Source organism: Duganella violaceipulchra (assembly GCF_019166075.1).
Lineage (GTDB): Bacteria > Pseudomonadota > Gammaproteobacteria > Burkholderiales > Burkholderiaceae_D > Rugamonas > Rugamonas violaceipulchra.
In genome coordinates this window covers 281,577-508,638 of record NZ_JAHTGR010000003.1, presented here as the reverse complement: position 1 = coordinate 508,638, position 227,062 = coordinate 281,577, and the positions used below count along the sequence as shown (strand labels likewise).

Annotated in this window: 206 protein-coding genes and 1 tRNA gene (2 of these 207 only partly in view); 95 read left to right on the top strand and 112 right to left on the bottom strand. The window is 63.8% G+C overall.

The annotated features are described in order from the left end of the window. Positions 1-1,142: the 3' portion of a sigma 54-interacting transcriptional regulator gene (locus tag KVP70_RS08260; RefSeq protein WP_217941641.1), read on the top strand. 445 nt of this gene lie to the left of the window's left edge; only the last 1,142 of its 1,587 coding nucleotides appear in the window; its start codon lies beyond the left edge, outside the window; its stop codon occupies positions 1,140-1,142. 13 nt (positions 1,143-1,155) lie between these two features. Here the strand turns inward: KVP70_RS08260 and KVP70_RS08255 are convergent, their stop codons facing one another. The 5 genes from KVP70_RS08255 to KVP70_RS08235 form a co-directional block, all read right to left on the bottom strand. Beyond that, entirely contained in the window at positions 1,156-1,731 is a 576-nt protein-coding gene (locus KVP70_RS08255) for a hypothetical protein (RefSeq protein ID WP_217941640.1), read from the bottom strand. Next, on the bottom strand, positions 1,728-3,920 hold the full coding sequence (locus KVP70_RS08250; RefSeq protein WP_217941639.1) for a serine/threonine-protein kinase: 2,193 nt from the start codon (positions 3,918-3,920) through the stop codon (positions 1,728-1,730). The genes KVP70_RS08255 and KVP70_RS08250 overlap by 4 nt, the downstream gene beginning before the upstream one ends. Before the next feature lie 146 nt (positions 3,921-4,066). Further along, positions 4,067-6,892 (bottom strand): EAL domain-containing protein, encoded by a 2,826-nt coding sequence (locus KVP70_RS08245; RefSeq protein ID WP_217941638.1) that lies wholly within the window; start codon positions 6,890-6,892, stop codon positions 4,067-4,069. Between the two features lie 145 nt (positions 6,893-7,037). Further along, complete coding sequence (locus KVP70_RS08240) at positions 7,038-8,471, bottom strand: RCC1 domain-containing protein (RefSeq protein ID WP_217941637.1); 1,434 nt, start codon at positions 8,469-8,471, stop codon at positions 7,038-7,040. A 237-nt stretch (positions 8,472-8,708) separates the two neighbouring features. Further along, positions 8,709-11,084 carry a YgiQ family radical SAM protein gene (locus KVP70_RS08235; RefSeq protein WP_501039836.1) on the bottom strand — a complete coding sequence of 792 codons (2,376 nt, stop codon included), beginning with the start codon at positions 11,082-11,084 and terminating at the stop codon, positions 8,709-8,711. Positions 11,085-11,243: 159 nt separating this feature from the next. Here KVP70_RS08235 and KVP70_RS08230 point away from each other — a divergent pair, with 159 nt between their 5' ends. Beyond that, positions 11,244-11,753 carry a DUF1269 domain-containing protein gene (locus tag KVP70_RS08230; protein ID WP_229224674.1) on the top strand — a complete coding sequence of 170 codons (510 nt, stop codon included), beginning with the start codon at positions 11,244-11,246 and terminating at the stop codon, positions 11,751-11,753. 46 nt (positions 11,754-11,799) lie between these two features. Here KVP70_RS08230 and KVP70_RS08225 read toward each other — a convergent pair whose 3' ends face one another. The 6 genes from KVP70_RS08225 to KVP70_RS08200 all read right to left on the bottom strand — a co-directional run bounded on the left by KVP70_RS08225 (position 11,800) and on the right by KVP70_RS08200 (position 18,322). After that, positions 11,800-12,084, bottom strand: a complete 285-nt coding sequence (locus KVP70_RS08225) for a DUF4404 family protein (RefSeq protein ID WP_020703778.1) — start codon at positions 12,082-12,084, stop codon at positions 11,800-11,802. Between the two features lie 9 nt (positions 12,085-12,093). Beyond that, positions 12,094-12,303 (bottom strand): VF530 family protein, encoded by a 210-nt coding sequence (locus KVP70_RS08220; RefSeq protein WP_217941635.1) that lies wholly within the window; start codon positions 12,301-12,303, stop codon positions 12,094-12,096. 142 nt (positions 12,304-12,445) lie between these two features. Continuing rightward, entirely contained in the window at positions 12,446-12,721 is a 276-nt protein-coding gene (locus tag KVP70_RS08215) for an immunity protein Tsi6 family protein (protein WP_217941634.1), read from the bottom strand. Positions 12,722-12,734: 13 nt separating this feature from the next. Continuing rightward, entirely contained in the window at positions 12,735-14,411 is a 1,677-nt protein-coding gene (locus KVP70_RS34845; RefSeq protein WP_217941633.1) for a polymorphic toxin type 46 domain-containing protein, read from the bottom strand. Then, positions 14,408-15,883, bottom strand: a complete 1,476-nt coding sequence (locus KVP70_RS08205; RefSeq protein WP_217941632.1) for a DUF2169 family type VI secretion system accessory protein — start codon at positions 15,881-15,883, stop codon at positions 14,408-14,410. Before KVP70_RS08205 ends, KVP70_RS34845 begins: the two co-directional genes overlap by 4 nt. Before the next feature lie 309 nt (positions 15,884-16,192). Continuing rightward, positions 16,193-18,322, bottom strand: coding sequence for a M3 family metallopeptidase (locus tag KVP70_RS08200; RefSeq protein ID WP_217941631.1), 2,130 nt, complete (start codon positions 18,320-18,322; stop codon positions 16,193-16,195). A 214-nt stretch (positions 18,323-18,536) separates the two neighbouring features. Here KVP70_RS08200 and KVP70_RS08195 point away from each other — a divergent pair, with 214 nt between their 5' ends. Further along, a complete protein-coding gene (locus KVP70_RS08195; protein WP_217941630.1) occupies positions 18,537-18,926 on the top strand; it encodes an MmcQ/YjbR family DNA-binding protein in 390 nt (129 codons plus the stop codon). Here the strand turns inward: KVP70_RS08195 and KVP70_RS08190 are convergent. From KVP70_RS08190 to KVP70_RS08160, 6 genes are all read right to left on the bottom strand, one after another. Then, positions 18,895-19,452 (bottom strand): TMEM175 family protein, encoded by a 558-nt coding sequence (locus KVP70_RS08190; RefSeq protein WP_217941629.1) that lies wholly within the window; start codon positions 19,450-19,452, stop codon positions 18,895-18,897. The two genes, KVP70_RS08195 and KVP70_RS08190, sit on opposite strands and share 32 nt — an antisense overlap. A gap of 151 nt (positions 19,453-19,603) precedes the next feature. Then, on the bottom strand, positions 19,604-20,455 hold the full coding sequence (locus KVP70_RS08185) for an HNH endonuclease family protein (protein ID WP_217941628.1): 852 nt from the start codon (positions 20,453-20,455) through the stop codon (positions 19,604-19,606). Between the two features lie 2 nt (positions 20,456-20,457). Then, positions 20,458-21,756 (bottom strand): AAA family ATPase, encoded by a 1,299-nt coding sequence (locus KVP70_RS08180; protein WP_217941627.1) that lies wholly within the window; start codon positions 21,754-21,756, stop codon positions 20,458-20,460. 703 nt (positions 21,757-22,459) lie between these two features. Beyond that, positions 22,460-22,885, bottom strand: coding sequence for a type II toxin-antitoxin system VapC family toxin (locus tag KVP70_RS08170; RefSeq protein WP_217941625.1), 426 nt, complete (start codon positions 22,883-22,885; stop codon positions 22,460-22,462). Beyond that, positions 22,885-23,121 carry a type II toxin-antitoxin system Phd/YefM family antitoxin gene (locus tag KVP70_RS08165; RefSeq protein WP_217941624.1) on the bottom strand — a complete coding sequence of 79 codons (237 nt, stop codon included), beginning with the start codon at positions 23,119-23,121 and terminating at the stop codon, positions 22,885-22,887. The genes KVP70_RS08170 and KVP70_RS08165 overlap by 1 nt, the downstream gene beginning before the upstream one ends. Before the next feature lie 79 nt (positions 23,122-23,200). Continuing rightward, a complete protein-coding gene (locus tag KVP70_RS08160) occupies positions 23,201-23,713 on the bottom strand; it encodes a hypothetical protein (RefSeq protein ID WP_217941623.1) in 513 nt (170 codons plus the stop codon). A gap of 141 nt (positions 23,714-23,854) precedes the next feature. Here KVP70_RS08160 and KVP70_RS08155 point away from each other — a divergent pair, with 141 nt between their 5' ends. Continuing rightward, positions 23,855-24,211 (top strand): hypothetical protein, encoded by a 357-nt coding sequence (locus KVP70_RS08155; RefSeq protein ID WP_217941622.1) that lies wholly within the window; start codon positions 23,855-23,857, stop codon positions 24,209-24,211. Positions 24,212-24,221: 10 nt separating this feature from the next. On the opposite strand, the gene KVP70_RS08150 is transcribed toward KVP70_RS08155, so the two are convergent. Further along, a complete protein-coding gene (locus KVP70_RS08150; RefSeq protein WP_217941621.1) occupies positions 24,222-24,668 on the bottom strand; it encodes an SRPBCC family protein in 447 nt (148 codons plus the stop codon). Positions 24,669-24,826: 158 nt separating this feature from the next. Here KVP70_RS08150 and KVP70_RS08145 point away from each other — a divergent pair, with 158 nt between their 5' ends. Further along, positions 24,827-26,461: a TonB family protein gene (locus tag KVP70_RS08145; RefSeq protein ID WP_217941620.1), complete on the top strand. Its 1,635-nt coding sequence runs from the start codon at positions 24,827-24,829 to the stop codon at positions 26,459-26,461. A 36-nt stretch (positions 26,462-26,497) separates the two neighbouring features. Next, positions 26,498-26,965: a heme-degrading domain-containing protein gene (locus tag KVP70_RS08140; RefSeq protein ID WP_217941619.1), complete on the top strand. Its 468-nt coding sequence runs from the start codon at positions 26,498-26,500 to the stop codon at positions 26,963-26,965. On the opposite strand, the gene KVP70_RS08135 is transcribed toward KVP70_RS08140, so the two are convergent. The 4 genes from KVP70_RS08135 to KVP70_RS08120 all read right to left on the bottom strand — a co-directional run bounded on the left by KVP70_RS08135 (position 26,966) and on the right by KVP70_RS08120 (position 30,851). Continuing rightward, entirely contained in the window at positions 26,966-27,181 is a 216-nt protein-coding gene (locus tag KVP70_RS08135) for a SlyX family protein (RefSeq protein WP_020703788.1), read from the bottom strand. A 45-nt stretch (positions 27,182-27,226) separates the two neighbouring features. Next, positions 27,227-27,682 (bottom strand): cache domain-containing protein, encoded by a 456-nt coding sequence (locus KVP70_RS08130; RefSeq protein ID WP_217941618.1) that lies wholly within the window; start codon positions 27,680-27,682, stop codon positions 27,227-27,229. Between the two features lie 64 nt (positions 27,683-27,746). Further along, positions 27,747-29,807 carry a UvrD-helicase domain-containing protein gene (locus KVP70_RS08125; protein WP_217941617.1) on the bottom strand — a complete coding sequence of 687 codons (2,061 nt, stop codon included), beginning with the start codon at positions 29,805-29,807 and terminating at the stop codon, positions 27,747-27,749. Positions 29,808-29,858: 51 nt separating this feature from the next. Continuing rightward, on the bottom strand, positions 29,859-30,851 hold the full coding sequence (locus KVP70_RS08120) for a zinc-binding alcohol dehydrogenase family protein (protein ID WP_217941616.1): 993 nt from the start codon (positions 30,849-30,851) through the stop codon (positions 29,859-29,861). Positions 30,852-30,952: 101 nt separating this feature from the next. Between KVP70_RS08120 and KVP70_RS08115 the strand changes: the two genes are divergently transcribed. Both KVP70_RS08115 and KVP70_RS08110 read left to right on the top strand, forming a co-directional pair. Beyond that, positions 30,953-31,861, top strand: coding sequence for a LysR family transcriptional regulator (locus KVP70_RS08115; protein ID WP_217941615.1), 909 nt, complete (start codon positions 30,953-30,955; stop codon positions 31,859-31,861). An 82-nt stretch (positions 31,862-31,943) separates the two neighbouring features. Continuing rightward, the gene (locus KVP70_RS08110; protein ID WP_217941614.1) at positions 31,944-32,426 is read left to right on the top strand and encodes an SRPBCC family protein; all 483 of its coding nucleotides are present in this window, start codon (positions 31,944-31,946) and stop codon (positions 32,424-32,426) included. A 1-nt stretch (position 32,427) separates the two neighbouring features. On the opposite strand, the gene KVP70_RS08105 is transcribed toward KVP70_RS08110, so the two are convergent. The 3 genes from KVP70_RS08105 to KVP70_RS08095 all read right to left on the bottom strand — a co-directional run bounded on the left by KVP70_RS08105 (position 32,428) and on the right by KVP70_RS08095 (position 35,618). Next, entirely contained in the window at positions 32,428-33,564 is a 1,137-nt protein-coding gene (locus KVP70_RS08105) for an HD-GYP domain-containing protein (RefSeq protein ID WP_229224673.1), read from the bottom strand. A 76-nt stretch (positions 33,565-33,640) separates the two neighbouring features. Then, positions 33,641-35,083, bottom strand: coding sequence for a dihydrolipoyl dehydrogenase (locus tag KVP70_RS08100; protein ID WP_217941613.1), 1,443 nt, complete (start codon positions 35,081-35,083; stop codon positions 33,641-33,643). Positions 35,084-35,147: 64 nt separating this feature from the next. After that, positions 35,148-35,618, bottom strand: coding sequence for an Lrp/AsnC family transcriptional regulator (locus KVP70_RS08095; RefSeq protein ID WP_217941612.1), 471 nt, complete (start codon positions 35,616-35,618; stop codon positions 35,148-35,150). Positions 35,619-35,934: 316 nt separating this feature from the next. Between KVP70_RS08095 and KVP70_RS08090 the strand changes: the two genes are divergently transcribed. The 3 genes from KVP70_RS08090 to KVP70_RS08080 all read left to right on the top strand — a co-directional run bounded on the left by KVP70_RS08090 (position 35,935) and on the right by KVP70_RS08080 (position 41,247). Then, on the top strand, positions 35,935-38,430 hold the full coding sequence (locus KVP70_RS08090) for a TonB-dependent receptor plug domain-containing protein (protein ID WP_217941611.1): 2,496 nt from the start codon (positions 35,935-35,937) through the stop codon (positions 38,428-38,430). 64 nt (positions 38,431-38,494) lie between these two features. After that, positions 38,495-40,264, top strand: a complete 1,770-nt coding sequence (gene ggt / locus KVP70_RS08085) for a gamma-glutamyltransferase (RefSeq protein ID WP_217941610.1) — start codon at positions 38,495-38,497, stop codon at positions 40,262-40,264. 92 nt (positions 40,265-40,356) lie between these two features. Continuing rightward, entirely contained in the window at positions 40,357-41,247 is an 891-nt protein-coding gene (locus KVP70_RS08080) for an ArgP/LysG family DNA-binding transcriptional regulator (protein WP_217941609.1), read from the top strand. Positions 41,248-41,340: 93 nt separating this feature from the next. Here KVP70_RS08080 and KVP70_RS08075 read toward each other — a convergent pair whose 3' ends face one another. Beyond that, the gene (locus KVP70_RS08075; protein WP_217941608.1) at positions 41,341-43,374 is read right to left on the bottom strand and encodes a primosomal protein N'; all 2,034 of its coding nucleotides are present in this window, start codon (positions 43,372-43,374) and stop codon (positions 41,341-41,343) included. Between the two features lie 784 nt (positions 43,375-44,158). Then, a complete protein-coding gene (hemE, locus tag KVP70_RS08070) occupies positions 44,159-45,241 on the bottom strand; it encodes a uroporphyrinogen decarboxylase (protein ID WP_217941607.1) in 1,083 nt (360 codons plus the stop codon). 113 nt (positions 45,242-45,354) lie between these two features. Here hemE and KVP70_RS08065 point away from each other — a divergent pair, with 113 nt between their 5' ends. From KVP70_RS08065 to KVP70_RS08050, 4 genes are all read left to right on the top strand, one after another. Continuing rightward, the gene (locus KVP70_RS08065; protein WP_217941606.1) at positions 45,355-47,316 is read left to right on the top strand and encodes a dipeptidyl-peptidase 5; all 1,962 of its coding nucleotides are present in this window, start codon (positions 45,355-45,357) and stop codon (positions 47,314-47,316) included. A 6-nt stretch (positions 47,317-47,322) separates the two neighbouring features. Beyond that, a complete protein-coding gene (locus tag KVP70_RS08060; RefSeq protein WP_217941605.1) occupies positions 47,323-51,486 on the top strand; it encodes a DEAD/DEAH box helicase in 4,164 nt (1,387 codons plus the stop codon). Positions 51,487-51,589: 103 nt separating this feature from the next. After that, complete coding sequence (locus KVP70_RS08055) at positions 51,590-53,548, top strand: DUF885 domain-containing protein (RefSeq protein ID WP_217941604.1); 1,959 nt, start codon at positions 51,590-51,592, stop codon at positions 53,546-53,548. Positions 53,549-53,667: 119 nt separating this feature from the next. Then, entirely contained in the window at positions 53,668-54,072 is a 405-nt protein-coding gene (locus KVP70_RS08050) for a coiled-coil domain-containing protein (protein WP_217941603.1), read from the top strand. A 9-nt stretch (positions 54,073-54,081) separates the two neighbouring features. Here the strand turns inward: KVP70_RS08050 and tatC are convergent, their stop codons facing one another. The 24 genes from tatC to KVP70_RS07930 form a co-directional block, all read right to left on the bottom strand. Then, the gene (gene tatC / locus KVP70_RS08045; protein ID WP_217941602.1) at positions 54,082-54,837 is read right to left on the bottom strand and encodes a twin-arginine translocase subunit TatC; all 756 of its coding nucleotides are present in this window, start codon (positions 54,835-54,837) and stop codon (positions 54,082-54,084) included. Next, a complete protein-coding gene (gene tatB / locus KVP70_RS08040; RefSeq protein ID WP_217941601.1) occupies positions 54,838-55,332 on the bottom strand; it encodes a Sec-independent protein translocase protein TatB in 495 nt (164 codons plus the stop codon). 39 nt (positions 55,333-55,371) lie between these two features. Then, positions 55,372-55,575, bottom strand: coding sequence for a Sec-independent protein translocase subunit TatA (tatA, locus tag KVP70_RS08035; protein WP_026334731.1), 204 nt, complete (start codon positions 55,573-55,575; stop codon positions 55,372-55,374). A gap of 125 nt (positions 55,576-55,700) precedes the next feature. Then, positions 55,701-56,072: a histidine triad nucleotide-binding protein gene (locus KVP70_RS08030; protein ID WP_217941600.1), complete on the bottom strand. Its 372-nt coding sequence runs from the start codon at positions 56,070-56,072 to the stop codon at positions 55,701-55,703. Between the two features lie 21 nt (positions 56,073-56,093). Further along, entirely contained in the window at positions 56,094-56,432 is a 339-nt protein-coding gene (locus KVP70_RS08025; RefSeq protein ID WP_217941599.1) for a phosphoribosyl-ATP diphosphatase, read from the bottom strand. Further along, positions 56,429-56,890 (bottom strand): phosphoribosyl-AMP cyclohydrolase, encoded by a 462-nt coding sequence (hisI, locus tag KVP70_RS08020; protein ID WP_217941598.1) that lies wholly within the window; start codon positions 56,888-56,890, stop codon positions 56,429-56,431. The genes KVP70_RS08025 and hisI overlap by 4 nt, the downstream gene beginning before the upstream one ends. 23 nt (positions 56,891-56,913) lie before the next feature. Next, positions 56,914-57,675, bottom strand: coding sequence for an imidazole glycerol phosphate synthase subunit HisF (gene hisF, locus KVP70_RS08015; protein ID WP_217941597.1), 762 nt, complete (start codon positions 57,673-57,675; stop codon positions 56,914-56,916). An 11-nt stretch (positions 57,676-57,686) separates the two neighbouring features. Beyond that, complete coding sequence (gene hisA / locus KVP70_RS08010; RefSeq protein WP_217941596.1) at positions 57,687-58,478, bottom strand: 1-(5-phosphoribosyl)-5-[(5-phosphoribosylamino)methylideneamino]imidazole-4-carboxamide isomerase; 792 nt, start codon at positions 58,476-58,478, stop codon at positions 57,687-57,689. A 33-nt stretch (positions 58,479-58,511) separates the two neighbouring features. Then, positions 58,512-59,150 carry an imidazole glycerol phosphate synthase subunit HisH gene (hisH, locus tag KVP70_RS08005; protein WP_217941595.1) on the bottom strand — a complete coding sequence of 213 codons (639 nt, stop codon included), beginning with the start codon at positions 59,148-59,150 and terminating at the stop codon, positions 58,512-58,514. 10 nt (positions 59,151-59,160) lie between these two features. Then, positions 59,161-59,751 carry an imidazoleglycerol-phosphate dehydratase HisB gene (gene hisB / locus KVP70_RS08000; RefSeq protein WP_008443061.1) on the bottom strand — a complete coding sequence of 197 codons (591 nt, stop codon included), beginning with the start codon at positions 59,749-59,751 and terminating at the stop codon, positions 59,161-59,163. Between the two features lie 19 nt (positions 59,752-59,770). Continuing rightward, the gene (hisC, locus tag KVP70_RS07995) at positions 59,771-60,865 is read right to left on the bottom strand and encodes a histidinol-phosphate transaminase (RefSeq protein WP_217941594.1); all 1,095 of its coding nucleotides are present in this window, start codon (positions 60,863-60,865) and stop codon (positions 59,771-59,773) included. A gap of 13 nt (positions 60,866-60,878) precedes the next feature. Continuing rightward, positions 60,879-61,697 carry a DNA-methyltransferase gene (locus tag KVP70_RS07990; protein WP_217941593.1) on the bottom strand — a complete coding sequence of 273 codons (819 nt, stop codon included), beginning with the start codon at positions 61,695-61,697 and terminating at the stop codon, positions 60,879-60,881. Further along, the gene (gene hisD, locus KVP70_RS07985; RefSeq protein ID WP_217941592.1) at positions 61,694-63,010 is read right to left on the bottom strand and encodes a histidinol dehydrogenase; all 1,317 of its coding nucleotides are present in this window, start codon (positions 63,008-63,010) and stop codon (positions 61,694-61,696) included. The genes KVP70_RS07990 and hisD overlap by 4 nt, the downstream gene beginning before the upstream one ends. A gap of 6 nt (positions 63,011-63,016) precedes the next feature. Then, positions 63,017-63,679 carry an ATP phosphoribosyltransferase gene (gene hisG / locus KVP70_RS07980; protein ID WP_217941591.1) on the bottom strand — a complete coding sequence of 221 codons (663 nt, stop codon included), beginning with the start codon at positions 63,677-63,679 and terminating at the stop codon, positions 63,017-63,019. Between the two features lie 2 nt (positions 63,680-63,681). Beyond that, positions 63,682-64,932, bottom strand: a complete 1,251-nt coding sequence (gene murA, locus KVP70_RS07975) for a UDP-N-acetylglucosamine 1-carboxyvinyltransferase (RefSeq protein WP_217941590.1) — start codon at positions 64,930-64,932, stop codon at positions 63,682-63,684. A 6-nt stretch (positions 64,933-64,938) separates the two neighbouring features. Next, positions 64,939-65,175, bottom strand: coding sequence for a BolA family protein (locus KVP70_RS07970; RefSeq protein ID WP_008443072.1), 237 nt, complete (start codon positions 65,173-65,175; stop codon positions 64,939-64,941). A gap of 16 nt (positions 65,176-65,191) precedes the next feature. Next, on the bottom strand, positions 65,192-65,959 hold the full coding sequence (locus KVP70_RS07965) for an ABC transporter permease (RefSeq protein ID WP_217941589.1): 768 nt from the start codon (positions 65,957-65,959) through the stop codon (positions 65,192-65,194). Beyond that, positions 65,956-66,870, bottom strand: coding sequence for an ABC transporter ATP-binding protein (locus KVP70_RS07960; RefSeq protein WP_217941588.1), 915 nt, complete (start codon positions 66,868-66,870; stop codon positions 65,956-65,958). Before KVP70_RS07960 ends, KVP70_RS07965 begins: the two co-directional genes overlap by 4 nt. Positions 66,871-67,056: 186 nt before the next feature. Beyond that, positions 67,057-67,482, bottom strand: a complete 426-nt coding sequence (locus KVP70_RS07955; protein ID WP_217941587.1) for an STAS domain-containing protein — start codon at positions 67,480-67,482, stop codon at positions 67,057-67,059. Positions 67,483-67,504: 22 nt separating this feature from the next. After that, complete coding sequence (locus KVP70_RS07950) at positions 67,505-68,149, bottom strand: MlaC/ttg2D family ABC transporter substrate-binding protein (RefSeq protein ID WP_217941586.1); 645 nt, start codon at positions 68,147-68,149, stop codon at positions 67,505-67,507. A 31-nt stretch (positions 68,150-68,180) separates the two neighbouring features. Continuing rightward, positions 68,181-69,023 (bottom strand): MlaA family lipoprotein, encoded by an 843-nt coding sequence (locus tag KVP70_RS07945; RefSeq protein WP_217941585.1) that lies wholly within the window; start codon positions 69,021-69,023, stop codon positions 68,181-68,183. Continuing rightward, positions 69,020-69,490, bottom strand: a complete 471-nt coding sequence (mlaD, locus tag KVP70_RS07940; RefSeq protein WP_217941584.1) for an outer membrane lipid asymmetry maintenance protein MlaD — start codon at positions 69,488-69,490, stop codon at positions 69,020-69,022. The genes KVP70_RS07945 and mlaD overlap by 4 nt, the downstream gene beginning before the upstream one ends. Before the next feature lie 47 nt (positions 69,491-69,537). Continuing rightward, positions 69,538-70,323, bottom strand: coding sequence for a lipid asymmetry maintenance ABC transporter permease subunit MlaE (gene mlaE, locus KVP70_RS07935; RefSeq protein ID WP_217941583.1), 786 nt, complete (start codon positions 70,321-70,323; stop codon positions 69,538-69,540). Next, positions 70,320-71,138, bottom strand: a complete 819-nt coding sequence (locus KVP70_RS07930; protein WP_217941582.1) for an ABC transporter ATP-binding protein — start codon at positions 71,136-71,138, stop codon at positions 70,320-70,322. Before KVP70_RS07930 ends, mlaE begins: the two co-directional genes overlap by 4 nt. Positions 71,139-71,399: 261 nt before the next feature. On the opposite strand from KVP70_RS07930, the gene KVP70_RS07925 reads away from it, so the two are divergent. From KVP70_RS07925 to KVP70_RS07915, 3 genes are read left to right on the top strand one after another with little or no spacing between them, the layout of a single operon-like run. Further along, on the top strand, positions 71,400-72,215 hold the full coding sequence (locus KVP70_RS07925; protein ID WP_217941581.1) for a PEP-CTERM sorting domain-containing protein: 816 nt from the start codon (positions 71,400-71,402) through the stop codon (positions 72,213-72,215). An 18-nt stretch (positions 72,216-72,233) separates the two neighbouring features. Next, positions 72,234-73,109, top strand: coding sequence for a GNAT family N-acetyltransferase (locus KVP70_RS07920; protein WP_217941580.1), 876 nt, complete (start codon positions 72,234-72,236; stop codon positions 73,107-73,109). Next, positions 73,093-74,940 carry an alkaline phosphatase family protein gene (locus KVP70_RS07915; protein ID WP_217941579.1) on the top strand — a complete coding sequence of 616 codons (1,848 nt, stop codon included), beginning with the start codon at positions 73,093-73,095 and terminating at the stop codon, positions 74,938-74,940. The genes KVP70_RS07920 and KVP70_RS07915 overlap by 17 nt, the downstream gene beginning before the upstream one ends. A 67-nt stretch (positions 74,941-75,007) precedes the next feature. Here KVP70_RS07915 and KVP70_RS07910 read toward each other — a convergent pair whose 3' ends face one another. The 7 genes from KVP70_RS07910 to KVP70_RS07880 all read right to left on the bottom strand — a co-directional run bounded on the left by KVP70_RS07910 (position 75,008) and on the right by KVP70_RS07880 (position 88,907). After that, positions 75,008-76,471 (bottom strand): glutamate synthase subunit beta, encoded by a 1,464-nt coding sequence (locus KVP70_RS07910; protein ID WP_217941578.1) that lies wholly within the window; start codon positions 76,469-76,471, stop codon positions 75,008-75,010. A 35-nt stretch (positions 76,472-76,506) separates the two neighbouring features. Continuing rightward, positions 76,507-81,234: a glutamate synthase-related protein gene (locus KVP70_RS07905; protein WP_217941577.1), complete on the bottom strand. Its 4,728-nt coding sequence runs from the start codon at positions 81,232-81,234 to the stop codon at positions 76,507-76,509. Between the two features lie 194 nt (positions 81,235-81,428). Beyond that, the gene (locus KVP70_RS07900) at positions 81,429-82,130 is read right to left on the bottom strand and encodes an REP-associated tyrosine transposase (RefSeq protein WP_217941576.1); all 702 of its coding nucleotides are present in this window, start codon (positions 82,128-82,130) and stop codon (positions 81,429-81,431) included. 57 nt (positions 82,131-82,187) lie between these two features. Next, positions 82,188-83,783, bottom strand: a complete 1,596-nt coding sequence (locus tag KVP70_RS07895; protein ID WP_217941575.1) for a methyl-accepting chemotaxis protein — start codon at positions 83,781-83,783, stop codon at positions 82,188-82,190. A 104-nt stretch (positions 83,784-83,887) separates the two neighbouring features. Continuing rightward, complete coding sequence (locus KVP70_RS07890) at positions 83,888-84,568, bottom strand: response regulator transcription factor (protein WP_020703829.1); 681 nt, start codon at positions 84,566-84,568, stop codon at positions 83,888-83,890. 55 nt (positions 84,569-84,623) lie between these two features. Further along, a complete protein-coding gene (locus KVP70_RS07885; RefSeq protein ID WP_217941574.1) occupies positions 84,624-85,757 on the bottom strand; it encodes a PAS domain-containing sensor histidine kinase in 1,134 nt (377 codons plus the stop codon). Next, the gene (locus KVP70_RS07880) at positions 85,758-88,907 is read right to left on the bottom strand and encodes a DEAD/DEAH box helicase (RefSeq protein ID WP_217941573.1); all 3,150 of its coding nucleotides are present in this window, start codon (positions 88,905-88,907) and stop codon (positions 85,758-85,760) included. Positions 88,908-89,144: 237 nt separating this feature from the next. Here KVP70_RS07880 and KVP70_RS07875 point away from each other — a divergent pair, with 237 nt between their 5' ends. Further along, entirely contained in the window at positions 89,145-91,493 is a 2,349-nt protein-coding gene (locus KVP70_RS07875; RefSeq protein ID WP_217941572.1) for a Tex family protein, read from the top strand. On the opposite strand, the gene KVP70_RS07870 is transcribed toward KVP70_RS07875, so the two are convergent. The 3 genes from KVP70_RS07870 to KVP70_RS07860 are packed head-to-tail and all read right to left on the bottom strand — an operon-like array spanning position 91,490 to position 92,898. After that, on the bottom strand, positions 91,490-92,041 hold the full coding sequence (locus KVP70_RS07870) for a DUF2812 domain-containing protein (RefSeq protein ID WP_217941571.1): 552 nt from the start codon (positions 92,039-92,041) through the stop codon (positions 91,490-91,492). The two genes, KVP70_RS07875 and KVP70_RS07870, sit on opposite strands and share 4 nt — an antisense overlap. Positions 92,042-92,049: 8 nt before the next feature. Then, positions 92,050-92,565, bottom strand: a complete 516-nt coding sequence (locus tag KVP70_RS07865; protein WP_217941570.1) for a DUF2812 domain-containing protein — start codon at positions 92,563-92,565, stop codon at positions 92,050-92,052. 9 nt (positions 92,566-92,574) lie between these two features. After that, positions 92,575-92,898: a PadR family transcriptional regulator gene (locus KVP70_RS07860; protein WP_217941569.1), complete on the bottom strand. Its 324-nt coding sequence runs from the start codon at positions 92,896-92,898 to the stop codon at positions 92,575-92,577. 149 nt (positions 92,899-93,047) lie between these two features. On the opposite strand from KVP70_RS07860, the gene grxD reads away from it, so the two are divergent. Together grxD and KVP70_RS07850 are read left to right on the top strand one after the other, a co-directional pair. Then, positions 93,048-93,359 (top strand): Grx4 family monothiol glutaredoxin, encoded by a 312-nt coding sequence (gene grxD, locus KVP70_RS07855; protein WP_020703833.1) that lies wholly within the window; start codon positions 93,048-93,050, stop codon positions 93,357-93,359. Continuing rightward, entirely contained in the window at positions 93,352-93,963 is a 612-nt protein-coding gene (locus KVP70_RS07850) for a UbiX family flavin prenyltransferase (RefSeq protein ID WP_217941568.1), read from the top strand. The genes grxD and KVP70_RS07850 overlap by 8 nt, the downstream gene beginning before the upstream one ends. Positions 93,964-93,993: 30 nt before the next feature. Here the strand turns inward: KVP70_RS07850 and KVP70_RS07845 are convergent, their stop codons facing one another. From KVP70_RS07845 to KVP70_RS07835, 3 genes are all read right to left on the bottom strand, one after another. After that, entirely contained in the window at positions 93,994-94,164 is a 171-nt protein-coding gene (locus tag KVP70_RS07845) for a hypothetical protein (RefSeq protein ID WP_020703835.1), read from the bottom strand. A gap of 248 nt (positions 94,165-94,412) precedes the next feature. Continuing rightward, a complete protein-coding gene (locus KVP70_RS07840; RefSeq protein WP_026334739.1) occupies positions 94,413-94,820 on the bottom strand; it encodes a hypothetical protein in 408 nt (135 codons plus the stop codon). A gap of 243 nt (positions 94,821-95,063) precedes the next feature. Then, the gene (locus KVP70_RS07835) at positions 95,064-96,104 is read right to left on the bottom strand and encodes an MBL fold metallo-hydrolase (RefSeq protein ID WP_217941567.1); all 1,041 of its coding nucleotides are present in this window, start codon (positions 96,102-96,104) and stop codon (positions 95,064-95,066) included. Between the two features lie 87 nt (positions 96,105-96,191). Here KVP70_RS07835 and KVP70_RS07830 point away from each other — a divergent pair, with 87 nt between their 5' ends. The 6 genes from KVP70_RS07830 (at position 96,192) to KVP70_RS07805 (ending at position 102,800) form a co-directional block, all read left to right on the top strand. Beyond that, positions 96,192-96,596 carry a MerR family transcriptional regulator gene (locus KVP70_RS07830; protein WP_117012222.1) on the top strand — a complete coding sequence of 135 codons (405 nt, stop codon included), beginning with the start codon at positions 96,192-96,194 and terminating at the stop codon, positions 96,594-96,596. A 112-nt stretch (positions 96,597-96,708) separates the two neighbouring features. After that, on the top strand, positions 96,709-97,893 hold the full coding sequence (locus KVP70_RS07825) for an isovaleryl-CoA dehydrogenase (RefSeq protein WP_116991384.1): 1,185 nt from the start codon (positions 96,709-96,711) through the stop codon (positions 97,891-97,893). Positions 97,894-97,959: 66 nt separating this feature from the next. Further along, positions 97,960-99,783, top strand: coding sequence for a bifunctional isocitrate dehydrogenase kinase/phosphatase (gene aceK / locus KVP70_RS07820; protein ID WP_217941566.1), 1,824 nt, complete (start codon positions 97,960-97,962; stop codon positions 99,781-99,783). Further along, a complete protein-coding gene (locus tag KVP70_RS07815; protein ID WP_217941565.1) occupies positions 99,776-100,975 on the top strand; it encodes an acetyl-CoA C-acyltransferase in 1,200 nt (399 codons plus the stop codon). The genes aceK and KVP70_RS07815 overlap by 8 nt, the downstream gene beginning before the upstream one ends. Before the next feature lie 4 nt (positions 100,976-100,979). Next, a complete protein-coding gene (locus tag KVP70_RS07810) occupies positions 100,980-101,648 on the top strand; it encodes an SDR family oxidoreductase (RefSeq protein ID WP_217941564.1) in 669 nt (222 codons plus the stop codon). A 24-nt stretch (positions 101,649-101,672) separates the two neighbouring features. After that, positions 101,673-102,800, top strand: coding sequence for an acyl-CoA dehydrogenase family protein (locus tag KVP70_RS07805; protein ID WP_217941563.1), 1,128 nt, complete (start codon positions 101,673-101,675; stop codon positions 102,798-102,800). A gap of 97 nt (positions 102,801-102,897) precedes the next feature. Here the strand turns inward: KVP70_RS07805 and arsH are convergent, their stop codons facing one another. From arsH to KVP70_RS07775, 6 genes are all read right to left on the bottom strand, one after another. Continuing rightward, entirely contained in the window at positions 102,898-103,602 is a 705-nt protein-coding gene (gene arsH / locus KVP70_RS07800) for an arsenical resistance protein ArsH (protein WP_217941562.1), read from the bottom strand. Between the two features lie 10 nt (positions 103,603-103,612). Continuing rightward, positions 103,613-104,893 carry an arsenic transporter gene (locus KVP70_RS07795; protein ID WP_217941561.1) on the bottom strand — a complete coding sequence of 427 codons (1,281 nt, stop codon included), beginning with the start codon at positions 104,891-104,893 and terminating at the stop codon, positions 103,613-103,615. Beyond that, the gene (locus KVP70_RS07790; protein WP_217941560.1) at positions 104,893-105,375 is read right to left on the bottom strand and encodes an arsenate reductase ArsC; all 483 of its coding nucleotides are present in this window, start codon (positions 105,373-105,375) and stop codon (positions 104,893-104,895) included. The genes KVP70_RS07795 and KVP70_RS07790 overlap by 1 nt, the downstream gene beginning before the upstream one ends. Next, positions 105,372-105,686: an ArsR/SmtB family transcription factor gene (locus tag KVP70_RS07785; protein WP_217941559.1), complete on the bottom strand. Its 315-nt coding sequence runs from the start codon at positions 105,684-105,686 to the stop codon at positions 105,372-105,374. The genes KVP70_RS07790 and KVP70_RS07785 overlap by 4 nt, the downstream gene beginning before the upstream one ends. 372 nt (positions 105,687-106,058) lie before the next feature. After that, positions 106,059-106,976: a YihY/virulence factor BrkB family protein gene (locus KVP70_RS07780; protein WP_217941558.1), complete on the bottom strand. Its 918-nt coding sequence runs from the start codon at positions 106,974-106,976 to the stop codon at positions 106,059-106,061. A 20-nt stretch (positions 106,977-106,996) separates the two neighbouring features. Continuing rightward, complete coding sequence (locus tag KVP70_RS07775; protein WP_229224672.1) at positions 106,997-108,721, bottom strand: ABC transporter substrate-binding protein; 1,725 nt, start codon at positions 108,719-108,721, stop codon at positions 106,997-106,999. Positions 108,722-108,829: 108 nt separating this feature from the next. Here KVP70_RS07775 and KVP70_RS07770 point away from each other — a divergent pair, with 108 nt between their 5' ends. The 4 genes from KVP70_RS07770 (at position 108,830) to KVP70_RS07755 (ending at position 113,309) form a co-directional block, all read left to right on the top strand. Further along, positions 108,830-110,068 carry a nucleoside recognition domain-containing protein gene (locus tag KVP70_RS07770; protein WP_217941556.1) on the top strand — a complete coding sequence of 413 codons (1,239 nt, stop codon included), beginning with the start codon at positions 108,830-108,832 and terminating at the stop codon, positions 110,066-110,068. An 11-nt stretch (positions 110,069-110,079) separates the two neighbouring features. Next, entirely contained in the window at positions 110,080-111,573 is a 1,494-nt protein-coding gene (dacB, locus tag KVP70_RS07765) for a D-alanyl-D-alanine carboxypeptidase/D-alanyl-D-alanine endopeptidase (RefSeq protein ID WP_217941555.1), read from the top strand. A gap of 123 nt (positions 111,574-111,696) precedes the next feature. Further along, complete coding sequence (locus KVP70_RS07760; RefSeq protein ID WP_217941554.1) at positions 111,697-111,960, top strand: XRE family transcriptional regulator; 264 nt, start codon at positions 111,697-111,699, stop codon at positions 111,958-111,960. A 2-nt stretch (positions 111,961-111,962) separates the two neighbouring features. Next, the gene (locus tag KVP70_RS07755; protein ID WP_217941553.1) at positions 111,963-113,309 is read left to right on the top strand and encodes a type II toxin-antitoxin system HipA family toxin; all 1,347 of its coding nucleotides are present in this window, start codon (positions 111,963-111,965) and stop codon (positions 113,307-113,309) included. A gap of 67 nt (positions 113,310-113,376) precedes the next feature. Here the strand turns inward: KVP70_RS07755 and KVP70_RS07750 are convergent, their stop codons facing one another. Further along, positions 113,377-114,303, bottom strand: a complete 927-nt coding sequence (locus KVP70_RS07750; RefSeq protein ID WP_229224671.1) for a LysR family transcriptional regulator — start codon at positions 114,301-114,303, stop codon at positions 113,377-113,379. Between the two features lie 84 nt (positions 114,304-114,387). On the opposite strand from KVP70_RS07750, the gene KVP70_RS07745 reads away from it, so the two are divergent. Together KVP70_RS07745 and KVP70_RS07740 are read left to right on the top strand one after the other, a co-directional pair. Further along, positions 114,388-115,365: an aldo/keto reductase gene (locus tag KVP70_RS07745; protein WP_217941552.1), complete on the top strand. Its 978-nt coding sequence runs from the start codon at positions 114,388-114,390 to the stop codon at positions 115,363-115,365. Between the two features lie 254 nt (positions 115,366-115,619). Beyond that, a complete protein-coding gene (locus KVP70_RS07740) occupies positions 115,620-117,131 on the top strand; it encodes an anti-phage dCTP deaminase (RefSeq protein ID WP_217941713.1) in 1,512 nt (503 codons plus the stop codon). 248 nt (positions 117,132-117,379) lie between these two features. Here KVP70_RS07740 and KVP70_RS07735 read toward each other — a convergent pair whose 3' ends face one another. The 7 genes from KVP70_RS07735 to KVP70_RS07705 form a co-directional block, all read right to left on the bottom strand. After that, the gene (locus KVP70_RS07735; protein ID WP_217941551.1) at positions 117,380-117,991 is read right to left on the bottom strand and encodes a M15 family metallopeptidase; all 612 of its coding nucleotides are present in this window, start codon (positions 117,989-117,991) and stop codon (positions 117,380-117,382) included. 17 nt (positions 117,992-118,008) lie between these two features. Next, entirely contained in the window at positions 118,009-118,884 is an 876-nt protein-coding gene (locus KVP70_RS07730; protein ID WP_217941712.1) for an N-acetylmuramoyl-L-alanine amidase, read from the bottom strand. A 22-nt stretch (positions 118,885-118,906) separates the two neighbouring features. After that, complete coding sequence (locus KVP70_RS07725) at positions 118,907-119,806, bottom strand: N-acetylglucosamine kinase (RefSeq protein ID WP_217941550.1); 900 nt, start codon at positions 119,804-119,806, stop codon at positions 118,907-118,909. 17 nt (positions 119,807-119,823) lie between these two features. After that, positions 119,824-121,476 (bottom strand): glycoside hydrolase family 10-like protein, encoded by a 1,653-nt coding sequence (locus tag KVP70_RS07720; RefSeq protein WP_217941549.1) that lies wholly within the window; start codon positions 121,474-121,476, stop codon positions 119,824-119,826. Between the two features lie 42 nt (positions 121,477-121,518). Continuing rightward, positions 121,519-122,781, bottom strand: a complete 1,263-nt coding sequence (locus KVP70_RS07715; protein WP_229224669.1) for an MFS transporter — start codon at positions 122,779-122,781, stop codon at positions 121,519-121,521. Positions 122,782-122,890: 109 nt separating this feature from the next. Continuing rightward, complete coding sequence (gene murQ / locus KVP70_RS07710) at positions 122,891-123,772, bottom strand: N-acetylmuramic acid 6-phosphate etherase (protein ID WP_217941548.1); 882 nt, start codon at positions 123,770-123,772, stop codon at positions 122,891-122,893. A 10-nt stretch (positions 123,773-123,782) separates the two neighbouring features. Beyond that, on the bottom strand, positions 123,783-124,523 hold the full coding sequence (locus KVP70_RS07705; RefSeq protein WP_008443158.1) for a GntR family transcriptional regulator: 741 nt from the start codon (positions 124,521-124,523) through the stop codon (positions 123,783-123,785). 166 nt (positions 124,524-124,689) lie between these two features. Between KVP70_RS07705 and KVP70_RS07700 the strand changes: the two genes are divergently transcribed. The 11 genes from KVP70_RS07700 to KVP70_RS07650 all read left to right on the top strand — a co-directional run bounded on the left by KVP70_RS07700 (position 124,690) and on the right by KVP70_RS07650 (position 136,880). Next, on the top strand, positions 124,690-125,124 hold the full coding sequence (locus KVP70_RS07700; protein ID WP_217941547.1) for a YchJ family protein: 435 nt from the start codon (positions 124,690-124,692) through the stop codon (positions 125,122-125,124). Positions 125,125-125,169: 45 nt separating this feature from the next. Beyond that, a complete protein-coding gene (locus KVP70_RS07695; RefSeq protein ID WP_020703867.1) occupies positions 125,170-126,792 on the top strand; it encodes a carboxyl transferase domain-containing protein in 1,623 nt (540 codons plus the stop codon). 13 nt (positions 126,793-126,805) lie between these two features. After that, positions 126,806-127,681: a dienelactone hydrolase family protein gene (locus tag KVP70_RS07690; RefSeq protein ID WP_229224668.1), complete on the top strand. Its 876-nt coding sequence runs from the start codon at positions 126,806-126,808 to the stop codon at positions 127,679-127,681. Continuing rightward, positions 127,678-128,463: an enoyl-CoA hydratase/isomerase family protein gene (locus KVP70_RS07685; RefSeq protein WP_217941545.1), complete on the top strand. Its 786-nt coding sequence runs from the start codon at positions 127,678-127,680 to the stop codon at positions 128,461-128,463. The genes KVP70_RS07690 and KVP70_RS07685 overlap by 4 nt, the downstream gene beginning before the upstream one ends. 13 nt (positions 128,464-128,476) lie before the next feature. Then, positions 128,477-129,805: an adenosylmethionine--8-amino-7-oxononanoate transaminase gene (gene bioA, locus KVP70_RS07680; protein ID WP_217941544.1), complete on the top strand. Its 1,329-nt coding sequence runs from the start codon at positions 128,477-128,479 to the stop codon at positions 129,803-129,805. A 2-nt stretch (positions 129,806-129,807) separates the two neighbouring features. Then, a complete protein-coding gene (bioF, locus tag KVP70_RS07675) occupies positions 129,808-130,992 on the top strand; it encodes an 8-amino-7-oxononanoate synthase (protein WP_217941543.1) in 1,185 nt (394 codons plus the stop codon). A 1-nt stretch (position 130,993) separates the two neighbouring features. Then, a complete protein-coding gene (gene bioD / locus KVP70_RS07670; RefSeq protein WP_217941542.1) occupies positions 130,994-131,776 on the top strand; it encodes a dethiobiotin synthase in 783 nt (260 codons plus the stop codon). A 17-nt stretch (positions 131,777-131,793) separates the two neighbouring features. Further along, complete coding sequence (bioB, locus tag KVP70_RS07665; RefSeq protein ID WP_217941541.1) at positions 131,794-132,843, top strand: biotin synthase BioB; 1,050 nt, start codon at positions 131,794-131,796, stop codon at positions 132,841-132,843. A gap of 144 nt (positions 132,844-132,987) precedes the next feature. Beyond that, the gene (locus tag KVP70_RS07660) at positions 132,988-135,024 is read left to right on the top strand and encodes an acetyl/propionyl/methylcrotonyl-CoA carboxylase subunit alpha (RefSeq protein WP_217941540.1); all 2,037 of its coding nucleotides are present in this window, start codon (positions 132,988-132,990) and stop codon (positions 135,022-135,024) included. An 11-nt stretch (positions 135,025-135,035) separates the two neighbouring features. Further along, positions 135,036-135,968, top strand: coding sequence for a 2-hydroxyacid dehydrogenase (locus KVP70_RS07655; RefSeq protein ID WP_217941539.1), 933 nt, complete (start codon positions 135,036-135,038; stop codon positions 135,966-135,968). After that, a complete protein-coding gene (locus KVP70_RS07650; RefSeq protein ID WP_217941538.1) occupies positions 135,969-136,880 on the top strand; it encodes a hydroxymethylglutaryl-CoA lyase in 912 nt (303 codons plus the stop codon). A 3-nt stretch (positions 136,881-136,883) separates the two neighbouring features. Here the strand turns inward: KVP70_RS07650 and KVP70_RS07645 are convergent, their stop codons facing one another. From KVP70_RS07645 to KVP70_RS07630, 4 genes are all read right to left on the bottom strand, one after another. Then, positions 136,884-139,238 carry a beta-galactosidase gene (locus tag KVP70_RS07645; RefSeq protein ID WP_217941537.1) on the bottom strand — a complete coding sequence of 785 codons (2,355 nt, stop codon included), beginning with the start codon at positions 139,236-139,238 and terminating at the stop codon, positions 136,884-136,886. Continuing rightward, on the bottom strand, positions 139,239-142,004 hold the full coding sequence (locus tag KVP70_RS07640; RefSeq protein WP_217941536.1) for a TonB-dependent receptor: 2,766 nt from the start codon (positions 142,002-142,004) through the stop codon (positions 139,239-139,241). It lies immediately after the preceding gene. Between the two features lie 305 nt (positions 142,005-142,309). Next, positions 142,310-143,038, bottom strand: a complete 729-nt coding sequence (locus tag KVP70_RS07635) for a hypothetical protein (protein ID WP_217941535.1) — start codon at positions 143,036-143,038, stop codon at positions 142,310-142,312. A 97-nt stretch (positions 143,039-143,135) separates the two neighbouring features. Continuing rightward, positions 143,136-143,212: transfer RNA gene (locus KVP70_RS07630), tRNA-Pro, on the bottom strand. A 123-nt stretch (positions 143,213-143,335) separates the two neighbouring features. On the opposite strand from KVP70_RS07630, the gene KVP70_RS07625 reads away from it, so the two are divergent. Continuing rightward, positions 143,336-143,965: a hypothetical protein gene (locus tag KVP70_RS07625; protein ID WP_217941534.1), complete on the top strand. Its 630-nt coding sequence runs from the start codon at positions 143,336-143,338 to the stop codon at positions 143,963-143,965. Here KVP70_RS07625 and rsmI read toward each other — a convergent pair whose 3' ends face one another. Next, positions 143,966-144,874: a 16S rRNA (cytidine(1402)-2'-O)-methyltransferase gene (gene rsmI / locus KVP70_RS07620; protein ID WP_217941533.1), complete on the bottom strand. Its 909-nt coding sequence runs from the start codon at positions 144,872-144,874 to the stop codon at positions 143,966-143,968. It abuts the gene before it with no gap. 9 nt (positions 144,875-144,883) lie between these two features. On the opposite strand from rsmI, the gene KVP70_RS07615 reads away from it, so the two are divergent. The 6 genes from KVP70_RS07615 to cynS all read left to right on the top strand — a co-directional run bounded on the left by KVP70_RS07615 (position 144,884) and on the right by cynS (position 149,153). Further along, positions 144,884-146,332 (top strand): penicillin-binding protein activator, encoded by a 1,449-nt coding sequence (locus KVP70_RS07615; RefSeq protein ID WP_229224667.1) that lies wholly within the window; start codon positions 144,884-144,886, stop codon positions 146,330-146,332. Between the two features lie 7 nt (positions 146,333-146,339). Further along, positions 146,340-146,690, top strand: a complete 351-nt coding sequence (locus KVP70_RS07610) for a YraN family protein (RefSeq protein WP_217941532.1) — start codon at positions 146,340-146,342, stop codon at positions 146,688-146,690. A gap of 57 nt (positions 146,691-146,747) precedes the next feature. After that, entirely contained in the window at positions 146,748-147,344 is a 597-nt protein-coding gene (locus tag KVP70_RS07605; protein ID WP_020703882.1) for a phosphoheptose isomerase, read from the top strand. After that, positions 147,337-147,987: a BON domain-containing protein gene (locus KVP70_RS07600; protein WP_217941531.1), complete on the top strand. Its 651-nt coding sequence runs from the start codon at positions 147,337-147,339 to the stop codon at positions 147,985-147,987. The genes KVP70_RS07605 and KVP70_RS07600 overlap by 8 nt, the downstream gene beginning before the upstream one ends. 50 nt (positions 147,988-148,037) lie before the next feature. Continuing rightward, the gene (locus tag KVP70_RS07595; RefSeq protein ID WP_217941530.1) at positions 148,038-148,553 is read left to right on the top strand and encodes a peroxiredoxin family protein; all 516 of its coding nucleotides are present in this window, start codon (positions 148,038-148,040) and stop codon (positions 148,551-148,553) included. Between the two features lie 156 nt (positions 148,554-148,709). Continuing rightward, positions 148,710-149,153, top strand: a complete 444-nt coding sequence (cynS, locus tag KVP70_RS07590; RefSeq protein ID WP_217941529.1) for a cyanase — start codon at positions 148,710-148,712, stop codon at positions 149,151-149,153. Between the two features lie 11 nt (positions 149,154-149,164). Here cynS and KVP70_RS07585 read toward each other — a convergent pair whose 3' ends face one another. The 5 genes from KVP70_RS07585 to KVP70_RS07565 are packed head-to-tail and all read right to left on the bottom strand — an operon-like array spanning position 149,165 to position 152,319. Next, positions 149,165-150,046, bottom strand: coding sequence for a DUF3034 family protein (locus KVP70_RS07585; RefSeq protein ID WP_217941528.1), 882 nt, complete (start codon positions 150,044-150,046; stop codon positions 149,165-149,167). A 19-nt stretch (positions 150,047-150,065) separates the two neighbouring features. Further along, on the bottom strand, positions 150,066-150,539 hold the full coding sequence (locus KVP70_RS07580) for a group I truncated hemoglobin (RefSeq protein ID WP_229224666.1): 474 nt from the start codon (positions 150,537-150,539) through the stop codon (positions 150,066-150,068). Positions 150,540-150,549: 10 nt separating this feature from the next. Then, a complete protein-coding gene (locus KVP70_RS07575) occupies positions 150,550-150,972 on the bottom strand; it encodes a PaaI family thioesterase (protein ID WP_217941527.1) in 423 nt (140 codons plus the stop codon). Positions 150,973-151,030: 58 nt separating this feature from the next. Beyond that, complete coding sequence (locus KVP70_RS07570; protein WP_217941526.1) at positions 151,031-151,735, bottom strand: anti-sigma factor; 705 nt, start codon at positions 151,733-151,735, stop codon at positions 151,031-151,033. Then, positions 151,732-152,319 (bottom strand): sigma-70 family RNA polymerase sigma factor, encoded by a 588-nt coding sequence (locus KVP70_RS07565; RefSeq protein ID WP_217941525.1) that lies wholly within the window; start codon positions 152,317-152,319, stop codon positions 151,732-151,734. Before KVP70_RS07565 ends, KVP70_RS07570 begins: the two co-directional genes overlap by 4 nt. A gap of 160 nt (positions 152,320-152,479) precedes the next feature. On the opposite strand from KVP70_RS07565, the gene KVP70_RS07560 reads away from it, so the two are divergent. The 4 genes from KVP70_RS07560 (at position 152,480) to KVP70_RS07545 (ending at position 156,603) form a co-directional block, all read left to right on the top strand. Continuing rightward, complete coding sequence (locus KVP70_RS07560; protein WP_217941524.1) at positions 152,480-154,006, top strand: DUF4331 domain-containing protein; 1,527 nt, start codon at positions 152,480-152,482, stop codon at positions 154,004-154,006. Continuing rightward, positions 154,003-154,248, top strand: a complete 246-nt coding sequence (locus tag KVP70_RS07555) for a hypothetical protein (RefSeq protein WP_217941523.1) — start codon at positions 154,003-154,005, stop codon at positions 154,246-154,248. Before KVP70_RS07560 ends, KVP70_RS07555 begins: the two co-directional genes overlap by 4 nt. Positions 154,249-154,309: 61 nt before the next feature. After that, positions 154,310-155,485, top strand: coding sequence for a tetratricopeptide repeat protein (locus KVP70_RS07550; RefSeq protein WP_217941522.1), 1,176 nt, complete (start codon positions 154,310-154,312; stop codon positions 155,483-155,485). Continuing rightward, positions 155,482-156,603: a HupE/UreJ family protein gene (locus KVP70_RS07545; RefSeq protein WP_217941521.1), complete on the top strand. Its 1,122-nt coding sequence runs from the start codon at positions 155,482-155,484 to the stop codon at positions 156,601-156,603. Before KVP70_RS07550 ends, KVP70_RS07545 begins: the two co-directional genes overlap by 4 nt. A gap of 60 nt (positions 156,604-156,663) precedes the next feature. Here the strand turns inward: KVP70_RS07545 and lipA are convergent, their stop codons facing one another. Genes lipA through yfcF form a run of 3 tightly spaced genes read right to left on the bottom strand, consistent with a single transcriptional unit; the run spans position 156,664 to position 159,012 of the window. Beyond that, complete coding sequence (lipA, locus tag KVP70_RS07540; RefSeq protein ID WP_217941520.1) at positions 156,664-157,650, bottom strand: lipoyl synthase; 987 nt, start codon at positions 157,648-157,650, stop codon at positions 156,664-156,666. Between the two features lie 31 nt (positions 157,651-157,681). Beyond that, positions 157,682-158,368: a lipoyl(octanoyl) transferase LipB gene (lipB, locus tag KVP70_RS07535; protein ID WP_217941519.1), complete on the bottom strand. Its 687-nt coding sequence runs from the start codon at positions 158,366-158,368 to the stop codon at positions 157,682-157,684. 14 nt (positions 158,369-158,382) lie between these two features. Then, positions 158,383-159,012 carry a glutathione transferase gene (gene yfcF / locus KVP70_RS07530; protein ID WP_217941518.1) on the bottom strand — a complete coding sequence of 210 codons (630 nt, stop codon included), beginning with the start codon at positions 159,010-159,012 and terminating at the stop codon, positions 158,383-158,385. A 122-nt stretch (positions 159,013-159,134) separates the two neighbouring features. On the opposite strand from yfcF, the gene gcvA reads away from it, so the two are divergent. After that, positions 159,135-160,034, top strand: coding sequence for a transcriptional regulator GcvA (gene gcvA / locus KVP70_RS07525; RefSeq protein WP_217941517.1), 900 nt, complete (start codon positions 159,135-159,137; stop codon positions 160,032-160,034). Position 160,035: 1 nt separating this feature from the next. Here gcvA and KVP70_RS07520 read toward each other — a convergent pair whose 3' ends face one another. From KVP70_RS07520 to KVP70_RS07505, 4 genes are all read right to left on the bottom strand, one after another. Then, positions 160,036-160,311 carry a DUF493 family protein gene (locus tag KVP70_RS07520; protein WP_217941516.1) on the bottom strand — a complete coding sequence of 92 codons (276 nt, stop codon included), beginning with the start codon at positions 160,309-160,311 and terminating at the stop codon, positions 160,036-160,038. 79 nt (positions 160,312-160,390) lie between these two features. Then, the gene (locus KVP70_RS07515; protein ID WP_217941515.1) at positions 160,391-161,203 is read right to left on the bottom strand and encodes a coiled-coil domain-containing protein; all 813 of its coding nucleotides are present in this window, start codon (positions 161,201-161,203) and stop codon (positions 160,391-160,393) included. A 26-nt stretch (positions 161,204-161,229) separates the two neighbouring features. Continuing rightward, positions 161,230-162,015: a DUF2491 family protein gene (locus tag KVP70_RS07510; protein WP_217941514.1), complete on the bottom strand. Its 786-nt coding sequence runs from the start codon at positions 162,013-162,015 to the stop codon at positions 161,230-161,232. 1 nt (position 162,016) lies between these two features. Next, the gene (locus KVP70_RS07505) at positions 162,017-162,802 is read right to left on the bottom strand and encodes a hypothetical protein (protein WP_217941513.1); all 786 of its coding nucleotides are present in this window, start codon (positions 162,800-162,802) and stop codon (positions 162,017-162,019) included. An 86-nt stretch (positions 162,803-162,888) separates the two neighbouring features. On the opposite strand from KVP70_RS07505, the gene KVP70_RS07500 reads away from it, so the two are divergent. Beyond that, the gene (locus KVP70_RS07500) at positions 162,889-163,374 is read left to right on the top strand and encodes a phage regulatory CII family protein (protein WP_217941512.1); all 486 of its coding nucleotides are present in this window, start codon (positions 162,889-162,891) and stop codon (positions 163,372-163,374) included. 262 nt (positions 163,375-163,636) lie between these two features. Here the strand turns inward: KVP70_RS07500 and KVP70_RS07495 are convergent, their stop codons facing one another. Together KVP70_RS07495 and KVP70_RS07490 are read right to left on the bottom strand one after the other, a co-directional pair. Beyond that, complete coding sequence (locus KVP70_RS07495) at positions 163,637-165,589, bottom strand: DUF6600 domain-containing protein (RefSeq protein WP_217941511.1); 1,953 nt, start codon at positions 165,587-165,589, stop codon at positions 163,637-163,639. A gap of 88 nt (positions 165,590-165,677) precedes the next feature. Beyond that, entirely contained in the window at positions 165,678-166,319 is a 642-nt protein-coding gene (locus KVP70_RS07490) for a LysE family transporter (RefSeq protein WP_217941510.1), read from the bottom strand. 149 nt (positions 166,320-166,468) lie between these two features. Here KVP70_RS07490 and KVP70_RS07485 point away from each other — a divergent pair, with 149 nt between their 5' ends. The 3 genes from KVP70_RS07485 (at position 166,469) to KVP70_RS07475 (ending at position 170,052) form a co-directional block, all read left to right on the top strand. Continuing rightward, entirely contained in the window at positions 166,469-167,401 is a 933-nt protein-coding gene (locus tag KVP70_RS07485; RefSeq protein ID WP_217941509.1) for a DUF808 domain-containing protein, read from the top strand. Positions 167,402-167,474: 73 nt separating this feature from the next. Further along, positions 167,475-167,900, top strand: a complete 426-nt coding sequence (yiaA, locus tag KVP70_RS07480) for an inner membrane protein YiaA (protein ID WP_217941508.1) — start codon at positions 167,475-167,477, stop codon at positions 167,898-167,900. 70 nt (positions 167,901-167,970) lie between these two features. Continuing rightward, a complete protein-coding gene (locus tag KVP70_RS07475) occupies positions 167,971-170,052 on the top strand; it encodes an EAL domain-containing protein (protein WP_217941507.1) in 2,082 nt (693 codons plus the stop codon). Here the strand turns inward: KVP70_RS07475 and KVP70_RS07470 are convergent. Then, positions 170,049-170,834: a glutamate racemase gene (locus KVP70_RS07470; RefSeq protein WP_217941506.1), complete on the bottom strand. Its 786-nt coding sequence runs from the start codon at positions 170,832-170,834 to the stop codon at positions 170,049-170,051. The two genes, KVP70_RS07475 and KVP70_RS07470, sit on opposite strands and share 4 nt — an antisense overlap. 119 nt (positions 170,835-170,953) lie before the next feature. On the opposite strand from KVP70_RS07470, the gene KVP70_RS07465 reads away from it, so the two are divergent. The 11 genes from KVP70_RS07465 (at position 170,954) to KVP70_RS07415 (ending at position 182,605) form a co-directional block, all read left to right on the top strand. Then, positions 170,954-172,585 carry a methyl-accepting chemotaxis protein gene (locus tag KVP70_RS07465; RefSeq protein WP_217941505.1) on the top strand — a complete coding sequence of 544 codons (1,632 nt, stop codon included), beginning with the start codon at positions 170,954-170,956 and terminating at the stop codon, positions 172,583-172,585. Between the two features lie 2 nt (positions 172,586-172,587). Further along, positions 172,588-174,021 carry an oxygen-independent coproporphyrinogen III oxidase gene (gene hemN / locus KVP70_RS07460; RefSeq protein ID WP_217941504.1) on the top strand — a complete coding sequence of 478 codons (1,434 nt, stop codon included), beginning with the start codon at positions 172,588-172,590 and terminating at the stop codon, positions 174,019-174,021. Between the two features lie 7 nt (positions 174,022-174,028). Then, complete coding sequence (locus KVP70_RS07455; protein ID WP_217941503.1) at positions 174,029-174,790, top strand: sulfite exporter TauE/SafE family protein; 762 nt, start codon at positions 174,029-174,031, stop codon at positions 174,788-174,790. Then, positions 174,769-177,258 (top strand): heavy metal translocating P-type ATPase, encoded by a 2,490-nt coding sequence (locus KVP70_RS07450; protein WP_217941502.1) that lies wholly within the window; start codon positions 174,769-174,771, stop codon positions 177,256-177,258. The genes KVP70_RS07455 and KVP70_RS07450 overlap by 22 nt, the downstream gene beginning before the upstream one ends. After that, positions 177,258-177,413 (top strand): cbb3-type cytochrome oxidase assembly protein CcoS, encoded by a 156-nt coding sequence (gene ccoS, locus KVP70_RS07445; protein WP_217941501.1) that lies wholly within the window; start codon positions 177,258-177,260, stop codon positions 177,411-177,413. Before KVP70_RS07450 ends, ccoS begins: the two co-directional genes overlap by 1 nt. A gap of 97 nt (positions 177,414-177,510) precedes the next feature. Next, positions 177,511-178,938, top strand: a complete 1,428-nt coding sequence (gene ccoN / locus KVP70_RS07440) for a cytochrome-c oxidase, cbb3-type subunit I (protein WP_217941500.1) — start codon at positions 177,511-177,513, stop codon at positions 178,936-178,938. 14 nt (positions 178,939-178,952) lie between these two features. Then, a complete protein-coding gene (ccoO, locus tag KVP70_RS07435; protein WP_217941499.1) occupies positions 178,953-179,567 on the top strand; it encodes a cytochrome-c oxidase, cbb3-type subunit II in 615 nt (204 codons plus the stop codon). A 1-nt stretch (position 179,568) separates the two neighbouring features. Further along, positions 179,569-179,733, top strand: coding sequence for a cbb3-type cytochrome oxidase subunit 3 (locus tag KVP70_RS07430; protein WP_217941498.1), 165 nt, complete (start codon positions 179,569-179,571; stop codon positions 179,731-179,733). Further along, positions 179,726-180,679 carry a cytochrome-c oxidase, cbb3-type subunit III gene (gene ccoP / locus KVP70_RS07425; RefSeq protein WP_217941497.1) on the top strand — a complete coding sequence of 318 codons (954 nt, stop codon included), beginning with the start codon at positions 179,726-179,728 and terminating at the stop codon, positions 180,677-180,679. The genes KVP70_RS07430 and ccoP overlap by 8 nt, the downstream gene beginning before the upstream one ends. Next, positions 180,676-182,061, top strand: a complete 1,386-nt coding sequence (ccoG, locus tag KVP70_RS07420; RefSeq protein ID WP_217941496.1) for a cytochrome c oxidase accessory protein CcoG — start codon at positions 180,676-180,678, stop codon at positions 182,059-182,061. Before ccoP ends, ccoG begins: the two co-directional genes overlap by 4 nt. Before the next feature lie 10 nt (positions 182,062-182,071). Beyond that, the gene (locus KVP70_RS07415) at positions 182,072-182,605 is read left to right on the top strand and encodes a FixH family protein (protein WP_217941495.1); all 534 of its coding nucleotides are present in this window, start codon (positions 182,072-182,074) and stop codon (positions 182,603-182,605) included. On the opposite strand, the gene fnr is transcribed toward KVP70_RS07415, so the two are convergent. The 3 genes from fnr to KVP70_RS07400 are packed head-to-tail and all read right to left on the bottom strand — an operon-like array spanning position 182,602 to position 184,146. Next, positions 182,602-183,360, bottom strand: coding sequence for a fumarate/nitrate reduction transcriptional regulator Fnr (gene fnr / locus KVP70_RS07410; protein ID WP_217941494.1), 759 nt, complete (start codon positions 183,358-183,360; stop codon positions 182,602-182,604). The genes KVP70_RS07415 and fnr overlap by 4 nt on opposite strands. 46 nt (positions 183,361-183,406) lie before the next feature. Then, positions 183,407-183,925, bottom strand: coding sequence for an RNA polymerase sigma factor (locus KVP70_RS07405; RefSeq protein ID WP_217941493.1), 519 nt, complete (start codon positions 183,923-183,925; stop codon positions 183,407-183,409). Beyond that, a complete protein-coding gene (locus tag KVP70_RS07400; RefSeq protein WP_217941492.1) occupies positions 183,922-184,146 on the bottom strand; it encodes a YgaP family membrane protein in 225 nt (74 codons plus the stop codon). The genes KVP70_RS07405 and KVP70_RS07400 overlap by 4 nt, the downstream gene beginning before the upstream one ends. A 189-nt stretch (positions 184,147-184,335) precedes the next feature. On the opposite strand from KVP70_RS07400, the gene KVP70_RS07395 reads away from it, so the two are divergent. The 4 genes from KVP70_RS07395 (at position 184,336) to KVP70_RS07380 (ending at position 192,071) form a co-directional block, all read left to right on the top strand. After that, entirely contained in the window at positions 184,336-185,082 is a 747-nt protein-coding gene (locus tag KVP70_RS07395) for an alpha/beta fold hydrolase (RefSeq protein WP_217941491.1), read from the top strand. Positions 185,083-185,116: 34 nt separating this feature from the next. Next, on the top strand, positions 185,117-188,728 hold the full coding sequence (locus KVP70_RS07390; RefSeq protein WP_416053850.1) for a response regulator: 3,612 nt from the start codon (positions 185,117-185,119) through the stop codon (positions 188,726-188,728). Between the two features lie 215 nt (positions 188,729-188,943). Continuing rightward, positions 188,944-191,319, top strand: a complete 2,376-nt coding sequence (locus KVP70_RS07385) for a catecholate siderophore receptor Fiu (protein WP_217941490.1) — start codon at positions 188,944-188,946, stop codon at positions 191,317-191,319. Between the two features lie 71 nt (positions 191,320-191,390). Next, complete coding sequence (locus KVP70_RS07380; protein WP_217941489.1) at positions 191,391-192,071, top strand: Fe2+-dependent dioxygenase; 681 nt, start codon at positions 191,391-191,393, stop codon at positions 192,069-192,071. A gap of 7 nt (positions 192,072-192,078) precedes the next feature. Here KVP70_RS07380 and KVP70_RS07375 read toward each other — a convergent pair whose 3' ends face one another. Both KVP70_RS07375 and KVP70_RS07370 read right to left on the bottom strand, forming a co-directional pair. Next, positions 192,079-192,726 (bottom strand): TMEM175 family protein, encoded by a 648-nt coding sequence (locus KVP70_RS07375; protein ID WP_217941488.1) that lies wholly within the window; start codon positions 192,724-192,726, stop codon positions 192,079-192,081. A 64-nt stretch (positions 192,727-192,790) separates the two neighbouring features. Further along, positions 192,791-193,180, bottom strand: a complete 390-nt coding sequence (locus KVP70_RS07370; protein WP_217941487.1) for a DUF4440 domain-containing protein — start codon at positions 193,178-193,180, stop codon at positions 192,791-192,793. A 116-nt stretch (positions 193,181-193,296) separates the two neighbouring features. Between KVP70_RS07370 and KVP70_RS07365 the strand changes: the two genes are divergently transcribed. After that, positions 193,297-193,803, top strand: coding sequence for a hypothetical protein (locus KVP70_RS07365; protein ID WP_217941486.1), 507 nt, complete (start codon positions 193,297-193,299; stop codon positions 193,801-193,803). A gap of 154 nt (positions 193,804-193,957) precedes the next feature. Then, positions 193,958-195,217, top strand: a complete 1,260-nt coding sequence (locus tag KVP70_RS07360; RefSeq protein WP_217941485.1) for a hypothetical protein — start codon at positions 193,958-193,960, stop codon at positions 195,215-195,217. 90 nt (positions 195,218-195,307) lie between these two features. Here KVP70_RS07360 and glmS read toward each other — a convergent pair whose 3' ends face one another. Then, positions 195,308-197,137 (bottom strand): glutamine--fructose-6-phosphate transaminase (isomerizing), encoded by a 1,830-nt coding sequence (glmS, locus tag KVP70_RS07355; protein ID WP_217941484.1) that lies wholly within the window; start codon positions 197,135-197,137, stop codon positions 195,308-195,310. 139 nt (positions 197,138-197,276) lie between these two features. On the opposite strand from glmS, the gene KVP70_RS07350 reads away from it, so the two are divergent. Next, complete coding sequence (locus KVP70_RS07350; RefSeq protein WP_217941483.1) at positions 197,277-197,729, top strand: Lrp/AsnC family transcriptional regulator; 453 nt, start codon at positions 197,277-197,279, stop codon at positions 197,727-197,729. 367 nt (positions 197,730-198,096) lie between these two features. Here the strand turns inward: KVP70_RS07350 and glmU are convergent, their stop codons facing one another. Then, positions 198,097-199,461: a bifunctional UDP-N-acetylglucosamine diphosphorylase/glucosamine-1-phosphate N-acetyltransferase GlmU gene (gene glmU, locus KVP70_RS07345; protein ID WP_217941482.1), complete on the bottom strand. Its 1,365-nt coding sequence runs from the start codon at positions 199,459-199,461 to the stop codon at positions 198,097-198,099. A gap of 40 nt (positions 199,462-199,501) precedes the next feature. On the opposite strand from glmU, the gene KVP70_RS07340 reads away from it, so the two are divergent. The 5 genes from KVP70_RS07340 to KVP70_RS07320 all read left to right on the top strand — a co-directional run bounded on the left by KVP70_RS07340 (position 199,502) and on the right by KVP70_RS07320 (position 202,695). Then, positions 199,502-200,383 carry a DUF6279 family lipoprotein gene (locus tag KVP70_RS07340; protein ID WP_217941481.1) on the top strand — a complete coding sequence of 294 codons (882 nt, stop codon included), beginning with the start codon at positions 199,502-199,504 and terminating at the stop codon, positions 200,381-200,383. A 53-nt stretch (positions 200,384-200,436) separates the two neighbouring features. Continuing rightward, a complete protein-coding gene (gene rsmD / locus KVP70_RS07335; protein ID WP_217941480.1) occupies positions 200,437-201,093 on the top strand; it encodes a 16S rRNA (guanine(966)-N(2))-methyltransferase RsmD in 657 nt (218 codons plus the stop codon). Between the two features lie 108 nt (positions 201,094-201,201). Beyond that, positions 201,202-201,699 (top strand): pantetheine-phosphate adenylyltransferase, encoded by a 498-nt coding sequence (coaD, locus tag KVP70_RS07330; protein WP_026334762.1) that lies wholly within the window; start codon positions 201,202-201,204, stop codon positions 201,697-201,699. 12 nt (positions 201,700-201,711) lie between these two features. Continuing rightward, entirely contained in the window at positions 201,712-201,969 is a 258-nt protein-coding gene (locus tag KVP70_RS07325) for a YfhL family 4Fe-4S dicluster ferredoxin (protein WP_116991290.1), read from the top strand. Positions 201,970-202,101: 132 nt separating this feature from the next. Next, positions 202,102-202,695 carry a chalcone isomerase family protein gene (locus KVP70_RS07320; RefSeq protein ID WP_217941479.1) on the top strand — a complete coding sequence of 198 codons (594 nt, stop codon included), beginning with the start codon at positions 202,102-202,104 and terminating at the stop codon, positions 202,693-202,695. Positions 202,696-202,738: 43 nt separating this feature from the next. Here KVP70_RS07320 and KVP70_RS07315 read toward each other — a convergent pair whose 3' ends face one another. Further along, positions 202,739-203,020: a hypothetical protein gene (locus tag KVP70_RS07315; RefSeq protein ID WP_229224665.1), complete on the bottom strand. Its 282-nt coding sequence runs from the start codon at positions 203,018-203,020 to the stop codon at positions 202,739-202,741. A gap of 170 nt (positions 203,021-203,190) precedes the next feature. Here KVP70_RS07315 and KVP70_RS07310 point away from each other — a divergent pair, with 170 nt between their 5' ends. Beyond that, positions 203,191-204,159 carry a LysR family transcriptional regulator gene (locus KVP70_RS07310; protein ID WP_217941477.1) on the top strand — a complete coding sequence of 323 codons (969 nt, stop codon included), beginning with the start codon at positions 203,191-203,193 and terminating at the stop codon, positions 204,157-204,159. Here KVP70_RS07310 and KVP70_RS07305 read toward each other — a convergent pair whose 3' ends face one another. After that, a complete protein-coding gene (locus KVP70_RS07305; protein ID WP_217941476.1) occupies positions 204,160-205,725 on the bottom strand; it encodes a methyl-accepting chemotaxis protein in 1,566 nt (521 codons plus the stop codon). It abuts the gene before it with no gap. Positions 205,726-205,781: 56 nt separating this feature from the next. Continuing rightward, on the bottom strand, positions 205,782-206,237 hold the full coding sequence (locus KVP70_RS07300) for an Lrp/AsnC ligand binding domain-containing protein (RefSeq protein ID WP_008443393.1): 456 nt from the start codon (positions 206,235-206,237) through the stop codon (positions 205,782-205,784). Positions 206,238-206,449: 212 nt separating this feature from the next. Between KVP70_RS07300 and putA the strand changes: the two genes are divergently transcribed. Beyond that, complete coding sequence (gene putA, locus KVP70_RS07295) at positions 206,450-210,103, top strand: trifunctional transcriptional regulator/proline dehydrogenase/L-glutamate gamma-semialdehyde dehydrogenase (protein ID WP_217941475.1); 3,654 nt, start codon at positions 206,450-206,452, stop codon at positions 210,101-210,103. Positions 210,104-210,157: 54 nt separating this feature from the next. Here the strand turns inward: putA and KVP70_RS07290 are convergent, their stop codons facing one another. From KVP70_RS07290 to KVP70_RS07280, 3 genes are all read right to left on the bottom strand, one after another. Next, the gene (locus tag KVP70_RS07290) at positions 210,158-210,508 is read right to left on the bottom strand and encodes a formylglycine-generating enzyme family protein (RefSeq protein ID WP_229224664.1); all 351 of its coding nucleotides are present in this window, start codon (positions 210,506-210,508) and stop codon (positions 210,158-210,160) included. 2 nt (positions 210,509-210,510) lie between these two features. Further along, on the bottom strand, positions 210,511-211,218 hold the full coding sequence (locus KVP70_RS07285) for a 5'-methylthioadenosine/adenosylhomocysteine nucleosidase (protein WP_217941474.1): 708 nt from the start codon (positions 211,216-211,218) through the stop codon (positions 210,511-210,513). 331 nt (positions 211,219-211,549) lie between these two features. After that, positions 211,550-214,342 carry a bifunctional diguanylate cyclase/phosphodiesterase gene (locus KVP70_RS07280; protein WP_229224663.1) on the bottom strand — a complete coding sequence of 931 codons (2,793 nt, stop codon included), beginning with the start codon at positions 214,340-214,342 and terminating at the stop codon, positions 211,550-211,552. Positions 214,343-214,731: 389 nt separating this feature from the next. On the opposite strand from KVP70_RS07280, the gene KVP70_RS07275 reads away from it, so the two are divergent. The 8 genes from KVP70_RS07275 (at position 214,732) to KVP70_RS07240 (ending at position 224,450) form a co-directional block, all read left to right on the top strand. Next, positions 214,732-215,769 carry an NAD(P)H-dependent flavin oxidoreductase gene (locus KVP70_RS07275; RefSeq protein WP_217941473.1) on the top strand — a complete coding sequence of 346 codons (1,038 nt, stop codon included), beginning with the start codon at positions 214,732-214,734 and terminating at the stop codon, positions 215,767-215,769. A 29-nt stretch (positions 215,770-215,798) separates the two neighbouring features. Next, positions 215,799-217,427, top strand: coding sequence for a GMC family oxidoreductase (locus tag KVP70_RS07270; protein ID WP_217941472.1), 1,629 nt, complete (start codon positions 215,799-215,801; stop codon positions 217,425-217,427). Between the two features lie 123 nt (positions 217,428-217,550). Then, entirely contained in the window at positions 217,551-218,321 is a 771-nt protein-coding gene (locus tag KVP70_RS07265) for an ABC transporter ATP-binding protein (RefSeq protein WP_217941471.1), read from the top strand. After that, positions 218,321-219,028, top strand: a complete 708-nt coding sequence (locus KVP70_RS07260; protein WP_217941470.1) for an ABC transporter ATP-binding protein — start codon at positions 218,321-218,323, stop codon at positions 219,026-219,028. The genes KVP70_RS07265 and KVP70_RS07260 overlap by 1 nt, the downstream gene beginning before the upstream one ends. Before the next feature lie 63 nt (positions 219,029-219,091). Continuing rightward, complete coding sequence (locus KVP70_RS07255) at positions 219,092-220,300, top strand: ABC transporter substrate-binding protein (RefSeq protein ID WP_217941469.1); 1,209 nt, start codon at positions 219,092-219,094, stop codon at positions 220,298-220,300. Positions 220,301-220,392: 92 nt separating this feature from the next. Next, entirely contained in the window at positions 220,393-221,277 is an 885-nt protein-coding gene (locus tag KVP70_RS07250) for a branched-chain amino acid ABC transporter permease (protein WP_217941468.1), read from the top strand. A gap of 10 nt (positions 221,278-221,287) precedes the next feature. Continuing rightward, the gene (locus tag KVP70_RS07245; protein WP_217941467.1) at positions 221,288-222,271 is read left to right on the top strand and encodes a branched-chain amino acid ABC transporter permease; all 984 of its coding nucleotides are present in this window, start codon (positions 221,288-221,290) and stop codon (positions 222,269-222,271) included. A gap of 121 nt (positions 222,272-222,392) precedes the next feature. Further along, positions 222,393-224,450 (top strand): 3-hydroxybutyrate oligomer hydrolase family protein, encoded by a 2,058-nt coding sequence (locus tag KVP70_RS07240; protein ID WP_217941466.1) that lies wholly within the window; start codon positions 222,393-222,395, stop codon positions 224,448-224,450. 66 nt (positions 224,451-224,516) lie between these two features. Here KVP70_RS07240 and KVP70_RS07235 read toward each other — a convergent pair whose 3' ends face one another. Next, a complete protein-coding gene (locus KVP70_RS07235) occupies positions 224,517-225,683 on the bottom strand; it encodes an iron-containing alcohol dehydrogenase (protein WP_217941465.1) in 1,167 nt (388 codons plus the stop codon). 145 nt (positions 225,684-225,828) lie between these two features. On the opposite strand from KVP70_RS07235, the gene KVP70_RS07230 reads away from it, so the two are divergent. Further along, a complete protein-coding gene (locus KVP70_RS07230; RefSeq protein WP_217941706.1) occupies positions 225,829-226,593 on the top strand; it encodes a sulfite exporter TauE/SafE family protein in 765 nt (254 codons plus the stop codon). A 166-nt stretch (positions 226,594-226,759) separates the two neighbouring features. After that, positions 226,760-227,062, top strand: the 5' end (the start) of a protein-coding gene (gene mnmG, locus KVP70_RS07225; RefSeq protein WP_217941464.1) for a tRNA uridine-5-carboxymethylaminomethyl(34) synthesis enzyme MnmG. 1,629 nt of this gene lie beyond the right edge of the window; the window shows 303 of its 1,932 coding nt (coding positions 1-303); it begins with the start codon at positions 226,760-226,762; its stop codon lies beyond the right edge, outside the window.

Sequence of the window (227,062 nt, the reverse complement as noted above, 5' to 3'; positions counted from 1 at the left end):
TGGACAGCCTGCCCAGGGCCAACAGCATTCCCACCCTGCTGGGCGTGAGCAGCGCCGCCATCAAGGTGCGCGAGCTGATACGCCAGGTCGCCGCCACCGACGTGCCGGTGCTGCTGCTGGGCGCGACCGGCAGCGGCAAGGAAGTGGTGGCGCGCGCCATCCACCACGCCAGCGCCCGCCGCGCCGCGCCGCTGGTCAGCGTGAACATGGCCACGCTGAGCGACACCCTGGCGGCGGCCGACCTGTTCGGCGCGGAAAAAGGGGCGTACACCGGCGCCCAGGCCAGCCGCCCCGGCTGGTTTGCCGAGGCCGGCGAGGGCACCCTGTTTTTGGATGAAATCGGCAACGCGCCGGCGGCGATCCAGCCGATGCTGTTGCGGGTGCTGGAGTGCGGCGCCTACCGCCCGCTGGGCGCGCGCAGCGACGCGCAGGCGCGCGCGCGCCTGATCGCCGCCACCGACCAGGACCTGGAATGGGGCGGCTTCAATCAACCCCTGCTGCGGCGGCTGGAAGGCTTTGTGATCCGCCTGCCGCCGCTGCGCGAGCGGCGCGCCGACATCGGCCTGCTGATCCTGCACTTCCTGCGCGACTGGGAGGCGCGCGCGGGCGGCCAGGCGCAGCTGCCGGCCGCCTTCGTCGGCGCCCTGTGCCGCTACGACTGGCCCGGCAACGTGCGCCAGCTGGCCAGCGCCGTGCAACGCACCCTGATCGCGCTGCAGGCCGGCGAAGCGCCCTCCTTCGAAGCCCTGCGGCTGCCGGCCGAAGGCAGCCGCGTGGCGCCGTCCGCCGGCGCGCCGACGGCCGCCATCGAGCCGACGGCGCCGGCGGCGCCCACGACCGTGCCGCCCGCCGGGCGCACCCGCCTGTCCGACCTGAGCGGGCAGGCGGTCATCGCGGCGATGGAACAGCATGGCTGGTGCATCCGCGCCGCCGCGCTGGCGCTGGGGGTGTCGCGGCCATCGATGTACAAGCTGATCGACGCCCATCCGGCCATCCGCAGCCTGGCCGCGATCCCGCCGCGGGAAATCGACGCGGCGCTGGACCAGCACGGTCCCGACCCGGTGCGCTGCGCCGCCGCGCTCAGGACGCCCAGCGAACCGCTGCGGCGCTATCTGCGCGAGCGCCGCGGCGCACCGGGCTGAGCGCCGCAGCGCGTCACACCACCTTGATGGTGGACGGGCCGCCCACTTCGCTCTCCGGATCGAAGGAGAACACCCGCAACTCGGGCAAGATGTCGTCGCCGCGCACGATCGCCACCGTCAGCACGAAGGACACTTCCCAGATGCCGGTGTCGACGATGTCGAGCGTGTCGTTCCAGCGCAAGACCGTCTTGCTCCGGTCAGTGCCATAGGGTTCGGTGGCGCCGCTGAAATCCAGCGCCAGCGGCTGGATGGCGCGTCCGGTGCCGAACATCGACGGCGGGGAAAAGCGCGTGCTGAATTGCGCCGACCGCACCATCACCTTGGGCTTGGTGACAAAGCAGGCGTCCGTCACGTCGACCCGCAGCACATTGTTATCGCCGTAGGCCACCAGTTCCAGGCTGAGCCGCTCGCCGGGATTGAAGTGCAGCGAGTCGGCATAGGCGCCGTCGCGCGGCTCGGGGTCGGGCTCGTCGCCGCGCCCGTGCGGCGGCCGCTCCCGCTCCAGCTTGTAGTGCAACAGGGAGCTGAGCTGGTTGACATCGAATCGGACGATCAGCTTGACGCGTGGCGCAGGGGATTGGGAGCTCATGGCGTGGTTTCCTTGGTCGAGGGTGGAACAGCGGTGGTGTGCGGGTCGCGCCGCAGCGCGACCAGATCGGGTTCCGTCTCGATCAGCCGAGCCGGATACCCCAATTCCCTGGCGCGCAGCAGGTGGCCGATGGCGGCGGCGCGCGCGCCGGCCAGTTCGCTGGCGACGGCGGCGCGAAAGCGCACATCCGGGCTGTCCGGCGCGGCCGCCACGGCCCGCGCGACCCAGTCCAGCGCCGCGCGCGGCGACTCCAGATGCGCGACATACAAGCCCATGCGCGAGAGGAAGGCGGCGTCGTCCTTCCTGCGCTCGAGCATGGGCGCGAGCAAGTCCACCGCGCGCCGGTAAGCCTGGCGCGACGCCTGCTGACGGCCCGGTATCCAGCGCAGCGCGTCGGCCAGATTGGCCCAGCGCAGAAAGTCATTGGGCCCGCCGCGCGCCGCCGACACCGCGCGCTGGTAGGCAGCGGCCGCGCCGACATAGTCGCCGCGGGCGAACAGGGTGGTGCCCAGGTTGCTGTACAAGATGCCGCTGGCGCGCACTTGCAAGCCCTGCTGCAGCACCTGCAGCGCCTCGTCGCTGCGGTCCTGGCGCAGCAGGGCCGCGCTCAGATTGGCGTAGGCGAACACGGCATCCGGTTCCTGCGCCAGGCTGCTGCGGAAGGCGCGCTCGGCCTCGGCGTACTGGCCGCGCTGGAACGCCTGGGTTCCCAGCAGATCGCTGAACAGGCGCTCGCGCGGATGGCGCGCCAGCGCCTCCGCGATGGTCTGCCCGGCCTCGTCGTAGCGCTGCAGGCGCTGCAGCACGCTGATCTTGATCTGCAGGGCGAACAGCTCGCCCGGGTCCAGCGCCAGCGCCCGTTGCGCCGCCGCCAGCGCGGCGCCGGTATCGCCGCGCAGCGCGGCGGCCCAGGCCCGCGCGGCGTGCGCCAGCGCCAGCTGCTCGTCCTCCTGCAGGGCCAGCTGGGCGCTGGCCTCGGCCTTGATGCGCCAGGCTTCGTCGCGGCCATCGCCGATGTAGCGCAGGCTGTGGGCGATCGAGGCGCCGGCCGCAGCACCGGCGTGGCGCGGCTGATGTTCCAGCACGCGCTCGAACTGGGCCAGCGCCGCCTCCAGCGCGCCGTCGCGGTCGGAACGGCGCAGACCGTCGAGCCCGGCCTGCATGGCGCGCGCCTCCGAATACGGCGCCCAGTCGCGCGTGCGCCAGTCCGCCGGCAGCCACAGCAGCACTGCGGCGGCGCACAGCAGCGCGCCAGCGGCCATCGCCAGCGGCAGGCGCGCGCGCCGCAGCCAGCCGCGCGGCGCCGCGCCGCGGCGCGCCGCCAGCAGCGGCGGCAACGGCGGGCCTGGCGGCGCGCCCGCCAGGCCGCCGATCGCGGCCTGCACCGCCCGCATGTCCGGCAGGCGCCGCGCCGGTTCGCGCGCCGTCATCGCCAGCACCAGCGCGCGCAGCGGCATCGGCATGGCGGCGGGAAACGGCCATTGTTCCGAACTGGAGTGCAGCTGCGCCAGCGCCAGCGCCTGCCCCCGCAGGCTGGCGAAGGGGCGCGCGCCGGTCAGCAATTCATACAGGATGATGCCCAGCGCATAGATGTCGCTGGCCTGGTCCGGCGCCGCCCCCTGCAGCCGCTCCGGCGCCATGTAGGCGATCGTGCCCTCCTGGTCGCCGGGCTGCAGCGACTGGGTGGCCAGCGGATCGATCTGGCGCGCCAGGCCGAAATCGAGGATGCGCACCTGGCCGCCGGGCTCGAGCATCAGGTTCGACGGTTTCAGGTCGCCATGCACCAGGCCGCTGGCATGGGCCTCGGCCATCGCCGCCGCCACCTGCCCGACGATGTCGAGCGCGCTGGCCGCCGCCAGCGGGCGCGCGTCGGCGCTGGCGCGCACGGTGTCGCCCTGCACCAGCTCCATGACGATGGACTGGACCGCATCCTGTTCTTCCAGCGTGTAGATATGCACAAAGGCGCGGTGGCGCAGGGAGGCGGCCAGCCGGGCCTCGGCCATCAGGCGCTCGGCGCCGATCAGGCCGGCCGGGCCGCGCAGCCGCTTCAGCGCGACGCTGCGCTGCAATTGGGCGTCCCAGGCTTCGAACACCTCGCCGAAGCCGCCCTGCCCGAGCCGGGCGCGCAGCTGATAGCGTCCGACGCTGCCCTCGATCCCGAGCCGGGGCTCGCCTATGCCTGTCTGCATCGCTTTGCTTTCTCGGATAAAGGCCGTGGACAGGCGGCAGCCGTGCGAGATGCCCCCTACTGGGACAACAATTATTAATTTCTTAAATTAATTTGTCAACACTTTACATTTGTCAATAGTCGCTCAGGGCCGGCCCCGGCCGTGGGCTAGCGCTGCACGCCCTGTTCCCTGAGCAGGGCGTCGAACTGCTCGGCCGGCATCGGCCGCGCGAACAGATAGCCCTGGCCGTAGTCGCAGCCGGCCGCGGCCAGCAGGTCGCGCTGTTCCGGCGTCTCCACGCCCTCGGCGATCACGCGCAGGCCCAGCTTGTGGGCCATGACGATGATCGCGTCCGACAGCGCCATGTCGCTCGAATCGGGCGCCAGGTTGCGGGTGAAGGAGCGGTCGATCTTCAGGTAGTCGATGTCGAACTTCTTCAGGTAGGACAGCGACGAGTAGCCGGTGCCGAAGTCGTCCAGCGCCACCTGGATGCCGGCGTCGCGCAGCTGCAGCAGCTTGTTGCTGACGGTGGCGTTGGCGTCGAGCAGCAAGCCCTCGGTGATTTCCACCACCACCGACTGGCCCGGCAAGCCCAGCGCCTGCAAATAACTGAGCCAGGTATCGTAGGCGCCGTCCTCGCGCGCGAACTCTAGCGGCGACTGGTTGACGCTGACCTGGAACTCCGGATGGTGCTCATGGCGCCAGCGCTGCACCCAGCGCGCCGATGCGCGGAACACCCATTCGCCGATGTCGATGATCAGGCCGCTGGCCTCGGCCAGCGGGATGAAGTCCATCGGGCTGACCACGCCGCGCTGCGGGTGGTTCCAGCGTATCAGCGCCTCGGCCTTGTGGATGCGGCCGCTCTTGAGGTGGACGATGGGCTGGAAATACAGCTCGAACTGCTCGGCCTTGAGCGCGCCGCGCAGGTCGTTGGTCAGGCGCATGCGGTTCAGCGCGGCCACCTGCAGGGTCGGCGTGAAGTAGCTGTAGCGGTTGCGCCCGGCGCCCTTGGCGGCGTACATGGCCTGGTCGGCGTGCTTGAGCAGGTCGTCGATGTCGAGCGCGTCGTCCGGGTACAGGGTGATGCCGATGCTGGCCGAGACGAAGGCCTGCTCCTGCCCCAGCGGGAAGGGCAGGCGCAGGCTGTCGATGATGTGCTGGGCGATGTGCTCGACCCGCTCGGTGCCGTCGAGCTCGGACAGGATCACGGTGAACTCGTCGCCGCCCAGGCGCGCCACCGTGTCGGACTTGCGCACGCAGGCGCTGATGCGGCGCGCCGCGTCCACCAGCAGGATGTCGCCCTGGTGGTGGCCGAGCGTGTCGTTGACTTCCTTGAAGTGGTCGAGGTCGATGAACAGGATGGCGATGCGCGAACAGTCGCGCTGGCTCTTGAGCATGTCGTGCGCCAGCCGGTCGTGGAACATGCGGCGGTTGGGCAGCTGGGTCAGCGGGTCGAAGTTGGCCTGCTGCCAGATCAGCGCCTCGCTCTGCTTCTTGTCGGTGACGTCCTCGATCATGCACAGGTGGTGCGGATGGCTGCCCTGCTCGGTCTCGATGGCGGTGACCGACACCTCGATCCAGACCAGCTCGCCGTCCGGGCGGAACAGCCGGTTGGTGATCTTGAAGCTGCCGATCTCGTGCACCAGCAGGCGCCCCATCTGCACCTTGAGCTGGGCCACGTCCTCCGGATGGCCGGCCTCCAGCCAGCGCATCGCGCCCAGCTCGGCCTGCGAGCGGCCGACGATCTCCTGGAAGCGCGGGTTGATGTCGCGGTATTCGTAGGTGACCGAATCGACCAGCGCGATGCCCAGCGGCGAGGCTTCGAACATGGTGCGGAAGCGCTGCTCGCCGGTGCGGATGGCGGCGTTGGCGCGGCGCCGCTCGCGCGCCAGCAGGCTGAAGTGGACGGCCGCGCCCAGCGCCAGCACCAGCGCGGCGCCGCCCAGCACGCGGTACAGCCACAGCAGGCTGGCGCCGCCGCCGTCGGCCTGGTACAGGAAGCCGTCGAAATTGGCGTTCTTCGGCACCATGCCCAGGCCGGCGTAGACGTCGGCGATGTGGCGCCAGCGCTCCGGGTTCTGGTAGCCGATCTCGACGAGCACCGGCTGCACCAGCGGCACCATCTGGTGCGCCTCGTACAGCAGGTGGGCGCGGTCGCTGCGGCGCGAGTACTTGCTGAGGATGAGGTCGGCCATCTGCTCCTGGTGGCTCATGGCCCACTGCCAGCCGCGCATGCTGGCGGCGCGGAAGGCGCGCACCCGCTCCGGATGGTTGGCGATCTCGCGCTCGCTGGTGAACAGGTTGTCGCCGTAAAAGTCGATGCCGACCGAGCGCGGACTGTAGATGTCGTAGGGGAAGCCGAGGCGGTCGAAGGTGTCCGGCTCGTTGGTGGTGTAGACCGCGATGGCGTCCACCTTGCCGCTGATCAGGTCGGCCGTGTTGTAGCTCGGCTCGACCCGCTGGAAACTGCTGGCGGGGATGCCTTCCTTGATCAGGTAGGCCAGCAGCTCGTCGGCGCTGCCGAACTCGTCGACCAGCGAGCCGATCATCGCGCGCTTGCCGATGATGCGGCGGATGTCGGGCTCGGCGCTGGTCTGGCGCATCGCCAGCGCATAGGGCGAGTGCTGGAACACCACGCCCAGCACCACCACCGGCTTGCCGGCCAGGCGCGCCAGCATCAGGCTGCTGGCGCCGACGCCGTACTCGGCCTTGCCGGCGGCGACGTCGCGCTCCGGCTCGTTGCCGTCCGCGCCTTCGACGATGCGCACGTCCAGCCCGGCCTCGCGGTAATAACCCTGCTCCAGCGCGGCGTAATAGCCGGCGAACTGGAACTGGTGGTGATGCTTGAGTTGCAGCGTGACCTGGTCCTGCGCCGCGGCGGGCGCCAGCCACAGCGCGGGCAGCAGCGCCAGCAGCGTCAGGCCGGCACGACGCCAGCGGCGCGGCGCGCCGACGGCGGGAGTAGAGGTGGGGACAGGTTCACGTACGGGCACTAGTGTTTTTCCAGAGAATCGCGGGCTAGCTGTAGTGTATCCGCTTCGGCGGCCAACATCGTCGCTTTCTGACAATACACAGGCATAAAACACAACGGACGGCCAGGCGTCAGCCTGCCGTCCGCCGTCCTGCCGGTAGGACTACTTAGTTCGGGAGGGCGACCGGCACCGGCGCCTGGGCATTGTCGCCCTTGCCCAACTGGCCTTCCGCGTTGCGGCCCCAGCCCCACAGCGTATTGTCCGAGCGCAGGCCGAAGCTGTGCAGCGCGCCCGCAGTGACCGATAGCCAGTTGCTGGCGGTACCCACCTGCACCGGCGTCGGGCTGTCCGCGCCGCCGGTGCCGAGCTGGCTCTCGGCGTTGCTGCCCCAGCCCCACAGCTGGCCGTCGCGGGTCACCGCCATGGTGTGGGTGGAACCGGACGCCGCCGCCAGCCAGTTGCTGCCGACGCCGATCGGGGTCGGCGCGTTGATGTCGGTCGAGCCATTGTTGCCGACCTGGCCAAAGGTGTTGCTGCCCCAGCCGTACATGGCGCCGTCGGTGCGCACCGCCACCGAGTGGTTGGCGCCGGCCGCCAGCGACGACCACTGGAACGCGCCGATCTTGACCGGCGAAACGATGTCCACCTTGCCGCCGTTGCCGACCTGGCCGCTGGCGTTGCCGCCCCAGGCATACAGGTTCAGGTTGTCCTTGACGACGGCCAGCGTATGGGTGTCGCCGGCGCTGACCGTCAGCCACGCCTTCAGGCCGGTCGGCAGCGGCACCAGGGTCGGCGCCGACCGGTCGATATTGGTGCCGTCGCCCAGCTGGCCGTTGAAGTTACGGCCCCAGCCGTACATGACGCCGGTGCTTTTGATCGCGAACGCGTGCGACTTGCCGGCCGCGACAAAGGCCCAGTCGGTGTCCTTGCCGACCCTGGCCGGGACCGGATGCGTGGCGAAGTCAGGCGCGCCCGTGCCAAGCTCGCCGTTCTGGTTGGAGCCCCAGGTCCACAAGGTGCCGTCGCTGCGCAGCGCCACCACGAACTGTTCGCCCACCGCCACCTGCTTCCACAAGGTGCTGGCGCCGCTGACCAGCACCGGCGCGTTGCGGGCGGTCGTGGAACTGTCGCCGAGCTGGCCGCGGATGTTCGAGCCCCAGCCGTACAGGCTGCCGTCGGACTTGCGGCCGATGGTCTGGTTGCCGCCGGCGGCCACGCCGTTCCACTGGGCGATGACGTTGATGGCCAGGGTGCCGACCACGCCGTCCTGGGTCGCGGTCACCGTGTCGGAACCGACCGCCTTGCCGGTCACCGTGCCGGCCGGGACGATGGTGGCCACCGCGCCGGTGCCCTTGAAGGCCCACACCAGGCCGGTGGTGGTGTTGAGCGCCTTGGTGGTGTTGTCGGAATAGGTGCCGGTGGCCGTCAGCGGCATGGCGATGCCGATCGGGATGGTGGTGGCGCTGGCCGTGATGGCGATCGATTTGAGCGTCACCGGCGTCGGCGTGGCCGGCGTGCTGCTGCCACCGCCGCCGCCGCATGCGGCCAGGAGGGCCAGCACGGGTACCAGCAACAGGGTCGAGAATTTCAAGTTTTTCATGTTCTTCCAGTTCACAGAATGAGGTCTGCGTGCGGGGCCAACCGGACCGGTGGCCAGCTTGCAACCAGTGTAGCCGCAAGCGGTCTCCACGCATCGCCGGAGCAAGCCTGAATTATCCACGTAATTGCACCGATGGGGGTATTTAACAACATTTCCCGAATGGAATAGACGAAAAAAAGCAGCGCCACCGTAGCGACGCTGCTGGCCGGGCCGGCCGATGTGCGGCCGATATGCGGCTTATTTGCGGCCGCGCGGGGCCGGCTTGGCGCCCTTGGCCGGCGCGGCGGCGGCCGGCTTCTTGACCTTGATGGTGTCGAGGATGGAGGCGCGCGGTTTGGTGTCGAGCGACTGGCGCGCCGTCAGCGAACCGGTCAGCGCGTTGGCGCGCTGGCCCTGGTGGCGCGCCGGCGGCTGGGCGCTGGCGACGATGCCGGAGCGGGCGCCCTTGGCGCTGGGCGCCGGGCCGGACGGCGTGCGCCGGCTCGGGTCCGGCGCGTTGCCTTCGCCGGCCGACCACGACGGGATCAAATGCTTGTCGCCGTTGCCGATCAGGTCGCCACGCCCCATGGCCACCAGCGCCTCGCGCAGGATAGGCCAGTTCTCCGGGTCCTGGTAGCGCAGGAAGGCCTTGTGGGTGCGGCGGATCTTGCCGCTGCGCGCGGTCTCGACCACTTCCGAATCCTCGCTCACCTTGCGCAGCGGGTTCTTGCGCGTGTGGTACATGGTGGTGGCCATGGCCATCGGCGTCGGCATGAAGGTCTGCACCTGGTCCAGCTTGAAGTTGTTCTTCTTCAGCCACAGCGCCAGGTTCAGCATGTCGAGGTCGGTCGTGCCGGGGTGGGCCGCGATGAAGTACGGGATCAGGTACTGCTTCTTGCCCGCCTCCAGCGAGAAGCGGTCGAACATTTCCTTGAACTCGTCGTAGGCGCCGATGCCCGGCTTCATCATCTTCGACAGCGTGTTTTCCTCCGTGTGCTCCGGCGCGATCTTCAGCAGGCCGCCCACGTGGTGGGTCACCAGCTCCTTGACGTACTCCGGCGAGCGCACCGCGATGTCGTAGCGCAGGCCCGACGAAATCAGGATCTTCTTCACGCCGGGGATCGCGCGCGCCTTGCGGTACAGCGAGATCAGCTTGCTGTGGTCGGTGCCCAGGTTGACGCAGATCGACGGGTACACGCACGACAGGCGGCGGCACGATTGCTCGATCTTCGGGTCCTTGCAGGCCAGCCGGTACATATTGGCGGTCGGGCCGCCGAGGTCGGAGATGGTGCCGGTGAAGCCCTTGGTCTTGTCGCGGATGTGTTCGATCTCGCGCAGGATCGACGGCTCCGAGCGGCTCTGGATGATGCGGCCCTCGTGCTCGGTGATCGAGCAGAAGGTGCAACCGCCGAAGCAGCCGCGCATGATGTTGACCGAAAAACGTATCATTTCCCACGCCGGAATCTTGGCCTTGCCGTACGACGGGTGCGGCGCGCGCGCGTAGTTCATGTCGTACACGCCGTCCATCTCGTCCATGCGCAGCGGCAGCGGCGGCGGGTTGAGCCAGACGTCGCGCTCGCCGTGCGCCTGCACCATGGCGCGGGCGTTGCCGGGATTGGACTCCAGGTGGAACACGCGCGAGGCGTGCGCGTACATCACCGGATCGGTGCTGACGGTTTCATACGACGGCAGCCGCACCACGGTCTTGTTGTGCTTTTCCTTGGCCATGGCCTGGCGTTCTTCGCGGCTCATGATGCGGATAGTCTTGACCACCTCGACCGGCACCACCGGCTTGGGCTCGACCATGCCCTCGTCCACTTCGCCCTTGGCGCCGCCGTTCTCGGTGGCGCACGAGGCGGTGTTCTGCTGCACCATCATGTACGGATCGGGATGGGTGTCGACCTTGCCGGGCACGTCGACGCGGGTGCTGTTGTGCACGCCCCAGTCCTGGTCCGGCAGCCAGCCGGCCGGCACCATGAAGGCGGTGCCGCGCAGGTCGCGGATCGATTTGATGTCCTCGCCGGCGGCCATGCGGTGGGTCAGGTCGACCAGCGCGCGCTCGGCGTTGCCGAAGATCAGCAGGTCGGCCTTGGAATCGGTCAGCACCGAGCGCCGCACCTTGTCCGACCAGTAGTCGAAGTGGGCGATGCGGCGCAGCGACGCCTCGATCGAGCCGATCACCACCGGCGTGCCGGGATAGGCTTCGCGCACGCGCTGGGCGTAGACGGTGACGGCGCGGTCGGGGCGCTTGTTCGGTTCGCCGTTGGCGGTGTAGGCGTCGTCGGAGCGGATCTTGCGGTCGGCCGTGTAGCGGTTGACCATCGAGTCCATATTGCCGGCGGTGATGCCGTAGTACAGGCGCGGCTTGCCCAGCGCGCGGAAGGCCTCGGCCGAGGTCCAGTCCGGCTGTGAGATGATGCCGACGCGGAAGCCCTGCGCCTCCAGCAGGCGGCCGACCAGGGCCATGCCGAAGCTCGGATGGTCGATGTAGGCGTCGCCGGTGACGAGGATGACGTCGCACTCGTCCCAGCCGAGCGCAGCCATTTCGGCGCGGGACATCGGCAGGAAAGGCGCAACGGCAGCGCGGGCAGACCGTTTCGGGACGGTCGCAAATAAATTGGTAGGGGAGCTCATATTGGACGGCATTGTACCGGAAATGCCCCGGCCCTGCTCATAACGGAAAGAAAAATTCTTTTAGTATTCAATCACTTGAGTGTCAATGATGCAGGATTTACATTGCTAAAGTCCGCAACTTTGCTATAACGGTTAGACACCTGCCACCGGGAGACCATCATGCGACGCCGACTTTATTTCATGCTGCCTGACGTGCCGAGCGCCCGTGCCATGCTGGACGAGTTGCTGCTGGCGCGGATCGAAATTAGCCATATGCGCTTCATGGCCAGGGATGGCCTGCCGTCGGACATGCCGGACGTCAGCTTCCTGCAAAAGACCGACCTGGTGCACGGCGCCCAGCTGGGCGTGGTAATCGGCGCCATCGTCGGCCTCGGGGCCGGCGTGTTCCTGACCTTGTTCCCGGTGGACGGCATGACCTTGCGCACCGCCGCCATCCTGCTGGTGGCCCTGGGCGGGGCGATCTTCGGCGGCTGGGCCTCCGGCATGAATGCGGCGGCCGTGCCGAACACCCGGCTCAAGCAGTTCACGCCGCGCATCGAGCAGGGCCAGGTGCTGTTGATGGTGGACGTGCCGGTGCGGCGCGTCGAAGAAATCGAAGAGATGATCGCCAAGCGTCATCCCGAAATCAGCTTTGGCGGTATGGAACCGCCGATGCTGGCGTTTCCGTAACGCCGGCTGCCCGGGGACCTAGGTTCCCCGGGTCCTCCCGCCTGCTTTAAATCCCCATGCTGGACAGGATGTTGCCCAATTCGCGCAGGGCCGGCTCGAGTTGCGGATGCTGCGCCGCGAATTTGGCGGAGATTTCCTGGGTGCGTTCGGCCAGGCCGAAGGTGGTGCTCTCGCCCGGGTTGGCTTCGGCGGCGGCGGCGCGGCGTTCCAGCAGCTGCTTGATGTCGCCGTCCAGCTGCGTCAGCAGTTCCTGCAATTCGTCGTCGATCGGACCGGCGCCGGCCAGCTGGCTGCGCAGGGAACTCAGTGAGGTCTTCAGATTGCTGTCCATAATAAATCCCTAGTCGGTAAATGTCGTGGCGACGTAGAGTTCTTCGACTCTGGCGCGGGCCCACGGTGTCTTGCGCAAAAATTTCAGGCTGGACTTGATGCTCGGATCGCTGATGAAGCAATTGATGTCGATCCGTAGTCCCAGCTGTTCCCAGCCGTAATGCGCGTGCAAACGGCTTACGATGGTTTCCAGCGTCACGCCGTGCAGTTCGTTACTCATAGTTCTATCTTACTCATAAAATGAAAGGGCCGGACTCGATTCTTACACAAATCGGCTCCGGCCCCTGCTTCCTGGCTGAACTTCGGTTAACTTGTCAGTCAAACCACGGCCTTCACAATCAGAGTTGTGTAGCAACCCATTTTTATACTTTAAGTCCTTTTGCCATCTTAGCGGCAAGTGCTTGAACCGTCATTAATGCCTCTGCAAATTCTGGATCACTTTCCTCAAATTCCCTGACAGCGAAATGACCAACGATAATATTTTTTAGCCGAGATTTGTCGCGCTCATTCCCGTTCAACACCGCCAAAACATATTCCAATTGTGTTACAGCCGAAGAAAATATCTCGAAATTTGGCGCTGTGTTTAAACGGGCGCGAGCAAGTTCCAAGGCTTTAGTTACAGTTTCTATTGCGCTCATAGCTTCACCAAATTTATTGTGAATCGGGGGAAAACACCGATTTTTTGTTTGAAAATAATTGTCGAGCGCCACCCGTCGTAGGATAGGACTGCCCTTTAACTGACCAAAAGTCTTCCACCTCCGCCGAAGTGCTTCGTAGTACGGTTGTCGGTTGCGTTGTCTTGTATAAATTGAGTATTTTGGGCTCCACGGTTTGGGTGGCTCGATTGAAGCCAAGGGGGCTGATTCCTAACTCCGTGGGTTCTACCGATGGACTTAGAGAGTACCAGTTTCCCTGCGGTGCTCCCGATGTTTGATATTGCCAAAGCTGTTTTTGGGAACCTAGCGTTTGTACTTCAACAGGTTTGGTAAGGTCAATTCCTGTCATGTACGACGGAATAGCCTCCTCTGGGACGCCTTGGGATAGGAAGAAATTGGTAGCGGTTTGCTGGCTTCCCCGAATGTTGATGTCGAGGTCGAGGTTCCTTGTCCGCCCAAATTTTTCATTCAGATGCCTCCGTCGCTGCGCCGCCGTACCCATCGCGACACGGACGCCATCCCCTGTCTGACCAGCTGGTGCAATTGTTGGTTCCGCGCCGCCGACGGTGCTAGCCTCCACCGCACCTTTCCCCATTTCGCCACTAGCGCCTGCCACTCGCGCGGCCTCCCCGGTCTTGCCCAGTGTTAGAGCGCGCTTCGCTGCGCTCTTGACTATCCCCGCGCCGCCGGCGAACAGCTGAACGGCCGTGGCGATCACGTCGCCCCCTTCCTGCGCAGGATTTTCCATCTTAAGTTTTGGCACGTCAATGTTAGCGCCCAGCCGCCGGGTTTCCGCCGCCACGTCGGACAACGTTTTTGTCGCCTCAGTCCGTCCGAATGCGGCTTGCATCGCGGCCGATTGGTCCAATTCAGTGGCACGTTGTTCGGCGGCGGCTTTCAACAGCAGTTCGCAAATATGCGAAGGAATGTTGGCCACGCCCTTGGCCGCGCCTTTGACAGCTTCCGCCGGGTGGCTAGCGGCCTGACGCAATTGCTCTTCCGTCCGGCGCAGCCATTGCTTGAACGCGGATTTCTCCTGCTCCGTTTCAAGTTTGACCGGCGGGTTCGACGTCGCCAGCGCGTCATTGGGCGACGCGCCGCTGGTGGGCGGCACCGTGACGTAGATGCCGGGATTGTTTCCGCCGTTCATAGTGCAGGCATCGCCATCCCTGACCACGCGCTTGCCTTCCACGCGCACGGACTTGCTGGCCACCACCGGTTTGACTTCCCCGTTGACCGTGCCCGACCTGACGCCGCCTCCGCTGCCTTGCTCGTCGCCTTTGCAGCTCGGCTGCGAACTGCCCAAGGTGTAGACCTGCTTGCCATTGAAGCGGACGTTGGAAGCGACATTGACGCTGCTGGACAGGTCGGCGGTCGTCGGATAGGGAAGAGGCACCATGCTGGGACCAACCGGCGTCAGGTTGAACGACGGCGCGATGGAAGTTGCCTTGAAGACGCCGTCCTTGCGCGCAGCGATCTTGTTGTTAGCTTGCTTTGATGGTTGAGCGCGCCGCGCTTGGAGCTTTTGTTCAGCGACCAGTTGTTCGAGCCGCTGAATATTCTTCTTCAGCTCATCGAAACGCTTCTTCTGTTCGGCCACTTCCCGCGCACTGGCGATCTTACTCGCCTCGTCGTCGCCATTTGGATCGGATAACTTCAGATGGTCACTCACGGCGCGCCCTCGACCTTCCACGATGGTGACGATTCGGCCGCGCCGGCGTAGCGGTCCAGAAAATTGACCTCGCGTAGTACCCGGTCTCGCTCTTCATGGCTATGCATGCGTGCTTCGCAGCGGCGCAATGGTACGTCTGCGTCCTTTGGCAGTATGCCGCGCCACACCAGGGTCAGTAGCCGCTCTTCCGGTTCGAGCAATACCGTATCAAGGGCCAGCGCCTGCCGGAACAGCGTGCCATCTTCTTGCCTGACTAGCACGAAGCATTCGTGGCCCGACAGTTTCAGCCGCAGCGTCGTATTACCATCGCGGTCTAGTGTCGCTCCCGGCGTGTCTGGAGCGCACAGGTTGATGAGCTCAAACGTTTCATTCCCGTGCAGGAAATCGGTTTGTTGATCGGGCGGAGCGGCATTCCAGAAGGCGAAATCGAAGTCCGCCGGCAAGGCGTCGTCACCCTTGAGAAAGGTTTGATCAACCGTGCCGGCGAACGCGCGCCGGGCCGGATGCGAGCCGGGACGTATGCCGAAGCCGGCGGGTTGGAGCGCGCTCGGGTTGTCCCGTGCCGCATCGTTCGGGCTTCCACGCAGCGCTTGCCAGAACTTCCAGGCGCAGAGCGGCGCGCCTGGAAGTTCTATCTGCGGTGCGGCGATGGCTCTGACGCGCGTTGCCCGCAGGTAGGAAGGTTCGACGTATCCGGTCCCGCGTGGATTGGGTTCGTAAACCGAATGCAAGGCCGGTAGTAGCGCTAGCGTGTTGTCGCGCGCAGGGAGTCCGGCAAGAACGCTGCGTTGCTTGCGCGGCAGACGGTGCGCGGCCGAATCACCGGCCTCGATCCGGCATTCCCCGCCGTAGGCGCGCTCGTAGCGCAGCGGCAGCATTGTGACCCGTTTGGCGTCGGTTAGCCTCCACGGATTGAGCCGCAGCAAGCCCAGCGTGGACAGACGGAGCAGGCCGTATAAGGTCCGCGTGATGCCGGCCTTCTTTTTGAACTCGCGCTCGCCATTGACGATCAGTGTCTTGTTGATCAGTAGCGCGCCGGGAACGGGATGTTGTTCCGCGTGTTGAACCGCTTTCCGCCAACACGCCATAATCTCGGGCGCCGCGTTTTCAAATTGATTCAAACCTTGGGGGTGCTGCGGCATCGGCGCCGGCGCGTCCGGTTTGGCGACCCGCAGGCGCACCGGGAAACATGTCCGTGGCTTTCCCTGGGGCGCATATGCCGCCGCGTTGACGATGACGTCGCACTTAGGCTTGTAGTGGCACAGGTCGGATTCCTGGCGCACGCCAACTCCGCCTATTTCGCCAAAGCAGACGTTGCCTTCGCACAGAGGCGCCTGCGCGTTGGCGTACTTCAGCGTGCCGGTGGCGAAATTCAGAGTCTGGCGCAGCGTCACGACATGGAAGGGGCGCCGGTGCTGATCAATGCCCTCAAACGCTTGGGCGGGAAACGGCGTGTAATTGACGAATTCCATTGCCGCCTCCGTGTCAAGTGAGGTCAACGTCTTTGCCGTTGATCTGCCTATTCAGGCACAGCAGGCAGCGGCTCTGGCGATCGTTGTCGAATGCGGCGGGCAAGGCGGTGACGCCCGGAAGCAGGTTCATGTCGGCTCTCGTCTCTTGCTGGGCGCGTAGAGAGCAACTGTAGCGAACACATCCCGGTTCGCTTTGCGCCGGAACAAGACCGGCGCAGCTTGCAAGAGCGACTGTTGGTGGAATGCAGCTAGAAACGGGCAGCGATGATCAGGTTGGTGATCATCGCGTTTTCTTATAAACGATTTATATTATTTTAAACCGCGGCGCTCCAGCAGCGGCTCGATGACCGGATCGCGGCCGCGGAAGTTGCGGAACAAATTCATCGCATCGTCGGTGCCGCCGCGCGACAGCAGCTTGGCGCGGAACCAGTCGCCGTTCTCGCGTTTCAGGCCGCCTTTTTCCTTGAACCATTCAACCGTGTCGGCGTCCAGCTTCTCGGACCACAGGTAGGCGTAGTAGCCGGCCGAGTAGCCGCCGGAGAAGCTGTGCGAAAAGTAGGTGGTGCGGTAGCGCGGCGGCACCGGCGCGAAGTCCACGCCCATGTCCTTCAGCGACGCCGCTTCAAAGGCCAGCACGTCGGTCGGGATTTGCGACGGCGTCAGCTGGTGCCAGCGCTGGTCCAGCAGCGAGGCCGACAGATACTCGGTGGTCAGGAAGCCCTGGTTGAATTTCTTCGAGGCGATCACCTTGTCCAGCAGTTCCTTCGGCATCGGTGCGCCGGTCTTGTAGTGCTTGGCGTAGTTGGAGAGAACCTCCGGCCACACGGCCCACATCTCGTTGACCTGCGACGGATATTCGACGAAGTCGCGCGGCACGCTGGTGCCGGAGAAGCGCGGGTACTTGACGTTGGAGAACATGCCGTGCAGCGCGTGGCCGAACTCGTGGAAGGCGGTCTTGACTTCGTCGTAGGTCAGCAGCGTCGGCTCGCCGGCTGGCGGCTTGGGAATGTTGAGGTGGTTGGCCACCACCGAGTGCGTGCCCAGCAGCGATGATTGCGAGCTGTACTCGTTCATCCAGGCGCCGCCCTGCTTGTTGCCGCGGGCGTACATGTCGGCCAGGAAGATCGCCAGCTGCTTGCCGTCGGCGTCGAACACGTCGAACACGCGCACGTCCGGGTTGTACACCGGCAGGTCCTTGCGTTCCTTGAACGACAGGCCGTACAGCTTGCCGGCGGCGTAGAACACGCCGTTGGTCAGCACGTTGTTGAGCTCGAAGTAGGGCTTCAACTGGTTCTCGTCGAAGGCGAAGCGCTGGGCGCGCACCTTGTCGGTGTAGAAGGCCCAGTCCGAGGCGTCGATCTGGAAGCCGCCCTTGTCGGCGTCGACCACGGCTTGCAGGTCGGCCGCCTCTTTCCTGGCGTTGTAGACGGCCGGCTTGGCCAGCTCGCCCAGCAGCTTGTTGACGGCGGCGGTGTCGTGCGCGGTCTGGTCTTCCAGCGAGTAGGCGGCGAAGTTGGCGTAGCCCAGCAGGGTGGCTTTCTCGGCGCGCGCCTTGGCGATTTTCAGCACCACGTCGCGGCTGTCGAACTCGCCGCCGTGGCTGCCGCGCGTCAGCGACGCGGCCATCAGGCGCTCGCGCACGGCGCGGTTGGTCAGCACGGCCAGCGGCGGCTGGCCGCTGGTGTTGACGATGGCGACCAGGAACTTGCCGTCCATGCCCTTGGCCTTGGCGGCGGCTGCGGCGGCGTCGATGGCGGCGTCGGTCATGCCGGCCAGTTCTGCGCGGGTGTCGACCACCAGCGCCGAGGCGTTGGTTTCCTTCAGCACGTTCTGGGTGAAGGTGGTTTGCAGCGTGGCGATGGCGCCGTTGATGGTCTTGAGTTTTTCCTTGTCGGCGTTGGACAGCTTGGCGCCGGCGCGGACGAAATCGGTGTGGTAGCGTTCCAGCAGGTGCTTGGATTCGGCGTCGAGCTTGAGCTTGTCGCGCTGGTCGTACAGCGATTTCACACGGGCGTACAGCTTGGCGTTCAGGTGGATGGCGTCCCAATGGGCGGCCAGCTTGGGCGACATCTCGCTATCGATCGCGTCCAGTTTGTCGTTGGTGTTGGCGCCTTGCAGGTTGCCGAAGATGGTTTGCACGCGGTTCAGCAGCTCGCCGGATTTTTCCATGGCGACAATGGTGTTCTCGAACGTGGCCGGCTTCTTGTTGTCGGCGATCGCTTCGGTTTCCTTCAGCTGGATGCGCATGCCTTCGACGAAGGCTGGCTGGAAGTGCTCGTCCTTGATCTGGTCAAATGCCGGGTAGTGGAACGGCAGCGTGCTGGCGGCGGCCAGTGGGTTGCCGGCCAGCACGGCGGCGGGAGCAGGCGCGGCCAGCACGGTCTGCGAGAAGGCCAGGCCGAGGGCGGCCGCGATGACGAGCACTTGAGGACGGGACATGGTGACATCTTTCATTAAACGACGAGGGAAAATGCTGACGCGACTAAGCGCAGCATGGAAGCGCCAGATGATATCAGGGTGATATGGCGGCAGTCACTGGCAAAAAATGCTGCACTGCACTTGATTGGCAAGCAGGGGATTTTCCCGAAGAATGCTTTGTCGAGTTGGCATTTTTGCAGCTACACTGACGTTCCGACGCAACACGGCCATAGAAATGAATATCGAGCAGCTCAAACGGCATTGCCGGCAGTTCCCCGGCGCAGTGGAAACCCTGCACGGCGAACCGTCGAATATCCTGGTCTACAAGGTCGCGGACAAGACCTACGCCTACTTCAAGACCAGCGAGCCGGAACGCTGGCGCTTCAGCCTGCGCGTGACGCCGGACCGCTTCCTGGAGCTGACCGACGTGCCGGGCGTGAAGCCGGCGCGCTACATGGGGCGCTTTCACTGGGTGACCATCGTCGACGTGAGCAAGTTCCCGGCCGACTACCTGGCCGAGCTGGTGGCCGGCTCTTACCGGCGCGCGGTGGAGTCGCTCGGCAAGGCCAAACAGAAGGCCTTGAGTCAACCAGCTAGCGGTGCTCGAAACGGCGATCCGGAATAAACCAGATCATCGCGACGATCACGTACAAAGCGAAACCGGCCATCGGTTCGACCAGCGACAAGACTATGCCGACCAAATACAGCAGCGAGGACAGCTTGCCCTTGCGGTCCTTGCCCAGCGCAAGCCGCAGCGCCTCGTTGTTGGTTGCCAGGCACTTGGCCAGGATGAAGTAGGCGATGCTGGACATGAACAGGATGAAGCCGTAGCAGGCCAGCGGCAGCGCGGCGAAGTGGTTCTCGCCCATCCAGCCGGTCACAAACGGCACCAGCGACAGCCAGAACAGCAAATGCAGATTGCCCCACAGCGCGCCGCCGGTGACCTTGCTGATGGTGTGGATCAGATGATGGTGGTTGTTCCAATAGATGCCGACGTAGACAAAGCTCAGCACATAGCTGAGGAACACCGGCCACAAAGGCTGCAACGCCGCCCAGTCCGCGCCATGCGGCACCTTCAGCTCCAGCACCATGATGGTGATGATGATCGCGATGACGCCATCGCTGAATGCTTCCAGCCTGGTTTTGCCCATTTTTTACCTGTCCATTATCAAGACCCTTACCGGTATGTTACCTCACCAATACCCGTAATATGGGGCTAGCATCTGTTTGGCACTCCATGGTGACCTCAGGAGAAAAGCAGTCTTTTGACCGGGAGGTTCAACCATGTGACCGCAACAAACCTTACGGCGTAACGATATCCCAATTCAGCATCTCTGGTGCCCTATCAAAGAATTGATCAATCTCCGGAAGGAATCTACGTTGGCGTCGCATTTCGTCGAATACCGTTAAATGCGGCGAGCCCAAAATTTCCAACTGCAGCCTTTCGAGCTGATCTTGAGATGCAGTTCCGCTCTTTTCTCCCACATATTCACGAATTCTCGCTCGAAAACCGGTGAATGCATTTTCCCGAGCCTTTCGGACAATTTCGCGATTCAAACTGAGAACATCAATACTAAAGTCAGCTCTTGCATTTTCTTGGTCACTTATTCCCTCTCGAGGAATAAACATAAAAGTGGGTTCGATTTTAGTACCATCTAGAGCTGTACCGCCCAAATCAAGCTCTAAGAGATCAGTCGGATCTTCGATACGAGGGTCAATAAGAGCACATATACCTGGCGGTGGAGGGATGACTGGTCCCTTAGGCTTTCGAATAAACTCCACAACTTTTTTTCCTTGAAGCACTCCAAATCTACTGTTTTTAGGCCCATTACAAGGGCCGCAGGCAAACAGATAATTTGACCATAAAAAGGCACGATCCGGCAGAATACTTTTTGGATAAATGTGCTCAACCTCATCTGCAGCGGAATCTTCGCAATATGCACATCGCACTGATCCAATGCACATCGAACTAAGCTTTTCGCGAATCTTTCCGAATGCTTCCTTACGTTGATTGGTACGCCTTCCAGTATCCCATAACGATTTCGCTTTGCTAACTTGGGCTGAGTAACTTGTTTGGCTGGTAACTAGCTGTTGTAGCTGGAGAAGAGCAGTAACAGTGGCCGCATCGAGATCTTTGTGATTGATATAAAGCATAGTTAATTTTGCGGCTCAGCGTCTAAATCAGTTGCTTCAGTTGGCAAGGTATCTCTAAGTTCGCGCATACGCTCTGCCTCGGAACTTGTCAGATTTGATCTGAGTGCTTTTCTGTTTAGCACCGCCAGCTCAGTAAGCAGGTGTTTTGAATCGTCGGACCGAGCAATATTTCGCCCAAAGTATTCAGTTCCATAGGCTTCCAGTATTGATCCATGAATTAATCGTTGTAATACGACACCTTCAACACGACCAGCCTGATCCTCCGTACCAGGCTCTGGTAAACGCCACACAGATGTCGCGGCTCTGCAAACGATAGGACTGTGGGTGGTCACTATAAACTGTACCTCTGGAAAACAACGCGTAAACCAAGGGCCAATATCCCTTTGCCACGTAGGATGCAAATGAGCATCAATTTCATCTATTACAACTACTCCTGGAAGTTTAACGGACTTTGATTCAATGTCGATGGATGAATATACTTCTTCAATCCCATAAGCCTTCGTCATCTGCCGCAATATCTCAAAAATTGTTGACAGCACAGAACGGTAACCATCACTCATTTGTTCAACCGCTACTTGAAAACCATTGGCGTCCACTAGAATAATTTCTTCTGCTCTGACTTCTTCAATTTTTGCATCGTGCGGAAGAAGATCCGATGCATTTAGAAATTGAACAAGCTTCTCCAATAATTTCCCCGATTCGGCCCCCGCCTCCAGCTGCCTCACACGCAACTCGCGCAACCAACGCAAACCTTCTGTTAATGCAATATCCTCGCCAAAGGCAGTTAGGTGTGAAGCAAGTCTAGGATTGGTAAACCACAGACGATCGTATCCAGGGTCCCCTCCAGTAAATCGACGGAAGGGGCCAAAAGACGCTGAAAACCAGCCTTTCTTAGTTCCCCATACTGATCTTTCTGCCTTTGCTTTCCCCTCCTTAAGAGCGACTGGTTCTACTCTAGGCCCGGATAACGACGCTTCCAATGGACGAAACTCAATTTTGAAATCAAACTCTGCGGCTCCTCGCCCTTTTCCGGTTACAACATCCTTGGCTCCTGCGGAAATCGCCACCTCAATCCTTCCCGGCTCAGCCTGATGGCGTTGCCACGTATTCCAATTTTGGCGCAACGCAGCAGCTTCTTTCGGTCCTGCAAGCGCAAGCGCGATTGAGCGAACAACAGTCGACTTACCCGCACCATTTGCGCCCAAAATTACGTGCCATCCCGCAGTTTCTGTCTCATCAAAGGAAAGTAAGAATTGCTCAATTGATCGAACGTTTTTAATGCTTACGTGTCGTAAATACATTCTCTTTATATCCTATAAAATTTTACTGCGGCACGAAATTACGCAAATAGCTGAATGAAACATTAGGGAACTGCAGTGCATTTATAAATAATTGAATGTCAACACACGGCTTGCAATATCACAGCAATTTATATGATAATCCCCTTAGTTGCAACGCCATAGGCTGCTTCTAATCTTTGATGTGCAATCAAGAAATTATTTCCAAGTGGAAACTTTACTACATCAAAGGATATTTTTGTTCGTTTGTGCTTTGACGGTCCCTCCATTGCTTAGCGAACGCTGCCACGCGATCGCAAGACCTCTTGGCTTGCTCCCCTATTCGGACGGTCCTAATGAAACGGTTTCAGACTACGCGGCCGTTTGAGTGATTTGGCTGCTTCAGTCTTCAGCCAGCCTAAAAGATGGAAAGCGCACGGGTCGAAGGTGCTGGCCGATTGCCGCACCGCATAAGCGAGTTCGGTCATTTCCGAGCGCATGTAGCGCCGGATGGTACTGCGAGATATACCGAAGCATTTGGCGGTCTGCCTCAATGAAACCTTGTCGCGAATGTGCCAGTGCCTGACAATCTTTGGTAATACCATGTCCCTCGCTCCCATCCCTTGCTCATTCAAATAAGTAGGATTGTGTGCTTAACATAAGCAATTTTTGATACAAGTCATATGGCAAAGTTAACTAGTTTTCGGTACAAACGACAGTTGGCATGTTAGCTGCGCAAAAGCTGACAGCGGAGGTCGAAATACAAAGCAGCCTTCGCCATGGTTCGATCGAAGGTCCATAGTTCGGCCTGGTATTCCTGGACCAGTGCCAAATGCAGTGCATCACCTGCGCGAAGGCCAGTCTGCCATCCATCCAACATATGCGCCGCCAGACGATGGTCGTTGTCATCGACTGCCAGCCTGACCAAGGCTGGCGCTACATGATTCGCAAAGGCATCGACTGCCTTGCGTGCGCCACGCCGTGTGATCAGCTTGCGCCGAACTTGTATGCCCAAGGCAGACAGTAACTCCACTTCCGTCCAACTGCTAAACGCCAAGGAATCACCTGGACTGGTCATCAAACGTTCAGCAAGTTGACTGCCGGATTCTGGAAGCAGGAAAGCCATCAAGACGCTGGTATCGATATACCGCATCAGAAGCGATCCGAATCGCGCATTTTTCGTATGAATTCGGCGGCCGGCTCGCCCAGGTAGCGAATGCCGGCCCGGTGTTCGGCCAAGCTAGGGACTTGCTGGCGGAGCGGATCGCTTTTTACGATCTTGACGACCGCCTTTCCACGCTTAGTGATCGTCACCTGTTCACCGCCTTCCACCAACTCGATCAGTTTGCTTAGCTGCGCTTTCGCTTCAGCCAGAGAGAACGTGTACATGGGCACCTCATGACTATCTGGATGGTCATTAGATCATAGCACCACTTGGAACTGGCTCCCCTGTCCGAGAGTCCAATGATTAATAGCTACTGTCGATTCGATAGGTGATGGTCACGTTGCCCTGAACGGCATATTGCTTCAGGCGCATTGCTGCGACCCCGCCCACACGCTCTTGCGGAAAACGAATCTCCAGACGATTGGCTGCTAGCCATTTGACATCCGGACCGTTGCGCAGATTATTGGTCCTTGGATCACGGAAACTGGCGCAGCCGCCCACATACACGACCTGTGCATCGTCATGCGTATCGACCTTCACATTGACGAACACGACAGCGACGGTATCAACGCAATAGGGAGAAATGCCGCCTCCGCCGTTTTCGTTGAGCAGCACCGCCTTGTATCGTCCATCAGGCGAGCGCAGCTCCTGCGTTTGAGAGGGCCGATCGCCGAAATAGTTCAACAAGAACCGCGCCGCGCCGGCCAGCAAGGCCAACAAGCCCACCAGCGCCAGCATATTTTTCAACCACCGACCAACAGCGCGTCGCACCGTCCCGCCTTCGCGAGAGCGCAGGTTTCCAAACAATATTTCCATTTATTCCCATCCTATTGGAGACCATGTGACCGAGTCATTTACTGCCGGCTCGGCTGTACCGCTCGGACCTGCATCAATCGTGCGCGCTATGCTGCGCGTTCATGCTGGCGTAAAGTGGTGAGTGCCTCCGAGGAGTCCACCATGAACGGCAATAATCCGCCCCAGCAGGACCAGCACCGCATCGCCGAACGCGTTGCCCGTCTTGAGACGGCCATCGACTATCAAGGCCAGAACTTATCGGGGCTACGCGAGGAAATGCGGGCCGGCTTTGCCCGTACCGATACTGGCTTTGTTCGTACCGACACTGGCTTCGATCGTGTGGACGCCCGCTTCGTTCGTGTCGACTCCGAGTTTGCTCGTGTGGACGCCGAGTTTGTCCGCGTACACGAGCAGCTGATGAAGATACGCACCACGGACTTCCGCATTCTGCTGAGCATCAGCCTGACCACGGCCCTTGGCACCATGAGCTTGATCGTCAAGATCTTCGGCCTGCTCTAGCACGCGGGCATCACTCGCATATCTCAGGCTGCACCAACTGCGCCAGCAACACCAGCGATTCCTGCCAGCCCAGGTAGCAGGCTTCCGTTGGTATCACCGCCGGTATGCCTTCCTGCACCACCTTCAACTCCACGCCGCAGAACACTTCGCGCAGCGTCACGGTGGTCTGCATCACGCCCGGCAGGTTGGGATCGTCGAACTTGCCGGTGTAGACCAGGCGCTGGTTCGGCACCAGTTCCAGATACTCGCCGCCGAAGTGATGGCCGCCGCCAGTGGTGAAGTTGGTGAACGACATGCGATAGCCGCCACCCACTTTGGCGTCCAGCGCATGCACCTTGCCGGTGAAACCGTGCGGCGGCAGCCATTTGGCCAGCGCGTCGGCATCCACGAAGGCACGGTAGACGCGCTCCGCCTTGGCCTTCAGTACCCGTTGCAGTTGTACAGTATTCGTAGTCATGTTCGTATCTCCTGTGAGTGAGAGGACATCCCTCTCCAACCTACGACGAACGACGGCCGGCGAATTCGACACGCCGCCCCTATCTTGCCGGTAATAGACAAACAACTCATTTCCGCCTATCCTGCCCGTTTTCAAATTTGAAACATTAAGGATACGCCATGGGCCAGACTTTTTCCACTTGGCGGCTGCTGGCCGCGGGGCTCGGCGTCACGGTCTCGCTGGCCAGCCACGCCGACCAGGCACGCACCACGCCGGTCGCCGATTTTCAAAGCTGCGCCAAGCCCGTCTGGCCCAAGGAAGCGCTGCGCAAGGAACAAAGCGGCACCGTGACCCTGTCCTTCCTGATCGCCGCCGATGGCAGCGTGATCGACTCCAAAGTGGTCCGCTCCAGCGGCTTCCCGCTGCTCGACGACGCGGCCGTGAGCGGCGTGCGCCTGTGCCGCTTCAAGCCGGGCACCGTCGACGGCAAACCGGTCAGCGCCTGGCAACAGATGCAGTATGTGTGGGAACTGGAGGGCGCCTCCAGGATCAAGATCGACCAGCAGGCGGTGCAGCAGTACCGCGACGCCGCGCTGGCCGGCGATCCCGAAGCGCTGTACATGCTGGCCAAGGCCTACAGCAACGGCGCGGCCAACCAGGCGGCCAGCCTGGAACAGTTCCGCATCACGCTGGACAAGAGCCTGGTGGCGGCGCAGTTCGAGCTGGCCCGTCGACTGGCGCACGGATCGGAAGCGACCAAGGACCAGGCCGAAGCGAGCGTCTGGTATCGCAAGGCCGCCGAAGCCGGCAACGCGACCGCGCAGCTGAACCTGGGCTACCGCTACGAACATGGCAACGGTGTCACCAGGGACTATGCCGAGGCGATGGCCTGGTATCTGGAAGCGGCCGCGCAGGGCGACCATCAGGCGGAAATCAATATCGGCCTGCTGCATGCCTATGGCCGCGGCGTCGCGATCGACATGGCCGAAGCCGCCAAGTGGTATCGCAAGGCGGCCGATGGCGGCAATACCTGGGGCGAGGCCAATCTGGGCTTGTTCTACCTGTACGGCAAAGGCGTACCCGAGGACCTGCCGCAGGCGCTGCATTGGCTGCAACTGGCGGCCGCCAAGCACAATCCCGCCGCCGAGCGCGATCTGGCCACCATGTACCTGAGCGGCCGGGGCGTCGCCCAAAACGACGAGGAAGGCTTGCGCTACCTGCGCCTGGCGGCGGCCGACCAGGACGTCAGCGCGCAGATCCGGCTGGGCCTGGTGCTGTCGCACGGCCTGTACGGCGTCGCCGCCGATCCGGTCGAGGGCGTGAAGTGGCAGCGCGCCGCCAGCAAGCACGGCAGCGCGGTGGCCGAGAACAACCTGGGCTATGCCTACGAAACCGGCAGCGGCGTCGCGCAAGACTATGTCGCCGCGCGCGACTGGTATGTCCGCGCCGCCGGCCAGGGCAACGGCTATGCGCAGGCCGCGCTGGGCGGCCTGTACGAACATGGACTGGGCGTCGAGCAAGACCTGGGCCGCGCGGCGGCGCAGTACCAGATGGCGGCCGCGCAAAACAATCCGGATGGCCTGTATCGCCTGGCGGCACTGCACGAGGCCGGACAGGGCGTGCCGCGCAGCGCGGTGACCGCCGCCGCCATGTACCTGCGCTCGGCCAACCTGAACTTCGAAGCCGCCATGCGCCGCCTGGCCACCGCCTATCAAAAAGACGAGCTGGGCCTGAAGGCGGATGCCGCCCAGGCAAGTGCATGGCAGGCCAGGGCCGAGCAGAAGGCCGCCGCGCCGCGCTTCGACTTCCGCTAGGCTACACTGCCGTCTTGTACCGGAAAAGGATCAACGATGGAAAATTATGTCGAGCTGCTGGAAACCCTGGCGCAGCAGGAAAAGGAACTGCAATTCACCGCCTTCACCAGCGACACCGCGCTGGCGCTGGGACTGAAGGTGGTCGAGCTGGCCAGGCAACGCGAGAAGAGCGTCACCGTCAACGTGACGGTCAACGGCAAGGTGCTGTTCCACCACGCGATGCAGGGCGCGACACCCGACCAGGCCGACTGGATACGCCGCAAGAGCAATGTGGTGACGCGTTTCGGCCGCTGCTCGTTCCACATCGGCACCGATTATAAAAATCGCGGCGTGGCGTTCGAGGAGGTGAAGTACCTGGACCCGAAAGAGTACGCGCCCTACGGCGGCTCGTTCCCGGTGGTGGTCAAGAATGTCGGACTGATCGGCACGGCCACCGTCTCCGGCCTGCGCCAGGCGGAAGACCATGCGATCGTGGTGGAAGCGCTGCGGGCAGTGCTGGCGTAATCAGTAGTGCGGAGGTGGTTCGTGCGCCAAGGCGCCGCCGCCTCCACCGCCCTGCGCCTGGTCGCGCACATGCTGCACCAGCGCCGCGCACATCTGCTCCAGCTTGTCGATCTGCTGCTGTTGCTCGTAGACGCGCTGGTTCAGCGACTCGACGATGTGCTCCTGGTGCGCCAGTTTGATTTCAATATCGATAAAGCGGTCTTCGTTGGTGCTCACGGCATACTCCCTGCTGGAAAGCACGCATTCTACCGCCTTATGGCCTCACTTGAGGTAGACCCCGCCGCACACCACCAGGTCCTCTTCCGGCACGCAATACATGGACTTCGGTTCGATCTGGCCGCTGACCGGATTGGTGAACTTGTAGTCCTGCCAGAACGGCTGCTTTTTCTTCGCCAGCTCGACGCGCTCCTTGACGAAGGCCTTGCCGTCGACGTCCTTAATCTCCAGCAGGTTCTTGCCGATCATCTTGGCGTTGGCGCCATGCGCGCGCACCACGCCGTCCATGCCGTACACGGTCAGGTAGAGATCGCGGTCGGTAAACGGACCGTCCTTCCTGTTGATTTCGCCGTAGGTTTTTTCCTTGCCATTGGCCTTCATGAACTTCAAGGCCTTATGCACCATCGCCTCCGCTTCGGCCTTGGTGGCAATGTCGGCGGCGCGGGCGGCGGGCAGCAGCGCGCAGGCGAGAACGACGGATGCAATGAGCTGGGTACGCAAGTGTCACCTCCGGTGGAATCGCGCCAGATTGGCACATGCCGATGCTAGCACAAGGCCGGCGCGATTACGTCTTCGGTGTGGTTAATAGTTCCTTCATGCGTGCCAGCCGCTCCTTCGGCGTCAGCACCTCGGACTCGGCCGGCACGGCGTTGCCGACGTCGAGCTCCATCTCCTTGATGAAGCGCGACGGATCGCAATGCACCTGCTCGCCCGCGCGCTTGCGCTTCTTGCACCAGGTGATCTGCAAGGTGCGCTGCGCGCGCGTGATGCCGACGTACATCAGGCGCCGCTCTTCCTGCACGCGGGCGGCGATGGTCTCGGCCAGCGCGTCGGGATCGCCCTTGTGCGGCAGGATGCCTTCCTCCACGCCGACCAGGAACACGTGCGGATACTCCAGTCCCTTCGACGCGTGCAGGGTCGACATGCGCACCGCGTCCGGGTCCTCGTCCTGGCCTTCGAGCATGGACATCAGCGCCACCATCTGCGTCAGCTCCAGCACGTTTTTCTCTTCGCTGTCGCGGTCCTTGCCGCCACGGCCGCGCTCCTTGAGCCAGTTGGTGAACTCCAGCACGTTCTGCCACTTGCTCTGGGCGGCACGCTCGTCGAACATATCGTAGAGGAAGGATTCGTAGTTGATCGCTTCCAGCAAGTCGTCCAGCACCTGGGCCGCGTTGTCGCCGCTGCCGCTCGGACCGGGCCGGCTGGCGCGCGCCTCCAGGTTGTTGATGAAGTTGCAGAACTCGCGCAGCGGCAGCAACTGGCGGTCGTTCAACAGACCTTCGATGCCGCCCTTGAACACCGCCTCGAACAGCGAGCACTGCCATTGGCCGGAGAAGGTGCCCAGTGTTTCCAGGGTCGACTGGCCGACGCCGCGCCGTGGAGTCGTGACGGCGCGGATGAAGGCCGGATCGTCGTCGGTGTTGGCCAGCAGGCGCAGGTAGCTGATGATGTCCTTGATCTCGGCCTTGTCGAAGAAGCTCTGGCCGCCGGAGATCGTGTACGGGATGCGCTCCTTGCGCAGGCACTGCTCGATCACGCGCGCCTGGTGGTTGCCGCGATACAGGATGGCGTAGTCGGACCATTTGTTCTTGCGCTGGAAATGGTCGGCCGAAATCATGATCGCCACCTGCTCGGCTTCCTGGTCGTCGTTGGCCATGCCCAGCACATTGATCGGCTCGCCCAGGCCGTGCTCGGACCACAGCGATTTCTCGAACAGCTTGGGATTGTTGCCGATCACCGCGTTGGCCGCCTGCAGGATGCGGGTGGTGGAGCGGTAGTTCTGCTCCAGCTTGATCACCTGCAGGTCGGGGAAGTCGGTTTGCAGCGTCTTCAGGTTTTCCACCGACGCGCCGCGCCAGGCGTAGATCGCCTGGTCGTCGTCGCCCACGGCGGTGAACATCGGCTTCTTGCCGATGCCCGTCACCAGCAGCTTGACCAGCTCGTACTGGCAGGTGTTGGTGTCCTGGTATTCGTCCATCAGCAGGTAGCGCAGGCGGCGCTGCCACTTGTCGCGCACCGGCTCGTTGTCGCGGAACAGTTCCACCGGCAGGCGGATCAGGTCGTCGAAGTCCACCGCCTGGTAGGCCGACAAGGTCGCCACGTAGCTGGCGTAGATGCGCGCCGATTGCGCCTCGTCCTCGTCCTTGGCGTGGTGCAGCGCGACCGTCGGATCGATCAGGCCGTTCTTCCACAGCGAGATATCGGTCTGGATGCGCCGCACCACCTGCTTGTCGGTGGTGATCGCCATGTCCTGGATCAGCGAGCCGCAATCGTCGCTGTCCATGATGGAGAAGCGGTCCTTGAGGCCGACGCCGTTGGCTTCCTGGCGCAGGATCTTGACGCCCAGCGAGTGAAAGGTCGAGACGGTGAGCTGCTTGGCCTGCCGAGGCTGCTTGAGCAGCTTGGCGATACGCTCCTGCATCTCCAGCGCCGCCTTGTTGGTGAAGGTCAGCGCGGCGATGGTGCGTGGATCGTAGCCGCGGTCCTCGATCAGGTGGGCGATCTTCTGGGTGATCACGCGCGTCTTGCCCGAGCCCGCGCCGGCCAGCACCAGGCAGGGGCCGTCCAGGTACATGACGGCCTCGCTTTGCGGGACATTAAGACCGAATTGGGGGGCTTTGGACATCGGGCAACGATCGGCTGGGGAACAGCCAATCATTGTACAGCCCCGGACGGTTTAGAAGCCCGACAACACGATCTTGCCTATGGTGCGGCGGCTTTCCAGCGCCTCGTGCGCGCGGCGCAGGTTGGCGGCGTTGATCTTGCCGTACACCTCGCCCAGCGTGGTCTTGAGCTTGCCGGCGTCGATCAGCGCGGCCACCTCGTCGAGCAGCTGGTGCTGTTCGATCATGTCCGGCGTGCCGAACATCGAGCGGGTGAACATCATTTCCCAGACCCAGGTCACGCTCTTGGCGAACAGCTTGTCCATGTCCAGCGGCGCGGTGTTGTGGACGATGCTGACCACCTTGCCCTGCGGCGCGACCACCTGGGCGATGGCGTCGAAGTGCGGATCGGTGTCGCTCAGGCACAGCACGTAGTCGACGCTGGCGATCTCCAGCGCCAGCAGTTGCGCCGCCATGTCGCCGTTGTGGTCGATCACGTGGTCGGCGCCCAGCGCGCGCACCCACTGGGCCGATTCCGGACGCGAGGCGGTGGCGATCACGCTCAGGCCGGCCAATTGTTTGGCCAGCTGGATCGCGATCGAACCGACGCCGCCGGCGCCGCCGATCACCAGCACGCGCTTGCCGGCATCGGCGCCGTCGCGGCGGATCGCCAGGCGGTCGAACAGCGCTTCCCACGCCGTGATCGAGGTCAGCGGCAGGGCGGCGGCGTGGTTGAAGTCCAGGCTGGCCGGCTTGCGGCCGACGATGCGCTCGTCGACCAGGTGAAATTCGCTGTTGGCGCCCGGGCGGACGATGCTGCCGGCGTAGTAGACCGCGTCGCCGACCTTGAACAGGGTCACGTCCGGGCCGACGGCGGTCACGGTGCCGGCGGCGTCCCAGCCCAGCACGCGCGGAGCGGCGTCGGTCGCTTCGCCGGCGCGCACCTTGGTGTCGACCGGGTTGACGGAGACGGCTTCGATCTTGACCAGCAGATCGCGGCCGGTGGCGACCGGCACGGCGATTTCGACATCTTGCAGGACGGTGTTGGTGACGGCGATGGCTTTCATGGTTTGCTCCAGATAAAGGTTTTGATGGACGCAGTATGAATCGCCGCATTTACTTTGATAACTGGCATAATGATGAAATCATTCTTCATCAAATCAATAAAATGGCTCTGGACCTGACCGACGTGGCGCTATTTGTGCGGGTGTGCGCGACCCGCAACCTGTCCGCCGCCGGGCGCGAGTTCGGCCTGTCGCCGGCCGCGTCCAGCACCCGCATGGCGCAGCTGGAAAAGCAGCTGGGCGCGCGCCTGCTGCACCGGACCACGCGCCAGATCACCGTGACGCAGGACGGCGAAGTGTTCCTGGAACGCGCCATGGCGCTGCTGGACGCGGCCGAGCAGGCGTCGGCGGCGGTCGGCCACGGCAACGCCCAGGCGCAGGGCCCGCTGCGGGTGGCGGCCTCGGTGACGTTCGGCCGGCTGTACATCGTGCCCGAGGTGGCGCAGTTCCTGGAGGAGCACCCCGGCGTGCAGCTGGACCTGCGCCTGTCCGACAGCACCCACGACCTGGCGGCGGACGGCATCGACGTCGCCATCCGCGTCGGCCCGCTGCGCGATTCGGCGCTGGTGGCGCGGCCGCTGGCGCCGAGCAAGCTGGTGTTGTGCGCCTCGCCCGACTACCTGCGCCGCCACGGCGTGCCGCAGCAGCCGGCCGACCTGTTGCGGCACGAATGCCTGGTGCTGCAGGCGATGAACCCGTGGCGGCTGCGCGAGCGCGACGGTAGCGAGCTGCTGGTGCGCGTCGGCGGCCGCTTCCGCAGCGACAACGGCGAGGCGCTGCGCGACGCCGCCATCGCCGGGCTGGGCATCGGCCTGTCGTCGACCTGGCTGGTGGCCGACCAGCTGCGCAGCGGCGCCCTGGTACGGGTGTTGCCGGGCTACCAGACCACCGATTCGGTGATTTCCGCCGTCTACCTGAACCGCCGTTTCCTGCCGCCCAAGAGCCAGGCCTTCATTGATTTCTTCAGCCGGCGCTTCGGGCCGGAACCGTACTGGGACGAGGGCATCGCCTGAGCGGGCGCAGTCTTCTTTGTGACAGATGCGTTACCATGCGGGGATGAGGCGCGCGTGCGCCTGCCCTAGACATGGTTTCCCTATGAAATTCGAACACTTAATAGAAATTAACGACCCGCTGAATCCGCTGATCGATGCGCTCAGCCTCAAGCAGCTGTGGAGCGGCCTGGTGCTGCGCGCCGAATCGCCCAAGCTGTTTGTGCCGCATCTGGACGAGTGCGTCATCGACGAGCGCACCGAGAACGGTTTCCGCCGCCGTCTCACCTACGGCAAGCTGGTCATCGAAGACCGCGTGGTGCTGGAGCCGATGCGCCAGGTGCGCTACGAAGTGGCGGCGCAGCAGGACATCAGCCAGTCCAGCCTGACGATGAGCATCGAAACGCCGACCGCCGACACGCTGTACGTGCGCTTCCAGTACGACGACGGCCACGACGCGGCGACCGACGCCGCCAACGCGATGTACGACGATTTCCGCCGCTCGGCCTACCAGGAGTCGGATATTGACACCATCCGCGTGCTGCGCGACCTGGCGCAGCAAGGCCGGCTGGACGCGCTGCTGAACTAGTCTACACGGCGGCGCTGCGGCCCCAGACCTGCTCCATGCGCAGCGGCGGCGCCTGCAGCGTGGCCAGCTGCGCCAGGCTCAGCACTTCACGGATGCCGTGCAGCTCGGCGCGCGTATCGCGTTGCAGGAACACGTCCAGCGGCGCGCCGCGCGGGCCGATCACCGATTCCACATGCGGCGTGGTCGATTGCAGGCCGCGGCGCGACACCACGCCGATCTCGCCGTTGATCAGCCGCACATAGGTACCGATCGGATAAATGCCCAGCTCGCGTATCAGCAGCGCGGCCAGGTTGCCGTCCACCGTCACGTTCGATTCCAGCAGCAGATCGCGCAGGGCGGCGTGCGGGGTCATGGTCTTGCGCCAGGCGCGCTCGGCCACGCGGGCGCAATAGCGGTCGGCCAGCGCCAGCAAGCGCGCCAGCGGCGGGATCTGCGCGCCCGACTTGCGCAGCGGATAGCCGCTGCCGTCTTCGTTTTCATGGTGATGCAGGATGCAGTCCAGCCAGGCCTGGTCGGCGATGCCGGCTTGCCGCAGCAGTTGCACACCGGCTTCGGGATGGGCTTGCACCACGGCGCGGTCGGCGGCGCTCAGTTCAAGGCGGCTGTCCTGCAGGCGCTGGTGCTGGTCCAGCATGGCCACGTTCATGGTCAGCGCGGCCAGCGTCAGGCTTGCGGTCTCTTCCAGCGACAATTGCTTGGCCTTGGCCAGCAATTGCACGACCACGGCGGTGTCGATGCCATGGCGCGCGGCGTAGGACGCGGCGCGCTGGTTGTGCAGGATGGTGGCGGTGGCGACGTCGGCATTGACGGCCACGGCATCGGACACCAGCAGCGCCACCTCCTCAAGGCGGCGGCGCAGGTCCGGCGGCGCGGCGCGCAAAGCCACCGCTTGCAGCAGGGCTTGCAGCTCCAGGCTGGCGGCGTTGAGCTTGCGCAGTGCCGAGTCCGGCTCGCGGGCTGGTTCATGCTGCCCGCTGTGGTCCTCGAACGAGCCGCGCTCCACCAGATAATCGATCTGGTTGGCGCTGGCGATCATATGCCCTTTGCGGACCAGCAGGGCGCCGTTGTCGCCGTACACATTCCACGGTATCAGCATGCCCAGCTTCAGATCGGCTGCCGTGACTCTACGTATCTTCATTGCCGTTGATAAAAAACTATCGAGCCAGCAGCATACGGTGTTTCGGTGAGAATGTGTGAGATTGTTGCAATTTGGTTTAGGGCGCGGGCGTGCAGTCGATGCAGCCGCAGTCGTGGGCCGGGGCGTTGGCCAGCTGGTGCGCCAGGTCGCGCAGGGCGGTGCGCACGCCTTCTTCCACCACCGGGTGATAGAAGGGCATGTCCAGCATGGCGCTGACGCTCAGCCCGGCCTGGCAGGCCCAGGACAGCAGGTGCCCGATGTGCTCGGCGCGGGGGCCGATCATCTCGGCCCCCAGGAAACGGCCGGTGGCGTGCTCGGCATACACGCGCAGCATGCCCTTGTTCTGCAACATCACGCGGCTGCGGCCCTGGTTTTCAAACGACACCTTGCCGACCGAGAAGCGGCCGGCGTACGTCGCGCACAACTCCTCGTAGCTGGCGCCCAGGGTCGCGATCTGCGGCTCGGTGAAGGCGATGGTCAGCGGCGTGCGGCGCAGGCCCGGTTGCACGGCCGGGTAGCGCACCGCGTTGTCGCCGGCGATGCGGCCCTGGTCGGCCGCTTCCGGCAGCTGCGGCCGTTCGTTGTCGGCGTCGCCAGCGACGAAGATGGCGCTGGCGCCACACTGCATCGTCTGCTGGTGGTACAGCGGAATACCGTGATGGTCGCGCTCCAGCCCGGTGTTTTCCAGGCCCAGCTTGTGCACGTTCGGGCGCCGGCCGATGGCCGACAGCAGGTAGCTGAACTGCTCGGTGCGCTGCACGCCGTCGCCATCCTCGCTGGTGACGGCCAGGCCGTCGCCCTCCTGCACCACGCGCACGACTTTGGTGTTGAAGCGCACGTCGAGCTCATCGGCCATGGCGCGGCGCGCCACGTCCAGCACGTCCGGGTCGCTGAGCTGGGCGACGCTGCCGCCACGGCCGAACACCGTCACGCGCACACCCAGCCGCGCCAGCGCCTGGCCCAGCTCCAGGCCGATGACGCCGGTGCCGGCCACGGCGATCGAGGCCGGCAGGTCGTCCCAGTAAAACACATCGTCGCTGGTGATCACGCGCGGGCCGGCCGCGCGCCATTCGTCCGGCACGATGGGCGTCGAACCGGTGGCGATGACGAAACGCTCCGCCTCGACCAACGTGTGCTCGTCGATCTGCAGCTGGGTCGCGCTGCGGAAGCGCGCATGGCCGTGGATCTTGTCCTCGGCCGGATAGCCGTCGACGCTCTCGACGACGAAGCCGACAAACCGGTCCCGTTCGCTGCGCACGCGCGCCATCACGGCCTTGCCGTCGATGCGGACCTGGCCCGGATGCACGCCGAAGGCCGGCGCCGCGTGCAGCGCATGGGCCGCCTCGGCCGCCGCGATCAGCAGCTTGCTCGGCATGCAGCCGACGCGGGCGCAGGTGGTGCCGTAGACGTTGGCTTCGATCAACAGGGTTTTCTTGCCGCCGGTGGTGGCGGCGCGGTAGGCGGTCATGCCGGCGGTGCCGGCGCCGATGACGGCGATGTCGGTGTACAGTATCTTCATGGGGGGCTTCCTGGCCTCGACGTAAGGGTCTGGCTATACTACCGCAGGCGCCGGCGCCGCGCTGCTAGCCCTTGAGCTTCACGTAGTCTAGCGGCAGCGCCGTGGTGTTCTTCAGCACTTCCATGGCGAAGCTGGAGCTGACGTCCAGCAGGTCGGCCACCTTGATCAGCTTTTTATACACCTGGTCATAACCGGCGATATCGGGAATCATCACCTTCAGCAGGTAATCGATGTCGCCGCTCATGCGATAGATCTCGACCACTTCGGGGATCGCGGTGGCGCCGGCGATGAAGCTGTCCATCCAGGCCCGGTTGTGCTGGCTGGTGCGGATCGACACGAAAGCGGTCAACCCCAGGTTGAGCCGCTGGGGATCGCACAGCACCACCTGGTGCCGGATCACGCCCTCGTCGTGCAGCCGCTGCACGCGGCGCCAGCAGGGTGTGGTCGACAGGTTGACGGCTTGCGCCAGCGCGGTCAGCGGCATCGATGCGTCTTTCTGCAACAGAGCCAATATTTCCAGATCTATTTTATCCATGAGAATATTTTGCCAACAAATGTCAGAAAAATGAAACAATTTTCTAATTTGTTGCTGCATGACATAGATTTTTGGAAACCGATTCTCTCAAGAAATGCGTATAGTTGGACCGTGTTTGCTTTACACCAAGCTTGCATCGTTCCGTGGCCCAGCCATGGCGGTTCGACCGACGCTGCGGTGGCGATACGTCGCCACAGCGCCGGGACGCAACCGGTCTCCGTATCACGAAGATAGACCGCACAACCAGAACAACTATTCAGGGGAGCCTGCGACACGCCGGTTCCAAGCATTTATTTTTTTAATTCGGGAGCCATGAATGCAGCAGAATCAAGCAATCAAACCACGGGTGCTGGCAGCCGCCATCGCCTCCCTGTTCGCGGCCGGCGGCGCGCTGGCGCAATCGGCGCCGGACGCCAGCGGCCCCCAGGCCACGGTGGTCGTCACCGGCACCCGCGTGACCAACCGCTCGGTGCTGGACACCTCGTCGCCGGTCGACGTGATCTCGGCCGAGACGCTGGGCACCGGCGGCGTCAATGAAATCGGCCAGGCCCTGTCGGTGGCGCTGCCGTCGCTGAACTTCCCGCGCCCGGCGCTGGCCGACGGCACCGACACCATCCGCCCCGCCACCTTGCGCGGCCTGGCGCCGGACCAGACCCTGGTGCTGGTCAATTCCAAGCGCCGCCACACCTCGGCGCTGGTCAACCTGAACGGCACCATCGGCCGCGGCTCGGCGGCGGTCGACCTGAACGCGATCCCGACCGCGATCGTCAAGAACATCGAAGTGCTGCGCGACGGCGCATCGGCCCAGTACGGCTCCGACGCGATCTCCGGCGTCATCAACCTGCGCCTGCGCACCGACCGCAGCGGCGGCGAACTGGTCGCCAGCTACGGCGCCCGCATGACCGACTACGATTTCATCGCCGGAGCGCCGCCGGCCGGCGCCACCTGGAGCGCGCCATCGTCGCGCCGCCGCACCGACGGCCAGAACGCCTCGGTCAGCGCCTGGAAGGGCTTGTCGCTGGGCGACAGCGGCTTCCTCACCATCGCCGCCGAATACAAGGACCAGGCGCACACCGAGCGCAGCGGCTACGACGTGCGCCAGCAATACCCGCTGCTGGCCGGTGGCGCGTTCGACCCGCGCGAAGCGACCATCAACCGCTTCAACGCCTGGTACGGCGAACCGGAACTCAAGCAGAGCACGGTGTTCGCCAACGCCGGCTACAACCTCGGCGGCGACGTCAAGCTGTATGGCTGGTCCGGCTACCAGCGCCGCGACGCCCGCTCGCCCGGCTTCTTCCGCCGCGCGCTGCAGGACCAGAACGTGCTGTCGATCTACCCGAACGGCTTCCTGCCCATCATCGCCCCGACCGTCGACGACTACAGCGCGGCCGGCGGCGTCACCTGGAGCATCGGCGACTGGGAAATGGACAGCTCGCTGAGCTACGGCAAGAACAAGATGGCCTACACCATCGAGAACACCCTCAACCGCTCTATCGGCGCCAACAGCAAGACCAACTTCGACGCCGGCGGCTTCGCCTACGACCAGCTGACCTACAACCTGTCGGGCGTGCGCAGCGTGGAGATCGCCGGCCTGGCCGCGCCGCTCAACGTCGCGCTGGGCGCCGAGGCGCGCCGCGAGGGCTACAGCATGACCGCCGGCGAGCCGGACTCCTACCGCTACGGCGGCCAGGTGCTGGCCAACGGCACGCCGGCGCCGCCGGGCGCGCAGGTGTTCCCGGGCTTCCGCCCCAGCGACGTGTCGGACAACCACCGCACCGCGGTCGGCGCCTACATCGACCTGGAAACCAAGCTGACCGACAAGCTGCTGGCCTCGGCCGCGGTGCGCGGCGAGCACTACTCGGACTTCGGCAACAACGTCACCGGCAAGCTGTCCGGCCGCTACGACTTCGTGCGCGAGTTCGCGCTGCGCGGTTCGGTGCAGAACGGCTTCCGCGCGCCGTCGCCGCAGCAGCAGTTCTTCACTTCGACCTCGACCAACTTCATCAACGGCGTGCCGTTCGAGATCACCACCTTCAAGCCATCCGACCCGGCCGCCGTCGCGCTGGGCGCCAAGCCGCTGGACGCCGAGAAGTCGGTCAACCTGTCGCTGGGCGCGGTGATGCGCTTCGGCGCCATGAGCCTGACGGTGGACAGCTACCGCATCAAGATCCGCGACCGCATCGTGCTGTCGGAAAACCTGACCGCCGCCAACGTGCGCAACTACCTGGCGTCGCAGGGCTTCATCGGGGTCGGCGGCGGCCGCTTCTTCATCAACGGCGTCAACACCACCACCGACGGCGTGGACGTCGTGGCCAACTGGCCGCTGAACCTGGGCACCTCCGGCAAGTTCGACTTCACGCTGGCGGCCAACATCAGCAACACCGATGTCACCAAGGTGCCGACCACCGCCCAGCTGACGGCGCTCAGCCCGGCGCCCATCCTGTTCGACCGCGTCAACGTGCTGACGCTGGAGCGCGGCCAGCCCAAGAACAAGCTGAACGCGTCGGTCAACTGGAAGCTGGCCCAGTGGGGCGCCACCGTGCGCGCCACCCGTTATGGCGAAGTGCTGGCGCCGGGCACCACGCCGGCGTTTGACTTCACCATGGGCGCCAAGACCGTGGTCGACGTCGAGGGCCGCTACGCCATCACGTCCAAGCTGCAATTGGCGCTGGGTGCCGACAACCTGTTCGACACCTATCCGGACGCGCTGCCGGCCGCACTCAACACCACCGGCAACGCACCGTTCTCCAACTATGCGCCGTTCGGCCGTTCCGGCCGTTACGTGTACGCTCGCATGAACTACACCTTCTAAGCAAGGCCGGCGGCCGGGCGGTGGCGCAAGCACGCCGTCCCGGCCGCTTTTCATCGGAGCTCTCATGAAACGAATCACCCTGGTCGCGGCGCTGGCGGCGTCCCTGCACGCCGGCGCGGCCGGCGCCGCCACCCGGCCCGCCGTCGAAGCCAAACACGGCATGGTGGTGTCGGCCCAGCGCCTGGCCTCCCAGGCCGGCGTCGACATCCTGAAAATGGGCGGCAACGCGATCGACGCGGCGGTCGCCGTCGGCTACGCGCAAGCCGTGGTCAATCCCTGCTGCGGCAACATCGGCGGCGGCGGCTTCATGACCATCCACCTGGCCGACGGCCGCGAAACCTTCATCAATTTCCGCGAGCAGGCCCCGGCCAAGGCCAGCGCCGATATGTACCTCGACGCCGACGGCAACGTGATCCGCGACGCCAGCCTGCACGGCTACCTGGCGGTCGGCGTGCCCGGCACCGTGCTGGGACTGGATACGGCCTGGAAGCAATACGGCAAGCTGACCCGGGCCCAGGTGATGGCGCCGGCGATCCGCCTGGCGCGCGAAGGCTTCGTGCTGACCCGCGCCGACACCGACATCCTCGACACCCAGGCCGCGCGCTTCCACCTCGATCCCGGCATGGCGCGCGTGTTCCTGCGCCAGGGCGGCACGCCGCTGCAGCCGGGCGACCGCCTGCGCCAGCCGGACCTGGCACGCACCTTGGCGGCCATCGCGGCCAGGGGGCCGGACGCGTTCTACCACGGCGCGCTGCCGCAGGCGGTGGAGCGCGCCGCGCGCGCCGGCAATGGCGTCATCAGCGCGGCCGACTTCGCCGGCTACCGCATCACGCAGGACCAGCCGCTGAACTGCAGCTATCGCGGCTACGACTTCGTGGCGGCGCCGCCGCCCAGCTCCGGTGGCGTGACCTTGTGCCAGATCCTCAACGTGCTGGAAGGCTACGACCTGAAAACCACGGGCCCGCAATCGGCCGCCACCATCCACGTGATGGTCGAAGCCATGCGCCACGCCTACCGCGACCGCAACGCCACGCTGGGCGATCCGGCCTTCGTCGACAACCCGGTCGCGCACCTGATGGACAAAGCCTACGCGGCCGAGATCCGCGCCCGCATCGGCGCGCGCGCCACGCCCTCGTCCGAATTGCCGCCGCTGCCTCCCGCGCAGCAGCGCGAGCGGCCGGAAACCACGCATTACTCGGTGGTCGACCAGGACGGCAACGCCGTCTCCACCACCTACACCATCAACGGCCGCTTCGGCGCGCTGGTGATGGCGCCCGGCACCGGCGTGGTGCTGAACAATGAAATGGACGATTTCACGGTCAAGGAAGGCACGCAAAACCTGTTCGGCCTGGTGCAGGGCGTGGCCAACGCCATCGCGCCGGGCAAGCGGCCGCTGTCGTCGATGGCGCCGACCCTGGTCAAGAAGGATGGCAAGGTCTACATGGTGCTGGGTTCGCCGGGCGGCTCGCGCATCATCACGATCACACTGCAAACCGCGCTCAACGTCATCGATTTCGGCATGGCGCCGCAGGAGGCGGTCGACGCGCCGCGCATCCACCACCAATGGCTGCCGGACGCGGTGGCCTACGAGCGGCGCGGCGTCTCGCCCGACACGCTGCGGCTGCTGAAGGACATGGGCTACGACATGCGCGAGCAGAGCGGCTGGGGGGCGGCCGAGCTGATCCTGGTGGCGCCGCCGGTCACGGCCGCCCCCGGTTCGTCCAGCCCGACCAGTTCAGGCAGCGACTCGGCGGTATCGGGCAAGGTCAGGCCCGGCTTCCTGTACGGCGCCCATGACGACCGCCAGCCGGCCGGCGAAGCCATCGGTTACTGAACGATTGCAACAAGCTTTTTCAATCAGGTTGTGCCCCGGAGGCAAATCGCATTAGTATCACTTATATTTTTTAATTTTTATAAGTGCTACTTATGGGATCACTGGACTACCGCGCGCTGGCCGTGCTGGACGCCGTTGCCAGCCAGGGCAGCTTTGAAAAGGCCGCCCTGGCGCTGGGCATCAGCCAATCGGCCGTATCCCAGCGCATCAAGGCGCTGGAGGACGCGGCCGGCCGGCTGCTGATCGTGCGCGGCCAGCCGGCCGTGCCGACCGGCCTGGGCCAGCGGCTGGTGTCGCATCACCGCAACGTCCGGCTGATGGAGGCGTCGCTCGATATTGATCTGGGTCACAAGGTGAGCATGCCGGAGATCGCGCTGGCGGTCGACGCGGCCAGCCTGGCGACCTGGTTCCCCATGAGTTTGCAGCCCTTGCTGTCGCCGCCGCGCTGCCAGTTGAAGGTGCAACTGGCCGACCAGCGGATGGCGCTGCATCTGGTGCAAGAGGGCAGCGTGTTCGGCAGCATCGCCGTGGCCCAGGAGCACCCGGACCAGCACGCCAACGGGCCGGACGTCACGCCGCTGGGCAAGATGCGTTACGTGTGCGTGGCCACGCCGGCGTTCGCCGGCCACTGGTTCGGCGATGGATTCTCGCTGGAGGCGGCGCGGCTGGCGCCGGCCGTGGTCAGCGACCAGGACATGATGAGCGGCTTCCTGCACACGGTGCTGGAGCTCAACGGCCCGTATCCGCACCACACCATGCCGCAGTCGGCCGCCACCGCCGAGTGCATCCACGGCAGCCTGGCCTACGGCCTGATGCCGCTGATCCAGGTATCCGGCGCGCTGGCCAGCGACCGCCTGGTCGACCTGGCGCCCGGCCACCACATCGACGTGGCGCTGAACTGGCACGCCTGGAACCTCGACACACCATTCACCCGCGCGCTGACCGAGCAGATCGTCGCCACCGCCCAACGCTTCCTACTTTAACCCACGGGGGTCAAGTCTGACATTCGGACACGGCCTCTGCCGTAGCGCAGATACGGCAGAGACCGTGTCCGAATGTCAGACTTGACCCCCTTGTTAGATATCCAACGGATCGACTTCCAGCGACCACTTCACGCGGCTCTTCATTTCCCGCAGAGTGAGTAGCCACTCTCGCAGGAACGCTTGCAACATCGGCCTCGACGCCGACTCCACCAGCAACTGGGCGCGGTCGACGTTGTGTACCCGCGTCATGCTCATCGGGATCGGATCGTTGATCGTGATGCCCGGATGCTCGACGCAATCGCGGGCCATGGTCAGGAATTCAATGGCCGTGGCCAGCTCCGGCGCCTCGGCCCGCAGCAGCGCCTGGTACAGATAGGGCGGCAATGCGGCCTGCTCGCGCTCCTCCAGCAAGGCCGAGGCGAAGTGGTCGTAGTCATGGCGCACCACCGCGTCGTATAGCGGATGCTGCGGGTAGCGGGTCTGGATCAGCACTTCGCTGGCGCTGCCGCCTTCGGTCTGGGCGGAGCGGCCGGCGCGGCCCGCCACCTGCATCAATTGCGCGAACAGGCGCTCACTGGCGCGGTAGTCCTGCGAAAACAGCGCCGTATCCGGATTCAGGATGCCGACCAGGGTCAGCTTCTTAAAATCATGCCCCTTGGCCACCATCTGCGTGCCGATCAGGATATCGACCTCGCCCCGGTGCACCGTATCGAAGGCGGCCTGCGCGCTGCCCTTCTTGCGGGTGGAATCGGCGTCGATGCGCAGCACCCGCGCTTCCGGGAACATGGCCTGCAAACCTTCCTCCACGCGCTGCGTGCCGCGCCCCAGCGGTTGCAGGTCGACGTTGCCGCAGGTAGGACAATGGCGCGGGATGCGCATCTCCAGGCTGCAATGGTGGCAACGCAGCCGGTGCTCGGGACGGTGCAGCACCATGAACGAAGTGCAGCGCGTGCATTCGCTGATCCAGCCGCAGGATTCGCAGCAAATCACCGGCGCATAACCACGCCGGTTCAGGAACAGCAACGATTGCTCGCCGCGCTCCATGCGCTGCTTGATCGCCGCGATTAAATGCGAGGTCAGCCCGTCCTTGGGCTTGTCGCGCTCCATGTCCAGCAGCTTCACTTGCGGCAGCACGGCGTTCTTGACGGCCCGCTCGCGCAGCTCCAGCTTGCGGTAGCGGCCGGACTGGGCGTGATGCCAGCTCTCCAGCGACGGCGTGGCCGAGCCCAGCACGATAGGAATACCCAGCTGCCAGGCGCGCCACACGGCCAGGTCGCGCGCCGAGTAGCGCAGGCCTTCCTGCTGCTTGTACGAGGGATCGTGCTCCTCGTCGATGACGATCAGCTTCAGGTTCGGCAGCGAGGCCAGAATCGCCAGCCGCGTGCCCAGCACGATGCGCGCCTTGCCCTGGTGCGCGGCCAGCCAGTGCAGCATGCGCTCGCCTTCGGACAGGCTGCTGTGCAAGGTCGCCAGCATCACGCCGGGGAAGCGCGCGCGGATATTGCCTTCCAGCTGGGGCGTCAGGTTGATCTCCGGCACCAGGATCAGGATCTGCGCGTCCACCTCGCGATCCAGCACCTGCGCGCAGGATTGCAGGTAGACCTCGGTCTTGCCGCTGCCGGTGACGCCGTACAGCAAAGTGGGTTTAAAACCGACCGCACCGCCGATCGCATCCGCCGCCTCCTGCTGCGATGGGTTGAGCTGCGGCATGTTGAGCGGCGTGCCGTCATGCGGCGCATCCAGCTTGGCCAGCTTCTTCAGCGCCCGGTCCAGCGCCACCGTGGTCAGCACGCGCAGATTCTTCGGCAGACCCGGCAGCGCCACCTCACCCAGCGGACGCTGATAATAGTCGGCGGCAAAGCCGGCCAGCGCCAGCCATTCCGGCGACAACGGCCCCAGCTGGCTGCGCACGGCCAGCGCGTCCTTCAGCTTTTCGGCCGGCACATCGGTCTCGGCCGCCACGCCGACGATCAGCCCCATCACCTCGCGGCGGCCGAACGGCACCAGCGCCAGCTGGCCGACCTGCGGCTGCTCTGACGCGTCGCAATGCCAGCGGTAGTCGAAAATCGCGTTCAGCGGCGTATCAAGCGCAATCTGAAGGATGCAATGGTGGAAAAGGCCCTGCATAGATCCCGTCACAGTAGAAAATTCTTGCGGCAATTGGGCGCAAATACCGTCCCGTCTAGGGCGCTTTGAAGTATCCACAGTTTTTGTGGATAACTTTGTGGACAAAGGAATCTTAATCCCCGGAAAGCATAGACTTCTGGCTTGGCATCGTCGTAAACCGGGCAAAAATTCAAAATTATTTCTCTTTAAAATCAATCACTTGGAAAATGCTTCCTAGGAGAAGAAAAATTCGCGTTTTTTCTCCGCCGCTGTGCATAAGTGAAGTATTTAGGATGCCTTTTTTGCCAAAATCAAGCATTTTTTAGAACTTATCCACCGATATTGCGGAGCACAATACGCCGCTTCCAGTGAACAGCCTTGCACATACCTTAGGTGTAAGGTTTGTCTGTTCGCAACTTCGTTATCACGGCCAAAACTTTGCTCAAAAATCGTGCAACGCAACATAAACCTCAGGCAAAACAGCAACATTATGGCTAAGTCACGGTTTACTAAGTACTTTTATTTTTTATCCACAGTTTTTGTGGATAACTTTGTGGACAATGAAGAAATAAACTAGTTTCAGTGGACAGTCAAGGTTTACGACTTGCCATGTATTGCCTCTTCGGCCACAAATTTTAGTCTTTGTAATCAATGACTTGCGACATCCTCACGGGCTAGCGAAAAAGCGCTGCCTAATATTTCCGCAGTAAAAAAAATTGTGCATAAGTCGGTTTTACTGAGCCGTATCCACCAATGAAAAAAGGGCACGCCTCCGGGGAAACGTGCCCTCTGTTCGGAAATTACATCAGGCCGCGCGCTGGGCCTTGCTGTAGCTGTGAACGGCTTCGACCATGGCGGCGACGTTCTCCGGCGGGGTGAACTGGGAGATGCCGTGGCCGAGGTTGAACACGTGGCCGTTGCCGTCGGTCGGCTTGCCGTAGGCGTCCAGCACTTTATGCACTTCGGCGCGGATCTGGTCCGGGCTGGCGAACAGGATGGCCGGGTCCAGGTTGCCCTGCAGGCCGACCTTGTGGCCAACCAGCTTGCGCGCCTGGGTCAGGTTGACGGTCCAGTCCAGGCCGACCGCGTCGGCGCCGATGTCGGCGATCTGCTCGATCCACTGGCCGCCGCCCTTGGTGAAGACGATGGCCGGGATCTTGACGCCATCCTTGTCGCGTTTCAGCAGCGAAACCACTTGCCGCATGTATTGGAGCGAAAACTCCTGGTAGGCGCCGTCGGCCAGCGCGCCGCCCCACGAGTCGAACACCATCACCGCCTGGGCGCCGGCGTCGATCTGGGCGTTCAGGTACTCGGCAACGGCCTTGGCGTTGATGGCCAGGATGTGGTGCATCAGGTCCGGACGGTTGTACAGCATCGTCTTGATGGTGTGGAACTCGCGCGAACCCTGGCCTTCGACCATGTAGCAGGCCAAGGTCCACGGGCTGCCGGAGAAGCCGATCAGCGGCACGCGGCCGTTCAATTCGGTGCGAATCTGGGTCACGGCCTTGAACACATAGTCCAGCGAGCCCAGCTCCGGCGCGCGCAGTGCCAGCACGTCCGCCTCGGTTTTCAGCGGACGCTCGAATTTCGGGCCCTCGCCTTCGACGAAGTACAGACCCAGGCCCATTGCGTCCGGCACCGTCAGGATGTCCGAGAACAGGATGGCCGCGTCCAGCGGGAAGCGGTCCAGCGGCTGCAAGGTGACTTCGGTGGCGTAGTCCGGATTGGTGGCCAGGCCCATGAAGGAGCCTGCCTTGGCGCGCGTGGCGCGGTATTCCGGCAGGTAGCGCCCCGCCTGGCGCATCAGCCACACGGGCGTGTGGTCGGTCGGCTGGCGCAACAACGCGCGCAAGAAGGTGTCATTCTGGAGCGGGGCAAATTGTGGCATGGAAGGCAATCGAAATCGGTCAAAGGACTATTATCGCATCCTGCGCGGATTTTTTTGCTGGATGATAGTCCGTTCATTCACTATCATGCGTAGCACCCGACTTTGGAGACGCCATGACATCAGCCACCACCATCACCGCGCCCTACGGCGCCTGGCCATCGACCATCAGCGCCGCGCGCGTGGCCGCCGGCGCCACGCCGCTGTCCACGCTAATGCTGGGCGGCGCCGATGGCAGCGATATCTTCTGGCTGGCCGGCCGCGCCGCCGAAGCGGGCCGCAACACCCTGCTGCGCCACCACGGCGTGACCACCGGCGAACTGACGCCGGCCCCCTTCAATGTGCGCAGCCGGTTACACGAATACGGCGGCGGCGCCTATACGGTGGATGGCGATACCATCTATTTTTCGCATTTTGCCGACAATGTCGTCTACAAACTTGATCTAGCCGACGACGGCGCGGCGCCCGTGGCGCTGACCACGGCCGGCAAGCAGCGCTTCGCCGACTTCGTGGTGGACCGCGCGCGCGGGCGCCTGATCGGCGTGCGCGAGCTGCATGGCGACGATCCGCATGCGCAGCCGGCCAACACCATCTGCGCCATCGACGCCGACGGCGGCGAGACCGTGCTGGCGCAGGGCGCCGACTTCTACTCGTCGCCACGCCTGTCGCCGGACGGCCGCTCGCTGGCCTGGCTGAGCTGGGACCATCCGCGCATGCCGTGGCAGGGCACGACCTTGTGGCTGGCCAACATCGGCGACGACGGCGCGCTGGCCGCGCCGGTGCGCATCGCCGGCGGCGCCGAGGAATCGATCTGCCAACCCGAATGGTCGCCGGACGGCCTGCTGCACTTCGTCTCCGACCGCAGCGGCTGGTGGAACCTGTACCGCCTGTGCCGCGAACGCGATCGCACCGAGGGCCTGTGCCCGATGGAGGCGGAATTCGCGTCGCCGCATTGGACCTTCGGGAACGCGATGTACGGCTTCCGCTCCGCCTCCGAAATCATCTGCACCTACATCGACAAGGGCGTGAGCCGCCTGGCTCGCCTGCTGCCGGGCAGCGGCAAGCTCGAAGCGATCGCCAACCCCTACGAGGAAATCCGCGAACTGCGCGTGGCCAAAGGCTACATCGCCATGCTGGCCGGCGGCCCGACCATCCCGATGGAGCTGGCGCGCATCGACTTCACCGAGGAGGGCGTGGAGATCCTGGCGCAGTCGATCGAGGAGCTGCCGGACGAAGGCTACCTGTCCATCCCCACCAGCATCAGCTACGCCAGCGCCAATGGCCGCAGCTCGCACGCCTTCTACTACCCGCCGCGCAACCGCGACGTGACGGCGCCCGCGGGCAGCAAGCCGCCGGTGATCGTCATCAGCCACGGCGGCCCGACCGGCATGACCGTCAACACGCTGAACCTGAAGACCCAGTTCTGGACCAGCCGCGGCTTCGGCGTGCTGGATGTGAACTACGGCGGCAGCACCGGCTTCGGACGCGACTACCGCGACCTGCTCAAGGGCCAGTGGGGCATCGTCGACGTCGAGGACTGCGTGGCCGGCGCGCAGGCGCTGGTCGAGCGCGGCCTGGCCGACGGCGAACGCCTGATCATCCGTGGCGGCAGCGCCGGCGGCCTGACCACGCTATGCGCGCTGACCTTCCACAATGTGTTCAAGGTCGGCGCCAGCTACTACGGCGTGTCCGACCTCAAAGGCCTGGACCAGGACTCGCACAAGTTCGAATCGCACTACAATGAGTACCTGATCGCGCCGCAGCCGCAGGCCGAGGCGCTGTACCAGGCCCGCTCGCCGATCAACCATACCGACAAGCTGGCGCGCCCGATGATCTTCTTCCAGGGCCTGGACGACAAGGTCGTGCCGCCGCAGCAATCGGAAATGATGGTCGACGCGCTGAAGGCGCGCGGCGTGCCGGTGGCCTATGTGCCGCTTGAGGGCGAAGGCCACGGCTTCCGCAAGGGCGAAAACATCGTCCGCACACTGGAGGCGGAGCTGTACTTCTACCAACGCATGTTTGGCCTGCACGACCCGGCCGCCACGCCGCCGGTACACATCGATAACCTGAAAGACTGACCACGCATGGCCGACGCTAAGCTTCTCGCCGAATTTGACGCGCTTGAATTCAACGAAAAAATGATACTGGCGCTGCTCGCCCTGATCGGCGAGCCGGTGGGACGCACGGCCATCCTCGACCACCTGAACCACGCCCGCATCGAGGACAAGGACGGCAATGCCTACGGCGTCGGCACGCTGGACGAATCGATGCGCAAGCTGGAGCGGCTGGCCTTCATCAGCGTGGTGACGGGGCGCGGCTTCGCCTGCAACCCCAAGCTGCGCTGGCCGGCGATGCGCGCCTCCATCGGCACGCATGCGCTGGACGACTTGTGCAGCGCCTACGACGAACTGACGCCGATGCGCCAGACCTGGAACAGCTTCGAGCCGCGCAGCTACCGCGCCGGCATGGCGCGCCTGCGCATGGGCCTCCTGCGTGGCCTGGCGCCGCAGCAGATCCAGCCGATACTGGCGTTCTGCCTGGGCAGCTACGAGGCGGCGCAGCTGCACCCCATCGTCGACATCTTCGGCCGACCTTTCGAGCCGGGCATGCTGGCGCGCGTGCATCCGCTGCTGCAGGACGATGTGCTGATGGTGCTGCTGCAAAACGCCCAGCATGAATTCCTGACCGTGCCTGTGATCCGCGAATTTTGCGAGCAACACATGCAGCGCCGCCTGGCCGCCAAGGGCGACATCAGTCCCGAGCTGCGCATGGCCCTGGCGGAAGACGCCATCCTGTGCGGCCGCCTGGACGACGCCAAGCGCTACCTGGAACGCACCGCCGGCCCGCAAAGCCAGTACCTCGCCAGCGCGGTGGTGCTGCTGCGCGGCGCCAGCGGCGCGGCCATCGTCGGCTTCGACGCGGCGCTGAAGACGCTGCGCCGCGACACCGGCAAACGCAAGCACCTGTTCACCGGCATGTCCGGCTATCTGTACCTGTTGTCGTTGCTGCGCAGCGGCGACGCCAAGCACCTGAAGGCGGCCGAGGCCTATCTCGAAATCGCGGTGCGCATGACGCAGAATCACGACACCGCCGTCCACCAGCAGATCGACATGCTGCGCCAGATCCGCGCCGGCACCATGCAAACCGACGCCGTCGCCGCGCTGGCGTGGGACAACAACCTGCAAACGCAGATGTTCCAGTGCCTGCTGTATTTCTGGCTGTCGCTGCCGCAGCTGTCCGAGCGCAAGGCGCAGCTGCAGGAGCTGGCGCAGAACGCCGAGCGCGCCGGCTACCTGTTCATCGCCGGCCAAGCCGCCTGCCTGCTGGGCCACTTGGGCGACGTCGAACAGCAGCGCCACGCGAACGCGCTGCGCTCGCGCCTCGGCTATCCCGACATGAGCGTGTGGTTCGAGCGGCAGGAAGCGTGGCAGCGGCAGTTGACGGCGCTGATCAATCTCCAGCAGCCCGCAACCGCCGATGCCGCCGGCAGCACGCGCCTGGTGTGGATGCTGAACTACGACAACCGCCACGGCCTGACCGACGTCGCGCCGGTGGAGCAGAAGCGCGATGCGCGCGGCCTGTGGAGCAAGGGCCGCGCCGTCGGCCTGAAACGCCTGCGCTTCGAGGCCGAGCAGTTCGACTTCCTGACGCCGCAGGACGTCCGCGCCTCCGAGGCGATCTCGGTCGCGCACCGCAGCTACCAGTCCAGCGGCCTCGCTTACGAAATCGATCCGCAGCGCGCCGCGTCGGCGCTGATCGGCCACCCGCTGCTGTTCTGGGCCGATGCGCCGGACACGCGGGTGGAAATGCTGGCCGGCGAGCCCGAACTGCTGATCAAGAAAAGCCCCGGCAACCTGGAACTGCGCCTGCAACCGGCCATCCCGGACGACAGCTCCTCCGTCATCGTCAGCAAGGAGACGCCGACCCGCCTGCGCGTGGTCACCATCCTCGACGAGCACCGCCGCATCGCCGCCATCGTCGGCAACGGCTTGAACGTGCCGGCCCACGCCGAGCAGCAGGTGCTGCATGCGATCAGCTCCATCTCCTCGCTGGTGACGGTGCAGTCGGAAATCGGCGGCGCCGCGCCGGACATGGAACAGGTGGAGGCCGACATGCGCCTGCACCTGCACCTGCTGCCCTACCAGCACGGCCTGAAGATGCAGGTGCTGGTGCGGCCGCTGGCCAACGGTGCGTACTACGCGCCCGGCGCCGGCGCCGACAGCGTGATCGCGGACGTCAACGGCAAGCCGGTGCAGGCACGCCGTAAGCTGATCGACGAACGCGACGCCGAGCGTGAACTGATCGCCAAATGCCCGGTGCTGGAAGCGGCCGAGCAGGAACACGGCGAATGGCTGCTGGGCCAACCGGCGCTGTGCCTGCAGTTGCTGGTCGAACTTCAGGACATGAACCCGGACGCCATCGTGCTGGCCTGGCCGGAAGGCGAAAGCTTCCGCGTGACCGCCAAGGTGGAGACCAAGCAGCTGCGCCTTGCCATCAAGAGCAACAAGGACTGGTTCGCAGCCAGCGGCGAATTGCAGATCGACGAAGGCAAGGTCATGGATCTAAAAACGCTGCTGGAGCTGATGCAGAAGAGCCAGAGCCGCTTCGTGGAACTGGGCGAGAACCGCTATCTGGCGCTGACCGAGGAGCTGCACCGCCGGCTGATGGAAGTGTCGGTCTACGGCGAGATCACCGAGGACGGCGTGCGCGTGCATCCGCTGGCGTCGTTCGCGCTGGAGGAACTGGCCGACGATATCGGCGGCCTGAAATCGGACAAGCTGTGGAAGGAGCATTTGACACGGATGGAAGCGCAGGCGGCCTTCGTGCCGCAGCTGCCGAGCACTCTGCAGGCAGAGCTGCGCGACTACCAGCTGGAAGGCTTCAACTGGCTGTCGCGTCTCGCCAGCTGGGGCGTGGGCGCCTGCCTGGCCGACGATATGGGCCTGGGCAAAACGCTGCAGGCGCTGGCGCTGATCCTGTCGCGCGCGCCGCAAGGCCCCACCCTGGTGGTGGCGCCAACCTCCGTCTGCATGAACTGGATCAGCGAAGCGGCGCGCTTTGCGCCGACCTTGAAGGTGAAGCTGTTCGGCCCCGGCGACCGCGCCGAGACCATGTCCACCTTGCAGCCCTACGACCTGGTGGTGACCAGCTACGGCCTGCTGCAACTGGAGTCCGCGCTGTTCGCCGGCGTGCAGTGGAACACCATCGTGCTCGATGAAGCGCAGGCGATCAAGAACGCCGCCACCAAGCGTTCGCAGGCCGTGATGGCGCTCAGGGGCGAGTTCCGCATGATCGCCACCGGCACGCCGCTGGAGAACCATCTGGGCGAGTTGTGGAACCTGTTCCGCTTCATCAATCCGGGCCTGCTGGGCAGTATCGAGCAATTCAACCTGCGCTTCGCCGCGCCGATCGAAAAGCCGCAGGACCACCGCGCCGAAGTGGGCGCGCGCAACCGCCTGCGGCGCTTGATCCAACCATTCATGCTGCGCCGGACCAAGGCACAGGTGCTGACCGAGCTGCCGTCGCGCACCGAGATCACAATGGAAGTGGACTTGTCGGCGGACGAGACGGCGCTGTACGAATCGTTGCGCCGCGCCGCGCTGGAAAACCTGGCCGCCGTCGAAGGACCGGCCGAGAAGAAATCGATCCAGATCCTGGCCGAGATCATGCGGTTGCGGCGCGCCTGCTGCAACCCGAACCTGGTGGCGCCGGAACTGGGCCTGGCCAGCAGCAAGCTGGCGGCCTTCGCGCATCTGCTGGAAGGCTTGCTGGAGAACCGTCACAAGGTGCTGGTGTTCAGCCAGTTCGTCGATCACCTGTCGCTGATCCGCGCCCACCTGGACGCCAACAACATCAGCTATCAATACCTGGACGGCTCGACGACTATGGCCGAGCGCAAAAAACGGGTCGACCTGTTCCAGGCCGGCGAGGGCGAGGTGTTCCTCATCAGCCTGAAAGCGGGCGGCGTCGGCATCAACCTGACCGCCGCCGATTATGTGATCCACATGGACCCGTGGTGGAATCCGGCGGTGGAAGACCAGGCCTCGGACCGCGCCCACCGCATGGGCCAGCTGCGGCCGGTGACCATCTACCGGCTGGTGGCGCGCCATACGATCGAGGAAGGCATTGTCGACCTGCACCAGCACAAGCGCGACCTGGCCGACAGCCTGCTCGAAGGCAGCGACGTATCGGGCCGCATGACGGCCTCCGATATGTTGAACATGCTGCAAGAAGGAATGCGAAAGTAGACGTCCGGTTACAAACCGGATGCGCTCAAACCTGCGGATTAATGATAATCTCCTCCGCTTCGGCCCGGTACGCCCGGCCATTTTATCGACAAGGCTGTTCAAGATGATCAAGACAAATATCGCACTGGCTGTATTGATGACGACGCTCGCCGTCGCACCAGCCGGCGCCACCACGCACCACAAGACAACGCATACCTCGGCCAAGAGCGGCGGCAAGAGCGGCAGCCACACGGTCCACGCGAAAAGCGGCAAGTCAAGCAAGAACGCAAAAGCCGGCGGCAAAGCCAACAGCAAGAGCACCGGCAAGCACGGTAAGACGAAAACCGTCGCCGCCGCTGCGGTGGCCGCCGCCGTCGCCGCGCCGTCGCTGAAGCCGTCCGGCACGCCGGAACGCCGCCAGGACCGTTCCTTCGACGGCCAGAGCAGCCAGTTCCTCAACGCGCTGTGGCGCATCGATTCGGAAAGCGCGATCTACGCCGGCAAGTACGATACCGCCGCCTCGCTGTCCATCCCCGACAAGGCGGGCCAGGCCAAGGAACTGGCCTTCATCGACGAATGGAAGCAGCGCTTCGGCGCGATCAACGCCAGCCAGTTGTCGGCCAAGCAGCGCACCGACCTGGCGCTGCTGATCAACAAGCTCGACAGCGACCGCTTCCGCCTGACCACCTTGAAGGAATACGAGTGGAACCCGGCCAGCTACAACGTGGCCGGCCCGATCGACCTGATCCTCAATACCGAATACGCGGCCCAGCCGCAGCGCCTGCGCACGCTGCTCAAGCGCATCGCCGGCATCCCGGCCTACTACGATGCGGCGCGCGCCAACATCATCAACCCGACGCGCGAACACACGCGCCTGGCGATCGCGCAAGCGCCCGGCGTGCAGACCCTGCTGACCGAGGTGGACAAGGCGGCCCAGGCGTCGATCCTGACGCCGGTGGAGAAGCAGCTGTTCACCCAGCGCGTGAACGCGGCGCTGACCGCGGTCGACGGCTACGTGGCCTTCCTGACCGAGATGGACAAGCAGATGGACACCAGCGGCCGCCGCACCTTCCGCCTGGGTAAGGAACTGTACGAGCAGAAGTTTGCCTTCGACATCCAGTCCGGCAGCACTGCCGAGCAGACCTACCAGAAGGCGCTGGCCGCGCGTGAAGAGCTGCTGGCCAATATGGAGCGCATCTCCGACGAGCTGTGGGACAAGACCATGGGCGCCACCGCCAAGCCGGCCGACCGTTTCGCCAAGATCGGCATGGTGATCGGCAAGCTGTCCGAGCGCCACGTCAAGCGCGAGGATTTCTTCGCCGAGATCCGCCGCCAGGTGCCGGTGCTGCAGGACTGGGTGATCAGCCACAACCTGCTGACGCTCGATCCGAAGAAGCAGCTGGAAGTGCGGGCCACGCCTGCCTACCAGGCCGGCGTGGCGGGCGCCAGCATCGACGCGCCGGGACCGTATCGTCCGCAGGACCGCACCTACTACAACGTGACGCCGCTCGACGGCGCGACGCCGGAAGCGGCCGAGAGCAGCCTGCGCGAGTACAACTACTGGATCCTGCAGATCCTGAATATTCATGAGGCGATACCGGGGCATTATGCGCAGCTGGTGTATGCGAACAAGTCGCCGTCTATCGTCAAATCCATCTTCGGCAATGGCGCGATGGTGGAGGGTTGGGCGGTGTACGGCGAGCGCATGATGCTGGAGTCCGGCTACGGCGACAACGCGCCGGAGATGTGGCTGATGTATTCGAAGTGGAATCTGCGCAGCGTCACCAACACCATCCTCGATTACAGCGTGCACGTGCTGGGCATGACCGAAGAGCAGGCGATCGACCTGCTGACGCGCCAGGCCTTCCAGACGCGCAGCGAAGCCGTTGAGAAATGGCATCGGGTGCAGGTGTCGTCGGTACAGCTGACCAGCTATTTCAGCGGCTACAGCGAGATCATGGAGTTGCGCGAACAGCGCAAGCAGCAGCTGGGAGCGAAGTTCAACCTGAAGGAATTCCACGAGCAATTCCTGAGCTACGGCAGCGCGCCGGTGCGGGTGATCAAGGGCTTGATGACGCAGTAGCATCGCATGGGTTTGCGCGCACTTGAGTGCGCGCAAACGACTCAACCATTGATTCGATACGATAGTGAGCCGGCTCGCATTCTGCCCGGTTTCTGCTACGATTAAATCAGGGAGCGGTCATGAATATGCCTATCAAATTCGACACACTTTCATACGCCAGAAAACTTGAGGAAGCAGGGTTGTCTCAGCAGCAAGCTGAGGCTCAGTCATTGGCGTTGCGCGACGCATTAGCCGAGTCCACTGTGACGCCCGGCGATATGCTATTGATGAAGACGGATGTTATCGCCCGCATAGAAATTCTGCGCAGCGATGTGCATGCGCAGATCGAAAAGCTGCGTAGCGATCTGCAAGGGCAGATCGATGCGTTGAAAGGGCAGGTCGTTGCGTTGAAAGCGCAGATCGCCGAGTTGAAAGCGCACATGAATATCCGGTTCAACATACTTTACATGCTGACCGGGCTATCGTTGGTGCTACATGGCGTAACGCTCGGCGTGCTTTTTAAAATATTGAGCCGGCTACCATGACCCGACAACTCAGACCTTCTCTTCCGGCGCCGTCGACATGCGCACGAACATCGGCGCCACCAGCAGGCCCAGCTCGAACAGCAGGCACATCGGAACCGCCAGCGAAAACATGCTGACCGCGTCAGGCGGCGTGACGATCGCGGCAATCACGAAGGCGCCGACGATGGCGTAAGGCCGTATCTCTTTCAGCTTGGCCACCGTCACCAAACCCATCCGCACCAAAATCACCACCACCACCGGCACCTCGAAGGTCGCGCCAAAGGCCAGACACATCGACATGACGAAATCCAGGTAGTTCTCGATATCCGGCGTCACCGCGATCGAATGCGGCGAAAACTCGGAGATGAACTGGAACACCCGTCCGAACACCAGGAAGTAGCAGAACGCCACGCCGGCCATGAACAATACCGACGACGAAATCACCAGCGGCGCGATCAGCCGCTTCTCATGCGCATACAGGCCGGGCGCCACGAAGGCCCACAGCTGGTACAGCACCCACGGCAGCGACAGGATGATGGAAATGACCAGCGTCACCTTCATCGGCACCAGGAACGGCGAGATCACGCCGGTGGCGATCATCTTCGAGCCGACCGGCAGCGAGGCGATCATCGGCCGCGCGATGAAATCGTAGATCTGCGACGGACCGGGCCAGATCATCAGCGCGATACAGACGATGGCAATGCCGATCGATGCCTTGACCAGACGGTCGCGCAATTCGATCAGGTGAGAGATAAAGGTCTCTTCGCCCTTTTCAGGTGTAGTCATTTAGTAGAACGAAGAAGAGGAGTTGCTGCCGGGGCGGAAGCGCTTCACGCGCGCGGCGCCGGAGGTCACGTGCATCTTGCCGCCGTGACGCTGCTTGTACCAGCCGGGGATGGCCGAATTGCGCACCAGCTTCTTGCGGCGGAACTCGCGCGCCTTGCGCGACAGGTCGTCGGTGGTGGCGTTGCTGATGGTCGGCGAGTGGATGGTCGGCGTGTCGTGCCAGGCGTTCTCCACCTCGGCCACGTGCTGCGACATCGAGCTTTCGACGTCCGCCTTCACGCTCTCGGCCGCCGCCTGCACTTCCTTCTGGAGGTTTTTCAACTCTTCCAGTTCGATTTCGCGCGAGACTTCGGATTTGACTTCGTTCAGATAGCGTTGGGCGCGGCCGTACAGCGTCCCGGCCATGCGCGCTACCTTGGGCAGCTTTTCAGGACCGATGACGACCAGCGCAACCACGCCGATCACAGCAAGTTTGGTAAGACCGAGATCGATCATAAGGGTGTTTCAGCGAAAAGGGAGCACCGCTCCCCCAGCTTACTTCTTCTCTTTAGCGTCGACGTCGATGGTGCCGGGAGCGGCTGGCGCAGCCGGCTTGTCGTCGTCGCCCTTGACGCCATCCTTGAAGCCTTTAACGGCCTTGCCGATGTCCGAACCCATATTGCCCAGTTTTTTGGTGCCGAACACCAGCATCACAATCACCAGGACGATCAACCAATGCCAAATACTGAATGAACCCATCATATTCCCCTTGCAAGGCGCATGCGCCCAATTTATCCGTTGATACGAGAACTGCTGCAACAGTATAAGCGAACCGCCGCCTGTCATGTAGATGTCATGCGGCTATCGATATAACGCCATTGCGACTAGCGTTGTCCGCGCCAGGGGTGCGGGCCGCCGATCACGTGCAGATGTAAATGGTACACCTCCTGACCGCCGTTGGGACCACTGTTAATCAGCGTCTTGTAACCGCCGGTCGGCGAGCCGTCCGCATCATAGCGGACGCCGCAGCCGGCTTCCTCTGCCAGACGGGGGGCCAGCGCCAGCATCTTGCCCAGCAGCGGCGCTTCGTTGGCGCTGCAATCGGACAAGGTCGAGAAATGTTTCTTCGGGATCAGCAGCAAGTGCACCGGCGCGGCCGGGTTGATGTCTTTGAAGGCCAGCAGGTCTTCATCTTCGTAGACGATGGCGGATGGGATTTTCTTTTCAGCTATTTTGCAAAACAGGCAATTTTCCACAACGACTCCGTAAATGGGGGATTATTCCTTGCGAGCGGCTTTTTCGGCTATGCCGGAGACGCCTTCGCGGCGCGCCAGCTCGTCGAGCACCTGCTGCGGCTTCAGATCGAACTGGGCCAGCAGCACCAGCGTATGGAACCACAAGTCGGCCACCTCGTACAGCACCTTGCCGCTGTCGCCACCGGCGCGCGCATCCTTGGCGGCCATCACGGTTTCGGTGGCTTCCTCGCCGATCTTCTTCAGGATGGCGTCGTCGCCCTTGGCGAACAGCTTGGAGGTGTAGGACGTGGCGGGATCGCCGCCGTTGGCCAGTTTGCGCGACTCGATGATGTCGGCCAGGCGGTCCAGGATAGTGCTCATGTGGATTTCTTTGCTTTGGTTTTCGCCACGGTGGCGGGGGTGTAGATGTCGGACGGGTCTTTCAGCACCGGCTCGGCGTTTTGCCAGTCGCCTTCCAGCGCGTCGCCTTCAAACTTCTGGAAGAAGCAGGAATGGCGGCCGGTATGGCAGGCGATGCCGCCGGCCTGTTCGATCTTCAGCAGCACCACATCCTCGTCGCAGTCGAGGCGGATTTCCAGCACCTTCTGCACGTGGCCGGACTCCTCGCCCTTGTGCCACAGCTTCTTGCGCGAGCGGCTCCAATAGACGGCTTCGCCGAGCTCGACCGTCTTGGCCAGCGCGTCGCGGTTCATCCAGGCGAACATCAACACATCGTTGCTGCCCGCTTCCTGGGCGATGACCGGCACCAGGCCGTGCTCGTCCCACTGGATTTTCTTCAGCCATTTAGCCTTGGCCAAGGCGCTTGCGGTAGTCGACATCTTCATTTCCATACTGTTAAAAACTACGCCAGGCGCATCGGAATGCCCTGTTGCGCCATGAAGCGCTTGGCTTCCTGCACGGTGTGCTGGCCGTAGTGAAAGATACTGGCCGCCAGCACCGCATCGGCCTTGCCCAGCTTGATGCCGTCGGCCAGGTCCTGCAAGCCGCCGACGCCGCCCGAGGCGATCACCGGGATGCCGACCGCGTCGGACACGCCGCGCGTCAGGCCCAGGTCGAAGCCGGACTTGGTGCCGTCGCGATCCATGCTGGTGAGCAGGATTTCGCCGGCGCCCAGCTGTTCCATCTTCTTCGCCCATTCGATGGCGTCGATGCCGGTGGCCTTGCGGCCGCCGTGGGTGAACACTTCCCACTTGCCGGGCGCGATCTGCTTGGCGTCGATCGCCACCACGATGCACTGCGAGCCGTGCTTTTGCGAGGCGTCGAACACCAGCTGCGGATTCGACACCGCCGACGAGTTCATGCTGACCTTGTCCGCGCCGGCGTTGAGCAGGCGGCGCACATCGGCCACTTCGCGCACGCCGCCGCCCACCGTCAGCGGAATGAACACCTGCGAAGCGACGGCTTCGATGATGTCCAGGATCAGGCCGCGGTTGTCGCTGGTGGCGGTGATGTCGAGGAAGGTCAGTTCGTCGGCGCCCTGCTCGTCGTAGCGGCGGGCGATTTCCACCGGGTCGCCGGCGTCGCGCAGCTCGGTGAAATTGACGCCTTTGACGACGCGGCCATTGGTCACGTCCAGGCAGGGGATGATGCGTTTAGCGAGCATGGTATTTCACTTTAGTTTTCTTCCGGGTCGGCTTCCAGGTCGCCGCTCAGTTCATCCGCGCGCAACTGGGCCGAGGCCAGGTCGATGGTGCCTTCGTAAATCGAACGGCCGCAGATCACGCCCTCGATGCCTTCGTCCTGGACAGCGCACAGCGCTTCGACGTCGGCCAGGTTGTGCAGGCCGCCCGAAGCGATGACCGGGATCTTGACCGCCTGCGCCAGCTTGACGGTGGCTTCGATGTTCACGCCGCCCATCATGCCGTCGCGGCCGATGTCGGTGTAGATGATCGATTCGACGCCGTAGGCTTCGAACTTCTTGGCCAGGTCGATCACTTCGTGGCCGGACATCTTGCTCCAGCCGTCGGTGGCGACCTTGCCGTCCTTGGCGTCCAGGCCGACGATGATGTGGCCCGGGAAGGCGCCGCAGGCGTCGTGCAGGAAGCCCGGCTCTTTCACCGCGGCGGTGCCGATGATGACGTAGCTGATGCCGGCGTCCAGGTAGCGCTCGATGGTGTCGAGGTCGCGGATGCCGCCGCCCAGCTGCACGGGGATTTCATCCAGGTCGTTTTCTTCGGCGTATTCCTGCACCACTTTCAGGATGGCCTTGACCGCGGCTTCGTTCTTCGGCTTGCCGGCGAAGGCGCCGTTCAGGTCGACCAGGTGCAGGCGGCGCGCGCCTTGTTTCAGCCAGTGCAGGGCCATGTCGGCCGGGTCTTCGGAAAATACGGTGGCGAGTTCCATATCGCCTTGTTTCAAGCGAACGCAGTGACCGTCTTTGAGGTCGATGGCAGGAATGAGCAGCATGATGGTTTCGGTAGATTTAAGGGGTAAATGAAATCAAGGGTTCCAGTGAACGAAATTTTTGTACAACTGCAATCCGGCCGCGGCGCTTTTCTCCGGGTGGAACTGGGTCGCAAAAATATTATCACGGGCGACGGCGCAACTGAACGCCGCACCGTAGACAGTTTGTCCAACGGTGTGCTCGGGCCGTTCAGGCTGGGCGAAATAGCTGTGCACGAAATAGAAATAACTGTTGTCGGCAATGTCCTGCCACATCGGGTGAGACGCGTTTTGGTGGACTTGGTTCCAGCCCATCTGCGGCACCTTGAAGCGCGAGCCGTCTTCCTGCAACTGTCCGTCCAGCTGGAAGCGTACCACTTTGCCCGGCAACAGGCCGAGGCCGGCGGCGTCGCCTTCCTCGCTGACGTCGAACAGCATCTGCTCGCCGATGCACACGCCCATCAGCGGCTTGGTTTTGGCGGCCACCAGCAGCGCTTCCTGCACGCCGGATTCGCGCAGGCTGCGCATGCAGTCCGGCATGGCGCCCTGGCCGGGCAGCACGATGCGGTCGGCCGATTCGATGTCGGCCACTTCGCCGGAAATGAGCACATTGGCTTCGGGCGCGACGGCGCGCAGGGCCTGCGCGACCGAGCGCAGATTACCCATGCCGTAATCAACTACTACGATTTTTTTCATGATGTATGTTCTACAGACTGCCCTTGGTCGACGGGATGGTGCCGGCGGCGCGCGGGTCCAGCTCGGACGCCATGCGCAGCGCGCGGCCGAAGGCCTTGAACACGGTTTCGCATTGATGGTGGGCGTTGGTGCCGCGCAGGTTATCGATGTGCAGCGTGACCAGTGCGTGGTTGACGAAGCCGCGGAAGAATTCCAGGGTCAGGTCGACGTCGAAGGTGCCGATCATCGCGCGCGTGAACGGAATGTGGTACTCGATGCCTGGACGGCCGGAGAAATCCAGCACCACGCGCGACAGCGCCTCGTCCAGCGGCACGTACGAATGGCCGTAGCGGACGATGCCCTTGCGGTCGCCGATGGCCTTGGCCACGGCCATGCCGAGGGTGATGCCGACGTCTTCCACCGTGTGGTGGTTGTCGATATGGATGTCGCCGGTCGCTTCCACGTCCAGGTCGAACAGGCCGTGACGGGCGATCTGGTCCAGCATGTGGTCCAGGAAGGGCACGCCGGTGTTCAGCTTTTGCTGGCCGGTGCCGTCAAGGTTGATGGAAACGCGGACTTGCGTCTCGTTGGTGTTGCGGATGATTTCTGCGGTGCGGTTCATGAAGGGCTCGCGATGGGTCTCAGGATGCCAGCGATGCGGCGAAGGCATCGAGGAAGGTGGAATTCTCTTCCGGGGTACTGACCGTGATACGCAAACAATTGGCCAGCACATCGTGCATTTTACCTACATTTTTGACTAATACCTTGCGAGACAGCAGTTTCACGTAGGCATCGTCGGAATTTGGCACCCGTATCAAGATAAAATTCGCCGCCGAGGGAAATACCTCGACGCCGGGCATAGCGGCCAATGCCGCCGTCAGATCGGCGCGTGCGGCGCGCAAAGCGGTGGCCTGCTGGTTCAGCACCTCCACGTGGTCGAGCGCGAATTCGGCCGCTGCCTGCGTCAACACGTTGATGTTGTAAGGAGGCCGCACTTTGTCGAACTCCGCCAGCAATTGCGGCGCCGCCGACATGTAACCCAGGCGGATGCCGGCCAGGCCCAGCTTCGATACGGTGCGCATCACGACCAGATTGTTAAATTCCGGCAGGCGGTGCATAAAGGTCTGCTGCGCGAACGGCTCGTAGGCCTCATCCACTACCGCCAGACCGAAACCGTCCAGCGCCTTGATGATGGCGACGATATCGTCCGCCGCGAACAGATTGCCGGTCGGGTTGTTGGGGTAGGACAGGAACACCAGCGACGGCCTGTGTTCCTTGATCGCGGCCAGCATGGCCGGCAGATCCAGCGTCAGGTCGGCCTTCAGTGGCACGCCAACGTAGTCCATGCCGGCGAATTGCGCCGAACGCTGGTACATGACGAAGGACGGCGTTGGCGCCAGCACCACGGCGCGGCGGTCCTGCAGCGCGCAGCCCATGCACAGGATCGAGATCAGTTCATCGGAGCCGTTGCCCAGCATGACGTCGTAACCGGCCGGCACGCCCAACTTGGCGCACACGCTTTGCTTGATGGAGGCGTAGGACGCGACCGGGTAGCGGTTCAGCGTCACGTCCACCAGGCGGCGGGCCAGCTCCTCGCGCAGATGATGCTGCAGGTGGTAAGGGTTCTCCATCGCATCCAGTTTGATATAACCACTCGCGTCGGCGACGTGATAGCCATGAATGGCGCGCACGTCGGAGCGGATGGTGGTGGTGACCAGGGTGTCGATGGAAGACATCTTACTTAAGCTCCTATGAGTTAATTAAACTTCGCTTGGGTGAGGCTTTTTTCTTTTTTTCAGGCGGCGCCGGAATTTCCGGCATCGCCAGGCGTTCGGCAATGATGGCGCAATAATCGGGATTGAGTTCAAAGCCGACGAAATTTCGGCCGCAGCGCTTGGCGGCGATCGCCGTCGTGCCGCTGCCCATGAACAGGTCCAGCACCACGCCGTCCGGCGGGCACGAAGCCTTGAGCATGCGCTCGATGATCTCCAGCGGCTTTTGCGTCGGATGGTCGGCGCGCTCGGGATGCTCACGGTGCAGGCGCGACACGCTCCACAGATCCTTGGGGTTGTAGCCTATTTCCAGCCACTTGGCGCCGATGAAGATCGAGCGCGAACGGGCTTTCTTGGTTTCGGCGTCGTAGGGAATGCGCACCGAGTCCAGGTCGAAGTAGTAATCCTTGCGGCGCACGAAGAAGCCGATGGTGTCGTGCACCGACGAGTAGCTGCGCACGCTGCCGCCCATCGACGGCACGCGGCGGTCCCAGATAATCTCGTTCATCATCGTCATGCGCTTTTTCAGCAGCACGAAGATCTCCGGCGAGAAGCGCCAGGTCAGGAAGATGTACAGGCTGCCGTTGGGCTTGAGCTTGGGCAGCGCGGCGTCGATCCACTGCTCGGTCCAGCGCAAATACTCCTCCACCGTTTGAGTATCGGAGTCGTTGCCGTAGTCCTTGCCCAGGTTGTACGGCGGGTCGGTCAGTATCAGGTCGATGGAACCGTCCGGGATGCGCGCCAGGCCGGTCAGCGCATCCTCACAGAAGACCTGATTGATCCATGCTTCACTCATTTGAGGCGCAGCTCCGCGCTGCGGGCGTGGGCCTGCAGGCCCTCGCCGTAAGCCAGTTCGGCCGCGACCTTGCCCAGCGTTTGCGCGCCGGCTTCGCTGACGTGGATGATCGACGAGCGCTTCTGGAAATCGTACACGCCCAGCGGCGACGAGAAGCGCGCGGTGCGCGAGGTCGGCAGCACGTGATTCGGGCCGCAGCAGTAGTCGCCCAGCGATTCGGACGAGTAGCGGCCGAGGAACATAGCGCCGGCGTGGCGGATCTGGTCGGCCCACTGCTGCGGGTTCTCGGCCGAGATTTCCAGGTGTTCGGCGGCGATGCTGTTGGCGATGGAGCAGGCTTCGGCCATGTCGCGCACTTTCACCAGCGCGCCGCGGTCGGTCAGCGAAGTGCGGATGGTTTCCGCGCGCGGCATCTGGGGCAGTAATTTTTCTATGCTCGCTTCCACCTTGGCGATGTAGCCGGCGTCGGGGCACAGCAGGATGGCTTGCGCCAGCTCGTCGTGCTCGGCCTGCGAGAACAGGTCCATCGCCACCCAATCCGGGTCGGTGGTGCCGTCGCAGATGATCAGGATTTCGGAAGGGCCGGCGATCATGTCGATGCCGACGATGCCGAACACGCGGCGCTTGGCGGCGGCCACGTAGGCGTTGCCGGGGCCGACGATCTTGTCGACCGGCGCGATGGTCTCGGTGCCGTGCGCCAGCGCGGCGACAGCCTGAGCGCCGCCGATGGTGATGACGCGGGTGACGCCGGCGATCGCAGCGGCGGCCAGCACCATCTGGTTCTTCACGCCGTCCGGCGTCGGCACCACCATGATGATTTCCTGTACGCCGGCGACGTGCGCGGGTATCGCGTTCATCAGCACCGACGATGGATAGGCGGCCTTGCCGCCGGGGACGTAGATGCCCACGCGGTCCAGCGGCGTGACCTTCTGGCCCAGCACCGTGCCGTCGGCCTCGGTGTAGGTGTAGCCGTTCAGCTCCTGCTTCTGGCGCTCGTGGAATACGCGGATGCGTTGCGCGGCGATGTGCAGCGCGTTGCGCTGCGCTTCGGGAATCGCGGCCAGCGCGGCCTGCAGTTCGGCTTCGGGAATATCGAAGGCGGCCATACTGGTGGCGCCGCCGTTCGGAATGCGGTCGAAGCGGTTGGTGTATTCCAGCACGGCGGCGTCGCCGCGCGTTTTCACGTCGGCCAGGATGCCGCCGACGGCGCGTTCGATCGCTTCATCGGTGCTCGCTTCAAATGCCAGCAGGGCGTCCAGTGACTTTTTGAAATCGGCTTGGGTGGAATCGAGCTTGGTAATTTGAATCGGCATGATGATTTACTTTTTAGAGGCGCGTTCGAATGCTTCGATAATCGGTTGCAGGCGGGCGCGCTTGATTTTCAAGGCGGCCTGGTTGACGATCAGGCGCGACGAGATGTCCATGATCGCTTCGACCTCTTTCAGGTCGTTGGCGCGCAGCGTGTTGCCGGTGCTGACCACGTCGACGATGGCGTCCGACAGGCCGACCAGCGGCGCCAGTTCCATCGAACCGTACAGCTTGATCAGGTCGACGTGCACGCCCTTCTTGGCGAAGTGCTCGCGCGCGGTTTCCACGAACTTGGTGGCCACGCGCAGGCGCGCGCCCTGGCGCACGGCGGTCTCGTAGTCGAAGCCGTTGCGCACCGCGACCGACATGCGGCAGGCCGCGATGTTCAGGTCGATGGGCTGGTACAGTCCTTCGCCGCCGTGCTCCAGCAGCACGTCCTTGCCGGCCACGCCGAAGTCCGCCGCGCCGTGCTGCACATAGGTCGGCACGTCGGTGGCGCGCACGATAATGACGCGCACGTCGGGATCGTTGGTCGACAGGATCAGCTTGCGCGAAGTCTCCGGGTTCTCGGTGACGGTGATGCCTGCCGCTTCCAGCAGCGGCAGGGTGTCCTCGAAAATACGTCCCTTCGACAGCGCGAGGATCAGCTGCGAATTGGCCTGGAATGCGCTCATGGTTATTTGATCCGTTTGATGTTGGCGCCCACTGCGGACAGTTTCACTTCCATCTGGTCGTAGCCGCGATCGAGGTGGTAGATGCGGTCGATCAGCGTTTCGCCGCGCGCGGTCAGGGCCGCGATCACCAGCGATGCCGAGGCGCGCAGGTCGGTCGCCATCACGGGCGCGCCCACCAGCTGCTCGACGCCTTTGATGAAGGCGGTATTGCCGTCGGTTTCAATCGACGCGCCCAGACGGTTCATCTCCTGCACGTGCATGAAACGATTTTCGAAAATCGTTTCGGTCACGCGGCTGGCGCCGTCGGCGATGGTGTTCACCGCCATGAACTGCGCCTGCATGTCGGTCGGGAAGCCCGGGTATTCGGTGGTGCGGAAGGTCACAGGCGTCGGGCGCTTGTCCATCTGCGCGCGAATCCAGTTGTCGCCGATGGTCATCTGCAGGCCGATCTCGCGCAGCTTGTCCAGCGCGGCGTCCATGATATCGACGCGGGTGTTGCGGATCGTGATGTCGCCGCCAGTGGCCGCGACGGCGCACAGGAAGGTCGCCGCTTCGATACGATCGGAGATCACGGCGTGCTTGGCGCCATGCAGCTCGGCCACGCCCTGGATCGTCAGGCGGTTGGTGCCGATGCCTTCAATCTTCGCGCCCATCGCCACCAGCAGGTTGGCCAGGTCGGTCACTTCAGGTTCGCAGGCGGCGTTTTCCAGCACGGTCTCGCCTTCGGCCAGGGTGGCGGCCATCAGCAGGTTCTCGGTGCCGGTCACGGTGATCATGTCGGTGACGATGCGCGCGCCCTTGAGCTTTTTGCACTTGGCGTAGATGTAGCCGCCTTCGACGGTGATGTCCGCGCCCAGCGCCTGCAGGCCCTTGATGTGCTGGTCCACCGGACGCGAGCCGATGGCGCAGCCGCCCGGCAGCGAGACCTTGGCTTCGCCGAAGCGCGCCAGCAATGGGCCCAGCACCAGGATCGAGGCGCGCATGGTTTTCACCAGCTCATACGGGGCTTCCAGCTTGTCGATGGCGCTGCCATTGAGCGTGACCTTGTCGCCGTCCTGCGCCACTTTCAGGCCGGTCTGGCCCAGCAGCTTGAGGATGGTCGCCACGTCGTGCAGGTGCGGCACGTTGGACAGTTCGACATCGCCGGACGTCAGCAAGCCGGCGCACAGGATAGGCAGCGCAGCGTTCTTCGCGCCGGAGATGTTGATGTCGCCGTTCAGGCGGTTGCCGCCTTGTATGAGGAGCTTGTCCATGCTTGCTTATCCTTGGTATTCGTCAGGGGTGAGGGTTTTCATCGACAGCGCGTGGATTTCTTCGCGCATGCGGTCGCCCAGCGCGGCGTACACGATCTGGTGGCGCTGGATCAAACGCTTGCCGACGAAGGCCGGCGAGACGATGACGGCCTGGAAGTGCTGGCCATCGCCCTCCACTTCAAGGTGGGTGCATTCGAGGCCGGCGCTCAGGTAGCCGTGGATCAGTTCTGGAGTAGTGGTCATGATGAAGTCCTTGGAATTAATGACGCAGGCGGTATCCGCTGCGCAGTAAGCGAATCGCCAGCAGTGCCAACACGACGAGGAAGGCGGAGACGATGCTCACGCTGACCAGCGGGTTGACGTCCGACTGGCCGAAGAAACCGTAGCGGAAACCGTCGATCATGTAGAAGAACGGGTTCAGATGCGATACCGTCAGCCAGAACGGCGGCAGCGAATGGATCGAGTAGAACACGCCGGACAGGAAAGTCAGCGGCATGATCAGGAAGTTCTGGAACGCGGCCAGCTGGTCGAATTTCTCGGCCCAGATGCCAGCGATGAGGCCCATGGTGCCGAGGATGGCGGCGCCCAGCAGCGCGAACACCGCGATCCACAGCGGCGCCGTGAACGACATATGGGCGAACCACGCCGTCACCACGAACACGCCGAAGCCGACCACGATGCCGCGCACCATGGCGGCCAGCACGTAGGCCGAGAAGATCTCCCAGTGCGACAGGGGCGTGAGCAGCACGAACACCAGGTTGCCGGTGATCTTGGACTGGATCAGCGAGGACGACGAGTTGGCGAAGGAATTCTGCAACACGCTCATCATCACCAGGCCGGGGATCAGGAAGGCAGTGTAGCTGACGCCCGCATACACGGTGACGCGGCCTTCGAGCACGTGGCCGAAGATCAGCAGGTACAGCATCGCCGTCAGGATCGGCGCGGCGACGGTTTGCGTGGCCACTTTCCAGAAGCGCAGCGTCTCCTTGTAGACCAGGGTGCGGAAGCCGGTGGAGATGAAGTTCATACGGTACCCTTGTCCATGATCTGCAAGAAGATGTCTTCCAGGTCAGCTTGTTGCAATTGCATTTCGTCGATCACGGCGCCGGACTGGCGCAGGCGCGCCAGCAGGGTTTCGACTTCGGCGTATTCGTTGACGCGCAGGCTGTACTTCTTCCCATGCTCAGAGGTCTCCGGATGCGTGACCAGGTGGCGCATGTCGTCCGGCAGGTCGCCGGCGGCCAGGTTGACCGTCAGCTGCGAGCCGGAGATGCGGCGGATCAGCGACGCCATCGTGTCCAGCGCGACGACCTTGCCGCTCTTGAGCATGGCCACGCGCTTGCACATGGCCTGCGCTTCTTCCAGATAGTGGGTGGTCAGCACCACGGTGTGGCCTTCGCGGTTCAGGCGCGAGATGAACTTCCACAGCGTCTGGCGCAGTTCGACGTCGACGCCGGCGGTCGGCTCGTCGAGCACGATCACGGGCGGCTTGTGCACCAGCGCCTGCGCCACCAGCACGCGGCGCTTCATGCCGCCGGACAGCGCGCGCATGTTGACGTCGGCCTTGTTGGTCAGGTCGAGGTTGTGCATCACCTCATCGATCCAGGCGTCGTTGTTGGCCAGGCCGAAGTAGCCCGATTGCAGGCGCAGCGTCTCGCGCACCGTGAAGAAGGGATCGAACACCAGTTCCTGCGGCACCACGCCCAGCATCTTGCGGGCGGCGCGGAAATCGCCGGTGACGTCATGGCCGTGGATGGTGACCTTGCCGGCATCGGGACGGATCAGGCCCGCGATGATGGAAATCAGGGTGGTCTTGCCCGCGCCGTTGGGACCCAGCAGGCCGAAAAACTCGCCCTCTTCGATCGAAAGGGACACGCCGCCCAGTGCCTGGAGCGACTTGTAGCGCTTCTCGACATTACTTATTTGGATCGCTGTCATGCTTGACTTATCTGTAAGGTGCGGCGGCGCGAACCGGCGCTGTGTGGCCTAAACGTGGCGGAAGATGCTGCGGGCGCCGCGGCTCTCAGGCAGCGGCAACGTTCAATTATATTGGAAATTCGAATCGGCAGAGCCGGACGGGCTATTTACCGAGGGAACTACAGGCGGCAGGGGGTAGGGCGAGGGTCAATGATGGTGGTGCGAGGCCGGGTCGTCGGCGAGACCGGTCTTTTGGGTGAAGAAGGATTCCGGCGCATTGACCGGAGCGAATTCTTCGTGGGCGGGATTGCTCGCCGCGGCGCCGTCCTGCGCCAGCTTGACCTCTGGCGGGAACAGCAGCGAGCACACGCCGTACAACTTGGTCAGGCTTTGCAGCGCCGGCGGCAGGTTTTTCAGTTCCAGCTTGACGCCGGCGTCCTGGGCGGCGCGCTGCCACGCCAGCATGACCGACACCGCCACCGAATCCACCGTCAACACATGGCGCAGGTCGAACACGGTCTGGCCGGCCTTGAGGGCCGACAGGCCGCGCTCCAGCGCCGCGGAGGCGTTGAGCACGGTCAGGGTCGTGAGCGACTGCAAATTGTCGATGGCTTCGGAAACGGCGGTAGACATGGCGTGATGGCTTGGTTATGGCTTACTTGGCGACGGTTTTCAGGGGCTTGTTGGCCAGCGACTTGTTCTTTTCCGTCAGCGTCTTGATCAGGCCGTCGATGCCGCCCTTGTTGATTTCGGAGGCGAACGTGCCTTTGTAGGTCTCGACCAGCCATGCGCCCAGCACATTGATGTCGTAGATCTTCCAGCCGGCCGGGGTCTTGGCGACGCGGTAGTTCAGCGGGATCGGTTCGCCGCGGGCGACGTTGACCTGCGAGCGCACTTCCACTTCGTTGTCGGTCGGGTCGGAACGCATCGGCTTGAATTCGATGGTTTCGTTCTTAATCTGCGACAGCGCACCGGAGTAGGTGAAGATCAGCAGCGTGCGGAACTGGTCCGACAGCAATTTTTGCTGTTCGGGCGTGGCGTCGCGCCAGAAGCGGCCGGCCGCCAGCGCGGTCATGCGTTGCGAATCGACGTAGGGCAGGATCTTGCTTTCGACCAGGTCGAGCACTTTCTTCTGGTCGCCGGCCTGGATGGACTTGTCGGCCTTGGCGGTCTCGATCACTTCCTGGCTGATGCGCTTGACCAGCACGTCCGGCGCTTCGTTGGACGGTGCGGCGGCCGCGTGGGCGTTGACGGCCAGCGCGACAGTTGCTAAAGCGATAAGTTGTTTGATCAATTTCATATTGTCGTTACCTTTGTGTGGTTCTTCGGGGTCACTGACTGACGGTAGCCGCAGCCGGTGCGCCAGAGTTTAACTCTTTTGGCGCCGATTCGGATGACACGGGGGCAGAACTTTGTGCAGCGGTGGCCGCCGGTTTGACGTCGATCTCGGCCGAATCATCCTTCTTGGACTTGCGCGGAGCATCGTCGCCGTCAGGGTGGATCTGGCTTTCACGGCGTTGCAGGAAACCGTCGCGGATGAATTCGTAACGGTCCAGCGCGGCGTCTTCCAGCAGGCTGGTGGCGTTGAGCAGGTTGGCACGTTGGTCGACCACGCGCAGCGCGGTACCGGTGTTGCGGATGTAGACCGGCTCCTTGTAGGCCCAGATATCGCCTTTGATATCGAGCGGCAAGGCCACCGTGTCGCGCACGGTCGATGGGCCCAGCAGCGGCAGCATCAGGTAGGGGCCGGACGGCACGCCCCAGGTGCCCAGCGTCTGGCCGAAGTCTTCCTTGTGCTTTTGCAGGCCGGCTTCCGAGGCGATGTCGAACAGGCCGACGATGCCCAGCGTGGAGTTCAGCGCAAAGCGGGTGACGTCCGACATGCCGGCTTCGCCCTTGCCTTGCAGCAAGTTGTTGACGCCGGTCCAGGCGTCGGCCAGGTTGCCGAAGAAGTTGTTGACGCCGGTCTGCACAAAGTTCGGCAGCACGTTGCGGTAGGCCGTGGCGGCCGGCTTGAGCGCGTAGGTGTCGACCGTGTCGTTGAAGCTGAACATGGCGCGGTTGAAGCCCTCGTAAGGGTCGCGCGGGTTCGGGCCGGCGCAGCCGGCCAGCAGCACGGTGACGCCCAGCGCCAGCGCGGCGCTGCGGAGAGATGTCGGAGTACGGTGCGTCATTTACTGTCCTTTCCCTCTGCAGCTTTGCTGTAGATGAATTGATTGATCAGGTCTTCCAGTACGGCGGCGGACTGGGTACGGGCGATCTTGTCGCCGGCGCCCAGGTTGTTGGTGTCGCCGCCGGCTTCGATGCCCACGTATTGCTCACCCAGCAGGCCGGCGGTCAGGATCTTGGCCGAGCTGTCTTTCGGGAACTTGTAGCCTTCTTCCATGTTCAAGGTTACCAGCGCCTGGTAACTCTTGTCATCAAACTTGATCTCTCCCACACGGCCGACCACCACGCCGGCCGCCTTGACCGCCGCTTGCGGGCGCAGGCTGCCGATGTTGTCGAACTTGGCGGTGATCGGGTACACCTTGCCGAAGGACATGGAACCCATGTTGCCGGCCTTCAGCGCCAGGAACATCAGCGCGACCACGCCGATGACGATGAACAGGCCGACCCAGATATCCAGAGATTTACGTTGCATAGCGATTCCTTAGTTTCTTATCTTGTACTTATTTTGTACTTCAGCGCTTATTTGCTGAACATCAGCGCCGTCATCATGAAGTCCAGCCACCAGATCATCAGCGATGAGATCACGACGGTGCGGGTGGTGGCGCGCGCCACGTCTTCCGGGGTCGGCTGGGCTTCATAGCCCTGGTACAGCGCAATGAAGGTGATGGCGATGCCGAACACCACGCTTTTGGCAAAACCGTTGAAAATATCTTTCCAGAAGTCGACGCCGCCCTGCATCTGCGACCAGAACGCGCCGTCGTCGACGCCGATCAGCTGCACGCCGACCAGCCAGCCGCCCAGCACGCCGACCGCGCTGAACACCGACGCCAGCAGCGGCACCGCGATCACGCCGGCCCAGAAGCGGGGCGCCAGCACGCGCTGGATCGGGTTGACGGCCATCATTTCCATCGCCGACAACTGCTCGCCGGCCTTCATCAGGCCGATTTCGGCCGTCAGCGAGGTGCCGGCGCGGCCGGCAAACAGCAGCGCGGTGATCACCGGGCCCAGTTCGCGGGTCAGGCCCAGCGCCACCAGCAGGCCCAGCGACTGCTCGGCGCCGTATTTATTCAGCGTGTAATAGCCCTGCAAGCCCAGCACCATGCCGACGAACAGGCCGGACAGGGTGATGATCAGCATCGAATAATTGCCGATGAAGTGCAGCTGCTCGACCAGCAGCGCCGGACGGCGCAGCAGGCCGGGCGACACGCCCAGCATGTTGGCGAAGGTGCGGGCGCCGTAGCCTATGCTTTCGACGTAATCGCGCAGCGGCGCGCCCAGCTTGGACAACCAGTTCTTGACGCTCATAAGACTTGCACTCCCAGGCCCAGGTCATCGGCCAGGGACTTGCCTGGATAGTGGAACGGCACCGGGCCATCGGCCTCGGCGTTGACGAACTGCTTCACGTACGGGTCGGTCGACACCAACATGTCGGCCGGCGTGCCGTGCGCGACGATCTTGCCTTGCGACAGGAAGTACACATAGTCGGCGATGGCGAAGCATTCCTTGACGTCGTGCGACACCAGCACGGTGGTCGAGCCCAGCGCGGTATTCAGGTTGCGGATCAGGTTGGCGGTGACGCCCATCGAGATCGGGTCGAGGCCGGCGAACGGCTCGTCGTACATGATCAGTTCCGGGTCCAGCGCGATCGAACGCGCCAGCGCCACGCGGCGCGCCATGCCGCCGGAGATCTCGCCCGGCTTGAGCTTGGCGGCGTTGCGCAGGCCCACGGCGTGCAATTTCATCAGCACCAGGTTGCGGATCAGCTCTTCCGGCAGGTCGGTATGCTCGCGCAGCGGGAAGGCGACGTTTTCAAACACGGTCAGGTCGGTGAACAACGCGCCGTGCTGGAACAACATGCCCATCTTGCGGCGCAGCAGATACAGGCCGGCGGTGTTGAGCTTGTGCACGATCTGGCCCTGCACCTTGACGTGGCCGCGCTGCGGGCGGATCTGGCCGCCGATCAGGCGCAACACCGTGGTCTTGCCGCTGCCCGAGCCGCCCATCACTGCGATTACCTTCCCGCGTGGGAAGTCCATCTGGAGCCCCGACAGGATCGAGCGCTTTCCATAGGAGAAGTGTAAATCACGGATTTCGACTAGATTAGCCACGACTGAACTCATTGTTTTTAATGCCGTATTGTAGTGCAGAAAGGTTAATCTCTGCTGGCGCCCCCCTCTTTTGTGACAGAGGAAGGCAGCGTAAGTAGCAGATAATACAACACTACTGAACCTAAAGTCAGCAATTTACACCTATCAAGAATTGTTACATTGCTGCATTGCACAACATAAAAGCCACATTGTTGCCGCCAGAAACAATATGTCGATTGACAACATATGTGTAAATGCTGACAATCCCTGTTCCCTTTCCGAAATAGAGCCGCCATGTCTAGTCCATCCAACATCTTGCCGAACAAAAAAATAACCGGCACCGCGCTGCTGGCCCTGACGTCGCTGGCGGCGCATGCGGACGTGATCCGGGTCGACGGTATCCATCAGTCGCTGGGGCCGACGTGGTTCGGCATCGGCGAGCGCCGCCCCATATCTGTCAACGTGGACGTGGACCACAACGGCACGACCGACTTCTCGCTGGCGAATAATGCTCTAGTCTACGGCAATAGCTATGCGGGGCAAAACGGCGCCTACCAATTCACCGTGTTGGACCGCTCGGTCACGGTCGGCGCCCAGGGCGTGGCAGCAGGCGCGGTAGCCGCCGGCACGCTGATCGGGCCGTCGCTGGCGATGTCGGGCACGGTGACCCTGGACCTGACCACCAACCGGAGGGTGAGTTCCATCTTCGCGTCCTGCGGCAACACCGGCAAGGGCTCTCCCGGCGGCAGCCAGCAATGCGGCCAATTGCCGGTGCTGGCCAGCACCTTCACCAACAACAATATCGGCTACAACCTGCTGGTGCCGTTCCAGTTCTCCAGCGGCAAGCAAACGCAATTTGGCTGGATCGATGTGTCCATCCTGGACTCTACGACCGGCACGCTCGGCATCGCCACGTCCGAGTACAGCGTGACATTCAACGGTTACGGTTACGACAATACCGGCGCTGCGGTGGCGGCCGGCGCTGCCGCCTTCACCAGCCCGGTACCCGAGCCGTCGTCGCTGCTGATGCTGGCCAGCGGCCTGGCCGGCATCGCCGCCTACCGCCGCAAAGGCCGCAGCCGGCGCACCGACGCTGCGCTGCCGGCCTGACGCAAGGTAGTGTCGCCGATGGCGACGGTGCATGTCGCCGTGGCGCAGCCGGGCGAACTCGACCTGGCTTTCGCCTTGCTGCCCCACGTCGCCAACCAGGGCGTGGCGGCCGAATCGGTGCTGCTCGCCCGCCGGGCCGGCGACCACGCGATCGTCGGCGCGGCGGCGTTTTCATCCATCCCTTGGGAAGTGCGGCGCAGCGGATTGCGCGGCGCCATCTTCGTGCTGCCGTCGCAGCGCCGGCGCGGTGTCGGCGGCGCGCTGCTGACGGCGCTGGGCGCGATGCTGCGGCAGTGGGACGTCGATTACCTGCACGCCTGGGGCGAATGGGACGACATCGACGCACCGCCTTTCCTGGCGCGCAAGGGATTCACGCCGCAGCGCGCGCTGCTGCATTATCAGGTGGACACCCGCAACGCCTGCCGGCAGACCAGCCTGATGCTTGAACGCCTGCGCGTCGGCCGGCGCATACCGGCCGGCGCCGCCGCCATGCCACTGGCGCCGCGCCATCTGCCGCAAGCCATCACGTTGTACAGCAGCTACGCCCGGCTCCCCCTCGGCGCCGCCGCCGCCCGCTTCGAAGCCGCACTGGCCGACCCGGCCTGCGCCGTGCTGTCGCAGGTGGTCGAACTGGATGGTGAGCTGATCGGTCTGTTGCTGTGCAAACCGAACCAGGAATTGCCCGAAGTGGACCTGTGGATCACCCAACCCGGCCATCGCCACGGCTGGCCAGCCCTGCTGCTGCTGGACGCGCCCGCCCGGCAACTGGCGACGCTGGCGCGGCCGCGCTTCCGCTTCAGCTGCAACGACGCCGCCAGCGCCACCTTGCAGATAGCCCGCCGCACCGACGCCACGCTGCTGCACACCACCCATACCTATGCGCTCGCCCTCTGAAGCGCGGCCCGCGCCCGCGCTGGTCATGCTGGCGCTCGACGGCGTCGACTGGAATCTGTTGCAGGAACTGGACGAGGGCGGACTGACGCCCTTTCTCTCCAGCCTGGTCGGCGCCGGCACCTGGGCGCCGCTGGACTTTCCGCTGCCGGCCTGCGCCGACAGCGGCTGGACCAGCGCGGCCACCGGCATGCAGCCGGACCGCCACGGCATCCTGCATCCGCTGACGGCGATAGCCGGCTCGCTGTTCATGCAGGCGCCCGGCGCCGCCGCGCTGCGCACCGAGGCTATCTGGCACGCCGCCGACGCCGCCGGCCGCCACACCGCCGTCATCGGCTGGCCCGCCACGCGCGGACTGCGGCTGCGCCACGGCACCGTCATCGCTCCCGGCGCCGACGCCGCGCCGGCCAACGACGAGCACGCCTGGCCACTGGATCCGCAAGCGGTTTGGCCGCCCGAGGCGCGCGAGCTGGTGCACGCGGCGCGCCTGGCGCCCGGCGACATCCAGGCACAAGACCTACATTTCCTGCTGGCTCCGCTGGACGCGGCCGCCCGCCGCCGCTTGGCGGGCGCGGCGGCGGCGGCACTGGCCGAATGCGCGACCTTGCACGCGCTGGGAACTGCCGCCATCGAAGAGCGCGGCGCCGATGTGCTGATGTTGCGCCTGCCATTTCTCGGCGTCATGGCCGCCGCGCTGGCAGGCGTGCCGGACCGGCGGGCCGCGCGCCTTTGCCTGGCCCGCTGCCTCCAGTTTCTCGACCTGCTGTGCGGTCGCTACCAAAACCTTGCCGGCCGCGACGCCTGCTTCGCGATCCTGTCGAACGGCACGCGCGACGCCGGCTTCATGCTGCTGTGCGGCCCCGGCATCGCGCGCGACCGGGCCATCGCACCGGTGGCCGCCTGCGATATCTGGCCAACCGTGGCGGCGGCGCTGGGCTTGCCGGCCGCCAGCGAGCTCGACGGCCGCGTGATCGACGAAGCGCTGACCGCCGCGCCGCCCCGCATGAAAACAGACGCGGCCGCAGTGGCGCCGCTGGCGCCGGCCGGAATCCGCGTCACCCCTTCGTCGCCGGCACTGTCGGCAGCGGCATTGGCCATGTTCGAGCAGGAGGATTTGGCGCCGCCCGATTTCGCGCCGCAGATCGCGTTTGCCCGCGGCGTCGAATGCGAGACGCGCCTGGCGCTGGCGACGATGACGGCGTTGCGCGGCAACCGCGGCGCGGCGCTGGAACAGTTGCGCGCACTGGGACATCGCTTCGGCGGCGACCTGAACGTGCGCATCGCGCTGGCCGAGCAGCTGCTGCTGGCCGGCCAATTCGACCAATGCCTGGCCATCACGCGCAACCTCCCCCTGGTGCGGACGGGAGGCGCCTGGGCCGACGCCACCGAAGGCATGGTTGCCTTCGCCAGTGGGGACTGGCCGCAGGCGATGGCGCGCCTGGGCGCATTGGCGCAGCTCCAGGCCAGCTCCCCGGGTGCCGTCACGCCGCCCATCAACGCCGCCATGTGGCTGGGCCGGGCCCAGCTTGCGCAGCGCGAATGGGAACTGGCGGCAGCCAGCTTCCGCGCCGCGATCGCGCATGACGGCCGCGATTATTTCGCCTGGTCCGGATTGGGGATGGCCGAGCGCATGCTGGGGCAATGGCGGCGCGCGGCCAGCGCCTACGGCCGCGCAGTCAGCCTGGGACCGCGTTCAGCGGAAACACTGCTCGACCTCGCCACGGCATGGGAGCACTGCGGCGACATGAACCTGGCCGCCCAGGCGCGCGCGCGGGCGATGCGTATCGATCCCAAGGCGGTGGCCGGGATCGCAAGAATTACCACTCCAAAATAAAAAAACCGGCAGGAACGGGGATCACCCATTCACTACCGGCGGAGACAGGCTGCTACGGCCGCAGGGATTAGCGCGGTAGTTCCGAAGTACCCATCAAAAACTCGTCGACCGCGCGCGCGCACTGGCGGCCTTCGCGGATCGCCCACACCACCAGCGACTGGCCACGGCGCACATCGCCGGCGGCAAACACGTTGGGGGCGGAAGTCTTGTAGCAGCCTTCGCCGTCCGTGCTGGCCTTGGCGTTGCCGCGTGCATCTTTCTCGACACCGAAGGCATCCAGCACGTTGGCGACCGGCGATACGAAGCCCATCGCCAGCAGCACCAGGTCGGCCTTCATTTCGAATTCCGAGTTCGGCACTTCAGCCATCTTGCCGTCTTTCCACTCGACGCGGCAGGCGACCAGCTTCTCGACCTTGCCGTTCTTGCCTTCCAGGCGCTTGGTGGCCACCGCCCAGTCGCGCTCACAGCCTTCCTCGTGCGACGACGAGGTGCGCAGCTTGGTCGGCCAGTACGGCCACACCAGCGGCTTGTTCTCTTGCTCAGGCGGCATGGGCATCAGTTCGAACTGGGTCACCGAGGCGGCGCCGTGGCGGTTCGAGGTGCCGACGCAGTCGGAACCGGTATCGCCGCCGCCGATCACCACCACGTGCTTGCCGGTGGCTTTCAGCTGGTCCTTGACCTTGTCGCCGGCGTTGACCTTGTTTTGCAGCGGCAGGAAGTCCATGGCGAAATGCACGCCCTTGAGCTCGCGGCCAGGCACCGGCAGGTCGCGCGGCTGTTCGGCGCCGCCGGCCAGCACGACGGCGTCGAAGTCCTTGGCGAGATCTTCAGGGAAGATGGTTTCCTTGGCCCAGTTGTTGACGTTGGCCGGGAAGTCCTTGCCGACCAGCACGCTGGTGCGGAACACCACGCCTTCGGCCTCCATCTGCTTGATACGGCGGTCGATATGCGACTTTTCCATCTTGAAGTCTGGAATGCCGTAGCGCAGCAGGCCGCCGACGCGGTCGCTCTTCTCGAACACGGTGACGGCATGGCCGGCGCGCGCCAACTGTTGCGCCGCCGCCAGGCCGGCAGGACCGGAACCGACCACGGCGACCTTCTTGCCGGATTGCTGCTCGGCCGGCTGCGGCACGACCCAGCCGTGTTCCCAGCCTTCGTCGATGATCTTGTGTTCGATCGACTTGATGCCGACCGGATCGTTGTTGATGCCCAGCGTACAGGCGGACTCGCACGGCGCAGGGCAGATGCGGCCGGTGAACTCCGGGAAGTTGTTGGTCGAGTGCAGCGTGTCCAGCGCCTCGCGGTAGTTGCCGCGATACACCAGGTCATTCCAGTCCGGGATGATGTTGTTGACCGGGCAGCCGGTGTTGCAGAACGGGATGCCGCAATCCATGCAGCGCGCGCCCTGCACCTTGGCCTGTTCATTGCTCAGGGTGATGACGAATTCGGAATAGTTTTTCAAACGCGTAGCAGGCGGCAGATAGCTCTCGTCCTGACGCTTGAATTCCATGAAGCCGGTGATTTTACCCACGATAATTCCTTAAATATTGTTCTGTACGGTCAGCATCAGGCTGCGATCGGCTGGGCGGACGCGGCTTCGTTCGCCACGTCCTCGGCCATTTCAATCAGGGCGCGCTTGTATTCGCTCGGGAATACCTTGACGAACTTGCCGCGGCCTTCGGCCCAGTTGTCCAGCAACAGGCGGGCACGGGTGCTGCCGGTGTGCTTGAAGTGGCGCTCGATCAGGCGCTTCAGGATCACTTCATCCGCTTCGCGGCCGTGGTCCTTGTGCTGCACGTGCCAGGTTTCGCTCTGGGCTGCCTGTTCCTTGGCGGTCAGCACCGGCTCCAAGGTCACCATCGAGGTGTTGCAGCGCGCTTCGAAATCGCCGTCCGGGTCGTACACGTAGGCGATGCCGCCCGACATGCCCGCCGCGAAGTTGCGGCCGGTGGCGCCCAGCACCACCACGGTGCCGCCGGTCATGTATTCGCAACCGTGGTCGCCGGTGCCTTCGACGATGGCGGTGGCGCCCGAGTTACGCACGGCGAAACGCTCGCCGGCCACGCCGTTGAAGAAGGCTTCGCCGGCGATCGCGCCGTACAGCACGGTGTTGCCGATGATGATGTTGTTCACCGCCCAGCCGCGGAACTCGGTGTTCGGACGCACGATGATGCGGCCGCCCGACAAGCCCTTGCCGACGTAGTCGTTGCCTTCGCCGACCAGGTCGATCGTGATGCCGTGCGCCAGGAAAGCGCAGGCCGACTGGCCCGCCGTGCCTTGCAGCTGGATGTGGATGGTGTCGTCCGGCAGGCCGGCGTGGCCGTAGCGCTTGGCCACTTCGCCCGACAGCATGGTGCCGACGGTGCGGTTGACGTTGCGTACCGGCGAGATGAACGACACGCGTTCGCCTTTTTCCAGCGCGGCCTTGGCTTGCGCGATCAGCTTGTGATCGAGCGCCTTGTCCAGGCAGTGGTCCTGTTCCTGCGTGTGGTAGATCGAATCGCCGCTCGGCACTTCCGGCGAGTAGAAAATGTTGCTGAAGTCCAGGCCCTTGGCTTTCCAGTGCGTGATCGCCTTGGATTTGTCCAGCAGGTCGACACGGCCGATCAGCTCGTCATAGGTGCGGATGCCCAGTTGCGCCATCAGCTGACGGGCTTCCTCGGCGACGAAGAAGAAGTAGTTGACCACGTACTCAGGCTTGCCGGAGAACTTGGCGCGCAGCACAGGGTCCTGCGTGGCGACGCCGACCGGGCAGGTGTTGAGGTGGCATTTGCGCATCATGATGCAGCCCTCGACCACCAGCGGCGCGGTGGCGAAGCCGATTTCGTCGGCGCCCAGCATGGCGGCGATGACGACGTCGCGGCCGGTGCGCATCTGGCCATCCGCTTGCACCCGAATACGGCTGCGCAGGCCGTTCAGCACCAGCGTCTGCTGCGTTTCCGCCAGACCCAGCTCCCACGGCGTACCGGCGTGCTTGACCGACGACAGCGGCGAAGCGCCGGTGCCGCCGTCATGGCCGGCGACCACCACGTGATCGGCCTTGGCCTTGGTCACGCCGGCGGCCACGGTGCCGATGCCGACTTCCGACACCAGCTTGACCGAGATCGAAGCGCGCGGATTGGCGTTCTTCAGGTCGTGGATCAGCTGGGCCAGATCTTCGATCGAGTAGATATCGTGGTGCGGCGGCGGCGAGATCAGACCCACGCCCGGCACCGAGAAGCGCAGCGTTGCAATGTATTCGGAAACCTTATGGCCCGGCAGCTGGCCGCCTTCGCCCGGCTTGGCGCCCTGCGCCATCTTGATCTGGATCTGGTCGGCCGAGTTCAGGTAGGCCGCGGTCACGCCGAAACGGCCGGACGCCACCTGCTTGATGCGCGAGCGCAGCGAATCGCCCTCCTGCAAGGCAATGTCGACCACCATCTGCTCCTTGCCCATGACCGACGCCATGGTCTCGCCCTGCTTGATCTTGATCCCCTTCAGTTCCATCGTGTAGCGCGATGGATCTTCGCCGCCTTCGCCGGTGTTGGACTTGCCGCCGATGCGGTTCATCGCCACCGCCAGCGTGGCGTGGGCTTCGGTCGAGATCGAACCCATCGACATCGCGCCGGTCGCGAAGCGCTTGACGATTTCCTTGGCCGGCTCGACTTCGTCCAGCGGGATCGCCTTGCTCGGATCGAGCTTGAACTCGAACAGGCCGCGCAAGGTCAGGTGGCGCTTGGTCTGGTCGTTGATGATCTGGGCGTACTCTTTGTAGCTGGAGAAGTTGTTGCTGCGGGTCGAATGCTGCAACTTGGCGATCGCATCCGGGGTCCACAGGTGGTCTTCGCCCCGCACGCGGTAGGCGTACTCGCCGCCGGCGTCCAGGTGGTTGGCCAGCACTGGATCGTTGCCGAAGGCCAGGTTGTGCAGGCGCAGCGCTTCTTCCGCCACTTCAAACACGCCGATGCCTTCCACGTTGGAGGCCGTGCCCTTGAAATACTTGTCGACCAGCGACTTGTTCAGGCCGACCGCTTCGAAGATCTGCGCGCCGCAGTAGGACATATAGGTCGAAATGCCCATCTTGGACATGACCTTCATCAGGCCCTTGCCGACGGCCTTGGTGTAGTTGTACACCGCCTTTTCGCCGGTCATGTCGCCCGGCATGCCGAGCGCCATCTCGACCAGCGTTTCCATCGCCAGGTAAGGGTGGATCGCTTCGGCGCCGTAGCCTGCCAGCAGCGCGAAGTGGTGGGTTTCGCGGGCCGAACCGGTCTCGACGACCAGGCCGGTGGAGGCGCGCAAGCCCTTGCTGACCAGGTGCTGGTGCACGGTCGACGTCGCCAGCAGCGCGGGAATCGCCACGCGCTCAGGACTCACCGAGCGGTCCGACACGATCAGGATGTTGTGGCCGGACTTGACCGCATCGACCGCCTCGGCGCACAGCGAGGCCAGGCAGGCTTCCACGCCGTCCTTGCCCCATGCCAGCGGATAGCAGATGTTGAGCTCATATGACTTGAACTTGCCACCGGTATGCGCGCTGATGCCGCGCAGGCGGGCCATGTCGTCGAAGCCCAGGACAGGCTGCGACACTTCCAGGCGCATCGGCGGATTGACGTTGTTGGTGTCGAGCAGATTCGGTTTCGGGCCGATGAAGGACACCAGCGACATCACCATCGCTTCGCGGATCGGGTCGATCGGCGGGTTGGTCACCTGCGCGAACAGCTGCTTGAAGTAGTTGTACAGCGGCTTGAGCTTGTTGGACATGACGGCCAGCGGCGAGTCGTTGCCCATCGAGCCGGTGGCTTCTTCGCCGGCGGCGGCCATCGGCGCCATCAGGAATTTCAAATCTTCCTGGGTGTAGCCGAAGGCTTGCTGGCGGTCCAGCAGCGACGGCGTGGCTTTTTCGCCCTGGGCCGGTGCGACGTCCTTGGCGCGGTTGTGCGCCAGCTGGCTTTCGCTGAGCTTGATCTCGTTGAGCTTGATGCGCACCGCGTTGATCCAGGCCTTGTAGGGCTTGGCGTTGGCGTAGGTGTCTTTCAGCTCTTTATCGTCGATGATGCGGCCCGCTTCCAGGTCGATCAGGAACATCTTGCCTGGTTGCAGACGCCATTTCTGGATGATTTTCGATTCCGGAATCGGCAGCACGCCCGATTCCGAGGCCATCACCACCAGGTCGTCGTCGGTGACGATGTAGCGGGCTGGACGCAAACCATTGCGGTCCAGGGTGCCGCCGATGTAGCGGCCGTCGGTGAAGGCCATGGCGGCCGGGCCGTCCCATGGCTCCATCATTGCTGCGTGATATTCGTAGAACGCACGGCGATTGTCGTCCATCGTGCCGTGATTTTCCCAGGCTTCCGGGATCATCATCATCATCGCCTGGGCGATCGGATAGCCTGCCATCAGCAGCAGTTCCAGCGCGTTGTCGAAGCAGGCGGTGTCCGACTGGCCTTCGTAGATCAGCGGGAACAGTTTCTGCAGGTCGTCGCCCAGCACGGCGGATTTCATCACGCCTTCACGGGCGCGCATCCAGTTGAAGTTGCCTTTGACGGTGTTGATCTCGCCGTTGTGGGCGATCAGGCGGTACGGGTGGGCCAGCGGCCATTCCGGGAAGGTGTTGGTCGAGAAACGCTGGTGCACCAGCGCCAGCGCGGAGATGCAGCGCGCATCTTGCAAGTCTTTATAGTACACGCCGACCTGGTCCGCCAGCAGCAGGCCCTTGTAGACGATGGTACGGGCCGACAGCGAGGCCACGAAGAATTCTTTGCCGTGGATCAGTTTCAAGGCCTGGATGGCGTGGCCGGACGACTTGCGGATCACGTACAGCTTGCGTTCCAGCGCATCGGTCACCATGATGTCGGCGCCGCGGCCGATGAAGATCTGGCGTATCACCGGCTCTTTGGCGCGCACGCTAGGGGACATCGGCATGTCGCAATCGACCGGCACATTGCGCCAGCCCAGCACGACCTGGCCTTCGAGGCGCACGGCGCGCTCGATTTCCTGTTCGCAAGCGATGCGGGAGGCGTTTTCCTTCGGCAGGAACACCATGCCGACGCCGTATTCGCCTGGCGGCGGCAGTTCCACGCCTTGCTTGGCCATCTCGTCGCGGTAGTACTGGTCCGGAATCTGGATCAGGATGCCGGCGCCATCACCCATCAGCGCATCGGCGCCGACGGCGCCCCGGTGATCGAGGTTTTTCAGGATCAATAGACCCTGTTCCACGATGGAGTGGCTCTTGTTGCCCTTGATGTGGGCGACGAAACCGACGCCACAGGCATCGTGTTCATTGGACGGATCGTACAGACCTTGGGCTTTCATGGGGGCTCTCCACTGCAATTTTGACTAACGAAAGGCTAGAGTAGTGCAATGCAGCGTAAACTTCAACAATAACAATTAGGGTCGGAGTCGCATTTAATTTCTACTGGTTGCTTAAAATTTTAATTAGGGACAGAGTAATGGCGGTTTAAAAAAAACCGCGGGAACTGGCAATTCCCGCGGTTTCAGATAGCTGTTCAGGCCGCTTCCGGCTTGATTTTGAACGGTCTGCCGCGCTTGGCCGGCAATACCTGGCGCTTGACCTTGTGCTGTAGCGCCGTCTTGAATTGCTCGCTGCCCAGAGGCCAGCCCTTGAGCAGCGCCTTGCCGATGCTGGCCACCTCGTCCTCGCTCAGCGCCGGCTCGGCCAGCGCGATATAGGCCGCCTCGCGCTGGAACGGCGTGTTGCCCAGCTCCCAGAACTTCGGATGGTCGACGATCAGGCCGTCCGAGCGCAGCCCGGCGTGGTGCGGATAGCTGGACCATGGATAATCCTCGGCCCGCCCCACCATGCCGTTGCGCACCGGATTGAACTCGATATATCGGCTGCACGACATGAAGTATTGCTCTGCGTCGATCAGCGAGGTTTTGTAGCGTCCATTCCACAAAGTACCGCTGCGGCCGTATTTTTGGTTGAAATAGGGCACGTAGTAGCGGCCTATCCACTGCATCATCTGGCCCAGGCCGTCCGCATCGGCCGGCGTGACCAGCAAATGCAGGTGATTCGGCATCAACACATAGGCGTGCACCGCCACTTTGTAGTTCTTGGCGGCGGTGCGCAGCCAGCCGAGGAGGGTTTGATAATCTTCCGTGTCCTGGAAGATGGTTTGGTTGTTATTACCGGTCTGGATAACGTGATGCGGCTGGCCGGGGACGATCAAGCGGGGTAGACGTGCCATAAAAGTGAGCAAAATGTATCGGATACGGCCATTCTACACCACTCTGTCCCCGATTATTCAAGCGCCCAGCAAAACCGGCCTGACTCTGTCCCTCTTTTTGCTCATATTGCCGGAAAGCTGGAACACACTGACTACGCGGGCCAGCGCGCCGCTCTGGTCCTGCAGGGCGGCGGAGGCGGCAGCCGCTTCCTCGACCAGCGCGGCATTCTGTTGCGTCACCTGGTCCATCTGCGCGATGGCGCGGTTGATCTGCTCGATGCCGTTGGTCTGTTCGGCGCTGGCGGCGGTGATTTCGCCGATGATATCGGTCACGCGCCGCACGTTGACGACGATTTCCCGCATCGTGCTGCCGGCCTGGGCCACCAGGCGCGCGCCGCTCTCCACCTTGTTGACCGAATCGCCGATCAAGGCCTTGATTTCCTGTGCCGCGCTGGCGCTGCGCTGGGCCAGGTTGCGCACCTCGGTCGCCACCACCGCGAAGCCGCGGCCCTGCTCGCCGGCGCGGGCCGCCTCCACCGCCGCGTTCAGCGCCAGGATATTGGTTTGGAAGGCGATGCCGTCGATCACCGCGATGATGTCGACGATCTTGTGCGCGGAGGCGCTGATCTCGCTCATGGTGTCGACCACTTCGTCGACCACGCTGCCGCCCTTGACCGCCACTTCCGAGGCCGACAGCGCCAGGGTATGCGCCTGGCGCGAGTTGTTGCCGTTCTGCTTGACGGTGGCGGTCAGTTCTTCCATCGACGAGGCGGTCTGTTGCAGCGAGCTGGCCTGCTGCTCGGTGCGGGCCGACAGATCGAGGTTGCCGCTGGCGATCTGGCCGGAGGCGGTGGCGATGGTGTCGGTGCCGCTGCGGACCTGGCCGACGATATTGACCAGGCTGGCGTTCATGTCCTTCAGCGCTTGCAGCAACATGCCGGTCTCGTCCTTGCTGCGCACATCGATCTTGCTGCTCAGGTCGCCAGCAGCGACGGTCTGCGCCACCCGCACCGCCTTATGGATGGGGCCGGTGATCGAGACGCCGATGATGTAGGCGAACCAGGCGCCCAGCACCAGCGCGCCGGCCGTCAGCCCCAGCAGGAAGCGCTGGCCGGAATGGTATTGCGTCTGCACCTCTTGCCCCAGCGCACGGCCGACGCCGGCCTCGTAGTCGCCGATTTTCTGCACACTGTCCAGATAGGCATTGAATTGCTGATCCAGCTTGCTGTCGGCCAGCGCGCGGGCGCCGGCGATGTCGCCGCTCTTCTTGAGCTTGAATAACAGGTCGCGGCTGGCCGCATATCCCTTGCGCACCGAGGCGACCGTCTCCAGCAAGGCTTTTTCCTCATCGCTGACGAGCAGGGGTTCGAGTTGCTTCTGGATGGCGTTGACGCGCGCGCGGGTGGCGGCGGCTTTTTCGGAGAGCGCCGGCGATTCGGCGGTTTCGGTATTGCGGGCAAAGGCCAGTACGCTGACGCCGCTGATGCTGATCTGGTTATGCCATTCGGCGGTCAGGCGTTCCTTGACGCTGGCGCTGCCGACCATCTGTTCGGTCAGGTCGCCCACCGCCTGCAATCGCCACATGCCGGCCATGGCCATGCCGACGACCAACAACATCACCAGGCCAAAGCCGCCGGCCAGACGTATCCCAATCTTCCAATCGCTGTAGCGCATTACAATTCTCCCCAACAGTTGTAGGTGGAAAATTCATGCTACGTCAAAGCTGCGCTTAGGAAACTCTCACATTCTCACACAACAAAATTACTATCGAAATGCGATCAAGACAAGTTAAAGCTGGCGGACAGACTGTAGCCTTCGCCATAGGCGCTGCGCAGCGGCAGATCCTGGCCCAGGCCGGTGCGGGCTTTTTTGCGTAAACGATACACCAACATGTCGACCCGGCGGCCGGCGTCCGGATCGTCGCCGCCGATGCCGGCCACGATGACCTGGCGCGGCACGGGACGGGTGTTAATCGTCAGCAGATGCAGGAAATTGCATTCTTTTTCAGTCAGGGTAATCGCCATGCCTTGCAGTTCCAGCTGGCGGGCGCTGACTTTGAGCGTCCACTTGCTCGGCACCGGCACGGTTTCCTGCGGACCGACGCGGCGATCCAGCGCCTCGATGTGGGCCGCCAGTTCCGGGAATTTGATCGGCTTGGTCAGGTAGTGGTCGGCGCCCAGGCGCAGACCGAGGATACGGTTGTCGAACGCGACCCGGCCGGTCAACACCAGCAGGCCGATTTGCGGATACAGCTGGCGCATCCGGGGGATCACATTGAAACCGTCTTCGTCCGGCAGGCCCAGATCGAGCACCACCACGCCGACATTGCCCTGGCTGAGGGCCGACCACATTTCGCTGGCGTTGTTAGTGATGTGCACTTCGTGTTCAAGCTCAGTCAAAAACTCTGCCATTTCTTCGGCATAGTCCAGATTGTCTTCCACGATGAGTATTTGCGTCATTGATGCGCCATTCGATCGATTATTGAGCAACAGTGCTCAGTCCCGCCTTGCTATTTCAGCTTGCGCTCAAGGAATTATCACTGCTGCCACCCGCCCGCGCAAGGCTTTTCCCGGCGCTGGCCGCTATGGGCAGCCAAATCCGAAATTCCGTGCCGCTTTCAGAAACATTTGTTGCCGTCAGCGTTCCACCGTGTACATCCACCACGGCGCGCGCCATATACAGGCCCAGCCCCGATCCGGCGATGCCGGCGGCGTTGCTGCCGCGGAAGGACTTGTCGAACACCTGCGCCAATTCCGCCGCCGGCAGACCGGCGCCGTGATCGCGCACCAGGAACTCGACGCCGCCCTCGCTTGCCATTTTGCCTATCAATTCTATCGGACTATTGGCAGTTGTGTACTTAATTGCATTGTCGAGCAAAATTTCCAGGCATAAACGCACACCGGCGGGGTCGCAACGCATCCACTGCGGCAGCGATTCGGTCCGCACGGTCACGCACGGACGACGGCCGCGCGCCTGCTCGGCCACCGCTTCCAGCAGCGTGGCGGGACAGATTTCGTTCGGTTGGCGTTCGCGGCCGATGCTGGCCATGCGCTCCGGCGACAGGTACTCATCCAGCATCGCCAGCATGCGGTCGACCGCAGTCTGGATCTTGCGGTAGCGCTTGCGCGTGCCTTCGTCGTGGTGGGCGCCGGTCATTTCCAGGCGCTGCACGGCGCCGTCGATGGTCGACAGCGGCGTGCGGAATTCGTGCGACAGCATGGAGGCGAACTTTTTCTGCTGCGCGGCCAGTTCGCGGCGCGCGCTCAGGTCGCGCACCACGCCGACCACGCTGACGGCGACGCCGCGCCCGTCGAGGATCAGGGTCGATTCGATTTCCACCGGCAGCAGGCGGCCGTCGGCATGGGGCAATTCGGTCTCACGCAGCAGGCGCACGCGGCTCGGGTCGCCGCCGGCGTGGCGTTCCAGCCTGGCGGGCAGCTGCTGCAACAGGCCGGCCGCCAGCGCCTGCGCCGAGTCCAGCGTGTAGCCGAACTGGCGCTCGGCGGCCGGACTGAGCCAGGATAGTTGCAGGCTGGCGCAGTCGGCCATCCAGCTGACCTCGCCGCTGTGCTGGAGCAGCAGGCGATAGCGCTCGGCCTCGGCCTGCGACTGGCGCAACGCCGCTTGCAGTTCGGCCACGGTCGCCACTTATTCCGCCAGCGGTGCGAAGATCTGCTGCAAGTCCTCCTGGGTGAGCGCCATTTTCTGCGACTCGCCTTCGGCCAGGATGGATTGCGCCAGATCGGATTTTTTCTGCTGCAGCACCTGGATTTTCTCCTCCAGCGTGCCCTTGGCGATCAGCTTGTAGACGAACACCGGCTTGTCCTGGCCGATGCGCCAGGCGCGGTCGGTGGCCTGGTTTTCCGCCGCCGGGTTCCACCACGGATCGTAGTGGATCACGGTGTCGGCCGCCGTCAGGTTGAGGCCGACGCCGCCCGCTTTCAGGCTGATCAGGAAAATCGGCACCGCACCCTGCTGGAAGGCCGCCACTTGCGCGCTGCGGTCCTTGGTTTCGCCGGTCAGCAAGGCATACGGGATATCGCGCGCTTCCAGTTCTTCCTCGATCAGCTCGAGCATGCTGGTGAACTGCGAGAACACCAGGATCTTGCGGTTCTCTTCCAGCAAATCCTCGACCATCTGCATCAGGTCGATCAGCTTGGCCGAGCCGGCCGTCTGCTTCTTCGACGGCAGCGACTTGACCAGGCGCGGATCGCAGCACACCTGGCGCAGTTTCAGCAGCGCCTCCAGGATGACGATCTGGCTGCGCGCCACGCCCTTGCGGTCGATCTCCTCGCGCACCTTCTGGTCCATGGCCAGGCGCACCGTCTCGTACAGGTCGCGCTGGGCGCCGGTCAGTTCGACCTTGCGCACCATCTCCGTCTTCGGCGGCAATTCCTTGGCCACGTTGTCCTTGGTCCGGCGCAGCAGGAAAGGCTTGATGCGGCGGTTCAGCAGCGCGCGCCGCAGCGGATCGTCCTGGCGCTCGATCGGATGACGGAACACGGTGTTGAAACCCTTCTCGTCGCCGAGCAGGCCCGGCAGCAAGAAGTGGAATTGCGACCACAGCTCGCCCAGGTGGTTTTCCAGCGGCGTGCCGGACAGGCACAGCCGGTGGCGCGCGCGCAACAGGCCGGCGCTTTGCGCGGCCTTGCTGCGGGTGTTCTTGATGTAGTGCGATTCGTCCAGGATGACCAGGTGGAAATCATGCTCGCGCAGTTTTTCCTCGTCGCGCGGCAACAGCGCGTAGGTGGTCAGCACCAGGTCGGCTTCGGCGATCTGGTCGAACTGGCCCATGCGGTCCTTGCCTTGCAACAGCAGCACGCGCAGGCCGGGGGCGAAGCGCGCCGCCTCTTCCTGCCAGTTGCCCATCAGGCTGGTCGGCGCGATCACCAGCGCCGGCGCGGTCAGGCGGCCGGCCTCCTTTTCCACCAGGATGTGCGCCAGCGTCTGCACGGTCTTGCCCAGGCCCATATCGTCGGCCAGGATGCCGGCGAAGCCGTATTCGCGCAGGAACTGCATCCACGACAAACCGTCGGACTGGTAGTCGCGCAGTGTCGCCTGCAGGCTGGCCGGGGTGGGGATGCGCTTGACGGCGCCGAACTGGTTCAGGCGGGCGCCCATTTCGCGCAGCTCGGCGCCGCCGGTCCAGTTCAGCTCGACGTTGCGGGACAGGTCGTCCAGGCGCGCGGCGTCCAGCGTGGCCATGCGCAGCGAGGTCTTGATCTTGTCGCTGAAATACAGCTCGCCCAGCGTGGTCAGGATGGGCTTGACGCGGCCCCACGGCAGGGCGACGCGGCTGCCGTCCGGCAAGGTGGCCAGCATCTGGTCTTCGTCGCTGTGCAGGGCGATGGTTTTCGGATTGAAGTCGTTCGGCGCGCTGCGTATCATTTGCACCAGCACCGGCAGCAATGGCACACGGTCCTGGTCAACCATGATGCCCAGTTCCAGTTCGAACCAGGCGCGGCCGCCGTCGGCCGGGTCTTCCACCACGTCGGCGTACCAGTCGCCGACGTCGCTGACGTCATAGCGGTACTTGACGGTTTTTTCGACCTTCCAGCCGGCCTGCTTCAGCGCCTCGATGCCGTCGCGGGCAAAGCGCAGCCATTCGGCCTGGTTTGGCAGCAACAGGCCGCCTTTGACGCTGCTCAGCGGCAAGGTCGCGGGCGGCAGGAAGTGGCGTTCGGTCAGCAGCGACAGGGCCAGCTCTTCGGCGGCGCTGTCGCGCTGGATGATTTCGGTCACTTCACCCTTCTGGCGCACCACGCGCTGCGACGGGTCGAACGACACGCGCTCGCCGTCGTAGTCGAAGGACAGCACGGCGAAGTCGTGCCAGCGTTGCAGCGAGCCGTCGGCCAGCATGGCGGCGTCCAGCGTCAACACCGGACGTGGCTTGACATCGTCGCGCACGCGCTGCGGCAGCGGCTGCGGCAGCGGCATCAGCTGTTGCAGGCCGTGGGCCAGCAGCAGCTGCGATACGCGCATCTTGTCGTTATTGGTCAGCAACGGGGCTTGCGCCACCAGCGCCTGCAAGTCGGCCAGCGGGATAGCAGCGCCGCCCTGGTTCAGTTGCAGCACGCCGCAGGAAAGATTGTCGATATACCAGGGTGGATCGGTCGGCAGCATGTAGTCGACCTGGTCGGCGCCGACATGCTTGGCGTTCGGCGCCGCCTGCACCTGCCAGCCCAGGCGCAGGCCCTTGCCTTCTTCGCGCCAGGCCAGGTTGGCTTCGCGCATCACACCGCCCTTGAGCGGGTAGACCAGGCCATTGCCGACATCGGCCCAGGAGTTTGCCCAAAGCAACTTATCCTGTTCGGCCAGCATGTTCAGCAGGGCCGCGCCGATCTTGCCGCGCGGCTCGGTGGCGGAGCCGGTCTGGGAATTCTGTCCGCTGCGCATGGCAACGAAGAAACGGATCAAGTCCTCGTCGCCGGCCGCGAGGAAGCTCGGCGGCGCCGACAGCAGTGAAAACACTTCGCTCACCGGGCTGGCCGCGGCGACGTCGCCGTTCGAGCGCAGGCGCGCCTTGTACAGGCACAGCGCCACATGGCGGCCGCCGCTGGTGGGCGCCATCACGTAGATCAGCTTGTATTGGGTTTGTTGCTTCGGATCGGTATCGACCGGCGGCGCGTTCAGTTTGGCTTTGGGATGCGCTGCCGCATCCACACGCTGCAGCCAGGTGGCTACGGCGTACGACAATTGATTCGCGGGCGGCGCAAGGCGGGCAGGAGATGTCGGGGCGGCCGGAGCAGCTGGCTTGGCGGGAACATCGTCGGTGGCGTCGTCGCGGGTAAAATCCATAGGTCGCATTGTTGGTCAAAGATGGTTCAAAAACGGCAACAGGCGATATTATCCGCCATACACGCGTTCGTGTTTGCGGATTCTTTACAAAACCCACATGTAAACGTGTTCCTTGCATGTTACCTGTGCGTTCCAGCTGTGTAACAAAGCCGTGCACAGTCCTTTTGGACTGTCAAGACTGGCACATTCGCGCCGATTGCGTATGATTCCGGGCTTGACTGCTTAGGAATCGCCCACATGTTGCCTTCAATCGAACAACGTCTTGCCCTGGAACTGACTTGCAAACCGATACAGGTTGCCGCCGCCATCGCCCTGCTGGACGAAGGCGCCACGGTGCCCTTCATCGCCCGCTACCGGAAAGAAGCCACCGGCGGCCTGGACGACATTCAACTGCGCCTGCTCGAGGAACGCCTGCGCTACCTGCGCGAGCTGGAAGGCCGCCGCGCCGCGATTGTGGCATCGATCACCGAGCAGAATAAGATGACGCCGGAACTGTTAGATGCTGTCATGCACGCAGAAGACAAGACCCGTCTGGAAGACTTATACCTGCCTTACAAGCAAAAACGCCGCACCAAGGCGCAGATCGCCATCGAAGCGGGCCTGGCGCCGCTGGCCGACGGCCTGCTGGACAACCCGGAACTGAACCCGGAGATGGAGGCCAACAAATACCTGCGCGACGCCTTCACCACCGCCGAGGGCAACAATCCCGGCGTGGTCGACATCAAGGCCGCGCTGGACGGCGCCCGCCAGATCCTGATGGAACGATTTGCCGAAGATGCAACGTTGCTGCAATCCTTGCGCGAATACGTATTGGATCATGGCATTGTTGAATCCAAGGTTATTGAAGGTAAGCAAGACGAGGGCGAAAAATTCGCCGATTACTTTGATTATTCCGAAACCATAGGCACCGTGCCGTCGCACCGCGCGCTGGCGCTGTTGCGCGGCCGCCGCGAAGGCATCCTCGATGTCACGCTGCGGCTGGACACCGAGGCCGAAAAACCGAAGTGGGACGCGCCGCACAATCCGTGCGAAGGCCGCATCGCCGCCCGTTTCGGCATCAAGAACCAGGGCCGTCCGGCCGACAAATGGCTGGGCGACACCGCCCGCTGGACCTGGCGCGTGAAGAGCTTCATGCACCTGGAAACCGAGCTGATGGGCGCGCTGCGCGAGCGTTCCGAGCTGGACGCGATCAACGTCTTCGCCACCAACCTGAAGGCGCTGCTGCTGGCGGCGCCGGCCGGCCAGCGCGCCACCATGGGCCTGGACCCCGGCCTGCGCACCGGCGTCAAGGTGGCGGTGGTGGACGCCACCGGCAAGGTGGTCGATACCGCCGTGATCTACCCGCACCAGCCGAAGAACGACTGGGACGGCTCGCTGCACACCCTGGGCAAGCTGGCCGCCAAGCACAATGTGTCCTTGATTTCGATCGGCAACGGCACCGCCTCGCGCGAGACCGACAAGCTGGCGCAGGACTTGATCAAGCAATTCCCTGAACAGAAAATGACCAAGATCGTCGTCTCGGAAGCGGGCGCGTCGGTGTACTCGGCGTCGGAGTTCGCCTCGCGCGAGCTGCCGGACATGGACGTGTCGCTGCGCGGCGCGGTGTCGATCGCCCGCCGCCTGCAAGATCCGCTGGCCGAGCTGGTCAAGATCGATCCGAAATCGATCGGCGTCGGCCAGTACCAGCACGACGTCTCGCAGACCCAGCTGGCCCGCTCGCTGGACGCGGTGGTCGAGGACTGCGTGAACGCGGTCGGCGTCGATGTGAACACCGCCTCGGCGCCGCTGCTGGCGCGGGTGTCGGGCCTGTCGGCCTCGGTGGCGCAGGCGATCGTGTCCTACCGCGACATCAAGGGCGCGTTCACCTCGCGCGCAGGGTTGAAAGCGGTGCCGCGCCTGGGTGACAAGACCTTTGAACAGGCGGCCGGCTTCCTGCGCGTGATGGGCGGCGAGAACCCGCTGGACGCCTCGGCGGTGCACCCGGAATCGTATCCGCTGGTGGAAAAAATCCTGGGCGACATCAAGAAGGACATCAAGGCCGTCATCGGCGAGACCGCGTTGATCAAGACGCTCAATCCGGCCAAGTACGCCGACGACAAGTTCGGCGTGCCGACCATCTCCGACATCCTGAAGGAGCTGGAGAAGCCGGGCCGCGATCCGCGTCCCGAGTTCACCACCGCCACCTTCAAGGACGGCGTGGAAGAAATCCGCGACCTGCGTCCGGACATGATCCTGGAAGGCGTGGTCACCAACGTGGCCGCGTTCGGCGCCTTCGTCGACATCGGCGTGCACCAGGACGGCCTGGTGCACATCTCGGCCCTGTCGAACACCTTCGTCAAGGACCCGCACACGGTGGTCAAGGCCGGCCAGGTGGTCAAGGTCAAGGTGCTGGAAGTGGACGAGAAGCGCAAGCGGATCGCCCTGACCATGCGCCTGAGCGACAGCGCGCCGCAGGCCGGTTCGCAGCCGCAGCAGCGCGGCGATCGCAACGACCGCAAGAGCATGGGCCAGCACCAGAAGCAGGCCGCCAAGTCCGAGCCGGTCGGCGGCAGCATGGCGGCCGCCTTTGCCAAGCTGCGGGGTTAAGCCTGCTTCAAGTCGCGGATGCGCTTGCCTAATCTGGCAACGCCATACAGCAGTAGCAGCAACAACGCGACATTCAGCCATCGCGTCGCGGCGGGGATGCCGGTCAGGTGGGCCGGCCCCCCCAGCAATTCGGGCCAATGACCGCTGCTGATCAGGATCGGCGGCAGCTGCGCCAAGGCGCCCAGGCACATCACGATGAGCACCTTCCGGTACCTGCGTATCCGGCCGGTGTTATCGGTATAGATTTCCGGCGCCACGCCGGCCTTGCAGGTTTTACGCCAGCAATGCCAGACCCCAATGGATGTCACATGCTCCCAGCCCGCATCTTGAAACAACTGCCTGTAATGCGGATCGCGCCGTTGAGTGCCCATGTCCCAGCGATACGCCACGTCCGCCGGCGCGCCGCGCACGAAGCTGTGCATGCCGATGACGTTGGCGTCGCGCAGATGCATGCCCTGGGACGCCATGCTCTGCAGCCATTGCTCGTGCTTGTCATCCTTCCAAGCCCACCAAAATTTGTACTTCCGCACTACGGTACCGTTTTCCACACAACCTCCTATCTCAGAGCTGCAATACGCTGACCCAGTTTGACCGTGCTGTAGGCGCAGAGCAGAAAGATGCAGATGCTCAGCGTTTCCAGCGCGGTCCAACTGGTTGAGCTTCCCCACCGTTGCCAACTGCGCGCGTTGTAGAGTTGAAATGCCACCATCAGCGCGAACGGTGCCAGCATGCGCCAGTATTTACGGCGCTTGTCCGCGTGGTCGGTGAACAGCTCCGGCGCCGGTTGGCCAGCCTTGATGGGGTGGCGCCAGCAATGCCAGCCGCCGGTCAGTATCGTCACGTATTCCCAGCCCGCATCTTGCAACAGGCGCTGATAGGCCGGATCGAAACTGTCGCCGCCCACCTCCAGCCGGTAAGCGACGTCCGCAGGCTCGCCCAGCTCGAAGGTATGGATACCGAACGAGTTCACGCTGCGAAGGTGCATGCCCTGCGCCGCCATGCGCTGCAACCATGCCTCGCATTGCTCGTCCTGCCAGGCAAACCACAGTTTGTACTTTTTCACCAGGTCCATACGGTCTCCTTAAGACGCGTTCAGCAACGCACGGGCGTTGCTCACCATGATTTCCAGCCGCCGCACCTGCTCAGCCAGCACCTTCCGGCCCAACTCCGTCAGCGCATACACCTTGCGCCGCTCTTCTTCCGCCACCTTGACGATCAAGGCCTGCTTTTCCAGCGTGCCGAACACGCCGTACAAGGTGCCCGGCCCCAGCGTGACGCTGCCGCCACTCATCGTTTCCACCTTCTGCATGATGGCGTAGCCGTGCAGCGGCTCATTCAGCGCCAACATCACGTAAAACGTGGCCTCGGACAACGGCAGATACTTCGAGTAATGGATATCGCCCATCGCGTTCCTTCTGTATCGTGTATCGCTATATCGAGAGTCGATATATCGATGTACGCTATACTACCAATGATTTTCGTCTTGTCAACCACGCGGCGGCCGCATTTCTTATAAAATGTCGGCATCTAATATTACTTTTCACCGAGGCAGCTATGAGCGACGTACAAACCTGGATCAAAGAAACCGTGACCGCCACCCCCGTGGTGCTGTTCATGAAGGGCACCGCCCAGTTCCCGCAATGCGGCTTTTCCGGCCGCGCCATCCAGATCCTGAAAGCCTGCGGCGTTGAGAACATTGCCACCGTCAACGTGCTGGAAGATCCTGAAGTCCGCCAAGGCATCAAGGACTACTCGAACTGGCCTACCATTCCGCAGCTCTACGTCAAAGGCGAGTTCATCGGCGGTTCGGACATCATGAACGAGATGTTCGAGTCCGGCGAACTGAAGGCCCTGCTGGATGCCTGATCGTCCGCGGCCTCTCGTGGCCCGGCGGATCATCATCGCCATCACCGGCGCCACCGGCGCGGTGTATGGCGTGCGTCTGCTGCAACAGTTGCAACATACCCCCGGCATCGAGACGCATCTGATCGTCTCCGATGCCGCGGTCCTCACGCTGCACCAGGAAACCGGACTGCCGCGGCGCGAGGTCGAAGCGCTGGCCCACGTGGTGCACAAGGTGCGCGACGTCGGCGCCTCGATCGCCAGCGGTTCTTTCCAGTCGGATGGGATGATCGTCGCGCCTTGCTCGATGAAGACGCTGGCGTCGGTGGCGCATGGCCTGTCGGACAACCTGATCGCGCGCGCGGCCGACGTGGTGCTCAAGGAGCGCCGCCGGCTGGTGCTGATGGTGAGGGAAACGCCGTTCAACCTGGCGCACTTGCGCAATATGACGGCGGTGACGGAAATGGGTGGGATCATCTTCCCGCCGCTGCCCAGCTTTTATCACAATCCGCAAAGCATTGCGGAGATGGTCGACCACACGGTCGCTCGGGTCATTGATTTGTTCGGCATCGAGCACACGATGGCCCCGCGCTGGAACGGCATGAAGCCGACCAGCGAGTCCAGCTAAGACCTGCTCTACCGCGCCTGCTACCCCAGCCTAGCGTTTATCGAACTGCGATCCGCTGGCTTTCTTCAGATCCCGTGCTTCCTCGACCATGCGGCGGTGGGCAATGCGCTTGCGCATTACTTCCGCGTGCTGGGCGGCGGTCATCGGGGGGACGGTCATCAAATCTTTTAACTGCGCGACGTTGCTGTAGTTACTTTTCATAAGACGGCTCAAAAGCTTGGCTCCCGAAGTAAATGCTGCGGCTCAGCGATGGCTGATTGCCTATTGTGCCTCAAATCCGTGTCGAAACTATGACAATTCGTAAAGCCCCAAAAAATAAAAAGGGCGCCCCCTGAGGGACGCCCTATCCGAACAAAAACCGGCCAGACCGTGAAACTAGTTTCACACGGAAACACTTTGGACCTCAGTCACAAACGGTCAAAATAACTCCGTAGTAGTACTTAAAATGACTACTTTTGGTAATTAACCCGCACCAGCATGCGTATAAATTCGCGTGCAATCTGGCGGTGATGTTCGTCCAGGCGTTGCAAATCCGCGATCAGCTTGACGTCGGCCGACTCGAAACGCGACAGGCCGTTGCCGCCTTCGCCAGTCGGCGCGTCCGCTTCGGCGCCGCCAAAGCGCAGCCATTCGGCCGGCACGCCCAGCCACTGGGCGATCATGCGCAGCTTTTCCTGGGTCGGAATCGCCTCGCCTACCAACCATTTGCGGGCGGCGTGGACGGTGATGGGACGGCCATCGAAGCGTATATTGAATTCCCGCGCCAAACGAGTTGGGCTGTCGGGGGAGTAGTGGGCGTTTTTGAGAGCCTGTTGCAAGCGCTGGCTAAAGCTTTCGCGTTCATTAGAAGAATTCATAATTGCACTATTTCACGTTGCGTCATGAAAGTCAGTCTCTTGTTTTTAAGATCTGACTGTGACGTGATGGGATTTTATAATTAACACTTTATCCTCTGTAAGTGCAAGTACAGGCAAGAACCTGCACCGAACTTTATTCGGTTTACCGCTGCCAAACGGGCCGAAGGCTCGGAGCCGTTTTCAGTGGAAATAGTGAAGTTATTACAATAACACCACTACTAGTTTACGGCCACACTTTCAACGCTACGCGACGCGGAAACGTATGATGCCGTCCGCTCCTGTTTCACGGCGCACGATACCGTCGTGCCACAATTTGTGCAGATGCGCCAGCGCTTCGCCCAGCGCAAAGCTAAGCTGGTGGGCGTCTAGCGGCCGTTTGAACATCATCGGCACGATGTCGGCCGCCGACTGCCAATCGCGGCAGGCGTCGACCACCTCGGCCAGCCGCTCGGCGTGGTGCTGGCGCAACTGGGCGATGCGGGTATGCAGCCCGCGGAATGGTTTGCCGTGCGAGGGCAGCACCAATACATCGTTCGGCAAGTCAACAAACTTGCTCAATGAGTCAAGATACAGCGTCAGCGAGTTGGCCTCCGGTTCCACCGCGAAAACCGACACATTGGTGGAGATGCGCGGCAGCACCATGTCGCCGGCGATCAGCATGTTGAGTGATGCGCAATACAGCGAAGCATGCTCGGGGGCATGGCCGAAGCCGGTGATCACCCGCCAGCGATGGTCGCCAATCGCAACCAACTGTCCATCCTGGATGCGGGTGTAGGCGGCCGGCACCGACGGTACCAGCGTCGGGTAGTAGTTTTTCCGGCTAGCCATTTTTTCCAGCATGTCCGGCTCGCGCAGGCCGTGGCGCTGGAAATGCGGCAGCGCCGCCGAACCATCCACGCCCGGCAGCGCGGCCGACATCATGCGCGCGAAGGCGTATTCGCCAGTGGTGGTCCACAGCGGCACGTCCCAGCGGCGGCACAGCCAGTCGGCCAGGCCGATGTGGTCGGGATGGCAGTGGGTGGCGAACACGCGCCGGACCGGCAAGCCATCCAGGCCGTTTTCGAAGATGGTTTCCCAGGCGGCGCGGGTGGCGTCGCCGGCCACGCCGCTGTCGACCACGCTCCAGCCGTCGCCATCGCGCAACAGCCACAGGTTGATATGATCCAGCGCAAACGGCAGCGGCATGCGCAGCCAGCGCAGGCCGGCGACGATTTCGTGCACGGCGCCGGTGGCCGGGATGGTGTCGCCCAGCGGGTAGTCCAGTTGCAATTCGAGCGGGTTCATTTTTCTTCTTTCGGGAAGTCAGGCGCGCTACAATGTGCTTGACGTTGACGTAAACGGAAATTGTACGACTTTACCGCAAACCCAGAGATGCCCACCTATACCATTACCGAACTGGCCCGTGAATTCGACATCACGGCGCGCGCCATCCGCTTTTACGAAGACCAGGGCTTGCTGAGCCCGTCCCGCGAAGGCGCGGGCGGCCGCAACCGCGTCTACACACCGCGCGACCGCACCCGCCTCAAGCTGACCCTGCGCGGCAAGCGCCTGGGGCTGTCGCTGTCGGAGATCAAGAGCCTGGTCGACATGTACGAATCGCCCAAGGATACCAGCGCCCAGATGAACCGCTTCCTGGGCGTGCTGGCGCAGCACCGCGAAACGCTGGAACAGCAGCGCGAGGACATCGAAATGTCGCTGGCCGAAATCACCGCCCACGAGGACGAATGCAAGCGCCTGCTGGCCGCGATCGGCGAACCCCGGCCGGCCACAATCTAATACAAATAGCAATATTGCGTGACGGCCCACCGTCACCGCTGCTTTACGTTTACGTTAACGTCACACCGGCGTATGATTGACGCTTCCATCAAAACACAAGAATGAGGACGACATGCTCCATCTCCCAGGCCTGACCTTTGACCACGGCGAAGACATCGCCGCCCTGCGCGAAGCCGTGCAACAGTTCGCCGCCGCCGAAATCGCGCCGCGCGCCGCTGAAATCGACCGCAGCGACCAGTTCCCGATGGACCTGTGGCGCAAGATGGGCGATCTGGGCGTGCTCGGCATCACCGTCGGCGAGGAATACGGCGGCGCCAACATGGGCTACCTGGCCCACATCGTCGCGATGGAGGAAATCTCGCGCGCCTCGGCCTCGGTCGGCCTGTCCTACGGCGCCCACTCGAATCTGTGCGTCAACCAGATCAAGCGCAACGGCACCGAAGAGCAAAAACAAAAATACCTGCCCAAGCTGATCTCCGGCGAACACGTCGGCGCACTGGCCATGTCCGAGCCGAACGCCGGTTCCGACGTGGTCAGCATGAAGCTGCGCGCCGACTTCAAGGGCGACCGCTGGGTGCTCAACGGCACCAAGATGTGGATCACCAACGGCCCCGACGCCGACGTGCTGGTGGTCTACGCCAAGAGCGACCTGGAAGCGGGCCCGAAAGGCATGACCGCCTTCCTGATCGAGAAAGACTTCAAGGGCTTCTCCGTGGCCCAGAAGCTCGACAAGCTGGGCATGCGCGGCTCGCACACCGGCGAGCTGGTGTTCGACAACTGCGAAGTGCCGGCCGAGAACGTGCTGGGCGGCCTGGGCAAGGGCGTCAACGTGCTGATGTCCGGCCTGGACTTCGAGCGCACCGTACTGTCCGGCGGCCCGCTGGGCATCATGCAGGCTTGCATGGACGCGGTGGTGCCATACATCCACGACCGCAAGCAATTCGGCCAGCCGATCGGCGAATTCCAGCTGATGCAGGGTAAGATTGCGGATATGTACTCGACCATGATGGCGTGCAAGGCATATGTGTACGCCGTCGGTCAGGCCTGCGACCGGGCCAAAACCCCGGAAGCGGTCCGCCAGTTGCGCAAGGATGCAGCGGGAGCCATTTTGTATAGCGCAGAAAAAGCGACCTGGATGGCCGGCGAGGCGATCCAGACGCTGGGCGGCAACGGCTACATCAACGAGTATCCGGTCGGCCGCCTGTGGCGCGACGCCAAATTGTATGAAATTGGCGCCGGCACCAGCGAAATCCGCCGCATGCTGATCGGCCGCGAACTGTTCGCGGAAACCAAGTAAGCATTGTGTGCGTTGGCTGGACCGGCGGCAGTATGAACCTCCGCTAACGCACACCAGGGCTGACCCATGATCCAGGCTGCTTTCCCCAAACTGCTGCGCTCGCAGATCGCGTTCGACATCGCCCGCACCATCCGCGACGGTTTCGACAAGCACTACCGCTTGTTCCGGCTCACCAGCCAGCAGGCCAAGCAGCATTTCGAGCAGGGCGCCTGGCGCACCGCGCAGCAGGCCGCGCGCGAACGCATCGACTTCTACGACCGCCGCGTGCAGGAATGCGTGCAGATGCTGGAAGACGAGTACGACCCGGCCGAGCTGACCGACGAAGTGTGGCGCGAACTCAAGCTGCACTTCATCGGCATGCTGTCCGACCACAAGCAGCCCGAGCTGGCCGAGACCTTCTTCAACTCGGTCTGCTGCAACATCCTGCACCGCCGCTACTTCCACAATGAGTTCATCTTCGTGCGCCCGGTGGTCTCCACCGAGTACATCGAAACCGAGGAAATCGCGCCGACCTACCGCGTCTACTACCCCGGCACCGACGGCCTGCACTACACGCTCAAGCGCATCATCACCAACTTCCAGCTGGCCACCAGGTTCGCCAACCTGACGCGCGACGTGGCGCAGATCGAAGGCCGGCTGCGCACGCTGTTCGGCGGCATCAAGCTGGAGCCCAACCACCAGATCCACGTGCTGTCGAGCCTGTTCTTCCGCAACAAGGGCGCCTACATCGTCGGCAAGGGCATCAACGGCAACAAGGAATATCCCTTCGTCGTGCCCATCCTGCACAACAAGCACGGCGAGCTGATACTCGACACCGTGCTGTTCGACCACGAGCAGATCACGGTGCTGTTCTCGTTCACGCGCGCCTACTTCCTGGTCGACATGGAGGTGCCGTCGGCCTATGTGCAGTTCCTGCGCACGCTGCTGCCGCGCAAGCCGCGCAGCGAGATCTACACCATCCTCGGCCTGCAAAAGCAGGGCAAGACGCTGTTCTATCGCGACTACCTGCAGCACCTCAAGCATTCGTCCGACCTGTTCGACATCGCGCCCGGCATCCGCGGCCTGGTGATGCTGGTGTTCGCGCTGCCGTCGTTCCCGTATGTGTTCAAGGTCATCAAGGATTTCTTCCCGGCGCCCAAGGAAACCACGCGCGCGCTGATCAAGGAAAAATACCTGCTGGTCAAACACCACGACCGCGTCGGCCGCATGGCCGACACGCTGGAATACTCCAACGTCGCCTTCCCGCGCCACCGCTTCAGCGAAGAGCTGATCGCCGAGCTCAAGCATTTCGTGCCGTCGCTGCTGGAAGAGGATGGCGACCAGCTCGTCATCAAGCACCTGTACATCGAGCGCCGCATGGTGCCGCTGAACATGTGGCTGACCAACGCCGACAACGACAACGACGAGCTGCAGATCGAACACGGCGTGCTGGAGTACGGCAACGCCATCAAGGAACTGGTGGCCGCCAACATCTTCCCCGGCGACATGCTGTACAAGAACTTCGGCGTCACGCGCCACCAGCGCGTGGTGTTTTACGATTACGACGAAATCGAATACATCACCGACTGCAATTTCCGCGTGATCCCGCAGGCCCGCACGGAGGAGGAGGAAATGGCCTCCGAGCCGTGGTACCCGATCGGCAAGTACGACGTCTTCCCCGAGCAGTTCGGCCGCTTCCTGCTGGGGAACGCCAAGATCCGAAAATATTTCATGAAGCACCACAGCGACCTGCTGACGCAAGCCTGGTGGCAGGCGCGCAAGCAGCGCATCCTTGAAGGCCATGTGGAAGACGTCTTCCCGTATCCGCAACACATCCGGTTTTGCAATCAACACACCACCCCACCGGCGGCAATCCAGCCGCCATTTATGGAGACTCTAGAAAATGAATGATCCTATCGTAATCGTCGGTGCAGCCCGCACTCCCATGGGCGCCTTCCAGGGCGACTTCTCCAGCAAGGTCGCGCACGACCTGGGCGCCGTCGCGATCCAGGCCGCCGTCGAACGCTCCGGCATCGACGGCAAGCTGGTCGAACACGTCTACTTCGGCAATTGCCTGATGGCGGGCCAGGGCCAAGCGCCGGCGCGCCAGGCGCTGCTGAAGGCCGGCCTGCCGACCTCGACCGGCGCGGTCACGCTGTCCAAGATGTGCGGCTCGGCCATGCAGGCGGCGATCTTCGCGCACGACCAGCTGGTCGCGGGCAGCGCCGAAGTGGTGATCGCCGGCGGCATGGAGTCGATGACCAACGCGCCCTACCTGGTGCCGAAGGCGCGCGGCGGCTACCGCATCGGCCACGGCATGCTGTTCGACCACATGATGTACGACGGCCTGGAAGACGCCTACTCGCGCAACGAGAAAACCGGCGAAGGCCGCTCGATGGGCACCTTCGCCGAAGAGTGCTCGGCCAAGTACGAGTTCACCCGCGAAGCGCAGGACAACTTCGCCATCGAATCGGTCAAGCGCGCGCAGGTCGCCACCAATGAAGGCTGGTTCAAATGGGAAATCGCGCCGGTCACCGTGACCAGCCGCGCCGGCGACACCGTCATCGACAAGGATGAAGGCCCGCTCAAGGCCAAGATCGACAAGATCCCGACCCTGCGCGCCGCGTTCAAGAAAGATGGCACCATCACCGCCGCCTCGTCGTCGTCGATCAACGACGGCGCCGCCGCGCTGGTGATGATGCGCGAATCGACCGCCAAGAAACTGGGCCTGACCGTGATCGCCAAGATCCACGGCCACGCCACCTTCGCGCAGGAACCGAACCTGTTCACCACCGCACCGATCGGCGCGGTCGAAAAGCTGTACAAGAAAATCGGCTGGGGCACCAAGGACGTCGACCTGTTCGAGATCAACGAAGCGTTTGCCGCCGTGCCGATGGCCGCCATGCGCGACCTCGACATCCCGCACGACAAGGTCAACATCCACGGCGGCGCCTGCGCGCTGGGCCACCCGATCGGCGCATCCGGCGCGCGCATCATCGTCACCCTGATCGGCGCGCTCAAGCGCACCGGCGGCAAGAAGGGCGTGGCGGCGCTGTGCATCGGCGGCGGTGAAGCGACCGCCATGGCCATCGAACTGGCCTAAGCGGATGGCGACGGCACTGATCATCGGCGCCTCGCGCGGCATCGGCCTGGAACTGGTGCGCCAGTACCTGGCCGACGGCTGGCGCGTGATCGCCACCGCGCGCAAGGCGGAACACATCGATGCGCTGGCCGCGCTGGGCGCCGAGGCCCACGGGCTGGACGTGACCAACGTCGAAGCCGTTGCGGGGCTGGGCTGGAAGCTGGACGGCGAGGAGCTCAATGTGGCCATCCTCAACGCCGGCGTGTACGGCCCGCGCCACGACGGCTTCCCGCTGCAAACCGACTTCGACACGGTAATGCACACCAACGTGCTGGCGGCGATGCGGCTGCTGCCGATCATCGCGCCGATGGTGTGCGCGACGCGCGGCAAGCTGGCGGTGCTGTCGTCGAAGATGGGTTCGCTCAGCGAGCGCGCCAATCCCACCGGCTCGCTGTACCGGGCCAGCAAGGCGGCGCTCAATTCGGTGCTGATCGACACGGCGCTCAGCTTCGGCAAGCAGGGCGCCACCTGCGTCGCCCTGCATCCGGGCTGGGTGCGCACGGACATGGGAGGCGGCGACGCCGATCTCCCGGTGGAACAAAGCGCGGCAGGTATACGCGCAACGCTGGCGGCGCTACCCGCGTCCGAGCAGGCGGTGTATCGCAACTACGATGGCACAAGCATCGGCTGGTGATTCAACAACGATAAACGAGACAATATGATACTGAGCGAAGAACACGAAATGATACGCGACGCCCTGCGCACCTTTGCGCGGGAGCGCCTGGCGCCCAACGCCGCCCGCTGGGACAAGGAGCACCACTTCCCGAAAGAGGAGCTGAAGGAGCTGGCCGCGCTGGGCGCGTTTGGCGTCGCGGTGCCGGAGGCGCTGGGCGGCGCCGGCATGGACTACGTGTCGCTCGCGCTGGTATTGGAAGAGATCGCGGCCGGCGATGGCGGCACCTCCACCATCATCTCGGTCAACAACTGTCCGGTGTGCAGCATCGCGATGATGTACGCCAACGACAAGCAAAAAGAACAGTGGCTGCGTCCGCTGGCGCAGGGCGAGATGCTGGGCGCCTTCTGCCTGACCGAGCCGCACACCGGCAGCGACGCCGCCGCCCTGCGCACCACCGCCACGCGCGAAGGCGACGAGTACGTGATCAACGGCGTCAAGCAGTTCATCACCAGCGGCAAGTATGCGGACGTGGCGATCGTCATGGCGGTCACCGACAAGGCGGCCGGCAAGAAGGGCATCAGCGCGTTCTGGGTGCCGACCTCGGCGCCGGGCTACATCGTGGCGGGGCTGGAGCAGAAGATGGGCCAGCACTCGTCGGACACGGCGCAGATCCTGTTCGAGAACTGCCGCATCCCGGCGGAGAACCTGATCGGCGAGGAAGGCCAGGGCTACAAGATCGCCTTGTCCGGGCTGGAGGGCGGGCGCATCGGCATCGCCTCGCAGGCGGTGGGCATGGCGCGCGCCGCGTATGAAGCGGCGCTGGCGTATGCAAGGGATCGTGAGAGCTTCGGCAAGCCGATCTTCGAGCACCAGGCGGTGCAATTCCGCCTGTCGGACATGGCGACGCAGATCGAAGCGGCGCGCCAGCTGATCCGCCATGCGGCCTCGATGAAGGATGCGGGCTTGCCGTGTCTGAAGGAAGCGGCAATGGCCAAGCTGTTCGCGTCCGAGATGGCGGAGAAGGTCTGCTCCGACGCCATCCAGGTGCACGGTGGTTATGGCTACGTGTCCGACTTCCCGGTCGAGCGCATCTACCGCGACGTGCGCGTCTGCCAGATCTACGAAGGCACCAGCGACATCCAGAAACTGCTGATCGCCCGCGCGCTGTAAAAAACCCGGGGTCAAGTCTGACATTCGGACACGAGCTCTGCCGTAAGCAGGCGCTTACGGCAGAGCTCGTGTCCGAATGTCAGACTTGACCCCCATGTTAAATCTTTTCCAGTTGTCGGTTGATCGCCTTCATCGAACGCTCGTTGCGCTCGCTATAACGATCAGTCAGGTAATCGGTGCGGCCGCGCAAGAGCAAGGTCATCTTGTACAGCTCCTCCATCACATCCACCACCCGCTCATAGTAAGCGGAAGGACGCATGCGGCCGGCGTCGTCGAATTCCTTGTAGGCCATCGGCACCGACGACTGGTTGGGGATCGTGAACATGCGCATCCAGCGCCCCAGCAAGCGCAGCGTGTTGACTACGTTGAACGACTGCGATCCGCCGCATACCTGCATCACGGCCAGCGTGCGTCCCTGGCTCGGACGCAGCGCGCCTTGCTCCAGCGGTATCCAGTCGATCTGGTTTTTCATCACCGCCGTGATGGCGCCGTGCCGCTCCGGGCTGCACCACACCTGACCTTCGGACCACAGCGACAAGGCGCGCAACTCACGCACCTTGGGATGATCTTCCGGCACGCTGCCCGCCATCGGCAACTCGGTCGGGTCGAAGATTTTCACCTCGGCGCCAAAGTGTTCAAGGATGCGCGCCGCTTCTTCGGTCAGGAAGCGGCTGAACGAGCGCTCGCGCAGCGAGCCATACAGCATCAGGATGCGCGGCGGATGATCGAAGTCGCCAACCGGCGCCAGCTGGTCCAGGGTCGGCGGCTCCAGCAGCGCCGGATTGATGTTGGGCAGATCCATGTTTCCCCTCTCAGTTCAAACGCACAGCCAGCGCCGCCAGCGTGACCAGCAGCACCGGCAAGGTCAGACAGATGCCGACGCGGAAGTAGTAGCCCCAAGAAATCTTGATGCCCTTGTTTTCCAGCACGTGCAGCCACAGCAGCGTGGCCAGGCTGCCGATCGGCGTGATCTTCGGTCCCAGGTCGCTGCCGATGACGTTGGCGTAGACCATGGCCTCGCGCACCACGCCCTGCGCGCTGGATGCATCGATCGACAACGCGCCGATCAGCACCGTCGGCAGGTTGTTCATGATCGACGACAGGATCGCCGTGATGAAGCCGGTGCCCAGCGCCGCCCCCCACACACCATGCTGCGCGCAGGCGTTGAGCGCCGCCGTCAGGTAGTCGGTCAGACCGGCGTTACGCAGGCCGTACACCACCAGGTACATGCCCAGCGAGAACACCACGATCTGCCACGGCGCATTGCCGATCACCTCGCGCGTCGAGATGCGATGGCCGCGCGCCGCCACCAGCAGCAGCATGGCCGCGCCGACGGCCGAGGTGGCGCTGATCGGCACACCCAAGTCTTCCAGCCAGAAAAAGCCGATCAACAACAAACCCAGCACCCACCAGCCGGTCACGAACGTCGCGCGGTCGTGGATCGCGTCTTCCGGCCGCTTGACCTGCGCCAGGTCGTAGTCGGCCGGGATATCGCGGCGGAAGAACCACAGCAGCACCGCCAAGGTGGCCGCCACGGCGACCAGGTTCACCGGCACCATCACCGCCGCATAACGCGCGAAGCTGACGTTGAAATAGTCGGCCGAGACGATGTTGACCAGGTTGGACACCACCAGCGGCAAGCTGGCCGTGTCGGCGACGAAGCCGGCCGCCATCACAAACGCCAGCGTGGCTTTGCCCGAAAATTTCAGCTCGCGCAGCATGGCGATGACGATGGGCGTGAGGATCAGCGCCGCGCCGTCATTGGCGAACAGCGCCGACACCGCCGCCCCCAGCAGCACGAACATCGCGAACAGCAGCTTGCCGCTGCCGCGCCCCCAGCGCGCCACGTGCAGCGCGGCCCACTCGAAGAAGCCGGCCTTGTCCAGCAACAGGCTGATGATGATGATCGCCACGAAGGTGCCGGTGGCGTTCCACACGATGTGCCACACCACGGGAATATCGGCGACGTGGATCACGCCGGCCAGCAGCGCCACGCAGGCGCCGGCCACCGCGCTCCAGCCTATGCCCAGGCCGCGCGGCTGCCAGATGACGAAGGTCAGCGTCGCCAGGAAAATCAGGAAGGCGATCAGCATCAGGCCACGCTCAGGCCGCCGATGCGCTCCAGCTCCAGCTTGAATGCCGCCTTGTCGGTCGCCAGCTGCGCCAGCGGCAACGCCAGGAAGGCCTCGATGCGCGCGCGGATGATACGGTAGGCCAGTTCAAACGCGGTCTCGATTTCTTCTTCAGTGCCGACCACATGGCTGGGATCATCCACGCCCCAATGCGCGCGCAGCACCTGACCCAGATAGGCAGGGCAAGTCTCGCCGGCCGCGCTGCCGCAGACAGTGATGACGATATCCGGCGGGACCGGCAAGTCGTTCCACGATTTGCTGTAGTAGCCCTCGGTGGAAATCCCCTTGCGGGTGAGCAGCGCCACCGCGCGCGGATGCAAGGCACCAGCAGGCTGACTGCCGGCGCTGATCGCACGCCAGCCCTCGGGCGCCAGATGATTGAAGACACCTTCGCTCAACACCGAGCGGCAGGAATTACCGGTACAGAGAAACAGAACATTCATGGGGAGCATTCAGAGACGCCGCAGGGCAGGCCGCCGCAGCAGTTTTCAGTCAGGAATCCGATCAGGCCGTTCATCGCGCCCACATCGGCCGTATAGATAACGAAGCGGCCATCCTGGCGCGAGCCGACCATGCCGGCATGGCTCAGCTCCTTCAAGTGAAAGGACAGCGACGACGGCGAAATAGCTAGCCGTTCGGCGATTTTGCTGGCCGCCATGCCTTCCGGCCCCACCTGCACCAGCAGACGGAACACGGCCAACCGGCTGTCCTGGGCCAGCGACGACAGGGCCGCCAGAGCTTGTTTAGTATCCATGGGGCCATGCTATCCCAATCAATTCGATATTCCAAGTAATATTGAAATGACTGGGCAATAAAAAAAAGCCCGCATCTCGGCGGGCTTTGTTCCAATGTATTACCAATGCTTTAATCGTATGCCGGTGTCCAGTGCTATCTGCAAAGTGACTCCAGAGTCTCGGGCGCCCATGCTATCTGCGTGGTGCCCCCAACGTGTAAATCGACCATCGTATTCGGAATTACAACTCCAGGGTTCGCGTCAACTGCGGTTCGGTCTTACACATATCGAACTGCGGCGCTCCTCTTGGACGTGGGACTGTTCTCCGGGATTCCTCCCGCACAACCTCAACCACGAACGTAGTGTAACACAGTTATTTGTGCGACGCACAAATTATTTCACTTCTGTAGCTTGGGTGGTCATCGGCGTCGGCTCGCGCAGCGTGCGGTGGCGGCCGACCCGCTCGAATTCGGAGATGACCTGGGCGCCGAACAGCAGCAAGGTGGCGCCGATCTCCAGGCTGAACATGACGATGATGGCGGTGGTCATCGAACCATACACCACGTTCACCTGCGACAAGGTTGAAAAATACCAAACCAGGATGTGGCGCGCCAGTTCCCACAACAGCGCCGCCGTCACGCCGCCGATCAGCGCGTGCGACAGCGACAGGCGGCCCACCGGCATCACCAGGTAGATCGACGTCAGCACCAGCACCTCGCCGCCCAGGCCCAGCAGGTACAGCAGCACGCCGGAGATGCCGTGCAACGACCAGCTGTAGCCAAGGAATTGCACGCTTTCCTCGCCCAGCACCTGCAAGCTGCCCGCCACCAGCGTCACCAGCAACATGCCGACACCCAGCGACAGGATGTAGCAGTAGGGCATGATCGCCGAGATCAGGAAGTGCCGGCGCCGTATCTGGACCCGGTGCTTGAAGATGACGCACATGGCGTTTTCCAGCACCGTGAACGCCAGCGAGCTGAAGAAAATCATGCTGACCACCAGTACGCCGCCCATCAGGTCGCGGTGTTCGAGGAAATGGCCGACCTCGGTCACGATGGGTTTGGCCTGTCCCGGCACCAGCCAGTTCAGATAGCGGCCCAATGTCGCCAGCAACTCGTCCTGCGGGATGAAATGCGACAGCGCGACCACCACCAGCATCACCAGCGGCACGATCGACAGCAGGGAGTAGTAGGCGACCGCGCCCGCCAGCAGCAAGCCTTGATTGGCGCGGAAGCCCTTCAGGCATTGCAGCAGAAAGTCCATCGGATGCGCGCTGACATGCAGCAGCGCCCTGCGGTTAAATAGTCTCATGCGACCATTGTACGCATGGATCAGCGCGAGTTATGTGCGTCTACGTCCAGATAGCGCCAGTTGGTCAGTTCCACCGGATGACGCTGGTAATGCTTCAGCCACGGCTGCTGCAGGTCGGCGGAAATCGGATGCGTCAGCAACACCCATGGCGTGTAGGCGTGGATCAGCTGCGCCATCTCGTCGTACAGCGTGGTGCGTTGCGGCGAATCGCCCATGCTGCGGCTCTGCTCGTAGCGCTGGTTGTAGGCGGGCAGGTTGAAACGGGCGTAGTTGGCGCGGCCGCTGTTGGGACCGTAGAGCAGCTGGTAGAAGTTCTCGCCGTCGGGGAAGTCGGCAACCCAGTTGGTCTCGAACATCATCACCGAGCCCAGGCGCGAGGCTTTGATGATCTCGGTTTTTTTGTCGCTCTTGAAAACCACTTTCAAGCCGATGGCATTCAGGTTCTTGCGCCACAGCTCGTCGCGCAGGCGGCCGACGGTGGACGATTCGCTGTGCATCACCAAGGTCAGCGGCTTGCCGTCGGGCTGGGTGCGGAAGCCGTCGGCGGCCTTGTGGTAGCCGTAGCGGTCCAGCAGCGCGTTGGCCAGCGCGGGATCGTAGGCGACCGGGCTGCGGTAGGCCGGATCGTAGCCCAGCACGTTCGGCGGCAGCGGCGTGGCGGCCGGCAGCGCCAGGCCCTTCTTCATCAAGGCCACGTCCTCGCCGCTGTTGTAGCCCAGCGCGATGGCGCGCCGCAAGGCCAGCTTCTCCTTGCTATAGCCGCCGATCAGCGGGTCGTCCATGTTCATCCACATGTAGTACGTTTGCAGCACGGGGAAGGGCGACAGCACCATGCCCTGCCTGGCCAGCGCCGGTTTCAGGGTCGGCTTGGGGTCGGCGGTCAGCACCATGTCCTTCATCGATTCCGGCAACTGTTCGAGGAAATCGAATTCGCCGTTCAGGAAGCCGAGCACGCGCGACTGGTATTCCTCGACGATCTTGATGTCGATCTGGTCCAGCAGCGGCAGGCGCCGGCCCTGGAACATCGTCGGCCGGAAGTCGCGGTTGGCCAGCAGCGTGATCTGGTCGCTGTGCTTCCAGCGGCCCATCATGAAGGGGCCGGTGCCGACGGGATGGTTGCCGGCCTGCGCGCCGTAAGCCTCCATCACCTCGCGCGCGACCACGGCGGTGGACGGCGTCGCCAGGTAGAACAGGAAGTTGGGGTCGGCGGCGTTGAGCTTGATGCGCAGGGTGAACTTATCCAGCGCCTGCAGGCCGGCGATGTTGCTGTCGTAGCTGAACCTGGTCTTCAGCGCGTCGTCGCCGGCGATCTTGCCCTCCAGCAGAAACAGCCACGGCGATTTCAGCGTCGGATCGTACAGGCGCTTCAGGCTGTAGACGTAGTCCTGCGCGGTCACCTGCCGGTGCACGCCCTTGAAGGCCGGATCGGGCGTGAAGTAGATGTCCTGGCGCAGGTGGAAGGTGTAGCTCAGGCCCTTGTCTTCCACGGTCGGCATGGCGCTCAGCGTGTTCGCTTGCAGTTTGACGGGGCGGGCCAGGTAGTCGTAGCGCAGCAGCGGATCGAACAGGTTTTCCAGCAGGCTGAGGCTGGCGATATCGGATGCCACGGCTGGATCGAGGCCGGTCTCGCCGGTGCTGAGGAAAGCGTGCAGGACTCTGGGCGCAGCCGCGGCAGGAGGCTCGGCAACGGCGAGGCCAGAGGATAACGCCAGCGCCAGCAGGACTGCGGCATAACTTTTGGGCATCAGGTCCATTCCACATCGCATACGTAAAGCGGCAGCTTATAACTTTTTTGACAGGCTTACCCGCTATACTTTGCAAATCACCCACTGCTTTCAGGAAAATTTCTAGATATGTCGCTCAATTACATCTGGTCCGGCTTCTTCCTGGTCGGCTTCGCGGCCGCGCTGGCGCAGTTCCTCCTGACGGGCGACACCGAAATCTTCAAGCGCATCATCGACGGCACCTTCGACTCCGCCAAGGCCGGCGTGATGGACATCGCGCTGCCGCTGGCCGGCGTGATGACGCTGTGGCTGGGCATCATGAACATCGGCGAAAAGGCCGGCGCCATCGACCTGCTGGCGCGGCTGATCGCACCCTTCTTCTCGCGCATCTTTCCCGGCGTGCCGAAGAACCATCCGGCCACCGGCCACATGGTGATGAACTTCTCGGCCAACCTGCTGGGCCTGGACAACGCCGCCACGCCGTTCGGCCTGAAGGCCATGGAAAGCCTGCAAACGCTCAACCCCAGCACGGACGAGCCGACCGACGCGCAGATCATGTTCCTGGTGCTGCACACCTCCGGCCTGACCCTGATCCCGCTGGCGATCATGGCGCAGCGCTCGATCCTGGGCGCGGCCGATCCGTCCGACATCTTCATCCCGTGCATGATCGCGACCTACGTGGCGACCGTGACCGGCATCATCGCGGTCGCCATCCGCCAGCGCATCAACCTGTTCAACGGCGTGGTGCTGAGCTGGCTGGGCGGCATGACGGCCGCCATCGCCGGCATGGTGTTTTACTTCACGCACTTCCTGACCAAGATCGAGATCGAGCTGTTCTCCAAGGTATTCAGCAACCTGGTGCTGATGGTGGTGATCGGCGGCTTCATCATCGGCGCGCTGCGGCGCAAGGTCAACGTCTACGAGGCGTTTATCGAAGGCGCCAAGGGCGGCATCCAGACCTCGATCACCGTGATACCCTACCTGGTCGGCATGCTGGTGGCGATCAGCGTGATCCGCAACGCCGGCGTGTTCGCCTATGTGGTGGACGGCTTCAGCTGGCTGTTCGGCCACCTGGGCATCAACACCGATTTCGTGCCGTCGCTGCCGACCGCGCTGATGAAGCCGCTCAGCGGCAGCGCCGCCAAGGCCATGATGATCGACACCATGCGCACCTATGGCGTGGATTCGTTTGTCGGCCGCCTGGCCTGCGTGTTCAACGGCTCGGCCGACACCACCTTCTACATCGTCGCGCTGTATTTCGGCTCGGTGGGCATACGCAAGACGCGCTACGCGATTTCCTGTGGCCTGATCGCCGACCTGGCCGGCATTATCGCCGCCATCTTCGTCTCCTACGTCTTCTTCCATTGAACAGGGTCGCCATGTTCCGTCGCCTCATCCTCGCCGCGCTGATTTCCGCCGGCACCGTCCACGCCGCCGGCCTGCCGGAGCCGATCAGCGCGCTGCTGCAGGCGGCGCAGATTCCACCGGAAGGCGCCGGCATCGTCGTGATGCGCGGCGACACCACGCTGGTATCGCACAATGCGCAGCAGAGCATGCAGCCGGCGTCCACCATGAAGCTGTTCACCACGATGACGGCGCTGGAACAGTTCGGTCCCGCCTTCCGTGGCCGCACCGAGTTTCGCAGCAGCGCCGAGGTGGTCAACGGCGTGCTGCAAGGCGACCTGATCCTGCGCGGCGGCGGCGATGTCGATCTCAACGAGGACGTGCTGCTGCACATGCTGCAGGCGCTGCGCAACCAGGGCATCCGCAAGATCAAGGGCGACGTGATCCTGGACCGTCAACTGTTCCAGCCGGCGCGGCCGGACGTGGGCCAGCCGCCGTTCGACGAATTCCCGTGGGCCTACTACAACGTCATCCCCGATGCGCTGCTGACCAACACCAATCTGCTGAAAGTGGAAATGCGCTCGACCGGCAACAAGGTGGGGCTGGTGATGATGCCGGAGATGGACAAGGTCAGCATCCGCTCGGACATGAAGCTCAGCGATGCACCGTGCGCGTCGTGGGAGCAGGGCTGGCGTTCGCCGGACGTCTCGCGCAGCGGCGACAAAATTGAAGTGGTGCTGCACGGCAGCTACCCCAAGAACTGCATCAAGTCGACCAGCGTCGATGTGCTGGACCATCACGACTATCTGGAGCGCTTGCTGCGCGCCACCTGGCGCAAGCTGGGTGGCAGCATCGCCGGCGACGTGCGCGAGGCCGACGCGAGCGAGGCCGCACCTGTGTCCGAGTCCACGCCCGCCGACACATCAACGCCAGCCACCCGCCTGCTGGCCGAACACGTTTCCCGCCCGCTGCCGGAAATGCTACGCGATATCAACAAATTCTCCGACAACACCCTGGCCCGTACAGTCTTCCTGATGCTGGGCAGTCTGCAAGCCGACCCCGTGCTGGGCAGCCGCCCTATCGCCCCCGACGGCAGCCAGGCCAGCACGCCGATGCGCGCCGAAAACGCGATCCGCGGCTGGCTGCAAAGCCAGCGCATCGACGCCAACGGCCTGGTCTTCGACAACGGCGCCGGCCTGTCGCGCACCGAGCGCGCCACGCCGGCGCAACTGGCGGGCGTGCTGCAAGCGGGCCTGAAAAGCCTGTGGATGCCCGAGTTCCTGTCCAGCCTGCCGATCGCCGCCACCGACGGCACCATGCGCAAGCGCCTCAAGGACAGCCCTGCGGCCCTGCGCGCCCGCATCAAGACCGGCAGCCTGAAAAGCGTGATCGCCATCGCCGGCTACGTCACCGACGCCAACAACCAGCCCTGCATCGTGGTCGCCATCCTAAACGACGAGCACGTCGCCAACGGCGCCGGCCGCACCGTGCTGGATGGCGTGATCGACTGGGTGTCGCGCACCAAGTGAACCTGTATAGTCCGTCAAGAGTTATCCGTCATACGGATAAAGTCAATATATCCGAATATCAGATATATTGACTTTATCTGAAATTCAGATAAACTTAGTTTATCTGAATAACGGATACTCTCCATGTCAACCGCCCCCGCATCCCAGCTTGTCATCACCCCGCCACAGCTAGGTCAGTTGCTCTTGTCTACGCGCAAGCGTCGCCAACTCACGCAAACCGCCGTGGCGAATCGTCTTGGCTTGAGCCAGAACCGCATTTCACACTTGGAACAGCATCCAGATGAAATCAGCGTCAAGCAGCTGCTCAGTTGGTGTTCAGTAATCGGGCTGGAACTGCGGCTTGGGGAGCGCATCGAGGGCGGGCCGAGCAGCTCTGCTGAGTGGTAATCATGGGCCGTCGCGCGCATCACCAAACACTTCACCTCTGGGCCAATGGGAACTACGTGGGACGCTGGACGGCCAAGGCCTCGGGAGACTCCGAACTGCAATATGACGCAGCCTGGCGCAACTCCACATACGGGCGTCCAGTCTCGCTATCGCTGCCGTTCAATCTTCATAACGAGCCGCTAAAAGGAGACCGCGTCTCCCACTACTTCGATGGACTACTGCCGGACAGCGACACCATACGCAAACGCGTTGCAGTCCGGTTCAAGACCGGCTCCACCGCCGCATTTGATCTTCTCTCGGCCGTTGGCCGGGACTGCGTTGGAGCTTTACAGCTTCTGCCCGAGGGTGTCGAACCGGAAGGACTAGGCCAGGTCGACGGCATAGTGGTTGATGATGAGGCCATCGAGCGGCACCTGCTGGACGTGGTCAATCCAGGCCTTTACGGCGCCATGCCGGATCCCGATGACGATTTCAGAATTTCGCTGGCTGGCGCGCAAGAGAAGGACGCGTTCCTGTGGCGGGATGGAAAATGGCTGAAGCCGCGGGGAGCAACGCCCACAACCCACATCTTCAAGCTCCCCATCGGACTGGTTGGCGGGAGAAAGGCGGACTTCTCCACATCAGTCGACAACGAGTGGCTATGCCTGCGGCTGTTCAAAGAATACGGGTTGCCAACAGCGAATGCGGAGATTGTGACATTCGGCTCACAACGGGTGCTCGTCGTAGAGCGCTTCGACCGGGCACTGTCGCACGACGGAAACCAGCTGTTCCGGCTGGTCCAGGAAGATTTTTGCCAGGCGACGGGAACCTCGCCGCTGATGAAATACGAAAACCAAGGCGGCCCGGGCCTGCAGCAGATATTCAACCTGCTGCAACAGTCGCAACAGGCGGTCGCGGACATGCACACACTCATGGCCACGCAGCTTCTGTTCTGGATGCTGCGTGCACCGGATGGTCACGCCAAGAACTTCAGCATCCAGTTGCTCCCCGGAGAGCAGCGCTTCAAGATGACGCCTATCTACGACGTGATGTCGGCCTACCCTGCCATAGGCAATGGGCCGAACCAGTGGGCAGAGCAGGACATCAAGATGGCTATGGCGCTACTCGGGAAGAACAGGCACTACTTGGCACACAACATCATGCGACGCCACTTCAATAGCACGGCGAAGAAGGTCGGGTACGGCGACAATGCCGAGCCTCTCATCCAGGACTTGATTGCCCGTACACCTAACATTGTGAACAAGGTCCGCGCGGAGTTGCCAGCCGGGTTCTCGGAAAAGGTCGCCGACCGAGTTCTCGGCGGCATTCTCTCCGCAGCGCACTCCCTGGAACAGATGTCGCCGGTCTAATCGAACACTTGCCTGCCTCATAGGCGACGGCAGCCAGCTGCTCTCGTGTGCGCGCTCCGATCTTTAGTCATCCCCCCGGCAATCCTTCCTCCACCAGGTAATCGATAAACGCCCGCACCTTCAACGCCAGGTGCGGGCCGGGCATGTAGACCGCGTGCACAGTGCCGGCATACGGCTCGTCGAAAATCCACTCGGGCAGCACCTGCCGCACGCGCTGTTGCGCCAGCGCCGGGCGGGCCGTGAAATCCGGCACCAGGCCGATGCCGCCGCCCGCCTCCACCACCGCCATCAAGGCCGCGCTGTTGTTGATCGTCAGCCGCGACGGCACGCGGATGCTGGCCGTCTCGCTGCCGCGCCGCAAACTCCACGCATCGCCGAAGCGCGCGTAGCCCAGGTAGCTGCACTGATGCGCCGGCAGCTCATGGGGCGACTGCGGCTCGCCATGCGCGTCCAGGTACTGCTGTGACGCCACCAGCACATAGCTCACCGGCCCCAGCGTTCGCGCCGCCAGTCCCGGCGCCAGTTCGGTCGCGATGCGGATCGCCAGGTCCATGCCTTCCTCGATCAGGTCGATCTTTCTGTCCATCAGCTGCAGTTCGACATTGACCTCCGGATAGCGCGCCAGAAAGCCCGGCAGCTTGGGCGCCAGCCACACCTGTCCCAGCACGATGGGCGCGCTGACGCGGATAGTGCCGTTCGGCCGCGCGCTGTAGCTGCCGGCCAGCGCATGCACTTCGCGCGCCGTGCTCACCATGCGCACGCAGGCGGCGTGCACCTGCTGCCCCAGCTCAGTCAGCGACAGCGAGCGCGTGGTCCGATGCAGCAGCCGTCCGCCCATGTGCGCCTCCAGCCGCGACACGTGGCGACTGACCGCCGACGTGGTCAACTCCAGCTGCCGCGCCGCCGCTGAGAAACCGCCGCTATCGACCACCTGTGCAAAGATGGCCATTTCCTTCAACATTTCTATCACATCGCTCCACCGTTGCAGCTGCATCAACAATGCTTTGCATTGTAAGCGGATTGTGTATTTTTTGTGCAGCACCGATACTAAAAGCACCACAACACGCAGGGAGTCATCATGAAACAACGCACTTTAGGCAGCCAGGGTCTGACGGTATCGGCGCAGGGTTTGGGCTGCATGGGCATGAGCAACACCTACGGGCCGGCCGACCAGACCGAGGCGGTCGCCACGCTGCACCGGGCGCTGGAACTGGGCGTCAACTTCTTCGACACGGCCGAGCAATACGGCCCCTACGACAATGAAGCGCTGCTGGGCCGCGCCTTCACCGGCCGCCGCAGCGAGGTCATCCTCGCCACCAAGTTCGGCTTCGACATCCGCGACGGCAAGACCGTCGGCGTGACCAGCGATCCGGCCCATATCCGCGAGAAGGTGGAAGGCTCGCTGCGCCGATTGAACACCGACTACCTCGACCTGCTGTACCAGCACCGCATCGATCCGCTGGTGCCGATCGAGGATGTGGTGGGCGTGATGGCCGACCTGGTCCGCGAAGGCAAGGTGCGCTACCTGGGCTTGTCCGAGGCGGGCGTGGCCAACATCCGCCGCGCCCATGCGGTGCATCCGATCAGCGTGCTGCAAAGCGAGTATTCGCTGTGGGAGCGCAACCTTGAAGCCGACGTGCTGCCGGCGCTGCGCGAACTGGGCATCGGCCTGGTGGCGTTCAGCCCGCTGGGACGGGGCTTCCTGGCCGGCACCGCCAAGCGCGCGGAAGAGTATCCACCCAGCGATTTCCGCCATCTGGACCCGCGTCTGCAAGGCGAGAACTTCGACCGCAACATGGAGGCGGCCGCCATCGTGCGCGAGCTGGCCGATCACCGCCTGGTCACGCCGGGACAGATCGCACTGGCCTGGGCCATGCACAGGGGCGACGATATCGTCACCATCCCCGGCACGCGCCGTCGCACCTTCCTGGAGCAGAACGTGGCTGCGGCGGAGATCACGCTGGATGAAACCGAGATGGCGGTGCTGAACAACGCGCTGAAACAGGTGTCCGGCCTGCGCTACAGCAAGGAGCGCATGGCGATGGTGGATCGCTGAAATCTAATTGCCTTCAACAGCTGTAGTTGAACGTGAACACTGAACAGTGATCGCTATAGCACTGACGTATATCAAGCAAGAAGTTTAACCAATTTGCAATTAAAGATTGTACTATGAAAATTAATACCTGTAGTTTCTAGTCAAACCAACAGTCAAGAAGTGACGAGGTGCCTATGGCCGCCAATGCATTGAAAACTATAAAGTCCCCGAGTTCGACTAATAGCTTGTTCAGTACGGGAACTAGTACCACAGCTATGATTAGCTCAACTCATACCGAAGAGCTGGTAATCGCGCTGTGCGGCCCAATAGGATCCCCTCTGCACGACGTGGGTGAAGCCGTACGATCTATGCTGCTAGATTCGTTCGGCTACACAGAGTGCACTTACTTGAAACTGAGCGACTTCATCGTAAATCATGCGGCAGGGGTAAGCCTCACAATACCTTCTCCCCATGGATTTCAACGCATCAATGCTCTCATAGAAGCTGGCAACAAACTGAGGGAGAAATACGGAAACGGTGTTCTTGCCGAGCTAGCAATTCATAAAATTCGACTTGATCGCGAGCAACAGAAAACTGCCAACCAGAGTGCTAAATATGCACCGAGGAGGGTGGTTCATATAATTGATTCGATCAAAAACAAAGAGGAACTGGCACTTCTCCGCTTGGTTTATCGCGACATGTTGTACGTCGTGGGGGTCTTTGCTCCGCTACAAACCCGCGAAGCAAACTTGAAGGAGTTTGGCCTCAGCACTGCGCAGATTTACACCTTGGTAGACCGCGACTCTGGCGAAGAGTCAGAGGCGGGACAGACAGTTAGCGATACATTTCCCAATTGCGATTTTTTCCTTCGCACGGGTGATGGCACTGATTCCGAACTGAAAGCCAGAGTAGAAAGGTTTCTTCATTTAGTGCTGGGTACAAAAGTCATCACTCCAACCTTTGCAGAAACCGCCATGTACTCCGCAGCAATGGCGAGCGCAAATTCAGCATGCCTTTCCAGACAGGTCGGCGCATCCGTTACCGATCACGACGGCAATATCCTCAGCATCGGATGGAACGACGTGCCTGCCACCGGCGGGGGCCTTTATGGCCGAAGTGATCACGATCATCGATGCTGGAATATTTCTGGCGGCAAGTGCTTCAACGATGCGGAGAAAGACAAGCTGGCACAGGAGATGGTCGACGCCCTCGCAGAAGTGATCGCCCCCGAACATCTGGAACGCGCTAAGACCATTCTCAGAGGAGCAAGTAAGCTAAAGGGTCTAATTGAATTTTCTCGGGCAATCCATGCAGAAATGCACGCAATTTTAAATGCTGGGAAAACCTCCGGGATGAGAATTGAAGGGGGTAAATTATTCGTCACCACCTATCCTTGCCATTCTTGCGCACGTCACATCGTGGCGGCAGGGATCAGCGAGGTCTACTACATCGAACCATATCGTAAAAGCTTGGCGATCAAGCTGCATGGAGACGCGATCTCTGAGCAGGAAATTGATAAGGACAAAGTACGGATACTAGCGTACGACGGCGTGGCGCCATCCCAGTATTTGGGGCTGTTCCGCGTTCCGCAGAATTCGCGCAAAAAAGATGGAAAACTGATTACAATGGCTCTAAAGGAGTCGTCTCCTCGTCTTGAAAAAAGTATGGAGGCGCTCCCCGCGCTAGAGGGACTTGTCGTAAAATCCCTGCTCGAAAAAAAACTCCTCCCTGAAAGGGGATCACAAAATGACGGACTTTCACCGCTCCCAGGAACAACTGAGTCTTGATCTGGACCCAGCAATACGGCCAGGTGCTGATAAAGCAACAGTTCTGCACACGTCCATGACTAAGGAACTGTCCGTGACGGAGTGCATTGTGGAAACGCAGACTGCTACTCCATCCGCTACCGTGTATCGCTTCCATGACGCAAGATTTTCTGCAATACAAAATAATACGGCACGGCTTTATGCACAAATAATTGAGTCAATTAGACATATCGGTTGAGGATTTTGAGATTCAAGTCAACGCCCGTACCTTAAAGTACGCGGATGTGGTCGCGGCGCACCAGCAAGCGGTCGCCGCAATCGAAGTGCCACCATTCGCTGCTGATGCCGACCCAGCCGGCCTGGAACATGGCGTCGCGCAGCAGCTGGCGGTTGGCGATCTGTGGCGCGGTCAACTCGCCGCGCGCCAGCAGCTTGGCCTCCAGTGCGGGATGCGAACGTTCGGACAAATCATCGAAGCCGGTGCCCATGTCCAGCTCGCGGCCTTGCGCGTCCAGCAAGGTCAGGTCCAGCGCCATGCCGAAGGAATGGATCGAGCCGCGCGCCGGATCGGCGATGTAGCCAAGCAGCTCCGTGCCTTGCAGCGCCAGCCACAGCTGCTCCTGCACGCGCTGCGGTCGCAGGGCGTCCAGCACCAGCACCTTGCAATCGGGCCGCCGTGCTGCCAGCCAGGCCACCACCTTCTCCAGCGCCGCCGCCGCATGGTTGTGCAGCCAGCCGCAATCGAGCGGCGAGTACAAATCGCGGCCGACAAAATTGTCCGGTGTGGCGTAGCGCAGCTCGACGGCGATGCCGTCTATGCTGGCTAGACGCCGGAAGTCGGGATGGCCGGCAATTTCTTCACAGGTGATGGTGAAAGCCATACGGCGCTCCCAACGGATTATTCGGTCGGCACGGTGCCTGGCGCCGGTTGCGGCGGCGGCATCACGGTCGGCGGGATCGCCATCTGCATGACCGGCAGCGGGCTGGTCAGCACATCGAGGATGGCGGCCGATTCCGCATCCGGCACGCCGTCATACAACGACTGCCGATACTTGGACTGGAACACCACCATCACGTTGCGGGTGGCCTGGTCCAGCTCGCCCGTCTGCGACACCGCGTAGCCGTGCTGGGCCAGCTTGCGCTGGAACCATGCCACGTCCGGCAACTGCTCCTGGTACCCCGGCAAGCGCGCCGCCACGCGGCTCGCTTCCGGCCAGGCGACCAGGCCGGCGTCGGCCAGCTGCTTCCACGGAAACATCGGGCCGGGGTCCTGCTTGCGCTGCGGCGCGATATCGTTGTGGCCGAGGATGTTTTCTGGCTTGATGTCGTGGCGCGCGACGATCTGCTTCAACAGCAAAATCAGCTGGTCGATCTGCGCCTGCGGGAACGGCGCGTACACGCGGCCCTGCGGCGTTTCAACAAAGCCCGGATTGACGATCTCGATGCCGATCGACGCCGAATTGAGCTGGTTGTAGATCTTCCAGCTGCTCAGGCCGGCGTGGTTGGCCTGGCGCGACTCGTCCACCAGCGTGTAGAAGAACGGCTGCTCCGTATCGGTCAGCAGGTAGTGCGCGCTGACTTCCTGCTGGGTCAGGATCTTGATCGAACGCGGCAGGTCGCTGACCGTGTAATGGATGATGATGTACTTGATGCGGTCGCTCTGGCTGCGCGCGCTCAGCGTGGTGTCGAGGCGCGGTCCGGCGGGCGGCGCGGTGGCGCAGCCGGCCAGCAGGGCGACGGCGGTGGACAGGGCGGCAAGCGGAAGGATCTTCATCATTGGCGGTCTCGGCAGCGGTTCAATTCCGTGAGTGTAGTGCAATGCGGGCCGCAGCGTGGTGCGACTGTGCTTCTTTTTGCCTCAGCGACAGTTCCGCCGGCAGCGCCACGCGCATCGCCTGCGCGATCAGTGGATGCAGCATGGCGGCCCGGCCGCTCAGCACCAGCGGGCGCGGACCGTAGCGGCCCACCAGCGCCAGCGCGATGCGCGCCAGCTCCTGGCCGGCCTGTTCGAGGATGGCGCGCGCCACCGGATCGGCATCGGCGCTGGCGGCCACGGCCAGGGCGAGGCGGCCGATGGCGCCCCGGTCCTGGCCGTAGATGAACTGGCGCGACAAGGCCCAGTCGCTGCCGCCGACCTGCTCGAACACCGCGCGCGCCATCGGCGATTGCTGCCACGCGCCGGGCTGTTCATCCTCCAGCCGCCAGATGTGGCGCATCGCTTCGCGCGCGATCCAGAAGCCGCCGCCGCCGTCGTCCAGCGTGACGCCGCGTCCGCCGGCGCGGTGGAACGCGCCGTCCTCGGCGATCCAGGCGGCGATGGAGCCGGTGCCGGCGTAGACCAGGTAGCCTTCGCCGGGCGCGAAGCTGTCGAGATAGGCGATCTCCACGTCGTTGCGCAGCGTGACCGCCGGCGGCGCCACTTGCAGCATCTCGGCCAGCCATTGCGCGGGCAGCGTGACCAGGCCGTCAAAGCCGGTCAGGCCGGCGCACACGCCCTGCGGCTTACCCACCGCCAGCACCTGCGTCGCCAGCATCGAGAAGATGCCGCGCACCGCATCGCGGCCGGCGGTGTTGCCCATCTGCGTGGCCGACATGCCGGCCACCGCGCCCTCGGCCACGATCGCACCTGCCGCGTCGGCCAATGCCCAGCGGGTTTGCGTGCCGCCCGCGTCGATGCCCAGTCCCAGCTCGCCCATGTTCGCTCCAATGATAGTCAGCGCATGACGCTGATACGTTCGCTTTCATTGCCCAGGCGGTCGATGGCGCTGACCACCACCGCCTGCGCCGCGCCGGCCGTCGCGTCGTCCGGCAGCAGCAGCACCGGACGCGAGGCCGGCGCCACCGCGAAGCGCCATTCAGAGCCGTAGCGCGACCAGATCGCGTAATGCGCGACCGGCTTACCGGCGCCGGCGGACAGCCTCAGCCCCATGCCATTGCCTTCGCGCCGTACGGCGACGCTCGGCGCCAGCGGCAGCTCCGAACCCAGCCACGGACTGGCCGGGGCCAGCGCGGCCGTCTGGTACGACTGCGCCTTGAGCTGATCGGCGATGCCCTTGCGGTTGTCCATCAACGCGGCGATGCTGAAGTGCAGGTGGCCCTGCACGCCGGCGCGACTGCGCGTCACGCCTATCTGCTTGACGATCTCTTCCGGCGCGAACGCCTTGGCGCTGTTGTCGATGCGGCTGGTGTACAGGCCGGGCCAGACGTGGCGCGCGCGGGTGTTCTGCGCCAGCCAGTAGTCGAGCAGCACGTCGAACGCCTGCGGCGCCTGCGCCACCGGCCAGTACAGCTGCGGCGCCAGGTAGTCGAGCCAGCCGTTGGCCAGCCACAGTTCGGCGTCGGCGTACAGCTTGTCGTACTGGCTGAAGCCGACGATGCCGGCCGGGCGCCGGTCCGGGCGGCCGATGCCGAACGGACTGATGCCGAAGCGCACCCAGCTCTTTTCCCTGTGGATGCCGAGATACATCGCCTCGATCAGCGCATTGACGTTTTGGCGGCGCCAGCCGGCGCGGTCCAGCGTGCCGCCGCCCAGCAGATAGTGCTGCCATGACGGCTGGTCCGGGAACTCCAGCTCCTGCTTCTGGCCGACGCCGGCATCCAGCGCCACGCCTTCCGGGCCGGCCGTGCTGGCGGCCGTGTCGATCGGGTAGGGATAGAAATAGTCGTCGATGTGAACGCCGTCGATATCGTAGCGGCGCACCACGTCCAGCACCACGTCCAGCGTGTGCTGCGAGGCGGCGGCTTCGCCCGGGTCCATCCACAGGTAGCGGCCGTAGGATTTGACCACCTCGGGATGGCTGCTGCCGATATGGTTGCGCGCCAGCGGCGACTTGGCCGTGGCGTGGCGCGCGCGGTAGGGATTGAACCAGGCATGCAGCTCCAGTCCGCGCGCATGCGCCTGCTCGATCCAGAATTGCAGCGGGTCCCACGCGGTGGCGGGCGCGCGGCCCTGTTGGCCGGTCAGGAACTCGGACCACGGCTCCAGCTCGGACGGGTAGATCGCATCCGCGCTCGGCCGCACTTGCAGCACGATGGCGTTCAGGGTCAATGCCTGTGCGCGGTCGAGGATGGCGAGCGCTTCGGCCTGCTGCTTGGCCATGGTCAGGTTGTTGCGGCTGGGCCAATCGATGTTGGCCACGGTCGACACCCACGCCGCGCGGAACTCGCGTGGCGCCGGCGGCGGCATGTTCATGTCGAAAGGCGCCGCCGGCGCAGGGACGCCGGCCGCCGGTGGGCGGGGCGTGGCGCCGGTGGGCGGGACAGGCGCGATCGGTGTGCTGGAACAACCGTCCAGCAGCGCGGCCAGGGCGCCGGCCATGCCGGCGGTCAGCGTCAGCCGCTTCTTTGCATTAAAAACCAAAACCATTCCCCGAATCTGTTGAGCACCGTATTGTAATGCGCTGCGCGATTATTTCTTGCCGAACTCTGCATCGATCCGTACCAGCGCCGTCATGGCGAAGGCGGGCAGGGTCGAAATGCAGGCCCAGATGAAGAAATGTTGATAACCCAGGTGCTGCTGTATCCAGCCGCTGACCATGCCCGGCAACATCATGCCGAGGGCCATGAAGCCTGTGCAGATGGCGTAGTGCGCAGTCTTGTGCTCGCCGTCCGCCACCAGCACCATGTACAGCATGAAGGCGGCGAAGCCGAAGCCGTAGCCGAACTGCTCCACCGCCAGGCAGGCGGAGATCAACACGGTGCTGGTCGGCAGCGCAGTGGCGAGGTAGACGAACACCAGGTCAGGCACGTGCATGATGAACACCATCGGCCACAGACTGCGCTTGAGGCCGAAGCGCGAAATCACTACGCCGCCAGTCAGCCCGCCCAGCACCAGCGCGCACACGCCGACGGTGCCGTAGACCACGCCGAAAGTCTCGGTGCTCAGGCCGAGTCCACCCTGCGCGCGCGGATCGAGCAGGAAGGGCGCCGCCATCTTCAGCAGTTGCGCCTCGCCGAGGCGGTACAGCAGCAGGAAGCCCAGCGTGGCCTTGATGCCCGGCTTCTGGAAGAAACTGTGGTAGGTGCGCAGGAAATCCTTCCACAGCGCGCCGCCGCCGGCATGGCTGCGGTCGGAATCGGGGCGGGGCAGGATCAGCTGGTGATATGCGCTCAAGGCCAGCATCAAGGCCGCCATGACACAGAACACCACCGACCAGGCCCATGCCGGATCGCCGCTGGAGGTGGCCAGCTTGCCGGCCAGGTAGACCAGGCCGCCTTGTCCGGAGATCATCGCCAGCTTGTAGAACGCGCTGCGCACGCCGACGAACGCGGCCTGCTGGTACTGGGTCGGCAGGCCGAGCATGTAGTAGCCGTCGGAGGCGATATCGTGGGTGGCCGAGCTGAACGCCATCAGCCACAGCAAGGCCAGGCTCATGCGGAAGAAATCAGGCAGGTGCAAAGTCAGCGCCACCGAGGCCAGCGCCGCGCCGGTCAGCAATTGCAGCAGGACGATCCAGCACCGCTTGGTGCCGAACAGCTCCACGATGGGCGACCACAGCGGCTTGATCACCCACGGCAAGTACAACCACGCGGTATAAAACGCCAGATCGGTATTGGACACGCCGAGATTCTTGTACATCACCGTCGACAACATCATCACCGCGACGTAAGGCACAGCCTGGCTAAATGAAATACTAGGCACCCAGGCCCAGGCACTGCGTTGTTGCTTCATACCACCTTTCAACCTGGGGTCAAGTCTGACATTCGGACACGAGCTCTGCCGTAGCAGGCCATACGGCAGAGCTCGTGTCCGAATGTCAGACTTGACCCCGATTTTATTGTCACGGCTTCAAGGCACGGCGGACGTTGCCGTCCGATGCATCAAGCAGGTCTTGTGCTTCTTCGATGGAGGTGTTTTTCAGCAGCGCGACGATGGCGACTTTGACCTGGAACTGGCAGCGCTCCAGCACGCCGCGCGCGATGTCGGCTTCGACGCCGGTGGCGTGCATGGTCAGCCGCACCGCGCGCTCGACCAGCTTGGCATTGGTGGCGTGCATGTCCACCATCAGGTTGCCGTAGACCTTGTTCAACCTCACCATCAAGGCGCTCGACAGGGTGTTCAACACGATCTTCTGCGCCGTGCCCGCCTTCAGCCGCGTGCTGCCGGAGATCACTTCCGAGCCGGTGTCGATGGTGATGCCGATGTCGGCGCCCGCCGTCAGCGGCGTGCCGACGTTGTTGGCGATGCCAACCGTCAAAGCGCCCACCGCGCGCGCCGCCTGCATGGCGCCCAGCACATACGGCGTGGTGCCCGACGCGGCCACCAGCAACACCACGTCGTTGTAGACCGGATAGAGCAGGCGCAGGTCGGAAGCGCCCTTGGCGCGATCATCCTCCGCCCCCTCGACCGCCTCGAACATGGCGCCGAGGCCGCCCGCCAGCAGGGCAATGGCGCGCTCGTGCGGCCAGGAGAAGGTAGGGAACAGCTCCACGCTGTCGAGTATGCCCAGCCGCCCCGATGTGCCGGCGCCGACATAAATCAACCGTCCGCCGGCGGCGATGCGCGGCACCATCGCCTGCACGGCGGCGGTGATGCTGGGCTCGGCGGCCTGCACCGCCCGCAGCGCGTGGGTCTGGTCCTCGACCAGCGCCGCCACCAATGCCTCAACCGAATATTGATCCAGCTGCGCGTGCTGCGTACTCGGCGTTTCGGTCTTTAGCATAGGTTGTGCGTTACGTTGCGCGACGCATCTCCGCGACGAAGTCATAGTGATCGCTGTGGCAATACGAATGCGTCAGCTCCATCGCCTCGCCCGATTCCAGATAGGCGATACGGGTAATGTACAGCACCGCCTGCCCCTCGGGCACACCCAATTGCTTGGCCAGCTCGGCCGACGCGTTCATCGCGCGGATGTGCTGCAAGGCGCGCGCCGGCGCCTGGCCTATGCTTTCCAGGTACTGGTAGAGCGAGGCGCCGACCGCGTTCGGGTCGTTGAGCACGGTCTGCGGCAGCACCGATACTTCATACGCCATCACCACATCGTCGGCCAGGCGCAAACGCTCCAGCCGCGCCACCTTGGAATACGGCGACAGGCCCAGGCTCAGTTGCTCTTCCGGCGTCGGCGTCACCACCGCGCGCTTGAGCCAGCGCGAACCGGGAATATGGCCGCGCTGCTGCAATTGCTCGGAAAAACTGGTCAGGTTGGACAGCGGCTGCTCGATGCGCGGCGCAATATAATTGCCCGATCCGCGACGCCGGACTACCAATCCCTGGTCCACCAGCTGGTCGATGGCCTTGCGCGCGGTCACCCGCGACACGTTCAGCAACTCCGACAAGGTCCGTTCGGACGGCAGCGCCTGGTCCACCTGGTAGCGGCCGTTATGCACATCATCGCTTAATTTGCGGGCAATTTGCATGTACAGCGGCGTACTGTCATTGGCATCCGCCTTGAATTCAAAACTGGTCTGGCTCATTCAAATCTCCTCACGCCTCTAGTGTAATAGCGTTACAGAAAACATGTACGCATCGGGACGTTGAAAATAACAATATTTGTACACATAGCATAACGGCAAGCCCGGCGGAATGCGGCTATTTGGCGGATAATGCTGGATCGCCATACCAGCCCGACCACCTGAATTCATGTCCAAGAAGTCCACCGCACCCGCGGCCTGCCCCTGCGGCGGCCCCTCCCTGGCAAGCTGCTGCGGCCCGTATATCGACGGTGCGGCCATCCCGCCGAGCGCCGAAACGCTGATGCGTTCGCGCTATACCGCCTATGTCCAGCGCAACGAGCCCTACCTGTTGGCCACCTGGCACGCCAGCACCCGTCCGGCCGAGCCGATTATCAACAACGAAGAAAAATTGCAGTGGCTGGGACTTGAGGTAAAATCTGCTTTACGTTTACGTCAACGTAAAGCAGGAGACGCCGACCTGACCCAGGATACGGTGGAGTTTGTCGCCCGGTTCAAGACCAATGGCCGGGCCCAGCGTCTGCACGAGATCAGTCATTTTGTCCGCGAGCCGGCCGAAGGCGGGCTGCGCTGGTTTTACGTTGACGGTAGTTTTCCAGAATAAATCATCAGGACGCGGCGGAGACACCGCGCAGTAAAAGGAAAAGCAATGCCGCAGATCGAAAGCAAACTCAATCCCCGCAGCGAGGATTTCAAAGCCAACGTGGCCGCCATGCAGGCCGTCGTCGATGACCTGCGCGACAAGGTCGCCAAGATCGCCCTCGGCGGCGGCGAGGCGGCATCGGCCAAGCACGTCGCCCGCGGCAAACTGCTGCCGCGCGACCGCGTGCAGATGCTGCTCGATCCCGGCACGCCCTTCCTCGAACTGTCGCAGATGGCGGCCTACGGCATGTACCAGGACGCCAACGGCGCCGACGCCGCACCGGCGGCCGGCATCATCACCGGCATCGGCCGCGTGGCCGGCCAGGAGTGCGTGATCGTCTGTAACGACGCCACCGTCAAGGGCGGCACCTACTACCCGATCACGGTCAAGAAGCACCTGCGCGCGCAGGAGATCGCCGACCAGAACAACCTGCCGTGCATCTACCTGGTCGATTCGGGCGGCGCCAACCTGCCCAACCAGGACGACGTCTTCCCGGACCGCGACCACTTCGGCCGCATCTTCTACAACCAGGCCAACCTGTCGGCCAAGGGCATCCCGCAGATCGCCGTGGTGATGGGCTCTTGCACCGCCGGCGGCGCCTACGTGCCGGCGATGAGCGACGAATCGATCATCGTCAAGGAACAGGGCACCATCTTCCTCGGCGGCCCGCCGCTGGTGAAGGCCGCCACCGGTGAAGTCGTCACCGCTGAGGACCTGGGCGGCGGCGACGTCCACACCCGTTTGTCCGGCGTGGCCGACCACCTGGCACAGAACGATCTGCACGCGCTGTCGCTGGCGCGCACGATCGTCTCGAATCTGAACCGCACCAAGCCGCAGCAGGGCGCGTTGCGCGAGGCGGCGGAGCCGAAGTACGCCACCGAAGAACTGTACGGCGTGATCCCGGTCGACACCCGCAAGCCGTTCGACGTGAGAGAGGTCATCGCCCGCATCGTCGACGGCAGCGAGTTCGATGAATTCAAGGCGCGCTACGGCACCACCCTGATCTGCGGCTTCGCCCACATCTTCGGCATGAAGGTCGGCATCATCGCCAACAACGGCATCCTGTTCTCCGAGTCCGCTCTGAAGGGCGCGCACTTCATCGAGCTGTGCGCGCAGCGCAAGATCCCGCTGGTGTTCCTGCAAAATATCACCGGCTTCATGGTCGGCCGCAAATACGAAAACGAAGGCATCGCCCGCAACGGCGCCAAGATGGTGACCGCTGTCGCCACCGCCGCCGTGCCCAAGTTCACCGTCATCATCGGCGGCAGCTTCGGCGCAGGCAACTACGGCATGTGCGGCCGCGCCTTCTCGCCACGCTTCATGTGGATGTGGCCCAATGCCCGCATCTCCGTCATGGGCGGCGACCAGGCGGCGTCGGTGCTGGCCACCGTCAAGCGCGACGGCATCGAAGGCAAGGGCGGCTCGTGGACGGCGGAGGAGGAAGCCGCGTTCAAGCAGCCGATCAAGGACCAGTACGAGCACCAGGGCCACCCTTACTACGCCACCGCGCGCCTGTGGGACGACGGCGTGATCGACCCGGCCGACACCCGCATGGTGCTGGGCCTGGGCCTGTCGGCCGCGCTCAACGCCGAAATCCCGGACACCAAGTTCGGCGTCTTCAGGATGTAAGCGGACGATGACCATGCAGACCCGATACCGTCACCGACTGGCAGCGCTGCTGCTGGCGGCGGCTTGCGCCTCGGCGCAGGCCGGCCCGTTGCCGGTGGTCGAGGCAAGCATGGACGAGCAGGTCATCGCCATCCCCGCAAAAATAGCCGGCGCCGAAATCGGCCTGCAAACCACCATCTACAAACCGCCGGGCGACGGCCCGTTCCCGGTGCTGTTCATGAACCACGGCAAAGCCGCCGGCGACGCCCACCAACAGCAGCGGGCGCGCTACCCGGTCATCAGCCGCGAGTTCGTCAAGCGCGGCTACGCGGTGGTGATCCCGATGCGGCTGGGCTTTGCCGGTTCGGGCGGCACCTACGTCAACTCGCACTGCCGCGCCAAGGAGAATGGCGAAGACCAGGCCTCGTCACTGTACGCGGCGATGGCCTACGTGATGAAGCAGCCATGGGCGGACCTGCAGCACGTGATCCTGGCCGGCCAGTCGCACGGCGGCCTGACGGCGATCGCCGCCGGCAGCCATAACATCAACGGCGTGCAGGGCATCATCAACTTCGCCGGTGGTGTCAACAGCCGCTCACACTGCGACTGGAAGGCCGCGCTGGTGGACGCCTTCAAGGCCTATGGCGCGGTCGGCACCACGCCGAGCATCTGGTTCTACGGCGCCAACGACCAGCACTTCGGCCCCGCGCTGGCGGCCGATATGTACGCGGCCTACACCGCCGGCGGCGGCAAGGCGCAGCTGGTGGCCTACGGACCGTTCAAGCGCGACGCGCACGGCATGAGCTCCAGCCCGGACGGCGTCGCCATCTGGCTGCCGGAGACCACGCGCTTCCTGCAAAGCGTCGGCATGCCGACCGAAATCAAATACACGATCAAGGACTCAAGATGAGCTTTACCACGCTGACCATCAGCCGCGAAGGCAAGGTCGCCACCGTCACGCTGAACCGCCCGGACGTGCGCAACGCCTTCAACGAGACCACTATCGCCGAGATCACGCAAGCCTTTGGCGACCTCGGTGCGGAAGCCGACCTGCGCGCGATCGTGCTGGCGGCGAACGGCCCGGCCTTCTGCGCCGGCGCCGACTTAAACTGGATGAAAAAAATGGCGGGCTACACGCACGCCGAAAACCATGCCGACGCTCTGCAACTGGCGGAGATGCTGCGCACGATCTACCTGTGTCCCAAGCCCGTGGTGGCCAAGGTGCAGGGCGATTGCTACGCCGGCGGCATGGGCCTGGTCTCCGCGTGCGACATCATCGTCGCGGTCGACCAGGCCAATTTCTGCCTGAGCGAAGTGAAGTTGGGACTGATCCCCGCCACCATTTCGCCGTATGTGATCAAGGCCATGGGCGAGAACGCGTCGCGCCGCTACTTCCTGACCGCCGAGCGATTCGGCGCGCAGGAAGCGCTGCGCATCGGCTTCGCGCACGAAGTGGTGGCCGCCGACGCACTCGACGCCAAGGTGGCGGAGATCGTCAAGGCGCTGGTCAACAACAGCCCGAACGCCGTGCAGCAAGCCAAGGTGCTGGTGCGCGACGTGGTTGGGCAAACCGTCAACGATGCTCTGCTGGCCGATACCGCCGAGCGCATCGCCCATATCCGCGCCTCGGAACAGGGCCGCGAAGGCGTGGCCTCGTTCCTGGAGAAGCGCAAACCGTCATGGTTGAATTGAGTTTGGAGCAGTTTTGGAATTGAATAAACAAAGCGACTGGGTCGCGCGCAGCCTGCGCAGCGTATGGCATCCGTGCACCCAGATGCAGCATCATGAAACTGTGCCCCTGATCCCGGTCAAGAGCGGCAAGGGCGCGTGGCTGTACGACCATGAAGGCCGCCGCTACCTGGACGCGATCAGCTCCTGGTGGGTGAACCTGTTCGGCCACGCCAACCCGCGCATCAACGCCGCGCTGAAAAACCAGCTGGACACGCTGGAACACGCGATGCTGGCCGGCTTCACGCACGAACCGGTGATCGAACTGTCGGAAAAACTGTCGGCGCTGACCGGTCATGTGCTCGGTCACAGCTTCTACGCCAGCGATGGCGCCTCGGCGGTGGAAATCGCGCTGAAAATGAGTTTCCACTCCTGGCGCAACAACGGCAAGAGCGACAAGCAGGAATTCGTCTGCCTCAAGGGCAGCTACCACGGCGAGACCATCGGCGCCCTGGCCGTCACCGACGTCGCCCTGTTCAAAGACGCCTACGGCCCGCTGCTGCGCGCCTCGCAGACGGTGATGTCGCCGGACGCCAGGAATGCCGTCGACGGCGAAACCGCCGAAGACATGGCCCGCAAAGCCGCTGCCGACGTCGAGCGCCTGTTCCTCGAACGCGCCGACAAGATCGCCGCCATCATCATCGAACCGCTGGTGCAATGCGCCACCGGCATGGCGATGCACGATCCGCTGTACCTGAAGCTGGTGCGCGAACTGTGCGACCGCCACTCGGTCCACCTGATCCTCGACGAAATCGCCGTCGGCTGCGGCCGCACCGGCACCTTCTTCGCCTGCGAACAGGCCGGCATATGGCCGGACTTCCTGTGCCTGTCCAAGGGCATCAGCGGCGGCTACCTGCCGTTGTCGCTGGTGATGACGCGCGACGAGATCTACCAGTCCTTCTACAGCAACGACGTCACGCGCGGCTTCCTGCACTCGCACTCCTACACCGGCAATCCGCTGGCCTGCCGCGCCGCGCTGGCGACGCTGCAGATCTTCGAGGAAGACAATGTGCTGGCGGCCAACCGCGTGAAGGCCGCGCGCCTGACCGCAGCGCTGCAACCGCTGGCCCAGCACCAGCAGGTGCGCAACTTCCGCCAGCGCGGCATGATCTGGGCTTTCGACGCCATCGACGCCACGCCGGACTTCTCGCGCCGCTTCTTCGCCACCGCGGTGGAGCACGAGCTGCTGATGCGCCCCATCGGCTCCACCGTCTACATGATGCCGCCGTATATCCTCAACGACGAGGAAATCGACGGCCTGGCCGCCAACACGCTGGCCGTGTTCGACCAAGTGATGGCGGGCTGACCATGGAAATGCTGAATCAACTCAAGCAGCAGCTGCAGGCGCTGGCAGAACAGGATCTGATCCGCACGCGCCGCACGGTCGACACGCCCTGCGGTCCGCGCGTGTCGGTGGACGGCCGCGAACTGCTGGCCTTCTGCACCAACGATTACCTCGGCCTGGCCAATCACCGCAGCATCAAACTCGCGCTGCAGGAAGGCGCGGCGATGTATGGCGTCGGCAGCGGCGCGTCGCACCTGATCAGCGGCCACGGTCGCGCCCACGCCATGCTGGAAGAGCGGCTGGTGGAATTCGTCGGCGCCCATCTGGTGTCGCCGCGCGCGCTCACCTTCTGCACCGGCTACATGGCCAACCTGGCCATCATCACCGGCCTGACCGCCGCCGACCGCGACGCCGACATTTTCTCCGAGTCGCTGAACCACGCCTCGCTGATCGACGGCGCCCGCCTGTCGCGCGCCAACGTCAAGGTCTACCCGCATGCCGACCTGGAAGCGCTGGCCCAGCTGCTGGCAGCGTCCAATGCTGCTACCAAGCTGGTAGTGACGGACAGCGTCTTCAGCATGGACGGCGACCTGGCGCCGCTGCCGCAGCTGCTGGCCTTGTGCGAACAATACGGCGCCTGGCTGGTGGTGGACGACGCCCACGGCTTCGGCACCCTGGGCGACAACGGCCACGGCGCGCTGGAACACTTCAAGCTGCGCTCGCCCAACCTGGTCTATATGGGCACGCTGGGCAAGGCGGCCGGCGTCAGCGGCGCTTTCGTCGCCGCGCACGAGACGGTGATCGAAACGCTGATCCAGAAAGCCCGCCCCTACATCTTCACCACCGCCACGCCGCCGGCACTGGCGCACGCGCTGCTGACCAGCCTTGAGCTGCTGGAAGGCGACGAAGGCCGCAACCGCCGCGCACAGCTGCAAGCTTTGGTGGCACAATTGGACGATGGCCTGCGCTTGAAGCGCTGGCGGCGCATGCCCTCGATGACTGCGATCCAGCCCATCCTGATCGGCGATAATGCCGAGACCATGCGCGCCGGCGCGGCCTTGTACGAGCAAGGTCTATGGGTCGGCACCATCCGTCCGCCGACCGTGGCGCCGGGCACCTCGCGCCTGCGCGTGACGCTGTCCGCAGGGCATAGCAGCATGGAAGTCGCGAAACTGATAGCCGCGATCAATGCATTGGAAAGGACTTGATATGAGTCTCGACGATCCCGTCATAGCTGTGGAAACTCCGCGCACGCAGGTGCAGCCGGCACCGGTCGCCGCCGGCCTGCCGCCGCGTTTCAGCTGTTTTGTCACCGGCACAGACACCGAAATCGGCAAGACGCTGGTCTCATCGGCGATGCTGCACGCGCTGGTGCAGGCCGGCGTGCGCGCCTGCGGCATGAAGCCGGTGGCCGCCGGCGCCGAACTGCGCGACGGCGCCTGGCACAACGACGACTGCGACCAGTTGGCCGCCGCCGGCAATGTCCACCTGCCGCAATCGCTCACCACGCCGTTCCTGCTGAAGGAACCGGCCGCGCCGCACATCGCCGCCGCGCTGGAAGGCGTGACGATTTCACCGGTGCCTATCCTGGCGGCCTACGTCGAGATCAACGCCGCCTCCGACGCGACGGTGGTGGAAGGCGTGGGTGGCTTCCGCGTGCCGCTGAACGATGATTTCGACACCGCCGACCTGGCCGAGCAGCTCGACCTGCCGGTGGTGCTGGTGGTCGGTCTGCGGCTGGGCTGCATCAGCCATGCGCTGCTGACGGTGGAAGCGATCGAAGCGCGCGGCCTGCGCCTGGCCGGCTGGGTCGCCAACGAAACGCAGGACGACATGGCCTTCGCCGACGAAAACGTCGCCGCGCTGGAACAGCGCATCAGCGCACCGCTGCTGGGCCGCGTGCCGCGCCTGGCCGAACCCGGCGGGCAAGCCGCCGCCGCCCATATCGATTTTACGCAGCTGCCGAATTGGCCAGCTCAGTACAAACTTTGAACGAAGAAGGAAACACGATGTCCCAGAACACCCTCCAAGAACCGAAAACCGTTTCGCTGCACCGTCCGACGGCCGCCATCACCTTGCCGCCTGCCGCGACGTGGCCGCTGGAAGACGTGATGGCATTGTTCGACCTGCCGTTCAATGATCTGATGTTCCGCGCACAGCAAACCCACCGCACCAACTTCCCGGACGGCGACGTCGAACTGGCCACGCTGCTGTCGATCAAGACCGGCGGCTGCGAGGAAGACTGCGGCTACTGCCCGCAGGCGGCGCGCTACGACACCGGCGTCGAAGCCAAGAAGATCCTCGACATCGACACCGTGCTCGATGCGGCCCGCCAGGCCAAGGACAACGGCGCCACCCGCTTCTGCATGGGCGCCGCATGGCGCAGCCCCAAGGACCGCGACATGGAAAAGGTCGAAGAGATGGTGCGCGAAGTGAAGGCGCTGGGCCTGGAGACCTGCGCCACGCTGGGCATGCTGGAAGAAAAACAGGCCGAGCGCCTGAAGGCCGCCGGCCTCGATTACTACAACCACAACCTGGATACCGCGCCCGAGTTCTACGACAACGTGATCTCGACCCGCGAATACCAGGACCGCCTGGACACGCTGGGCCGCATCCGCGAAGCGGGCCTGAAGGTTTGCTGCGGCGGCATCGTCGGCATGGGCGAGTCGCGCCTGCAGCGCGCCGGTTTGATCGCGCAGCTGGCCAACTTGAATCCGTATCCTGAGTCGGTGCCGGTCAACCATCTGGTGCAGGTGGAAGGCACGCCGCTGTATGGCATGGACCCGCTGGACCCGTTCGAATTCGTGCGCACCATCGCCGTCGCCCGCATCACGATGCCTAAGGCGCGCGTGCGCCTGTCGGCGGGCCGCCGCCAGATGGGCGAAGCGGTGCAAGCCATGTGCTTCCTGGCCGGCGCCAACTCGATCTTCTACGGCGACAAGCTGCTGACCACCGATAACCCGGAAGCGGAAGACGACCGCGCGCTGCTGAACAAACTGGGCCTGAAAACCCGCGGCGCCGTGCTGGACTCGGCACCGAAGGAGAAGTGCGGCTGCTAACCCCGCAAGCCGGGGGTCTGACCCCGAACGGGGGCCGGGCCCATTGGGACCGGCGGGGCGTAGCCCCTCCCCAGACCCATCGAAGCCTCGGGTTTACAGACTCAATAAAAAAACTTCCAGCCACAAGCTGCAAAGAGAGAGACCATGTTTACAAAAATACTGATCGCCAACCGTGGTGAAATCGCCTGCCGTGTGGCCGCCACCGCGCGCCGCATGGGCATCAAGACCGTCGCCGTGTACTCGGAGGCGGACGCCAACGCCAAGCACGTGGCGGTATGCGATGAAGCGGTGCTGATCGGCCCCGCCGCCGCCAAGGAAAGCTATCTGCGCGGCGAGAAAATCATCGCCGTCGCCAAGGCCACCGGCGCGCAAGCGATCCATCCCGGCTATGGTTTCCTGTCCGAGAACGCCGAATTCGCCGACGCCTGCGCCGAAGCGGGCCTGGTGTTCATTGGCCCGCCTGCGTCGGCGATGCGCGCGATGGGCTCCAAGTCCGCCGCCAAGCAGTTGATGGAGAAAGCCAACGTGCCGCTGGTGCCGGGCTATCACGGCGAGCAGCAGGACGCCGACTTCCTGCACGCGCAGGCCGACAAGATCGGCTACCCGGTGCTGCTGAAGGCTTCGGCCGGCGGTGGTGGCAAGGGCATGCGCGTGATCGAGAACTCGGCGCAGTTCAAGGACGCGCTGGCGTCGTGCAAGCGCGAGGCGATCAGTTCCTTCGGCGACGACAAGGTGCTGGCGGAGAAATACCTCCAGCGTCCGCGCCACATTGAAATCCAGGTGTTTGCCGATACCCTCGGCAACTGCATCTACCTGTTCGAGCGCGATTGCTCGGTGCAGCGCCGCCACCAGAAAGTGCTGGAAGAAGCACCAGCGCCGAACATGCCGGCCGAACGCCGCGCGGCGATGGGCGAAGCCGCGGTCGCCGCCGCCAAGGCCGTCGGCTACGTCGGCGCCGGCACGGTGGAATTCATCGCCAACCAGGACGGCTCGTTCTACTTCATGGAGATGAACACCCGCCTGCAAGTGGAACACCCGGTCACCGAAATGATCACCGGGACCGACCTGGTGGAATGGCAGCTGCGCGTGGCCGCCGGCGAACCGCTGCCCAAGCAGCAGCACGAACTGGCCATCAACGGCCACTCGATCGAAGCGCGTATCTATGCCGAGAATCCGGAGAAAGGCTTCCTGCCGTCGATCGGCACGCTGCGCCACATGGAGACGCCGGGCGCGGTCGCCTTTGAGCTGGGCGGCGCCGTCAACCTGCCGGCCGGCGTGCGTATCGATTCCGGCGTGCGCGCGGGCGATGCGATCTCGCCGTTCTACGATCCGATGATCGCCAAGTTGATCGTCTGGGGCGCGGACCGCAAGCAAGCGCTGGCCCGCATGGCGCAGGCGCTGTCGCAGTACCAGATCGTCGGCCTGGCCACCAACATCGCCTTCCTGAAACGCCTGGTCGAAGGCCAGGCCTTCTCGACGGCCGACCTGGATACGGGCCTGATCGAACGCAATCACGACGCGCTGTTCCCGGCCGCGCAAGCCGCGCCGGACGCCGCGCTGGCGCTGGCCGCCGTATCACTGATCGAATCAGAGAAGGACCGCTCCGCCGCTCAATCCGGCGCCAACGCCGCCGACCCTTGGGGCCAGGCGCTGGGCTGGCGCATGAACCATCCTTACCTGCGCGCGTTGTCGTTCGGCGACGAGTTCGCGGCGGCCAAGCCGTATGGCGTCAACGTCAGCTACCGCGCCACCGATTGGCTGTTCAGCGTCGGCACGGCGCAGCCGCAGGTACTGAGCCTGATGTCGCAGGACGGCAATGACATCAGCATCAAGCTGGGCGAACGCGCCGTGCACGGCACCGTGCGCCGCGACGGCGACATGCTGCACGTGTTCACCAACGGCGCGCACTATCCGCTGGCCTACAACGATCCGATGGCGCACGCCGGCGAGACCGAGTCCGAAGGCGGCCGCCTGACCGCGCCGATGCCAGGCAAGGTGGTCGCCGTGCTGGCCGCCAAAGGGCAGGAAGTGAAGAAGGGCGATGCCCTGGTCATCATGGAAGCCATGAAAATGGAGCACACCATCGCAGCGCCGCACGATGGTGTGGTCGACGAAATCCTGTACAGCGTGGGCGACCAGGTGGCCGACGGTGCGCCGCTGCTGGCCTTCAAGACGGCGTAAAGGAGGACATCATGCGTATTCTTTTACATCGGGCGGACGGCAAGACCGAGCCGTGGATCAAGGACTTTGCCAAGTACCTGCCGGAAGCCGAAGTCGAAATCTGGCATGCCGGCGAAAAGTGCCAGGCCTGCGACTACGCGGTAGTGTGGGCGCCGCCGGAAGCGATGCAGGCGGACCTGGCGCAGGTAAAGGCGATCTTCGTCACCGGCGCCGGCGTCGACGCGCTGCTGAAGTTCAGCGACGCGCTGCCGCCGCACATTCCCATCATCCGCCTGGAAGACGCCGGCATGGCGCTGCAAATGGCGGAATATGTGACCTATTCGGTGCTGCGTTATTTCCGCCGCTTCGACGAGTACGAAACCCAGGCGCGCGCCGGCCAGTGGCTGCCGCTGCCGCAGCATCCGAAGGAAGACTTCGCGGTCGGCGTATTGGGCATGGGCGTGCTGGGTACGCGCGTGCTCGAGGCGCTGGCGCCGTTCGGCTTCCCGCTGCGCGGCTGGAGCCGCACCGAGAAGAGCATGCAGGGCGTGCAGTGCTTCCACGGCGCCGATGGCCTGGACACCTTCCTGCGCGGCAGCCGCGTGCTGGTCTGCATGCTGCCGCTGACGCCGGACACCAACAACCTGCTCAACCGCACCAATATGTGCAAGCTGCCGCAAGGCTCGTACCTGATCAACGTCGCGCGCGGCGCGCATGTGGCCGAACCGGACCTGCTCGCGCTGATCAAGTCCGGCCACATCGCCGCCGCCACGCTGGACGTGTTCCGCAACGAGCCGCTGCCGACGCAGCACCCGTTCTGGCAGGAGCCGCGCATCACGATCACGCCGCACATCTCGGCGCTGACCTTGCGCCGCGAGAGCGTGCAGCAGATCGCCGAAAAAATCCGCAAGACCGCGAAGGGCGAGACAGTCGCCGGGGTGGTCGACCGCAACCGAGGATATTGAATGAACAGTTTGCCGAAACAGGTAAAGATCGTCGAAGTCGGCCCGCGTGACGGCCTGCAAAATGAAAAAGAGAGCGTACCCGCCGAGGTAAAAATCGAGCTGGTGAACCGCCTGGCCAGCGCCGGTTTCCAGAACATCGAAGCGGCATCGTTCGTGTCGCCGAAGTGGGTGCCGCAGATGGCCACCAGCAAAGAGGTGATGGCCGCGATCACGCGCAAGCCGGGCGTGATCTACTCGGCGCTGACGCCGAACATGCAGGGCTTCGAGGCGGCGCTGGCGGCCAAGGCGGACGAGGTGGTGATCTTCGGTTCGGCCTCGGAAGCGTTCTCGCAGAAGAACATCAACTGCTCGATCGCCGAATCGATCGCGCGCTTTGAAGGCGTGGCGAAAGCGGCCAAGGATAACGGTTTGCGACTGCGCGGCAGCATCAGCTGTTCGTTCGGTTGCCCATATCAGGGCGAAGTGCCGCTGGATGCGGTGGCCGACGTGGTGGGCCGCATGCGCGACCTGGGTTGCGACGAGATCGACATCGCCGACACCATCGGCGTCGCCACGCCGCGCAAGACGCAGGCGGTGATGGAGACGGCGATCCGCGCCTTCCGCCTGGACGGTTTGTCCGGCCACTTCCACGACACGTATGGACAGGCGCTGGCCAACATCTACGCCGGTCTGGAGCTGGGCATCACGATTTATCACTCGTCGGTGTCGGGCCTGGGCGGCTGCCCATACGCCAAGGGCGCCACTGGCAACGTGGCCACCGAGGACGTGCTGTACATGATGCAGGGTTTGGGGATTGAAACCGGCATCGACCTCGATATCGTGGTCGACGCCGGCCAGTTCATCTCGCAGTTCCTGGGACGCAAAGGCGCCAGCCGCGCCGGCAACGCCATCGCCGCCAAGCGCGCCGGCTAAGCATCACTCGCGGACCAGTTTGTCCGCGACGTACATGCGGTACTGCCTGATACGCCCGGTGACGGTGTCGGGCCCCTGGCGCGGCATGTAGCGCACGCCCGCCACCTCCACCTGCTGACCAAGATCGATGATCAGCTGGTGCGGGTGGCCGGTCCCGCCGGAAAACGCGGTGTGCCAGTGATCCGACGCCTGTCCGTTGATGGCGTTGAGCGCCGATCCATCCTCCTTCTTCAACTCCTCGCTGCTGGCGTAGGCGATCGTCCACGATTGCTGGTTGATGGTCTTGCCGTCCTTGCCCAGCAGTGAAATCTCGGCCACCGCCGCGTACTGCTTGCCGTCGAAGGCGCTCAGCGATTCAAGACAGAACTGGCGGCCTTTGACCGGTGCGGCAAACAGCACATCCTGGGTCGCGCCGCCGGCGGCAAACTCGCCCGCCTGCGCCGGCGCGATGCCTTCCAGCGCCGGCTTGACCGTGCTGGCTGGCCGCGCCAGGTCCAGCTCCGGATTGAGCTGGTCGAGTATCGGCTCCGTCAGACCGGCGATACGGGCGCTGCGCGGGCCGGTCAGGTCGAGCACCACGATTTCGTTGCGGCCCTTCCTGATCCACGGGCCGGGCAGGTACATGGTCTGCGTCGGTCCGATGCTCCAGTAGCGGCCCAGGCAGCGGCCGTTGATCCACACAATGCCCTGTCCCCAGCTGGACATGTCGAGGAAGGTGTCGGCCTGCCGGCCGGCCTCGAAGCCGCCGCGCCAGAAGGCCGGACCCTTGGCGCGTCCGCGCTTGAACGACAGCGGCGGCAGCACGCCGTCGGCATCAAAATCGATGGCGCGGATTTCCCAGTTCTCCAGCGTCTGCGCGGCGCCGTCCTTGGTGGTGAACGTCACCGGACCATGCAAGCCCTTGCGGTCATGGACTTCCAGCCCGAAGTTCACCCGCGCGATGGTGTACAGCAGGATCTCCACCGTCACGGGCTTGCTGCGCGCCGGCACGGCGACCGAGAAGCGGCGATGGCGCGTATCGAGCGTTCCCACCTGCTTGCCGTCGATGTAGACCCAGGCCAGGTCGCGCACCTTGGCGGCGGCCAGCAAGCCCGCCGGACCGGCCGGCAGCTGCACGCGATAGGCCACCAGTCCCCGGCTGATGTCGTACTGTTCGATCGGCTCCGGCGACACGGCCTTGATCGTCCGCGCCGGCAGATTGGCCAGCACCGGCGCCGACTCGCTCAACGCAAACGCGTCGATGCGCATGACGGGATTGCGTGCCGGCGGTTCGGGCAGCACTTCGCCCGCCGCCAAGAACGGCCGCATGCCTTCGCGATAGGCGTTGAACTTGGCGCCCATCCATCCCGCTTCGCTGATCGGCGCGTCGTAGTCGTAGCTGGTGGTGTCCGGCCGGAAGGGACGGTCGCAGCCGCCCCAGAGGCCGAACGTCGTGCCGCCGTGCGCCATGTAAAGGCTGAACGAACCGTTCGCCTTGAGCATGGCCTGGATGTCGATGACGGCGCTGGTATTGTCGCCGCGACGATGCGGGTTGCCCCAGGTGTCGAACCAGCCGGAGTAGTATTCGCCGCACATCAGCGGCGCCTGCTGCACCGCCGCCAGCGCCTTGAAACCGCTGGCCGGATCGCTGCCGAAATTGGCCACCGAGAGCATGCCGGGAATGTGCGTCTTGGCGACCGCATTGGTCGGATTACACTGGAACAGCGGCACGTCGAACCTGGCGTCGAGCAGCGCCTGGCGCAGCACGCGCATGTAGTCCAGGTCTTCGCCGAAGAAGCCGTACTCGTTCTCCACCTGGACCATCAAGATCGGGCCGCCCTGGGTCACCTGCATAGTCCCGAGCACGCGGCCAACTTCATTCAAATAGCGCCGCGCCGGATCGATAAAGGCCGGATCGCGCGTGCGCAGGAAGGCATCGCCCGGATTCTTCTTCAACAGCCACCACGGCAGGCCGCCCATCTCCCATTCGGCGCAGGCGTAGGGACCGGGACGCAGGATCACCCACAGCCCTTCCTGCTGCGCGAGCCGGCAGAACTCCACCGCATCGCGCTGGCCGCTCCAGTCGAACTTCCCTTCGCGCCACTCGTGGTAGTTCCAGAACAGATAGGCGCACACCGTGTTCAGGCCCATCGCCTTGATGGCTTTCAGGCGATGGCCCCAGTACTCGCGCGGCACGCGGGCGAAGTGCATTTCGCCGCAACGGATCTGGAACGGTTTGCCGTCGATGAGAAAATCACTGGCGCCGACCGCGAAGCGCGGCGCCGCTTGCGCGCCGGCATGGATAGGCAGCAGGGCGCCGCCGGCGACGGCAGCGGCGCCTTGCAGCAGGCGGCGGCGGGGCAGGTTCGCTCGCATCATTTAGAATGCCACTCGCAGGCCAACGTTGGCGCGGCGGCCGACATCTTCCAGGGTGAGGAACTGCGTTTCGTTGTTGGCATATTCATGCATTCGCGAGTTGGCCAGGTTGATGAAGTCGGCGTAGAGCGCCATCTTCGGCGTCAGATTGTAGCGCAGGCTGGCGTCGGTCTGACCGTAGGCTGCGCGGTTGCGCGGCAGGGTGCTGCCGCCGCCGCAATCGACGGAGAAGTGGTTACGCCAGTTGTAGCTGACCCGCGCCATGAACTTGTCGTTCTCGTAGAACAGCGAGCCGTTGTACGACTGCGGCGACAGGCCAGGATAGCCGCAAGCCGGCGTGCTGCTATCGGTCTCGCGGGTCGCGCTGGCATCCACGTAGGTGTAGTTGGCGGCGACGCCGAAGCCCTTCAGCCAGGAGATGTTGTCGTCGAAGGCGTACTGGCCGGCCAGTTCCACGCCTTTGATCTTGCCTTCCTGTCCGTTGCGCACGCGGGTGTCATGCACCACTTCCGTGTACTGTGGGATCTTCATGTCCACCATCTTGGTCTCCAGGAAGTTGGAGACGTCTTTGCGGAAGACGGCGAGGCTGACGTAGTTGGTCTTCGACAGATACCATTCGTACGACAGGTCGTAGTTCTTCGACTGCATCGGCTTCAGGTAAGGATTGCCGCCACCGGTTTGCACGTCGCCATAACGGCCGCCGTAGGAATTACTGACGCCCATCTGGTTCAGGGTAGGACGGGTCTCGGTCTTCGATGCGGCCAGGCGCAGCATCATGTCGGCCGTCAGGTCGAACTTCAGATTGGCGGACGGCAGGAAGCTGTTGTAGCTGTTGGTGACGGTGTTGACGGCGGTCGGGCCCCAGTTCAGGATGTAGGTCGTGTCGTTGGGGCTCTTGGTTGCCGACAGCAGCACGCGGCTGATGCCGGTCGACGACGAGTTCACGTGCACCACGCGCATGCCGGCATTGGCCGACCAGCCCGCGCCTTCCCATTTGGAGTCCAGGAAGAAGCTCGATACTTTCTCCTTCACGCCCCACATGTCCGGCTTGGTGTAGTCGATCGCCATCGGGCCGTTCGGATACTTGCTCTTGTCCAGATACAGCGCCGGATCGTTCGATTGCGCCAGCAGCGACGGCTGGTTCAGATAGTTCATGTACTCGTACGGATTGAAGCGCAGATAGGCGCTTGGAATCTGTGCGCCATTGCCCAGGAAATTATCCATTGGCGTTACGGTGAACAGCGACGACGGCAGGGCAACGTGGTAGCCGCTGAAGGCGTTCCAGGCGTCGTTGTTCCACTGCGTGCGCTCGACGTTGCGCTGCGAGTAGGCCATGCCGGTGTCGATGCCCTTGAAATAGCCCATCTCGTGATTCCAGGCCAGGCTGAAACGGCCTTCCTGCAAATCGTCGAGATTGCGGATGTCGCCGTACGAGACGGCGTGCGCGCGCACCGCGCTCGGATCGGCGATGCCGTCGCCGAACACCACGCCAGGCGTGGCGCCGAAGGTCAGCACGTCGCCGTTCTTGGGCACCATGCCGGCCACGATCCACATGTTCGGCGACTTGGAGGTGGTGCGCGAGTTGGAGATATCGCCTTCCAGTTTCAGCTCCGGCGCCAGCGCCCATTTCGAGTTCAGGCCGAACGCCTGCGTGGTGGACAGGCGGTCGCCGCCCTTGACGATCATGTCGTTCGAGTTGGCTTCACCCAGCAGCTTGCCGCTGCCGGCGATCGCCGGGTTGTTCGCGTAGAAGATCGAGCCGGGCCGCAGGAAGCTGGTGACCTGGTTGTTGGAATCGGTCTTGATGCCGAGCTGCTGCGGATTGTTCCAGTCGCTGAACGCGATCACGTCGTTCTTCTGGTCAAGGCGCGAGTACAGCGCGTCCGCCGTCAGTTTCCAGGTCGGCGACGGGTTGTATTGCACCGTCAGGTTGCCGACCAGGCGCTTGCGGCTTTCGTACTCCTGCTGGAAGCCATAGCTCTGCGGCATGTAGAGCTTTTTGGTGGTCACGTCGGCCATCGTCAACCCTTTGGAGTTGAGGTCGCCGTTGATCATGGAAACGTCGCGGTAGTTCCAGCCGTCGTTGACGGCCTTGTTCTGCTTGGAGGCGCGGTCGGTGTAGGAGAGCGAGCCGGTCACGCCCAGGGTGCGGTTCTCGTTGGCGAAGGAATACATGCCGCTGATATTGGGCGTGTTCTTCTTGGAGTTCGTGTCGTAGGAGTCCGACACATTGACCACCGACGTGTGGCCCAGCTTGCCCGACAATGGACGCGCGGTCTGGATATCCACCGTCGAGCCGATGCCGCCCTCCGGCAGGAAGGCTTGCGAGGTCTTGTAGACCAGCGCTTTCGAGATCAAGTCGGAAGACAGCAGGTCGAAGGAGAATTCGCGGCCGCCGGTGTCGCTGGTCATGGTGCGGCCGTTGACCAGCACATTGTTGAACTCGGGCCCCAGGCCGCGCACGGAGATGTAGCGGCCTTCGCCGTTGTTGCGCTGGATCTGCACGCCGGTAACACGCTGCAGGGACTCGGCGATATTCGTGTCCGGGAATTTGCCGGCGTCCTCGGCCGAGACCGCGTCGACCACGCCGTCCTGGATGCGCTTGGTCGTCAGCGACGACGACAGCGAGGCGCGGATGCCGCTGACGACGACGACGGAACCGGTATCGAGCGGCTTGGCTTCGCCCGACGTTTGCGCGGCCGCGCCCATCATCATCAACATTTCAGCCACGACGGCGGCGATGATTGTTTTCGAAGTATTCAATTTCATTGTGTCTCCAGTGTTTTATTTTTAGGAATGAATGAATGTGCGAATGCCTGCCTGGAACGGCGCGAAACTCTAATAGTCAGGAACAGGCGCTCGCCGGATGCGGCGAGCTAGCAGGCGATGGGCCAGTTGAGCGTTGTCGGTTGCATGGTCTCTCCGTAATTTTTATATGCGCGTTTTACCACGCGCTCATTTCATATTACGCAAGAGCTTGTTTGGCAACCAATTGCATATTCAACCGGATCTATGAACTATTCGTATAGCTCGCTTGCCGGTTATAGGATGTCTGAAGGCAGATGAATGGGGCGTCAATGCAACGCGGCAGGGGCGAAATCGAACTCCAGCAGCGCGTCGTCCGGCCAGTCCTGGTCGTGGACCGGGGCCAGGTAGACCGTGCCGCCATCCTCCAGCAGGCTGGCCGGCAGCTGGCTGCGGCGTCCGTTCAGCGTCAGGTACATGGCGGCGATCGGACGCGGCGCGATATTGTCGACCTTGATCCGCGGGCTCAGGCAAGGTTGGCCCGCCGCGTTCAATAGTTTGCGGATCACGTAAGGGAGCTCATATTGCTCGACCGCCCAGCGCACCGCGCACTCCAGCCGCAGATCGCCCAGGCGGCGCGCGTTGGGCGGCACGCCTGGCGTGCGCACATCCGGGCGCCAGCGGAACGTGCCCGGCTTCCGGTTGAGCAGCAACTCGGCATCCTCCTTGCTCGCGGCCTCGCTGCGCGGCACGCTGAAAGTGCCGTCCCCGGCGACCGCAAGCGGCAGGCTCATCTCATCGCCGGCGATGCGCAGCTTGATATCCTTGAGCGAGGCGTTGGGCGCCTTGGGCAACAGCACAAAGCGCAGCGATGCGCCGGGGGCCATGCGGTGCTGCTGCTCGAAGATGTCCAGTCCGGCGCTGAAGGCGCGGTAGGTTTTCCAGTCCGGGTCCTTGGCGGCGCTGACGACCACCGCCTCGGAAACGTCCTGGCCGCCGCCGAACGCAGGATTCAGCACCAGGCACTGCAACAGCAATAAGAGGGAAAGTCGTTTCATGGCTCGATGGTAACACTATTTACATAAGTGCTTATGTAATTTGAAGATAAAAAAAAGACCCAAGAGCCGAAACTCTTGAGTCTTTTTTCTTGAATCTTGGTCGGAGTACAAGGATTCGAACCTTGGACCCCCTGGTCCCAAACCAGGTGCGCTACCGGACTGCGCCACACTCCGAAGAAGCAACATAATACAAGCTGCTCCAGTATCCGTCAAGTGTCACTATGAAATCAGTATGTACCATGGCGATTTTTTTTCAATGTGAGATTATGGCGGTGTGCACAAATTATCTAAAAAACCATGAGCGCGACTTTCACCCAACTCCAGCCCGCACCGATGCGGCGGCCGGGAATAGGCGCGGGCATCGTCGTCTCGCTGGTGCTGCATGTGGCGCTGATCTTCGGCTACCGGCTGGCGGCGCCGACCGCGCCTGAGGCGCCGCGGCCGGCCCAGACGATGACGGTCTGGCTGCGAACGCCCGCGCCGCCAAAACTGGTCGTGGCCAAGGTGGAGCCGCCGCCGAGGCCGAAAGCGGAGCCGGCCCGCAAGCGCGAGCGGCCGCAGGTCGCCAACCGTGCCAGCCCGCCAGCGCCAGCCGCCGAGCCAGCGCCGGTCGCCGCGCAGGCGATCACGCTGCCGGCACCGGCCAGCAGCGCGCCCGATCCGCTGCACCCGGAACTGCAACCGAAGCAATTCGACATGGACGCGGCGCTGAAAACCGCCCGCAAGGAAGCCAACGCCAAGGACCCGGCCCGCGCCGGCCTGCCGGTGGCGCAGCTGGAAGACCATCCGCTGTATCCCGAGCGCGAAAGCAAGCTGGCGCGCGACATCCAGGGCGCCGCCCGGCCGGATTGCCGGAAGGGCGGTGGCGGCCTGCTGGCCCCGCTCATCTGGCTGCTGGACAAGAAGGACAGCGGCTGCAAGTTCTGACTACTCGTCACCCTTGAGCTGCAGGGCGCGGTCGTACAGCGCGTTCTTCTTGTGGCCGGTGATCAGCGCGGCCAGGTTGGCCGCCTGCTTGACCGAGCATTCGGTCAACAGGATCTTGAGGATGCGCTCGGCCTCCACGTCCTGCTCATCCTCGGCCGCCGGCGCGCCGGCCAGCAGCACGACGAACTCGCCTTTTTCGCGGTGCGCGTCGGCCCTGATCCACGCCTCCGCCTCGGACAGCGGGCAGCGGTGGATTTCCTCGAACATCTTGGTCAGCTCGCGCGCGAACACCACCTGGCGCTCCGGCTCGAACACCGCCGCCAGCGCCGTGGCGCAATCGAGGATGCGGTGCGGCGCCTCGTAGAACACCATCGTCGCGGTCACCGCGCGCAAGGTGCCGAGGAAGTTCTCGCGCTGCTTGGCCTTGGCCGGCAGGAAGCCGACGAAGTAAAACTGGTCGTTCACCAGCCCGCTGGCCGACAAGGCCGTCACCGCCGCCGAGGCGCCCGGCAGCGGCAGCACGCGCAAGCCGGCCGCGCGCACCGCGTCGACGATGCGCGCGCCCGGATCGGACACGGCCGGCGTGCCGGCGTCCGACACCAGCGCGATACGTTCGCCGGCCTGCAGCCGGGCGATCAGCGTTTCCGCCACTTCGCGCTCGTTGTGCTGGTGGGCCGCGATCAGCGGCTTGTGCAGGCCGAAGCGGGTCATCAGCTGCGCGGTGTTGCGGGTGTCCTCGCAGGCCACGGCGTTGACCAGGCTCAAGACATGCAACGCCCGCAGGCTGATATCCGTCACATTGCCGATCGGGGTCGCCACGACGTACAAGGTTGCGCTAGGATAGGTCTGGTGCGCCATTTCGCCCATCACGGGCAGGGTGGCGATGGAGCTGGATTCTTGTGCGGTCATGGGGGTAGGATGAATAGTGTGAGGTTGTCGCTGCTGTGTACGGTTGCGGCGCTGGTCAGTGCGTGCAGCACGCCGTTCTGCAATGCGCCCGGAGGATTGTGCGCGCCCGGCTCATCAAATACAAGTGCGGCGGCCCCGCTGCTGCCGCCTGCGCAGCCGGCGCCGCTGCCCAAGCCACCGCCGGAACCGACGCCGCCGCCCGCCGAAACCTTCGCCGTCACGCTGCCGGGCCTGGCCCCGCCGGCCCGAACCGCTCCCTCCGCCCCGACCGGCGCCGGCCTGAGCGTCACACCCGACGCCGCGCCCGCCCCGGCGCGCGCCGCCGACGAGGCGGCGCAACCGTCCAACGCGCCAATCCGCATGAGCTTGCTGCTGCCGCTGCGCTCCGAAACGCTGGGCCTGGCCGCGTCGTCGGTGCGGGCCGGCTTCCTGGCGGCCTGGGAGCGCGACCGCGACAACATCATCGTCACCGTGGTGGAAACCGGCGACGTGCCGCAGGACGTGCTGGCCAGCTACGCCCGCGCCCAGCAGCAGGACGACATCATCATCGGCCCGCTGGCGCGCTCCGCCGTGGCGGCCATCGCCGCAGCGGCGGACCGCGCCAGCCCCCTGCTGCAAAAACCGACCATCGCGCTGAACTATCCGGACGGCTACGGCGTGGCCGGCGCCGCGCCGCTGCCGCCGCAGATGCTGGCCATGGGCCTGTCCATCGAGGAGGAAGCGCGCCAGGCCGCCCAGTGGGCCGCCGCCGACCTGCCCGGCAGCACTGCCGTCATTTTAAGCACCGGCACACCCTGGCAGCGCCGCGTGGCGGCCGCCTTCGCCGCCCAGTGGCAGCGCCACGGCCTGCCGCTCAAGATGGTCGAGCTGAGCGCGCCCGACGGCTACCTCAGCGACCCGGAACTGGTGCAGCTGCGCGCCCGCCTGCGCGACGACACGCCCGGCCTGCTGTTTTCGGCCATGAGCGCCGACCAGACCCGCCAGCTGCGCGGCGCCCTCGGCGACGCCTTCAACAGCGAGCCGACCAATCCCACCTTCAGCACCGCCGACGCGCTGCCGCCGCCGCCCGTGCCGGCGCCGGCGCCGCAATTGCGCTCGCTGCCGATCTACGGCACCTCGGCGCTGAACCCCGGCAGCGGCAGCAACAGCCCGACCCAGGAGCTGGACGGCGTGCGCCTGCTGGACCTGCCGTGGCAAATCCAGCGCGATCATCCGGCGGTGATGGTCTACCCGCATCCGCTGCAATCGAACAGCGCCGACATCGAGCGCCTGTACGCGCTGGGCATCGACGCCTACCGGGTGGCGCGCGAGATCGGCCGCCACCGCGCCGGCCGCTTCCACCTGGACGGCGTGACCGGTCGGCTGACCATCGATTTCGGCCAGGGCGCGGCCGCTTTCGAGCGGATCGAGCAGCCGGCGGTGTATAAGAACGGCGTGCCGCTGCCGGTCACGCCGTGAGGCCGCCATGCCGCAGACCCCGCAACAACGGTTGGGCCGGTTCGGCGAAGACCGGGCGCTGGCCCATCTGAGCGCGGCCGGGCTGGTGCTGGTCGAGCGCAATTTCCTGTGCAAGGTGGGCGAAATCGACCTGATCATGCAGCACGGCGCCCACCTGGTGTTTGTCGAAGTGCGGCGCCGCGCCCTGGGCCGCTTCGGCGATGCGGCCGCCAGCGTCACCCCGGCCAAGCAGCGGCGGCTGGTCCACGCCGCCCAGTTTTACCTGCTGCGCTACCGCCAGCCGCCGCCATGCCGCTTCGATCTGGTGGCCATCGACGGCGAAAAGTTGTCATGGATACAAAATGCGCTGGAAATGTAAGCATTTTTAACAGCGCTTGTCCGGGCCGCTGTGCGGCTGCACTATAATCAGCACACTATGAATAATCAACGCATACTCTCGCACTTCCACGAAAGTGCCGAACTCAAGATCCAGTCCGCCACCGTCCTCGCTCCGCACATCGCGCAAGCGATCGAGCTGATGTTCTCGGCGTTGTCCAACGGCAATAAGATTCTGGTGTGCGGCAACGGCGGTTCGGCCGCCGACGCCCAGCACTTCGCGGCCGAGCTGGTGGGGCGCTTCGAGCGCGAACGCTTCCCGCTGCCGGCCATGGCGCTGACCACCGACACGTCGATCCTGACGGCGGTGGCCAACGACTACAGCTACCGCGAGATCTTTTCCAAGCAGGTGCAGGCGTTCGGCCAGGCCGGCGACATCCTGCTGGCGTTCTCCACCTCGGGCAACTCGGCCAACGTGATGGCGGCGATCGAAGCGGCGCTGGAGCGCGAAATGCGCGTGGTGGCCATGACCGGCAAGGGCGGCGGCGCCATCGGCAAAATGTTGACCGACGCCGACGTGCACATCTGCGTGCCGGCCGACCGTACTGCCCGTATCCAGGAAGTCCATCTGGTGACCATACACTGCATTTGCGACGGCATCGACGTCGCGCTATTCGGAGGAGATGCGAATGACTAATCCCGGCGTTATCTGGAAAAAAGTACAACGGCCGCTGGCCATGAGCGTGCTGTGCGGCGCCATGCTGGCATCGTTGTCGGGCTGCGTCGCGCTGGTCGCGGGCGGCGCCATTTCCGGGACGCTGGCCGCCACCGACCGCCGCACCCTGGGTGCGCAGACGGAAGACCGGGCGATCGAAGTCAAGGGCAGCATCAAGCTCAACAACGTCGTCGGCGACGCGGGTCATACCAACATCAACAGTTTCAACCGCCGGGCGCTGCTGACCGGCGAAGTGCGCGACGAGGCCATGAAGGCCGCCGCCGAGCGCGAGCTGCGCGGCATCGAAGGCGTGGTGACGGTGATCAACGAGCTGGAAATCGCCGGCCCGTCGAGCTACACCTCGCGCTCGAACGACGCGCTGATCACCACCAAGGTCAAGGCCAGCCTGGTCGACATGAAGGACATCTCGGCCAACTCCTACCAGGTGGTGACCGAGCGCGGCGTGGTGTTCCTGATGGGTCGCGTGACCCAGCGCGAAGGCCAGATCGGCGCCGACGTGGCGCGCGGCGTCAGCGGCGTGAACAAGGTGGTCAAGGTGTTCGAATACATCACCGAGGAAGAGTGGAAGAGCTTCCAGCCGAGCAAGTCGGCGTCCAACTCGTAATCCGGAGCAGGTCTATAATGGCCTTCTCTCCTTCCACGCCTGAGTCCATCATGCAAAAGACGCAATCCCCCGGCTGGATCAAGCCGGTGCTGGCCGCCGTGCTGATCGGCGCCATCGGTTTTGGCGGCTACCTGTCGCTGAACAAGCGCCAGAGCGCGCCGGAAATCACCTTCGTCAGCATCAAGGGCGAGAAGATCGCGCCGGAGAGCTTGCGCGGCAAGGTGGTGATGGTCAATTTCTGGGCCACCTCGTGCACCACCTGCGTGGGCGAGATGCCGAAGATGGTCGACACCTACAACAAGTTCAAGGGCCAGGGCCTGGAGTTCGTCGCCGTGGCGATGAGCTACGACCCGCCGAACTACGTGCTGAACTACGCCGAAACCCGCCAGCTGCCGTTCAAAGTGGCGCTCGACACCGACGGCTCGGCCGCCAAAGCCTATGGCAACGTAGCGATGACGCCGACCACCTTCGTCATCGGCAAGGATGGCAAGATCCTCAAGCGCTACCTGGGCGAGCCGGACTTCGCCGCCCTGCACAAGCTGCTGGAAGAATCACTGCGCGGCTAATCGGCGGGGGTCAAGTCTGACATTCGGACACGAACTCTGCCGTAGTGTCCATTACGGCAGAGTTCGTGTCCGAATGTCAGACTTGACCCCCGAGGTTTTTTATCTGGCACGGCGCTTGCATCACTTAGGGCTCTCCTCAACCACCGGAAAGCCATCATGGATCGCAACCAAGTCACCCAAAAAATCCTGTCCGTTAAAGTCGCCAAACAGCTGCGCTGGGCCGAGCTCGCCGGCGAATTTGGCCAGAGCAAGGAGTGGACCACCGCCGCGCTGTTGGGCCAGATGACCTTCAACCGCGTCCAGGCCGACAAGGCGCAGGCGCTGTTCGGCCTGACCGACGAAGAAGCGGCGTGGCTGCAGATCGTGCCGTACAAGGGCTCGCTGCCGACCGCGGTGCCGACCGACCCGCTGATCTACCGCTGGTACGAGATCGTCAGCGTCTACGGCACCACCATCAAGGAACTGATCCACGAGGAATTCGGCGACGGCATCATGAGCGCGATCGACTTCTCGATGGACATCCAGCGCGAAGCCGATCCCAAGGGCGACCGCGTGCAGGTGGTCCTGAGCGGCAAATTCCTGCCCTACAAATCATACTGACGGCATCGGGGTCAGAAGCCGGCTTGCGCCGACAGGTACAAGCCGTGCTGTTTCTTCGGGTTGAAGACGGTGATGTCGCCCAGCTCGGCATAGGCGGCCGTCAGCGAGAAATTCTTGCTAGGGAACCAGGCCACGAACGCGTCGTAGTAGGCCTTCTCGTTGTCCACTCCCAGGTTGTGCGGCTTGCGGCGGTACTCGGCGCCCACCGCCAGCTTGCGGTTGACCAGGTAGGCCATCGACACTTCCGGCATCAGGCGCAGGCTGTCGCCCTTGTCGCCACCAAAGCCCAGCAGGCCCATCTGGTTGGCGCGGGTCGCCCGCAGCGTGCCGTTTAGCAGCAAGCTCTGCTCGAACAGGATCTTGGTGGCCGCCACGTAGTAGTCATAGCCGTGATCGTCCCTGGCGCCCAGTTGCATCACATTGCTCACGCCCAGCGTGCCCAAGCCGCCCACACCCTTGTTGCGCTTGTACAGCATGCCGATCGCCACCTGCGGCATCCAGCTGTCCTGCTCGTAGACGGCGTCGCCCGCCACCTTCACTTTGACGCCCAGGATGTCCTGCTTAATGTTGAGCAGGTTCAGCGGCGCCAGGCTGCCCTTGAACTCCTGATTGGCCAGCGAAATCTCCAGCCGGTCGGCGATGCCCATCGCCACCCCATAGCTGTCGAGCTTGTAGTCCTGCGTGGCCAGGCGCGTGGTGTGCGCGTTAGCGCCCCAGCTGTCGCGCGTGCCGTAGCCGCTGATCAGCGCCCACGGTGTGATGCCGCCGCCACCCGCGCCTTCGACCTGGCTGACGCCGCCGGTGGCGAGGAACTTGCCCATGTCCGGCTTGCCTTGCGCGGCCGCGCCGCCGCAGGCCAGCACGGCGGTCAGTGCGGATACGAGGTGTTTCATAGGGCTTCTCCCGGCGCCATCATTTGGTGACGATGACGCGCTGCATCGGCGCCAGTTTCGCGATCAGCTTGTTCGATACGCTGCTGGGCACGTGGTTCCGCTCCATCGCGATCTGCAAGTCCTCGGTCAGCGCGTTGAACATCGCATTGGTGATCTGCAAATCCTGGTGCACGGTGGCCATGTCGCGCACGGTGCCCACGCCGTCCATCGTCTTGTCGCGGTATTTGCCTGTGTACTTGCACGGGCCGCCGGCAAACTCGCAAAACTGCTCCTGCAAGCGCGCGCCGACCTGCATCATGTCGAAGTCGGCGAAAGTTTCCTTGATGCGCGCATCGGCCAACACCAGCGGAATGAGGGTGTCGACGATCTTCCTGATGCCCTCCTTGCCGCCCAGGCCGACGTAGGTGGCGTCATCGGTGTAAGGCGTTTGCGCCATCGCCAGCGACGAAGCCAACAGCAGGCCCAGCCCGGCCATCCGGGAAAAATGCGGCATGCCATTCCTCCTATTTCGGGAACAAAATCATCTGCGTGCAGCGGAACAGGGCGATGGTCTTGCCGCTCGCCTTGTTGGTGACGATCGCATCCCAGACCTGGGTGGTGCGCCCCAGGTGCACCGCCTTCGCGGTCGCCACCACCACGCCGTCGCGCAGCGTGCCCAGGTGATTCGACTTCAGCTCGATGGTGGTGAAACTCTGTCCGCCCTCGGGCAGGTGCGAGAAGCAGGCGTAGCCGCAGGCGGTGTCGGCCAGCGTCACCACGCTGCCGGCGTGCAGGTAGCCGTTCGGCGCCAAATGCTGCGGCGTGACCGCGAACTCGGCCACGATCTCGCCTTCGCGCACATCGGTGATGACGATGCCCAGCAGATCCGGCAGCGTGCCCTTGCCGAAGCTGTTGAAATATTCCGGGTTGAACTTGCTGGCGTCCATAGGTGTCCTTCGCGAATGGGGGCCCTGGGCCCGACACTGGATGATAGCAACTTTCCCCCTACATCACCCGCACCCAGCTGCCCTTGTACAGGATCGGTCCGGTCGGCCCGTTCGGGTCCGGCGAGCCGCCCTTGGGCTCCAGCGTGACCGCCAACAGCGCCACGTCGTCGCCGACGGCCTTGCTGCTCATCGCCAGCCTGACCTCGCCACGCGCGTTCAGCAAGCCCAGCGAGCGCGGATGGCCCGACTTCGGCACCGCCCACAGCTCCAGCGATTTGTCGCCCGGCACCGCAGCCGCGCCCACCACCCGCACTGTCATCGCCTGGTGACGGCTGTCGCCGGTCAGCAGCAGCGCGGTCTGCGCCTTGTCGTCGGTCAGCGTGGCCACGTAGTCGAGCTGCGGCGCCTGCAAGCTGCGCACACTTATCGTCACCACCAGCAAGGCCGCGACGGCGGTCGATACCATGCCTAGCGAGCGCCAGAACGTTACCGACTCGCTGCGCCAGAACTGCCACGCCGCATGCGCGCGCGGCAAATTCAGGCGGCGCTCGATGCCTTGCCACACCTGCTTGCGCGGCGGCTGAGCGCTGGAGAACTCGGCCAGCGGCGCCAGCCGGTCCTGCCATTCGACGACGATGCGGCGCAGCGCGGCGTCGTTGTGCAGATGGCCTTCGAAGCGGCGGCGCGCGCCGCCCTTGAGCGTGCCCAGCACGTATTCAGCCGCCAGCTGGTCGCGCAGGGCGGCGTTGTCGCGGAGGTTCATGCGCGCTCCCCCTTGGCCAGACAGGTCTTCAGCTTGTCGAGGCTGCGGCGTATCCAAGTCTTGACGGTGCCGATCGGCAGCGCCATCTGCTGCGCCACCTCGCTGTGCGACAGGTCATGGAAAAAGGCCAGGCCCAGCACCTGCCGGTGCAACCCTTCCAGCGCCGACATGCAATAGGCCAGCGCCTTGGCGTCGCGGCTCATTTGCAGCGCCTCGATGGGCGTGGCTGCGGGATCTTGCAGTGCATTGATCACCTCGCTGTCAAACTGTTCGCCGTCGATTTCCGTGGTCACATCGCTGCGGCGCAGCAGATCGAAAGCCTTGTTGCGGACGATGGTCGTCATCCAGGTCATGGGGGCGGCCAAGTGGCTTTGATAGGTGCCGGCGTTGTTCCAGATCGCGACGAAACTTTCTTGCAGCACCTCTTCGGCCAGTTCGCGCTTGATCAATATACGCAGCGCGAAGCCAAACAGTTTCGCCGATGTCGCATCGTAGAGTGAACGAAAGGCGACCGCGTCGCGTTTGGCCGCGCCTTGCAGCCAGAGGCGTAACTGCTGGGGATCGAGAGTATTCGCGTCGGACACTGCGGGCCTTCCGGGTGGAGAGATTTGAGATGCAAGCCTGTGAAAAATACCATATCCCTCAACCGCATGAATACACATTTATTTTGAATCCGGTTCGCCCCGCGCCACGTATATCCCCTCGCAGTACCAGGAAGATCAACCAATCGAGGGAGAAAACGAAATGCAAACTATCGTCAAACACGCGATGCGCGCGGCCGTCATCGGCGCCGTGGCAAGCGCCTTCGCCCCAGCGGCCATGGCGTCCAGCCACCGCGAAGCACCGTTCGTCGCGCAGAGTCCCAAAGTCGACGGCACCGACTTCTATATGTTCCGCAGCTACGAGTCCGGCCGCGCCGGCTTCATCACGCTGATCGCCAACTACATCCCGCTACAGGATGCCTACGGCGGCCCGAACTACTTCGCCATGGACCCGAACGCGCTGTACGAGATCCACATCGACAACAACGGCGACGCCAAGGAAGACCTGACCTTCCAGTTCCGCTTCAACAACGCCAACAAGGACAGCAAGCTCACCGTCGGCGGCAAGCAAGTGTCGATCCCGCTGGTGATCAACGGCGGCGCCATCGCCGGCCCCAACGCGGCCGGCGCCAACGTGCGCGAGACCTACACCGTCAACGTGGTGCGCGGCGACCGCCGCACCGGCGCCAAGGCCGCCGTGACCAACGCGGCCGACGGCGCCAGCACCTTCGACAAGCCGCTCGACAACATCGGCAACAAGTCGATCCCGAACTACGCGGCCTATGCGGCAGCCCACATGTACAACGTCAACATCCCCGGTTGCAGCACGCCGGCGCGCATGTTCGTCGGCCAGCGCAAAGACCCGTTCGTGGTCAACCTCGGCGAGACTTTCGACCTGGTGAACATCAAGGCCCCGGCCACCGAATTCAACGCCAACGCCGAGAAGGCCGCCAAGGACGACCTGGACGACAAGAACGTGACTTCGATCGAACTGGAAGTTGCCGCCTCCTGCCTGACCGCGGCCGGCAGCAGCGATCCCGTGATCGGCGGCTGGACCACCGCCAGCGTGCGCCAGGCGCGCCTGCTGAACCCGACGCCCAATTCCGGCGCGCCATCGAAGGAGGGCGGGGCCTGGACCCAGGTCTCGCGCCTCGGCATGCCGCTGGTGAATGAAGTGGTCATCGGCTTGAAGGACAAGGACACCTTCAACAGCAGCAAGCCTTCCGGCGACGCGCAGTTCGCGACCTACGTCACCAATCCAACGCTGCCGGCGCTGATTGAAATCCTGTACGGCAGCGCCGGCGCCAAGGCGCCGACCAACTTCCCGCGCAACGACCTGGTGGCGACCTTCCTTACCGGCGTCAAAGGCCTGAACCAGCCAGCCACCGTGACCGCATCCGAAATGCTGCGCCTGAACACCTCGACGCCGGCCGTCGCGATGGGCGCGCAGAACCGCCTGGGCGTGATCGGCGGCGACAATGCCGGCTTCCCCAACGGCCGCCGTCCTGGCGACGACGTGGTCGACATCGCGCTGCGCGTGGTGATGGGCAAACTGTGCACGCTGAACCTGGGCTGCGCGCCCGTCGACGCACCAGCCGGTGGCCTGCACTTCACCGACGGCGCCTACCTGGACGACAGCTACTTCAGCGCCGCCTTCCCGTACCTGAAGACGCCGATCGCCGGCTCGCCGCAGACCTCCGGCATCACGTCCGCACGGAGCAAGCCATGAAGTACCTTGGCCTGATTGCGCTGCTGGTGCTCAGCGCATGCGGGGGCAGCACCCACTATGAAGACCACACGCCGGTCAAGCCGCCGCCACCGCCACCGCCGCCGGTGACGATGCTCGATGCGTTCTACACGGCGGTACTGGCCATCATCGGCGATGGCAGCGAAACCTCCTCCGAGCCGATGGCGACAGACAGCGTTGTCGCCACCGCGCCGGAGGACACGGAACCGGTCGCGTACAAGTAAGCCATGCAGCATAAGGGCGGCGGCGAAATGCTGCCGCCCTTGCTACCGTTTTGAGGGCAACATGAAGAAACCAATTTTTGCATTGCTGCTGAGCGCCGCCGCAGTGGCGGCACAGGCGACGCCTTACCTTCCCGCCAGCGGCCAGCAAGTGATCGAAACGCTGCCGCGCCGTGGCGATCCGGTGCAGCAGGAACTGCGCCGCATGCGCAGCGAATTGAACGCGCGCCCCAACGATATGGTACTGGCCACCAGTCTCGCCACGCGCTATATCGGCCTGGCCCGCAGCGAAACCGATCCGCGCTACCTCGGCTACGCGCAGGCGGCGCTGGCGCCGTGGTGGTGGCTGTCGTCGCCGCCGGCGCCGGTGCGCCTGCTGCGCGCCACGCTGCTGCAAAGTACCCACCAGTTCAAGCCGGCGATGGACGATCTGAAGGCCGTGCTGGCGGCCGATCCCTCCAACGCGCAGGCATGGCTGACGCAGGCCACCGTGCAAACCGTGCAAGGCGACTACGCCGGCGCCACCGCCAGTTGTGCGCATCTGTCGGCGATGTCGATAGAACTGGTCACCATCAGCTGCATCGCCAACGTCGGCGCGGCGACCGGGCGTTCCGTTAAAAGCGAGCAGCTGCTGGACCTGACGCTGGAACGCAGCAGCAACGCGCCCGCTGAGCTTCAGGTATGGGCGCTGACGCTGCTCGCGGAAATGGCGCAACGGCGCGGCGCAGCCGACATCGCCGAAGCGCGCTACAAACGCGCACTGGCACTGAGCCCGCGCGACAGCTACCTACTGGGCGCCTATGCCGATTTCCTGCTGGAGCAAGGGCGCGCGAACGAAGTCGCCGCACTGCTGAAGGACCAGGCCCGCATCGACGCGCTGCTGTTGCGCCGCGCTTTGGCGTTGCAGCAGCAGGGCAACGCGCGCGTGGCGTTGGCCGCAGATGTGAAGGAACTGACGGCCCGCTTCGACGCCGCAGCCCAGCGCGGCGACACGGTACACCAGCGCGAACAGGCGCGCTTTGAACTGATGCTGCGCCACGATCCGGCCACCGCGCTGACGCTGGCGCGCAAGAACTGGGCGGTGCAAAAGGAAGCGGCCGATATCCGCATCTTTCTGGAATCGGCCGTGCAGGCGCGCGACGCCAACGCCGCCAGGCCAGTGCTGGACTGGGTCGCATTAAATCACACCGAGGACGTGGCCGCAACGCGCCTGATCCGACAACTGCAAGCGAGAACATGATGAAACGCCTGATGCTATTTTTCGCGCTGCTGTGCGGCGTCGCGCTGCCGGCTTATGCGCACAAGCCCAGCGACAGCTATCTGTCGCTGGAAGTGCAGGGTGAACGCATCACCGGCCAGTGGGACATCGCGCTGCGCGACCTGGATTTCGCCATCGGCCTGGACCAGGATGGCGACGGCAAGCTGACGTGGGACGAGATCCGCACGCGGCATGCGGCGATCGCGGCGTATGCGCTGGAGCGCCTGGGCATCGCCACCGACCAAGGCGCCTGCCGCATCGACACCGACCAGCAGCTGGTCGACAATCACACCGATGGCGCCTACAGCGTGCTGCGTTTTCACGCCGCCTGCCCCGGCCCTGTAACGGCGCTGACCATCAACTACCAGCTGTTCGCCGATCTCGATCCGCAGCATAAAGGCTTGCTGCGCTTGACGCGCGACGGCGCGACATCCACCGCGATCTTCGATCCAGCCCATGCGCGACAGACCTTATCGCTGACATCGCCGGACCGCTGGCAGCAATTCGGCGCCTACGTGAAGGACGGCGTGTGGCACATCTGGATCGGCTACGACCATATCCTGTTCCTGCTGTCGCTGCTGCTGCCGGCGGTGATGCTGGGTGTGCGCGGCACGCCGTCGGCCAGCCTGCGCGAGTCCTTCATCGACGTGCTGAAAGTGGTGACGGCCTTCACGCTGGCGCACTCGCTGACCTTGACGCTGGCCAGCCTGTCGCTGATCTCGCTGCCATCGCGCTGGGTGGAGTCGGCGATTGCTGCGTCGGTGGTGCTGGCCGCGCTGAACAACATCTATCCGCTGTTCCGCGGCCGGCGGCCGGTGGCGGCGTTCGGATTTGGACTGATCCACGGCTTCGGCTTCGCCAGCGTGCTGATCGACCTGGGCCTGCCACAGGGCGCTTTGCTGTCCAGTTTATTCGGCTTCAACCTGGGCGTGGAGATCGGCCAGCTGTGCATCGTCGTCGCCTTCCTGCCGCTGGCGTTCGCATTGCGCGGCACCTGGTTCTACCGCCGTCTGCTAACCGGCGGCTCGGCTGTGATCGCGCTGGTGGCCGTGGTGTGGCTGGCCGAACGTGCGTTCGACCTGAAGCTGATCAGCGCGTGATCAGCGAAAAAAAAGCAAGCCGTCTCGCGAGGGCTTGCTCTTTGCGGCGTTGCTGAATTTTTACACAGCGGCCAGCACGTTATGCGCCTGCTCGTCCGCGTGGTACGAGCTGCGGACCATGGCGCCGACGGCGGCGTGCTTGAAGCCCATCTTGTAGGCTTCGGCTTCGAACATCTTGAACACGTCCGGGTGCACGTAGCGGCGCACCGGCAGGTGGCTGTTCGACGGCGCCAGATACTGGCCGATAGTCAGCATGTCGATGTTGTGCTCGCGCATGTCGCGCATCACTTGCAGGATCTCTTCGTCGGTCTCGCCCAGGCCGACCATGATGCCGGACTTGGTCTTCACCGCAGGGTACATGTCCTTGAATTCCTTCAGCAGCTGCAAGGAGTGCATGTAATCCGAACCCGGACGCGCTTCCTTGTACAGGCGCGGCACGGTTTCCAGGTTGTGGTTCATCACGTCCGGCAGGCCGTCCTTGAAGATGTCCAGCGCTTTTTGCAGGCGGCCGCGGAAGTCCGGCACCAGCACTTCGATCTGGGTCTTCGGCGACAGCGCGCGGGTGTTCTGGATGCACTCGACGAAGTGGCCGGCGCCGCCGTCACGCAGATCGTCGCGGTCGACCGAGGTGATCACCACGTAGCTCAAACGCAGCTCGGCGATGGTCTTCGACAGGTTGAACGGCTCTTCCTTGTCCAGCGGGTCCGGACGGCCGTGGCCGACGTCGCAGAACGGGCAGCGGCGGGTGCACTTGTCGCCCATGATCATGAAGGTGGCGGTGCCCTTGCCGAAGCATTCGCCGATGTTCGGGCAGCTCGCTTCTTCGCACACGGTGACCAGCTTGTTCTCGCGCAAGATATCCTTGATCTCGTAGAAACGGGTCGACGCCGAGGCGGCCTTGACGCGGATCCAGTCCGGCTTCTTCAGGCGCTCGACCTGCTCGATCGGCACGATCTTGATCGGGATGCGCGCGGTCTTGCTGGCGCCTTTTTGCTTTTCGCTTGGGTTGTAAGCCGGGGCAACGCTGGTGGTGGTTTCAGAAGTCATTTGGCTGCGTGCCCTCGCGGGCAAAGTTTGGTTATTCGTGTACTGCGGGTTCGGCCACATGCGCCAGAACGCTGATCAGCTCATCGGCCAGCTGTTGTTGCACGTCGGACAACACTGCGGTCGCGCCGACGGTGCGCATATCGACTGTTTCCAGCCCGGCATAGCCGCAAGGATTAATCCAGGAAAACGGGGCCAGATCCATCGCCACATTCAGCGACAGCCCATGATAGGTGCAACCGTTGCCGCGCACCTTCAAGCCGAGCGCGGCGATTTTGGCGCCCTGTTTCGGTCCGCCGGCCATGTAGATGCCCGGCGCGCCGTCAACGCGCTCACCGACGAGATTATACGCCCCTAAGACGTTGATGATCGCCTGCTCGATTTTATTGACGAATTGCCGGGCGTACAGCTTGCCGCCCGGCTTGTTGCGGCGCAGGTCCATCAGCATGTAGATCACCACCTGGCCGGGGCCGTGGAAGGTGACTTCGCCGCCGCGGTCGGTCTGCACCACAGGAATCGAATCCGCTCCCGCCAGCAGGTGGCCGCGGTCGGCGCCCAGGCCCAGCGTGAACACGGGCGGATGCTCGACGATCCACAATTCGTCGCGGGTGTCCGGCGTGCGCGCGTCGGTGAAGGAGCGCATCGCGGCGAAGGTGCTGTCGTAGTCGGCGAGGCCGAGGTGGCGTATCAGCGCCGGCTCGGTTGGGGTAGGAGACGTCATGCCGACATTATAAATCAGCCCGGCTGGTGACGCTCCAGCCACTGCTGGATGGATGGCCGCCGCCACTGGCCGGTGGCGTAGTCCTTGAGTTTTTGCGGCACCTCGTCGCCGTTGAGGATCAGGCGGTTGAGCATCAGCGCCAGGTCGACGTCGGCCAGTGACCAGCTGTCGAACAGGTTGGGGCGGCCTTCCTGCACCAGCTGGCTGGCGGCGTGGATCAGCTTGTCGGCGGCGGCCTGGCCGGCCGCCGTCAGCGGCTGGCTGGCCTTGCCAAAAAATACAGTTTCCGTATCGCGCTCGGCGCGCACCGGCAGCAGGTCGCTGCGCAGCCAGGCCTGGACCTGCCGCGCCTGGGCGCGCTGGCGGCGGTCTTTCGGGTACAGCGCGATGTATTCCGGCGCCGGGAAGCTCTCTTCCAGGTATTCGGTGATCGCGGTCGACTCGGTCAGCACAAAATCACCCTCGATCAGCGCCGGCACGCGGGCGGTCAGCGCGCGCGCCGTGTAGGCGCTGTGTTTTTGCTGGCCGGCCTCCAGGTCCACCGTCTTGACGGTGAACGGCAAGCCTTTTTCGGTCAGCGCGACAAAGGCCGACATGGCGTAAGGACTGGTGAAAAGGCTGTCGACGTACAGTTCAAAAGGCATGGCGGCTCCCGCTAGAGTAGATTTATTCACATGGTAAGCCTTGCCGTAGCGCCTGTATAACGTTATATTTTCGTGATTCTAGCTAATTTTATTCACATAGTTATCCACAGCATGCCGACCTGATGAGCGCCAGCCGCCGCCTGCCCAATTTTTCCGCACTGCGCGCCTTCGAGGCGGCGGCACGCCACGAGAACTTCTCGCGGGCGGCGGAAGAGTTGCATCTGACGCATGGCGCGATCAGCCATCAGGTGCGCGCTTTGGAGGAGGAATTGGGCCGGCCGCTGTTCGTGCGCCACGGCCGGCAGGTGAAAATAACTAGCGACGCGCTGAAATTTGCCCAGTTTTTAGGCAAGTCTTTCAGCGATATCACCGCCGCGGCCGACGCCATGCGGGCCGCCAGCGTCAACCAGCGGCTGACGATTTCATCGATTCCATCGTTTGCCGCGCGCTGGCTGGCGCCCCGGCTGGGCCGGTTTATCGACCTGTATCCGGATATCGAGGTGGTGCTGCAATCGAGCGGCCAGCTGCAGGATCTGGCGCGCGACGGCATCGATGTCGGCATCCGCTTCGGGCGCGGCAACTATCCGGGGCTGGTGGTGCAGCGGTTGATGGGCGATGTCTACTATCCCGTAGTGAGTCCCCACTATCGCGGTGGACAGCAACCGGCCGCGCCGCATGAGCTGCGCCAGCACACGCTGCTGCGCTCGGTGGAGCCGTGGTCGCCATGGCTGCGCGCGGCCGGGGTCGACATGGCCGAGCCGTCCGGCGGCTTGATGTTCGAGGATTTGTCGATGCTGATACGCTCCGCCGCCGACGGCAACGGGGTGGCGCTGGTGCGCCATGTGGTGGCGATGCAGGAGATCGCCTCCGGGCAACTGCTGCGGCTGTTCGATACCGCCACGCCGTGCCCGGACGAGTACTTTTTCGTGTCGCCGCCCGGCGCGGCCGGACGGCCGCAGGTGCAGGCGTTTCGCGACTGGCTGTTGGAGGAGATTGCCGTCTTCCAGCGCCAGCAAGCCTGATTTACATCACAATCTTGACCATCGGGTGAGCCGACAACTCGTTGTACAGCGCGTCGAGCTGCTCGCGGCTGATGGCGCGGATGGTCACGGTCAGGCCGGTGTAATTGCCCTTGGGCGAAGGACGCACTTCCATCTTGCCTTCATGGAAATCCTTGTCGTGCTTTTGCACCACCAGCACGATGGTCGCGGCGAAATCGATATGAGTCGGGCCCATCACCTTGATCGGGAAGTCGCTCGGGTACTCGATGAGGGACTCTGACGGCGGGATCGCTTGCATATTCATTCCAATCAAAAAAGAAAACCGGCGGCGTCAACACGACGCCACCGGCCTCTATTGTAGCCAATTCAGCGCAGGCTTACGCTTTGCCCAGCGCCAGCGTGGCTGTTTCCTGCGGCGCGGCCAGCTGCGCCGGCTGCTGGCCGGACAGCCGCTGCAGGCGCGCCAGCGCCGATTCATTGGCGATGCCCGGCTGGCTGACCGACTTGCGGATCGCCTCCAGCTCGGCGGCCTGCTCGTACGGGCGCTGGCCGATGTCGGTGACGATCTTCATGCCGGCCGCCTCGTTGCTGATGGCCTGGGCGCGGCGGGTCAGCGCGTTCAAGGCGCTGGAGTTGCCGCGCATGCCCGACAGCCCTGCCAGCTGGCTCTGGCGCTCGGCGCGCAGGTTCTGCAAATCCTGCTGGGCACGGGCCGAGGCCAGCGCCTGCATCGCCTTTTTCGCCGCCGAATCGAAATCGGCCAGCTGCTTGGACAGCGCATCGACGATGGTTTGCAGTTCGTCCATGTACTGGCGGGCGTCGGCCTCCTCCTGCAATTCCTGCGGCATGCGCGCCTTGTTGCCTTCCAGCTCGTCGCAGAACAGGGTGATGGTCGCCTCCGAGATCTTGCCGGCGGCCAGACGCTCGGCCAGGGTGCCGGCCGCCTGCTCGTCGGTGGCGATCAGCTGGCGCAGCTTGACCACGTCGGCCGCTTCCTTGTCGAAGGCGCTGCGGGCGGCGGCCAGTTTTTGCGCGGTCAGGCGCAGGCTGTCGGCCAGCCGGTCGCGGTCGGCCTCGGTGGCCGTTTCCGGATCAAAATTGGCGATCGCTTCGGAAACACGGTCGCCCAGCGCGCCAAAATGTTTGGAAATCAAGCGCGCGGTCAAACCCCAGCCATTCAAGTTGCTCATGTCAGTCGTCCTTAAAAAGTTGCGCGTCATTGAATAACGACGCGTTGCTGCTCAACCGGGATGCCAATGACGAAGTCGACATGGATCCCGCGTTTTGATGCATCGCCGTTCACGCTGCTGATGATTTCAGTCGTGATCAGCAAATATTCGTGGCCGCCGCCGCGTAGTTCCCGCACATACGGCATGAAATACATTTCCTGGCGCAGGCCGGTGCGGCCGCTGGCGTCGTCCAGCCGGGTCTCGGTGCCGGAGAACGGCGTGACGAACTCGGCGTTCGGATCGCCGGCGTCGCGCCGGTAGTCGACGCCGTCGCGCTGGCCGAACACCAGGTCCAGGTCGGCCGCGTCCAGCCCGGCGTCGCCCAGTTGCTCGCGCCACAGCGTGTAGCTGCGGTCGCCCAGGCCGGCGCCGGCCAGGCCCATGTAGGCTTCCTGGTCTTCCACCGTTTCCGGGATCACGCGGGCCAGCTGGGTGCAATACATCACTTCGGCCACCTGGCCCTGGGCGTCCTGGTACACCTGCAGGAACTTCTCTTTCGACCCGCGCTCGCCGGTGTCCAGGTAGTAGCGGTACAGGCCGCCGTTCTGCCTGAGCCGGATCTGCGACACCGCGACGATGCGGTTGTCGCCCGCGTCCGGCAGCGCGATCAGCGAACCGTCGCCGGCGGCGCGCAGCAGCGGCGACTGCTGCATTTGGATCACGCTACCGATACGCGCCCCCAGCGGCAAGCCCTGGTCCGTGCGCGGCGCCTCGGCCCCGCCCAGCTTGGCCGCGCCATTGCGCAAGTAGTTGTATGCATCCGACCAGCCCATCTCAATTCCTTTCAAATGAATAATTCGTCGCGTTGCCGGCCCGCAGACGGCGCAGCTTGCGCACCGTGTACACCACCGCCCACACCATCACGCTCAGCACGCCCAGCCAGACCAGCCAGCGCGCCACCGTGGCCAGGAAGGACGGCGCCGGCGCAGGGGCTTGGGCGGCCGGGACCGGATCACCCAGTCCCGGCATGCCGTTGACCATGCCGGCCTGCGCGGCGCCACTGTCCGCTGGGGCCGGGTTGCCGATGGCGGGCGTCGTCGTGGTCGGGTACGACACCGGCTGATTACTCTGGCTCATCGCCCGTCCCAGCATGAAGCCCAGCACGCCGTGCATCAGGCCGCTACTAGGCTGCTGCACGATGATCGGCGCCTGCTGGTACACCGGCGGCGCCTGATACACCGGCGACGGCTGCTGGCGCGAAACCGTATCGTTTAGCGGCGGCGGCGCGGTTGGCGCGGCGGCGGCGCGGCGGGCGTCCAGCGTTTTCAGTGCATTGGCCTGGGCCGCGCTCTGGTCGAGGTCGCGCGAGGCGGCCGAAGTGTTGCGCGGCGTGGCCGAGGCCGGCGAGCCGGGCGCCTTGCCGAACGCGCCGGGACCGCTCTGGCGGTTGGCCGGTGGCGCGACCGGCGAGCTCCGCGTGGAGTTGCTCTTTTGTGAAGAAAATCCACTTTTATACGACGACGATGTGCCAGAATGTGAAGACGTTCGCGCCTCCGCCAGCACATTGGTGCCTAGCGCAAGGCACAGCGTCAGTAACAGCGCAGAATGAAAAGACTTCATGATGTCGTTTCGCAAAGAAGTTGAATGAAAATCAGCATAGCGCCGCGCGTCGGCGACTGCATCGGTAATAAAAGGCTCGCTTCACCATGACACGCAAATACTCGGACATGAATCAACACGACGCGCTCTACAAAGTGGCGCGCAGCTACCCCGGCGGCATCGACGCGCTGGCGCAGGCGATGGGCATCTCGGTCAACGTCCTGCGCAACAAGCTGGCGCCGACCATCGCCTCGCACTACCCCTCGTTCGAGGAAGTCTCGGCGGTGGTGGACCTGTGCCACAAGGCCGGCGTGGCCGACGCCCACCTGCCGCTGCACGCGCTGCTGGTGCGCCATGGCATGGCGGCCTTCGTGGTGCCGAATCCGGACAACATCGGCGACGATGACCTGTCGCAGACCGTGTGCAAGGTGATGAGCCAGGTGGGGGCGGTGGCCGAGGCGGTGTCGACCGCGCTGCTGGACGGCAAGGTCACGGCGGCCGAGGCCGACCTGATCGAACGCGAATTCCAGGGCGCCTTGTCGGCGCTGGGCGAATGGCGGGCGCGGCTGCGCCTGAAGGCGGAGCAGGGCTAAGGCGCCGCGCCAAAAAAAAGCCAGCCCGAGGGCTGGCAAAAACTATTCTCTGTTCGGAAATTGGGAAAAATCCGGAAAATAGTTGGGGCAAAGGGGAACAGTCTCGACGGTCCTGCGTGGCGGATGCTGCCATCCTTGTTCTCACGCTTCCCACCGGGTTTATCAATATTGCAACGTTATACATTGCGATAGATAAAGTCCATCCAAATGTGATGAACTGCTGTTTTGGCTCCCTGAACCACCTATTTCCCGGAGCAGGCGGTTACTCGCGGTTTTGATGCCGGTTGTCGCCGCGCTCCTTGCCTTCCTCCTTGCGGCGCTCCTGCTGCTTGTCGCGGCCGCTGTCGCGGTTTTCCCGTGGTTGCGGTTGCGGCTGAGCCTGCGGTTGGGCTTGCGGCTGCTGGCGCTGCTGCTGGACCGGCTGCTGCTGCACCTGCGGCGCCTGCTGCTGGTAGGTTTGCTGCTGCATCTGCGGCTGCGGCTGCGGCTGCTGCACCGGGCGCCGCTCCTCCTGCTGCCGGTACGGACGGCGATTATCGTCGTGCTCGCGATCGTAGCGTTCGCGGTTGGCGGGGAACGGCGTCGGCACCGTGGGCGCCGCCACCGGCGCCGCCGTGATCGGCGGATTGGCTTTCTGGATATTCGGCGTCACCACGATCGGCGGATTGGCCTGCTGGATCGTCGGCGCCGGCGCCAGCACCGGATTGGCTTGCTGGATATGCGGCGTGCCCGGCGCCTGGCCCGGCCGGCCGTACGGCCGCACATCGATGCGCACATCGCCCGGCTGGATGGTTTGCGGCGGCGCGTCGGGACGGCCGAACTGGCCCGGCGCCAAGGTCGTCGTCTGCGTCCGGCCCGGCTGCACCGGCGCCGGCCGCGGCACCGACGGCGCGGTCAACACCCGCACCGGACGATCCGGACGGCCGTCATGGTCGCGGTCCTGCCAGCCACGGCCGTTGGTGTCCAGCGTGCGCGCGATGGACGGCTGCGGCGGCGCCACCGGCGCGGCGCTGGCCGCCAGGTTGGCCGCCGGGATCACCTGCTGTCCGCGCGGCACCTGCACGCTGCGATGACGGCCTTCAAACTGATCGCGCGGCAGCACGGTCAGACCATCGCGCCGCTCCACCTGGCCGGGCACGCTCATGCGCGGCTCGAAAGGCTTGCCGTTGTGGGTCCAGCTCAGGCGCCGCTCGTGATCGGACGACACCCGGTAAGTCGGCACGTAGCGCTCGCGCGGCGACAGCGGGAACCAGCCCAGGCCGGGACGATGGTCGCGCGCGAAGTGCTCACCGCCGACCCAGCCCACCAGCGCCGGCGCCCACACCGGACGCCCGGCGGGCCGTCCCGGCGCCCAGCACCAGCGGCGGTTGACCATCACCCAGCGGCCGTAATGCGACGGCGCGTAGCCCCAGGGCGCGTTGTCGACCCAGGTCCAGCCCCACGGCGCCAGCCAGATCCAGCGGCCGTCGCGGTAGGGCGCCCAGTCGATCGCCACATTGCGCGGGGTCCACAGCGCGCCGTATTCGACGTTCTCGGTCCAGCTGCCGTTGCGGTCCAGTTCCTCGTAGCCGGTCATGCCGGTGGAAACGAAGCGGCTGCTGACCACCGCCTCGGCGGCGCGGTCGCGCTCGTCGGACCAGACATCGAAGCCGTCGCGCCGCGCCACGCTGGTGCTGACGTCGACGCTGCTGACGTCGACATGGCGACCGGGACTGACCGTCACCGACGAACCGGCGCCGTCCACCCGCGCGCTGCCGGCCAGCACGCTGACCTGGCTGGTGTCGGCGACGCGCTCGGCGTCGACCCGCAGCAGGCCGGGTTCGAGCAGGGTGATGCGCGCCTGCGGCGTGCTCAGTTCGAAATCGCGCAGCAGCTCCGGGCTGCGCACGCGGATGCTGACGCTGCCGTAATTCAGGCGCAGGTGCAGCAGCTCGTCGTCCAGGTCGACGATTTCCAGGTCGGAATCGCCGTCGAGCCGCACCGCCGTCGAGCCGACCCGGAATTCGGTGCGGGCGCCGCTGGCGGTGGTCAGATGGCTGGCGCCGGTGACCGGCCAGTTCAGCGAGGCGGCCATGGGCTCCTCGTCGCCGACCAGCGTGACCTGGCCCTGCACGGCGGAGATGCGGCCGACCATCGCCGGCGGGTCCGCCAGCGCGAACGAACTGAAGCCGGCCAGGGCGGCCAGCACGGCGATTTGGATCAACTTGCGGCTCATGGCGGCGTCTCCTTGTATATTTATCATTTAACGCTGCTGCGAGGAATTCGACTACCAGGCTTACACCGGGTTACACATCTCCGGCAAATCAGGCACTTGCGCCGCCCCGCTTGACGAAGAACAAGGCCGCGCCGACCGCCATCAGCAGGCCGCCGAACACCCGGTTCTGCTTCTTGACGGCGCCGGCGTCGCGGAAATAGCGCTGCATGGACGAGGCCAGGAAGGCGTAGCTGTGCATCACCACCAGGTCGATGCAGCACATGGTGGCGGCCAGGATCAGCAACTGCGGCAGCAGCGGCGAACCCTGGGTTATAAACTGCGGCAACACCGCCACCATGAAAATAATGCCCTTGGGATTGGTGGCGTTGGTCAGGAAGCCGGTCAGGAAGCGTTTTTGGGCGCTCGGCACCACCACCTCGGCGCGGTCTTCCTGCGCGCTGACGCTGACCTTGGCGCGCCACTGGCTCAGGCCCAGGTAAATCAGGTACAGCGCGCCCACCGTCTTGACCACGCTGAACGCCACTTCCGACGCCAGCAGCAGCGAGCCCACGCCGGCGCCGGCGATGAAGAAGATCATCATCAAGCCGCTCTGCAGGCCGAGGATGGTGGCGGTGGTGCGGCGCACGCCGAACGACAGGCCGTGCGACATCGACAGCACCGCGCCCGAGCCGGGCGAGACGGCGATGATGCAGGCGGCGATGAAAAAGGTGATCCAGGTGGCAAAGCTCATGATAGTCCCGTGCGGTCAGCCGCAGCACCATGCTGCGGGGCAAAGTACATTGTAGCGGCCTTGGCGTCTCGCCGCCCGGCCCGTCATCGGTTAATATTGTTTATCAACCAAGGAACCTCTATGACCCAACCTCCGCAGGAGCACCGCTGATGGCCGGCACCAGCCTGCTGGCGCTGATCGACGACATCGCCACCATCCTCGACGACGTCGCCCTGATGAGCAAGATGGCGGCCAAGAAGACCGCCGGCGTGCTCGGCGACGACCTGGCCCTCAACGCCCAGCAGGTGGCCGGCGTGCGCGCCGAGCGCGAGCTGCCGGTGGTGTGGGCGGTGGCGCTCGGTTCGCTGAAGAACAAGGCCATCCTGGTGCCGGCCGCGCTGGCGATCAGCGCGTTCGCGCCGTGGGGCATCACGCCGCTGCTGATGGTCGGCGGCGTGTACCTGTGCTTCGAAGGCTTCGAGAAAATCGCCCACAACGTGCTGCACCGGGACGAGGTGGACCAGCACCTGGGCGAGCTGGCCGACGCCGTCAGCGATCCGGACGTCGACCTGGTGGCGCTGGAAAAGGACAAGATCCAGGGCGCGATCCGCACCGACTTCATCCTCTCGGCCGAGATCATCGTCATCGCGCTGGGCACGGTGGCCGGGGCCAGCTTCCTGCAACAGGTGACGGTGGTGGTCGGCATCGCCGTGGTGATGACGGTGGGCGTGTACGGCATCGTGGCCGGCATCGTCAAGATGGACGACGCCGGCCTCTACCTCAGCCAGCGCGGCGGCAGCGCGGTGCGCGCGCTGGGCCGGCTGCTGCTGGCGGCGGCGCCCAAGCTGATGAAGCTGTTGTCGGTGGTGGGCACGGCGGCCATGTTCATGGTCGGCGGCGGCATCCTGACCCACGGCTTGCCCGGCGCCCACGACCTGATCCACCACGCCGCCGTGGCGGTGGCCACGCTGCCGACGCTGGGGCCGCTGCTGGCCTGGGCCACGCCGGTCACGCTGGACGCGCTGGCCGGCGTCGTGGCCGGCGCGCTGGCCCTGGCGCTGGTGATGCTGGGCGGAAAACTGTTGCGCATGGTCAAAAAATAAAACTGTTATTTTTGCTATGATCGCGCAGCGGCTGCCGACCGGCGCCGCGCCACCTCACCAGCAAGGAACAGACATGGCCCATACCAACCAACACGGCCCCACCGGCGCCTTCATCGCCGCTTCCTGGGTCGCCCTGATCGCCGGCGCGCTGACCTACCTGATCGGCCTGTGGAACGCCAGCATGGAGCTCAACGAAAAAGGCTATTACTTCACGCTGCTGATGTACGGCCTGTTCGCCGCCGTCTCGCTGCAAAAGTCGGTGCGCGACCGCAGCGAGGACATCCCGGTTAGCGGCCTGTATTTCAGCCTGTGCTGGGTGTCGGTGATGCTGGCGGTCGGCCTGCTGGGCGTGGGCCTGTTCAATGCCCGCCTGGCGCCCAGCGAAAAAGGCTTCTACGCCATGGCCTTCGTGCTCAGCCTGTTCGCTGCGGTGGCGGTGCAGAAAAACGTGCGCGACGTCGCCGCCATCAAGACCGGCAGCACTTCCGAGCCGGGCTAAGCCGGAAAAAACGTCGCGAACCACGGAACTCCCTGCCACCTTTGCTATCAAATGACAAAGGGGGTAGGGTATGGAGAAATCGCAGCGACATCTGCGCATGGCGCTGGACGCGGCGCGGATGACGATCTGGGACTCGGAACTGTCGGGAGGCAAGGTCATCGACAGCACGGTCAAGTGGATAGGCGCCGGCACCAGTCTGTTGGGCTTGCCCGCTGGCGACTTGACGCAGCCGTTTTCCATTTTTTTGCTTTCCGTCGATCCCGCAGACCGCGACCAGCTGCTCGACGCCATGCAGAGCGCGGTCGACCGCCGCACCGGCTATGAAGTCGAGTACCGGGTGCTGTGGCCCGACGGCAGCCGCCACTGGCTGGCCGCCAAGGCCCATGTGTTCTGCGACGAGCAGCAGGCACCGGTCGGCACCCTGGGCGTCGTCTGGGACATCACCGAGCGCAAGGAAGCGGAGCAGGCCACGGCGCGCCAGCGCGAGCTGGCCGCCGTCACGCTGCGCTCGATCGGCGAGGGCGTGATCACCACCAACGCCGACGGCGTAACCGACTACCTGAACTACATCGCCGAACAACTGACCGGCTGGACCGTGGACCAGGCGCGCGGCCTGCACATCTCGGCCACGCTCAAGCTGATCGACGACGCCGGCGCGCCCATCCCGGAACACGCGGCGCTGCAATGCCTGCGGCTGCGGCAGGCGATCGGCGTGTCGTCGCAGAACCAGCTGGTCACGCGCGAGGGCCGCCGCATCGCGGTGGAGGAATCGGCCGCGCCGATCTGGTCCGACAGCGGCGAACTGCTGGGCGCGGTGGTGGTGTTCCGCGACGTCAGCCACGAACGCAAGCTTAGCAAGCAGCTGTCGTGGAACGCCAGCCACGACACGCTCACCGGCCTGATCAACCGGCGCGAATTCGAGGTGCAGATCGCCGCCGCCCTGCACAGCGCCAAGCAGGACAACCATGTGCACGCGCTGCTGTACATGGACCTGGACCAGTTCAAGATCGTCAACGACACCTGCGGCCACAGCGCCGGCGACCTGCTGCTGCAACTGCTGGCCAAGATGCTGCAGACGCAGATGCGCGACAGCGACATCCTGGCCCGCCTCGGCGGCGACGAGCTGGGCGTGCTGCTGCCGCACTGCCCGCCCGACCAGGCGCTGCTGATCGCCGACCAGCTGCGGCAATCGATCAAGAATTTCCGCTTCGTGTGGGACCACCACACCTTCGAGCTGGGCGTGAGCATCGGCTTGGTCGAGATCAACCACCACAGCAAGTCCATGACCGAGCTGCTGATCGCCGCCGACCAGGCCTGCTACCTGGCCAAGGAGCGCGGCCGCAACCGGGTGCACCTGTACCAGGAATCGGATTTGCGGCTGGCGCGCCGGCAGGGCGAGATGCTATGGGTGTCGCGCCTGAACGAAGCGTTCGAGCACCAGTACTTCCGACTGTACGCCCAGCCCATCGTCGGCCTCGGCCGGCACGACGGGACGCACGACGAAGTGCTGATCCGCATCCAGCCGGCCAAGGGCGATCTGATACTGCCGGGCGCCTTCATCCCCGCCGCCGAGCGCTACGACATGATGACGGCGATCGACCGCTGGGTGATACGCGCGATTTGCCGCCACCTGCAAAACCTGCGCGCCGGCCAGGACGCCGGCACGCGGCGCACGCCGGCCCGGTACTCGGTCAACCTGTCGGGCGCCTCGCTGAGCGACGAGGGCCTGCACGACTACATCATCGAGCAGTTCGCCGAGCACGGCATCGATCCCGGGCAGATTTGCTTTGAAATCACCGAGACCGCCGTGATCGCCAACCTGATCAAGGCGCAGGATTTCATGGCCGGCCTGAAGGCGCTGGGCTGCCGTTTCTCGCTGGACGATTTCGGCAGTGGCCTGTCCTCGTTCGCCTACCTGAAGGCGCTGCCGGTGGACTACCTCAAGATCGACGGCATCTTCATCCGCGACATCGCCACCAACACCGTCAACCGCGCCATGGTCAAGGCCATCAACGAGGTCGGCCATGTGATGGGCCTGTGCACCGTGGCCGAATACGTCGAGGACGAGCCGACCCTGGCGGTGGTGCGCGAACTGGGCCTGGATTACGCCCAGGGCTACGCGGTCGGCATGCTGCGCCCGCTCAGTGCCTAGCCCACCAGCTCGGCCTGCAAGGGCGTGCCCAGCGCGCGCAGCGCGGTGTTGAAGTCATCCAGGCTCAGCTCGGCGCTGGCGGTCGCCACGCAGCGCGTGCGGCCGCCGCCGGCGCTGGTGTGCGGCGCCAGCTCGGCCAGCACGCTGTCGGCCGGATCGAGAAATTGCACGTCGGGCGCGGCCGCTTCAAAGTAGGGCTTGAGCCACGGCAGATGGGTCGACGACATCGTCATCACGTCCACCTGCGGATGGGCGGCGCGCAAGTCGGCGATGAAGCCGCTGATGGCGGCCTGGGTTTCCCGGGGCCTGTGGACAAAGGCGAAGTTTTCCACAAGCTCCACCAGCGCCGAGGCATTCACCAGCAGCACCTCGCCGTCGCCGCGATGGGCGTCGGCGTAGGCCTGCATGGCGGCGCTGCCCACCATGGCCCGCACGCCCAGCACCGCCACCCGGCCGCTGGCCGAGCGCCGCACCGCCTCCACCACCGGCGGGAAGATGCCGATCACCGGCACCGCCGCCGCCGCCCGCAACGGTTCCAGCACCACCACGCTGGGCGCGTTGGACGCCAGCACCACCGCCACGCAGCCCTGCGCCTGCAAATATTCGGTAGCACTTACCACCGCGTTCAGCAACTGCGGCGGCGTCTTCGCGCCGTAGGGAAAACTGGCGCGGTCGGCGAAATACACGATGTCCTGCGCCGGGAAGGCCGCCCGCACGCGTTCGACGATGGCGTAGCTGCCGATGCCGGCATCAAAAATTCCTATAGGGCGATGCAGTTCCATGATTTCCTTTGCTATCCCAATCCGGGGAATTTTGATCCACATCAATAAATTTGCGCGTCGGACTACGTAAACTGGTCGGATCAATTGCGATAGAGCAATTATTCGATCGGAGTCCCAACATGCGCAACAACCAGCCCGTCAGCAACCATGAAATGGAAGTCCTGGACGACCAGGCCATCGTCTCCAAGACTGATTTAAGTGGCAACATTGTCTATGTAAATCCCTATTTCACGCAAATCAGCGGTTACAGCGAGGCGGAGCTGCTGGGCGCGCCGCAAAACATCCTGCGCCATCCGGACATGCCGGCCGAAGCCTTCGCCGACCTGTGGGACTCCATCAAGAGCGGCATGCCGTGGACCGGCATCGTCAAGAACCGCTGCAAGAACGGCGATTACTACTGGGTGCGCGCCAATATCACGCCGATCCGCGAAAGCGGCCAGACCACCGGCTATATGTCGGTGCGGGTCAAGCCCACCCGCGAGCAGATCGAACACGCCGACCAGGCCTACCGCGCCATCCGCGAGGGCGGCAAGCACGGCATCCGCATCAAGAACGGCCAGGTGATCCGCTCCGGCGCCGGCTCGCTGCTGTCGCGCCTGAAGCATGTGTCGCTGGCGATGCGCATCTGGCTGGCCACCAGCGTGGTCAACGTGCTGCAGGTGATCGTCTGCGCGGCCGCGCTGATGGGCGGCGGCGGCAACAGCTACGCCATCTTCGGCACCACCTTCCTCGGCCTGCTGATCAACGTCTTCCTGTGGTACACCATCCGCTCCTCGGTGCTCAAACCGTTGGAGCACGCCTTGCACGGCGCCCGCTCGATCGCCGCCGGCGACCTGTCCTGCACGTTCGACACCGAGTCCACCGACGAAGTGGGGCAGCTGCTGCGCGCCTTGCAGCAAATGAACAGCAACCTGATCGCCACCATCCGCGACGTCCGCACCAACGTCGAGACCATGGCCGTGGCCACCCGCCAGATCGCCGCCGGCAACGCCGACCTGTCCGGCCGCACCGAGGCGCAGGCCGCCAGCCTGGAGGAGACCGCCTCCAGCGTCGAGCAGTTCTCGGCCACCGTCAAGCAGAACGCCGACAACTCGGCGCAGGCCAACCAGCTGGCGCAGAACGCCTCCAACGTCGCGGTGCAGGGCGGCGAGATCGTCGCCGACGTCATCGCCACCATGGACGAGATCAACGCTTCCTCGCGCAAGATCGTCGACATCATCGGCCTGATCGAAGGGATCGCCTTCCAGACCAACATCCTGGCGCTGAACGCGGCGGTCGAGGCGGCGCGCGCCGGCGAGCAGGGCCGCGGCTTCGCGGTGGTCGCCGGCGAGGTGCGCAACCTGGCCCAGCGCAGCGCCACCGCCGCCAAGGACATCAAGAACCTGATCAACATCTCGGTCGGCAAGGTCAGCGACGGCATGCTGCAGGTCGACCGCGCCGGCGCCACCATGAAGGAAGTGGTGACCTCGGTGCAGCAGGTGACGGCCATCATGCACGATATCTCGGTGGCCTCGCACGAGCAGAGCATCGGCGTCGACCAGGTCAACTCCGCCATCGCCCACCTGGACCAGGTCACGCAGCAGAACGCCGCGCTGGTCGAGGAGGCCGCCGCCGCCACCGCTAGCCTGGCGCTGGAAGCGGGCGGCCTGACGCAGGCGGTCAGCCTGTTCAAATTCGGCAGCAGCCGCAAGGTGCGCCCACTGCGCGCGCCGGTGCGCCAACCACAAACCATGAAACGACTCGCGGCCTGAACATGAAGACCTTTGAGAACCACACCGGCGGCGCCTTCCCCAACGTCGAATTCGACGCCGCCATCATCGGCAAGCTGAGCCAGTCCGGCCCGCGCTACACCTCGTATCCGACCGCCGACCGTTTTCAGCAGGACTTCGGCTACGGCCAGTTCCTGGAGGCGGTGGCCGGCCTGCGCATGCGCCGCAGCCAGCGTCCCCTGTCCTTGTACATCCACATCCCGTTCTGCGACACCATCTGCTACTACTGCGGCTGCAACAAGATCGTCACCAAGGACCACAGCAAGGCCGCCACCTACCTGGGCTACCTGAAGCAGGAGATCGACATGCAGGGCCGCCTGTTCGCCGGCATGGGCCAGATCGAGCAACTGCACTTCGGCGGCGGCACGCCGACCTACCTGAGCGACCGCCAGATGGGCGACCTGATGGCGCACCTGCACGCCAACTTCCAGTTCGCGCCGGACGCCCAGGGCGAATATTCGATCGAGATCGACCCGCGCACCGTCAGCGTGGAACGGGTGCACTCGCTGCGCGCGCAAGGCTTCAACCGCATCAGCCTGGGCGTGCAGGATTTCGATTCCGAGGTGCAGAAGGCCGTCAACCGCATCCAGCCGGAGGCGGAAACCCGCGCCGTGATGGACGCCGCGCGCGCCGCCGGTTTCCGCTCCATCAGCATCGACCTGATCTACGGCCTGCCGAAGCAGAGCATGGCCAGCATGGAGCAGACGCTGGACAAGGTGATCGCCGCCAATCCCGACCGCATCGCGCTGTACAACTATGCGCACATGCCGCACCTGTTCAAGCCGCAGCGCCGCATCGCCGACGAAGACCTGCCGACGCCGGCCGTCAAGCTGGACTTGCTGGCGTTGTGCATCCGCCGCCTGTGCGCGGCCGGCTATGTCTACATCGGCATGGACCATTTCGCCAAGCCGGAAGACGAGCTGGCGGTGGCGCAGCGCCAGGGTCGTTTGCAGCGCAACTTCCAGGGCTATTCGACCCGCGCCGAGGCCGAGCTGATTTCCTGCGGCGTGTCGGCCATCAGCGCGGTCGGCGCCACCTACAGCCAGAACGAGAAGACGCTGGAGGCCTACTACGAAAAGCTCGACGAAGGCAAGCTGCCGGTCTCGCGCGGCATCAAGCTCGACACCGACGACCTGCTGCGCCGCATCGTGATCCAGAAGCTGATGTGCAATTTCGAATTGTCGATCGCCTCGATCGAGCAAGCCTACCCGATCCGCTTCGCGCAGTACTTCGCGGCCGAGCTGGAAAAGCTGCAAGCCTTCGAGGACGACGGCCTGCTGGAGGTCGATCCGGAATGGATCACCGTGACGCCGAAAGGGCGCCTGCTGATACGCAATATCTGCATGGTGTTCGACCGCTACCTGAACCTGCCGCGCGCCGACGGCCCACAGCCGCTGCGCTACTCGAAGACGATATGAACGCGCCATGAACGCACTTCAGTTATTGCCGGTGATGGTGGTGGGGCTGGCGGGCAGCGTCCACTGCATCGGCATGTGCGGCGGCATCGTCGGCGCGCTGTCGGTGAGCAGCGCGCCACTGCCGCGCAATGTGATACCGATCGCCGTCATCGCCCACAGCAGCGCCTTGCCGCGCGTGCTGTCGTACAACGTCGGCCGCATCGCCAGCTACATGGCGGCCGGCGCGCTGGCGGGCGGCCTGGCCGGCGGCGCGCGCAGCATCGCCTCATTGGCGGGCCTGCAACTGGGCTTCTACTGGCTGGCCAACCTGATGCTGGTCGCGCTGGGCCTGTACCTGATGGACGCCTGGCGCGGCCTGGCCGTGCTGGAGCAGGGCGGACGCGTGCTGTGGCGGCGCGCGCAGCCGGTGATCGCGCCGATGATGAAATCGCTGATGCCGGCCACCCACCCGCACCAGGCCTTCGCGCTCGGCCTGCTGTGGGGCTGGCTGCCGTGCGGCATGGTCTACAGCGTGCTGCTGACCGCGATGCTGAGCGGCTCGGCCAGCGACGGCGCCGCCGTCATGCTGGCCTTCGGCCTGGGCACGCTGCCGATGCTGACCGGCCTCGGCCTGATCGGCGCCCGCCTGCAACGCGCGCTGCAACAACGCCGCGTGCGCATCGCCTGCGGCTTGCTGGTGCTGGCCTTCGGCGTGCTGGGCCTGGCGCGCGCGGCCGGCGGCATCGCTCCCGACTGGATGGACACCCTATGCCTGACACCACATCAATAAGCAGCATCGCGCCGCTCAGCGCCGACGCAGACGCCGGCGTCTGCTACCACTGCGGCCTGCCGCTGCCGGCCGCCGTCAAGCCGGCCTGGACCGTGCAAATCGCCGGCGTGGCGCACACCATGTGCTGCCCCGGCTGCGCGGCGGTGGCGCAAACCATCGTCGACCTGGGCCAGGAGTCCTACTACCGCGAACGCTCGGCCTTTGCCGCCAGCGGCGAGGGCGCCGACATGCTGCCGCCGGAACTGCGCCTGTACGACAATGCGGACCCGCGCTTCGCCCTCGACGAGGACTGCCGCGAAACCACGCTGGCGGTTGAAGGCATCCGCTGCGCCGCCTGCGTGTGGCTGATCGAACAGCGGCTGGCCAAGCTGCCCGGCATCGACAGCGCCCAGCTCAACGTCGCCACCGAGCGCCTGTACGTGCGCTGGCGCCAGGACGCCTGCCAGCCCGGCGACATCCTGGCCGCGCTGCACGCGATCGGCTACGCCGCCTATCCCTACGACGCGCTGCGCCACGGCGAGCAGCAGCGCAAGGCCGCCAAGACGCTGGGCCGCCAGCTGTTCGTGGCCGGCCTGGCTATGATGCAGGTGATGATGTACGTGGCGCCGGCCTACCTGGCCGAGTCCGGCACGCTGGACGACAGCATGGCCGCGCTGATGCGCTGGGCCAGCCTGCTGCTGACCTTGCCGGCGATCTGCTACTCGGCGCAGCCGTTCTGGCGCGGCGCCTGGGCCAGCCTGCGGGCGCGCGCGCCGGGCATGGACGTGCCGGTGGCGCTGGGCATCGCCGCCGCGTTCGGCGGCAGCGTGGCGGCCACCGTGCGCGGCCAGGGTGAAGTGTATTTCGATTCGGTGACGATGTTCATCTTCCTGCTGCTGTGCAGCCGCTACCTGGAGCTGCGCGCGCGCCGCAAGGCCGGCACCGCGCTGGAGCGCCTGCAGCACGCGCTGCCGGCCTCGGCCACGCTGCTGGCCGACTACCCGGACAGCCACGCGGCCACCCTGGTCAAGGCCGCCGCGCTGGAGGTGGACGACGTCATCATGGTCAAGCCGGGCGAGGCGGTGGCGGCCGACTGCGTCATCCTCGACGGCCGCACCGTGCTCGACCTGTCGCTGCTGAGCGGCGAGAGCGCGCCGGTGGCCAAGGACGTCGGCGACGCGCTGCCGGGCGGCGCCATCAACGCCGGCGCCGTGATCCGCGCGCGCGTGACCCGGCTGGCGCTCGACAGCACCATGTCCCAATTGGTCAAGCTGATCGACCGCGCCGGCCGCGACAAGCCGCGCATCGCGCAATGGGCCGACCAGGTGGCCGGCTGGTTCGTGCTGGCGCTGCTGGCGTTCGCCGTGCTCACCTTCGGCTTCTGGTACTGGCTCGACGGCGACAGCGCGGTGCGCGCCTGGCCGATCGCGATCGCGGTGCTGGTGGTGTCGTGCCCGTGCGCGCTGTCGCTGGCCACGCCGACCGCGCTGGCCGCCGCCACCGACCGCCTGCTGCGCCAGGGCGTGCTGATCACCGGTCCGCAAACGCTGGAGACGCTGCACCGCGCCACCCACGTGGTGTTCGACAAGACCGGCACCTTGACCCACGGCCGGCCGATGCTGCAGGAGATCGTGCAGCTGGGCCTGATGCAGCCCGAGTTCTGCCTGCAGGTGGCGGCCGCGCTGGACGCCGGCAGCGCCCATCCGCTGGCGCGCGCCATCGTCAACGCGGCGGCGGCGGCCCAGGGCGGCGCGCGCGCCGACTGGCAGCCGGTGGTGGCGGTCGAAGCGCCCGGCCGCGGCATCGAAGGCGTGCTGCACAACCGTCTGTACCGGCTGGGCAGCGCCAGCTTCGTGGCTGAACTGAGCGGCACGGCGCCGCCGCACGACGCCGGCAGCGGCGTAACCCCGGTCTACCTCGGCGTCGACGGCCAGTGGCTGGCCTGCTTCCACCTGCACGACGCCCTGCGCCCCGACGCCCAGGCCACGGTCGACTATTTCCGCCGGGCCGGCAAGACCGTGGTGCTGCTGAGCGGCGACCACGACCAGCTGGCGCGCCAGGTCGGCGACCGGCTCGGCATCGCCACCGCCATCGGCGCCTACCTGCCGGATGAAAAGCTGGCCTTCGTCAAGCGCCTGCAACAGAAGGGCGCGGTGGTGGCGATGGTGGGCGACGGCATCAACGACGCCGCCGTGCTCAGCGCGGCCGACGTCTCGTTCGCGATGGGCGCCGGCGCCGCGCTGGCGCAAGCCCACGCGGACGCGGTGCTGCTGTGCGGCCGCCTGGCAGCGGTGGCCGACAGCGCCCGCGTGGCGGCCCGCACCATGCGCGTGATCCGCCAGAACCTGGCCTGGGCCAGCGTCTACAACGCGCTGGCGATCCCGGCGGCGGCGCTGGGCTGGCTCAACCCGTGGCTGTCCGGCGTCGGCATGGCGCTCAGCTCGGCCGTGGTGGTGGCCAACGCGCTGCGCCTCAGAAGGGGAAGCTGATGGAGGCGCTCTACCTGCTCATCCCGCTCAGCGTGATCCTGGTGTTCGCCGCGCTGTGGATCTTCTTCGCCGCCTCGGACGGCGGCCAGTTCGACGACCTGGTCGGCCCGGCGCTGCGCGTGCTGCAGGACGACGACAAGCCGCCGGTGGAATAAGCTGATCCGGGAAATTTTGATTCACATCAAGGATTTTTGAGTCTCGCAAACGTAACCTTTGATACACATCATCAAAGCGTTCTTGGGAGAACTTCAAGTGGACCTTGCACAGAACTACAACTACAAGATTGTGAAGCAATTCGCGATCGCCACCGTGGTCTGGGGTATCGTCGGCATGCTGGTAGGCGTCATTATCGCCGCCCAGCTGGCATGGCCGGCGCTGAACCTGGACATTCCATGGTTGACCTACGGCCGCCTGCGGCCTTTACACACCAATGCCGTCATCTTTGCGTTCGGCATCAGCGGACTTTTCGCTACCTCTTACTACGTGGTCCAGCGCACCTGCCAGGTGCGGCTGTTCTCGGACAAGCTGGCCGCCTTCACCTTCTGGGGCTGGCAGGCGGTGATCCTCAGCGCCGTCGTCACCTTGCCGCTGGGCCTGACGCGCGGCAAGGAATACGCCGAGCTGGAATGGCCGATCTCGCTGCTGATCGCGGTGGTGTGGGTGTCCTACGCGGTGGTGTTCTTCGGCACGCTGCTGACGCGTAAGGTCAAGCACGTCTACGTCGCCAACTGGTTCTTCGCCGGCTACATCATCGCCGTGACCATCCTGCACGTGGTCAACGCCGCCAGCATGCCGGCCACCTTGTTCAAATCCTACTCCGCCTACTCGGGCGTGCAGGACGCGATGATACAGTGGTGGTACGGCCACAACGCGGTCGGCTTCATCCTGACCGCCGGCTACCTGGGCATGGTCTACTACTTCATACCGAAGCAGGCCGAGCGTCCGGTGTACTCGTATCGTTTGTCGATCGTGCACTTCTGGGCGCTGATCTTCACCTATATGTGGGCCGGCCCGCACCACCTGCACTACACCGCGTTGCCGGACTGGACGCAATCGATCGGCATGGTGTTCTCGCTGATCCTGCTGGCGCCAAGCTGGGGCGGCATGATCAACGGCATCATGACCCTGTCGGGCGCCTGGCACAAGCTGCGCACCGACCCTATCCTGAAGTTCATGATCGTCTCGCTGTCGTTCTACGGCATGGCCACCTTCGAAGGCCCGATGATGTCGATCAAGACCGTCAACGCGCTGTCGCACTACACCGACTGGGGCATCGCCCACGTCCACGGCGGCGCACTGGGCTGGGTCGGCTTCATCACCATGGGTTCGATCTACTACCTGCTGCCGCGCCTGGCCGGCCAGCAAAAAATGTATAGCACCAAGCTGATCGACCTGCACTTCTGGGTGGCCACCATCGGCATCGTGCTGTACATCGCCGCGATGTGGATCGCCGGCGTGATGCAGGGCCTGATGTGGCGCGCGGTCAATGCCGACGGCACCCTGACCTACACCTTCGTCGAGGGCGTCAAAGCCACCTATCCGTACTACGTGGTGCGCTTCTTCGGCGGCCTGCTGTACCTGAGCGGGATGTGCGTGATGGGCTACAACACCTGGATGACCTTGCGTAACCGCGAGACCGCCGTGGCGCGCATTCCCGCGCTTGCCGCCGGCCACGCCTGATATCGGAGCAAAGCATGAAATTTTCACATGACTGGATCGAGAGAAACCCCTGGCTGCTGATCGCGCTGGTGACGCTGGTGGTCAGCGTCGGCGGCGCCGTCGAGATCGTGCCGCTGTTCTTCCAGAAGTCCACCACCGAGCCCATCGCCGGCCTGAAGCCGTACTCGCCGCTGCGCCTGGCCGGCCGCGACATCTATGTGCGCGAAGGCTGCTACAACTGCCACTCGCAGATGATACGGCCGTTCCGCGCCGAGACCGAACGCTACGGCCACTACTCGGTCGCCGGCGAGTTCGTCTACGACCGGCCGTTCCAGTGGGGCTCCAAGCGCACCGGGCCCGACCTGGCGCGCGTGGGCGGCCGCTACAGCGATGAATGGCACCGCACCCACCTGGCCAATCCGCGCGACGTGGTGCCGGAATCGAATATGCCGAACTATCCGTGGCTGGCGCAGACCGCGCTGGCGCCGGAAGGCATCGTGCCGAAGATGAAGGCCCTGAAGCGCCTGGGCGATCCCTACACCGACGCCGAGATCGCCGCCGCCCCGGCCGAGCTGAAGGACAAGACCGAAGAAGACGCCCTGATCGCCTACCTGCAAGGCCTGGGCACATTAATCAAGACGAGGAACTAGCATGGCTATCGAGAACCTGTTTGACCGCGCCAGCAGCGTGATGACGGTGATTTCCTTCATCACTTTCGCCGGCATCCTGTGGTGGGCTTTCATCAGCAACAAGGAAGCCGATTTCGCCGAGGCGGCCCGGCTGCCGTTCGACGACGAGGAGAACCGTCATGGCTGATTTCACCAACGGCTTCTGGGACATGTACATCGTGGTGCTGACCCTGCTCGGCATCGCCGGCTGCGCCATCCTGCTGTATTCGCAATCGAAGATCAAGGGCAAGGCCGGCGAAACCACCGGCCACGTCTGGGACGAGAACTTGAGCGAGCTGAACACGCCGATGCCGCGCTGGTGGATGTGGCTGTTCTACATCACCATCGTGTTCGCGCTGGTCTACCTGGTGCTGTATCCGGGCCTGGGCAGCTACGCCGGCAAGCTGGGCTGGAAATCCTCGGGCCAGTACCAGGCCGAGCTGAAACAGGCCGACGCCGACTACGGTCCGCTGTTCGCGCAATACCAGAAGCAGGACCTGAAGGCGGTGGCGGCCGATCCCAAGGCGCACGCCATCGGCGAACGCCTGTTCCTGACCTACTGCGCGCAATGCCACGGTTCCGATGCGCGCGGCAACAAGGGCTTCCCCAACCTGACCGACAAGGACTGGCTGTTCGGCGGCGCCCCCGAGACCATCAAGGAAACCATCCTGCACGGCCGCACCGGCGTGATGCCGGCCATGGGCGCCGCGCTGGGCTCGGACAAGGAAGTGGAGAACGTCGCCCATTACGTGCTGAGCCTGTCGGGCTCGACCAACGACCCGATCAAGGCGGTGTTCGGCAAGGACAAGTTCGGCGCCTGCATGGCTTGCCACAGCGCCGGCGGCATCGGCAATCAGGCCATCGGCGCGCCCAACCTGAGCGACAAGATCTGGCTGTTCGGCGGCAGCGCCGAGACCATCATGGAAACCATCCGCAAGGGCCGCAGCACCACCATGCCGGCGTTCGCCGACTTCCTCGGCGACGCCAAGGTGCACGTGCTGGCAGCCTATGTGTGGAGCTTGTCGAACGACGTCAACCAGGTTGCCACCACACCGGTCGCGGCGGAGACAGAAACCGCCACGGCAGCAAAATGAACGAGCCTGCACCACAAGTGATCAAGATGTATGCGGCGCGCGAGGAAATCTATCCGCGTGAAACCTCGGGCCGCTACGCCCGGCTGCGCTGGCTGTGTGTCTGGCTGACGCAGCTGGCCTTCTACTGCACCCCGTGGATGCAGTGGAACGGCCGCCAGGCCCTGCTGTTCGACCTGGTGAGCCGCAAGTTCTACATCTTCGGCCTGGTCTTGTGGCCGCAGGACTTCATCTATCTGGCGGCGCTGCTGATCATCTGCGCCTACCTGCTGTTCCTGGCCACCGCGGTGGCCGGGCGGGTGTGGTGCGGCTTCGCCTGTCCGCAAACGGTGTATACCGAAATCTTCCTGTGGATAGAACGCCGGATCGAAGGCAAGCGCAGCGCCCGCATCGCGCTGGACCGGCAGCCGCCCTCGGCCGCCAAGTTCGCAAAAAAGGGCGCCAAGCACCTGGCCTGGGGCGCCGTGGCCTTGTGGACCGGCTTTACCTTTGTGGGCTATTTCACGCCGATCAAATTCCTCGGCAACGAGGTGCTGACCCTGAGCTTTGGCCCATGGGAATGGTTCTGGGTACTGTTCTACAGCCTGGCCACCTACGGCAACGCCGGCTGGCTGCGCGAGCAGGTGTGCAAATACATGTGTCCGTATGCCCGCTTCCAGAGCTCGATGTTCGACCGCGACACGCTGATCATCACCTACGACACCGAGCGCGGCGAACCGCGCGCGCCGCTGTCGAAACGCGAGGAAGCCAAGGGCGGTTCCTGCATCGACTGCAGCCTGTGCGTGCAGGTCTGCCCGACCGGCATCGACATCCGCAAGGGCTTGCAGTACGAGTGCATCGGCTGCGCCGCCTGCGTCGACGCCTGCAACGGCGTGATGGACAAGATCGGCGAGCCGCGCGGCCTGATCCGCTACAGCACCGAGCGCGCGATGCTGATGCATTACACGCCGACCGAGATCCGCCAGCGCACGCTGCGTCCGCGGGTGAAGATCTACGCCGGCATCCTGGCGCTGATCGTGGTCGCGGTCGGCACGGCGCTGTGGCTGCGCACGCCGCTCAAGCTGGACGTGATCCGCGACCGCGGCGCCATGGGACGCGAGGTGGAAGAGGGCATGATCGAAAACGTCTACCGCTTGCAGATCATGAACACCACCGAGCAGGCCCATACCTACCGCATCCGCGTCAGCGGCATGCCCACATTGACGCAGGTGACGCCGGACCTGGTGCGGCTGGAAGGCACCGAGACCAAGGCCTATCCGATCCGCCTGCGCAGCGCGCACGGCGCCGGCAATCCGGGGTCGAACAAGATCGAGATTGAACTGACCGCAGTCGACCAGCCGTCGCTGCATGTAGAGGAACATGCGGTGTTTTTCGTGCCGCGCTGAGGGGGATCAGATGAACGTATCGATGATGACGCAAACGCCGTGGTGGAAGCAGCGCTGGCCGTGGCTGCTAATGCTAGGCCCGGCCGTGGTGGTGGTGGCCGGCACCTACACCGGCTGGCTGGCCTACTCGCGCCAGGACGCGCTGGTGGTGGGCGACTACTACAAGCAGGGCAAGGCCATCAACCAGGACTTGCGGCGCGACCGCCTGGCTTCATCCCTGGGCCTGTCGGCGGTGATAGGCTATGACGCCACGCAGGGCACGCTGAACGGCCAGCTGCGCCGCACCGCCAGCGACCAGGGCCAGACCGAGCGGCTGTTCGTGCACCTGTCGCACGCGACGCTGCCGGAAAAGGATATCCAGCTGGTGGTGCAGCCGGATGAGTTCGGCGCGTTCCAGATCAACCTGCCGATGCTCGAGCGCAGCCGCTGGGTGGTGCTGATCGAAGGCGAGCAGCGCGACTGGCGCCTGGCCGGCACGTGGACCTGGCCGGCGCAACGCCAGGTCACGCTGCAGGCGGATTTGCCTCAACCGGCCGAAAATTAGGCGCAGGTCTGGGTGCCGGCGGTGATGGCCTTCAGCGTCGCCGGTTGCAGCAGCTCGATCTCGCGGTTGCTCACGCGCAGCAAGCCTTCCTTCTTGAACTTGGACAGCAGGCGGCTGATGCTCTCGATCGTCAGGCCCAGATAATTGCCGATCTCCTCGCGCGACATGCGCAGCTGGAAGGTGTGCGGCGAATAGCCGCGCGTCTCGTAGCGCGACGACAGGTTGACCAGGAAGGCGGCGAAGCGCTGGGTCGCCTGCATATTCCCCAACAACAGCATCACGCTTTGCTCGCGCGTGATCTCCTGGCTCATCATGCGGTGGAAGTGGCGCAGCAAGGTTGGCATATCGGCCAGCAACTGCTGCAGGCTGTCGAAGGGAATCTCGCACACTTCGCTGTCTTCCAGCGCCAGCGCGCTGCAATGGTGCAGGTCGGCGCTGATGGCGTCCATGCCCAGCAATTCGCCGGCCATCTGGAAGCCGGTGATCTGCTCGACGCCGTCGCGGTTGACCTGGTAGGTCTTGAAATGGCCGAGGCGTATCGCAAACAGGCTCTGGAAGGCGTCGCCGATGCGGAACAGCGGCGCGCCGCGCGCCACCTTGCGGCGGCGGCCGATGATCTGGTCCAGCCGGTTCATATCGTTGTTGTCCAGCCCCATCGGCAAGCACAACTGGTGCATGCTGCACGTCGCGCAACTGGCCTTGAGGTTCTCGATGCTGGCGCTGGGCAGGACCAGCGAAGGAAGTTCTCGTATCATGACCTCATTGTAGACCTTTGGTCGTCATTATTGGCCGATGCCGCAGCTAACCGATCAAGTATTCGCGCGCCATGCCGCGCGCCCGGTGCAGCCGGCTCTTGACGGCGGCGCTGCTCTGGCCGATGTCGGCGGCGATCTCGGCGATCGACATTTCGGCGAAATCGCGCAACAGCACCACCTGCAGATAGTCGGCCGGCAGCGACTCCAGCGCGTTGACCAGTTCCAGCCGCAGGCCGGCCGTGTCCTGGCTGGCCAGCCATTGCTCGGCGCGCTCGTCGTCCCACGGATCGTGGCCCAGCGCGGCGCGCCCTAGGCGGTGGCACTCGCGCCTGACCACCTGGAACAGCCAGCCGGAAAACGCCGCCAGCATGCGCACCGACGACAGCCGCCGCGACAGCACCAGCAAGGCTTCCTGCACGGCGTCGTCGACGTCGCCGACCAGGCAGTTGCGCTGGGCGTAGCGGCGGATGTCGGGCTGGCACAGCCGCAGCAGCTGCGCCAGCGCCGCCGGATCGCCGCGATGGGCGGCGTCCAGCACCGCCAAGTGTTGTACTGCCAGGCTCATAGCCCTCCGGATTGTTTGGCCGCCTTGTCGAGGCGGCGGCTGACCAGCGCACACATCGGGCAAAAGCCGAACAGGCCGGAGGCGACGATGCCCGCCGCCGATGCCGCCAGCGCCAGTCCCCACAGGCCACCCAGCAGGGCGATGCCGGCCCAGGCCGCGATCACGCCGGCCACCACGCGCAGCGCGCGCTCCCAGTTCGGTACGTTTTTGACATAAAACATAGTGCACTCCTATTCGTCGCAGAGGAAGTCCCTCGGCAGCTAAGAGGCGGGCGGCGGCCGTTTGGATTCGGAATTATCACAAATTATTTAAAATATTTATCTTGCGTACGATTTAGTTGCGCGCTATAGTTCATCACATCAAGTAGCGCACTACTTGATAGCCAACTACTTAACCACAAGGACCACATCATGAAACGCACTCTGATCGCTACCGCACTGCTGGCCTCCACACTGGGCGCCCACGCCGCCACCCCGGCCACCGACACCACCGTCGTCCTGGTCCACGGCGCCTTCGCCGATGGTTCCAGCTGGGAAAAGGTCATCCCGTTGCTGCAGGCCAAGGGCCTGAAGGTCGTGGCTGTGCAAAACCCGCTGACCTCGCTGGCCGACGACGTCGCCGCGACCCAGCGCGTGGTCGATGCGCAGACCGGCAAAGTGGTGCTGGTGGGCCACTCGTGGGGCGGCACCGTCATCACCCAGGCCGGCACCAGCGACAAGATCACAGCCCTGGTGTATGTGGCCGCGTTCGCGCCGTCCGAGGGCGAGGCCTCGGCCAACCTGGGCAAGGACTACGCCGTGCCGCCGGGCATCGCCAGCCTGCAGGCCGACGCCGCCGGCTACCTGTGGCTGCCGGCCGACTCGGTCAGCAAGAACTTCGCGCAGGACGTGTCCCCGGCCAGCGCCGCGCTGATCGCCGCCACCCAGGGCCCGATCAACGCCAAGGCCTTCGCCGACGTCACCACCGTGGCGGCGTGGAAAACCAAGCCCAGCTACTACATCGCCGCCGCCAACGACCGCATGATCGCGCCGGCGCTGCAACAGGCCTTCGCCAGGAAGCTCAACGCCACCACCGTCACGCTGAAAACCAGCCACGTGCCGATGCTGTCGCAGCCGGCCAGGGTGGCGGAAGTGATCATTGCCGCTGCTCAGCGTTAATCCTGTTGCCAAGGCCGGGCTTTGATAGGAGAATTTGCTGTCTGTTTGGCATTTCTCCGATACTCCGCCCGACCTCGCCTCCAAGGACGACATGAAGTCACCCGGCATCAAGACTAAAGTTGCGCTGGCCACCAGCATCACCTCGGTCCTGATGATCGCGCTGGTGACCGTGGTGCAGACCCACCGCATGCAGGACGACTTCACCAAGGTGCTGTTCACGCAACAGACGGCGCTGATCAACCGCACCGCCGAAGAGCTGGACGACAAGCTGCTGATGCTGCTCGATATCATCACCGTCTCGGCGCGCAACCAGCCGCCCGCCATCGCCCGCTCCACCGACCAGCTGCGCGCCTATTACCAGGACCGCGCGGTGCTGGCGCTGTTCGACGACCTGCTGGTGCTCAGCCCGCAGGGCACGATCGTCGCCGACCTGCCGCAAGTGCCGGGCCGGGTCGGCATCGAAGCGGCCGACCGCGACTACTTCAAGACGGTGATGCGCACCCGCAAGCCGATGATCACCGAACCGCTGATCGGCCGCGCCGGCAAGCAGCCCATCGTGCAGATGGTGGCGCCGGTGCTGGACGCGCGCGGCGAGGTGGTGTGCGTGCTGGTGGGCGTGCTGCGGCTGTACAAGGACAATCTGCTGGGCCATCTGCGCAACGCCAAGGTCGGCCGCACCGGCTACTACTTCGCGCTGACCCGCACGGCGACGCCGGTGTACGTGCTGCACCCCGACCTGAGCCGCATGCTGCAGCCGCGCCAGGCGCACGCCAACGCCGCCACCACGCGCGCGCTGGAGCAGGACTTCGAAGGCACGGTCGACAGCATCAATGGCGCCGGCCAGCGCACCCTCAACAGCTACAAGGCGCTGAAGTCGGTGGACTGGGTGCTGGCGGCCTCGCTGCCGGCCGAAGAGGCGTTCGAACCGTTCAACGGCGTGCTGTACCGGCTGCTGCTGTGGAGCGGCCTGGCCTCGCTGGCCGCGGCCGCCGTGATCGGCTGGATCACCTTGCGCCTGCTGGCGCCGCTGGTCAAGCTGCGCGACGCCATCGTCGCCTTGCGCGACAACCCCGGCCGCTTCACGCCGCTGCCCACCCATGCGCAGGACGAGGTCGGCCAGCTGACCAGCGCCTTCAACGACCTGATGCATGAACGGCTGGCGGCCGACGCCCGCCTGCAAAGCCTGGTGGAGTTCGCCCCCAACGCCATGGTGGTGGTCGGCGTCGACGGGCGCATCGAAACCTTCAACCGCGAGGGCGAGCGCTGCTTCGGCTACGCGCGCGCGGCGGTGCTGGGCCAGCCGCTGGAGATGCTGCTGCCGGAACGCCTGCGCGGCCAGCATGCGGGCCACCGCGTCAAGTTCTTCGCCGACCGCCTCAGCGCCGAACCGGTGCGCATGGGCGACGGCAAGGTGCTGTACGGCCGGCGCCGCGATGGCAGCGAATTCCCGATCGAAGTCAACCTGAGCGCGGTGCGCACCGACCAGGGCACCAAGGTGCTGGCGGTGATTTCCGACATCACCGAGCGCCACCGGCTGCGGCTGGAGGTGGAGGCGCGCGCCGTCGAGCTGGAGCGCGAACGCGACCGCGCCGAGGCCGCCAACCGCGCCAAGAGCGAGTTCGTGGCCAATATGAGCCACGAGATCCGCACGCCGATGAACGCGGTGCTGGGCATGGCCTACCTGCTCGGCAACACGCCGTTGACGCCGCAGCAGCGCAAATACCTGAGCATGGTGCGGGTGTCGGGCCAGTCGCTGCTGGGCATCCTCAACGACGTGCTGGATTTTTCCAAGATCGAGGCCAACCACATGGAGTTGTCGCCGGTGGCCTTCACGCTGGACGACACTATGAATTCGCTGGCCACCCTGATGACCATGAACGCCAGCGACAAGGAGCTGGAGCTGGCGATCAGCGTCGCCCCGGCGGTGCCGCGCCAGCTGCGCGGCGACGCCATGCGGCTGCAGCAAATCCTGGTCAACCTGGCCGGCAACGCGATCAAGTTCACCGAGCAGGGCGAGGTGGTGGTCAGCATCGAGCTCAGCGCGCGCGACGCCGACCACGCGCTGCTGCGCTTCGAGGTGCGCGACACCGGCATGGGCATGACCGAATCCCAGCTGGCGCAGCTGTTCCAGGCCTTCTCGCAGGGCGACCAGAGCATCACCCGGCGCTTCGGCGGCACCGGCCTGGGGCTGGCCATCACCAAGCGGCTGATCGAGCTGATGGGCGGGCAGATCGCCGTCCACAGCGAGCCGGGCCAGGGCACCCGGTTCTGGTTCAGCCTGCCGTTCGAGGTGCTGCCCGAGCTGCCGGACGAGCGCCGCAAGCCGGCGCTGGGCAATCTGCGCCTGCTGGTGGCCGACGACAACCGCACCAGCCGCGAGGTGATCGCCAAGCTGATCCGTGCCTGGGGCTGGCATGCCGACGAGGTCGACTCCGGCGCGGCCGCGCTGCGCCGCTACCGCCAGAGCCAGCAGGACCACCAGACCTACGACGTGGTGCTGGCCGACTGGCACATGCCCGGCATGGACGGGCTGGCCACGGCCAAGGGCATCCGCGAGGCGGCCGGCGGCGGCAAGCAGCCGATCGTGGTGATGGTCAACGCCTTCGCCCGCGACCATGCGGAGGAAATCTCCAACGCCCCGGAGGCCGACGTGGTGCTGGTCAAGCCGATCACCAGCTCCAACCTGTTCGACGCGCTGCACCAGGCGCTGGCGGCCACGAGCGACGGCCTGCCGCAGGCGGTGGCCGAGGCCGGCATCGCCGGCAGCCTGGCCGGCCACCACTTCCTGCTGGTGGAAGATAATGCGCTAAATCAAGTTGTAGCGCGCGGCATCCTCGAGCACGCGGGCGCGACGCTGGACGTGGTGGGCGACGGCAGCCAGGCGGTCGACCTGCTGCGCACCGGCGCCAGCCGCTACGACCTGGTGCTGATGGACATGCAGATGCCGGTGATGGACGGTTTTACCGCCACCCGCATCCTGCGCCAGCAGCTGGGCCTGACCCTGCCCATCATCGCCATGACGGCCGGCGTGCTGGGCTCCGAGCGCCACCGCAGCGAGGAGGCCGGCATCACCGATTTCATCCCCAAGCCGATCGAGGTCGACGAAATGCTGGCGGTGCTACAGCGCCACCTGCCAGGCCAGGCGGCGGCGGCAATGCCGGCCACCGACGAGCTGCTGGCCGCCATGGCCGCCGCCGCGCCGGCGCCGGCCCCGTCGACGCCGCCCGAAGCAGTGCCGGTCCAGGCGCCGCCGACACCGGTCCCGGCCGCCGTCATGCCGGCCGGCGAAGCCGCCGTCTTCAATATGGACAGCCTGATGCGGGTGATGGGCAAGGACGCCAAGGGCCGCGCGGTGATGCTCAAGATGGTGCGCGGCGCCGTCGACACCGGCATGGAACCGGCCGACCTGGCCGGCCTGGCGCTGCAGGAAGGACGGCTGCGCGACGCCGCCCGCCTGTTCCACAGCCTGCGCGGCGCGGTCGGCGTGCTGGGTGCCAAGCGCCTGATCCAGGCCACCGTCGAGGCGGAAAACGCCATCAACGAGCAGCGCGACAACGAACTCGAGCAGCGCTATCAAACCGTGCGCGCCGAACTGGAACAGACGCTGGCGCACGCCCGCGCCTGGCTGGACGCCGAACAATCCTAGCCCCCGCCGCTTCCCATCCGTCACATTGTGCGTCCCCGGCTCACCGCCGGGGCGCCGCCGCTTTTCGTATAACGAAACGCTATTGATAACAATTCGCATTTACATTTACTCGCTTCATTGTTACAATCCTCCGCATGAAATCGCCATGATCCGGCAGCCAGACGCAAGAACGCAGTAGTCCCGCGCAGCCAGCCGCCTACATTCTCGGAAGAAAGATGCAAATGATTAAGAGTCGCAAACACGCGCAATCGCGCTTCAATCAACAGATGGGCGCGGCATTGGCCGTGATGCTGCTGCCGGTGGCGGCCCACGCGGCCGACGCCGGCACCGACCCGGTGATCGTGGCCGGCAGCAACCAGACCTTGCAGGAAGTCAAAGTGCGTGGCGACGTCATCAACGACTTCAAGGCCGAGAAGGCCTCGTCCGCCAAGTACACCGAGAAGCTGGTCGACACCGCCCAGTCGCTGACGGTCATCAAGAAGGAGCTGATCGAACAGCAGGGCGCCGTCACGCTGACCGAAGCGCTGCGCAACACCCCGGGCGTGGGCGCCTTCTTCCTGGGCGAGAACGGCAGCACCACCACCGGCGACGGCATCTACATGCGCGGCTTCGACGCCTCCGGCAGCATCTACGTGGACGGCGTGCGCGACGTCGGCTCGATCTCGCGCGACACCTTCAACATCGAACAGATCGACGTGCTCAAGGGCCCGGCCGGCACCGACAACGGCCGCAGCTCGCCGACCGGCGCCATCAACCTGGTCAGCAAGAAGCCCCTGCTGGAAGACGCCTACATGGGTTCGCTTACGGTCGGTAGCGGCAGCCAGAAGCGCGCCACCGCCGACCTGAACAAGGTGATCAACGCCGACACCGGCACCGCCTTCCGCCTGAACCTGCTCGACCAGGACAGCGGCAATCCGGCGCGCGACGTCGTCAAGAACAAGCGCTGGGCGATCGCGCCGTCGGTGGCCTTCGGCCTGAACGGCCCGACCCGCGTCTACCTGAACTACCTGCACGTCGACCAGAACAACATCCCCGACGGCGGCGTGCTGACCATCGGCCTGCCGGGCTGGACCCCGCCGGCGCCGGTCGTCCTCAAGCCGGCCTCCGGCACCACGCCGCCGGTGCTGGGCCCGAGCTTCGACTTCATGGCCGGCGCCAAAGCGGTCGATCCGAAGAACTTCTACGGCTCGGTGCTGGACTTCGACAAGGTCAAGGCCGACATGTTCACCGCCCGCATCGAACATGACTTCGCCGGCGGCGCCAAGCTGCAAAGCACCACCCGCTATGGCCGCACCAAGCAGGACTACCTGCTGACCTCGTTCATGTCGACCGGCGCCAACCTGCGCAACGTCGTCGCCGGTTCGAACCCGGACAGCTGGATGATGGCGCGCACCAACCTGAACTACAAAGACCAGCTGAACGAAATCATCACCAACCAGACCACCGTCACCGCCGACTTCGATGGCGGCGCGCTCAAGCACACGGTCGTCGCAGGTGTCGAGCTGATCAACGAGAAGCAGACCAACTACACCAACGTCAACGCGCCGGGCGCGACCGGCCTGCCGCTGGTTTCCATCTACCATCCGGATTCCAGCCAGCCGGTGACGCCGGCCCAGGTCAGCCTGGTGCGCAACGGCGCCCGCGGCGACGGCAGCACCAACACCGAAAGCGTGTACCTGTTCGACACCGCCAAGCTGGGCGACAAGTGGATCTTCAACGCCGGCGTGCGCCTGGACCACTACAACACGACCTACAACGGCGTGACCGTGCAGGCGGTGACCACGCCGCAAACCATCCCGGTCGGCACGCTGCTGGCGAACTCGCTGACGGCCTCGGACAACCTGCTCAACGGCAAACTGTCGGCGCTGTACAAGCCGACCGCCGACAGCAGCGTCTACGCGCTGGTGGCGACATCGAAAGCGCCGCCGGGCGGCACCAACTTCACGCTCAGCTCGGCCGCCAACAGCTCGGCCAACCCGAACTACGATCCGCAGATCACCACCAACTACGAGCTCGGCACCAAGTGGGATCTGCTCAAGCAGAAACTGTCGCTGTCGGCCGCGGCCTACCGCACCGACGTGCGCAACGAGATCGAGGTCGACCCGAACAACGCGGCCAACTTCTTCCAGACCGGCAAGAAGCGCGTGCAGGGCATCGAGCTGGGCGTGACCGGCGAACTGATGCGCAACTGGCTGATCAGCGCGGGCTACACCCGCATGTCGACCAAGGTGGTGTCCGGCAAGGTGGTGACCGCCGCCGGCGACAACCTGCTGAGCTACACGCCGAAACAGGCGTTCACGCTGTGGACCTCGTACACGCTGCCGATGGGCCTGCAAATCGGCGGTGGCGCCCGCTTCAGCGACAAGCTGATGCGCGGCACCGACGGCGCGGTCGGCACCCCGGCCTTTGCCGATGCGTACTGGGTGGTCGACGCCATGGCTTCGTACCCGATCAACAAGCACGTCGACCTGCGCCTGAACGTCTACAACCTGGCCGACAAGCAGTACGTGCAGGCGATCAACAAGTCGGGCTACCGCTACACCCCGGGCGCGCCGCGCTCGGCCAGCCTGACCGCCAACTTCAAGTTCTAAGCCGCAGCCTTGCTGCCATGCTGGCCCCGTCCTCACCGGCGGGGCTTTTTTTTTATTCAAGGAGAGTGTTGATGATGCTGCATATCCCCGGCGTACTGAGCCGCGAACAAGTGGCCGCCATGCGGCGCCGGCTGGACCAGACCGACTGGGTCGACGGCCGCGGCACGGTCGGCGCCCAGGGCGCGCAGGTCAAGCAGAACCGCCAGCTGGCCGAGGGCTCGGCGCTGGCGCAGGAACTGGGCGCGGAGGTGCTGGCGGCGCTGGCGGCCAGTCCGCTGTTCTTTGCGGCGGCGCTGCCGCTGCGCACCTGTCCGCCGCTGTTCAACAGCTACGCCGGCGGCGAGCACTACGGCGCCCATGTCGACGGCGCGCTGCGCCGCGTGGCGGCCACCGGGCAATGGCTGCGCACCGACGTGTCGTCGACCTTGTTCCTCAGCGATCCAGAGGACTACGACGGCGGCGAGCTGATCGTCACCGACGCGTATGGCGAGCATGAAGTCAAGCTGCCGGCCGGCGACTTGATCGTCTATCCGTCGACCAGCATACACCGGGTCGTGCCGGTCACGCGCGGGGCGCGGGTCTGTTCCTTTTTCTGGACCCAGAGCATGGTGCGCGACGATATGCGCCGCACTTTGCTGCTGGAGCTGGACCAGAACATCCAGAGCCTGCGCGCGCGCCTGGGCGACTGCCCGGAACTGGTCGGCTTGACCGGGCACTACCACAACCTGCTGCGGCAGTGGAGCGAGGTCTAGGCCGGGCTCAAGCGGTGGCGGCGGCGCGCGCGTAGCGCCGCTCGATGCGCGCGCCCAGCGGACGCAGCGTGGACATCAGCACAAACACGAAGTTGGCCTTGCCCGGCGCGACGTAGCCGATCAGCAGCGCCAGCGTCGCGATCAGCATCACGCCGAAGCTGCGCACCATCGTCGCGCGGTAGGCGCCGATGCTCATCGGATGCACGCACAGGCCGAGATGGCGGTGGATGTGGCGCGCCACCAGCAAGGTGGACACGCTCATCCAGATCATCACGCCGGAATACACCATCTGTCCGGTGGTCGACGCGATCTGGCCGTTGACCGCCGAGGCGAACGGCAGCAGCGAGGCGCCGGACAGGCTGAGGATGGTCAACCACAGCAGGCCCTGGTCGGCATGCCGCACGTAGCTGTACAGGCGGTGGTTGGCGATCCAGAATATCGCCAGCACGAAAAAGCTGATCAGCCATGAGATCAGGTTGGGGATCAGCCCCACCAGCGCGCCCTGCAGCGCCGCTTCGGTGGCCACGTGGGCATGTTCGGGCAGGCGCAGATCGATCACCAGCAAGGTCATGGCGACGGCGAAGATGCCGTCCACCAGGGCTTCGATACGGTGTTTGCTCAGCTGCGGCTGGCCGTCATGGCTCAGGTCTGTCATCGGAGATCCTGTTGTTAATTGAACAGCAGCCATTCTTGCCGCGATATGCGGAAATTGCAACTTTTCAGCGCTTGGCCAGGCGGGTCGCGTGGTAGCGGTCGATGCGCCAGGCGTCGCCGTCGCGCTTGAAGACCGCCGTTTCCAGAAAACCGTAGGGGGTTTCCACGCCGTCGCTGGCGATCCAGACGGCATCGTTGCTGACCGTGGTCCAGGCGACGTCGCCCTGCGCCTGGGTGCGGAATCCGTGCAGGCCGGCCCGTTGCCGGCCCAGCGCGGCGCTCGACATCAGCAGCGCCATGACGGCGGCCTTGTCCAGGATGCGGTCCTGCTCGATCATGAGGAATTGCGCCGTCAGCCCGGCGTCGACCGCGCCCCAGTCATGCAGTTCCAGCGCGCGGTGCCAGTCCGTCAGGGCCGCCTCGGCGGCGCGGGTGTCGGATTCCGGGGTCTGCATGGTCATTCCTCTCTGGCAAGTGGGGACAGCATCGTCACTCCGCAAAGGTTAGCATGGACGCCAGCCTTCAGCTCGGTTATCGTAGCAAAAGATCAATAACCACTCTGAGGAAAACAATGCGCATTTTGCAGGCAGTACGCTCCAGCTTGACCCTGATTGCCACCTTGCTGTGCGCCGGCTGCGTGGCCATCGTGCCGCAGTCCGGCCCGGCGCCGTCCAGCACCGGCGCCAACGGCGGCGGCCCGCCGTTTTGCCAGAGCTCGCCGGACGGCAAGTCTGTGGCCTGCGGCAACGCCGCCGTGTTCTGCCAGAAGTCGTCCGACGGCAGCGCGGTCGCCTGCGGCGGCAAGGCCGGTTTCTGCGAGACCTCGGCCGACGGCAAGCAAGTCGCCTGCGGCGGCGCGGCGGCGTTCTGCGCCAAATCGAAGGATGGCGGCAAGGTGGCCTGCGGCGGCGCCGCGCCGTTTTGCGAGAAGTCGGCGAACGGCCAGAACGTCGCCTGCGGCGGCAAGGCGCCGTTCTGCGAGCACTCGGCCGACGGCCACCAGGTCGCCTGCGGCGGCGCGGCGCCGTTCTGCCAGGCCTCGCCCGACGGTTCGTCCGTGGCCTGCGGCGGCCAGTAGCGCCCGGTCGCCTACCGGAAGCGACACGGGAGAAAAAAACGCTCGTGTCGGCTTTTCCGCATTCTATTCCCGCCAAATTGCAGTGCGTCGTCGCGGCCTCGATCTTATGGTTTAACCAATTATCATGGCGTCTCCAAATCCAAGGAGACACCTGATGAAACTGAGCACTTTACTGAGCGCGACCCTGTGCCTGTCCGCCGCCATGTGCGCAGCGCAGGCGCAGCAATCGCCGCGCCAGCTGGCCAACGCCGCCGGCACCGCGCTGGAGAAGAAGGACTACGCGGCGGCAATCAGCGCTTACCGCGCCGCGCGCGAGGGCGGCTATCGCGACGCCACGCTGATGTACTTCCTGGCCGAAGCTAACCTCAAGGCCGGCCACCACGCGGAGGCGCTGGCCGCACTGGAAAACGGCGTCGCCGAAGGCATGCGCCTGGCCGACGTGCTCAACGAGGAACCCGAGCTTGAGCCCTTGCGCGGCAACCCGCGCTGGCCGGCCATCGTCAAGCGCGCCGTCGCCAACGAAGACGCCTACCAGGCCGCACACGCGGACCCCGCGCAATTCAAATTCATCACCAGCGACATCGACCGCTTCTGGAAAGTCTACGAACAACTGCCGGCGTCCGGCGCGCCGGCGCAGCTGCTCGACCAGCAGTACCTGGACGCCGGCAGTGTCGGACTGCAGGGCTTTGTCGCGCGCCGTATCGTCAGCGGCGCCAACCTGTACGCCACCATCAGCAAGCGGCCCAAATACTACGCGGCGATCCGTCCGCTGACGCTGCAGGTGAACCAGTCGGAACCTGCGGTGCGCGCGGCGATGCGCAAGTTCAAGGGCATGTACGACAAGGCGACCTTTCCCGATGTGTACTTTCTGATCGGCGCCATGAATTCCGGTGGCACCGCCTCGCAGGATGGTTTGCTGATCGGCACCGAAATGTTCACCATGGCGCCGGGCGTGCCGACCGACGAACTGACGCCGTGGCACAAGAACGGCATCAATTCCTTTGCGCTGATGCCGTCGCTTGTTACCCACGAGCTGATGCACTTCCAGCAAAAGATGTCGCCACAAAATCTGCTGGGCCACGCCATCAAGGAAGGCGGCGCCGACTTCGTGGCCTCGCTGGTCGTGCAAGGCAACTTCAACGAAAAACTCTACGTCTACGGCTACGCGCACGAGGCGGAACTGAAGCAGGAATTCTTCGCCGCCATGCGGGGCAGCGACATGAGCAAATGGCTTTACGGCGGCGCCAACGAGGCGAGCGGACGTCCGGCCGACCTGGGCTACTTCATGGGCTTCCGCATCTGCCAGGCCTACTACCAGAACGCCAGGGACAAGAAACAGGCCATCGTCGACATTCTCAACATCAAGGACTTCGAGCGCCTGCTTGCCGGCAGCGGCTACCAACGGCCACAATAGCGGCGCCTTAAAAAAACGCCGACCTCTATGGGTCGGCGTTTTCGCTACGTCTTTGTTGGCCGAGGCGAAGCCTACTTGACCGCCGTTGAACTATTCAACCGTAACCGACTTCGCCAGGTTACGCGGCTTGTCCACATCGGTGCCACGTGCCAGCGCCGAGTGGTAGGCCAGCAGCTGCAGCGACACCACGTGCAGGATCGGCGACAGCAAACCATAGTGTTCCGGCAGACGGATCACATGCACGCCTTCGCCCGAGGTGATGCGCGAATCGACGTCGGCAAACACGTACAGCTGGCCGCCGCGCGCGCGCACTTCCTGCATGTTGGACTTCAGCTTTTCGATCAGCGCATCGTTCGGGGCGATGGTCACGACCGGCATTTCCTCCGTCACCAGCGCCAGCGGGCCGTGCTTCAGTTCGCCCGCCGGATACGCTTCGGCGTGGATGTAGGAAATCTCTTTCAGCTTCAACGCGCCTTCCAGCGCGATCGGGTAGTGCATGCCGCGCCCCAGGAACAGCGCGTTTTCCTTGCGGGCGAAGTCTTCCGACCAGGCGATGATCTGCGGCTCCAGCGCCAGCACGGCGGAGATCGCCACCGGCAGGTGGCGCATGGCCTTCAGGTGCTGCTCTTCTTCCTCGTCGCTCAGGCGGCCGTTGACCTGCGCCAGCGAGAGCGTCAGCAGGAACAGCGCGGCCAACTGCGTGGTGAAGGCCTTGGTCGAGGCCACGCCCACTTCCACGCCGGCGCGGGTGATGTAGGCCAGTTTGCATTCGCGCACCATGGCGCTGGTGGAGACGTTGCAGATCGTCAGCGTGTGTTCCATGCCCAGGCTGCGCGCGTGCTTGAGCGCGGCCAGCGTGTCGGCGGTTTCGCCGCTTTGCGAGATCGTCACCACCAAGGTGTTCGGATGCGGCACGCTGTCGCGGTAGCGGTATTCGCTGGCGATCTCGACGTTGACCGGGATCTTGGCCACCGATTCGATCCAGTACTTGGCGGTCAGGCCGGAGTAGTAGCTGGTGCCGCAGGCCAGGATCAGCACGCGGTCGATCTGCTTGAAGACGTTGTAGGCGCCGTCGCCGAACAGTTCCGGCATGATGCCGGTGACGCCTTCGAGCGTGTCGCCGATGACGCGCGGCTGCTCGAAGATTTCCTTCTGCATGTAGTGGCGGTATGGGCCCAGCTCGGCCGCGCCGGTGTGCGCCTGCACGGTCTTGACTTCGCGCGTGACCGGCTTGCCGTCGACGTCGACGATCCAGGTGCGGGCCAGTTGCAGGTCGACCACGTCGCCTTCTTCCAGGTAGATGATCTGGTCGGTGGTGCCGGCCAGCGCCATCGCGTCCGAGGCGACGAAGTTCTCACCCTGGCCCAGGCCGACGATCAGCGGCGAGCCCTGGCGCGCGGCGACCACGCGGTGCGGCTCTTCGCGCGAGAACACGGCGATCGCATAGGCGCCGGTCAGGCGCTTGACGGCTTGCTGGACGGTGTCGAACAGGTCGCCGTTATACATATGGTCGACCAGGTGGGCGATCACTTCGGTGTCGGTCTGGCTCTGGAAGACGTAGCCGAGCGCGGTCAGTTCGGCGCGCAGTTCGTCGTGGTTTTCAATGATGCCGTTGTGAACCAGCGCGATGCGCGCCTGTTCGGTGGTCGGCGAGAAGTGCGGGTGGGCATTGTGCGAGGCCGGCGCGCCGTGCGTGGCCCAGCGGGTGTGGGCGATGCCGGTGAAACCCTGCATGCCGACTTCGGCGATCTGCTTTTCCAGGTCGGCCACGCGCGAGGTGCTGCGCGAACGTTGCAACTGGCCATCCACGTGCAGGGCCACGCCGCAGGAGTCGTAGCCGCGGTATTCCAGGCGCTTCAGGCCTTCGATCAGGATGGGGGTGATGTTGCGTTGCGCTACCGCGCCGACGATGCCGCACATAGAAAACCTCGCTAAAGATAAGTGTAGCCATGCTAGAGCAGTACTTCTGAAATATGCTTTCTAAATCCTGTATATTTTGGAATATTCTTTCATCACGCCAATTACGTGAAATATTATTTCATTTTCGAGGATTATTTTTATGGATGAAGTAGATCGTCGCATTTTGAATGCATTGCAAGTTGATTCGTCGCAAACAAACAGCGAGCTGGCGCTGGCGGTCCACGTTTCCGCGCCGACTTGTTTGCGCCGGGTCAAGCATCTGACCGAGAGCGGGGTGATCCAGCGCCAGGTGGCCATTGTGGCGCCGGAGAAGGTCGGGCCCAGCCTGACGGCGATTGTGGAAATCTCGCTGGATGTGCAGGCCGCCGAGCGCATGGCCGAGTTCGAGGCCCACGTGGCGGCCGACCAGGCCGTGTTGCAGTGCTACCGGGTGGCGCCAGGGCCGGATTTCGTGCTGATCGTCCAGGTGACTGACATGCCGGCCTATCACGCGCTGGCGCACCGGCTGTTCGCCACGCAGACCAATGTGCGCAATGTCAAAGCCTACTTTTCCACCTTCCGCAGCAAATTCGAGACGCGGATCGCGGTTTAGCCAGTTATCCCCGCCTTGTCCATGCGCTTTTGCACAGGTTTATCCACACCGGGCAAAACGCGGGAAATGTTTTCCCGTGTTTTCCATGGCTTTTCCCAGGGCTTTACACTGGCTTATACCCAAGCTTATCCACAGTAAAAAGTTATCCTGAATTACTCACACGATTTCCCACAGGCTTATCCACAGCCCAAGGCGGATCACGGCTGCAGGCCGTGGCGAGGGGTCACTTTTTTGATGAAAGGCGAGTTATCCCGCAGTTTTCCCCGGCTTATACGCCGCTTCTTCAGGGCTTATGCGCAGGCTTCTCCACATTGTTATCCACAAAAAAGCCGGGAAGTATCCCGGCTTGGTGTGGACTTCAGCGTGATTACTTCGGCTTTTTGACTGGACGGCTCCAGCCTTCCACGGTGATCTGGCGCGCACGGGAAATCGTCAACTTGCCGGCCGGCGCATCCTTGGTCAGCGTGGTGCCCGCGCCCAGCGTCGCGCCCTTGCCGACGGTCACCGGAGCGACCAGCTGGCTGTCGCTGCCGATAAAGGCGTCGTCTTCGATCACGGTGCGGAACTTGTTGACGCCGTCGTAGTTGCAGGTGATGGTGCCGGCGCCGATGTTGACGCGCGAGCCGATCGTCGCATCGCCGATGTAGGCCAGGTGGTTGGCCTTGCTGTGCGCGGCGACCTGGCCGTTCTTGATTTCGACGAAGTTACCCACGTGCACATCCTCCGCCAGCACTGTGCCGGGACGCAGGCGCGCATACGGGCCGATGACGGAGACTTCACCCACCACCGCCTGTTCGATATGGCAGAACGGCTTGATGTGGGCGCCGGCCAGGATGCGGGAGTTGATGATCACACTGTGCGGTCCGACGCGCACGCCGTCCGCCAGCTCGACCTTGCCTTCAAACACGCAGCCGACGTCGATGGTGACGTCGCGACCGCAAATCAGTTCGCCGCGCACGTCGATGCGGGCTGGGTCCATCAGCGTCACGCCCTGTTCCAGCAATTTCAGGGCGATATTGCCTTGGTGGATACGTTCCAGTTCGGCCAATTGCACCTTGCTGTTCACGCCGGCCACTTCCCACTGCGCCGACGGCTGGGCCGAAACGACAGGCACGCCGTCCGCCACCGCCATGGCGACGATGTCGGTCAGGTAGTACTCGCCCTGGGCGTTGTTGTTCTTCAGCGCGCCCAGCCATTGCTTCAGGCGCGCGGTCGGCACCACCAGGATGCCGCTGTTGATCTCTTTAACGGCACGTTCGGATTCGTTCGCATCCTTTTGCTCGACGATGCGCACAATTTCGCCATTTTCACGAATAATGCGGCCAAGCCCGGTCGGATCGTCCTGCACCACGGTCAAAATGCCCAGCTTGTCGTTGCCGGCCACGTCCACCAGCGCTTGCAGCGAAGCGGAGGTGGTCAGCGGCACGTCGCCGTACAGGATCAGCGTGGCGGCGCTGTCGTCCAGTTCAGGCAAGGCCTGCATGACGGCGTGGCCGGTGCCCAGCTGCGGTTCTTGCAGCGCGGTGGCGACCTTTTCCGGCTGCGCGGCCAGCATCTCCAGCACCGCAGCGCCCCCATGTCCGTAAATCACGCATAATTGGCTGGCAGACAAGCTGCGCGCCGTATCCAGAACGTGCGACAACAGCGGCTTGCCCGCCAGCGGATGCAACACTTTCGGCAACGCGGATTGCATGCGTTTGCCCATGCCGGCTGCGAGGATAACTACGTTCATAGGTGCCAAATCACAGAGTTAATTAAAGCGAAAGTTTAACATGCCAGATATCCACAACCGCGCACTGCGCCGCCTTTTCCTGATCGTCGTGATGGCGGTGCTGGCCGGATGCAGTTCGCTGCGCCTGGTCTACAACCACGGCGATACGCTGCTGTACTGGTGGCTGGACGCTTACGTCGACTTCAACGCCGATCAAAAAGGCTGGGTCAAGAAGGATATCGACGAGCTGTTCCACTGGCATCGCAAGACCCAGTTGCACGACTACGCGCAAATCCTGCAAACGGGACAGCGCCAACTGGCCGGCAACCCGACGGCGGCCGACCTGATCAACGACTACGACGAGGTCAAGAGCCGCACCCAGCTGCTGCTGTTCAAAGCGCTGCCGGAACTGGCGGACCTGGTGCGCTCGCTGCAACCCGCACAGATTGCCGCACTGGATAAGAAGTTCACCGCCAATAACGCCGAGTTCCGCAAGAAGAACATGAAGGGCGACACCGATGCGCAACTGAAGTTCCGCTATAAAAAATCGATGGAGCAATTCGAGCTATGGTTCGGTAACTTCAGCGCCGAGCAGGAAGCGCAGATCCGCAAGGCTTCCGACGCCCGCCCGCTGGACAACGACATCTGGCTGGACGAGCGCATGCGCCGGCAGAAAAACATCCTGACGCTGGTGCAAAAGGTGCAGCGCGAAAAGCTGAACAAGGAGGCGACGATGGCCTTGATCCACACGCTGATCAAGGATTCCTTCGACCGCCTCGAACACTCCGAGCGCAAGCAATTCTTCGACGCTTATGAAGCTTCCACGGCGCAGCTGGTCTTAACCGTCATCAAGATCGCCACGCCGACCCAGAAAGCCCACGCGCAGAAGCGCATGCAAGGCTGGATCGACGACTTCAACAACCTGGCTGCGGAACCCCGCTAAGGCCCATATGGTATAGTGGCTCCTGTTGAATCAATGACTTAGAACACAGCCACATGCCAAAAAAGCTCGCCAACAAGCCCGCGAAACCAGCCAAAGTGCCGGTCCACGGTCCCCAGCACAGCAACCAGGTGCGCATCATCGGCGGCGCCTGGAAGCGCACGCCGCTGCCGGTGCTGAGCGCCTCCGGCCTGCGGCCGACGCCGGACCGCGTGCGCGAGACCGTCTTTAACTGGATCAATCACCAGCGCGACGGCGATTGGGCCGACGCTCAGGTGCTGGACTTGTTCGCCGGCAGCGGCGCGCTGGGTTTCGAAGCGGCCAGCCGCGGCGCGCAATCGGTGACGATGATCGACACCGTGGTGCCGGTGGTGCGCCAGCTGGAGGACATCAAGGCCAAGCTCAAAGCCGAAAACGTGCAGATCATGCGCGCCGACGCGCTGGCCGTGGCCCAGTCGGCCGCCATGCGCGGCCAGAAGTACGACCTGATCTTCCTCGATCCGCCCTACCAGCAGGAGTTCCTTGAACGCTGCCTGCCGCTGTGCACGCGCATCTTGAAAGAGGGCGGCCTGATCTACGCCGAATCCGGCATGGCGCTGGAGTTCGAAGAGGGCGACACGCCGGATTGGATGGCGCCATGGGAAGTGCTGCGGGCTGACAAAGCCGGAATGGTGTTCTTTCATTTGTTAAAGCACAAGCAAACGGCAGCTTGAACGGCCCGCATTTGGCGCTAAAAGGACTGCAAGCAGCCCCAAATTAAGGCAAACAGGGATTTTCAGGCATAATGCGCGTTCTATATTGGTGCACTGCAAGGAGCCGCGATGGTAGTAGCCGTTTATCCAGGAACTTTTGATCCGTTGACCCGTGGTCACGAAGATCTGGTGCGTCGCGCATCCGGTCTGTTCGACACGCTGGTGGTCGGTGTAGCCGACAGCAAGAACAAGAAACCGTTCTTCTCGCTGGAAGAGCGCCTGACCATCGCCAACGAAGTCCTGGGCCACTATCCCAACGTCAAGGTCCAGAGTTTTTCCGGCCTGCTGAAGGATTTCGTGCGCGAGCATGACGCCCGCGTCATCGTGCGCGGCCTGCGCGCCGTGTCCGACTTCGAATACGAGTTCCAGATGGCGGGCATGAACCGCTACCTGCTGCCGGACGTCGAAACCCTGTTCCTGACCCCGTCCGACCAATACCAGTTCATCTCCGGCACCATCGTGCGCGAGATCGCGGTGCTGGGCGGCGACGTGTCGAAGTTTGTTTTCCCATCGGTCGACCGCTGGCTGCAAAAGAAAATTGCCGCCAACGCCGCCGCCGAGCAATAAGCGAGTTCCATCATGGCCTTGATGATCACCGACGACTGTATCAATTGCGACGTATGCGAGCCTGAGTGCCCGAACGACGCGATCTACATGGGCGCCGAAATTTACGAAATCAATCCGGACAAGTGCACCGAGTGCGTCGGCCATTTCAATGAGCCGCAATGCCAGCAGGTGTGCCCGGTCAGCTGCATCCCCTTCAATCCCGCCTGGCGCGAGACCGAAGAGCAATTGCGCGACAAATTCGACCGTTTGCAAGCCGCCAGCAAGGCCTGACGAGCCTAAAAAAGCATGACCGTGCGGCCAAATTGCGCCGCCACGCGTTTTTGCGCGACTCCCAATGGTATATTCCAGCAACGCCTACATCGCGGGCGAGATGCGGGCATCTATCATCCTCGGAGACAACTCATGAATCGCAGAAATATCATCAAGCGCCTGATGGCGGCCGCCTTCCTGGCCGGCAGCTTCAGCCTGCCCGCCTTTGCCGCCGTGGAAGTGGCCGGCGTTAAATTCGACGACACCATCAACGTTTCCGGCAAGGAACTGAAGCTGAACGGCGCCGGCCTGCGCACCAAGGTCATCTTCAAGGTCTACGCCGCCGGCCTGTACCTGACCGAAAAGAAAACCTCGGTGCCGGACGTGCTGGCCACCCAGGGCCCGCGCCGCGTGTCGATCACGATGTTGCGCGAAGTGAGCTCGGAAGAGTTCGGCAAAGCCTTCCTGGAAGGCCTGAACAACAACACCGACAAGAATGAACGCAGCAAGATCGCGCCGCAAACGATGAAGTTCGGCGAAGTGTTCGCGCAGATCCAGACGTTGAAAAAGGGCGACCAGATGCTGCTGGACTGGACCCCGGGCGAGGGCACGCAGTGCTCTCTGAACGGTAAGAAGATCGGGGAATTGATGCCTGACATGGCGTTCTACAACGCTGTGCTGCGCATCTGGCTGGGCGACCATCCGGTCGACAGTTCGCTGAAACCTGCCCTGCTGGGCGAGAAGTAATGCTGCGGCGCGGTACCGGAGGCTCGGTACCGTTGCTTAATTTCTAGGCACGTGCAGCCATGGCGCGCAGTTCGGCGGCGTGGCTGGGATCGCGTTCCATCGCATTGAGCATGCGCTTGAGCATCATTGCATCGCGCATCTGGCGGCGCTGCAGCTGCTCTTCCTTGCTGCGCTTCGGCTTGATAACCAGCATGGCGGCACGCGCCAGGCCGCGCAGCAGCGGTTTGAACAGGACGATCAGCGCGCACACGGCGCCGCTGACCAGCGCCAGCTCACCGGCGGCGACCAAGGAAAAATTTTGTACGATTGAGATGATGGTAGACATGTTGTAGCACTGCATTTAGAATCAAGTGTAACTATAGTGCAGCGCAACATAAGTATCCAATTTACTTCCCCGATAACAATTATTCGTTTGGTGAATGGGATGCTTGTCATTGACGTGAAATCCATATTTCTCGATACTGTACCGACCCCAACCCCACATCCCGAGCCGACATGAGCTTTTTGACGCTAGACTTGAATTTGTTACGCGTCTTCGACGCCGTGATGACAGAGCAGAACCTGACACGCGCCGCCGGCCACTTGGCCATGACCCAGCCCGCTGTTTCCAACGCCATCAAGCGCCTGCGCGAGAGCCTGGGCGACGAATTGCTGATCCGCACCGCCTACGGCGTCAAGCCGACCCCGCGCGCCGAGGCGCTGTGGCCGTCGGTGCGCAGCGCACTGGCCAGCCTGGAAGCGGCGGTGGCGCCGGAAACCTTCGACGTCTCGGCCGCCCACGCCACCTTCCGCATGGCGATGGCCGACGCCACCGCCGCCTTCTGGCTGCCGTCGCTGATGCGCTCGATCGAGAGCGAGGCGCCGGGCGTCAACGTGCGCATGGTGCCGCTGACCACGCGCGAGCCGCGGCCGATGCTGCTGCGCGGCGATATCGACCTGGCGGTGGGCTTCTTCCCCGGCGTGGCGGCGCAGCTGTCGTACGAGACCGGCTCGCCGATCCGCCATGAACGGCTGTATTCGGGACATTATGTGTGCGTGATGCGGCGCGACCATCCGCTGTCCAAGGTCGACCTGACGCTGGACAACTATTGCAAGGCCAATCACCTGCTGGTGAGTTTTTCCGGCCGCGCGCACGGCCTGGTGGACGAGGCGCTGGCGCAGATCCAGCGCGAACGCCGCATCCTGCTGACGGTGAACCAATTCTTCACCGCCGGCCGCGTGGTGGCCAATTCAGACTTGATCACCGTGCTGCCGCGCCACCTGATCGCCTCGACCGGCATGACCGACGCGCTGGTTTCCAAGGAATTGCCGTTCACCCTGCCGGCCGTGCACCTGGACATGCTGTGGCACGAGCGCGATGCCCGCAGCCCGGCCCATAAGTGGCTGCGCATGCATCTGGAAGGCATGAACACCGTGGCCCAGCGCACCGCGCCCGGCACGGCGCCCAAGAACGACACCTACTGATTACTCGTGGCTGGAGCGGTAGCCGACGCGGAAACCGCCCCAGTGCTTGCCGTTCACATAAATCGGCGCCGACAAGTCGTGCATCACTTCCCCCGTATCGCGCTTGTAGGTTTGCAGCAGGAAGGGCTTGGTGTTCGCGCCGCAGCGCTTGCCGGTGCGGTCGCTGAAGATGCGCTTGGTGCGGTTGTTGACCATATCGACGTCGTAATTGCCCGTCAACGGCTGCGAGAACTTCTTGTTGTGGGTGGGGAAATAGCCGTTGTTATCCACAGCACCGGCGTAGGCCAGCTGCGGCATGGCCGCCAGCAAACCTTCCTGCAACTGCGGCAGCGCGCGGTCGGTGAAATCGTCGAAGCGGGTCTTGTGCTTGGGCGGGTCGGTGTTCGGGATAGGCGTGTAACTGCGGTCGAACAGCGCATCGCGCGTGATCTTGCCGGAAGAGATAGCCGCCTCGAAAATCCGTCCCACCTGTGCCGCCGCCTGCTGCGCGGCGATACGGATCGCGTCGTGCGAGGTCTCGATCGACGATGCTCCCAGCGCGCCGGTGATGACTTCGGCCCGCTCCGCCAGCGCCATCGCCGAACTGGCCGCGCGCGGCAATTCCTTTTCCGTGGATAACAGGCTGTCGCGGATGCTGGCGATGGCCGTGGCGATTTCCTCGGTGGTGGCGACGTGCTCGCGCGACGCCCTGGCGATCTCGCCGATCTCTTCCTCCGATACCCCGGACGAACGTTCGATATTGCCCAGCAAACCATGCACCGTTTCCACGTTGCCGGCCGCGTCGCTGACCTTCAGCGCCAGCGAATTCATGCCGGTCGCCGCCTGTTCGGCCTGTTGATTAATCTCGCGCACCATGGTGCTGATTTCGTCGGTGGCTTCCTTGGTGCGCAGCGCCAGCTGGCGCACCTCGCTGGCGACCACGGCAAAGCCGCGTCCCTGTTCGCCGGCGCGCGCCGCCTCGATGGCGGCATTCAGCGCCAGCAGGTTGGTGCGGGCCGAGATTTCGCTGATGGCCTCGGTAAAACCGTAGATTTTGCGGGAATTGGTTTGCAGGCTGGCCATGACGGCCGCCGCGGTCTGCGCATCCTGGCGCGCCGTGTTGATGCGCTGTAGGCCGTGATCGGCCTCGGTGCGGCCCGCCACCGTCTCGCCGCGCACCTGGGCGGCGATCTTGGCGGCGCGCTCGGCATTGGCGGCGATGGCGGCGGTGGCCTGCGCGTTGTGGGACGCGCTGCGGACGATCACCTCGGCCGTGCCCACGTCCAGTTCGATTTTCTTTTTGACGGACTCGACGAAATACGAGGTTTCCGCCGCGCCGATCATGATGGCGTCGATTTCGTCGCCAACCACCTGGGCGAAGCGGCGCACGCCGCCCTCGTCCTTGTTCAGGCCGGCGGCCCACCAGGCCAGCAACGCCCCGGTCAGCGCCGCCGGCGCCGCTGTATAGACCAGCGCGGCGCCGTCGCCAATGGTCAGCTTGAACAAATATGCAAGGCAGGTACCACCAGCCGTCGCGCCCAAGATCCACAATCCACGTTGCACCAGCTTGTGCTGCAAAAGCTTCATTCGTCCCCCGTTTTACCAGGCGCCTTGGGCGTCTCGACTAATTTATTTCCCTGATGCTATTTTATAGGTAACTTGGTGGTATTCTTCACCTCTTCCATGACGGCGTAGGTGTGCGTTTCGCGCACGCCCTTCTGGAGCAGGGTTTTACCCAGGAATTCGCGGTAGGCCGCCATGTCCTTGACGCGGGCTTTGACCAGATAGTCGAAGCCGCCGGCAACCATGTGGCACTCCAGCACTTCCGGTATCACCTGCACGCTGTGTTTGAAGGCGTCGAACACTTCGGGTGTGGTGCGATCGAGCACCACTTCGATGAAGACGAGCAGGGACACATCCAGCAACTGCGGATTCAATTGAGCAGTGTAGCCCATGATGTAGCCGGATTCGTGCAACTTGCGCACGCGTTCCAGGCAAGCGGCTGGTGACAGGTTCACCCGCGCCGCCAGTTCCACATTGCTGATGCGGCCATCGCTCTGCAATTCCATCAAGATTTTTTTGCTGATCTTGTCTAACATTTCCGGGAACTCCCAAATAAATATTATTTGGTTAAATTGTCGCACTAAAAACAATCTATTGCTAGTCCCCTGCATTACCAGAATTAATCCAGAAGAAATCCCACTACAATCGAATCATCAGCAGTTGACTCAGATTCACGCTCTCCGGCACTCGCAGGCAGAGCGTTTTTTTGTCATCAGCTGCGCCCAAATTTTCCTTCTGAGAGTAATCAATGCAAGCAGCAGCAGCCACCGGTTTTACCCCTTTCGCCGCCATGCAGGCCGAAATCCTGCGCGACCCGATTCCCCTGCGCGCAGCAGTGACGGCGGCCTATCGCCGTGACGAAGTCAGCGCCGTTCAATGGCTGCTGGAACAAATCAAGAACAACGACGCCGGCACCTTGCAACAGGCCCAGCAACTGGCGCATAAACTGGTCAGCTCGGTGCGCGAACAGCGCACCCGCGCCTCCGGCGTCGACGCCCTGATGCACGAGTTTTCACTGTCGTCGGAAGAAGGCGTGGCGCTGATGTGCCTGGCCGAAGCACTGTTGCGTATTCCCGACAATGCCACCGCAGACCGCTTGATCGCCGACAAAATCAGCAAGGGCGACTGGCGCAAGCACCTGGGCGAATCGCCTTCGCTGTTCGTCAACGCCGCCACCTGGGGTCTGCTAATCACCGGCAAGCTGGTCTCCACCAGCAGCGAAACCGGCCTGGGCTCGGCGCTGACCAAGCTCATTTCCAAGGGCGGCGAACCGCTGATCCGCAAGGGCGTGGACCTGGCGATGCGCATGCTGGGCAACCAGTTCGTCACCGGCCAGACCATCGATGAGGCGATCAAGAACGGCCAGTCCAACGAGGCGCGCGGCTATCGTTATTCTTATGACATGCTGGGCGAAGCGGCGCTGACCGAAGCCGACGCCAAGAATTACTACGCTTCCTACGAAACCGCGATCCACGCGATCGGCAAGGCATCGAACGGCCGCGGCATCAAGAACGGTCCCGGCATTTCGGTCAAACTGTCGGCGCTGCACCCGCGCTACAGCCGCGCCCAGCGTAGCCGCGTGATGGAAGAACTGCTGCCGCGCGTGCGCGACCTGATGCTGTTGGCCAAGCACTACAACATCGGCCTGAACATCGATGCGGAAGAGGCTGATCGCCTGGAACTGTCGCTGGACCTGGTTGAGGCCCTGGCCTACGACCCCGAACTGGCCGGTTTCGACGGCATCGGCATCGTCGTGCAGGCTTACCAGAAGCGCTGCCCCTTCGTCATCGACTACCTGATCGACCTGGCCAAGCGCAGCGGCCGCAAGTTCATGGTGCGCCTGGTCAAGGGCGCGTATTGGGATGCCGAGATCAAGCGCGCGCAGGTCGATGGCATGAGCGGCTATCCGGTCTACACCCGCAAGGTCTACACCGACGTATCCTACCTGGTGTGCGCGCAAAAACTGCTGGGCTCGACCGGCGTGATCTATCCGCAGTTCGCCACCCACAACGCGCAAACCCTGTCGACCATCTACACCTGGGCCAAGCGCGACGGCGTGACCGACTACGAATTCCAGTGCCTGCACGGCATGGGCGAATCGCTGTACGACCAAGTGGTCGGCAAAGACAACCTGGACAAGCCGTGCCGCATCTACGCACCGGTCGGCACCCACGAAACGCTGCTGGCCTACCTGGTGCGCCGCCTGCTGGAAAACGGCGCCAACTCGTCCTTCGTCAACCAGATCGTCGATGAAGCGATCCCGGTCGATTCCCTGGTCAAGGACCCGGTCGCCCAGGCACGCGAACAGGGCGGCCTGCCGCACACCGGCATCGCCCTGCCGCTGGACATGTTCGGCGACCGCAAGAACTCGGCCGGTTTCGACCTGGCCAATGAAGACGTGCTGCGTAAAATTTCGGCGGAACTGGCCGTACCGCGCAGCTGGCGCGCCGCGCCTTTGCTGGCGGGCGGCCTGAGCGCCGGCCAGCCGACGCAGGACGTGAGCAACCCGGCGCAACGCAGCGACATCGTCGGCCAGCTGGTGGAGGCGAGCGCCGCCGACGTTGAAACCGCGCTGACCAGCGCCAGCAATTTCGCCATGGATTGGCAAACCACCGAACCGTCGCTGCGCGCCGCCGCACTGAACCGCGCCGCCGACCTGTTCGAAGCCAACGCCATGGAACTGATGACCCTGGCGATCCGCGAAGCCGGCAAATCGCTGCCGAACGCCATCGCCGAGCTGCGCGAAGCGGTCGACTTCCTGCGCTACTACGCCGGCGAAGTGCATGGCTCGACCAACACCCTGGCGCTCGGTCCGGTGACTTGCATCAGCCCGTGGAACTTCCCGCTGGCGATTTTCACCGGCCAGGTGGCTGCCTCGCTGGCGGCCGGCAACGTGGTGCTGGCCAAGCCGGCCGAGCAAACGCCGCTGATCGCCCACCGCGCCGTCGAGCTGCTGCACGAAGCGGGCATCCCGCAAGCCGCGTTGCAATTCCTGCCGGGCCGCGGCGAAGTGGTCGGCGCCGCGCTGACTGCCGATGCGCGCGTCAAAGGCGTGATCTTCACCGGCTCGACCGAAGTGGCGCAGCTGATCAACCGCACCCTGGCCAAGCGCGCCGTCGCTGAAAACGCCGACATCCCGCTGATCGCCGAGACCGGCGGCCAGAACGCCATGATCGTCGATTCGTCGGCGCTGCCGGAGCAGGTGGTGCAGGATGCGATCTCGTCGGCCTTCGACAGCGCCGGCCAGCGTTGCTCGGCGCTGCGCGTACTGTTCCTGCAGGAAGATATCGCCGACAAGACCATCAAAATGCTCAAGGGCGCGATGCTGGAGCTGCAAGTCGGCTGTCCGGACCGTCTGGTGACCGATATCGGCCCGGTGATCGACGCCGAAGCCCAGCAAAACCTGCTGGCGCACATCAACAAGCTGAAGGCGACCGCGCTGAACTACTTCTCGCTGGACCTGCCTTCCAAGGTGACGGCGACCGGCACCTTTGTGCCGCCGACCGTGCTGGAAATCCGCTCGCTGTCCGAACTGACGCAGGAAGTGTTCGGCCCGGTCCTGCACGTGATCCGCTACAAGCGCGCCGATCTGCCGAAGCTGATCGAGCAGATCAACGAAAGCGGCTACGGCCTGACGCTGGGCGTGCACTCGCGCATCGATGAAACCATCGACTACATCGCCGCGCGCGCGCATGTCGGCAATATCTACGTCAACCGCAACATCGTCGGCGCGGTAGTCGGCGTGCAGCCTTTCGGCGGCGAAGGAAAATCCGGCACCGGTCCGAAAGCCGGCGGTCCGCTGTACCTGAAGCGTCTGCAACGTGGCGCCATCACCGGCACTCAGCACGAGCGCCTGGCGACACCTGGCCTGGATGCACTGGCAGTCTGGTCGAAAACGCACGGCCACGAACGTGCCGCAGCCCTGGCCGAGCAGTACAGCCGCAGCACGATGCTGGGCAACGTGACCGTGTTGCCTGGCCCGACCGGTGAACGCAACACGTTGACGCTGGTTGCACGCGGCTCCGTGGTCTGCGCGGCCGGCACGCAAGCTGGCCTGCTGAACCAGATCGCAGCGACGCTGGCGACCGGCAATATCGCGCTGTTGACGGCGGAATCGTCCAAATTGCTGCCTGCGGACCTGCCGGCGGCGGTCAAGGACCGCATCCAGGTGGTCGGCACTTTGGAAAGCTTCGCCGGCGATTTCCAGATCGCGCTGGTGGAGACGATGCTGGTCGCCGGCCTGCGCACCTCGCTGGCGGCCCGTAGCGGGGCGCTGGTGGGCTTGATCGACACCAACGAGGATGGCGCCATCCCCCTGTGGCGTTTGCTCGCTGAGCGCGCTCTGTGCGTGAATACGACGGCAGCCGGCGGTAACGCCAGCCTGATGACGCTGGACGCATAAAGTAACGATCACCTGTTGTTGTTTTGGGGGCCGGGATAAAACCTGGCCCTTTTTTTATGCCCGCGATCTGACGAGACGGAATCCGAGGTCGTCAATGGCATACGTGGGATGGCTGCGGCGGCGGTTCGTCGCCAGACAGCCGCGTTCGGCATCCGACCAGCCACCGCCCCGGAAGACCCGATACAGGCCATAGACCTCGGGATCATATTGGTCTACGCACCACTCCCAGACATTGCCCAGCATATCGTGCAGTCCCCACAGATTGGGCTGCTTCAAGCCGACCACGCAGGAACGACCGCCGGAATTCTCCCGGTACCAGGCAATGTCGTCGAGATTGCCATAGTGTGGCCCATTGGCGGTCCGATCATCCCGCATGGCGATGCTCCCAGCCGGAACGATCACCATTTCTATGTATTTTCCGCCGGTTGAGTGGCCTTGCAGAAGTTTTCAATCACCTCAAAAGCGTAACGCGAAGCCACGGTTTTGATGAAATGCATGAAATCGACGGCGGCATCGTCATTGGCGTTGTCCGAGATCGTGCGGATGATGGCAAACGGGATACCCAGCTCGAAACACACTTGCGCAACGGCTGCGCCTTCCATTTCCACCGCCAATAAATCGGGAAAAGCGGCTTTCAAGCCCTGAATCTGGGTCAGTTTGCCTATAAATTGATCACCACTGGCGATCAATCCCCGGTGTACCCGCGTGGTTTGTGCGGCTGCGACAGCCAATCGCTGGGTCAGCGCGGTGTCGGTGGCGAAGCGCGACAAGCCTGTCAGTGGGATCTCAAACTGTGGAAAAAGCGGGCTGGCATCGAAATCATGCTGAACCAGCTCTTCAGCGACGACGATATCCCCGACTTTTACATTTTTATCCCCGCTTCCAGCAACGCCGGTGAAGACGATGTGGGTAACTCCGAACTTTTCCACAAGGATGGAGGCTGTCATCGCTGCTGCAACCTTGCCTATACGCGACAGAACGCACACAGCGTCGATTTCCCAGAGTTTCCCGCCCGTGTACTCCCGCATGCCGTGGACGAGCTTGTAGGGGCTCTCAAGGGCTTCTATCAGCCCGTGCTGTTCTTCAGCTAAAGCGCTGATGATGCCTAAACGCATAGTTTTCCTTGGTTTGTAGAGGTGGAGGCTGTGGATTTCACGCTGCTTTTCCACAGCAGTTTACAAAAAACGATCGATTTTAAAGCGTTTTTTGTGGTCAGGAGTGTTTTGAAAACACGAGCAGGCCTTCAGATTCGCGTTTTACGGGTTTAGTAGTTTACAAAAGATTTATATAAAAATAGTAGTAATAGTAAACGACCAAAAGCCTGTGGATAAGTCATGTATACGTTTACAAATCATTTGTTTACGAGAAAGATAAGCGCTTGCATAAGCGCTGTACCAGTTCAGGAGCAATTCTGTATAAAATGACGGCCTTTGGACAACTTCGTCCTTACTCACAAGTCGTCCTGTGGATATCCAGCGAGTTATTCACAGGTGCCTGCTCGCTTTTGATCTGTTTTTCCAGTTCTTCGCCTGAAATCGGCTTGGAAATCAGGTATCCCTGCCCTAAATCGCATCCAGCGGCTGTCAGAGCAGCCAATTGTTGAGGTGTTTCGATGCCTTCGGCGATCACTTTGATGTTCAGCTTGTGCGCCATCGCGATAATTGCCTCGCAAAGCACGATGCCATCTGTGCCGCTGGACAGGTTTGAGACAAAAGTTGGGTCGATTTTGATGTAATCGATATCGAAACGCTTTAAAAACGCCACCGAGCAGTAGCCGGTGCCGAAATCGTCCAGCGAAATCTGCATATGGGCATGCTGGAAAGCCAACATTCGTTCCGAAACCGAGTTGGCCGGGTCCAAAAGCAGGTTTTCGGTCACTTCGATGATGATGCTGTTGGCGTTCAGGTGCAGTTCCTGGAGAAAATCTAGCCATTGCTGGTAGTTGCTGCCGTTGTCGCGGAACTGCCAGGCCGATTTGTTCACGCTGACCTGGAAGTCGGGCAATCCCAGCGCCTGCAATTTCTGTACTTCCTGTGCCGCTTGCTTGAATACCCAGTCGCCGATACCGACGATCATGCCGCTGCTTTCCGCGATGCTGATAAATTCAGCAGGATTCAGCAGTCCGCGTACCGGGTGCTGCCAGCGCACCAACGCTTCCGCCTTGCAAATCTTGCCGCTGGCCAGGTCGATAATCGGCTGGAACAAGATCCGCAACTCATTGTGATTGACCGCTTCGCGCAATTCGTTGACCAGGGTCATGCGCACTCGCGTGGCTTCTTGCATGAACGGAGCGAAATAATTGAAGCGGTTGCGGCCTTGTTGCTTGGCCGCGTACATGGCCTGGTCGGCGTTTTTGATTAAAGTTTCAGCATCGGCGCCGTCTTCCGGGTAGAGCGTGATACCGATGCTGCTCGAAATACGGGCAATATGCTTGTCACCGTCATTGCCCAGGTTGAACGGTGTGCTCATTTGTTTGAGAATTTCCTGGGCGGTGCGCACCACATCGCCGGCGTTGTGCAGCTCGCTGAGGATGATGGTGAATTCGTCGCCGCCCAATCGGGCCACCGTATCGGTGCTGCGCACGGCGTTGGACAAGCGGCTTGCCACTTCTTTGAGTAGCAAATCGCCTTTATCGTGGCCCAGCGTGTCGTTAATTTCCTTGAAGTGGTCAAGATCCATGAAAACCAGCGCCATCGGCAGATGGGAGCGGTCGGTTTTTTTCATTTCCTGGCGCAGATGCTCGTGGAACATGCGTCGATTCGGCAAACCGGTCAGCGCATCGAAATTGGCCTGGCGCCAGATCAACTCCTCCGATGCTTTCTTTTTCGTGATGTCGCTTAACAGCGCGACGTAGCGGAAGGGATTGCCGACCTCATCGTAAACGGTGTTGAAACGCATCGCGACCAGGTAGTCATCGCCATCTTTATGCTGATGCCAGAGTTCGCCTTCCCATTGTCCGGTTTGGGCGATCGATTCGAACATGCGGGTGAAGAAGTTGATGTCTTGCCGGCTGGTCGTCAGTTCGTAGCCGCGGTGGCCGATGACTTCTTTTTCCGTATAGCCGCTCAGCAGGGAGAAGGCTGGATTCACCGTCAATATGCGTCCATCGGCGTCGGTGACCATCATGCCTTCGCCGCTGTTTTGGAAAAGCAGAGCCGCCAGCTTCATGGATTCTTCGTTTTTCTTGCGCTCTTCCTCGTTGGCCAGCAGCTTTTGCTCCATTTCGCGACTGGCGGCATACAGGGAGCGGAAGCGCAGTTCGCGTTCTTCCTGTTTGGTGTAGGTCCGTAGCGAGAAATGACCAGCGCCTGCCATCAGTATCAACAACATGATCAAACCAGCGCCAGCGATCAGGTAGTTTTGTTGGAGCAGCCTGGCCGATTCCGAATCGTTGCTGCCGACGACGATGATCAGCGGCAGGTTTTCAAACACCCGATAACTGAACACGCGGGTGAGGTGGTCGGCATTGCTCACGGTCTTGAACGTGCCCGAACTGGCGCGACGTACGTTGTCGAACAGGTCGGTCGATCCCAGGTCGCGGGCAAATGATTGTTCGAAGTTGGGTACGCCAGCGATCACTTTGCCGCCGCTGTGCATCAGCGTGATCGAGATATCGGAACTGAAGCGCGAATTTTCAAATACCGTGACATAGCGGTTGACGTTGAGGGGCGCGACGATTACTCCCAGGAATTCACCCTTGGAACTTTCCACACGTCGGCTGAGAAAAAGTAGCCGTTGGTTGCTGCGCCGTCCTATTGCTGGTACGCCAATGAACAATTTGCCACGCATGGCGACATCGAGATGGGCTTTGAAGTAATCGCGATCTCCGTATTTTGTGCCGGAAATGTTGTTGCCAGTGGAGGTGGCGACCGCTTCGCCTTTCGCATCCAGGAAACTGATCCAGTACTCGCTGTTGAAACCTGAGCCGCGTGAAGACAACAGCTCCAGCATCGTTTCTGGCGAGCGTCGTTGTTGAGGCGTCAGAACTTTGATGGCGTTGGCAAATCCAATCAGCGACAAGTCGATCGACTGTATCGAGTACAGCACGTGCGCTTCCATCGCTTTGACATAGTGCTCGGTCTGGGTTTTGACGGCGAGTTCGCGTTCGACGTAGGCGGTGCGGAATTGAGAAACGACCACAGCAATGGCAAGCGCAGCCATGAGGAAAAGGCCGGTGATCAGACGTCGCCGAAAGCGCAGATAAGCCGGCGACCGCATATTTTTGCGCTGTGAGGACAAAATGTCTCCGCCAGGGGCTGTTTGTTTGCGAATCCAGTATAGGGGAAAGCAGATGTTGGCGAAATCTTATTTCCGTTCCAATGGGGTATCAGGCCGTTCAGGCCCCTGCGGCTGTGGTTTTTGGGTTTATGGTTTACTCTAAAGATGTATATATAAAAATAGTAGTAGTTGTTAACGCAGACACTTTTCTGTGGATAAGTGTTCATTTTGGATTAAAATCAGGCGTTTACGAGCTGCATAAGCGGGCGAGAAAGCCGTGTATGAGCAAAGAACTGTTTTGGGATAAGAAAAAGCGTCCCCAAAAAATTTTTGTTTACTCACATTTCGTGCCTGTGGATATCCATAGACTTATCCACATGTCGTAAACGCCACTTTATGCGAGAAATCAGATGAATTTGGCATCAATTTTTCCTCATCCCATCATCCAGGGACCTACTGCCGGCGGCAACAACACCCCCGCGCAAGTGGCTGCGGTCTCGCATGCCGGCGGACTGGGTTCGCTGGCTTGTTCCTTACTTTCGCCAGACACCATCCGCACCCAGACCGCGCAGATCCGCGCCCTGACCGACAAGCCGTTTTGCCTCAATTTCTTCGTGCTGGAAACGCCCAAGCCGGACCCGGACGAAGTGGCCCGCGCCATGGAATGGCTGAAGCCGATCGCCGCGTCGCTGGGCTGGAGCGAGGTGCCTACGCCGGCCAAATGGTGCGAAGACTTTGCCGCCCAGTTTGAGGCGCTGATCGAGATGCGTCCCGCCGTGGCCAGTTTTACCTTCGGCATCCTCAGCACCGAGCAGATTCGCCGCCTGCACGACGCCGGTATCTTCGTCATCGGCACCATCACCCACGCCGACGAAGCGCTGGCCTGGCAGAGCAGGGGAGCCGATGCGGTGATCGCTTCCGGCACCGAGTCCGGCGGCCATCGCGGCACCTTCATCGGCGCGCAGGAAGACGCCAAGCTGACCACCTTCGAGCTGCTGCCGACCATCGTCGAGGCGGTGCATATTCCGGTGATCGCCGCCGGCGGCATCATGGATGGCGCCGATATCAAGCGCGCGCTGGATGGCGGCGCCCAGGCGGTGCAGATGGGCACGGCGTTCCTGGTATGCGATGAATCGTCGATCAACCCGATTTACAAGCAGCGTTTGCTGACGGCCGGCGATCATCCGACCCGGCTGACGCGCACCTTTTCCGGTCGCTATGCGCGCGGCCTGGAGAACCGCTTCATGCGTGAAATGGCGCCGGTGGAAAAACAAATCCCGGCCTACCCGATACAAAACGCACTGACCGGCGCGATCCGGGCGGAGGCGGGCAAGCGCGGTGAGACGGAATTGATGTCGCTGTGGTGCGGCACCGGCGTCGCGCGCGTCCGGCCGATGCCGGCGGCAAAACTGGTTGAAACATTGCTGGCGGAGATAGCGGCCGCCTGACCGAAACAGCACTCTTGGGGGAGAAGTTTTTGGAATCAGCAGGCATTTACGATTACATCATTATTGGTGCAGGCTCGGCGGGCTGCGTGTTGGCAAACCGTTTGAGCGCGAACAGAAACGCGAATGTCCTGCTGATCGAGGCGGGTGGACGAGATGATTATGTGTGGATCCATATTCCTGTTGGATATCTGCATTGCATAGATAATCCGCGGACCGACTGGATGTTCCGCACCGAGGCCGATCCGGGCCTCGGCGGGCGCAGCCTGCTCTACCCGCGCGGCAAAGTCCTGGGCGGCAGTTCCTCCATCAACGGCATGATCTACATGCGTGGCCAGGGCGGCGACTACGACCGCTGGGCCGAGCTGACCGGCGACGACAGCTGGCGCTGGCAGTCGGTGCTGCCGCTGTTTAAAAAGAGCGAGGATTATCACGGTGGCGCTTCCGAACTGCATGGCGCCGGCGGCCCGTGGCGGGTGGAAAAGCAGCGCTTGTCGTGGCAAATCCTGGACGCGTTCCGCGATGCGGCGGAGCAGGTCGGCATCCAGAAAGTGGACGACTTCAATCGCGGCGACAACGCCGGCTGCGGCTATTTCGACGTCAATCAAAAACGCGGCATTCGCTGGAACACGTCGAAGGCGTTTTTGAAACCGGTGTCGATGCGGCCCAACCTGACCATCATGACCGGCTGCCACGTGGAACGTTTGCAGATCGAAATGAGCGATCGCGGTCCGGTGTGCAAGGGCGTGATTTTCACCGGCGGCGGCACCCAGTTCAGCGCCACCGCCGACAAAGAAACCCTGCTGGCGGCTGGCGCCGTTGGTTCTCCACACATTCTGCAATGCTCCGGCATCGGCGCGGCCGACAGCTTGCGTCAGCATGGCATCGAGCCGCTGGCGGATCTGCCCGGCGTTGGCGAAAACCTGCAAGACCATCTGCAACTGCGCATGATCTACAAGCTCGGTGGCGGTGCGCGCACGTTGAACACGATGGCTTCCAGCTGGTACGGCAAGATGAAAATCGGCCTCGAATATGCGATGTTCCAGAGCGGGCCGATGTCGATGGCGCCTTCGCAGCTGGGCGCCTTTGCGCGCTCGGACGCCGCGCAGGCCACGCCGAATCTGCAGTATCACGTGCAGCCGCTGTCGCTGGAAAAATTCGGCGAACCCTTGCACGCCTTCCCCGCGTTCACGGCCAGCGTGTGCAATTTGCGCCCGACTTCGCGCGGCCATGTGCGCATCGCCAGCGCCAATTCGTATGCGCCGCCGAAAATTTCGCCGATGTATTTGAGCACGCCGGAAGACCGCAAAGTCGCCGCCGCCGCCCTGATGTTGACGCGCCAGATCGTCGCCGCGCCGGCCTTGCAACGCTACGCGCCGGAAGAATACAAGCCCGGCATTCAGTACCGCACCGAGGAAGAACTGGCCCAGGCGGCGGGCGCGATCGGCACCACGATTTTCCATCCGGTAGGCACCTGCAAGATGGGCCGCGCCGACGATCCAAGCGCCGTGGTGGACAGCGCGCTGCGTGTAATTGGCGTACACGGACTGCGTGTGGTGGACGCTTCCGTCATGCCGTTCATAACTTCCGGAAATACCAACTCTCCCACCATCATGATCGCAGAGAAAGCTTCAGAGCTGATCCGTTCAGAGTGGAAATGAAACCCTGTGCCCGCTAGGCCTAGATCAAAAGCGGACCGTAGTTATACTGTATTGTTAGCCAATTTGTTACTGTGTATGATCTAAAAAAATTTAGTAGTTTGAAAAGAATAACAAGGAGACAGGATGTCCGGCGTTATCTTGGAAACAAAGCATCTGACCAAGGAATTCAAGGGATTCACCGCGGTCAATGATGTGAACTTAAAAGTGCAGCGCGGCCACATCCACGCGCTGATCGGCCCCAATGGCGCCGGTAAAACCACATGCTTCAATCTGCTCACCAAATTCCTGGTGCCCACTTCCGGCCAGATTCTTTTCAACGACAAGGACATCACCTTCGCCAAGCCGGCGCAGATCGCCCGCATGGGCGTGATCCGGTCGTTCCAGATTTCCGCCGTCTTCCCGCACCTGACGGTGCTGCAGAATGTCCGCATCGGATTGCAGCGCCAGCTCGGCACCAGCTTCAATTTCTGGCAGAGCGAACGGTCGCTGAGCAAGTTGAACGACCGCGCCATGCAGTTGCTGGCCGAGGTCGACCTGACCGAGTTCGCCGACACCGTCACCGTCGATATGCCTTACGGCCGCAAGCGCGCTTTGGAAATCGCCACCACCTTGGCGATGGAACCGGAGCTGATGCTGCTGGACGAACCGACCCAGGGCATGGGCCACGAAGACGTGCACCGCGTGACGGAATTGATCAAGAAAGTGTCGGCCGGCCGCACCATCCTGATGGTCGAACACAATATGAAAGTGGTGTCCGGCATCTGCGACAAGATCTCCGTTTTGCAGCGCGGCGCGATGCTGGCCGAAGGCACATACGCCGAAGTTTCAAGTAATCCACAAGTGATGGAAGCCTACATGGGTACCGAAGCCGCCGTACTGGAAGGAGCCCACTGATGACGGCCGCTCTGGAAATCTCCAACCTGCAAACCTGGTACGGCGAATCGCATATTTTGCACGACGTGAACCTGACGGTGCAGCCCGGCGAAGTGGTCACGCTGCTGGGCCGCAACGGCGCCGGCCGCACCACCACCTTGCGCGCGATCATGGGTCTGACCGGCGCCCGCAAGGGTTCGATCAAGGTCAACGGCGAGGAAGCGATCGGCATGCCGACGCATAAAATCGCCCACCTCGGCATCGGTTATTGCCCGGAAGAGCGCGGCATTTTCTCGTCGCTGTCGACCGAGGAAAACCTGATGCTGCCGCCGCAGCTGGCGACCGGCCAGAAGGGCATGTCGGTCGAGGAAATCTACGCGATGTTCCCCAACCTGGAGGAGCGCAAGCACAGCCAGGGCACGCGCCTGTCGGGCGGCGAGCAGCAGATGCTGGCGGTGGCGCGCATCCTGCGCACTGGCGCGCGCCTGCTGCTGCTCGATGAAATCTCCGAAGGCCTGGCGCCGGTCATCGTGCAGGGCCTGGCCCGCATGATCACCACGCTCAAGGCCAAGGGCTACACCATCGTCATGGTGGAACAGAATTTCCGGTTCGCCGCCCCGCTGGCGGACCGGTTTTATGTGATGGAACACGGTCAGATCGTCGAGACCTTTGTTGCATCGGAATTGAGCGCCAAGATGCCGGTGTTGACCGAGCTTTTGGGCGTCTGAAGTTTGCAAGGCAAGTGTAAAAAAATAAGCAATAACACTACTTCTTGAACCAACGGAGACAACATGAAACTAAAAGCCATCACCATCGCAGCCACCGCCGTGTGCGCATTCGGCCTGTCCTTTGCTGCACAAGCCCAGGTTTCCGGCGACACCATCAAGATCGGCTTTATCACCGATATGTCCGGCTTGTACACGGACATCGACGGCGCCGGCGGTGCCGAGGCCATCAAGATGGCGATAGCCGACGCCGGCGTGGTCATCGCCGGCAAAAAGGTCGAGTTCATCTCCGCCGACCACCAGAACAAGGCCGACATCGCCGCCTCCAAGGCGCGCGAATGGTTCGACCAGCAGGGCGTCGACCTGCTGATCGGCGGCACCAACTCTGGCGCCAACCTGGCCATGGCCAAGGTCGCGGCCGAGAAGAAGAAAGTCTTCATTTCGATCGGCGCCGGCTCGGCCCGTTTGACCAATGAGGAATGCACGCCGTACACGATCCACTACGCCTACGACACCATCGCGCTGGCGCGCGGCACCGGCGGCGCCATCGTCAAGCAGGGTGGCAAGAGCTGGTACTTCATGACCGCCGACTATGCTTTCGGCCAATCGCTGGAAAAAGATACCGCGGAAGTGGTGAAAGCCAACGGCGGCAAGGTGCTGGGCGCGGTCAAGCATCCGCTGTCGGCGTCGGACTTCTCGTCCTTCCTGCTGCAGGCGCAGTCGTCGGGCGCGCAGATCCTGGGCCTGGCCAACGCCGGCGGCGACGCGATCAACTCGATCAAGGCCGCCAACGAGTTCGGCATCACCAAGAAAATGAAACTGGCCGGCCTGCTGATCTTCATCAACGACGTGCACTCGCTGGGCCTGAACCTGACCCAAGGCATGTACCTAACCGACGGCTGGTACTGGGACGCGAACGCCGACACCCGCGCCTGGTCGAAGCGCTACTTCGAGAAGATGAAGAAGGAACCGTCGATGCTGCAGGCGGCCGACTACTCGGCGGCGGCCAACTACCTGAAGGCGGTCAAGGCCGTCGGCAGCGACGACACCGACAAGGTCATGGCTTACCTGAAGGCGAACAAGATCAACGACATGTTCGCCAAGAACGGCGTGATCCGTCCGGACGGCCGCATGGTGCACGACATGTACCTGATGGAAGTGAAGAAGCCGTCGGAATCGAAATATCCATGGGATTACTACAAGGTCGTCGCCACCATTCCGGGCGACCAGGCTTACGCCACCAAGGCGGAAACCAAATGCTCGCTGTGGAAATAAGCTGAGTTGTACACAGGCCGGGCGCCCCTGCCCGGCCTTTTTCTGGTGCCACGCCTGCCCGTCCGGGACGGCGATCTTTATATTGTGATCTCATGGAAATATTCGGCTACCCCTTGCCCATGATTATGAGCCAGCTGATGCTGGGCCTGGTCAACGGCTCCTTCTATGCCATGCTGTCGCTCGGCCTGGCGGTGATCTTCGGCCTGCTGAACGTGATTAACTTCTCGCACGGCGCGCTGTACATGATGGGCGCGTTTGTCGCCTGGATGGGCATGGCCTACCTCGGCCTGAACTACTGGGTGATGCTGGTGCTGGCGCCGCTGGTGGTCGGCGTGTTCGGCATCGTCATCGAAAAGACCATGCTGCGCTGGCTCTACAAGCTGGACCATCTCTACGGCCTGCTGCTGACCTTCGGCATCACGCTGCTGGTCGAAGGCGTGTTCCGCTCGTTCTACGGCGTGTCCGGCCAGCCGTTCCAGGTGCCGGAGGCGCTGGCCGGGGCGACCGACCTCGGCTTCATGGTGCTGCCGAACTACCGCGCCTGGGTGGTGGTGGCGTCGGTGGCGGTGTGCCTGTCGACCTGGTTCGTCATCGAGAAGACCAAACTCGGCGCCTACCTGCGCGCCGGTACCGAGAATCCCAAGCTGGTGGAAGCCTTCGGCATCAACGTGCCGCTGATGGTCACGCTGACCTACGGCTTCGGCGTCGCTTTGGCGGGCTTTGCAGGGGTGCTGGCGGCCCCGGTGATCCAGGTGCAGCCCCTGATGGGTCAGAACCTGATTATCGTCGTATTCGCCGTTGTAGTGATCGGTGGCATGGGGTCGATCATGGGCTCCATCCTGACCGGCCTCGGCCTGGGCATTATCGAAGGCCTGACCAAGGTGTTCTACCCCGAGTTTTCGTCGACGGTGGTGTTCCTGGTGATGGTCATCGTGTTGCTGATCCGTCCTGCCGGCTTGTTCGGCAAAGAAAAATAAGAGGCCGTAGATGAACAAAAATATAGGTTACCTGATCGCCTTCGCAGTCGCGCTGGCGGCGCCGTTTATCGGCTATCCGATCTTCCTGGCCAAGCTGTTGTGCTTTGCGCTGTTCGCCAGCGCCTTCAACCTGCTGATCGGCTTTACCGGTTTGCTGTCGTTCGGCCACGCGGCCTTCTTCGGCGCCGCCGGCTACGTGGCCGGCAACGCGATGAAGATGTGGGGCTGGCCGGTCGAGCTGGGCCTGCTGGCCGGCGTCGCGGCCGGCGCCTTGGTCGGCCTGGTGATGGGCGCGCTGGCGATCCGCCGCCAGGGCATCTACTTCTCGATGATCACGCTGGCGCTGGCGCAGATGGTGTACTTCGGCGCGCTGCGTGCCGGCGAGTTCACCGGCGGCGAGGACGGCCTGCAAGGCGTTCCACGTGGAAAACTGCTGGGCCTGGTCGACCTGTCCAACGATACCGCGCTGTACTTCTTCGTGCTGGGCGTGGCCGTGCTGGCCTTCATGCTGATCGTGCGCACCGTGCATTCGCCGTTCGGCCAGGTGCTGAAGGCGATCAAGGAAAACGAGCCGCGCGCGATTTCGCTGGGCTACGATGTGGACAAGTACAAGCTGCTGGCCTTCGTGCTGTCGGCCGCGCTGACCGGCCTGGCCGGCGCGTCCAACATGCTGGTGCAGGGTTTCGAAACGCTGACCGACGTGCACTGGAGCATGTCGGGCCTGGTGATCCTGATGACCCTGGTCGGCGGCATGGGCACGTTCGCCGGTCCGATGCTGGGCGCCATCCTGATCATCGCGCTGGAAAACAAGCTGGGCGATTTCGGCATCTTCATGGTCGCCCATACCGGCATCGAATGGTTCAACACCATCGGCGAAGCGGTCAACATGGTGATCGGCTTTATCTTCATCGTTTGCGTGCTGTTGTTCCGGCGCGGCATCGTCGGGGAGATCGTCGCCAAGTTCGCCTTCAACAACGGCAAAAAACCGGCTTGATGTAGCGCACACGCCGGACGTTCTGTCCGGCGTTTTTTTTTCATCGGTAGTAAATTTTCGTCTGGCCGCCGGCCGGAGTGGGAGTAGTCCGTCTGTAACTTTTATCGACATAGAGGATGACATGCATATCAACAAAATTACGCTGGCGCTGGCCGGCATTGCGCTGACCGCTTGCGGTGCCAATGAACACGACACGGCCGAGGATTTGAACGTGCTGCCGGCGTATCTGGGCACCATCAGCAGCAAGACCTACGACGGCACCACCGACGATTTGCTGACCGCCGGCCTGGGCGCGACCAGCCTGGCCGGCGCCACGCCGGCCTATGCCGACCCGGCCAATCCCAGCGCCGCCGAGCTGCGCCGCAACGCCATCTACGCCAACTACCGCGCCGTGCTCGACATCAACGCCAACAGCGGCTACGGCACCTTGTACGGCCCGAATGTGGATGCCAAGGGCGCCATCGGATCGGGGCAGGGCATGATAGGCGGCACCGAGTACATCGCTTACTCGGACGACGGCACGGGCAACCAGAACGTCACGTTGATGGTGCAGATACCCACCGGCTTCGACATCAACAATCCCTGCATCGTCACCGGTACCTCGAGTGGATCGCGCGGCATATATGGCGCCATCGGCAGCGCCGGCGAGTGGGGCTTGAAGAACAATTGCGCCGTGGCCTACGCCGACAAGGGCAGCGGCACCGGCCTCTACACGTTTGACGACGACAGTGTGAACCTGCAGAACGGCGTGCGCGCCACCCGCACCGCAGCCGGCAAGAACGCCATGTTCGCACCGGCATTGAGCGATGCCGACCGCGCCGCGTTCGCCTCGTCGTCGCCGGCGCGCATCGCCTTCAAGCACGCGCACTCGCAACAGAACCCGGAAAAGGATTGGGGCAAGGTCACGCTGCAATCGCTGGAATTCGCCTTCTATGTGCTGAACGAGAAGTACGGCGTGCTGGCCAAGGACAACAAAAGCCACATCGTGCGCCTGACGCCGAAGAACACGGTGACGATCGCCTCCAGCATCTCCAACGGCGCCGGCTCGGCCCTGCTCGCTGCGGAACAGGACACCAAGGGCCTGATTGGGGGCGTGGCGGCCACCGAGCCGCAAGTGCAGCCCAAGACCGCCACCGGCTACACGGTGCGCCAGGGCGGCGTCAACGTGACAGGGCAGGGCAAGGCGCTGTTCGACTACTCGACCTATGCGGCGCTGTACCAGCCGTGCATCGCCTCCACGGCGGCCGCTCCAGGCCGCTGCACGGCACTGGCCGCCAAAGGCTTGTTGACCGGCGCCGACCTGCCGTCGCAGCAGGCCGATGCCAAGGCGCGCCTGAAGGCTTATGGCTGGCTGGTGGACTCCGACGTCCTGCAAGCTGCGCACGCCGGCACCAACATCCTGGTGGCGGTGACGTATGCCAACGCCTATGGCAAGTTCTCGGTGACGGACAAGGTGTGCGGATTCTCGTTCGCCGCAACCGATGCGACGGGCGCGCCGGTGGCGTTCACGGCTGCGCAAAAGGCCAGCAGCTTTGCCACGCAAAGCGGCATCGTCGGCAGTGTGGTCTATGAGAATTCGGTGGGCGGAGCCAGGGCCTACAACCTTGGCGTGTCGCCGAGCAGCACGCTGGCGGACCAGTCGCTGGACGGTTTCCTGTGCCTGCGGTCGCTGGCGACGGGTGTCGATCCGGTCACCGGCAACGCCCTGAGTGCGACGCTGGCCGCGCAGAGCGCGCGCGTGAAGGCGGGCATGGCGGAGGTGGCGGCGACCGGCAATCTGCACGGCAAGCCGGCCATCATCGTGCACGGACGCAGCGACGCGCTGATTCCGGTCAACTTTGCTTCACGTTCCTATGTGGGCCTGAACGCATCGGCGGAGGGCGGGGCAAGCAAGCTGCGCTACATCGAGGTGACCAACGCCAACCACTTCGACTCGTTCACCAACGCGCTGCCGGCCAATATCGTACCGCTGCATGTCTATCTGTTCCGCGCGCTGGATGCGATGCTGGCCAATCTGCGCAGCCCAGCCGTGGCCTTGCCGCCGTCGCAGGTGGTGCATACGGTGCCGCGCGCTGATAACACGACGCTGATCACCGTGGCCAACGTGCCGCCGATCGCCGCAGCGCCTGGCGCCAACGCGATCACGGTCAGCGGCACCACGGTCGATGTGCCGAACTGACGTAACCCGTAGAGCCTGGGGTCTGACCCCGCATGGGGTCAGACCCCTTCGGAGCGCCGTGCGGGGTTAAAGCGCGGCCAGGTAGATCGCCCTCGCATCGTCGCGCGTGACGGTGCGGGGGTTGTTTCCCAACAAGCGGGTCTGGAGCATGGCGTCGTCCGCCAGCCGGTCCAGATCCGTTTCCTTGATTCCCACCTGCTGCAAGGTCCGCTCTATCCCCGTGATGGTGGCGATTTGTTGCATCGCAACAACCAATGCCTCCGCCCTCGCTTCGACGCTGCCGCTGGCCTGAGGCACGACGATCTCCGCCAGTTCCGCATACAGCGTGGCGGCCTCCGGTGCATTGAAGCGCAGCACGTGCGGCAATACCAGCGAGTTCGACAGCCCATGTGGCACGTGGAATATGCCGCCTATCGGATATGCCAGCGCATGCACCGCCGCCACCGGCGCGTTGGAAAACGCCTGTCCCGCCAACATCGCGCCGAGCAGCATGGCCTGGCGCGCCGCCAGGTCGCGGCCGTTTTCGCAAGCGCGGATCAGGTTGGCCGACAGCAGGCCCAGGGCCTTGCGCGCAAAGATATCGGACAGCGGGTTCTTTTTGTGGCGGCTGGTGTAGGCCTCGATGGCGTGCACCATCGCGTCGATGCCGGTCGCGGCGGTGACCATGGGTGGCAGGCCGATGGTCAGCTCGGCATCGAGCAATGCCAGATCGGCATAGAGTTGCGGCGCGACGACGCCCATCTTTGTGGTAGTGCCGGTGGTGACGATGGCGATGTTGGTGACCTCCGAGCCGGTGCCGGCGGTGGTCGGAATCTGCACCAAGGGCAGCCGCGCACCCTGCACATTGCCGATGCCGTAGATCGCGCTGAGCGGCTGCTCGCTGCCGGCCAGCACCGCGATCAGCTTGGCGACGTCCATCGAGCTGCCGCCGCCAAGTCCGATGACGAGGTCGGTCCGATGTTTGCGGGCGGCCGCGACGGCATCCAGCACCACCTGCTCTGGCGGGTCCGCCACGACCTTGGAGTAGATCTCGACCGCCACGCCGGCGGCGCGCAGGCTGGCGGCCGGCGCCTCGACCAGGCCGGTTGCCAGGAAGCCGGGATCGGTGACGAGCAGGGCGCGCCTGGCCGTCGGGAAACGCTGGACCATATGTTCGCCCAATCTTCCGGCTGCGCCGAGCTCGGAAACGATGTGGGCGACGGTGCTGAATGCGAACGCTGGGAAATCGGTCATGGCGGTTCCAGGGTGGTGGATTTCACGTGAAGCTTACCTCATGCGGGGGCCTTGTGCCTGTCGCGGTCTATGCGGGATGCGCATAAGCCGCTCTGAATTTCTTCCGTACAATGTAGCCTTCGCAAGCGTTGAGGATGGCAAGGTGATGGTCGATTATCTGGTGTTGGGCGTGGCGGCGTTCGGTGCGGGTCTGGTGGACGCGGTGGTCGGGGGCGGGGGACTGATACAGCTCCCGGCGATGTTCTCAGTGCTCCCCAATATGGCGCCCGCCACGCTGATCGGCACCAACAAGCTGGCCAGCATCTTCGGCACCGGCGTTGCGGCCGTTAGCTATGCGCGCCGGGTTGCCATCGCCTGGTCGGTTGCCACGCCGGCTGCGCTTGCAGCGTTGATCTTCGCCTTCCTCGGTGCGTACACGGTGACCAAGGTGTCGGCCGAGTTCATGCGCCTGCTGTTGCCGGTGGTGCTGGTGGCGGTGGCCATCTACACCTTCGCCAAGAAGGACTTCGGCAGCGTGCACGCGCCCATCCATTCGGGTGCGCGGGAACAGACGCTGGCGCTGCTGATCGGCGCCGGCATCGGTTTCTACGACGGCTTCTTCGGCCCCGGCACCGGCAGCTTCCTGGTGTTCCTGTTTGTGCGCATTTTTGGCTTCGACTTCCTCGGCGCCTCGGCCGTGGCCAAGGTCGTCAATGTCGCCTGCAACTTTGCCGCGCTGATCTGGTTCGGCTACAGCGGCCATCTGATCTGGCAGTTGGGCGCGATGATGGCAGTGGCCCAGATCGCCGGCTCCATCATCGGCTCGCGCATGGCGATGAAGCATGGCAGTGGATTTGTGCGCAAGCTGTTCCTAGTCGTGGTGTCGATATTGATCCTGAAAACTGGCTACGATGCATGGTTGCGGTGGTGACACTGTTTCACGTGGAACAAAATTGGGGCTCTTATTGGGAACGATAAGGGCCCTTTTCAACGTTTCACGTGGAACAATCCAACGATATTTTTTTGCTTAAAAAAGTCGCAGCCACAAAAAGACTCTATAATCTGACCTTGATCCCTTCGCTTTAACCAATTCCAACATGCTATTTCCTACAAAATTCGACGTCATCGTCGTCGGTGGTGGTCACGCCGGCACCGAGGCGGCCCTCGCTTCGGCCCGCATGGGCCAGAAGACCTTGCTGCTCACGCATAACATTGAGACGCTGGGCCAGATGTCGTGCAACCCATCCATCGGTGGTATCGGCAAAGGCCATCTGGTCAAAGAAGTCGACGCCATGGGCGGCGCCATGGCCATCGCCACCGATGAGTCCGGCATCCAGTTCCGCATCTTGAACTCGTCCAAAGGCCCTGCCGTGCGCGCCACCCGCGCCCAGGCCGACCGC

What these genes read in the sequence shown, in the direction of transcription:
- KVP70_RS08255 (WP_217941640.1), bottom strand. Translation starts at nt 1,731, where the DNA reads ATGAGCTCCCAATCCCCTGCGCCACGCGTCAAGCTGATCGTCCGATTC.
- KVP70_RS08250 (WP_217941639.1), bottom strand. Translation starts at nt 3,920, where the DNA reads ATGCAGACAGGCATAGGCGAGCCCCGGCTCGGGATCGAGGGCAGCGTC.
- KVP70_RS08240 (WP_217941637.1), bottom strand. Translation starts at nt 8,471, where the DNA reads ATGAAAAACTTGAAATTCTCGACCCTGTTGCTGGTACCCGTGCTGGCC.
- KVP70_RS08235 (WP_501039836.1), bottom strand. Translation starts at nt 11,084, where the DNA reads ATGAGCTCCCCTACCAATTTATTTGCGACCGTCCCGAAACGGTCTGCC.
- KVP70_RS08230 (WP_229224674.1), top strand. Translation starts at nt 11,244, where the DNA reads ATGCGACGCCGACTTTATTTCATGCTGCCTGACGTGCCGAGCGCCCGT.
- KVP70_RS08225 (WP_020703778.1), bottom strand. Translation starts at nt 12,084, where the DNA reads ATGGACAGCAATCTGAAGACCTCACTGAGTTCCCTGCGCAGCCAGCTG.
- KVP70_RS08220 (WP_217941635.1), bottom strand. Translation starts at nt 12,303, where the DNA reads ATGAGTAACGAACTGCACGGCGTGACGCTGGAAACCATCGTAAGCCGT.
- KVP70_RS08215 (WP_217941634.1), bottom strand. Translation starts at nt 12,721, where the DNA reads ATGAGCGCAATAGAAACTGTAACTAAAGCCTTGGAACTTGCTCGCGCC.
- KVP70_RS08205 (WP_217941632.1), bottom strand. Translation starts at nt 15,883, where the DNA reads ATGGAATTCGTCAATTACACGCCGTTTCCCGCCCAAGCGTTTGAGGGC.
- KVP70_RS08200 (WP_217941631.1), bottom strand. Translation starts at nt 18,322, where the DNA reads ATGTCCCGTCCTCAAGTGCTCGTCATCGCGGCCGCCCTCGGCCTGGCC.
- KVP70_RS08195 (WP_217941630.1), top strand. Translation starts at nt 18,537, where the DNA reads ATGAATATCGAGCAGCTCAAACGGCATTGCCGGCAGTTCCCCGGCGCA.
- KVP70_RS08190 (WP_217941629.1), bottom strand. Translation starts at nt 19,452, where the DNA reads ATGGGCAAAACCAGGCTGGAAGCATTCAGCGATGGCGTCATCGCGATC.
- KVP70_RS08185 (WP_217941628.1), bottom strand. Translation starts at nt 20,455, where the DNA reads ATGCTTTATATCAATCACAAAGATCTCGATGCGGCCACTGTTACTGCT.
- KVP70_RS08180 (WP_217941627.1), bottom strand. Translation starts at nt 21,756, where the DNA reads ATGTATTTACGACACGTAAGCATTAAAAACGTTCGATCAATTGAGCAA.
- KVP70_RS08170 (WP_217941625.1), bottom strand. Translation starts at nt 22,885, where the DNA reads ATGCGGTATATCGATACCAGCGTCTTGATGGCTTTCCTGCTTCCAGAA.
- KVP70_RS08165 (WP_217941624.1), bottom strand. Translation starts at nt 23,121, where the DNA reads ATGTACACGTTCTCTCTGGCTGAAGCGAAAGCGCAGCTAAGCAAACTG.
- KVP70_RS08160 (WP_217941623.1), bottom strand. Translation starts at nt 23,713, where the DNA reads ATGGAAATATTGTTTGGAAACCTGCGCTCTCGCGAAGGCGGGACGGTG.
- KVP70_RS08155 (WP_217941622.1), top strand. Translation starts at nt 23,855, where the DNA reads ATGAACGGCAATAATCCGCCCCAGCAGGACCAGCACCGCATCGCCGAA.
- KVP70_RS08150 (WP_217941621.1), bottom strand. Translation starts at nt 24,668, where the DNA reads ATGACTACGAATACTGTACAACTGCAACGGGTACTGAAGGCCAAGGCG.
- KVP70_RS08145 (WP_217941620.1), top strand. Translation starts at nt 24,827, where the DNA reads ATGGGCCAGACTTTTTCCACTTGGCGGCTGCTGGCCGCGGGGCTCGGC.
- KVP70_RS08140 (WP_217941619.1), top strand. Translation starts at nt 26,498, where the DNA reads ATGGAAAATTATGTCGAGCTGCTGGAAACCCTGGCGCAGCAGGAAAAG.
- KVP70_RS08125 (WP_217941617.1), bottom strand. Translation starts at nt 29,807, where the DNA reads ATGTCCAAAGCCCCCCAATTCGGTCTTAATGTCCCGCAAAGCGAGGCC.
- KVP70_RS08120 (WP_217941616.1), bottom strand. Translation starts at nt 30,851, where the DNA reads ATGAAAGCCATCGCCGTCACCAACACCGTCCTGCAAGATGTCGAAATC.
- KVP70_RS08115 (WP_217941615.1), top strand. Translation starts at nt 30,953, where the DNA reads ATGGCTCTGGACCTGACCGACGTGGCGCTATTTGTGCGGGTGTGCGCG.
- KVP70_RS08110 (WP_217941614.1), top strand. Translation starts at nt 31,944, where the DNA reads ATGAAATTCGAACACTTAATAGAAATTAACGACCCGCTGAATCCGCTG.
- KVP70_RS08105 (WP_229224673.1), bottom strand. Translation starts at nt 33,564, where the DNA reads ATGAAGATACGTAGAGTCACGGCAGCCGATCTGAAGCTGGGCATGCTG.
- KVP70_RS08100 (WP_217941613.1), bottom strand. Translation starts at nt 35,083, where the DNA reads ATGAAGATACTGTACACCGACATCGCCGTCATCGGCGCCGGCACCGCC.
- KVP70_RS08095 (WP_217941612.1), bottom strand. Translation starts at nt 35,618, where the DNA reads ATGGATAAAATAGATCTGGAAATATTGGCTCTGTTGCAGAAAGACGCA.
- KVP70_RS08090 (WP_217941611.1), top strand. Translation starts at nt 35,935, where the DNA reads ATGCAGCAGAATCAAGCAATCAAACCACGGGTGCTGGCAGCCGCCATC.
- ggt (WP_217941610.1), top strand. Translation starts at nt 38,495, where the DNA reads ATGAAACGAATCACCCTGGTCGCGGCGCTGGCGGCGTCCCTGCACGCC.
- KVP70_RS08080 (WP_217941609.1), top strand. Translation starts at nt 40,357, where the DNA reads ATGGGATCACTGGACTACCGCGCGCTGGCCGTGCTGGACGCCGTTGCC.
- KVP70_RS08075 (WP_217941608.1), bottom strand. Translation starts at nt 43,374, where the DNA reads ATGCAGGGCCTTTTCCACCATTGCATCCTTCAGATTGCGCTTGATACG.
- hemE (WP_217941607.1), bottom strand. Translation starts at nt 45,241, where the DNA reads ATGCCACAATTTGCCCCGCTCCAGAATGACACCTTCTTGCGCGCGTTG.
- KVP70_RS08065 (WP_217941606.1), top strand. Translation starts at nt 45,355, where the DNA reads ATGACATCAGCCACCACCATCACCGCGCCCTACGGCGCCTGGCCATCG.
- KVP70_RS08060 (WP_217941605.1), top strand. Translation starts at nt 47,323, where the DNA reads ATGGCCGACGCTAAGCTTCTCGCCGAATTTGACGCGCTTGAATTCAAC.
- KVP70_RS08055 (WP_217941604.1), top strand. Translation starts at nt 51,590, where the DNA reads ATGATCAAGACAAATATCGCACTGGCTGTATTGATGACGACGCTCGCC.
- KVP70_RS08050 (WP_217941603.1), top strand. Translation starts at nt 53,668, where the DNA reads ATGAATATGCCTATCAAATTCGACACACTTTCATACGCCAGAAAACTT.
- tatC (WP_217941602.1), bottom strand. Translation starts at nt 54,837, where the DNA reads ATGACTACACCTGAAAAGGGCGAAGAGACCTTTATCTCTCACCTGATC.
- tatB (WP_217941601.1), bottom strand. Translation starts at nt 55,332, where the DNA reads ATGATCGATCTCGGTCTTACCAAACTTGCTGTGATCGGCGTGGTTGCG.
- tatA (WP_026334731.1), bottom strand. Translation starts at nt 55,575, where the DNA reads ATGGGTTCATTCAGTATTTGGCATTGGTTGATCGTCCTGGTGATTGTG.
- KVP70_RS08025 (WP_217941599.1), bottom strand. Translation starts at nt 56,432, where the DNA reads ATGAGCACTATCCTGGACCGCCTGGCCGACATCATCGAGTCGCGCAAA.
- hisI (WP_217941598.1), bottom strand. Translation starts at nt 56,890, where the DNA reads ATGTCGACTACCGCAAGCGCCTTGGCCAAGGCTAAATGGCTGAAGAAA.
- hisF (WP_217941597.1), bottom strand. Translation starts at nt 57,675, where the DNA reads ATGCTCGCTAAACGCATCATCCCCTGCCTGGACGTGACCAATGGCCGC.
- hisA (WP_217941596.1), bottom strand. Translation starts at nt 58,478, where the DNA reads ATGCTGCTCATTCCTGCCATCGACCTCAAAGACGGTCACTGCGTTCGC.
- hisH (WP_217941595.1), bottom strand. Translation starts at nt 59,150, where the DNA reads ATGAAAAAAATCGTAGTAGTTGATTACGGCATGGGTAATCTGCGCTCG.
- hisB (WP_008443061.1), bottom strand. Translation starts at nt 59,751, where the DNA reads ATGAACCGCACCGCAGAAATCATCCGCAACACCAACGAGACGCAAGTC.
- hisC (WP_217941594.1), bottom strand. Translation starts at nt 60,865, where the DNA reads ATGTCTTCCATCGACACCCTGGTCACCACCACCATCCGCTCCGACGTG.
- KVP70_RS07990 (WP_217941593.1), bottom strand. Translation starts at nt 61,697, where the DNA reads ATGAGTGAAGCATGGATCAATCAGGTCTTCTGTGAGGATGCGCTGACC.
- hisD (WP_217941592.1), bottom strand. Translation starts at nt 63,010, where the DNA reads ATGCCGATTCAAATTACCAAGCTCGATTCCACCCAAGCCGATTTCAAA.
- hisG (WP_217941591.1), bottom strand. Translation starts at nt 63,679, where the DNA reads ATGAGCGCATTCCAGGCCAATTCGCAGCTGATCCTCGCGCTGTCGAAG.
- murA (WP_217941590.1), bottom strand. Translation starts at nt 64,932, where the DNA reads ATGGACAAGCTCCTCATACAAGGCGGCAACCGCCTGAACGGCGACATC.
- KVP70_RS07970 (WP_008443072.1), bottom strand. Translation starts at nt 65,175, where the DNA reads ATGACCACTACTCCAGAACTGATCCACGGCTACCTGAGCGCCGGCCTC.
- KVP70_RS07965 (WP_217941589.1), bottom strand. Translation starts at nt 65,959, where the DNA reads ATGAACTTCATCTCCACCGGCTTCCGCACCCTGGTCTACAAGGAGACG.
- KVP70_RS07960 (WP_217941588.1), bottom strand. Translation starts at nt 66,870, where the DNA reads ATGACAGCGATCCAAATAAGTAATGTCGAGAAGCGCTACAAGTCGCTC.
- KVP70_RS07955 (WP_217941587.1), bottom strand. Translation starts at nt 67,482, where the DNA reads ATGTCTACCGCCGTTTCCGAAGCCATCGACAATTTGCAGTCGCTCACG.
- KVP70_RS07950 (WP_217941586.1), bottom strand. Translation starts at nt 68,149, where the DNA reads ATGAAATTGATCAAACAACTTATCGCTTTAGCAACTGTCGCGCTGGCC.
- KVP70_RS07945 (WP_217941585.1), bottom strand. Translation starts at nt 69,023, where the DNA reads ATGACGCACCGTACTCCGACATCTCTCCGCAGCGCCGCGCTGGCGCTG.
- mlaD (WP_217941584.1), bottom strand. Translation starts at nt 69,490, where the DNA reads ATGCAACGTAAATCTCTGGATATCTGGGTCGGCCTGTTCATCGTCATC.
- mlaE (WP_217941583.1), bottom strand. Translation starts at nt 70,323, where the DNA reads ATGAGCGTCAAGAACTGGTTGTCCAAGCTGGGCGCGCCGCTGCGCGAT.
- KVP70_RS07930 (WP_217941582.1), bottom strand. Translation starts at nt 71,138, where the DNA reads ATGAGTTCAGTCGTGGCTAATCTAGTCGAAATCCGTGATTTACACTTC.
- KVP70_RS07925 (WP_217941581.1), top strand. Translation starts at nt 71,400, where the DNA reads ATGTCTAGTCCATCCAACATCTTGCCGAACAAAAAAATAACCGGCACC.
- KVP70_RS07920 (WP_217941580.1), top strand. Translation starts at nt 72,234, where the DNA reads ATGGCGACGGTGCATGTCGCCGTGGCGCAGCCGGGCGAACTCGACCTG.
- KVP70_RS07915 (WP_217941579.1), top strand. Translation starts at nt 73,093, where the DNA reads ATGCGCTCGCCCTCTGAAGCGCGGCCCGCGCCCGCGCTGGTCATGCTG.
- KVP70_RS07905 (WP_217941577.1), bottom strand. Translation starts at nt 81,234, where the DNA reads ATGAAAGCCCAAGGTCTGTACGATCCGTCCAATGAACACGATGCCTGT.
- KVP70_RS07900 (WP_217941576.1), bottom strand. Translation starts at nt 82,130, where the DNA reads ATGGCACGTCTACCCCGCTTGATCGTCCCCGGCCAGCCGCATCACGTT.
- KVP70_RS07895 (WP_217941575.1), bottom strand. Translation starts at nt 83,783, where the DNA reads ATGCGCTACAGCGATTGGAAGATTGGGATACGTCTGGCCGGCGGCTTT.
- KVP70_RS07890 (WP_020703829.1), bottom strand. Translation starts at nt 84,568, where the DNA reads ATGACGCAAATACTCATCGTGGAAGACAATCTGGACTATGCCGAAGAA.
- KVP70_RS07880 (WP_217941573.1), bottom strand. Translation starts at nt 88,907, where the DNA reads ATGGATTTTACCCGCGACGACGCCACCGACGATGTTCCCGCCAAGCCA.
- KVP70_RS07875 (WP_217941572.1), top strand. Translation starts at nt 89,145, where the DNA reads ATGTTGCCTTCAATCGAACAACGTCTTGCCCTGGAACTGACTTGCAAA.
- KVP70_RS07865 (WP_217941570.1), bottom strand. Translation starts at nt 92,565, where the DNA reads ATGGACCTGGTGAAAAAGTACAAACTGTGGTTTGCCTGGCAGGACGAG.
- KVP70_RS07860 (WP_217941569.1), bottom strand. Translation starts at nt 92,898, where the DNA reads ATGGGCGATATCCATTACTCGAAGTATCTGCCGTTGTCCGAGGCCACG.
- grxD (WP_020703833.1), top strand. Translation starts at nt 93,048, where the DNA reads ATGAGCGACGTACAAACCTGGATCAAAGAAACCGTGACCGCCACCCCC.
- KVP70_RS07850 (WP_217941568.1), top strand. Translation starts at nt 93,352, where the DNA reads ATGCCTGATCGTCCGCGGCCTCTCGTGGCCCGGCGGATCATCATCGCC.
- KVP70_RS07845 (WP_020703835.1), bottom strand. Translation starts at nt 94,164, where the DNA reads ATGAAAAGTAACTACAGCAACGTCGCGCAGTTAAAAGATTTGATGACC.
- KVP70_RS07840 (WP_026334739.1), bottom strand. Translation starts at nt 94,820, where the DNA reads ATGAATTCTTCTAATGAACGCGAAAGCTTTAGCCAGCGCTTGCAACAG.
- KVP70_RS07835 (WP_217941567.1), bottom strand. Translation starts at nt 96,104, where the DNA reads ATGAACCCGCTCGAATTGCAACTGGACTACCCGCTGGGCGACACCATC.
- KVP70_RS07830 (WP_117012222.1), top strand. Translation starts at nt 96,192, where the DNA reads ATGCCCACCTATACCATTACCGAACTGGCCCGTGAATTCGACATCACG.
- KVP70_RS07825 (WP_116991384.1), top strand. Translation starts at nt 96,709, where the DNA reads ATGCTCCATCTCCCAGGCCTGACCTTTGACCACGGCGAAGACATCGCC.
- aceK (WP_217941566.1), top strand. Translation starts at nt 97,960, where the DNA reads ATGATCCAGGCTGCTTTCCCCAAACTGCTGCGCTCGCAGATCGCGTTC.
- KVP70_RS07815 (WP_217941565.1), top strand. Translation starts at nt 99,776, where the DNA reads ATGAATGATCCTATCGTAATCGTCGGTGCAGCCCGCACTCCCATGGGC.
- KVP70_RS07810 (WP_217941564.1), top strand. Translation starts at nt 100,980, where the DNA reads ATGGCGACGGCACTGATCATCGGCGCCTCGCGCGGCATCGGCCTGGAA.
- KVP70_RS07805 (WP_217941563.1), top strand. Translation starts at nt 101,673, where the DNA reads ATGATACTGAGCGAAGAACACGAAATGATACGCGACGCCCTGCGCACC.
- arsH (WP_217941562.1), bottom strand. Translation starts at nt 103,602, where the DNA reads ATGGATCTGCCCAACATCAATCCGGCGCTGCTGGAGCCGCCGACCCTG.
- KVP70_RS07795 (WP_217941561.1), bottom strand. Translation starts at nt 104,893, where the DNA reads ATGCTGATCGCCTTCCTGATTTTCCTGGCGACGCTGACCTTCGTCATC.
- KVP70_RS07790 (WP_217941560.1), bottom strand. Translation starts at nt 105,375, where the DNA reads ATGAATGTTCTGTTTCTCTGTACCGGTAATTCCTGCCGCTCGGTGTTG.
- KVP70_RS07785 (WP_217941559.1), bottom strand. Translation starts at nt 105,686, where the DNA reads ATGGATACTAAACAAGCTCTGGCGGCCCTGTCGTCGCTGGCCCAGGAC.
- KVP70_RS07780 (WP_217941558.1), bottom strand. Translation starts at nt 106,976, where the DNA reads ATGAGACTATTTAACCGCAGGGCGCTGCTGCATGTCAGCGCGCATCCG.
- KVP70_RS07775 (WP_229224672.1), bottom strand. Translation starts at nt 108,721, where the DNA reads ATGCCCAAAAGTTATGCCGCAGTCCTGCTGGCGCTGGCGTTATCCTCT.
- KVP70_RS07770 (WP_217941556.1), top strand. Translation starts at nt 108,830, where the DNA reads ATGTCGCTCAATTACATCTGGTCCGGCTTCTTCCTGGTCGGCTTCGCG.
- dacB (WP_217941555.1), top strand. Translation starts at nt 110,080, where the DNA reads ATGTTCCGTCGCCTCATCCTCGCCGCGCTGATTTCCGCCGGCACCGTC.
- KVP70_RS07760 (WP_217941554.1), top strand. Translation starts at nt 111,697, where the DNA reads ATGTCAACCGCCCCCGCATCCCAGCTTGTCATCACCCCGCCACAGCTA.
- KVP70_RS07755 (WP_217941553.1), top strand. Translation starts at nt 111,963, where the DNA reads ATGGGCCGTCGCGCGCATCACCAAACACTTCACCTCTGGGCCAATGGG.
- KVP70_RS07750 (WP_229224671.1), bottom strand. Translation starts at nt 114,303, where the DNA reads ATGCAGCTGCAACGGTGGAGCGATGTGATAGAAATGTTGAAGGAAATG.
- KVP70_RS07745 (WP_217941552.1), top strand. Translation starts at nt 114,388, where the DNA reads ATGAAACAACGCACTTTAGGCAGCCAGGGTCTGACGGTATCGGCGCAG.
- KVP70_RS07740 (WP_217941713.1), top strand. Translation starts at nt 115,620, where the DNA reads ATGATTAGCTCAACTCATACCGAAGAGCTGGTAATCGCGCTGTGCGGC.
- KVP70_RS07735 (WP_217941551.1), bottom strand. Translation starts at nt 117,991, where the DNA reads ATGGCTTTCACCATCACCTGTGAAGAAATTGCCGGCCATCCCGACTTC.
- KVP70_RS07730 (WP_217941712.1), bottom strand. Translation starts at nt 118,884, where the DNA reads ATGAAGATCCTTCCGCTTGCCGCCCTGTCCACCGCCGTCGCCCTGCTG.
- KVP70_RS07725 (WP_217941550.1), bottom strand. Translation starts at nt 119,806, where the DNA reads ATGGGCGAGCTGGGACTGGGCATCGACGCGGGCGGCACGCAAACCCGC.
- KVP70_RS07720 (WP_217941549.1), bottom strand. Translation starts at nt 121,476, where the DNA reads ATGGTTTTGGTTTTTAATGCAAAGAAGCGGCTGACGCTGACCGCCGGC.
- KVP70_RS07715 (WP_229224669.1), bottom strand. Translation starts at nt 122,781, where the DNA reads ATGAAGCAACAACGCAGTGCCTGGGCCTGGGTGCCTAGTATTTCATTT.
- murQ (WP_217941548.1), bottom strand. Translation starts at nt 123,772, where the DNA reads ATGCTAAAGACCGAAACGCCGAGTACGCAGCACGCGCAGCTGGATCAA.
- KVP70_RS07705 (WP_008443158.1), bottom strand. Translation starts at nt 124,523, where the DNA reads ATGAGCCAGACCAGTTTTGAATTCAAGGCGGATGCCAATGACAGTACG.
- KVP70_RS07700 (WP_217941547.1), top strand. Translation starts at nt 124,690, where the DNA reads ATGTCCAAGAAGTCCACCGCACCCGCGGCCTGCCCCTGCGGCGGCCCC.
- KVP70_RS07695 (WP_020703867.1), top strand. Translation starts at nt 125,170, where the DNA reads ATGCCGCAGATCGAAAGCAAACTCAATCCCCGCAGCGAGGATTTCAAA.
- KVP70_RS07690 (WP_229224668.1), top strand. Translation starts at nt 126,806, where the DNA reads ATGCAGACCCGATACCGTCACCGACTGGCAGCGCTGCTGCTGGCGGCG.
- KVP70_RS07685 (WP_217941545.1), top strand. Translation starts at nt 127,678, where the DNA reads ATGAGCTTTACCACGCTGACCATCAGCCGCGAAGGCAAGGTCGCCACC.
- bioF (WP_217941543.1), top strand. Translation starts at nt 129,808, where the DNA reads ATGGAAATGCTGAATCAACTCAAGCAGCAGCTGCAGGCGCTGGCAGAA.
- bioD (WP_217941542.1), top strand. Translation starts at nt 130,994, where the DNA reads ATGAGTCTCGACGATCCCGTCATAGCTGTGGAAACTCCGCGCACGCAG.
- bioB (WP_217941541.1), top strand. Translation starts at nt 131,794, where the DNA reads ATGTCCCAGAACACCCTCCAAGAACCGAAAACCGTTTCGCTGCACCGT.
- KVP70_RS07660 (WP_217941540.1), top strand. Translation starts at nt 132,988, where the DNA reads ATGTTTACAAAAATACTGATCGCCAACCGTGGTGAAATCGCCTGCCGT.
- KVP70_RS07655 (WP_217941539.1), top strand. Translation starts at nt 135,036, where the DNA reads ATGCGTATTCTTTTACATCGGGCGGACGGCAAGACCGAGCCGTGGATC.
- KVP70_RS07650 (WP_217941538.1), top strand. Translation starts at nt 135,969, where the DNA reads ATGAACAGTTTGCCGAAACAGGTAAAGATCGTCGAAGTCGGCCCGCGT.
- KVP70_RS07645 (WP_217941537.1), bottom strand. Translation starts at nt 139,238, where the DNA reads ATGATGCGAGCGAACCTGCCCCGCCGCCGCCTGCTGCAAGGCGCCGCT.
- KVP70_RS07640 (WP_217941536.1), bottom strand. Translation starts at nt 142,004, where the DNA reads ATGAAATTGAATACTTCGAAAACAATCATCGCCGCCGTCGTGGCTGAA.
- KVP70_RS07635 (WP_217941535.1), bottom strand. Translation starts at nt 143,038, where the DNA reads ATGAAACGACTTTCCCTCTTATTGCTGTTGCAGTGCCTGGTGCTGAAT.
- KVP70_RS07625 (WP_217941534.1), top strand. Translation starts at nt 143,336, where the DNA reads ATGAGCGCGACTTTCACCCAACTCCAGCCCGCACCGATGCGGCGGCCG.
- rsmI (WP_217941533.1), bottom strand. Translation starts at nt 144,874, where the DNA reads ATGACCGCACAAGAATCCAGCTCCATCGCCACCCTGCCCGTGATGGGC.
- KVP70_RS07615 (WP_229224667.1), top strand. Translation starts at nt 144,884, where the DNA reads ATGAATAGTGTGAGGTTGTCGCTGCTGTGTACGGTTGCGGCGCTGGTC.
- KVP70_RS07610 (WP_217941532.1), top strand. Translation starts at nt 146,340, where the DNA reads ATGCCGCAGACCCCGCAACAACGGTTGGGCCGGTTCGGCGAAGACCGG.
- KVP70_RS07605 (WP_020703882.1), top strand. Translation starts at nt 146,748, where the DNA reads ATGAATAATCAACGCATACTCTCGCACTTCCACGAAAGTGCCGAACTC.
- KVP70_RS07600 (WP_217941531.1), top strand. Translation starts at nt 147,337, where the DNA reads ATGACTAATCCCGGCGTTATCTGGAAAAAAGTACAACGGCCGCTGGCC.
- KVP70_RS07595 (WP_217941530.1), top strand. Translation starts at nt 148,038, where the DNA reads ATGCAAAAGACGCAATCCCCCGGCTGGATCAAGCCGGTGCTGGCCGCC.
- cynS (WP_217941529.1), top strand. Translation starts at nt 148,710, where the DNA reads ATGGATCGCAACCAAGTCACCCAAAAAATCCTGTCCGTTAAAGTCGCC.
- KVP70_RS07585 (WP_217941528.1), bottom strand. Translation starts at nt 150,046, where the DNA reads ATGAAACACCTCGTATCCGCACTGACCGCCGTGCTGGCCTGCGGCGGC.
- KVP70_RS07580 (WP_229224666.1), bottom strand. Translation starts at nt 150,539, where the DNA reads ATGCCGCATTTTTCCCGGATGGCCGGGCTGGGCCTGCTGTTGGCTTCG.
- KVP70_RS07575 (WP_217941527.1), bottom strand. Translation starts at nt 150,972, where the DNA reads ATGGACGCCAGCAAGTTCAACCCGGAATATTTCAACAGCTTCGGCAAG.
- KVP70_RS07570 (WP_217941526.1), bottom strand. Translation starts at nt 151,735, where the DNA reads ATGAACCTCCGCGACAACGCCGCCCTGCGCGACCAGCTGGCGGCTGAA.
- KVP70_RS07560 (WP_217941524.1), top strand. Translation starts at nt 152,480, where the DNA reads ATGCAAACTATCGTCAAACACGCGATGCGCGCGGCCGTCATCGGCGCC.
- KVP70_RS07555 (WP_217941523.1), top strand. Translation starts at nt 154,003, where the DNA reads ATGAAGTACCTTGGCCTGATTGCGCTGCTGGTGCTCAGCGCATGCGGG.
- KVP70_RS07550 (WP_217941522.1), top strand. Translation starts at nt 154,310, where the DNA reads ATGAAGAAACCAATTTTTGCATTGCTGCTGAGCGCCGCCGCAGTGGCG.
- KVP70_RS07545 (WP_217941521.1), top strand. Translation starts at nt 155,482, where the DNA reads ATGATGAAACGCCTGATGCTATTTTTCGCGCTGCTGTGCGGCGTCGCG.
- lipA (WP_217941520.1), bottom strand. Translation starts at nt 157,650, where the DNA reads ATGACTTCTGAAACCACCACCAGCGTTGCCCCGGCTTACAACCCAAGC.
- lipB (WP_217941519.1), bottom strand. Translation starts at nt 158,368, where the DNA reads ATGACGTCTCCTACCCCAACCGAGCCGGCGCTGATACGCCACCTCGGC.
- yfcF (WP_217941518.1), bottom strand. Translation starts at nt 159,012, where the DNA reads ATGCCTTTTGAACTGTACGTCGACAGCCTTTTCACCAGTCCTTACGCC.
- gcvA (WP_217941517.1), top strand. Translation starts at nt 159,135, where the DNA reads ATGAGCGCCAGCCGCCGCCTGCCCAATTTTTCCGCACTGCGCGCCTTC.
- KVP70_RS07520 (WP_217941516.1), bottom strand. Translation starts at nt 160,311, where the DNA reads ATGCAAGCGATCCCGCCGTCAGAGTCCCTCATCGAGTACCCGAGCGAC.
- KVP70_RS07515 (WP_217941515.1), bottom strand. Translation starts at nt 161,203, where the DNA reads ATGAGCAACTTGAATGGCTGGGGTTTGACCGCGCGCTTGATTTCCAAA.
- KVP70_RS07510 (WP_217941514.1), bottom strand. Translation starts at nt 162,015, where the DNA reads ATGGGCTGGTCGGATGCATACAACTACTTGCGCAATGGCGCGGCCAAG.
- KVP70_RS07505 (WP_217941513.1), bottom strand. Translation starts at nt 162,802, where the DNA reads ATGAAGTCTTTTCATTCTGCGCTGTTACTGACGCTGTGCCTTGCGCTA.
- KVP70_RS07500 (WP_217941512.1), top strand. Translation starts at nt 162,889, where the DNA reads ATGACACGCAAATACTCGGACATGAATCAACACGACGCGCTCTACAAA.
- KVP70_RS07495 (WP_217941511.1), bottom strand. Translation starts at nt 165,589, where the DNA reads ATGAGCCGCAAGTTGATCCAAATCGCCGTGCTGGCCGCCCTGGCCGGC.
- KVP70_RS07490 (WP_217941510.1), bottom strand. Translation starts at nt 166,319, where the DNA reads ATGAGCTTTGCCACCTGGATCACCTTTTTCATCGCCGCCTGCATCATC.
- KVP70_RS07485 (WP_217941509.1), top strand. Translation starts at nt 166,469, where the DNA reads ATGGCCGGCACCAGCCTGCTGGCGCTGATCGACGACATCGCCACCATC.
- yiaA (WP_217941508.1), top strand. Translation starts at nt 167,475, where the DNA reads ATGGCCCATACCAACCAACACGGCCCCACCGGCGCCTTCATCGCCGCT.
- KVP70_RS07475 (WP_217941507.1), top strand. Translation starts at nt 167,971, where the DNA reads ATGGAGAAATCGCAGCGACATCTGCGCATGGCGCTGGACGCGGCGCGG.
- KVP70_RS07470 (WP_217941506.1), bottom strand. Translation starts at nt 170,834, where the DNA reads ATGGAACTGCATCGCCCTATAGGAATTTTTGATGCCGGCATCGGCAGC.
- KVP70_RS07465 (WP_217941505.1), top strand. Translation starts at nt 170,954, where the DNA reads ATGCGCAACAACCAGCCCGTCAGCAACCATGAAATGGAAGTCCTGGAC.
- hemN (WP_217941504.1), top strand. Translation starts at nt 172,588, where the DNA reads ATGAAGACCTTTGAGAACCACACCGGCGGCGCCTTCCCCAACGTCGAA.
- KVP70_RS07455 (WP_217941503.1), top strand. Translation starts at nt 174,029, where the DNA reads ATGAACGCACTTCAGTTATTGCCGGTGATGGTGGTGGGGCTGGCGGGC.
- KVP70_RS07450 (WP_217941502.1), top strand. Translation starts at nt 174,769, where the DNA reads ATGCCTGACACCACATCAATAAGCAGCATCGCGCCGCTCAGCGCCGAC.
- ccoS (WP_217941501.1), top strand. Translation starts at nt 177,258, where the DNA reads ATGGAGGCGCTCTACCTGCTCATCCCGCTCAGCGTGATCCTGGTGTTC.
- ccoO (WP_217941499.1), top strand. Translation starts at nt 178,953, where the DNA reads ATGAAATTTTCACATGACTGGATCGAGAGAAACCCCTGGCTGCTGATC.
- KVP70_RS07430 (WP_217941498.1), top strand. Translation starts at nt 179,569, where the DNA reads ATGGCTATCGAGAACCTGTTTGACCGCGCCAGCAGCGTGATGACGGTG.
- ccoP (WP_217941497.1), top strand. Translation starts at nt 179,726, where the DNA reads ATGGCTGATTTCACCAACGGCTTCTGGGACATGTACATCGTGGTGCTG.
- ccoG (WP_217941496.1), top strand. Translation starts at nt 180,676, where the DNA reads ATGAACGAGCCTGCACCACAAGTGATCAAGATGTATGCGGCGCGCGAG.
- KVP70_RS07415 (WP_217941495.1), top strand. Translation starts at nt 182,072, where the DNA reads ATGAACGTATCGATGATGACGCAAACGCCGTGGTGGAAGCAGCGCTGG.
- fnr (WP_217941494.1), bottom strand. Translation starts at nt 183,360, where the DNA reads ATGATACGAGAACTTCCTTCGCTGGTCCTGCCCAGCGCCAGCATCGAG.
- KVP70_RS07405 (WP_217941493.1), bottom strand. Translation starts at nt 183,925, where the DNA reads ATGAGCCTGGCAGTACAACACTTGGCGGTGCTGGACGCCGCCCATCGC.
- KVP70_RS07400 (WP_217941492.1), bottom strand. Translation starts at nt 184,146, where the DNA reads ATGTTTTATGTCAAAAACGTACCGAACTGGGAGCGCGCGCTGCGCGTG.
- KVP70_RS07395 (WP_217941491.1), top strand. Translation starts at nt 184,336, where the DNA reads ATGAAACGCACTCTGATCGCTACCGCACTGCTGGCCTCCACACTGGGC.
- KVP70_RS07385 (WP_217941490.1), top strand. Translation starts at nt 188,944, where the DNA reads ATGCAAATGATTAAGAGTCGCAAACACGCGCAATCGCGCTTCAATCAA.
- KVP70_RS07380 (WP_217941489.1), top strand. Translation starts at nt 191,391, where the DNA reads ATGATGCTGCATATCCCCGGCGTACTGAGCCGCGAACAAGTGGCCGCC.
- KVP70_RS07375 (WP_217941488.1), bottom strand. Translation starts at nt 192,726, where the DNA reads ATGACAGACCTGAGCCATGACGGCCAGCCGCAGCTGAGCAAACACCGT.
- KVP70_RS07370 (WP_217941487.1), bottom strand. Translation starts at nt 193,180, where the DNA reads ATGCAGACCCCGGAATCCGACACCCGCGCCGCCGAGGCGGCCCTGACG.
- KVP70_RS07365 (WP_217941486.1), top strand. Translation starts at nt 193,297, where the DNA reads ATGCGCATTTTGCAGGCAGTACGCTCCAGCTTGACCCTGATTGCCACC.
- KVP70_RS07360 (WP_217941485.1), top strand. Translation starts at nt 193,958, where the DNA reads ATGAAACTGAGCACTTTACTGAGCGCGACCCTGTGCCTGTCCGCCGCC.
- glmS (WP_217941484.1), bottom strand. Translation starts at nt 197,137, where the DNA reads ATGTGCGGCATCGTCGGCGCGGTAGCGCAACGCAACATCACCCCCATC.
- KVP70_RS07350 (WP_217941483.1), top strand. Translation starts at nt 197,277, where the DNA reads ATGGATGAAGTAGATCGTCGCATTTTGAATGCATTGCAAGTTGATTCG.
- glmU (WP_217941482.1), bottom strand. Translation starts at nt 199,461, where the DNA reads ATGAACGTAGTTATCCTCGCAGCCGGCATGGGCAAACGCATGCAATCC.
- KVP70_RS07340 (WP_217941481.1), top strand. Translation starts at nt 199,502, where the DNA reads ATGCCAGATATCCACAACCGCGCACTGCGCCGCCTTTTCCTGATCGTC.
- rsmD (WP_217941480.1), top strand. Translation starts at nt 200,437, where the DNA reads ATGCCAAAAAAGCTCGCCAACAAGCCCGCGAAACCAGCCAAAGTGCCG.
- coaD (WP_026334762.1), top strand. Translation starts at nt 201,202, where the DNA reads ATGGTAGTAGCCGTTTATCCAGGAACTTTTGATCCGTTGACCCGTGGT.
- KVP70_RS07325 (WP_116991290.1), top strand. Translation starts at nt 201,712, where the DNA reads ATGGCCTTGATGATCACCGACGACTGTATCAATTGCGACGTATGCGAG.
- KVP70_RS07320 (WP_217941479.1), top strand. Translation starts at nt 202,102, where the DNA reads ATGAATCGCAGAAATATCATCAAGCGCCTGATGGCGGCCGCCTTCCTG.
- KVP70_RS07315 (WP_229224665.1), bottom strand. Translation starts at nt 203,020, where the DNA reads ATGTCTACCATCATCTCAATCGTACAAAATTTTTCCTTGGTCGCCGCC.
- KVP70_RS07310 (WP_217941477.1), top strand. Translation starts at nt 203,191, where the DNA reads ATGAGCTTTTTGACGCTAGACTTGAATTTGTTACGCGTCTTCGACGCC.
- KVP70_RS07305 (WP_217941476.1), bottom strand. Translation starts at nt 205,725, where the DNA reads ATGAAGCTTTTGCAGCACAAGCTGGTGCAACGTGGATTGTGGATCTTG.
- KVP70_RS07300 (WP_008443393.1), bottom strand. Translation starts at nt 206,237, where the DNA reads ATGTTAGACAAGATCAGCAAAAAAATCTTGATGGAATTGCAGAGCGAT.
- putA (WP_217941475.1), top strand. Translation starts at nt 206,450, where the DNA reads ATGCAAGCAGCAGCAGCCACCGGTTTTACCCCTTTCGCCGCCATGCAG.
- KVP70_RS07290 (WP_229224664.1), bottom strand. Translation starts at nt 210,508, where the DNA reads ATGGTGATCGTTCCGGCTGGGAGCATCGCCATGCGGGATGATCGGACC.
- KVP70_RS07285 (WP_217941474.1), bottom strand. Translation starts at nt 211,218, where the DNA reads ATGCGTTTAGGCATCATCAGCGCTTTAGCTGAAGAACAGCACGGGCTG.
- KVP70_RS07275 (WP_217941473.1), top strand. Translation starts at nt 214,732, where the DNA reads ATGAATTTGGCATCAATTTTTCCTCATCCCATCATCCAGGGACCTACT.
- KVP70_RS07265 (WP_217941471.1), top strand. Translation starts at nt 217,551, where the DNA reads ATGTCCGGCGTTATCTTGGAAACAAAGCATCTGACCAAGGAATTCAAG.
- KVP70_RS07260 (WP_217941470.1), top strand. Translation starts at nt 218,321, where the DNA reads ATGACGGCCGCTCTGGAAATCTCCAACCTGCAAACCTGGTACGGCGAA.
- KVP70_RS07255 (WP_217941469.1), top strand. Translation starts at nt 219,092, where the DNA reads ATGAAACTAAAAGCCATCACCATCGCAGCCACCGCCGTGTGCGCATTC.
- KVP70_RS07250 (WP_217941468.1), top strand. Translation starts at nt 220,393, where the DNA reads ATGGAAATATTCGGCTACCCCTTGCCCATGATTATGAGCCAGCTGATG.
- KVP70_RS07245 (WP_217941467.1), top strand. Translation starts at nt 221,288, where the DNA reads ATGAACAAAAATATAGGTTACCTGATCGCCTTCGCAGTCGCGCTGGCG.
- KVP70_RS07240 (WP_217941466.1), top strand. Translation starts at nt 222,393, where the DNA reads ATGCATATCAACAAAATTACGCTGGCGCTGGCCGGCATTGCGCTGACC.
- KVP70_RS07235 (WP_217941465.1), bottom strand. Translation starts at nt 225,683, where the DNA reads ATGACCGATTTCCCAGCGTTCGCATTCAGCACCGTCGCCCACATCGTT.
- KVP70_RS07230 (WP_217941706.1), top strand. Translation starts at nt 225,829, where the DNA reads ATGGTCGATTATCTGGTGTTGGGCGTGGCGGCGTTCGGTGCGGGTCTG.